Origin of the sequence: Algoriphagus pacificus, from assembly GCF_017254845.1 — a bacterium.
In the GTDB taxonomy this organism is placed as follows: Bacteria; Bacteroidota; Bacteroidia; order Cytophagales; family Cyclobacteriaceae; genus Algoriphagus; species Algoriphagus pacificus.
Genome location: NZ_JAFKCU010000003.1, coordinates 57,672 through 288,357 on the forward strand (window position 1 = coordinate 57,672; position 230,686 = coordinate 288,357).

The 230,686-nt window shown below is 38.1% G+C and carries 191 protein-coding genes and 3 tRNA genes (1 of these 194 running past the window's edge); 100 read left to right on the plus strand and 94 right to left on the minus strand.

What is annotated here, in order from left to right; all coding sequences use genetic code 11:
- Positions 1-114 precede the first annotated feature (114 nt).
- The 3 genes from J0A69_RS12770 to J0A69_RS12780 all read left to right on the plus strand — a co-directional run bounded on the left by J0A69_RS12770 (position 115) and on the right by J0A69_RS12780 (position 3,854).
- The gene (locus J0A69_RS12770) at positions 115-1,203 is read left to right on the plus strand and encodes an RICIN domain-containing protein (protein WP_206586995.1); all 1,089 of its coding nucleotides are present in this window, start codon (positions 115-117) and stop codon (positions 1,201-1,203) included.
- Between the two features lie 226 nt (positions 1,204-1,429).
- Complete coding sequence (locus tag J0A69_RS12775) at positions 1,430-3,217, plus strand: glycoside hydrolase family 9 protein (RefSeq protein WP_206586996.1); 1,788 nt, start codon at positions 1,430-1,432, stop codon at positions 3,215-3,217.
- A gap of 127 nt (positions 3,218-3,344) precedes the next feature.
- Positions 3,345-3,854, plus strand: a complete 510-nt coding sequence (locus tag J0A69_RS12780) for a PH domain-containing protein (RefSeq protein ID WP_206586997.1) — start codon at positions 3,345-3,347, stop codon at positions 3,852-3,854.
- Between the two features lie 19 nt (positions 3,855-3,873).
- Here the strand turns inward: J0A69_RS12780 and J0A69_RS12785 are convergent, their stop codons facing one another.
- From J0A69_RS12785 to J0A69_RS12800, 4 genes are all read right to left on the minus strand, one after another.
- Positions 3,874-4,692, minus strand: a complete 819-nt coding sequence (locus J0A69_RS12785; protein ID WP_206586998.1) for a PAS domain S-box protein — start codon at positions 4,690-4,692, stop codon at positions 3,874-3,876.
- A gap of 65 nt (positions 4,693-4,757) precedes the next feature.
- Positions 4,758-7,529: a glycosyl hydrolase gene (locus J0A69_RS12790; protein ID WP_206586999.1), complete on the minus strand. Its 2,772-nt coding sequence runs from the start codon at positions 7,527-7,529 to the stop codon at positions 4,758-4,760.
- A gap of 10 nt (positions 7,530-7,539) precedes the next feature.
- On the minus strand, positions 7,540-7,857 hold the full coding sequence (rhaM, locus tag J0A69_RS12795) for an L-rhamnose mutarotase (protein ID WP_206587000.1): 318 nt from the start codon (positions 7,855-7,857) through the stop codon (positions 7,540-7,542).
- A 63-nt stretch (positions 7,858-7,920) separates the two neighbouring features.
- Positions 7,921-9,423: a rhamnogalacturonan acetylesterase gene (locus J0A69_RS12800; RefSeq protein WP_236032869.1), complete on the minus strand. Its 1,503-nt coding sequence runs from the start codon at positions 9,421-9,423 to the stop codon at positions 7,921-7,923.
- Between the two features lie 191 nt (positions 9,424-9,614).
- Between J0A69_RS12800 and J0A69_RS12805 the strand changes: the two genes are divergently transcribed.
- From J0A69_RS12805 to J0A69_RS12815, 3 genes are all read left to right on the plus strand, one after another.
- Positions 9,615-10,580 (plus strand): GlxA family transcriptional regulator, encoded by a 966-nt coding sequence (locus J0A69_RS12805; RefSeq protein WP_206587002.1) that lies wholly within the window; start codon positions 9,615-9,617, stop codon positions 10,578-10,580.
- 58 nt (positions 10,581-10,638) lie between these two features.
- Positions 10,639-11,673, plus strand: coding sequence for a DJ-1/PfpI family protein (locus J0A69_RS12810; protein ID WP_206587003.1), 1,035 nt, complete (start codon positions 10,639-10,641; stop codon positions 11,671-11,673).
- Positions 11,674-11,831: 158 nt separating this feature from the next.
- Complete coding sequence (locus J0A69_RS12815; protein ID WP_236032871.1) at positions 11,832-14,561, plus strand: WD40/YVTN/BNR-like repeat-containing protein; 2,730 nt, start codon at positions 11,832-11,834, stop codon at positions 14,559-14,561.
- A 93-nt stretch (positions 14,562-14,654) separates the two neighbouring features.
- Here the strand turns inward: J0A69_RS12815 and J0A69_RS12820 are convergent, their stop codons facing one another.
- On the minus strand, positions 14,655-16,049 hold the full coding sequence (locus J0A69_RS12820; protein ID WP_206587004.1) for a sulfatase family protein: 1,395 nt from the start codon (positions 16,047-16,049) through the stop codon (positions 14,655-14,657).
- Positions 16,050-16,459: 410 nt separating this feature from the next.
- Here J0A69_RS12820 and J0A69_RS12825 point away from each other — a divergent pair, with 410 nt between their 5' ends.
- On the plus strand, positions 16,460-20,791 hold the full coding sequence (locus J0A69_RS12825) for a PAS domain S-box protein (protein ID WP_206587005.1): 4,332 nt from the start codon (positions 16,460-16,462) through the stop codon (positions 20,789-20,791).
- A gap of 16 nt (positions 20,792-20,807) precedes the next feature.
- Here the strand turns inward: J0A69_RS12825 and J0A69_RS12830 are convergent, their stop codons facing one another.
- The 5 genes from J0A69_RS12830 to J0A69_RS12850 all read right to left on the minus strand — a co-directional run bounded on the left by J0A69_RS12830 (position 20,808) and on the right by J0A69_RS12850 (position 23,713).
- Positions 20,808-21,521, minus strand: a complete 714-nt coding sequence (locus J0A69_RS12830) for a LytR/AlgR family response regulator transcription factor (protein WP_206587006.1) — start codon at positions 21,519-21,521, stop codon at positions 20,808-20,810.
- Positions 21,522-21,523: 2 nt separating this feature from the next.
- The gene (locus J0A69_RS12835; protein WP_206587007.1) at positions 21,524-21,847 is read right to left on the minus strand and encodes a hypothetical protein; all 324 of its coding nucleotides are present in this window, start codon (positions 21,845-21,847) and stop codon (positions 21,524-21,526) included.
- 19 nt (positions 21,848-21,866) lie between these two features.
- Complete coding sequence (locus J0A69_RS12840; protein ID WP_206587008.1) at positions 21,867-22,286, minus strand: hypothetical protein; 420 nt, start codon at positions 22,284-22,286, stop codon at positions 21,867-21,869.
- A 76-nt stretch (positions 22,287-22,362) separates the two neighbouring features.
- Positions 22,363-22,779: a response regulator gene (locus tag J0A69_RS12845; protein WP_206587009.1), complete on the minus strand. Its 417-nt coding sequence runs from the start codon at positions 22,777-22,779 to the stop codon at positions 22,363-22,365.
- Between the two features lie 154 nt (positions 22,780-22,933).
- Positions 22,934-23,713, minus strand: coding sequence for a glycerophosphodiester phosphodiesterase (locus J0A69_RS12850; RefSeq protein ID WP_206587010.1), 780 nt, complete (start codon positions 23,711-23,713; stop codon positions 22,934-22,936).
- 92 nt (positions 23,714-23,805) lie between these two features.
- Between J0A69_RS12850 and J0A69_RS12855 the strand changes: the two genes are divergently transcribed.
- The 3 genes from J0A69_RS12855 to J0A69_RS12865 all read left to right on the plus strand — a co-directional run bounded on the left by J0A69_RS12855 (position 23,806) and on the right by J0A69_RS12865 (position 27,084).
- Positions 23,806-24,777 carry a polysaccharide deacetylase family protein gene (locus J0A69_RS12855; RefSeq protein ID WP_206587011.1) on the plus strand — a complete coding sequence of 324 codons (972 nt, stop codon included), beginning with the start codon at positions 23,806-23,808 and terminating at the stop codon, positions 24,775-24,777.
- Positions 24,778-24,826: 49 nt separating this feature from the next.
- On the plus strand, positions 24,827-25,270 hold the full coding sequence (gene msrB / locus J0A69_RS12860) for a peptide-methionine (R)-S-oxide reductase MsrB (RefSeq protein ID WP_206587012.1): 444 nt from the start codon (positions 24,827-24,829) through the stop codon (positions 25,268-25,270).
- 77 nt (positions 25,271-25,347) lie between these two features.
- Positions 25,348-27,084 (plus strand): discoidin domain-containing protein, encoded by a 1,737-nt coding sequence (locus J0A69_RS12865; RefSeq protein WP_206587013.1) that lies wholly within the window; start codon positions 25,348-25,350, stop codon positions 27,082-27,084.
- Between the two features lies 1 nt (position 27,085).
- Here J0A69_RS12865 and J0A69_RS12870 read toward each other — a convergent pair whose 3' ends face one another.
- Entirely contained in the window at positions 27,086-28,312 is a 1,227-nt protein-coding gene (locus tag J0A69_RS12870) for a hypothetical protein (RefSeq protein ID WP_206587014.1), read from the minus strand.
- 253 nt (positions 28,313-28,565) lie between these two features.
- Between J0A69_RS12870 and J0A69_RS12875 the strand changes: the two genes are divergently transcribed.
- The 28 genes from J0A69_RS12875 (at position 28,566) to J0A69_RS13010 (ending at position 60,010) form a co-directional block, all read left to right on the plus strand.
- Entirely contained in the window at positions 28,566-29,504 is a 939-nt protein-coding gene (locus J0A69_RS12875; RefSeq protein ID WP_317194876.1) for an Atu2307/SP_0267 family LLM class monooxygenase, read from the plus strand.
- Between the two features lie 53 nt (positions 29,505-29,557).
- The gene (locus tag J0A69_RS12880) at positions 29,558-30,490 is read left to right on the plus strand and encodes a GNAT family N-acetyltransferase (protein ID WP_206587015.1); all 933 of its coding nucleotides are present in this window, start codon (positions 29,558-29,560) and stop codon (positions 30,488-30,490) included.
- 149 nt (positions 30,491-30,639) lie between these two features.
- Complete coding sequence (locus J0A69_RS12885; protein WP_206587016.1) at positions 30,640-31,464, plus strand: polysaccharide biosynthesis/export family protein; 825 nt, start codon at positions 30,640-30,642, stop codon at positions 31,462-31,464.
- A 5-nt stretch (positions 31,465-31,469) separates the two neighbouring features.
- Positions 31,470-33,929 carry a GumC family protein gene (locus J0A69_RS12890; RefSeq protein WP_206587017.1) on the plus strand — a complete coding sequence of 820 codons (2,460 nt, stop codon included), beginning with the start codon at positions 31,470-31,472 and terminating at the stop codon, positions 33,927-33,929.
- A 36-nt stretch (positions 33,930-33,965) separates the two neighbouring features.
- On the plus strand, positions 33,966-34,688 hold the full coding sequence (gene kdsB, locus J0A69_RS12895; protein WP_206587018.1) for a 3-deoxy-manno-octulosonate cytidylyltransferase: 723 nt from the start codon (positions 33,966-33,968) through the stop codon (positions 34,686-34,688).
- 174 nt (positions 34,689-34,862) lie between these two features.
- Entirely contained in the window at positions 34,863-35,672 is an 810-nt protein-coding gene (locus tag J0A69_RS12900) for a polysaccharide biosynthesis/export family protein (protein WP_206587019.1), read from the plus strand.
- Between the two features lie 49 nt (positions 35,673-35,721).
- Complete coding sequence (locus J0A69_RS12905; protein ID WP_236032874.1) at positions 35,722-38,121, plus strand: GumC family protein; 2,400 nt, start codon at positions 35,722-35,724, stop codon at positions 38,119-38,121.
- Positions 38,122-38,436: 315 nt separating this feature from the next.
- Positions 38,437-39,006: a hypothetical protein gene (locus J0A69_RS12910; RefSeq protein WP_206587021.1), complete on the plus strand. Its 570-nt coding sequence runs from the start codon at positions 38,437-38,439 to the stop codon at positions 39,004-39,006.
- A gap of 497 nt (positions 39,007-39,503) precedes the next feature.
- Positions 39,504-40,499 carry a mannose-1-phosphate guanylyltransferase gene (locus tag J0A69_RS12915; RefSeq protein WP_206587022.1) on the plus strand — a complete coding sequence of 332 codons (996 nt, stop codon included), beginning with the start codon at positions 39,504-39,506 and terminating at the stop codon, positions 40,497-40,499.
- 58 nt (positions 40,500-40,557) lie between these two features.
- Positions 40,558-40,932, plus strand: coding sequence for a GxxExxY protein (locus J0A69_RS12920; RefSeq protein ID WP_206587023.1), 375 nt, complete (start codon positions 40,558-40,560; stop codon positions 40,930-40,932).
- Between the two features lie 108 nt (positions 40,933-41,040).
- Positions 41,041-42,027 carry a GDP-L-fucose synthase family protein gene (locus J0A69_RS12925; RefSeq protein ID WP_206587024.1) on the plus strand — a complete coding sequence of 329 codons (987 nt, stop codon included), beginning with the start codon at positions 41,041-41,043 and terminating at the stop codon, positions 42,025-42,027.
- A gap of 98 nt (positions 42,028-42,125) precedes the next feature.
- Complete coding sequence (locus tag J0A69_RS12930; RefSeq protein ID WP_206587025.1) at positions 42,126-42,983, plus strand: glycosyltransferase family 2 protein; 858 nt, start codon at positions 42,126-42,128, stop codon at positions 42,981-42,983.
- 199 nt (positions 42,984-43,182) lie between these two features.
- On the plus strand, positions 43,183-44,295 hold the full coding sequence (gene gmd / locus J0A69_RS12935) for a GDP-mannose 4,6-dehydratase (RefSeq protein WP_206587026.1): 1,113 nt from the start codon (positions 43,183-43,185) through the stop codon (positions 44,293-44,295).
- Positions 44,296-44,337: 42 nt separating this feature from the next.
- Entirely contained in the window at positions 44,338-45,351 is a 1,014-nt protein-coding gene (locus J0A69_RS12940; protein ID WP_206587027.1) for a polysaccharide pyruvyl transferase family protein, read from the plus strand.
- A gap of 7 nt (positions 45,352-45,358) precedes the next feature.
- Positions 45,359-46,708 carry an oligosaccharide flippase family protein gene (locus J0A69_RS12945; protein ID WP_206587028.1) on the plus strand — a complete coding sequence of 450 codons (1,350 nt, stop codon included), beginning with the start codon at positions 45,359-45,361 and terminating at the stop codon, positions 46,706-46,708.
- A 4-nt stretch (positions 46,709-46,712) separates the two neighbouring features.
- Complete coding sequence (locus J0A69_RS12950; protein ID WP_206587029.1) at positions 46,713-47,393, plus strand: CatB-related O-acetyltransferase; 681 nt, start codon at positions 46,713-46,715, stop codon at positions 47,391-47,393.
- Positions 47,390-47,911: an acyltransferase gene (locus J0A69_RS12955; protein WP_206587030.1), complete on the plus strand. Its 522-nt coding sequence runs from the start codon at positions 47,390-47,392 to the stop codon at positions 47,909-47,911. Before J0A69_RS12950 ends, J0A69_RS12955 begins: the two co-directional genes overlap by 4 nt.
- On the plus strand, positions 47,904-49,151 hold the full coding sequence (locus tag J0A69_RS12960; RefSeq protein WP_206587031.1) for a glycosyltransferase family 4 protein: 1,248 nt from the start codon (positions 47,904-47,906) through the stop codon (positions 49,149-49,151). The genes J0A69_RS12955 and J0A69_RS12960 overlap by 8 nt, the downstream gene beginning before the upstream one ends.
- Position 49,152: 1 nt before the next feature.
- Positions 49,153-50,382, plus strand: a complete 1,230-nt coding sequence (locus J0A69_RS12965; RefSeq protein WP_206587032.1) for a hypothetical protein — start codon at positions 49,153-49,155, stop codon at positions 50,380-50,382.
- Positions 50,354-51,460: a glycosyltransferase gene (locus J0A69_RS12970; protein WP_206587033.1), complete on the plus strand. Its 1,107-nt coding sequence runs from the start codon at positions 50,354-50,356 to the stop codon at positions 51,458-51,460. The genes J0A69_RS12965 and J0A69_RS12970 overlap by 29 nt, the downstream gene beginning before the upstream one ends.
- Positions 51,436-52,782 (plus strand): hypothetical protein, encoded by a 1,347-nt coding sequence (locus J0A69_RS12975; protein WP_206587034.1) that lies wholly within the window; start codon positions 51,436-51,438, stop codon positions 52,780-52,782. Before J0A69_RS12970 ends, J0A69_RS12975 begins: the two co-directional genes overlap by 25 nt.
- The gene (locus J0A69_RS12980) at positions 52,779-53,840 is read left to right on the plus strand and encodes a glycosyltransferase (protein ID WP_206587035.1); all 1,062 of its coding nucleotides are present in this window, start codon (positions 52,779-52,781) and stop codon (positions 53,838-53,840) included. The genes J0A69_RS12975 and J0A69_RS12980 overlap by 4 nt, the downstream gene beginning before the upstream one ends.
- A 1-nt stretch (position 53,841) precedes the next feature.
- On the plus strand, positions 53,842-54,948 hold the full coding sequence (locus J0A69_RS12985) for a glycosyltransferase (RefSeq protein ID WP_206587036.1): 1,107 nt from the start codon (positions 53,842-53,844) through the stop codon (positions 54,946-54,948).
- Positions 54,948-55,496, plus strand: coding sequence for a WcaF family extracellular polysaccharide biosynthesis acetyltransferase (locus tag J0A69_RS12990; protein ID WP_206587037.1), 549 nt, complete (start codon positions 54,948-54,950; stop codon positions 55,494-55,496). The genes J0A69_RS12985 and J0A69_RS12990 overlap by 1 nt, the downstream gene beginning before the upstream one ends.
- Before the next feature lie 257 nt (positions 55,497-55,753).
- A complete protein-coding gene (locus J0A69_RS12995) occupies positions 55,754-57,199 on the plus strand; it encodes a capsule assembly Wzi family protein (protein ID WP_206587038.1) in 1,446 nt (481 codons plus the stop codon).
- Between the two features lie 183 nt (positions 57,200-57,382).
- A complete protein-coding gene (locus tag J0A69_RS13000; RefSeq protein WP_206587039.1) occupies positions 57,383-58,618 on the plus strand; it encodes a WcaI family glycosyltransferase in 1,236 nt (411 codons plus the stop codon).
- A gap of 310 nt (positions 58,619-58,928) precedes the next feature.
- The gene (locus J0A69_RS13005) at positions 58,929-59,174 is read left to right on the plus strand and encodes a hypothetical protein (RefSeq protein ID WP_206587040.1); all 246 of its coding nucleotides are present in this window, start codon (positions 58,929-58,931) and stop codon (positions 59,172-59,174) included.
- Positions 59,175-59,365: 191 nt separating this feature from the next.
- Positions 59,366-60,010 carry a DUF6266 family protein gene (locus J0A69_RS13010; protein ID WP_206587041.1) on the plus strand — a complete coding sequence of 215 codons (645 nt, stop codon included), beginning with the start codon at positions 59,366-59,368 and terminating at the stop codon, positions 60,008-60,010.
- Positions 60,011-60,103: 93 nt separating this feature from the next.
- Here the strand turns inward: J0A69_RS13010 and J0A69_RS13015 are convergent, their stop codons facing one another.
- On the minus strand, positions 60,104-60,805 hold the full coding sequence (locus J0A69_RS13015) for a sugar transferase (protein ID WP_206587042.1): 702 nt from the start codon (positions 60,803-60,805) through the stop codon (positions 60,104-60,106).
- A 276-nt stretch (positions 60,806-61,081) separates the two neighbouring features.
- Between J0A69_RS13015 and J0A69_RS13020 the strand changes: the two genes are divergently transcribed.
- From J0A69_RS13020 to J0A69_RS13045, 6 genes are all read left to right on the plus strand, one after another.
- On the plus strand, positions 61,082-62,239 hold the full coding sequence (locus tag J0A69_RS13020) for a glycosyltransferase family 4 protein (protein ID WP_206587043.1): 1,158 nt from the start codon (positions 61,082-61,084) through the stop codon (positions 62,237-62,239).
- A 128-nt stretch (positions 62,240-62,367) separates the two neighbouring features.
- The gene (locus J0A69_RS13025; protein ID WP_206587044.1) at positions 62,368-63,507 is read left to right on the plus strand and encodes an aminotransferase class I/II-fold pyridoxal phosphate-dependent enzyme; all 1,140 of its coding nucleotides are present in this window, start codon (positions 62,368-62,370) and stop codon (positions 63,505-63,507) included.
- Complete coding sequence (locus tag J0A69_RS13030) at positions 63,508-64,122, plus strand: sugar transferase (RefSeq protein ID WP_206587045.1); 615 nt, start codon at positions 63,508-63,510, stop codon at positions 64,120-64,122.
- A gap of 254 nt (positions 64,123-64,376) precedes the next feature.
- Positions 64,377-66,287, plus strand: a complete 1,911-nt coding sequence (locus J0A69_RS13035; protein ID WP_206587046.1) for a polysaccharide biosynthesis protein — start codon at positions 64,377-64,379, stop codon at positions 66,285-66,287.
- Between the two features lie 241 nt (positions 66,288-66,528).
- The gene (locus J0A69_RS13040; RefSeq protein WP_206587047.1) at positions 66,529-68,109 is read left to right on the plus strand and encodes an NAD(P)/FAD-dependent oxidoreductase; all 1,581 of its coding nucleotides are present in this window, start codon (positions 66,529-66,531) and stop codon (positions 68,107-68,109) included.
- A 95-nt stretch (positions 68,110-68,204) separates the two neighbouring features.
- Positions 68,205-69,572, plus strand: coding sequence for an exonuclease domain-containing protein (locus tag J0A69_RS13045; protein ID WP_206587048.1), 1,368 nt, complete (start codon positions 68,205-68,207; stop codon positions 69,570-69,572).
- Here the strand turns inward: J0A69_RS13045 and J0A69_RS13050 are convergent.
- On the minus strand, positions 69,561-70,115 hold the full coding sequence (locus J0A69_RS13050) for a GNAT family N-acetyltransferase (protein WP_206587049.1): 555 nt from the start codon (positions 70,113-70,115) through the stop codon (positions 69,561-69,563). The two genes, J0A69_RS13045 and J0A69_RS13050, sit on opposite strands and share 12 nt — an antisense overlap.
- Positions 70,116-71,240 (minus strand): pyridoxal phosphate-dependent aminotransferase, encoded by a 1,125-nt coding sequence (locus J0A69_RS13055; RefSeq protein WP_206587050.1) that lies wholly within the window; start codon positions 71,238-71,240, stop codon positions 70,116-70,118.
- A gap of 200 nt (positions 71,241-71,440) precedes the next feature.
- Here J0A69_RS13055 and J0A69_RS13060 point away from each other — a divergent pair, with 200 nt between their 5' ends.
- Positions 71,441-72,232 carry a hypothetical protein gene (locus tag J0A69_RS13060; RefSeq protein WP_206587051.1) on the plus strand — a complete coding sequence of 264 codons (792 nt, stop codon included), beginning with the start codon at positions 71,441-71,443 and terminating at the stop codon, positions 72,230-72,232.
- Positions 72,233-72,243: 11 nt separating this feature from the next.
- Here J0A69_RS13060 and J0A69_RS13065 read toward each other — a convergent pair whose 3' ends face one another.
- The 8 genes from J0A69_RS13065 to topA all read right to left on the minus strand — a co-directional run bounded on the left by J0A69_RS13065 (position 72,244) and on the right by topA (position 82,377).
- Positions 72,244-73,443, minus strand: a complete 1,200-nt coding sequence (locus J0A69_RS13065) for an MFS transporter (RefSeq protein ID WP_206587052.1) — start codon at positions 73,441-73,443, stop codon at positions 72,244-72,246.
- A complete protein-coding gene (gene mgrA, locus J0A69_RS13070; RefSeq protein ID WP_206587053.1) occupies positions 73,440-74,462 on the minus strand; it encodes an L-glyceraldehyde 3-phosphate reductase in 1,023 nt (340 codons plus the stop codon). The genes J0A69_RS13065 and mgrA overlap by 4 nt, the downstream gene beginning before the upstream one ends.
- A gap of 26 nt (positions 74,463-74,488) precedes the next feature.
- Positions 74,489-75,823 carry a YfcC family protein gene (locus J0A69_RS13075; RefSeq protein WP_206587054.1) on the minus strand — a complete coding sequence of 445 codons (1,335 nt, stop codon included), beginning with the start codon at positions 75,821-75,823 and terminating at the stop codon, positions 74,489-74,491.
- Entirely contained in the window at positions 75,820-76,953 is a 1,134-nt protein-coding gene (locus tag J0A69_RS13080; protein ID WP_206587055.1) for a serine hydrolase domain-containing protein, read from the minus strand. Before J0A69_RS13080 ends, J0A69_RS13075 begins: the two co-directional genes overlap by 4 nt.
- A gap of 86 nt (positions 76,954-77,039) precedes the next feature.
- Positions 77,040-77,978: a DUF5996 family protein gene (locus tag J0A69_RS13085; protein ID WP_206587056.1), complete on the minus strand. Its 939-nt coding sequence runs from the start codon at positions 77,976-77,978 to the stop codon at positions 77,040-77,042.
- 44 nt (positions 77,979-78,022) lie between these two features.
- Positions 78,023-78,718: an SIR2 family NAD-dependent protein deacylase gene (locus J0A69_RS13090; RefSeq protein WP_206587057.1), complete on the minus strand. Its 696-nt coding sequence runs from the start codon at positions 78,716-78,718 to the stop codon at positions 78,023-78,025.
- A 63-nt stretch (positions 78,719-78,781) separates the two neighbouring features.
- Positions 78,782-80,032 (minus strand): carboxypeptidase-like regulatory domain-containing protein, encoded by a 1,251-nt coding sequence (locus J0A69_RS13095; protein WP_206587058.1) that lies wholly within the window; start codon positions 80,030-80,032, stop codon positions 78,782-78,784.
- A 20-nt stretch (positions 80,033-80,052) separates the two neighbouring features.
- Positions 80,053-82,377 (minus strand): type I DNA topoisomerase, encoded by a 2,325-nt coding sequence (gene topA, locus J0A69_RS13100; protein WP_206587059.1) that lies wholly within the window; start codon positions 82,375-82,377, stop codon positions 80,053-80,055.
- Between the two features lie 154 nt (positions 82,378-82,531).
- Between topA and sixA the strand changes: the two genes are divergently transcribed.
- The 3 genes from sixA to J0A69_RS13115 all read left to right on the plus strand — a co-directional run bounded on the left by sixA (position 82,532) and on the right by J0A69_RS13115 (position 85,686).
- A complete protein-coding gene (gene sixA, locus J0A69_RS13105; RefSeq protein ID WP_206587060.1) occupies positions 82,532-82,999 on the plus strand; it encodes a phosphohistidine phosphatase SixA in 468 nt (155 codons plus the stop codon).
- Between the two features lie 368 nt (positions 83,000-83,367).
- Entirely contained in the window at positions 83,368-84,531 is a 1,164-nt protein-coding gene (locus tag J0A69_RS13110; RefSeq protein WP_449500907.1) for a pyridoxal phosphate-dependent aminotransferase, read from the plus strand.
- Positions 84,532-84,543: 12 nt separating this feature from the next.
- Positions 84,544-85,686, plus strand: coding sequence for an AEC family transporter (locus tag J0A69_RS13115; protein WP_206587062.1), 1,143 nt, complete (start codon positions 84,544-84,546; stop codon positions 85,684-85,686).
- Positions 85,687-85,767: 81 nt separating this feature from the next.
- On the opposite strand, the gene J0A69_RS13120 is transcribed toward J0A69_RS13115, so the two are convergent.
- Positions 85,768-86,559, minus strand: a complete 792-nt coding sequence (locus J0A69_RS13120) for a 3-keto-disaccharide hydrolase (protein ID WP_394369881.1) — start codon at positions 86,557-86,559, stop codon at positions 85,768-85,770.
- 186 nt (positions 86,560-86,745) lie between these two features.
- Here J0A69_RS13120 and ypfJ point away from each other — a divergent pair, with 186 nt between their 5' ends.
- Entirely contained in the window at positions 86,746-87,642 is an 897-nt protein-coding gene (ypfJ, locus tag J0A69_RS13125; RefSeq protein WP_206587063.1) for a KPN_02809 family neutral zinc metallopeptidase, read from the plus strand.
- 3 nt (positions 87,643-87,645) lie between these two features.
- Here ypfJ and J0A69_RS13130 read toward each other — a convergent pair whose 3' ends face one another.
- Entirely contained in the window at positions 87,646-88,872 is a 1,227-nt protein-coding gene (locus tag J0A69_RS13130; protein WP_236032876.1) for an Nramp family divalent metal transporter, read from the minus strand.
- Positions 88,873-88,957: 85 nt separating this feature from the next.
- Here J0A69_RS13130 and J0A69_RS13135 point away from each other — a divergent pair, with 85 nt between their 5' ends.
- The 4 genes from J0A69_RS13135 (at position 88,958) to J0A69_RS13150 (ending at position 94,167) form a co-directional block, all read left to right on the plus strand.
- Positions 88,958-89,968, plus strand: a complete 1,011-nt coding sequence (locus tag J0A69_RS13135; protein WP_206587065.1) for an alpha/beta fold hydrolase — start codon at positions 88,958-88,960, stop codon at positions 89,966-89,968.
- Positions 89,958-91,202: a DNA recombination protein RmuC gene (locus J0A69_RS13140; RefSeq protein WP_206587066.1), complete on the plus strand. Its 1,245-nt coding sequence runs from the start codon at positions 89,958-89,960 to the stop codon at positions 91,200-91,202. Before J0A69_RS13135 ends, J0A69_RS13140 begins: the two co-directional genes overlap by 11 nt.
- A gap of 166 nt (positions 91,203-91,368) precedes the next feature.
- Positions 91,369-92,715 carry a Trk system potassium transporter TrkA gene (gene trkA, locus J0A69_RS13145; RefSeq protein ID WP_206587067.1) on the plus strand — a complete coding sequence of 449 codons (1,347 nt, stop codon included), beginning with the start codon at positions 91,369-91,371 and terminating at the stop codon, positions 92,713-92,715.
- Between the two features lie 3 nt (positions 92,716-92,718).
- Entirely contained in the window at positions 92,719-94,167 is a 1,449-nt protein-coding gene (locus J0A69_RS13150; RefSeq protein WP_206587068.1) for a TrkH family potassium uptake protein, read from the plus strand.
- On the opposite strand, the gene J0A69_RS13155 is transcribed toward J0A69_RS13150, so the two are convergent.
- Positions 94,164-96,626 carry a ligase-associated DNA damage response DEXH box helicase gene (locus J0A69_RS13155; RefSeq protein ID WP_206587069.1) on the minus strand — a complete coding sequence of 821 codons (2,463 nt, stop codon included), beginning with the start codon at positions 96,624-96,626 and terminating at the stop codon, positions 94,164-94,166. The genes J0A69_RS13150 and J0A69_RS13155 overlap by 4 nt on opposite strands.
- A 209-nt stretch (positions 96,627-96,835) precedes the next feature.
- Between J0A69_RS13155 and J0A69_RS13160 the strand changes: the two genes are divergently transcribed.
- Positions 96,836-97,300, plus strand: a complete 465-nt coding sequence (locus J0A69_RS13160; RefSeq protein WP_206587070.1) for a hypothetical protein — start codon at positions 96,836-96,838, stop codon at positions 97,298-97,300.
- 68 nt (positions 97,301-97,368) lie between these two features.
- Here J0A69_RS13160 and J0A69_RS13165 read toward each other — a convergent pair whose 3' ends face one another.
- The 6 genes from J0A69_RS13165 to J0A69_RS13190 all read right to left on the minus strand — a co-directional run bounded on the left by J0A69_RS13165 (position 97,369) and on the right by J0A69_RS13190 (position 105,171).
- Complete coding sequence (locus J0A69_RS13165) at positions 97,369-97,965, minus strand: hypothetical protein (RefSeq protein WP_206587071.1); 597 nt, start codon at positions 97,963-97,965, stop codon at positions 97,369-97,371.
- Positions 97,966-97,978: 13 nt separating this feature from the next.
- On the minus strand, positions 97,979-100,291 hold the full coding sequence (locus tag J0A69_RS13170; RefSeq protein WP_206587072.1) for a TonB-dependent receptor: 2,313 nt from the start codon (positions 100,289-100,291) through the stop codon (positions 97,979-97,981).
- 184 nt (positions 100,292-100,475) lie between these two features.
- Entirely contained in the window at positions 100,476-100,910 is a 435-nt protein-coding gene (locus J0A69_RS13175) for a hypothetical protein (RefSeq protein ID WP_206587073.1), read from the minus strand.
- A gap of 65 nt (positions 100,911-100,975) precedes the next feature.
- Positions 100,976-102,157 (minus strand): class I SAM-dependent rRNA methyltransferase, encoded by a 1,182-nt coding sequence (locus J0A69_RS13180; protein ID WP_206587074.1) that lies wholly within the window; start codon positions 102,155-102,157, stop codon positions 100,976-100,978.
- On the minus strand, positions 102,144-103,541 hold the full coding sequence (locus J0A69_RS13185; protein WP_206587075.1) for a sodium:solute symporter family protein: 1,398 nt from the start codon (positions 103,539-103,541) through the stop codon (positions 102,144-102,146). Before J0A69_RS13185 ends, J0A69_RS13180 begins: the two co-directional genes overlap by 14 nt.
- 10 nt (positions 103,542-103,551) lie before the next feature.
- On the minus strand, positions 103,552-105,171 hold the full coding sequence (locus J0A69_RS13190; RefSeq protein WP_206587076.1) for an ABC-F family ATP-binding cassette domain-containing protein: 1,620 nt from the start codon (positions 105,169-105,171) through the stop codon (positions 103,552-103,554).
- A gap of 165 nt (positions 105,172-105,336) precedes the next feature.
- On the opposite strand from J0A69_RS13190, the gene J0A69_RS13195 reads away from it, so the two are divergent.
- The 3 genes from J0A69_RS13195 to galE all read left to right on the plus strand — a co-directional run bounded on the left by J0A69_RS13195 (position 105,337) and on the right by galE (position 112,675).
- On the plus strand, positions 105,337-108,462 hold the full coding sequence (locus tag J0A69_RS13195) for a PKD domain-containing protein (RefSeq protein ID WP_206587077.1): 3,126 nt from the start codon (positions 105,337-105,339) through the stop codon (positions 108,460-108,462).
- Between the two features lie 18 nt (positions 108,463-108,480).
- On the plus strand, positions 108,481-111,597 hold the full coding sequence (locus J0A69_RS13200) for a PKD domain-containing protein (protein ID WP_206587078.1): 3,117 nt from the start codon (positions 108,481-108,483) through the stop codon (positions 111,595-111,597).
- A 64-nt stretch (positions 111,598-111,661) separates the two neighbouring features.
- Positions 111,662-112,675, plus strand: a complete 1,014-nt coding sequence (gene galE / locus J0A69_RS13205) for a UDP-glucose 4-epimerase GalE (protein WP_206587079.1) — start codon at positions 111,662-111,664, stop codon at positions 112,673-112,675.
- Between the two features lie 4 nt (positions 112,676-112,679).
- Here galE and J0A69_RS13210 read toward each other — a convergent pair whose 3' ends face one another.
- The 3 genes from J0A69_RS13210 to J0A69_RS13220 form a co-directional block, all read right to left on the minus strand.
- A complete protein-coding gene (locus J0A69_RS13210; RefSeq protein WP_206587080.1) occupies positions 112,680-114,989 on the minus strand; it encodes a GH92 family glycosyl hydrolase in 2,310 nt (769 codons plus the stop codon).
- 236 nt (positions 114,990-115,225) lie between these two features.
- Positions 115,226-115,299, minus strand: a tRNA-Asp gene (locus tag J0A69_RS13215).
- Positions 115,300-115,345: 46 nt separating this feature from the next.
- Positions 115,346-115,419, minus strand: a tRNA-Asp gene (locus J0A69_RS13220).
- A gap of 567 nt (positions 115,420-115,986) precedes the next feature.
- On the opposite strand from J0A69_RS13220, the gene J0A69_RS13225 reads away from it, so the two are divergent.
- The 5 genes from J0A69_RS13225 to J0A69_RS13245 all read left to right on the plus strand — a co-directional run bounded on the left by J0A69_RS13225 (position 115,987) and on the right by J0A69_RS13245 (position 120,433).
- Positions 115,987-116,934, plus strand: coding sequence for an acetyl-CoA carboxylase carboxyltransferase subunit alpha (locus J0A69_RS13225; protein ID WP_206587081.1), 948 nt, complete (start codon positions 115,987-115,989; stop codon positions 116,932-116,934).
- A 55-nt stretch (positions 116,935-116,989) separates the two neighbouring features.
- Positions 116,990-117,829, plus strand: coding sequence for an MBL fold metallo-hydrolase (locus tag J0A69_RS13230; protein ID WP_206587082.1), 840 nt, complete (start codon positions 116,990-116,992; stop codon positions 117,827-117,829).
- A complete protein-coding gene (locus J0A69_RS13235; protein WP_206587083.1) occupies positions 117,819-118,604 on the plus strand; it encodes a patatin-like phospholipase family protein in 786 nt (261 codons plus the stop codon). Before J0A69_RS13230 ends, J0A69_RS13235 begins: the two co-directional genes overlap by 11 nt.
- Positions 118,605-118,617: 13 nt before the next feature.
- Positions 118,618-119,178, plus strand: coding sequence for a 1-acyl-sn-glycerol-3-phosphate acyltransferase (locus tag J0A69_RS13240; RefSeq protein ID WP_206587084.1), 561 nt, complete (start codon positions 118,618-118,620; stop codon positions 119,176-119,178).
- A gap of 103 nt (positions 119,179-119,281) precedes the next feature.
- Entirely contained in the window at positions 119,282-120,433 is a 1,152-nt protein-coding gene (locus tag J0A69_RS13245) for a DUF4221 family protein (protein WP_206587085.1), read from the plus strand.
- Here the strand turns inward: J0A69_RS13245 and J0A69_RS13250 are convergent.
- From J0A69_RS13250 to J0A69_RS13260, 3 genes are read right to left on the minus strand one after another with little or no spacing between them, the layout of a single operon-like run.
- A complete protein-coding gene (locus J0A69_RS13250; protein ID WP_206587086.1) occupies positions 120,430-121,611 on the minus strand; it encodes an aspartate aminotransferase family protein in 1,182 nt (393 codons plus the stop codon). The two genes, J0A69_RS13245 and J0A69_RS13250, sit on opposite strands and share 4 nt — an antisense overlap.
- 14 nt (positions 121,612-121,625) lie before the next feature.
- The gene (locus J0A69_RS13255; protein WP_206587087.1) at positions 121,626-122,522 is read right to left on the minus strand and encodes a class I SAM-dependent methyltransferase; all 897 of its coding nucleotides are present in this window, start codon (positions 122,520-122,522) and stop codon (positions 121,626-121,628) included.
- A 36-nt stretch (positions 122,523-122,558) separates the two neighbouring features.
- Complete coding sequence (locus tag J0A69_RS13260) at positions 122,559-123,383, minus strand: SDR family NAD(P)-dependent oxidoreductase (protein WP_206587088.1); 825 nt, start codon at positions 123,381-123,383, stop codon at positions 122,559-122,561.
- Positions 123,384-123,561: 178 nt separating this feature from the next.
- Between J0A69_RS13260 and J0A69_RS13265 the strand changes: the two genes are divergently transcribed.
- The 5 genes from J0A69_RS13265 to ppk1 all read left to right on the plus strand — a co-directional run bounded on the left by J0A69_RS13265 (position 123,562) and on the right by ppk1 (position 130,063).
- Positions 123,562-124,377, plus strand: a complete 816-nt coding sequence (locus tag J0A69_RS13265) for a 1-acyl-sn-glycerol-3-phosphate acyltransferase (protein WP_206587089.1) — start codon at positions 123,562-123,564, stop codon at positions 124,375-124,377.
- The gene (locus J0A69_RS13270) at positions 124,374-125,342 is read left to right on the plus strand and encodes a GNAT family N-acetyltransferase (protein WP_206587090.1); all 969 of its coding nucleotides are present in this window, start codon (positions 124,374-124,376) and stop codon (positions 125,340-125,342) included. The genes J0A69_RS13265 and J0A69_RS13270 overlap by 4 nt, the downstream gene beginning before the upstream one ends.
- Positions 125,320-125,703: a CoA-binding protein gene (locus J0A69_RS13275; protein WP_206587091.1), complete on the plus strand. Its 384-nt coding sequence runs from the start codon at positions 125,320-125,322 to the stop codon at positions 125,701-125,703. Before J0A69_RS13270 ends, J0A69_RS13275 begins: the two co-directional genes overlap by 23 nt.
- Before the next feature lie 161 nt (positions 125,704-125,864).
- Positions 125,865-127,823: a DNA topoisomerase (ATP-hydrolyzing) subunit B gene (gene gyrB / locus J0A69_RS13280; protein ID WP_206587092.1), complete on the plus strand. Its 1,959-nt coding sequence runs from the start codon at positions 125,865-125,867 to the stop codon at positions 127,821-127,823.
- Positions 127,824-127,936: 113 nt separating this feature from the next.
- Entirely contained in the window at positions 127,937-130,063 is a 2,127-nt protein-coding gene (gene ppk1 / locus J0A69_RS13285; protein ID WP_206587093.1) for a polyphosphate kinase 1, read from the plus strand.
- Between the two features lie 15 nt (positions 130,064-130,078).
- Here the strand turns inward: ppk1 and J0A69_RS13290 are convergent, their stop codons facing one another.
- Genes J0A69_RS13290 through J0A69_RS13305 form a run of 4 tightly spaced genes read right to left on the minus strand, consistent with a single transcriptional unit; the run spans position 130,079 to position 133,284 of the window.
- Positions 130,079-130,966, minus strand: coding sequence for a Ppx/GppA phosphatase family protein (locus J0A69_RS13290; RefSeq protein WP_206587094.1), 888 nt, complete (start codon positions 130,964-130,966; stop codon positions 130,079-130,081).
- 1 nt (position 130,967) lies between these two features.
- Positions 130,968-131,177 (minus strand): hypothetical protein, encoded by a 210-nt coding sequence (locus tag J0A69_RS13295; RefSeq protein ID WP_206587095.1) that lies wholly within the window; start codon positions 131,175-131,177, stop codon positions 130,968-130,970.
- A 46-nt stretch (positions 131,178-131,223) separates the two neighbouring features.
- The gene (locus J0A69_RS13300) at positions 131,224-133,005 is read right to left on the minus strand and encodes an SLC13 family permease (RefSeq protein WP_206587096.1); all 1,782 of its coding nucleotides are present in this window, start codon (positions 133,003-133,005) and stop codon (positions 131,224-131,226) included.
- Between the two features lie 3 nt (positions 133,006-133,008).
- A complete protein-coding gene (locus J0A69_RS13305; RefSeq protein ID WP_206587097.1) occupies positions 133,009-133,284 on the minus strand; it encodes a DUF202 domain-containing protein in 276 nt (91 codons plus the stop codon).
- Between the two features lie 48 nt (positions 133,285-133,332).
- Here J0A69_RS13305 and J0A69_RS13310 point away from each other — a divergent pair, with 48 nt between their 5' ends.
- Complete coding sequence (locus J0A69_RS13310) at positions 133,333-134,229, plus strand: DUF3078 domain-containing protein (RefSeq protein ID WP_206587098.1); 897 nt, start codon at positions 133,333-133,335, stop codon at positions 134,227-134,229.
- A 326-nt stretch (positions 134,230-134,555) separates the two neighbouring features.
- Here the strand turns inward: J0A69_RS13310 and J0A69_RS13315 are convergent.
- Positions 134,556-134,629 (minus strand) — tRNA-Arg (locus J0A69_RS13315).
- A 20-nt stretch (positions 134,630-134,649) separates the two neighbouring features.
- Positions 134,650-135,864 (minus strand): ADP-forming succinate--CoA ligase subunit beta, encoded by a 1,215-nt coding sequence (gene sucC / locus J0A69_RS13320; RefSeq protein WP_206587099.1) that lies wholly within the window; start codon positions 135,862-135,864, stop codon positions 134,650-134,652.
- A 243-nt stretch (positions 135,865-136,107) separates the two neighbouring features.
- Between sucC and J0A69_RS13325 the strand changes: the two genes are divergently transcribed.
- Positions 136,108-136,758, plus strand: a complete 651-nt coding sequence (locus J0A69_RS13325) for an ABC transporter ATP-binding protein (RefSeq protein ID WP_206587100.1) — start codon at positions 136,108-136,110, stop codon at positions 136,756-136,758.
- Here the strand turns inward: J0A69_RS13325 and J0A69_RS13330 are convergent.
- Entirely contained in the window at positions 136,747-137,202 is a 456-nt protein-coding gene (locus J0A69_RS13330; RefSeq protein ID WP_206587101.1) for a peroxiredoxin, read from the minus strand. The genes J0A69_RS13325 and J0A69_RS13330 overlap by 12 nt on opposite strands.
- 146 nt (positions 137,203-137,348) lie before the next feature.
- Here J0A69_RS13330 and J0A69_RS13335 point away from each other — a divergent pair, with 146 nt between their 5' ends.
- The 6 genes from J0A69_RS13335 to J0A69_RS13360 all read left to right on the plus strand — a co-directional run bounded on the left by J0A69_RS13335 (position 137,349) and on the right by J0A69_RS13360 (position 143,292).
- Positions 137,349-138,161: a DMT family transporter gene (locus J0A69_RS13335; RefSeq protein WP_206587676.1), complete on the plus strand. Its 813-nt coding sequence runs from the start codon at positions 137,349-137,351 to the stop codon at positions 138,159-138,161.
- A 57-nt stretch (positions 138,162-138,218) separates the two neighbouring features.
- A complete protein-coding gene (locus J0A69_RS13340; RefSeq protein WP_206587102.1) occupies positions 138,219-139,709 on the plus strand; it encodes a nicotinate phosphoribosyltransferase in 1,491 nt (496 codons plus the stop codon).
- Positions 139,699-140,337, plus strand: coding sequence for a bifunctional nicotinamidase/pyrazinamidase (gene pncA, locus J0A69_RS13345; protein WP_206587103.1), 639 nt, complete (start codon positions 139,699-139,701; stop codon positions 140,335-140,337). The genes J0A69_RS13340 and pncA overlap by 11 nt, the downstream gene beginning before the upstream one ends.
- Positions 140,330-140,791 carry an acyl-CoA thioesterase gene (locus J0A69_RS13350; RefSeq protein WP_206587104.1) on the plus strand — a complete coding sequence of 154 codons (462 nt, stop codon included), beginning with the start codon at positions 140,330-140,332 and terminating at the stop codon, positions 140,789-140,791. The genes pncA and J0A69_RS13350 overlap by 8 nt, the downstream gene beginning before the upstream one ends.
- A 430-nt stretch (positions 140,792-141,221) precedes the next feature.
- Positions 141,222-141,806 carry a hypothetical protein gene (locus tag J0A69_RS13355; protein WP_206587105.1) on the plus strand — a complete coding sequence of 195 codons (585 nt, stop codon included), beginning with the start codon at positions 141,222-141,224 and terminating at the stop codon, positions 141,804-141,806.
- Between the two features lie 904 nt (positions 141,807-142,710).
- Complete coding sequence (locus J0A69_RS13360; RefSeq protein WP_206587106.1) at positions 142,711-143,292, plus strand: T9SS type A sorting domain-containing protein; 582 nt, start codon at positions 142,711-142,713, stop codon at positions 143,290-143,292.
- A gap of 42 nt (positions 143,293-143,334) precedes the next feature.
- Here the strand turns inward: J0A69_RS13360 and J0A69_RS13365 are convergent, their stop codons facing one another.
- Both J0A69_RS13365 and J0A69_RS13370 read right to left on the minus strand, forming a co-directional pair.
- Entirely contained in the window at positions 143,335-144,588 is a 1,254-nt protein-coding gene (locus J0A69_RS13365) for an ADP-ribosylglycohydrolase family protein (protein ID WP_206587107.1), read from the minus strand.
- Position 144,589: 1 nt separating this feature from the next.
- Complete coding sequence (locus J0A69_RS13370) at positions 144,590-145,555, minus strand: phosphotransferase (RefSeq protein WP_206587108.1); 966 nt, start codon at positions 145,553-145,555, stop codon at positions 144,590-144,592.
- A 174-nt stretch (positions 145,556-145,729) separates the two neighbouring features.
- Here J0A69_RS13370 and J0A69_RS13375 point away from each other — a divergent pair, with 174 nt between their 5' ends.
- The 3 genes from J0A69_RS13375 to J0A69_RS13385 all read left to right on the plus strand — a co-directional run bounded on the left by J0A69_RS13375 (position 145,730) and on the right by J0A69_RS13385 (position 149,252).
- Positions 145,730-146,887, plus strand: coding sequence for an acyl-CoA dehydrogenase family protein (locus J0A69_RS13375; RefSeq protein WP_206587109.1), 1,158 nt, complete (start codon positions 145,730-145,732; stop codon positions 146,885-146,887).
- A gap of 74 nt (positions 146,888-146,961) precedes the next feature.
- Positions 146,962-148,647: an AMP-binding protein gene (locus tag J0A69_RS13380; protein ID WP_206587110.1), complete on the plus strand. Its 1,686-nt coding sequence runs from the start codon at positions 146,962-146,964 to the stop codon at positions 148,645-148,647.
- 161 nt (positions 148,648-148,808) lie between these two features.
- Positions 148,809-149,252, plus strand: a complete 444-nt coding sequence (locus J0A69_RS13385) for a hypothetical protein (protein ID WP_206587111.1) — start codon at positions 148,809-148,811, stop codon at positions 149,250-149,252.
- Between the two features lie 47 nt (positions 149,253-149,299).
- Here J0A69_RS13385 and J0A69_RS13390 read toward each other — a convergent pair whose 3' ends face one another.
- The 5 genes from J0A69_RS13390 to uxaC all read right to left on the minus strand — a co-directional run bounded on the left by J0A69_RS13390 (position 149,300) and on the right by uxaC (position 154,469).
- Positions 149,300-150,232, minus strand: coding sequence for a UDP-glucuronic acid decarboxylase family protein (locus J0A69_RS13390; protein ID WP_206587112.1), 933 nt, complete (start codon positions 150,230-150,232; stop codon positions 149,300-149,302).
- A gap of 136 nt (positions 150,233-150,368) precedes the next feature.
- Positions 150,369-150,932 carry a sugar O-acetyltransferase gene (locus J0A69_RS13395; protein ID WP_206587113.1) on the minus strand — a complete coding sequence of 188 codons (564 nt, stop codon included), beginning with the start codon at positions 150,930-150,932 and terminating at the stop codon, positions 150,369-150,371.
- Positions 150,929-152,104 carry a mannonate dehydratase gene (gene uxuA / locus J0A69_RS13400; RefSeq protein ID WP_206587114.1) on the minus strand — a complete coding sequence of 392 codons (1,176 nt, stop codon included), beginning with the start codon at positions 152,102-152,104 and terminating at the stop codon, positions 150,929-150,931. Before uxuA ends, J0A69_RS13395 begins: the two co-directional genes overlap by 4 nt.
- Before the next feature lie 102 nt (positions 152,105-152,206).
- Entirely contained in the window at positions 152,207-153,025 is an 819-nt protein-coding gene (locus tag J0A69_RS13405; protein WP_206587115.1) for an SDR family oxidoreductase, read from the minus strand.
- A gap of 1 nt (position 153,026) precedes the next feature.
- On the minus strand, positions 153,027-154,469 hold the full coding sequence (gene uxaC / locus J0A69_RS13410) for a glucuronate isomerase (RefSeq protein ID WP_206587116.1): 1,443 nt from the start codon (positions 154,467-154,469) through the stop codon (positions 153,027-153,029).
- Between the two features lie 183 nt (positions 154,470-154,652).
- Between uxaC and J0A69_RS13415 the strand changes: the two genes are divergently transcribed.
- Positions 154,653-155,675: a LacI family DNA-binding transcriptional regulator gene (locus J0A69_RS13415; protein ID WP_206587117.1), complete on the plus strand. Its 1,023-nt coding sequence runs from the start codon at positions 154,653-154,655 to the stop codon at positions 155,673-155,675.
- A gap of 91 nt (positions 155,676-155,766) precedes the next feature.
- On the opposite strand, the gene J0A69_RS13420 is transcribed toward J0A69_RS13415, so the two are convergent.
- The 4 genes from J0A69_RS13420 to J0A69_RS13435 all read right to left on the minus strand — a co-directional run bounded on the left by J0A69_RS13420 (position 155,767) and on the right by J0A69_RS13435 (position 163,587).
- On the minus strand, positions 155,767-157,437 hold the full coding sequence (locus J0A69_RS13420; protein ID WP_206587118.1) for a RagB/SusD family nutrient uptake outer membrane protein: 1,671 nt from the start codon (positions 157,435-157,437) through the stop codon (positions 155,767-155,769).
- Between the two features lie 6 nt (positions 157,438-157,443).
- Positions 157,444-160,461: a SusC/RagA family TonB-linked outer membrane protein gene (locus tag J0A69_RS13425; protein ID WP_206587119.1), complete on the minus strand. Its 3,018-nt coding sequence runs from the start codon at positions 160,459-160,461 to the stop codon at positions 157,444-157,446.
- Positions 160,462-160,843: 382 nt separating this feature from the next.
- The gene (locus tag J0A69_RS13430) at positions 160,844-162,190 is read right to left on the minus strand and encodes a Gfo/Idh/MocA family protein (protein WP_206587120.1); all 1,347 of its coding nucleotides are present in this window, start codon (positions 162,188-162,190) and stop codon (positions 160,844-160,846) included.
- Positions 162,191-162,204: 14 nt separating this feature from the next.
- Entirely contained in the window at positions 162,205-163,587 is a 1,383-nt protein-coding gene (locus tag J0A69_RS13435) for a 3-keto-disaccharide hydrolase (protein ID WP_206587121.1), read from the minus strand.
- A 171-nt stretch (positions 163,588-163,758) separates the two neighbouring features.
- Here J0A69_RS13435 and J0A69_RS13440 point away from each other — a divergent pair, with 171 nt between their 5' ends.
- Complete coding sequence (locus tag J0A69_RS13440; RefSeq protein WP_206587122.1) at positions 163,759-164,922, plus strand: THUMP domain-containing class I SAM-dependent RNA methyltransferase; 1,164 nt, start codon at positions 163,759-163,761, stop codon at positions 164,920-164,922.
- A 77-nt stretch (positions 164,923-164,999) separates the two neighbouring features.
- On the opposite strand, the gene J0A69_RS13445 is transcribed toward J0A69_RS13440, so the two are convergent.
- The 4 genes from J0A69_RS13445 to J0A69_RS13460 all read right to left on the minus strand — a co-directional run bounded on the left by J0A69_RS13445 (position 165,000) and on the right by J0A69_RS13460 (position 170,372).
- Positions 165,000-166,511: a DUF4301 family protein gene (locus tag J0A69_RS13445; protein ID WP_206587123.1), complete on the minus strand. Its 1,512-nt coding sequence runs from the start codon at positions 166,509-166,511 to the stop codon at positions 165,000-165,002.
- A 98-nt stretch (positions 166,512-166,609) separates the two neighbouring features.
- A complete protein-coding gene (locus J0A69_RS13450; RefSeq protein ID WP_206587124.1) occupies positions 166,610-167,362 on the minus strand; it encodes a LytR/AlgR family response regulator transcription factor in 753 nt (250 codons plus the stop codon).
- Positions 167,359-169,182, minus strand: coding sequence for a sensor histidine kinase (locus J0A69_RS13455; RefSeq protein WP_206587125.1), 1,824 nt, complete (start codon positions 169,180-169,182; stop codon positions 167,359-167,361). The genes J0A69_RS13450 and J0A69_RS13455 overlap by 4 nt, the downstream gene beginning before the upstream one ends.
- Entirely contained in the window at positions 169,179-170,372 is a 1,194-nt protein-coding gene (locus tag J0A69_RS13460) for a histidine kinase (RefSeq protein WP_206587126.1), read from the minus strand. The genes J0A69_RS13455 and J0A69_RS13460 overlap by 4 nt, the downstream gene beginning before the upstream one ends.
- 337 nt (positions 170,373-170,709) lie before the next feature.
- Here J0A69_RS13460 and J0A69_RS13465 point away from each other — a divergent pair, with 337 nt between their 5' ends.
- On the plus strand, positions 170,710-171,753 hold the full coding sequence (locus J0A69_RS13465; RefSeq protein ID WP_206587127.1) for a hypothetical protein: 1,044 nt from the start codon (positions 170,710-170,712) through the stop codon (positions 171,751-171,753).
- Positions 171,754-171,793: 40 nt separating this feature from the next.
- On the opposite strand, the gene J0A69_RS13470 is transcribed toward J0A69_RS13465, so the two are convergent.
- From J0A69_RS13470 to J0A69_RS13480, 3 genes are read right to left on the minus strand one after another with little or no spacing between them, the layout of a single operon-like run.
- Entirely contained in the window at positions 171,794-172,657 is an 864-nt protein-coding gene (locus tag J0A69_RS13470) for a 5-oxoprolinase subunit C family protein (protein ID WP_206587128.1), read from the minus strand.
- Positions 172,654-173,340: a 5-oxoprolinase subunit PxpB gene (gene pxpB / locus J0A69_RS13475; protein WP_206587129.1), complete on the minus strand. Its 687-nt coding sequence runs from the start codon at positions 173,338-173,340 to the stop codon at positions 172,654-172,656. The genes J0A69_RS13470 and pxpB overlap by 4 nt, the downstream gene beginning before the upstream one ends.
- The gene (locus tag J0A69_RS13480; protein WP_206587130.1) at positions 173,337-174,056 is read right to left on the minus strand and encodes a LamB/YcsF family protein; all 720 of its coding nucleotides are present in this window, start codon (positions 174,054-174,056) and stop codon (positions 173,337-173,339) included. Before J0A69_RS13480 ends, pxpB begins: the two co-directional genes overlap by 4 nt.
- 132 nt (positions 174,057-174,188) lie before the next feature.
- On the opposite strand from J0A69_RS13480, the gene J0A69_RS13485 reads away from it, so the two are divergent.
- Positions 174,189-174,314 carry a 30S ribosomal protein THX gene (locus J0A69_RS13485; RefSeq protein ID WP_206587131.1) on the plus strand — a complete coding sequence of 42 codons (126 nt, stop codon included), beginning with the start codon at positions 174,189-174,191 and terminating at the stop codon, positions 174,312-174,314.
- A 34-nt stretch (positions 174,315-174,348) separates the two neighbouring features.
- Here the strand turns inward: J0A69_RS13485 and J0A69_RS13490 are convergent, their stop codons facing one another.
- The 5 genes from J0A69_RS13490 to J0A69_RS13510 form a co-directional block, all read right to left on the minus strand.
- Entirely contained in the window at positions 174,349-174,648 is a 300-nt protein-coding gene (locus J0A69_RS13490) for a hypothetical protein (protein WP_206587132.1), read from the minus strand.
- 57 nt (positions 174,649-174,705) lie between these two features.
- Positions 174,706-175,215: a YdeI/OmpD-associated family protein gene (locus J0A69_RS13495; protein ID WP_206587133.1), complete on the minus strand. Its 510-nt coding sequence runs from the start codon at positions 175,213-175,215 to the stop codon at positions 174,706-174,708.
- 11 nt (positions 175,216-175,226) lie between these two features.
- Entirely contained in the window at positions 175,227-176,669 is a 1,443-nt protein-coding gene (locus J0A69_RS13500; RefSeq protein WP_206587134.1) for a hybrid sensor histidine kinase/response regulator, read from the minus strand.
- A 10-nt stretch (positions 176,670-176,679) separates the two neighbouring features.
- Positions 176,680-177,123 (minus strand): response regulator, encoded by a 444-nt coding sequence (locus J0A69_RS13505; RefSeq protein ID WP_206587135.1) that lies wholly within the window; start codon positions 177,121-177,123, stop codon positions 176,680-176,682.
- Between the two features lie 104 nt (positions 177,124-177,227).
- Positions 177,228-178,703, minus strand: a complete 1,476-nt coding sequence (locus J0A69_RS13510; protein ID WP_206587136.1) for a sensor histidine kinase — start codon at positions 178,701-178,703, stop codon at positions 177,228-177,230.
- A 152-nt stretch (positions 178,704-178,855) separates the two neighbouring features.
- Here J0A69_RS13510 and J0A69_RS13515 point away from each other — a divergent pair, with 152 nt between their 5' ends.
- The 6 genes from J0A69_RS13515 (at position 178,856) to J0A69_RS13540 (ending at position 182,203) form a co-directional block, all read left to right on the plus strand.
- Entirely contained in the window at positions 178,856-179,008 is a 153-nt protein-coding gene (locus tag J0A69_RS13515; RefSeq protein ID WP_184496782.1) for a lmo0937 family membrane protein, read from the plus strand.
- A gap of 46 nt (positions 179,009-179,054) precedes the next feature.
- On the plus strand, positions 179,055-179,240 hold the full coding sequence (locus J0A69_RS13520) for a CsbD family protein (protein ID WP_206587137.1): 186 nt from the start codon (positions 179,055-179,057) through the stop codon (positions 179,238-179,240).
- A 24-nt stretch (positions 179,241-179,264) separates the two neighbouring features.
- Positions 179,265-179,519 (plus strand): hypothetical protein, encoded by a 255-nt coding sequence (locus J0A69_RS13525; RefSeq protein ID WP_206587138.1) that lies wholly within the window; start codon positions 179,265-179,267, stop codon positions 179,517-179,519.
- 118 nt (positions 179,520-179,637) lie between these two features.
- Complete coding sequence (locus tag J0A69_RS13530) at positions 179,638-180,009, plus strand: response regulator (RefSeq protein WP_206587139.1); 372 nt, start codon at positions 179,638-179,640, stop codon at positions 180,007-180,009.
- Between the two features lie 11 nt (positions 180,010-180,020).
- Complete coding sequence (locus J0A69_RS13535; protein WP_206587140.1) at positions 180,021-181,442, plus strand: sigma-54-dependent transcriptional regulator; 1,422 nt, start codon at positions 180,021-180,023, stop codon at positions 181,440-181,442.
- A 272-nt stretch (positions 181,443-181,714) separates the two neighbouring features.
- Complete coding sequence (locus J0A69_RS13540; RefSeq protein ID WP_206587141.1) at positions 181,715-182,203, plus strand: Dps family protein; 489 nt, start codon at positions 181,715-181,717, stop codon at positions 182,201-182,203.
- Positions 182,204-182,269: 66 nt separating this feature from the next.
- Here J0A69_RS13540 and J0A69_RS13545 read toward each other — a convergent pair whose 3' ends face one another.
- Positions 182,270-183,298, minus strand: a complete 1,029-nt coding sequence (locus J0A69_RS13545) for a sugar phosphate isomerase/epimerase family protein (protein WP_206587142.1) — start codon at positions 183,296-183,298, stop codon at positions 182,270-182,272.
- A 187-nt stretch (positions 183,299-183,485) separates the two neighbouring features.
- Between J0A69_RS13545 and arfB the strand changes: the two genes are divergently transcribed.
- Positions 183,486-183,905, plus strand: coding sequence for an alternative ribosome rescue aminoacyl-tRNA hydrolase ArfB (gene arfB / locus J0A69_RS13550; protein ID WP_206587143.1), 420 nt, complete (start codon positions 183,486-183,488; stop codon positions 183,903-183,905).
- Positions 183,906-183,917: 12 nt separating this feature from the next.
- On the opposite strand, the gene J0A69_RS13555 is transcribed toward arfB, so the two are convergent.
- Positions 183,918-184,064: a lmo0937 family membrane protein gene (locus J0A69_RS13555; protein WP_206587144.1), complete on the minus strand. Its 147-nt coding sequence runs from the start codon at positions 184,062-184,064 to the stop codon at positions 183,918-183,920.
- A gap of 308 nt (positions 184,065-184,372) precedes the next feature.
- Positions 184,373-185,032 carry a metal-dependent transcriptional regulator gene (locus J0A69_RS13560; protein ID WP_206587145.1) on the minus strand — a complete coding sequence of 220 codons (660 nt, stop codon included), beginning with the start codon at positions 185,030-185,032 and terminating at the stop codon, positions 184,373-184,375.
- Positions 185,033-185,145: 113 nt separating this feature from the next.
- On the opposite strand from J0A69_RS13560, the gene J0A69_RS13565 reads away from it, so the two are divergent.
- Positions 185,146-187,425, plus strand: coding sequence for a TonB-dependent receptor (locus J0A69_RS13565; RefSeq protein WP_206587146.1), 2,280 nt, complete (start codon positions 185,146-185,148; stop codon positions 187,423-187,425).
- Between the two features lie 67 nt (positions 187,426-187,492).
- Here the strand turns inward: J0A69_RS13565 and J0A69_RS13570 are convergent, their stop codons facing one another.
- From J0A69_RS13570 to J0A69_RS13620, 11 genes are all read right to left on the minus strand, one after another.
- Positions 187,493-188,065 carry a DUF3347 domain-containing protein gene (locus J0A69_RS13570; protein ID WP_206587147.1) on the minus strand — a complete coding sequence of 191 codons (573 nt, stop codon included), beginning with the start codon at positions 188,063-188,065 and terminating at the stop codon, positions 187,493-187,495.
- 21 nt (positions 188,066-188,086) lie between these two features.
- Positions 188,087-188,782 (minus strand): PepSY domain-containing protein, encoded by a 696-nt coding sequence (locus tag J0A69_RS13575; RefSeq protein ID WP_206587148.1) that lies wholly within the window; start codon positions 188,780-188,782, stop codon positions 188,087-188,089.
- A gap of 24 nt (positions 188,783-188,806) precedes the next feature.
- Complete coding sequence (locus J0A69_RS13580) at positions 188,807-190,570, minus strand: efflux RND transporter periplasmic adaptor subunit (protein ID WP_206587149.1); 1,764 nt, start codon at positions 190,568-190,570, stop codon at positions 188,807-188,809.
- Positions 190,567-191,805 (minus strand): TolC family protein, encoded by a 1,239-nt coding sequence (locus J0A69_RS13585; RefSeq protein ID WP_206587150.1) that lies wholly within the window; start codon positions 191,803-191,805, stop codon positions 190,567-190,569. Before J0A69_RS13585 ends, J0A69_RS13580 begins: the two co-directional genes overlap by 4 nt.
- A complete protein-coding gene (locus tag J0A69_RS13590; protein WP_206587151.1) occupies positions 191,805-195,626 on the minus strand; it encodes an efflux RND transporter permease subunit in 3,822 nt (1,273 codons plus the stop codon). The genes J0A69_RS13585 and J0A69_RS13590 overlap by 1 nt, the downstream gene beginning before the upstream one ends.
- Before the next feature lie 103 nt (positions 195,627-195,729).
- Positions 195,730-196,146 (minus strand): HYC_CC_PP family protein, encoded by a 417-nt coding sequence (locus tag J0A69_RS13595; protein WP_206587152.1) that lies wholly within the window; start codon positions 196,144-196,146, stop codon positions 195,730-195,732.
- Positions 196,147-196,179: 33 nt separating this feature from the next.
- Positions 196,180-196,614 (minus strand): CHY zinc finger protein, encoded by a 435-nt coding sequence (locus J0A69_RS13600; protein ID WP_206587153.1) that lies wholly within the window; start codon positions 196,612-196,614, stop codon positions 196,180-196,182.
- A gap of 26 nt (positions 196,615-196,640) precedes the next feature.
- The gene (locus tag J0A69_RS13605; protein ID WP_206587154.1) at positions 196,641-196,850 is read right to left on the minus strand and encodes a heavy-metal-associated domain-containing protein; all 210 of its coding nucleotides are present in this window, start codon (positions 196,848-196,850) and stop codon (positions 196,641-196,643) included.
- A 163-nt stretch (positions 196,851-197,013) separates the two neighbouring features.
- On the minus strand, positions 197,014-199,251 hold the full coding sequence (locus tag J0A69_RS13610; protein WP_206587155.1) for a heavy metal translocating P-type ATPase: 2,238 nt from the start codon (positions 199,249-199,251) through the stop codon (positions 197,014-197,016).
- Positions 199,252-199,341: 90 nt separating this feature from the next.
- Positions 199,342-199,902: a helix-turn-helix domain-containing protein gene (locus J0A69_RS13615; RefSeq protein WP_206587156.1), complete on the minus strand. Its 561-nt coding sequence runs from the start codon at positions 199,900-199,902 to the stop codon at positions 199,342-199,344.
- Between the two features lie 109 nt (positions 199,903-200,011).
- On the minus strand, positions 200,012-200,371 hold the full coding sequence (locus J0A69_RS13620) for a DoxX family protein (protein WP_206587157.1): 360 nt from the start codon (positions 200,369-200,371) through the stop codon (positions 200,012-200,014).
- 208 nt (positions 200,372-200,579) lie between these two features.
- On the opposite strand from J0A69_RS13620, the gene J0A69_RS13625 reads away from it, so the two are divergent.
- Complete coding sequence (locus J0A69_RS13625) at positions 200,580-200,960, plus strand: winged helix-turn-helix transcriptional regulator (RefSeq protein ID WP_206587158.1); 381 nt, start codon at positions 200,580-200,582, stop codon at positions 200,958-200,960.
- A gap of 5 nt (positions 200,961-200,965) precedes the next feature.
- Here the strand turns inward: J0A69_RS13625 and madM are convergent, their stop codons facing one another.
- The 4 genes from madM to J0A69_RS13645 form a co-directional block, all read right to left on the minus strand.
- Positions 200,966-201,724: a malonate transporter subunit MadM gene (gene madM, locus J0A69_RS13630; protein ID WP_206587159.1), complete on the minus strand. Its 759-nt coding sequence runs from the start codon at positions 201,722-201,724 to the stop codon at positions 200,966-200,968.
- Between the two features lie 2 nt (positions 201,725-201,726).
- Positions 201,727-202,083: a malonate transporter subunit MadL gene (gene madL / locus J0A69_RS13635; protein WP_206587160.1), complete on the minus strand. Its 357-nt coding sequence runs from the start codon at positions 202,081-202,083 to the stop codon at positions 201,727-201,729.
- A gap of 5 nt (positions 202,084-202,088) precedes the next feature.
- The gene (locus J0A69_RS13640; protein WP_206587161.1) at positions 202,089-203,564 is read right to left on the minus strand and encodes an acyl-CoA synthetase; all 1,476 of its coding nucleotides are present in this window, start codon (positions 203,562-203,564) and stop codon (positions 202,089-202,091) included.
- A gap of 130 nt (positions 203,565-203,694) precedes the next feature.
- Positions 203,695-205,365, minus strand: coding sequence for a M1 family metallopeptidase (locus J0A69_RS13645; protein WP_206587162.1), 1,671 nt, complete (start codon positions 205,363-205,365; stop codon positions 203,695-203,697).
- Between the two features lie 168 nt (positions 205,366-205,533).
- Here J0A69_RS13645 and J0A69_RS13650 point away from each other — a divergent pair, with 168 nt between their 5' ends.
- The 6 genes from J0A69_RS13650 (at position 205,534) to J0A69_RS13675 (ending at position 218,532) form a co-directional block, all read left to right on the plus strand.
- The gene (locus J0A69_RS13650) at positions 205,534-206,445 is read left to right on the plus strand and encodes a methionyl-tRNA formyltransferase (protein WP_206587163.1); all 912 of its coding nucleotides are present in this window, start codon (positions 205,534-205,536) and stop codon (positions 206,443-206,445) included.
- Between the two features lie 132 nt (positions 206,446-206,577).
- Complete coding sequence (locus tag J0A69_RS13655) at positions 206,578-207,351, plus strand: hypothetical protein (RefSeq protein WP_206587164.1); 774 nt, start codon at positions 206,578-206,580, stop codon at positions 207,349-207,351.
- A gap of 173 nt (positions 207,352-207,524) precedes the next feature.
- Positions 207,525-208,070: a phage tail protein gene (locus J0A69_RS13660; protein WP_206587165.1), complete on the plus strand. Its 546-nt coding sequence runs from the start codon at positions 207,525-207,527 to the stop codon at positions 208,068-208,070.
- A gap of 29 nt (positions 208,071-208,099) precedes the next feature.
- Positions 208,100-208,645: a phage tail protein gene (locus J0A69_RS13665; RefSeq protein ID WP_206587166.1), complete on the plus strand. Its 546-nt coding sequence runs from the start codon at positions 208,100-208,102 to the stop codon at positions 208,643-208,645.
- A 70-nt stretch (positions 208,646-208,715) separates the two neighbouring features.
- Positions 208,716-217,496: an MBG domain-containing protein gene (locus tag J0A69_RS13670; protein ID WP_206587167.1), complete on the plus strand. Its 8,781-nt coding sequence runs from the start codon at positions 208,716-208,718 to the stop codon at positions 217,494-217,496.
- 73 nt (positions 217,497-217,569) lie between these two features.
- A complete protein-coding gene (locus J0A69_RS13675) occupies positions 217,570-218,532 on the plus strand; it encodes a PorP/SprF family type IX secretion system membrane protein (RefSeq protein WP_206587168.1) in 963 nt (320 codons plus the stop codon).
- 44 nt (positions 218,533-218,576) lie between these two features.
- Here J0A69_RS13675 and J0A69_RS13680 read toward each other — a convergent pair whose 3' ends face one another.
- From J0A69_RS13680 to J0A69_RS13695, 4 genes are all read right to left on the minus strand, one after another.
- Entirely contained in the window at positions 218,577-219,317 is a 741-nt protein-coding gene (locus J0A69_RS13680; protein WP_206587169.1) for a glycoside hydrolase family 25 protein, read from the minus strand.
- Positions 219,314-220,213, minus strand: a complete 900-nt coding sequence (locus J0A69_RS13685; protein ID WP_206587170.1) for a hypothetical protein — start codon at positions 220,211-220,213, stop codon at positions 219,314-219,316. The genes J0A69_RS13680 and J0A69_RS13685 overlap by 4 nt, the downstream gene beginning before the upstream one ends.
- 128 nt (positions 220,214-220,341) lie before the next feature.
- Positions 220,342-220,959, minus strand: coding sequence for an NADPH-dependent F420 reductase (locus J0A69_RS13690; RefSeq protein ID WP_206587171.1), 618 nt, complete (start codon positions 220,957-220,959; stop codon positions 220,342-220,344).
- Between the two features lie 354 nt (positions 220,960-221,313).
- Entirely contained in the window at positions 221,314-221,973 is a 660-nt protein-coding gene (locus J0A69_RS13695; RefSeq protein ID WP_206587172.1) for an ROK family protein, read from the minus strand.
- Positions 221,974-222,202: 229 nt separating this feature from the next.
- Here J0A69_RS13695 and J0A69_RS13700 point away from each other — a divergent pair, with 229 nt between their 5' ends.
- Both J0A69_RS13700 and J0A69_RS13705 read left to right on the plus strand, forming a co-directional pair.
- The gene (locus J0A69_RS13700; RefSeq protein WP_206587173.1) at positions 222,203-222,670 is read left to right on the plus strand and encodes a DinB family protein; all 468 of its coding nucleotides are present in this window, start codon (positions 222,203-222,205) and stop codon (positions 222,668-222,670) included.
- Positions 222,671-222,876: 206 nt separating this feature from the next.
- Entirely contained in the window at positions 222,877-223,068 is a 192-nt protein-coding gene (locus J0A69_RS13705) for a CsbD family protein (RefSeq protein WP_206587174.1), read from the plus strand.
- Positions 223,069-223,132: 64 nt separating this feature from the next.
- Here the strand turns inward: J0A69_RS13705 and J0A69_RS13710 are convergent, their stop codons facing one another.
- The 5 genes from J0A69_RS13710 to J0A69_RS13730 all read right to left on the minus strand — a co-directional run bounded on the left by J0A69_RS13710 (position 223,133) and on the right by J0A69_RS13730 (position 230,336).
- A complete protein-coding gene (locus J0A69_RS13710; RefSeq protein WP_206587175.1) occupies positions 223,133-223,312 on the minus strand; it encodes a histone H1 in 180 nt (59 codons plus the stop codon).
- 322 nt (positions 223,313-223,634) lie between these two features.
- On the minus strand, positions 223,635-225,083 hold the full coding sequence (locus J0A69_RS13715) for a SusD/RagB family nutrient-binding outer membrane lipoprotein (protein WP_206587176.1): 1,449 nt from the start codon (positions 225,081-225,083) through the stop codon (positions 223,635-223,637).
- A gap of 2 nt (positions 225,084-225,085) precedes the next feature.
- A complete protein-coding gene (locus tag J0A69_RS13720) occupies positions 225,086-228,307 on the minus strand; it encodes a SusC/RagA family TonB-linked outer membrane protein (RefSeq protein WP_206587177.1) in 3,222 nt (1,073 codons plus the stop codon).
- Positions 228,308-228,505: 198 nt separating this feature from the next.
- Entirely contained in the window at positions 228,506-229,210 is a 705-nt protein-coding gene (locus tag J0A69_RS13725; protein ID WP_206587178.1) for a TIGR04282 family arsenosugar biosynthesis glycosyltransferase, read from the minus strand.
- Positions 229,211-229,301: 91 nt separating this feature from the next.
- Positions 229,302-230,336: a nucleoside hydrolase gene (locus tag J0A69_RS13730; RefSeq protein WP_206587179.1), complete on the minus strand. Its 1,035-nt coding sequence runs from the start codon at positions 230,334-230,336 to the stop codon at positions 229,302-229,304.
- Between the two features lie 281 nt (positions 230,337-230,617).
- On the opposite strand from J0A69_RS13730, the gene J0A69_RS13735 reads away from it, so the two are divergent.
- A protein-coding gene (locus J0A69_RS13735) for an MATE family efflux transporter (RefSeq protein WP_206587180.1) crosses the window boundary here: on the plus strand, positions 230,618-230,686 show its 5' end (the start). It continues 1,314 nt past the right edge of the window; the window shows 69 of its 1,383 coding nt (coding positions 1-69); it begins with the start codon at positions 230,618-230,620; its stop codon lies off the right edge, out of view.

Sequence of the window (230,686 nt, forward strand, 5' to 3'; positions counted from 1 at the left end):
CTGATTAAAAGATGGTTTTGATTAACTCATTGAATCCAGAATTAGAATTAGCAGATCTGCCAAAAAGCAGCTAGGAGTCTTTTCATATTGGAATTAATGGGCTATTTTAATAGGATGTTTCGTCTTCAATCCATTCTCCTTTTATTGTTTTTGGTTTTTTCGAACCAGATTTTTTCAGATGCCCAAACTAAAAAGGATACAAAAAATAAACGAAACTCGGTTGTCAAAGAAAGCAATGCCATCCGCGATTATGATGTATCAAAGTTGACCAAACCTCTGGAACAAAATCCTGGGCTGGATGAATCAAAAGAATATTTTATTCAGACTTTCTCTGGGCTTCAAAATCGGATATTGAGCCATGCGGTTAATCCAAATAGTGAAACAGACATGAGAGTTAACCTGAAACGGATTTTAGGAGGGGATAATAGGTATTGGCAGTTTAAAAAGAAGGAGGACGGGAAATATATTATTTATGGAAAATACACAGTTCAAAAAAAAGGTTGTTTAGGTAGTGATTCACGGTTTGTTCCATGCGATAACAGGTATTCTCAGGATTGGGATATAATTATGAATCCTGATGGAAGTTATAGCTTTCGTGCCTCAGAAAGCGGAAAATATTTAGCCCATACCCAAACTACAAATCAACTTTCTAATAATTCAATTACACTGATTGATAATAGAAATGAAGATAGGGCTAAATGGGTACTTCAGCCAAATGATTTGGCTTTTACATTTTATTTAGATGGCCAACCAAAGAATATCGCTAACGCATGTATCGATAATTTAATCAGAGGAGACCGGGAATTTGGGGGTGATCCAAATGTGACTGTTTCAGTAAAATTAATTCCAACCCCAAGTTCACTGAATGCAGAAATAGAAATCAAAATGATCCGAAACGAAACACAAGTTTCCAAAGTGATCAGAGAGAATGTACTTAGTTTTACACCTATCAGGCCAGATGGGATAATTGGAGAAATGATAAGTCCGAATGTTCTTTACTTTTCGATGGATTTAAATGGTCACGGTGAGCATGAACTTTTGGCTGGAAGAGATTTTCCAGAAGACAGCCCTGTACGTAGAATTATTTTGAGAGGGGATACGATGGGAGCTGATATCAGTGATGATCGAGACTGTACCGATGATGCAGAATTGATTTTAATCGAATTCAATCCCGTATTGCTAAAAGGACATCGAAAGATGTAAGTTATTTACCCTACAACTGAATGAAATGCGGCTGCCCTTTTTGTGTGTCTATTTGCTTGATTTTTTCTGGATGTAATACATTAAAATAAAAATATCCTAATTCTGTTATTTTTAGTTAAAAGCCCTTTTATTATCTCTTAATAAAAATTAATTTCTCTGAAATTTCATTTTGCATAGCACCCTGATTTCGATTTGAATCTGTCTTTTTTACCCTAAACCAATACTTATGAGGCCTTCCATTTTCATCAGAGGATTGACTGTATGGCTAGTTTTATTTTTATCCAAGGCGGTTTTGGCTGAGACTGTAACGGAGATTCGGGTAAATCTAGGTGGCTATCCAGCGAATATGCCCAAGAAAGCGCTGGTTTTGAGTAAAGTGGAATTGAATGGCGAGCAGGCTATCCTTCGAAATTCAGCCGGTTTGGAGATTCGGAAATTAAGTTTGAATCAACTTGAATCCGCTTGGGAACCTTTCCAATACTATTATCAGATGGACTTTTCAATAGTGGAGGAAGCAGGTGAATATTATGTGGAGCTGGAAAAGTCCAAGGTTAAAAGTGAGCCCTTTTTCATAGGTTCCTATCCTGCCTGGCAGGAGGATGTTGTTTCATTTATCCGCACTCAGCGCTGTGGTTTCAATCCCTTGACACAGGAATTTTGTCATCAGGATGATGGCTTAAGCTTTTTTGGACTTTGGTCTGATTCTACAAAAATTGATGCAACTGGTGGTTGGCATGATGCAGGAGATCAATTGAAATATCTAATTACGAGTAGTAATACCGCGGCCAGGTTACTGATGACTTTCCAGATGAAACCGGAAAAGTTTAAAGATCAGGTGGATGCCAAAGGTTTACCTGGTGGAAATGAATTGCCAGATATTTTGGATGAGGCAAAATGGGGTTTAGACTGGATCTTAAAACTCCACCCAGGACCCAATGAATTGTATCATCAGGTGGCAGATGACAGAGATCATCGTGGCTTTAAATTACCTCATGAAGACAATGCTGATTACGGTTGGGGGGCAAATAGTTTTAGACCCGTTTATTTTGCTACAGGTAAGCCCCAAGGATTGGCTGAATATAAAAGTGAGGCAACCGGGATAGCAAATTTAGCTGGAAGGTCAGCAGCAACTCTAGCTCTAGGTTATCAGGTTTTTATCAGCTTTGAAGGCTATCATGACTTTGCTCATCAGTGTATGAAAGCAGCTGTAGAGCTTTATGAAATGGGCAAAAAGCAAGAGGGGTTCCAGCAAGGAAATAGTTTCAGTGCTCCGTATCGCTATGAAGAAAATACTTGGGCTGATGATATGGAATGGGCTGCTGCTGAGTTGTTTAAAGTTTCCAAAGAAAAGCAATACCTAGATGATGCCCGTCATTATGCAGATCTGATTCAGGCTTGGTCTTGGATGGAAAGAGATAGTGCCAGCCATTATGAAATGTATCCTTATGTCAACATGGGTCATTATGCTTTATGGCAGATTGGAAAAGAGGAGGACAAGAAAAAGATGGTGGATTATTATGAACAAAACCTCGAAAAAATTCTAATCCGAGCAGAGCAGAATCCCTATGGTGTAGGTCATTTGTTTATTTGGTGTTCCAATAATTTGGCAGCGGCCGTAGCAACTCAAGCGATGCTCTATGAAGAAATGACGGGCTCTAAAAAGTACCGAAAGTTGATGATGGATCATATGAATTGGCTTTTGGGATTAAATCCTTGGAGCAGCAGTATGCTGACAGGCATTCCAGAGCATGCAGATCATCCTGTGGATGTGCACATGCCTTTCTGGAGAATCCTTAATATTCCTGTAAAAGGTAGCTTGGTGGACGGCCCTTTATGGTCTTCCATTCATGAAAATATGCTTGGGATAGAGCTTTCGGAGCCAGATGAATATGCACATTTACAACCCAAGCATATCAAATACATGGATGATTGGATGGATTACAGTACCAATGAACCCACTTTAGACGGTTCAGCCGAACTCTTGATGATTCTGACTTTTCTGAATAATGAGTAAGACTTTATTTTTCTATATCCTTTTTCTAGCAGTTCAATTTAAAGCATTGACTACTTGATAGAAGGAGAAGGGATATAAGTTTGAAAAATTTTAAAGTGGAGAAATTCAAAATAAACAAAGCAGTAAAATGAAGTATAAAGCATCAATGGATTGGGTGGCGATATTGATTACAATAGGAGTTTTGGTGTTGTTTACTTTTATAGCTCTAAAACCTATTTGGCAAATGATGGAGGAGGAGGGAGAATTTAAATTCAGCCTTGTTTATTTTGGAGTAATACTTCTGTTCGCGGGAATTTATATTGGCTGCTGGATATTTGCCCCTCAGTCCTATACATTGAATAGAAGTGAATTGAAAGTGAATCGAGTGATTGGAAGTGTAACCTTTAAGATTTCTGAAATAAAAAGTATACGAATCCTTGAAGATTTTGAGTCTAGAGGGACAATTCGAACTTTTGGCGTTGGTGGATTATTTGGATACTATGGGAAATTCTACATTCCAAAAATCGGGAGTTCGACTTTTTATGCAACTCAAAGGAAAAACAAAATCTTACTGGAGCTCCGGGATGGAAGGAATATCGTAATTACTCCTGATGACTTAGGATTGTATGATCGCTTGACTGAGTATAAAAACTCTTAATTGACTTTTGAATCAAAACTCATAAATCTGTACTCATTTTAGAGTTAATATCTCTGAGAGCCTGATCGAGTTCTTTCGCAGAAGTATTGATATGGGTTAATAAGTCCTTTTTTTCTTCATTATCCAATTCAAACCCATTGATCAGATCTGCAATTCCAAGGATCCTGGCCAAAGGAGCTCTTACAATATGGGATTGTTCGAAGGCTAATTCCCTTAATTTTTTGTTCTGAGATTCCAAGGAATTTAAAAAATTGATCTGCTCGGAAATATTCTGGAAGGCCGCAATGAAGGTATATTTTTTACTTTTTTCGTTTAGGACTTTCATCCCATAGGCTTTGAGAATAATCGCATCTCCATTTTTGGAGATAATTTGCTTTGTCAGTTGAAAACTCTTGTTTTCCTTGGAAGAGGCAATTTCCATAAGATCTTCAAAACTTTCTTCTTGAATTTCTTTTGGAAAAAACTCAAGAATATGTTTCCCAATCAATTCCTCACTTTTGAACCCGGTCATCTTAAAAATATTTTCTGAGATACTTTTGATTTTCCCTGATTCATCGAGTTTCAATATTCCCAGGTCCGGATTTTTGAAAAGGAGTTCCAAATCAATATTTCTTCTTTTGACACGACTATAAAGTCGGTTGATTAAAATATAGATAAGTAATGCAGTGATGACTACAAAAAAGACCCCTTTGATGGATTGATAGGTTGACATTTGGCGGATATCATCGCTGACCAAAGTCTCTGCTACGCTGTCACTAAACAGAATCCAAACAATACCCAAAACCAAATAAGTCAAAGCGATTGACCAAGGTTTGTTGATGTAAAAGGATTTCCCCATAGGCATTAGGAACTGGATCTTTTCTCTAATTAAATCAATTCCATTTAATTAATAAGACCGACATATTAATATTCTTCAATTAGGACTTTACCCTCAATTCCCGAGGGCATGGTTTTCCAATTACTCGCATCAAAGGGTTTGTAGTCAATATTGACAAAATTGATTTCATGGTAATTTCTCCATTCAATTCCATTTCTATCCAAATACCGGATGCTATTGGCCATAAGATTGGCAACTTCTATTTTGATGCTGTTTTTTCCATCTTTTAGGTGCTCCGTAATATCCAACTGATAAGGGATGCTCCAAACTGCGCCGGCATATTCTTCATTTATCCAGATTTTGGCACTTTCATGCACTTTTTCAAAAGTCAATAAGTATTGCTTTCCCTCAGTTTTCAAAAGTTCTAATTCAGAAGAATATGTAGCCTGTCCCGAGAAGTCATCTGCTTCAGCTTCTCCTTGATCCGTCCAAGGCTGGATGTAGTCCATCTTTTGGGTTGCAGGAACTTTGGGTTGACCGGCACTGAAAGTAAGTGACCAATTGGAAGAAATATCTGTTGCATTCCCTGAACTACTGTAATCAGGCCAAACGGGTAGAGAAGAGGCTTGGGAGTCTAGGACTTTGATAAATATGGATTCCCCTGATTTCAAATAGATGGTTGTTGTGGTTTTTTCTCCCTCTTTTTGTGAAGCTAGTTTCCCTCTTTTTCCAGTTAATGGATCCATCAAAATCAATTGATCAGCATTCACATTTAGGGATATTTTCTCTTGAATCGTATTGGGACTGTGATTTACTAGGAAATAATAAGTGCCATCCTCAGCTTTTCTTCGGATAAAATCTAATCCAGTATCTACCAATGTTTCTCTATCAATTCTCAGCTCTTCTAAGGCAGATTGAATGGAATTGGAAAGGATTATTTGACCATTTCCATGATCGGATTTTCCGTTTTCAAAATTCAGACTTTCCCATAATTGATCCAAAGCTGCCTGCATGGCTGCGGATTCTGGATGAAAGCCAGGAACAGATTTTGGCTTACTTTGAAAAATCACCTTAGCACCTTCATCAGCTAATCTGAGGATATTTTTCAAGGTTTCCATGGGCATAAATTCCGTGTCTGGAATGATTAAGACCTGCGCTTGATGCTTTTCAGATGCTTTGAGCATTCCTTGATCTACCTGAGTTTTGGAGATCATATCATCCGAAATGAAATCCAAGGAATAGCCTACATCCATCATTTGTTTTGACTGTTTGTAAAAGTCTGTTGGGTGTAGCCATTCATCCACTGCATGCACTGTAATCATCTCCATTTTACCCTTGGGTTCTGCCCAAACATCGTATACCGGCCAATAAACCAGCAATTCATTATCTGCCTTTCCAGATTGCAGGATGGACTGGGTTCGGGTGATGAATTGATTGAACTCATCGAAATGAGGCCAGAGACTGTTTTGTTGGGTCAGGTTTAAGGAAGCATAGAATAGCCAGCCTGGGTAGGGGACATCTTCTGGGCTATAAGTGACTCCATGGTAAAAAATATGATTTACGCCAGCTAGGAATGCTTGCTCAACTTCTGGTTTCATCTGGGAAAAAGAAGATTTGAAATGTTCTCCTAGCCATGTGAAAGTTTCCGAGGAAACCAGATTTTTCCCTGTGACATGAGCAGCCGAGGATGCAAACTTCAACATGATTGGATCGGGATCCACATTTCGGATATCCGCACTGTCTCTTCTTAAACCCGGAATTGGAAAGTAACTTGATCCAAAAGTTTCACATTCTGGAATATCAACTGATGCATAGAGATCTAATAAATTGCCCGGCGAACCATGAGCCTGATTTTTGGTCAATTTGGATTGGCTATGTGCCCAATCTGACCAATTTTTAGTGAAGTTGCTAAGCAACAAATCATTAATAGTTTCTCTATAATCTGACTTGATTCTGCGGACAATTTCTGAATCATCTTGGCTTTCCAGATAGGGTAAATAGTTCTTTAAATCATACCCTCTTAATTTTTCAAATTCTTCAAAAAATCCAACTGTAAAATCCGCTCCATAAACTTCGAAGCTGTCGTTATAAAATGCTCTAAAGCCATAATCCTTGACTGCAAAGGCTTGTGCAAAATGTTGATTATAAGCATCCACCGCTGATTTACTAAAATGATCCAAGGTGAAACCCACACCTCCGGGAGCAGCCCGCTTCACTTTCTGTCCGGTTTTATCCAAGAAAATAGCTTTGATCTGCCAGTTGCCGGGTTTATTCCAATTTAGCTTTCCATTCTCATCCACAAACTCCGTGATATTTACTGCATTCAATTCTTCATCATAAGCCATGACAGCGACCAGCTTGCCAATTGGCTGGCTTTCATTTCTTCTCTGGAAAAGTATAGGAACTGATAAGGGTTTTCCATCCTGCTTGCTATAATCCTGGATTTTCATACTTGTGGCAGCATGCTCTAAGCTGACTTGTGGACCTCCAAAGGGCCAGCCAGTTCCTTGGGTCAGATCTACACCCATTTTAAGGGAATCAGCTTTTTGAACGGTGAACTCAAGCATTTCCAACCAATCCTCCGATAGGTAATCAATGTATCGATCCTCGTATCCCTTTGCTCCATAGATTGGAGCAATTTCAACTCCTCCAATTCCGGCTTTTTGATAGGATTCCATTAAAGACGAAATGTTCTTCTGATCCACCGCACTTCCCATCCACCACCAGCGTGTCCAAGGTTTGGAGGTCAGGGTTATTTCTGGCCAGTCATCAGAACCTTTCTGAGTTTGATTATCAGTATTACAACTTAAAAAGGAGAGTGCAAAAAGCAGAATAAGTGGGAGGCTTTTGAGCTTCATAAGAGTGGGTTTAAAGCAGGGTAAAAACGTTGGGTAGGGCAACTGAAACAGGAGAGTTATCTGGGTTGGTTTCCATAAGATCGGCCATATATTTCCACCAGTGTTGAACGATTTCTGTTCCTCCAAGATCCTGCGAATTGGCATCCCCTTCAATGACCTGATATGCAAAAAGACAAGAAGTTTCTTTATCCAAAAATATCTGATAATCAACGATTCCTGTGTCTTTTAATAAAGTAACCAATTCAGGCCAAATCTCCCGATGTCTCCTTTCATATTCGGCTTCATTTCCGGGAATCAATTTCATTCGGAAAGCAATTTTTTTCAACATAGCTTATTTACGATTTCGGATTTACGATTTCTGAACCATCTCTACTTCGTACTTCTTTCAAAGTCACTTTTTCAAATATTCCTTCAATTCAATTTCCTCCAGATCAGCGATTGCTCTCGCTACAATTTCAGCATTCAGTTCAGCGCCTTCTTGAATGGTATGGGTATGGTCCTTGTCATTGAAGAAATGGTCTTTCACATAGCTTTCTCCTAAACTGTCATAGTAATTTGCTACCAACTGATTCAGGTCGATAAAAGCTGTGTACGTATCCAGTGCAACCTGCTTGGCCCAAAGTCCATAATCCGAATCAGCACGGGTTACTTTTCCCTCAACCCAATTATTTCTAGGAATCAAGGAACACACAATCGGAGTAACTCCTTTGGCTTTTGCCGCTAAGATCATTTGTCTCAGATATTGTCCATAGGAATAGACAGTTTCCTGCTTTTTGGTTATAGGATTATAGATAATCTCAGCTTCTAGTCCAGCACTTTTGATAGTTCCTCTAGCTCTTAAAGTATCTGCCAAAGGACTTGAATCATTATGTCCAAACTGCATAATCAAATAATCTCCAGGTTCCATTTTATCCAGAACTTTCTCCCAAAGACCATAAGCCTGGAATGTTCGGCTGCTGGTTCCTCCGAGCGCATGATTTTGCACTTTGATTCGATCCAGATCGAAGAAGGGGGCAATAAAATCTCCCCAGCCCCATAATCCTCCGGCACCATCTCCTTGTCCATTTTTAACAGTGGAATCACCAATCAAAAACAAGGTTGGCTTGTCTTTTTTTAGGTAGTCTTTCAAATCTGTGTTTTCGAGGGCTCGAATCCCTTCTGTGACAGACCAGGCATTGATTCTGGCACCAGCCTCATTGGTATGGGTATGGTCTTTTTCGAAAAGTCCTTTGACTACATCAGGACCCCATTCATCATATTGATCAGCGACGATGGAATTTAAATCAATAAATGGGACTCCATGCCTTCTAGCTGCCTCTCTAGCCCATTTTCCAAAATCCTGATTTGCTCGCTCAACTTCTCCATCCTGAAATTTGTTTCTGGGAATCATCGAGGCTACAATAGGAGTTGCTCCTTTAACTTTGGTGTCCTGAATGAATTTTTCCAAATACCATCCATAGGTATGTACTGTTTCTTTGGTTCCATCAGGCCAAGATAATTCCTTTGTTTCATCTCCCATTCCTCTCAAAACTCCTCTATAACCTGCCCTTGTGGTATCTGGGACAGAGCCCTCATTATGCCCAAACTGCATGATCACATAATCTCCGGCTTGCAGGGTGGAAAGTACCTTTTCCCATCTTCCTTCTTTTATAAAAGTTCGGGTACTTCTACCCGCCATTGCCTGATTGCTGACAGTTAGTTTGGTGCTGTCGAAGAATTCCTGAAGAAAATTACCCCAACCTCTCTGAAGATTCCCTTCTCCGCCATTTCTGACAGTAGAATCCCCTATCAGATACAGCGTTTTTGGATTCGATTCTTGTTTCCCATGAAATGCCAAAAGGAGGAGGCTAAAAATTACGATTAGAATTGAGAGGCTTTTAAAATTGGTTTTCAAGAGCGGGTTCATTGTACAGGTTCGATTAAAAACTTTTAATAAGTTTATAAAAACTAATGTAAAAAAAGTAAACAGGAAGACTTTAAGCTGTTCCTTGAATGGTCTTTAAAATTTAATTTTAGTAATTCTTTTTCAGCAGAAGTTTGAAAAAGTAGAATTAGCAGAGAAAGAAATTTTCAGAAAAATTATAAATGGATAAAGTAAACAGAGTCTTTTTTGCGGTACCACCAATGGTACATTTGTTGGATATTTCTGGTCCAGCACATGCTTTTTACGAGGCAGCAGAAATGGTGACTGATTTAAAAACTTACTTTATTGGGACAGAGCAAGGAGCCACTCAAAAATCCAGTGCGGGACTTTCCTTGAGTGATTTGGTTAACTTTAATGATTTTCGGCTTTCCTCTGAGGATTGGATTTTTGTTCCTGGGATAGATTCTGAGCTCCTTTTAAGTGAGGAGTTTGCTGTCAAAAACCAAGCTTTTTTTGATTGGTTGAAAGTGCAATATGTGTCTGGAGCCAAAATCTGTTCGGTTTGTACCGGGACTTTTATCTTGGCTATGTCCGGAATTTTAGATGGGAAAAATTGCACTACCCATTGGAAGTATATGGAACGATTTCGGAACAGATTCCCTAGAACAAACTGGTTGGAAGATAGACTTTTTGTGCAGGACGGCAGGATCTACTCCAGTGCAGGAGTTACCTCGGGCATTGATTTATCCTTGTATGTTTTGGAGGAAATCTACGGGCCTATCCTAGCTATGAAAGTTGCCAAAGAACTGGTTTTATACCTTAGAAGATCAAAGGAAGATCCTCAACTGAGTGTTTTTCTTCAATTCCGAAATCACTTGGACAATAGAATCCATGAAGTTCAGGATTACATGGCGGCGAATCTTGATCAGGATCTGAGCGTGGAAAGCCTAGGTGAGCATGCCTGCATGAGTCCTAGAAGTTTGAGTAGAAATTTTAAAAAGACGACTGGCATTACTTTGGGAGAATATCGAGATAAGCTCCGAGTGGAAAGAGCTGTAAAAATGCTTGCCAATGGTCAAAAGTTGGAGGCTGTGACTTCGGGTTGTGGATTGAAAAGCAGCAATCAATTACGTACCCTACTTAAGAAATACGAGGGAGTTCTACCGAATCAACTGGCCGAATACTGAGCCCGATTGTCCTTTCATGTAGAGGAGACTCCATTTAGCTTTGTAGAAAAAGCTAGCCATGAAATATTTATATACCCTTTTTTTAGCTGTAACTATGTTCCTTTCCGCCAGCGCTCAGGATTCTCCACAGTATATCTGCCCGCCTTGCGATTCGGAATGTGATTCGGTTGTCCATGATCAACCCGGGATTTGTCCTCATTGTAACATGCCCTTGATCCAAAAGCAGGAAATAAAAACCATCGCTTTTTACCTTCAGGATGGGGTAGAGGTGTTGGATTTTGCGGGACCTTTGGAAGTATTCTCTTACGCTGGATATAAAGTATTCACAGTTTCTAAGACCAAAGCTCCGATTAAGTCCCAAGGAGTTTTAAAAGTCACTCCGGATTATTCCATTGAGGATGCTCCCAAAGCCGATATTCTTGCTTTTTTTGGTGGAAATGCAGCTTCTGCTTACAGGGATCCTGAAGTGGTGGATTGGATCAAAAAGCAAACGGAAACCGAATACTATTTTTCAGTATGTACTGGTGCTTTCTTGCTTGCTGAATCCGGAGTTCTGGACGGGATGACTGCCACAACTTTTCACGACGCATTGAACAATTTAGAGGAAAACTACCCAGCTGTAGATGTGCGGAAGGATGTTCGTTTTGTAGATAATGGGAAAGTGATTACAACAGCTGGGATTTCTGCAGGAATAGATGGCGCTTTGCATTTGGTGGCCAAATTTCAAGGTCTGAAAAAAGCCAAGCGAACCGCTTTTTATATGGAATATGACAATTGGGTTCCAGGAGATGGCTTAATCTTGACAAACGAGGATCCCTATCTTTTTCAAGCCATGAATTTGGGTTTGGAAGATTATACAGGGAAATACGAGTATAAGGATAATACTACGCTGGAATTCATTTTAAATGAAAAATCCCAGGAGTTGAATGCAATAATCAAGGGAGTGAAATATCCGCTATACCATGAGTCTGGGGATGTATTTTCGGATGTGGATGGGGATTTGGTCTATTTTGATAGGAATGCCCAAGGGGACATTCTTGGATATAGAGTGCAAAAAGAGGGAACCCTATATGCCAAAATCCAAACTCAATAGATTGCTTCAGGCCTATTCAAAAAGCTTGATTTGTCTGATTTTTCAAACGAATCGGCTTTGCCAAAAACTCCCGCTTTCCTGCCATTTACGTAATTGATTTCATGAGGCTTTGTGGTGCTTGCTTTTTCCCTTAATTTAAGTGACACAACCTTAATTCTATGATCAATCAAACTACAAAAAAATTAAAGGGCTTTTTGGCTATGGGTCTGCTGCTTTCGGCAGTTGGACTTCCAAATGCCCAGGCACAGAAAATTCCTGACCAAGTGGTCAAGGCAATCAAATTCAGGGAGATCGGTCCCACTAGACAAGGCGGTCGCTATGTGGAATTTGCCGTTGTAGCAAATTCCACCAAGGTAATTTATGCAGCCACTGCTTCAGGCGGTCTTTGGAAATCAATCAATAATGGACAGTCATGGACTCCGATTTTTGATAATGAGTCGGTGATTTCCATCGGATCGGTTGCCGTTGATCAGAAAAATCCAGACGTAATCTGGGTTGGTTCAGGCGAGGCAAATAATTCTAGAAGTTCCTATTGGGGAGATGGTATCTACAAATCCACAGATGCAGGTAAAACCTGGAAAAACATGGGTTTGCCGGAGACGCATCACATTGGAAGAATCGTCATTGACCCAAGCAACTCAGATGTAGTATATGTTGCTGCGTTGGGCAAATTGTATTCAGATAATTCTGAAAGAGGTGTTTATAAAACCACCGATGGAGGAAAGACTTGGGCGAAAGTTTTGGAAGTTAAAAAAGAGGATGGCAAAGACGTAGGTGTTGTAGATATCAGCATGAGTCCTGATGATCCCAATATTCTGATTGCTGCAGCTTATGATAAAATCAGACGTCCTTGGACTTTCAACGAAGGTGGAGAGGGAAGTGCGATTTACAAATCTACCGATGCAGGTAAAACCTGGAAAAAGCTTGAGAATGGTCTTCCAGGAGGATTTTTGGGTAGAATAGGAGTGGCTTATGCTCCTGGAAATCCCAAAGTGGTCTATGCCAATGTAGAGAATGTGAATGTAGAAGGTGTTTCTACAGAGGAAAGAAGAAGAATGCTGGAAGTGGGTATTCCATTAGGCAAAGGACAAAAAGTAGTCGGTACAGAAATGTACAGATCAGATGATGGAGGGGAAAGCTGGAGAAAAATCAGCCCAGATGGAGAGGATATCGGAGGAGCACCATCATATTATTACCAGCAGGTAATTGTCGATCCTAATGATGAAGATCATGCATATGTTTTGGGTATTCGTGTTTGGGAAACCAAAGATGGAGGAGCAAATTGGGGTTCGCCATTTAGATTCGGTGGTGATAATCATGCGATGTGGATAGATCCTGCTGACTCAGAGCACATGCTTTTGGGCTATGATCACGGTATGGGTATAACCTATGATGCAGGTAAAACCTGGTATCATCCAGATGAATTGCCTTTGGCTCAATTCTATGCTGTAGATGTGGATATGGCTTCCCCATACAATGTATATGGTGGACTTCAGGATAATGGATCCGTGAGAGGTCCTAGCTCTATGAAAGATGGAAGCTCTATTCCATTTGAAGCTTGGCAGCGAGTTGGTGGTGGAGATGGAATGTATAATGTGGTTGACCGAACTAACAATAGATATTTATATAATGAATCACAGTTTGGCCCGATTCAGCGAATGGATTTGGAAACCGGAGATTCGAAAAGTATCCGATACGAAGGCGCAAGAAATATGCGTTGGAACTGGAACTCACCAATTGTAGTATCTGCGCACGATGCAGATGTGATTTATCATGCAGGCAACAAAGTCTTGAGATCTAGTTTCAGAGGTGAAAACTGGGAGGAAATCAGTCCTGATCTTTCTAAGAATGATACTTTAAAGCAAAATGGAACAGGTAATATTCAGTACGGTACCATCACTACTTTAGAGGAATCTCCATTGGATCCAAAAGAACTTTGGGCAGGAACAGATGACGGTAACGTGCAGATGACTAAAGATGGAGGAAAAACCTGGACCTTATTAAATGAGAACATTCCGAATAATCCTGAGTATTGGGTGACTCGAGTGGAAGCTTCTGCCCATTATCCAGGAACAGCTTATGTTGCCTTCAATGGCATGAGAAGAGATGATTTTACTTCTTATTTATACAAGACTACCGACTGGGGTAAAACTTGGACTTCAATAGCAGCTGGTATTCCTCCAGCAGGTGTTAATGTAATTCGTGAGGATCATAAGAATCCTGACCTTCTTTTTGTGGGAACTGAATTGGGTACTTTCGCCAGCATTGATGGTGGTAAGAACTGGACGAAGTTTATGACCAATATGCCTGTTAATCCAGCTTATGATATGGTTATTCACCCTAGAGATAATGAATTGGTCGTAGCCACTCATGGTAGAGGAATTTTCATTGCTGATATTGCTCCACTTCAAGGAATGAGTGCAGATGTAATGAATGCTGATTTGACTTTGTTTGATATTCAACCAGCTGTTCAATACGCAGGTGAATTGAGTAATGTGACGGCTTCTACTAATTTCAATGGAGAAAGCAGAGCACCAGGAACTCATGTTCATTTCAATGCTAAATCTGCAGGGAAAGCGACTGTCAAAGTTTTCAGAGGAGCTAAGGAAATCTATAAAACTGAAATGGATGCCAAAGCTGGTTTGAACACCTTCAATTGGAGATTCCAGGAGGTTACCGGAGAAAGATCCCAGAAGGAATTGGATCAAATGGCGGAACGATTTAGAAGCTTTGGAATGGAAGAAGATGACATCCAAAGAAGAATGGAAGGTATGAAATACCTAAGCCGAACAGTAGGTCCTGGAACTTACAAAGTTCAAGTAGAAATGAATGGCAAAACTGTTTCAAAAGAGGCAATTGTCATGAAAGATTACTGGAGCGGAAATTAATATCCTAATACTCAAAAAGCCCGAGCTGTATTCATAGCTCGGGCTTTTTTGTCTTAAGCTAACCAAAACAATTTCTAAAACTCACTACCGATTTTATTTTTCAATTACCTTTTCCAATTGGGTTGCTCCCATGACCAGATTGGATTGGTGAACTGCGATTAATTCCTGGATCTCAGCAATTACAGCTGCATTTTCTGCTGCAATATCAAAACGCTCGGATGGATCATGAGCCAGGTTATAAAGCTTCAAAGTATCCAGTTTTTCAACTTTGGCAGGATATCCTAGAGGATTGTTTTTATAAAAATAGAGCTTGTAGTCTCCCTTTCTAGCTGCAAAAAGTCTATCTCCATGATAATAAAACATTTCATTTCGGGGAGTTTCATCCTTTCCTGCCAGAACAGGACTTAAGTCAAAACCATCGTAAATTCTATCATTGGGTTTTTCGGTATTGGAAAGGCTGCAAAAGGTAGGCAACAAGTCTAAGGTGCTTCCTATTTTTGATACCACCCCAGGCTTAACATTACCTGGTCCCCAAATGATGGTTGGCACTCGCACACCTCCTTCATAGCTGGTTCCTTTGCCACCAAAAAGGCTACCGCTGCTTCCTCCTTGTTCATTGTAAACCAACCAAGGCCCATTATCAGAGGTAAAAACCACATAGGTGTTTTGATCCAAACCTTCTTGTTTTAAAGTATTCAGGATCTGACCCACACTCCAATCGATTTCTTCAATTACGTCCCCATAGAGTCCTCTTTCGCTACTACCTAAATATTGCTCACTTGCGAATAAAGGAACATGGGGCAAGGAATGGGCCAGATAAATAAAAAAGGGATTTTCTTTATTTTCTTTGATGAGTTTGACTGCCTCTTCGGTGTATCGCTTCGTGATGGTATTCTGATTTGCTGGCCTTTCCACTATACTTTCATTTCGCATCAAAGGCACATTGAAATATTGATATTTCGGTGAGGCAAATGCCTCTTTAGCCTCCACATCATTGACTCGGTCCATATCATTGCTGTAAGGAATCCCAAAATAGGAATCAAAGCCATGGCTGGTGGGCAAGTAGGGAGGTAGATGTCCCAAATGCCATTTGCCTATGGCAGCAGTAGAATAACCTGAACCTTTTAAAAGCTTGGCAATGGTGTTTTCAGAAGCAGGTAGTCCTCCATCAGAATCCGGAAAAAGCACCCTTCTTTTATTGCTAAACATGCCTGTTCTTACCGGAAGTCTTCCCGTCATGATCGCCGATCTGCTGGGAGTACAAACATTGGCAGCAACGTAAAAGTTGGTCCATTTTTGACCCTCCATCGCCATTTGATCAAGATTTGGGGTTTTGATAGTCGGATGTCCAAAAACACCCACATCCCCATAACCTTGATCGTCAGTAAAGATGATGATGAAATTAGGTTTTTGGTTTTGGGCAAAAGAAGAATGAAAAAGCAGCCCAAAAAGTAAAATGGCTATCAAGTATTTCAAGGTTGTTTTCATGGCGTATTTGGGTGTATTGAAAGCTATTGAATAGATCGTTTCTTTAAAATAGAAAGAGCTAATTCCTTTTTTCTTAAATTAAAGAATCTATTGAAAAGGAATTGAATTTGAATCAAAAATTATGGTTTAAAGAATCCCTTTTACAGCTAGAAAATTGTCAATGGATTTTTTTAATCATTCTGAATATAATTTTTTTGAAATGGTAAAAAGGATTAAATACCTATTCCTGTATGTATAAAAGTGCATTTACCCAGTGAAATTCATTTGATGTCTATTAAAGACTTGTTCTGAATTAAGACTCAAAATGACATGCTTTTTATATTAGGGTTTGCGTTATATTTTGCACAATGGTCCCAAATCAACTACTAGTTTCTAAGTACTTTGGGACCTGCTTTAAATAATAAAATTTGATGATAGGAAACAGCCCCGCAGACTTTTCTAAAAGTTTGAACTTACTCCATGAATTTCATGTCCTAAACAATGAAAATGAAACGGAATTAAATGGGATCGCAAAGCTTGCCAGTATTTTGGGCGAGGGGGCAAGTTCTCTGATATTCTTTTATGATAAAGATAGAGTCTGGATCAAGTCCCAGATAGAAGGTGATTTTACTTCCCTTGGAGACTTGTTTTTTTTAAACTATTCGAATTTAAATAAGAATGATTTTTGGATCCTGAATCAGGCTGATTCTGATTTTCCCAAGGAGCTATTATCTCATGATATCTCTCTACTTGCTGCCTGTCCAATAAAAGATGAGTTTGGAAATCTCTTTGGCGCCATTGTAATTCTCCTCAAGAAGAAATCTGATTTATCTGCGGATCAAATGATGGGATTGAAAATCCTTTCAGGAGGAATTGTCAGTTTGCTTTATGACAGAAAAAAGAATGTAGACCTCCGACATTTTGAAAAGATTTTTCAACTGTCTTCAGACCTGGTTTGCTTGGCTGGTAGTGATGGCTACTTCAAAAAAATAAACCCTTCTTTCCAAAAAATCCTAGGTTGGGAAAGCGATGTATTGTTAAATGAGACGTTTTTCAATTATATACATCCTGAGGATATAGAAAAGACAAGCCTTGAAATTCAAAAACTTTCGGAGGGTATTCCGACCATCAATTTTATTGTAAGGTTTAAAACTACGACAGGTTCTTTTAAATTTATTCAGTGGACAGCCTCTCCTGAGCCTGAATCGGGGACAATTTTTGCCATTGGAAGAGATATGACTGAGGAGAGAAAAAGGGAAATAAAACTTATTGAAAGTGAGCAAAAGCTCCGCGTATTTTTTGAAAATTCCCAAGGGCTCATGTGTACTCATGATATGGGGGGTAATTTTCTGTCAGTAAATTCTTCCGGAGCAGGGATTTTGGGCTATACGGCAGAAGAAGTCATGCAGCTCAGTTTGTTTGACATTGTTCCGCAAGACAGGCATTTTGAATTAAAAGGATATCTCAAAGGGATTCAAGCGGAAGGTAGAGCAAGTGGACAAATGCTTACAATGCATAAGGATGGCTCAATTCGAACCTGGCTATTCAATAATGTTCTTGAAAAAAGTGATTTGGATGGGTCCTATTATGTTATTGGTAATGCGATTGACATTACCAAGAGAGCCAAGCTAGAGAAGGAACTAAAGGAAACAAAAGAAATTCTCGAAGAAACCGGTAAAGTAGCCAGAGTTGGAGGTTGGAGTCTTGATCCAATTCAACAAAAAATATTCTGGAGCCCTATGACCAGAAATATCCATGAGGTTCCTGAGGATTATGTACCAGAATTAGAGAAAGGAATCAATTTTTATAAAGAAGGAGAAAGTAGAGAGAAGATTTCTGAGGCTGTGGGATTGGCTATTTCTGAAGGGAAGCCATGGAATCTTGATTTGCAAATTGTTACCTATTTGGGAAATGAAATTTGGGTTAGAGCAATCGGGCAAGCCGAATTTAAAAATGGAGTCTGCACCCGTGTATTTGGGACTTTCCAGGATATAGACAAGGAAAAGAAAACTGAGCTGGAAGCAAACCGAGCTAAAAGACTGTTGGATGATGTATTTAATGCCAGTTCAGAGGTAAGTATCATCGCAACCGATGTGAATGGATTGATAACAGTATTCAACAAAGGAGCTGAAAAATTGCTTGGCTACAAAGCGGAGGAACTTATTGGAAAACACACCCCTAGAATCATTCATTCCCAACAGGAAATAGAGGAATACGGACAGAAATTAACTGAAGAATTTGGTTATAAAATCGAAGGCTTTAGGGTTTTTAATGCCAAAGCGGATCGAGATGGTTCTGATCAAAAAGACTGGACTTATATCGGAAAAGATGGAAGGGAACGTCTAGTTTCTTTGGTAGTGACACCGATTCGGGATGAAGAAAATCAAATAATAGGGTATTTAGGTATTGCCCTGGATATCACTGAAAAGCGAAATATAGAAATTGATTTAATCAATGAGAAAAGCCGTCTAGCTGCATTTGTGGAGCATACACCCGCTGCTGTTTCTATGCTGGACAAAAACATGAACTATATAGCTGTCAGCAACAGATGGCAGGAAGAGTATAAAATGAAGGCAGAAAATGTCATAGGTAAATCTCACTATGACCTGTTCAAAGCCGTGATTAATGAAGAAAGAAAAGCAAATTACGATAGAGTTCTGAAAGGAGAGGTTTTGATTCGGGAAGAAGAAAAAATCCAGTTTCCTGGCGAATCAGAACCATGGTTTCTTTCTTGGGAAATGCGTCCCTGGTATCTCTACAACGGAGAAATAGGTGGGATGATGGCTTTTACACAGAATATTACGCCATTGATTTCGCAGCGCGAAGAATTAAAACAAGCCAAAGAAGCAGCTGAGGAAGCTAGCAAAGCAAAGTCGGAATTTTTGGCCAATATGAGTCATGAAATACGGACACCACTAAATGGAGTTATTGGCTTTACAGATTTGGTTTTAAAGACCAAATTGAATGAGACCCAGTATCAATACCTTTCTATCGTAAATCAAAGCGGTACAGCTTTGCTGGGAATTATCAACGATATCCTGGATTTCTCTAAAATTGAGGCAGGAAAACTGGAGTTGGATATTGAGAAATCCGATCTCTATGAAATGTGTTCCCAAGCAACGGATATCATTACTTATCAGGTTCAAAATAAGGGACTTGAAATGTTGTTGAATATCAGTCCAGATTTACCAAGGTTTATTTATGCGGATGCTGTTAGGCTGAAGCAGATTTTGGTCAATCTATTAGGGAATTCTGCCAAATTCACAGAGAAAGGAGAGATTGAACTTAAAATAGAAAACCTTAAATCTAAAGGTGATTTCAATACCCTTCGTTTCTCGGTTAGAGATACCGGGATTGGTATTAAAGCAGAAAAGCAGGATAAGATTTTTGAGGCTTTCTCTCAGGAAGATAGCTCAACCACCAAAAAGTACGGAGGTACGGGTTTAGGTCTTACAATTTCCAATCGACTTCTTGGTTTGATGGGCAGTAAGCTCCAATTGAAATCCGAACTTGGGAAAGGAAGTACATTCTTCTTTGATGTGACTTTCCAGACTGAGCAAGGTGATGAGATAGATTGGGTCGATGTGGACCAAATCAAAAATGTATTGATAGTAGATGATAATGACAACAATCGACTGATTGTCAATCAAATGTTGTTGCTCAAAAACATACATACCATTGAAGCCACTAATGGATTTGAAGCCCTTCAAATCCTTACAAAAGGTGAGAAGTTTGATGTAATTCTCATGGATTATCACATGCCATATATGAATGGAATAGAGACGATCCGAAAAATCAGAGAGATATTCAGTGAGAATCTGGAAGAGATGCCAATTCTTTTGCTCCATAGTTCTTCTGATGATCAAAAGATTCAACAGGCATGCAAAGAATTAGGAGTGAGGCATCGCTTGATCAAACCACTTAAACTTCATGAACTGTACCATGCCCTGTCTAGAATACATGAGGTAAATACATTGGTGGAGGAAGAAGAGGTTATTTCAAAAGTTGAAAGAGAGGAGTTTACTGTGCTGGTTGCGGAGGACAATCTGGTCAATATGCTTTTGGCTGAGACCATCATTAAAAGATTGATACCTAATGTAACCTTGCTAAAAGCCAAAAATGGTTTGGAGGCATTGGAGTTATGTAAGACGCAAATTCCAGATATCATCTTTATGGATGTGCAAATGCCGGTCATGAATGGCTATGAGGCTACAGGGAGTATCAGAGATCTGAAAAATTTCGGTGCTATTCCAATCATTGCTTTAACTGCTGGAAATGTGAAAGGCGAACGGGAAAAATGTCTGGCAGCAGGAATGAATGATTTTATGGTGAAACCAGTAGTGGAAAAAAATATTGAAGAGGTATTTAAAAATTGGTTATTCAACAAATCAAGGGATGGTAAAAATCCTTCAGATAAGCAGGTAATCAAAGATTTGGTTCACTACGATGAAGAAAAGCTGAATGCCTATGTGGATGGAGATAAGGCTGCTTTGGCAAATATTCTTACTTTGGTCAAAAAGGAATTGAAAGGTTCTCTTTCAGGATTAATGGAAACTATCGCTGCAAAAGATCTAGTTGCGGTAAAAGAAGTAGCCCATAAATTATATGGAACAGCAGTATCCTCTGGTATGGATGTCCTAGCCAAAATGGCTGCAAGAATAGAAGTACTTAAGGAGTTTGATGAGGCAGATTTAAATCATCGCTTTGAAGAAATCAAGATTGAAATCCTTATGCTTTTGGATTTGATTATGGACCAGGAATAACAAGAAAAGGATCAATTTAAATCAAATTGATCCTTTTCATTAAGTCTGCTCTTTTGGATCTGCTAATAGGGATTACCGATTTCTGAATCAGAATAGTATTGTCCTGGATATCAATTATTTTATTCAAGTTGATAATATAGGAACGATGAACTTGGAAGAAAGAATCTTGGGGTAATTTTTCAAAAATCTTACTCAAGGTCGTATGCACATGGAAGGTTTCTTTTTCAGTAAACAGATCAATATAATCTCCTTTTGCCTCTATTAGATTTACTTCATCGGCATTGATTTTTATCAATCGTTTATCAATGTTGATAAAAAAATGATGTGGGGTACTGGTACTGGTATTCGAAGTATTTGAACTTCCTTTTTTGCCTTCTGATAAGATTTTATTCGCCTTTTGCACAGATTTTTTAAATCGATCTGGATCGATAGGTTTCCTGAGAAAATCAATTATCGACTCAAATTCAAATGCTTTGAGAGCAGACTCCTGATCAGAGGTAGTAATAATGATTAGGGGAGGGTTTTTGAGTGTTTGGATAAAATCAAAACCTGTAAAATCAGGCATATGTATATCCAGAAAGATTAAATCAACATCTTCTTTATTCAAAAATCTGAATGCATCCATCGCATTCGAAAAACTTGAGACAAGATTTAATTCAGTTTCTCTTTCACACAAAAAAGTTAAAATTTCTCGTGATACACTTTCGTCATCAACGATAAGACAATTCATACCTAGTTTTTACAATTAGGTAGGAAATTAAGGATTTTAGTTATGATTTCTATGAATTCCACTTGATATTTTAGTTTTCCCTCTCTAAGCGAGTTCTCATGGTCTTCAGTGATCCGGTAAGATTTCTCCATTTGGAAAAATGCGATCTTATGTTTGATTTTATGCACAATTTCAGATGCCCAAAAATAATTTTTGGAATCCATAGCTTGATTGTAGCGTTCAAACTCTTGAGGCAGTTCATCAATTAAAAGCTGGATAATTTTGCTCTTAAATTGATCATTACCGTTTGCCAGGTTTTGTAAATAATTTAAGGATGGATTTTCCATGGTTTGATTTGGCTGGTTTTTATAGCTCCATATACAAAGAGAGGTCTTCTTTATTCTTAAATACTTTTTTGGCTATTGCTAGCGTAAACTCAGAAATCGAATCGACCAATCTATTTTGCTTGAACTCCTCAACCGGATCTGCAACCTCTTTTACAAATGCAAAAATCCAAGATTTAGGATCTTTGATATGGACTATTTGCAATTGACCTTCAAGACTTGTGAAGTGCTCTAAAGCATTGGAAATGAAGCTTCTAAAGATTTTCTCAACCTTTTTTGGATCTCCGTTTATCAGGGGAAGTGTATTGTCGATTTTGTAAAGAAAATCGTTTTGCCCTACCAGCTCAATCATGATTTTTTGGATCATATCGTAGCTATCAATGATTTGGTCTTCATTGGCTAAGCCGTTAAAGGTGATAATTAGGTCCTTTTTAGTAATCATTTGTTTTTGATTGAACTGGTAAGGGAGGTAGGGCAAAACTGGGGTGTTAAACAACTTACTCTCCTTTTAAGATTTTTCAAGGTCTACTGGAGTTTAAGCTCCAGTATTGGATTAATAGGTTGATGGTTTCTATATAAGTTTCTGGTTTAATAGGTTTGATTAAAATACTGTTGACTCCTAATTCTTGGCAGGATTTTAATTCCATGCTGTTACTTGAACTGGTGAAAGCAATCTTTGGGATATGCTTTAATTTATTCACGTCCTTTATTTTTCTTAGGAACTCAATTCCATTCATTTCGGGCATATGGATGTCATGTACGATGATATCCGGTAAATCCTGAAGATTAATGAGCTGGTGAATGGCATCCCACCCATTTTCAGCCATTACCAAATCCACATTCACATCCAAGAGCATCAGGGTTTGGCTGAATCTCAGTCTTTCTACGGCGTCGTCATCAATGAATAAAATTTTCAATTCCTTTTTTTCTTTCAAATATCTCCAGCTTTTAAAAAAGAAAATGCCTTGCAAAGCCCAGATTGAATTAACTATAGATGAACTGTAGTTACCTGTCGACGAATGGTTTTTTAAAAAAAATGGCTTCCTCCAAAATCGGAGAAAGCCATTTCAATAAATGAGTGGAAAATGCCTATTGATTGACCAGTCTGAGTAATAATTCAGGTTCGTCTGTGGTTATAAAGTCAGTTCCCATTTCCAGCAGCCATTTCATATCTTCTTCTTTGTTGACTGTCCATGCATTGACTGTTAGTCCTAATTCTTTGGCTTCTTTGATCCATTGCGGGTTTTTCTTTAAAACTCCGATATTATAATCGAAACCAAAGAAACCAGCTTCTTTTAATTCTGCTGGACTTTTGTCGCCAGAGAGATAAGCTACATTTGCTTTGGGATCAGTGGCTATCGCTTTTAGTCCTCCTTCATAACTGAAAGTGATATAATCGACCCATTTCTGTGCTTTCATTTTCTTTACCGCTTTCACTGATTTTTCTGCAACTTCTTCCGAGCGAGCAACTGAGATCTTGGAAGGTTTGATCTCGAAAATCAATTTTGTTCCTTTTTGCTTCTTTCCAGCTGCCAAGTATTCTTCTACAGTTGATAGCTTTTCTCCATTTTCATGTTTTTTACTTAGCAACTCCTCGTAGCTAGTCGTTTCAATCGGCATTCCCATAAAGTCTGCATCATGGTTGACCACCAAGACTCCATCCGCCGTCATCCAAACATCAAATTCAGATCCTTCACAGCCTAAAGCCACGGCTTCCTGAAGGGATGCAATGCTATTTTGAGGATGGCTATTCGCCTTCCATGCGCCTCGATGGGCTATCACTTTGTTTTTATGGAAAGATTTTTGAGCAAAACTAAAGGGAGTTTGAATGAGCATTGCTAAAAGGAAAAATGCGAGGTAAGACTTCATGGATTGTATTCAATTTTTATTTCCCTAAAAATAGGTTTTCAGATAGAAAAAGGTTTCCTGTTTTTGGTTTCTTTACATAAACTTCATTTTAAATGTCTATTTCGAGTATAGTTTTAACAGTCCCAGAAAAGTCCTTTAACTGGAAAATGGGATCTGCCTTTTTGCTTTGTGTTTTTCTTACTTTTTCAGTTTGCGCACAAAAGAAGGTAGCAATCAGTATAGACGATATCCCAAATACCAAAAAGTATCAAAAGGATGATTTCAAATCAGGACTTCTTCAAAAATTGGACTCTATCCAAATCCCCATTTCGATCTTTGTTATTGAAGGATTGATCTATAAAACCGACTCTATTTCCAAAAACTTTTCCCTCCTAATGGAATGGACTGATAGACCCTATATCACACTAGGAAATCATTCATTCAATCATAGCCGGTCTTCTGAATTGACTGTAGAGCAATTGGAAGAGGAGGTTTTAAAAGGGGAGGCGATATCCAGAGAGCTCGCAAAGCATTTTGGAAAAGAATTGAAATACTTTCGTTTCCCTTTCAATGATTTAGGTAAAGATTCTATCCAACAAAAGGCCTTTAGAGACCAATTGGAATCAATGGGCTATGAAATCATGCCTTTTACAGTGGAAAGTGCAGACTGGATGTTCAATTCTGTATATGAGCATTTTCTTGAAAAAGGAGATCATCAAATGGCAGTTTCAATTGGAGAAGAATATGTGTCTAAAACCTTGGCTTTATTTGAATTCTTTGAAACACTATCGCTTGAAGAATACAATAGGTTGATTCCTCAAATTTATCTCTGCCATGATAATTCCATCAACGAAGCTTACTTGCCGAAGATAATTGAGGAACTAGGAAAAAGGGGGTATGACTTTGTGGGCGTGGAGGAAGCATTAGCCGACCCCGCATATCATCAAACAAATTATTACGATAAAAAATGGGGAGTATCTTGGTTTTATAGATGGATGAAAGACCAAGAAGAGGCAATGATTTGGATGAGAAAAGAGCCTAGTTTGGAAGGTATTCAAAAACAATTTGATGCAATCCAGAATTAATTGAGGTGGAGTTTTGTTAAAAAAGCATTGCAAAAAATTAAAGAAAACTATGACGATCAACTGGAATGATGTAATCAAATATGCCAATAATGGAAATCCTGAACCTCCAAAACGTGTGGAAAAGACGGATGCAGAGTGGAAATCCTTATTGAGCCCTGAAGAATATAGAGTTGCCAGACAAAAAGGGACTGAAAGAGCGCATAGCTCGGATATGTGTAATCTTTTTGAACCGGGAAAATATGCCTGCGTTTGCTGTGGAACTGAATTGTTTGATTCTACGGTAAAGTTTGACAGCGGCACAGGATGGCCTAGTTTCACACAGCCAATAGAACTCAATCACGTAGCCTATACCAAGGATATCAGTTTTGGAATGGTGAGGGTGGAGACTACTTGCAATGTCTGTGATGCACATTTGGGACATGTTTTTCCAGATGGTCCCGCGCCAAGTGGACTTCGCTATTGTATCAATGCAGTCGCACTTAAAAAAATATAAATTGCTTTAGATCCCCTGTGAGTCCTTCTCAGGGGATTTTTCTTTTAATTATATTGTAGAAGTTTAATTCAGCCCAAATGAACCGTTTTCTTCTACTCTTCGCCTTTTTGATTGTAGGCAGCTTTCCTCTTTTTTCTCAGCAATTGACGTATTGCAATCCCATCAATCTGGATTATGGCTATACTCCAATTCCTAATTTTTCTGAGTGGGGAAGGCACAGGGCCACAGCAGATCCTGTCATTGTTAATTACAAAGGAGATTATATTCTGTTTAGTACCAACCAATGGGGCTATTGGACCAGTCCGGATATGTATAACTGGACATTTCATTCCCGCTTGTTTTTGAATCCCTGGAATAAAGTCTACGATGAACTTTGTGCCCCTGCTGTTGGAATAAAAGGGGATACAGTTCTTGTTATGGGCTCTACTTATGAAAAGGATTTTACCATCTGGATGAGTACAGATCCTTTGGCAAATGAATGGAAACCTTTAGTAGAGAAATTTGAAATAGGAGGTTGGGATCCTGATTTTTTCACAGATGATGATAGCAGGTTGTATATGTACAATGGAAGTTCGAATAGATATCCGCTTTATGGAATAGAATTGAATTCCAAAACTTTAGAACCTATTGGCACCAGAAAGGAAATGTACCTATTGGAACCATGGAGATATGGTTGGCAACGCTTTGGAGAACATATGGATAATACGTTCCTAGATCCATTTATGGAAGGAGCACATATGACCAAGCACAATGGAAAGTACTACCTGCAATATGGAGCTCCGGGAACTGAATTCAGCGGTTATTCAGATGGAGTAGTTGTGGGAGATTCCCCCTTGGGGCCATTTACTCCACAATCCGATCCATTGAGTATGAAACTCGGTGGCTTTGCAAGAGGGGCTGGTCATGGTGCGACCTTTCAGGATAATAAGGGAAACTACTGGCATGTAAGTACGATTATGATCTCTGTCAAAAATACCTTCGAAAGAAGGTTAGGAATCTGGCCAGCGGGTTTTGATCAGGATGATGTCATGTGGGCCAATACAGCTTTTGGGGATTATCCTCACTATTTACCGGCCTCGGATAAGCCTGGAGCATTTACTGGTTGGATGCTTCTGAACTATGATAAACCCTTACAGGTTTCCTCAACTTTGGGGAGCTATACTGCGAATAAAGCCAATGATGAGGATCTAAAAACCTATTGGTCTGCTAAAACCGGTGATGCTGGAGAATGGATCCAATCGGATTTAGGCGAGGTAAGTACAGTCAATGCGGTACAGATCAATTATGCTGATCAGGATGTTGCGGATGATCGACTGGGTAAATACAATGATCAGTACCATCAATATGTCTTAAAGTATTCTGTTGACGGTAAAAACTGGAAGGTTTTGGTGGATAAAAGTGCCAATAAAACAGATGTTCCTCATGATTATGTAGAACTCAAAAATCCTGTTCAAGCAAGGTATGTCCGCATGGAAAATATACACATGCCTACTGGTAAATTTGCCTTGAGCGGTTTTCGTGTATTTGGAAAAGGGGCCGGAGAAAAGCCGGAAAAGGTGAATGGATTTGTAGTGCTTAGAACCGAGAAAGACAAAAGAAGTGCTTTTCTTAAATGGCAGCCAGTGGATAATGCCTATGCCTACAACATCTATTACGGTACAGCTCCTGATAAACTTTATGCCAGTATTATGGTGCTTGGCAATAATGAGTATTGGCTTAAAACCATGGATCGCATGAAAGATTATTATTTCACGATTGAAGCCATTAATGAAAACGGAGTAAGTGAGAAAGTAGAGGTTTTAAAGGTTCAATAGATCAGCGGTTGTAAGGATATTCATTGATCCAATGAAATCCTCTTTTGACGAGTTCGTAACTGGATTTGTCTTTTTTACTTCCAATCGCCAAAATCTCTTTTTCTCCAAGCTTTAGAAGAATTTCAAACTGTTCGTTTCCTAGGTCTTTGATATGTAGAGTATGAGGCTTTTTCTCATCCTCTTGATTTCTGATCAGGATTTCACCTCCTTCTTTGATTTCCTGAATCGAAAAGTATTCTTTAGGACCGTATTCTGATTGTAGCATCATGTAGTTCTTTTCCAACATCAGCTTGTTCCAGGCTCGGTTTGCATCAATATCAAAACCGTAATACAAGCCTTCCCAATCATTTTTCATGGTCCTATACTGCTGGCTGATTAGGTGTCCTGAAATGATTGTGATGGGGATATAACCAATGATAAACAGATTGATGACCAACCAAGTAATCTTATGTTTCTTTTTAGAAAAATGAGGTTTGAATTCACCCAAAGTGCTGGTCTTATGTAGGATAAAGAAGTCAAGAATTGGCTTGACTTTAGGCAATAAAACCAAGATCGAGAAGAGCAATAAGTGTGAGGAAAACAGTTTGACAGGTACATCAAATGAAAAGTTGACCAACACAATATTCAGGCAAACGGAAATGGATACGAGTGCCCCTAGAATGGCTGTTCTTCTAAATAGAAGTAAAAAACCTGCTGTGACTTCTGCAAGCCCCATAAATATTTTATAGGTATCAGAATACCCAAAAAATCTCCAAGCCAAGCCCATAGGAGAGATGTTGCCAATTGTAGTTTCCATGGTAGAGAAACTTGGTCCCGGAAATTGTCCTTCCAGGAATTTTGCGACACCATAGGTAATCAGAGTTATTCCAACATAATATCTGGCATAGATCAACGCAGTTCGGTAAAAGGGTTCGGCTTTAGCTCTGGTTTTCTTGATAAAGAAGAAAATCAATCCTATCAAGAGAGCAAGGGAAAACAAAGCAGGAATTCGGACATAATCAAAAGTAGTATCCCCACTTCCCGTCATTTGGATTTTCTCAAAACTGTCCATCCCCAAAATACTATGTCCAAAAAAGAGAATATACTTTTCCTGAACTGCTAAAGCATATTTAGAGAATAATTCATGGGCATAAGGCACATGGTTTAAAGGAAAAGGAAATCCATAAAGAAGGATATAAATACCTATTGCATATAAAGCAAACTGCTTGATGGGATTGGATTGTATCATAAGCCTTGGTAAAAAGTTAAATTCAAAACTATTGAAAATTAGAAGCCCGCAAATTGACTTAAATATTTTTAACTAATATTCAATTCAATTTTTATAGAGAAGTAGGGAATTGATTTTGGAGAAAACTGGTTTTAAGTCAGAAATTCGGAAAACCATGGAAATAGGAATAGATAGTTTTGCAGCTACAGAGGCTGGAGATGTTCAGATTGATGCGCAAAAAAGTGTGGATTCTTTAGAGCAATAGCTTGAGAGAATTGTCCATGCCGACCAAGTTGGCTTAGATGTATTTGGAATTGGAGAGCATCATAGAAAAGAATTTTTGGACTCTGCCACAGCAATTATTCTTGCAGCAGCTGCGGCAAGAACGAAAAACATCAAATTGACCTCTGCAGTATCAGTGATTTCGGCAGCCGATCCAGTTCGGGTTTTTCAGGAATTCGCTACTCTGGACTTGATCTCCAAAGGAAGAGCCGAAATTGTTGCTGGTAGAGGATCCTTCACAGAAGCTTTTCCTCTTTTTGGCCTTAAACTGAATGATTACGATAAACTTTTCGCAGAAAAGTTGGGTCTATTGCTTCAGATCAGAGATAATGAAACTGTTACCTGGCAAGGACAATTTAGACCTGCATTAAATAACCAGAGTATTTACCCTAGACCTTTTCAGAAAAAGCTTCCCATTTGGTTGGGTGTTGGCGGCACTCCGGGCTCTTTTGCTAGAGCTGGAGCCTTAGGCTTACCCCTGATGGTAGCAGTGATCGGTGGAGAAACGCATAGATTTAGGCCATTGATTGATTTGTACCGAGAAGCAGGAGATAAAGCCGGGCATAGTCAGGATATTTTGAAAGTTGGCTTACATTCCTTGGGCTATGTCGGTAATTCGAGAGAATTGGCTTTGGATAATTATTATCCTGGCTATGCAGAGACATTTACCAGAATCGGAAAAGAAAGAGGTTGGCCTCCTGTGACATGGAATCATTTTTATGCCCAAACGGGGAAGACGGGAGCATTGGTTATTGGTGATCCGCAAGAAGTGGCAGAAAAAATACTGCGACATTCTGAATCCTTGGGAGGTATTTCACGATTTACTTTCCAGATGGATAATGCTGGTTTGAGCCATGAACAGTTGATGGAGTCGATTTTTTTGATTGGTGAGGAAGTTGCCCCGATTGTTCGGAAGGAAGTCGGTAAATAGAAAATCAGGAGTGCATTTCTCCTTGGTTTTCTTTAATAGGCTTATCTTACATCATGAATATTCGAAAAGGGAATGATGAGGATGTTCCCAAAATCATAGAGCTTCTCAGAGTTTCATTAGGAGAATCCATGATTCCAAAGTCAGAGATACTTTGGAACTGGAAACATGTTGCTAATCCATTTGGGAAGTCCCCAGTTTTGGTAGCGGAAGAAGGAGATCGACTTCTTGGAGTCCGTGCATTTTTGAAATGGGAGTTTCAATCAGGAGGAAAAATCAGAAAAGCCTGCAGGGCTGTGGATACGGCAGTTCATCCGGAATTCCAGGGGCAAGGTCTTTTTATTAAACTCACTTTGGGTTTGATTGAATCCTTAAATGAGAATGGAGTAGATTTTATTTACAATACTCCCAATGCTTCCAGTACTCCCGGATATATGAAAATGGGCTGGGAGAAATGGGGTAAACTCCCTCTCAAATTGGATTTTCACCTAAGTGTTGGGAAAAATAATCATACTTTGGAACCTGAAAATTGGGATACTATTTCGGAATTGGTAGCAAAGATTGAAGATTCAAAGCATGCTGAAAACCAGACAAATTTAAAGCCTGGCTACTTAAAATGGCGCTACTCTGATTGCCCTTTATTTCCCTATTATTTTTTGACTGACCAGCAGCACTATTTATTGTTTTATAGGATTAAGGAGGGCAAAATGGGGAGGGAGATAAGGATTACTGATTTATTTACTTTGGAAGAATTTCAGGATTCCGATAAAAAACAAATTTGTAATCAGCTTAAAGTGATTCAAAAACTATCAGGGGCAAGATTTACATCATTTTCAGGCCTCCGATATTTGGAACAGAATGCTATTTCTTTAGGAATTCTACCAATCTTAAAAGCCGGTCCAGAAGTGACCCTGAGAAAAGTAAATCCAGATTTTGATCCTTTTGCTCAAAATTGGAAATGGTCCTTGGGGGATTTGGAAGTTTTCTAGACAAAATCTTTGCAACTTTTATCGCTTTACTTTTAGAAATCCCAGAGCTAATTCCCGAATTAATTCGTAATTCCCATTCATCCATTTAATTTTAAAAATCTACTTGTCCAATTTCCATATATTTACAGGACTTTCTTTAGAAAAGAAATATGAGAAAATTATTACCCTTACTTTTTCTGAGCTTGCTGGCTGTCAGTTGTATCAGTAATAAGCGCATCACCTATTTGCAGAACTTACCGGATAATGAGCCTATCGAACTCGATGAGTTTATTCCTTTTGCAGAAGTTGATTACAAATATATTTTGCAGCCTTTTGATATCGTAGAGATAGATTTTGCTTCTTCAGATGAGGAACTTACCAAGGCCTTTTCCTATCAGAACAATGGAACTGGTGGCTTATCTGGAATGGGAGGAACTGGTGGCGGTGGAGGCCAAGGTTCTGATCCTTTGTATTTTAGAGGATATAGTATTGATCAGGCAGGGGAAGTAGAGGTTCCAAAGCTGGGTAAGATTCACATTGCCGGAATGACTGAGGAGGAAGCAAAGGATAAAGTGCAGGAAGCTATCAATGAATTCTTCAAAGAAGAGGTTTATGTTCGTCTGAGGATTGCTGGAATACGTTACACTACACTGGGAGAGTTTAATAGTGTTGGGGTAAAAGTCATTTATAAGAACAGAGCTACAATATTTGATGCGCTGGCAAATTCAGGTGAAACAAGCCTTTTAGGAAAAAAGAACAAACTTTTCATTATTCGTCAATATGATGGAGGTACAAAAATCCATCAGATTAATTTAAATGATAGAGGGATTTTGGCTAGCCCATTTTATTTTATTCAGCCAAATGATATCTTGTATATGGAACCGATGAATATCAGACAGATCGGTAACGCGGACAATTTAACAGCGTCTTTAGCATTGTTTGCTGGATTATTGGCCTCTACTTTGTTGATAATTAATTTAGTGACGGGGAATTAAGGATTATGGAGAAGTTAGACTTAAGTCAACTCGATAACGAAGAGAAAGCATTAGAGATCAGGTATGTAGTGGCCAAATACATTCGCTATTGGCCTTGGTACGCACTTTTTATTATTCTTTTTGTCTCTGCTACTTTTTTGTTCCATCGCTATACAGTGGATGAATACGAAGTGACTGGTTCCATGATTATCAAGACCAACACCTCTCCTGAAGCAAGAATCCTAGATAGATCCAATATATTTTCTTCCGGCATCAATCTGGAAAATGACATCTTAAGACTGCGATCAAAGAACTTAGCCCATGAGGCTTTGAAAAAGGTCCATTTTGATGTAGAGTATTATGCTAAAACCAATATCAAGGCTATTGAACTCTACGATCGTTCTCCCATCAGAATAGATGTAGATTGGGATCATTTTCAAGTCACTGATGCTCCCTCCGAATTGCAAATCTTATCGGAAGAGAATTTTAGAATAGTACCGGAAGAAACCAGCTTTATGGATTTTAATTCTGCTATGGCAGCGGGAGATGAATCCATTTATAATAAGACTTTCACCTTTGGAGAGGAAATAGAAACCAGCAGATCCAAGTTTACCGTCTTTTTGGTCAATCCAGGAAGAGCCGGCGAGTCAGTCGTTTTTCAATTGAAAAACCCAACCGTTTTGGAGGAACAATTAGGTAGATCTATCAATGTCACCTTGGTGAATGAGTATAGCTCTGTGTTAAGACTAAGCACCAATACTAAAGTGGTGGAAAAGGGTAGGGATTATATTAATGCTTTGATGTCCTCTTACATTGATTATGATCTGAATGAGAAAAACAGAATCCAAGAAAATACCATCCGATTCATTGAGGAGCAATTGGGGTTTTTAGAGGATTCTCTAAAGAATAAAGAACAGGAACTGCAGCAGTTTAAAGTGGATAATAAAATGCTGGATGTCTCAGCAGAATTTTCAAATATCTTATCAAAGATGAATAATCTGGATGAGATGAAAGCGGAGATAGATTATCAGCTGAATTACTTCGAGCAAATCCGTTCCTACATGCAGCAGAAGAGCAAGGATTTTTCTGATGTGATTGCCCCTTCTGTTATTGGAGTTCCAGACCCACTTTTAAATGGATTGATTCAAACCCTAGTTACCCTTTCACAGGATCGAAGAAAGTTATTGGCCACAGTCAATGATAACCACCCGGAAGTACTCAAGATTGATGTGCAAATGGAAAAGGTTCAGGAAGGTCTTTTCGAGAATGTGGTGAATTTGATCGCCAATACCAGACAGAAAAGAGCCAATATCCAAAATGACATAGATTTTTATGATTCTCAGTTTGCGACATTGCCTGAATCAGAATCCCAATACACCGGAATTTTTCGTGAGTTTAAGTTAAGGGAGTCTTTATATACCTATTTGCTGGAAAAAAGAGCTGAGGCAGGTATTGCCATGGCTTCCAACGTTTCGGATAATTCAATTTTGGATTATGCAAAAAGGGGAACGCTAATCTTCCCAAAAAAGCAGCAGAATTATGGTTTAGCCATCGTTTTAGGCTTTTTGATTCCATTTGGATTTATTGTGGTTCGGGATATTTTCGATGATACCATCAAAGATCAGCGGGATCTTAAAAAGAACTTTATGATACCACAATTGGGTATTATTGGGTACAGCCAAAAGGAGACGAATCAGGTGGTTTTGGAACATCCCAAATCTGCTGTAGCAGAATCCTTTAGATCTTTAAGATCAGCGATTACTTATTTGGCAAGTGGGAAAAACACCAAGAAAATATTGGTCACCTCTTCTGTTTCTGGTGAAGGGAAGACTTTTACCTCTTTGAACTTGGCTTCAGCCATGGCATTGGGTTCCAAAAAAACAGTGGTAGTGGGAGGGGATTTGAGAAGACCAAAATTGGCTTCATACTTTGGACATTCTGAAAAAGTGGGACTTTCTACCTATTTAATTGGCAAAGTAGAAGCTGAACAGATCGTGTTTAAAAGCCAGCATGATAACTTATATTTTGTGCCCTCAGGTGTGATTCCTCCCAATCCGGCAGAGCTTCTTCAAACACAGCGATTGAAGGATTTCCTTCAGTTTTTGGAAGAGCGATTTGATGTAGTGATTTTTGATACACCTCCTATGGGGTTGGTTTCTGAGACTATCGATTTGATGCGTCTTTTTGACATCAATCTCTATGTTGTGAGACAAAGTTATACTGTCAAGGATCACTTGGTTATGATCAACGACTTGTTTAATAATAAGCAGGTGAAAAACGTATATGGAGTCTTCAATGGCATTATCAACTCAGGATACCATTACGAAGGTTACAATTACGGGTACGGTAATACATACCTCTATTCTCAAAATAATAAATACATGTACAATTATTATGGAGAGGATCTTGAAACCAAAAAGAAGAGGATCAGAAAGATGGATACAACGCTTTGGAAAAAAATCAAAAAAGCTTTCCGGGTTAAATAATCGTATTCCATTTCGAATCAATAAAATTTTCAAAGCTTGAAAAAAGCAGCTTTAATTCCAGCTAGATATGCTTCCACCAGACTTCCTGCGAAATTGGTTCAGGATCTTGGGGGCAAGTCGGTGATTCAGAGAACCTATTTAAGTACCCTTGCTACCGGAATTTTTGATGAGGTCTGGGTTGTAACAGATCATCAGGAAATTGAGCAACAGATTAAAAGCCTGGGGGGAAATGTCTTTTTTAGCCAAAAAGGGCATGAGAGTGGTTCAGACCGAATTGCAGAAGCCCTACAGCAAGTGGATGCAGAGATAATTGTGAATGTACAAGGAGATGAGCCCTTTCAGGATCAAAAATCATTGAATGACCTGGTGCAAGTTTTTGAAGATAGAAATGTACAAGTAGCTTCCTTAAAAACGCTGATTTCAGAAGATGAGGCTCAGAATCCCAACTTTGTAAAAGTAGTTACCAATAAGGAAGGAGATGCCCTCTATTTTTCAAGATCTTCAATTCCTTACAATCGAGATAAGATAAGAGATCTTCAATATTGGAAACATATTGGAGTCTATGCTTATAGACGACAAGCTTTGTTGGCTTTCACCGAAATGCCAAAATCTGATTTAGAACGGATTGAAATGCTGGAACAGCTCCGCCTTTTGGAAAATGGTTTTGCGATCCGAATGGTAGAAACAACTCACCAGGCTGTTGCAATAGACACAGCAGAGGACTTAACCAGAGCAAGGAGTATACTGGGATTGAAGTAAAGGAGGTATTGAAATGATAAAATTAATCTGGGTTTTTAGTTTAAAATCTGCTTTTCTAAAGACTAAAACTGTAATTTAAATTTACATTTTTACGAACTGCTAAATTTTGACCAGCTTTTCTACGAAATTGATTAAGTTTGCGCAGTTTTTGAACAAGATTTTAAAAATTCATTTATGCGGAGATTCCGACTTGGGATTGTTTCTATCCTAGCCCTAATAGCTGCTTCAGCTTGTGTATCCAATGAGAAGATCATTTATCTTCAAAATCAAGAGGGAAATACCCCTATATCAGAAGGAGAATTAATCTCCTACGAAATCCCAGAATATAGATTACAATACAATGATATCATTGACGTCAATATTCAGACGGTGGACGATATGATTGAGAATGGTTTTAATAATAAAGCAGGAGGTACAGCAGGTCAAATGGGAAATATGGCTTCTCAATCTGGAGGTGATATTTATTACATGACAGGATACACCGTAGATAATAAGGGAAATATCCGTTTGCCCATTGTGGGAGAAGTCAATGTCAAAGATAAAACCTTAGAAGAAGCTAGAATTTCCATCGAAGAGAAATTAAGAGTTTATGTAACGACTGAACTTTATGTAAAAGTGAAGCTGGGAGGTATCAGATATTCTGCTCTAGGGGAATTTAGAAGACCTGGGAAATTTGTAGTGCTCCAGGACAGAATGACCATTTTTGAAGCAATTGCTAATGCCGGAGACTTGACTCCTATTGCAAAAAGAGATGAGGTATTATTGATTAGACAGTATCCAGAGGGAACCCGTCTTCATAGATTGAATTTAAATGATAGACATGTTGTAGAATCAGAATTCTATTTTATCCAGCCCAATGATCAGATTTATGTAGAGCCTATGAAGGTGAGAGAAGTGGGAGCAGGAGAGAATGCTGCCCAATCCATTGCATTGGTTATTTCAGCTATCACAGCCTTAGCTCTTATCCTGAATTTAATTAAATAAGATGTATCCAAATTCACCCCAGAATTCAGCCAATCAGCAGAATCCTTTTATGATGCAAAAGGAGGATGAGATTGACTTAAAAGTTTTATTATTTAATTATCTGCAATACTGGCCATTGATTTTGGCTTTTATGTTTGCAGGTTTGGTTTCGGCATTTTTATTCAACCGTTATGCTACCAATATTTTTAATGTAGAATCCAGCATTTTGGTGGAGGATGATAAACCAAGCTTAGGGACAGACCTATTCGAGTCAGCAGGATTCGGTTTACAAGGAAAAAAAAACATAGAAAATGAAATAGGAATTCTTAAATCCTATTCACTGGCTGAAGAGACTATTTCAGAATTAAACCTGAATGTTCAATATTATCATGTGGGTTTTGTTGTCAATACTCAATTATATGATAAACTTCCAATTATAGTTTCAGTTGATTGGGAGCATCCTCAATGGGTTGGAGGTATGTTTTCTGTGGAGGTTTTGGATGATAATTCATTTGAACTACTAATTGAAGAAGATGAATTTTCTGTTTATAACCCAGAGGATCCTTTTTATAAATCTAATCTAGCCGAGCCAAGTTTAAAAAAGTCTGTGTATTCTTTTGGTGAACAGATCCAGGAAGAAAATCTCTCTATTAAAATCAATAGCATATATGCGAATCCAGGGGATAAAATTCTGTTTAAGATCTTGGATACTCCATCACTTGCATTAAAATATAAAAATGAACTTGGAGTAACTCCAATTAATAAGCAAGCATCTATACTTACCTTAAATCTTGAGACACCTGTCAGAAGGTTAGGGGAGGATTATATCAATAAGTTGATGGAAATGTATCTGAAGCGTGAACTGGATGAGAAAAACAGAGCTTCAGAAAGCACTATTCGTTTTATTGAGAATCAATTGCTTGGAATCTCTGATTCTCTTGAAACTTCAGAGAATAGACTGCAGCAATATAGATCTGAAAATAATGTTTTTAACCTTTCTGAAGAAGGTTCTGTGATTTTTGAAAGATTACAGGATTTGGAAAAGCAAAAGGGAGAAACTGAAGTTAGTCTCAAATATTATCAGACTTTAAATTCTTATTTAGAAAATAGTCAGGGAGGAGAGTTGGTAGCACCATCTATTATCGGCGTAACGGATCCCTTATTAAATTCCTTGGTCAATGCTTTGGCAGAGCTGCAGGCGGATCAAATCCGATTGAAATCCAACTTTTCGGATCAGGCTCCAGCAGTTAGGGAAAATGCTACAAGAATTGCCAATACCAAAAAGCAATTACAGGAGAATGTAAATTTGGCTTTGAATAATACCCAAAATGTATTAGCTGACCTCAATAATAGGATTCGATTAATCCAGTCTGATATAAATGCGTTACCTAAAACAGAAAGAGACCTAATTGGGATTCAGAGAAAATTCACGATCAACGAAAATATTTATGTTTACCTATTAGAGAAGAAGGCGGAAGCTGAGATTACCAAAGCTTCCAATATGCCAAAAAATACAATTTTGGATTTTGCAAAGGCAGGTCAGACACCAGTAGCTCCTAAGCGCTCCTTAAATTTATTAATAGGTTTGATACTTGGCTTGATTGTTCCTATTGGATTTATTACCATTAAGGATTTCTTAAATACCAAGATTGAGGATCCTAAGGAATTAGAAAACCAGATCAAAGTACCATTAATAGGTATGGTGGGAAGAAATACTTCTGATGATGCCTTGCCGGTATTGAATAATCCACGTTCCACTGTTACAGAATCTTTTCGTTCCTTAAGGGCAGATATGACCTATCTCTCCCAACAAAAAGAGAATCTAACTATCCTATTTACCTCTTCTATTTCTGGAGAAGGTAAGACCTTTGTTTCTATCAATATGGCTTCTGTCTATGCCTTGATGGGTAAGAAAACCATATTGATAGGTTTGGATTTAAGAAAACCTAAAATTGCTGAGGATTTTGGATTGGTAAATGATAAGGGTATGAGTACCTGTTTGAGTTCGGACACACCTTGGCAATCCGTGATTAAATCTTCAGGTCATCCAGATTTTGATGTGATCTTATCCGGTCCAATTCCTCCTAATCCTGCCGAACTCTTATTGCAAGAGAAGTTTGCAAACATCGTCAATGAAATTAAAGCAGCATATGATGTAATAGTCTTTGACTGCCCTCCTGTGGGTCTTGTATCGGAAACCAAAGAGCTATTTGCTTTGGCAGACATTAGTTTCTATGTATTCCGTCAAGGTTATTCTATGAAAGGAAATACTCAGATTTTGAATAATCTGGTAGAGAAAGGGGGAGTAACAAAAATTTATGGAATCCTCAACGATGTACATATTGACAAAGGCTATGGTTACGGTTATGGCTATGGATACGGCTATGGCTATGGTGGTAATTCATATGGTTACCATGAGGAGGCTGTACCTTTACCTTGGTGGAAAAGAGCATTGGGAATTAAAAAATAGAAACAGAATAGTCGGAAAATTTTCCGGCTTTTTTTATGCTTGGGGTATACCTAGATATAATTACAATCGAGTTTAAAACCTATTTCTGACTGTGGAATTGTCCAACATTCTGGACGTAAATCCATCAACTGCCAGCTCTTTTTATTTAATGGCTTTGCAATTCTTTTAAAAATTTTTACTGACTATAAAGAATTTGATAATAAGCATTTGAGATAGTTTGGATTTTTATAATTAATGTTAGTTACAATCGTTAATTTTATAAATTATTAATAATGACATTTATTAATAAAAAATAATCATTGATTAATTATATTTATGTTCGAGTTTTTTAAAAATGCTTTCTCTTCATCTTCTACAGGAAATAAACTTATTAAGGGTGTTTCTGTGAGGTATGAGTTTTTTGGAAAGCCTATCTATTTTGATCCTATTGCTATGTTGGAGGAGATCGGATTAAAGCTCAAAGCCACTGAGCAAGAAGCAATTTCCAATCTGAATCTAGCTATTGAGGATATCAAAAATGAAGATCTGATTATCCAGGAAAATTTGCCCCCAGCTGTATCAGCTTATTTTATTTTAGGCAAAAATGAAATTAAGGTGCAGAGATCAGTGAAGAATTTCGGAGTGCAACCCATCTCTCGATACCAATTTTTTACAGGGGATATTTTGTTTGCTGTTTTTCAAAGAAGGTATGATTATGGTAAAGATTTTGAAGCCTGTATTGAAAAATTGAAAGAATACACTGATAATTTACTTATGCCTCATTCCCATTTTGTTCATCTTCAAAATCAAAAATCCCAGGATATCTATTTGGAGAAATTTGGACATAGTCAAATCTGGTTAATTTTTAAGCGAGAACTATTCAATGACTTGCTAAGTCAGATTTAAGAAATATTAAAGAAAGTGAGCGAATCACCGGATCCAATTTAGTATCAAATGCATTTCTTCGTATATGAAATTTCCGTTGAAAAATTGGATAAAAAATGAGTAATAAAACTACTCACTTTGCTTATCTTTGAATTCTGAAAGAGATAAAAAGCCCTAAATTAAAGCCTGGGGGCACTTTTTAAACAAAAACCCAAAAATTACCTAAGACATTCTTATTCAGGCTACTATTTCTAAAATAAGCGCTAAGTCCGCTCTCGGGTCAATTGATTTTAAAAGGGAATTACTCCAAAATCAATTTAAACTCGAATGGGACCGAAAGGGCGAAGCTGTGAATGGAATTTTAGATTTATGATTTTAGATTTTTGATTTAGGTACTTTTCTGATTCGATTCTTATTAATAAGGTTTCGATTCACCAAATCAACATTTCATCAGTTTATCAATTCAACAATTCCTCAATTCACCAAATCAACATTTCAAAAAATCAACATTTTTACACTTGAAAACCATTAACGTTATTCTTACTGGAGGTGTGGGGTCTAGACTTTGGCCTTTGTCCAGGAAATCAAGACCTAAGCAATACCTTCCTATTTTTGAGGGAGAAACACTTTTCCAAAAAACGTCGAAACGCAATGCTGAATTTTGTGATAAGGTTTTGGTCGTTGGAAACTGTGAAAATTATGAGCTTTCCAGAAAAGATTTGGAATCTGCTGGTATTTCCAACTATTCAGAGATTATTGAAGCCTGTCCTAGAAATACGGCTGCAGCAATTGCTTTTGCAGCCTTTGCAGTGGCCCCAGAGGATATCTTATTCGTAACTCCTTCAGATCATCTAATTGAATCCGGATCAGATTACGATAAAGCCATCCAAAGATCCATTGAATTAGCCAGTGCTGGACATATAGTGACATTTGGTTTGAAGCCTAAAAGACCAGAAACAGGCTTTGGTTATATCGAGGCTGATGGAGAGAATGTAAAAGGCTTTCGTGAAAAACCTAATAAGGAAACTGCGGAAGCTTTTATTAAAGCAGGCAACTTCTATTGGAACTCCGGTATGTTTTGTTTTCAGGCTGGAGTCTTTCTGGAGGAGTTACAAAGATTTGAACCAATCCTTTTTGAAAAAGCGAAACTAGCTTTTGATTCTTCAAAAGATGGTTTCCTTGATCAGGAACTCTCACTTCAGATCCCATCCATTTCAGTTGATTATGCTGTGATGGAAAAAACCAAAAAGATCAAGGTTGTTCCTTCCTTCTTCAATTGGTCTGATATGGGATCCTTTGAATCCATCTATGACTACTACAAAAAACAAGGACATGCCATAGACTCAAAAGGGAATATGGTTATTGGAATTGAGATTTATACTGAATTTTTAGGATTGAAAAACACCCTCCTAATCCAAACTCCTGATGCCATTTTAGTCCTTAAAAAGGAAAACGCCCAGGATGTGAAAAAGGTGTTTGAAAAGTTGGAGAAGGAGAAACCAGAATTGATATAATCTTTAAACACGGAGTTTCATTGAGGAATCATGGAGTTTCACTGAGTTTAAATCCAAAATGCTTGAAAAGGAAGATTTGACAGAGAAAATATTAGGTTGTGCTTTTAAAGTTCACTCCAAACTTGGACCAGGACTGTTAGAGTCTGCATATCAAGCTTGTTTAAAATATGAATTAGAAAAAGAAGGTTTGTTGGTAGAATCTGAAGTGAATGTTCCTTTAAAATATGAAGAAATTAACCTTGATTGTGGATTTAGAATAGATCTATTAGTTGAAAATCAAGTTGTTGTAGAATTGAAAACAGTTGAAAAATTTAATGAAGTTCATTTTGCCCAGGTTTTAACCTATCTAAAATTTACTGGTCATAAAGTAGGACTATTATTAAATTTTAAAACAAAAAGTTTAGTTCAAGGTATAAAAAGGTTTATTCTTTGAAATGAATGTGTTTTTGAGCTCAATTGGAAAATCTCAATTTCTGAGTTATTTAATTATTCCGTGGAACTCTGAGAATTACTCAGATAAACTCCGTGTTCAATATTTATCATGAATAAAAATATTAGAATATATATCGCAGGTCATCGAGGCATGGTAGGCTCCGCCATTTGGAGGGCTTTGGAAGCGAAAGGCTATACTAATTTAATTGGTAAAACTTCAGCTGAATTGGATCTAAGAAACCAACAAGCTGTTGCTGATTTCTTTTCTGAAGAAAAACCTTCAGTCGTAATTGATGCAGCGGCAAGGGTAGGAGGTATTTTAGCCAATAATAATTATCCTTATCAGTTTTTGATGGAGAATATGCAGATTCAAAACAATCTGATTGATTCATCTCTTCAAGCTGATGTGAATAAGTTTATATTCTTAGGATCTTCTTGCATTTATCCCAAATTAGCTCCACAGCCATTAAAAGAAGGTTACTTATTGACAGGACCCTTGGAGCCAACCAATGAATGGTATGCAGTAGCCAAAATCACAGGAGTTAAAGCCTGCGAAGCTATTCGAAAGCAATTTGGTAAGGATTATATATCCTTGATGCCTACCAACTTGTATGGGCCTTATGATAATTTCGATTTAAATACTTCCCACGTGCTTCCAGCCATGATCCGCAAATTCCATGAAGCGAAACACTCATCTATGTCTATGCTGAGCGGAGTCGAAGCAGGAAAAGAGCATTTACCAGTAACACTATGGGGTTCTGGTACTCCGATGCGTGAATTCCTTTTCGTAGAGGATTTGGCAGATGCGGTGGTTTTTGCATTGGAAAATAAATTCCAGGACAACCTCTACAATGTGGGTACAGGAGTGGATCTTTCCATCAAAGAATTGGCAGAGCTAATCCAAAAAACAGTGGGGCATACTGGTGAAATAAAATGGGATTCTTCCAAGCCTGATGGTACTCCTAGAAAATTGATGGATGTATCCAAAATGGAATCAGCCGGCTGGAAAGCCAAAGTTGGATTGGAAGAAGGAATTCAGAGGACCTATGACTGGTTTCTGAAAAATCAAGAGAACTTTAAGGAAGTAAAATTATAGTTAAATTTAAGCAGACTTCATTTAACAATTAACGCTTAACAATTAACCTTTAACCCTCAACCCTCAACCTTTAACTCTTAACATTTCAACTCTTGTTTTTGAAAATCGCAATAATCATCACTTGCTATAACAGAAAAGAAAAGACAAAGAATTGTCTAATGAATCTTTTTAGTCAAGAGCTACCGAGTAATGCTAAATTACAGGTGTTTTTATGTGATGATGGAAGCATAGATGGCACTTCTGAAATGCTTGCCAAGGAATTTCCAAATGTTTCTATTGTTAAAGGCAACGGGAATTTATATTGGAATGGAGGAATGGAGCTGGCTTGGCAAGAGGCGATTAAAAAAGATGAATTTGATTTTTTTATTTGGCTAAACGATGATACCTATCTTTTACCAAATGCATTGGTTAAGATTTTTGAAGATTATAAAAAAACAAATTCGGAATCTATTATTACAGCAGCATGTAAAATCCCAAACTCTATGGAGTTTTCTTACGGAGGATGGAGTGGTTTTGGACCTATTAAGCCGAATGGGCAACCTCAACAAGTTGTTTTGATATCAGGAAATTTTGTACTTATACCAAAAGAAGTGGTTGAGACCATTGGTACATTATCTCCTCGTTTTACCCATTATCTAGGTGATTATGATTATGGATTAAGAGCAATAGAGGCAGGATTTCAATGTTATACTAGCTCGGAATATATTGCGGAGTGTCATACCAATCCTTTACCCTATTGGGGCAACCCAAAAAATACTTTCAGCAAAAGGTGGAAAATGCTACATGATGTAAAAGGGCAGGCCTTTTCTGAATATTTGTATTTTAAATTTAGACATTACGGCTTTACGATAGGAATGAAAACGTTTTTTGATACCTATTCAAAACTGTTAAGTCCTAATGGCTATACTAATTTTAGGAATTTCTTTAGGAATAGAATTCTAAGAAAATCGTACTAGTCAATTACTGTTTACCTAATTAATTCAAACAAATACAAACAGCTTTTTTCTTGGCATTTCAAAAAACATTGTCCACGGGAAGGAACTATGAACCAAAATCTGTCCGCCAAAGCTGAAACATTTAACTTATCAACATTAAAACCATAAATCTCAGTGATACTCGGAGTAAACTCTGTGTCTCACTGTTTTATAAAGAAATATGAAAACTGCACTCATCACCGGCATTACCGGACAAGACGGCTCCTATTTAGCCGAACTACTTTTAGAAAAAGGATATATGGTCCATGGTATCAAGAGAAGAGCATCTTCTTTTAATACTGCTAGGATAGATCATTTATATATAGATCAGCATGAGAAACATGTGAATTTCAAATTACATTATGGGGATTTGACTGACTCAACTAATATCATCCGAATTATCCAGGAAGTCCAACCCGATGAAATATATAATCTTGGCGCTATGTCCCATGTAAAGGTATCTTTTGATTCTCCGGAATATGTGGCAAATGTGGATGGAATGGGAACTCTTAGAATTTTAGAAGCGGTAAGGATTTTAGGGTTAATTGAAAAAACCAGGATTTATCAAGCATCTACTTCTGAATTATATGGTGGTTTGGAAGAAAATAAGAATGCTGCAGGATTCTATGATGAAAACTCTCCCTTTTATCCAAGATCACCTTATGGGGTAGCTAAGATCTATGGGTTTTGGATTACCAAGAATTATAGAGAGGCCTATGGAATGTATGCTTGTAATGGGATTTTGTTTAATCATGAATCCCCAAGAAGAGGTGAGACCTTTGTAACAAGAAAGATTACCATGGCCACTGCTGCAATAGCCTTAGGAAAACAAGATTGCTTGTATTTAGGGAATATGAATGCATTACGTGATTGGGGTCATGCAAAGGATTATGTAGAAGCAATGTGGAGAATTTTGCAGCAAGAGAAGCCTGAGGATTTTGTAATTGCTACAGGAGTTACCACCTCAGTTAGAGACTTTGTTCGATACGCATTTAAAGAAGTTGGTATTGAGTTAGCATTTGAAGGAGAAGGAGAAGAAGAAGTTGCAAAAATTGTTTCTTGTTCGAAGCAAGAATTCCAGTTGGAAGTTGGAAAGGTGGTAGTTCAAGTTGATCCTCGCTATTACCGCCCTACAGAAGTAGACTTATTGATTGGAGATCCTACAAAATCCAAAACCCAACTAGGCTGGAAGCCTCAATATGATTTAGGGGGCTTGGTAAGTGAGATGGTTACCTCAGATGTAGAAATCGTAAAGAAAAACTTTAATGCTCAATGGGAGCATATTGTAGGTTAATAGTTTTTAGGAATCATAATTTTGAAAATATAATATTTTATAATGAAGATTTTAGTTGAAAATTCTACTTGGAATAATATTGGTGATGCTTGGTATCAAAGTGCATTGTATTCAATAATAAAAGATCTTTATCCTAACGATGAAGTATATATGGGAGAAGGTCCTATTGAAAGAGCATTTCGACCTAATCTTGATTGGCAAACTAAAAATGCTTTCAAAATTATGGATTACCAATCAGCAGATGTTCATATTTTCTCTGGCCCTATAATAGGAAAAAAGCTAGAAGTATATGATGAGAAAATAAAGAAAATTATGGATAATGGAAATCAATATGCTATGATAAGTGTTTCGTGTGCTGGTAGACCAAAAGAAGATAAGGAATATATTAAAGAGTTTTTTAGGAAATATCCTCCTTTATTTTTTTCTTCAAGAGATCCAGAAACCTATGAAACCTTTAAAGATGTTATAAAGAATAGTTATAATGGTATTTGTACTGCATTTACTGTAAATAGAACTTTACCTGTAGATAGTTTTAAAGCCGAAAAACCCTTTTTTATAAGTAGTTTTTATAGGGAGTTAGAACCTTATTTTTACTTAAAAAATTCTGACAAGCCATGTACAATAGAGAATATTGGTTTAAGTAGAAAAAAAACTATTGGATTTCTTGATTTTAAATTTGCAAGACATTTGAATTTTAAAAGAGCTCAACAAGAATCATTAAATGATTTTTCTATTGTAAGAGTGGTTCAAGATGTTAATACTAGGTATAATCACATTAATTTTTCCCATCCTAATTCTTTTATAAGTTTTAATCCATTATCTTATCTAGCTGTTACAAAGTCAGCTGAGTTTGTTTTATCAGATAGGGTACATGCATGTGCAATTGGATTAGCATTTAATAAACCAGTTCAATTTTTATATAAAACTGCACGAGCAGGAATTTTTGACAGATTAAATTTTGACTATAAATCAAATAATGGCATTATGTATCCAAATCTTAATATAATTGATGATGAATTGGGTAAATTAAAAGATAAGATATTGGAAAGCATCTAATAGTACGATGTCAATTAAAAAGAAAATTCTAAAAAATACTTTTGCTTCTTCAATTTCAAAATTATTTAGAGTTACAGAGCAATTAATTTTAGTTCCATTTTTTATTGCGGCTTGGGGAGCGAATTACTATGGAGAATGGCTAACATTGACCATTTTCCCTACAATATTAGCTTTTTCTGATCTTGGTTTTGGCACTGCTTCGGCTAATATGATGGTATTGAAGTATGCAAGTTCAGATTACATTGGGGCCAGTAAAATGGCGAAGATTGGTCCTTTAATGACTTCAACTTTTGTTTTAATTGGATTTTTCATTTCTTTTCTAATTATTTTTTCCTTTTATAAGTTTAGTTTTTTTGATTCATTATTAATTAAAAAATATGATGCTATTATTTCTTTAAGTTTTATGATGACAGCTCAATTAATTGGGTTGTTTCGGCAATTTTATGAAGGATATTTTCGCATTGCTCAAAAATCGCATCAAGCTATGCATTTAAATAATTTATATCAATTTTTTAATATTTTTAGTGGATTTATCGTGTTGACTTTTGGGGGAAATGTTATTCATTTTTCAATGACTTATTTTATTGTAAGTATATTGTATACATTTCTTTTTGTTTTTTTAGCCAAAAAAAAAGTATTGTTTAAAGAAATTAAATTTTCCTCTTTATTATTTGATGATATCAAAAATGTAGCTCAAAAAGGAATTGGATTTATGTTGAGTCCTTTATGGCAAAGTATTTATTTCCAAGGAAGTACTTTTGTTGTAAGGATTGTTTTAGGACCAGGAGCTGTAGCTATATTTAATACAGTCCGTACTTTAACAAGAGGTGTAAATCAAATTTATAGTATTATTAATGTAAGTGTTTTTCCAGAAATTCAATTTTTGATTGGACAAAAAAAATTTCCTAAGGTAAGATTAGTTTTTAGATATTCTTTACTTATAACTATATTTACAGCTGTATTAGGTGTATTATTTTTATTTTCTTTTGGTTTGCAATTTTATAAGTTTTGGACTAATAATGAATTGGATCCTCCAATATTTATGTGGAATATTTTTCTGTTAAGTATTTGTTTTAATTCTATTTGGTGGACTTCTGGTGTGGTTTTTCGTGCCTTCAATAGACCTTTTAGGTTTGTAATAGCTGGATTTATAGCTTCACTCTTTTCTGTAGGTTTAACATTTATTTTATCAAAATCCTTTGGTTTAATAGGTGCTTCAATTGGGTATATATTTCTTGATGTTTCACTTGCTTTTTATATTTTACCACTTAGCTGTAAAATGATAGGACAAAATCCACTGCATTTATTTAAAGATTTTTTTATGGATTTTTCAATGATTTTAAAAAAAAATAGTTAATTCAATGAAGTATTTTCTATCCCATTATAAAGAATTCATTTTGAATTATATTTATAAATTTAGATATAAAAAGAAAGATGTTTTATTTCTTAGGAATTCTCTAATAGATAGACATACTATTTTTGAAGGTAATAATTCTATAGGTGAAAACTCTAAATTAAAATTCTGTTTTTTAGGTAGAGGTACTTATATTGGAAGGAACAATGAATTAAATAAGGTTAAATTTGGAAAATTCTGTTCGGTAGGTTCTTTTATAACTAATACAACTGGTAATCATCCTACCAAAAAAATTGTCAGTACTCATCCAGCATTCTTTTCTACTGGACTTTCTGCAGGTTTTACTTTTGTTAAGAAAGATATTTTTAAAGGTTTATCTTCATTAGAAGATGGATATTTAGTTGAAATTGGTAATGATGTTTGGATTGGAGATCACGTAACAATATTGGATGGAATTACAATAGGTGATGGTGCAATTATTGGATCAAAAGCTCTTGTAACTAAAAATATTGAGCCTTATTCCATTAATGTTGGTGTTCCTGCAAAGAAAATAGACTACAGGTTTAATTCTGATCAAATTTTAAAATTAAAAAATTTAAAATGGTGGGATAATGATTTTAATTGGATTAAAAATAATGTTGATGCCTTTTCTGATATTGATGAATTTTTCAGAAAAATTAATTTATGAATTTAAAGAATCAAGTTAAAAATTTAATTCCTCTATGGTTGTTAAATTTAATTAGAAAGATATATCCAATATCAATTTCTAAAATTTTCCAACTTATAATTTTTTCTAAATTTAAAAGTTTTGGAAATAATAGTTCAATTACCTATCCTTCAATTTTTAAAGGAATTGGAAATATATCAATAGGATCTAATACTGATATTGGCGCATTCGTTCACATTTGGGGAAATGGCGGTGTTTTTATTGGGGATAGAGTTTTGATTGCTTCCCATGTAACTATTACTAGCTTAACCCATGATTACTCCTTTAAAATCATTAAAAATGCTCCTGGAATTTCGGCTCCAATATATATTGAGGACGATGTTTGGATTGGGAGTCATTCTGTTATTATGCCTGGAATAGTAATTGGTAAGAGTGCAGTTGTTGGAGCGGGAGCAATTGTAACAAAGGATGTTCCTCCATATGCTGTTGTACTTGGTGTTCCTGCTAAAATTGTTAAATATCGAGAATTTAATGAATAATATTAGTTCATATAAGTCAAGAAACATTCGAGTTATAATTTCAACTTTTGGACCTTTGCATTTGATCAAAAGTGCTGAATTTCTTTCTTATTTCGCAAATGTAAAAGTTATTCAAGGATGGATTCCTAATCGATTTAATTCTTTTCTATTACGAATAGCTAGTAAAATTGTAGGTCGAGATCTTTCAATTAGTATTAAAAAACGTACTCCAGAAATACTTGTTGGAAGTAATATTTCTATTGGAATTCCTGAATTTTATTTATGGTTTAATAGACTTGTAATTAAAGTATCTAAAAAGAATGTTGCTTTAAAAGCTGCAAGGATGTATGGTAAGTTTTCAACTAGATTTATTAAAGATGCTGAAATATTTCATGTTAGAAGTGGTTCGGGATTAAATGGTGCTATTGAAAAAGCAAAAATATCTGGTATGAAAGTGGTTGTTGACCACAGTATAGCTCATCCCGCTTTTTTGGATAAAAATTTGCGAAATGAATATAATAATAATAATGAATCATTTGATTTAGGTTTAGATTCATTGTTTTGGCAAGGTGTATTAGCTGATTGTGAAAAAGCTGATTGTTTACTTGTAAATTCTTATTTTGTTAAAAAGACATTTTTAGACCAAGGTTTTAATCCAGATAAAATTAAAACTGTTTATTTAGGAGTTCGAGAAGATTTTTTTGGAATTAAGAAAAATTATTCTGTTACTGAGAAATTAAAGATTCTCTTTACTGGTAATTTTGGATTTCGTAAAGGTGCAGAATATCTCCTGAGGGCATTAGTAGAATTAGATAAGCGTAACTTTTCTTATGAAATGACTGTTGTTGGTTCATTTCAAGATGCTGCTTCTTTAGTTGAGAGGTATAAACCAAAAAACATTAATTTTATAGGTCATATTCCACAAAGTGAACTAAAATATTTTTTATCTAATTCTGATATTTATATCTTTCCTTCTTTAGCAGAGGGTTGTGCAAGCTCAGGGATGGAAGCAATGGCTTCAGGATTACCAATTATAGCAACATTAGAAAGTGGTTTTCCAATAATTAATTATGAAAATGGAATTTTAATACCATCTAAAAATTCAAATTTAATAGTCGAGAAGATTATGGAACTAGCTTCAAATGAAAATTTGAGAAGGAAAATTGGGACAAACGCTAATATTACAATTTCTAGTAATTTTACTTGGGAAAAATATGCTTCTAGCGTTTTTACTATTTATAAAGAACTTTTGAATAATTAAGATGGTTGATAAATTTATTATCTTTTTCCTCGAAGTTTGTTTTGGGATAAATTTTAATTTTATTGGAACTATCTCGTTAAGTGAAATTTTTTTAATTTCAACTTTTTTTATTTATTTTAAAAGAAACGATTTCTTACTATATCCTGAATTAAAAATCTTGGCGTGGTTTTACACTGGCCTTTTTTTTTCCCAAATATTGTCAGAATTAGTAGTTGGAAATTCTTTTAGCAATTCTTTAAAAGGACTTGCTGTAACTATAGTTTCCTTTTTTCATTTTTATTTTTTATTTAAATTTTTTATTAAAAATAGATATTTAGTTTTGTTCGCTTTGCTTGGTATGTTATTTAGGAGTTTAATTTTTGGAACCCAGTTTCAAGGTGATCTATCTGATGTTGTATCTGGGGAAGGTGCAACTTACTTAAAATTTTATATTGCGCCTATTGTAGGAAATATTATACTAATGTTGTCATTATTCTTGGGGAAATTGAAAGTTTCAGTTTTAACTATAATAATTGGTTTTATTTTTGTAGTTTTAGGAGCTAGAAGTTATGGATCAATTATAGCCTTAACTGGTTTAATTTCATTTTATTTTATATTTAAACCATTGATTAATAAAAAGATTATATTTTTCACGGCTATATTTTTAATTTTTATATCTTATGGTTTTTATTTTTTATATGTAAGTCAAGTTCTAAATGGAAATATTGAAAGCGGTAATTCTTGGCAAATAAAGAGTTTGGAAAATCCTTATAATCCTTTAAATTTAATATATATGGGTCGTACAGAAACTATTGTTGGTTTTTATGCTTTTTATGATTCATTTTTTTTTGGTCATGGTGCTTGGGCTGAAGATACTTCAGGTAAATATCATTACTTGATGGAATATTTTAAAAATAGTAATAGAGTGCCTACTGAGTTTGATGTAATTCCTTCGCATTCTGTTCTAGTTGGTTCTGGGATGCAAAATGGAATTTTTTCGTTTTTATTTATGTTTTTGATTTTATATTATTTCACAAAAAGAGGAATTCTTTCAATTTCTAAATTTGATAAATTCTACATTATTATTATTTTCTTTATTCTTCAATTAATCTGGAATGGAATTTTTTCTCCAAGTTCTCATTTTAGATATACATTACCTTTATATTTTTCTTTTATTTTATCATCTTATATATTTATGTCTCCAATGAAGTTAATAATTAATTATGAAAATTTGTTTCGTCACAACAGGTGATATTAAAAATATAGCGACTTTAAAAAGAGCACTTGGTATGGCTAATCCACTTTCTAAATTGAATTGGGATGTTCATATTATTCTAGAAAATACGGAAGAAAATGTTTCAAGAGCTGCTGTCGAATGTAATAGTGATGTTAAATTACATTATTTTGATAAGTCAAATTTAATAAATGAATTAAGGTCAAAGAACAGTATTGTACAAAGGATTAAACCTGATTTTATATATGTATGTGCTTTTGTTCCTCGTAATTTTGTTTTAAAAAATTCTGGGGCTAAAATTCTTATAGAACATTCGGAATTACAATCTGGTATTTCTGATATTAAGGGTTTGAAAAAAGTATTTTCTTATTGTTTGGAATTTTATTCTCTTGTTTATTCTGATGCATTGATTTGTGCTAGTAAATTTCTTGTTGATTATTTTAGGAAAATAAGTGTTTTTAAATTAAGGAATATTCCTATATTTTATCATCCTTATGCTTTTTCTTATTTGTTAAGTAAAGATGTTAAATTAAATGATATTAAGACAGATATATTGGCTTTATCAAATAAATTTAATTTTACCTTTCTTGGGACAATTACAAAAAATTATGGTTCGAATTTAATGTTAGAAGCATCTAAATTGTTAGTGGATAGAGGGCTAGAATTCCGTCTATTATTATTAGGTAAAGGTAGGCATTATAACGAGGCTATTGAATTTGTTAAAAATAATAAATTAGAAAATTTTGTATTTCTCCCAGGATTTGTAAAGGAAGAGGATATTTCTCAATATTTTTCTATATCAGATTCTTTCCTTTCTCCTATGAATGATACAATTCAAGATTGGGCTAGATGTCCTAGTAAACTTTATATGTATCTCCCTTATAGGAAATCAATAGTTACATGTAAAATAGGTGAACCCTATATAGTATTAAAGGACAAAGGTGTTTATTATGATGCTGGTTCTTCTGTTTCATTAGCTAATACTATGGAAAATGTATTAACTTCTAAAATTAATAAAACAATTGACCCTGATTTACATAGCTGGGATTATAGAACTAAAGAATTTGATCAATGGATAAAATTAACCTTCAATTAAAAAGTGTATTAGGTAAGGGTCATTATTTTTTCGGATTTCATGACTTAATTGCGTTTAGTCATGATAATGAAAAAATTCTTTGTTTAAATCCTATGGTAATTAATCGTCCGCCCTTGCCTGGAGAAAAAATTGATTTTGGATTTGCAAATACTTTTTCAGGGAATTTTATAAGTATTGGAAAGACTAATGCTTTCAATTTTCCGCAAGGAGCTAGACAGCAATGGTTAGATAATGAACATTTTATTATCAATAATCAAATTGGAGACAAATGGGGAGCTCAAATTTATGATACAATTTCTGGTAATCAAGTAGAGTCTTATCAATCTTCAATTCATTGTCTTTCAAAGAATAAAAAACTTGCTTTTGGCCTAGATTATCAAAGAATTCACAGATTGGGTGGATATGGTTATATTGGGATTAATGATGAATGTTATAATGATCCTAGTCCTTCAACTCAAGGTTTATGGATTTTAGATTTACATTCTAAAGAGAGAAAATTACTTGTTTCTATTAAAGAGGTAGCTGAATGTGATATTTTTTCTAGCTCTAAAGACGTATCTCATCATTTTATTACTCATCCTGTGCTTAACCCTTCAAATAATAGGATTGCTTTCTTACATAGGTTTTTCCTTCCAGATGGTGGTATTAGAACTAGATTAATGTCGATTGGAATTGAGGGAAATAACTTAAGATGTTTAGCTGTTGGTTTTTTAAGTCATTTTGACTGGAAGGATGATCAAACCATTTTTATTTGGGGTCGCACAGGTGGTAATGTAGATAATATACGTTCTAATCCAATTTTCTCAAATCCACTTGTTAAACCTTTATTGGGAGTAGCTAAAAATTTTTTGAAAAATATTCTTTATAAAGTTTCGAATCAATTGTCAATGTCTTTTTTGCTTGTTAGAGATAATGATATTCCTAATATAAAAGAGATTGCTAAAGGTATATTAACTGAGGATGGGCATCCTATGTTTTCTCCTATTAATCGTGATTTAATTATTAATGATACATACCCCAATTCTAATGGCGAAAGAATTTTAATGCTTTTTGACTTTTATTCAAATGTTAGGAGAGATTTGGGTGTTTTTAAAATGATAAATGAAAAACCTTACATTGCCGATTATTATCAAGTTACTAAAGGGGTAGATCAAAATATTCTTAATATGATCTCTTATGAACTCTACTGTTTTACTAGATCAGGTTTACATTGTGACTTACATCCTAGGTGGAATGCTAATGGAACTTCTATAGCATTTGATTCTATTCATGAAGGAAAAAGAAATCTTTATTGGACAAATATAGAAAACCTTATTTCATGATTTCAATACTTCAACCTCATGTTCCACATTATCGTGAAGAATTTTTTGCAGGCATAGGTCGTTTTAATCGGATTAATATTTATTGTTATAATCTTAAAGAAGCTAAGAGCGAAAACTTTTTCCCATCAAATTTGAAAGTAAAAAAAATAAGAAATATTCAATTTGGTCCATTCCTTTTTTATAATCCGTTTAGTTTATTTAGGAATAAGGATGAAACTTTAGTTCTAATGCTTCATTTTGGACATCTATCAACATGGTTTTTATTATTTTCTAAATTTTTTCACAAGAAGAAAATAATTTTGATGGGGCAGGGGATATCTGTTAAAAGGTACCTTCAAGAAACAAATAAGCCTGATTTTAAATTAAAATTAATGATTTCTTTAGCTGACGGAGCATGGATTTATACAAAAAAGGAGGCAAATCAATGGCAAAAAATTTTTCCAAGAAAAAGTATAATTGCGCTGTCAAATACGATATCGGGAGTTGAGAGTATATTAGAATTTACTCATGTTCAAACAAAAGAAAATCTAAAAAAACAATACAGGATAGGTCAATCAACATGCTTTATTTTTTGTGCAAGATTTACAAATAATTATCGTCGTATAGATTTGATGATTGAATTGATCGAAAAATTGGACTCAAAAAAATTTGGATTTATAATTATTGGAGATGGAAAGTTAAAACCGGATTTTAGTTCGTATTCAAATGTATACGATTTTGGTTCAGTATATGATCAGTCCTTAAAAGACGATCTTTTTACTGTTGCTGATTTTTATTTGCAACCTGGTTGGATTGGTCTATCAATTGTTGAAGCTTTAGCATATGGTAAACCCGTTTTGACATTTAAGCGTTCAGAACATACCTTACAATGCGTTGAATATTACTATTTAAAACATAAGATAAATGGATTGATATTTGAAAATATACAAGATGCATTGTGCCAGATTGAAAATTTAGATGATTATTTTCAAAATCAAATGTCCATAAATGCCCGTGAATATGTTCGAAAAAATTTATTAATGAAGAATATGATTGATCAGGCAAACTCTATTATTTAATTTGAAAGTTATTCATTTTATAGCATCTATTGATAAAAATGATGGTGGAACAACTGCCTATATTCAGTTATTGAGTTCTGCTATTAGCTCAAAAATCGAATTAATTATTGCTACAGGTAAAACGGCAAATCCTGTGCAAATTCCTAATGTAAAAGTTGTTTTTTTTGAATTCTCTCTTTGGGTTTTGCCAAGATTGAAAAATAACTTTCTTAAGTTAATTGAATATGAAAAACCGGATATTGTTCATATTAATGGGATTTGGACTCCTCAAAATTGGCTATTTCAGAAAGTTGCTCAAGAACTTGGAATAAAAGTTATTCTTTCTCCACATGGTATGTTAGAGCCCTATATATTAGCTAGAAATCCTTGGAAGAAAAAGCTAGCTTTATTTTTATATCAAGATACAGCAATAAGGTCAGCTGATTACATACATGTAACTGCCAGTTCAGAACTAAACCAAATTAGAAATTTGGGCTATAAGCAAGATAGTTTTGTTATTCCTAATGGTATAAATCTATCAGAAGTTAGAAGAAAAAAGGATTTTCGTTCGATAGGTGAACCACTTAGGATTTTGTTTCTTTCTCGAATTCACCCAAAGAAAGGGATCGAGGTGTTACTAGAAGCATTAGCTCTAAGAAAAATACCAGATTTTAAACTGAAAATTTGTGGGACAGGGGAAGAAAGCTATATTTCTTCATTGAAAAAGAAAACTTCCGATTTAGAATTAAATAAAAAAGTTTTTTATCCAGGTGCGGCTTATGAAGATCTGAAATGGGATTTGTTTTGTTGGGCCGATATATTTGTATTACCAACTTATTCTGAAAATTTTGGTATAGTCGTAGCTGAAGCTTTAGCTGTTGGAATACCTGTAATAACCACAACTGAAACTCCTTGGCAAGAATTAGAATTAAATGGTTGTGGGTGGTGGATTAAGTTATCTAAAGAAAATCTTGCAAAAACGTTAAAGATTGCCAATGAATTATCCCCTGAACAATTGAAAGAAATGGGAAAAAGGGGAGTTGAACTTATTGAAAAAAAATATGAAATCAATTTTGTGGCAGAGGCTTTCCTTGAAGCATATAAGAAAAAGTGCGTAAAAAATAATTAATGCAGACTGACTTAAATTTATTTAAATCAAATACTTTTGATAAGGGAGCTGGTTTATTAAAGAGAACGTTGTGGTTTTTGATACATGCTCTAATTATTGAATCAGCCTGGATGCCAGTAATGGGCTTAAAGATTTATCTACTTCGGATATTTGGTGCAAAATTGGGAAGAGGATTAATTATCAAAACCTCAGTTCGAATAAAGTTTCCTTGGAAGCTAGAATTAGGAGACTATGTTTGGTTAGGAGAAGGTTGTTGGATTGATAATTTGGATAATATTAAGATTGGAAGTCATGTATGTATTTCTCAAGGAGCGCAATTACTAACTGGAAATCATGATTATACAATGTCTTCATTTGATTATCGTAATGCACCTATTGTTTTAGAAGATGGAGTTTGGATTGGAGCTCAAGCAGTTGTCTGCCCGGGTGTCGTTTGTAAGTCACATTCAATATTAACTGTTGGTTCAATTGCGACACGAGACTTAGAACAATTCACCGTGTACCAAGGGAATCCTGCAGTTCCTATTAGAAAAAGAAAAATTAAATAAGTTGCCTAGAATTCTTTTATATATCTTTAACTATAAATTATCAAGTCATCCATAATTTTATTTTCGAAGAAATGATTTTTAAATTCTGTTATTTTAAAAAGGATTTCTTTTTTTTTCTATTTATCTTTTTCTCTTCTGTTCTAAATGCTCAGACTTTGCCTTCCGATTATCCTGTTTTTTCACTAGAGTCAAGGAGAAGTCAATTACTAAAAGAAATTCCAGATTCAATCAAATATTCTTTTTTACAAAGCCCAGAAATGGCTTTTCAAAAGCCTTGGATTAAAGAAATAGGGCATGGTACCAAGTATGGTATTATTCCAACCCGTATTTCGGTTTTTGGAAATACTGTTCGTCCTTATTGGTATAGCCCCAATGGAATGATCCCCGGAAAAGGAATGCAATTTTATATATCTGGAGGAGGATTTATATCAAAAAAATACTTTAGTATTGATTTTCAGCCTGAGATTAATATTGCTCAGAATTTAAGATATCAAGGCAGTACAGTCCTTCTAAATGTTTTTCCGAATGGTGAAAATCCTGAAAGATTTGGTGATGAGTTTTATACTAGAATTGGTTTGGGTCAATCAAAGATTGTAGGGAAATTAGGCGCATTTGAATTAGGCTTATCAAATCGTAATTTATGGTGGGGGCCAGGTCAGTGGAATGCACTAACTTTCTCAAATAATGCGCCTGGATTTTTTCATGGAGTATTAGGTACTCATAGACCTGCAAAGACATTTTTTGGTTCCTTTGAATTTCAAATGATTTCTGGTTTCCCGGAATCAAAAAAATATCATACTTATCAAGATTCTGTTTTAAATTCTCGAAGTAGAATAAAACCTAATAGAAATAGGTATCTAAATGCATTAAATTTTTCCATTTCTCCAAAATGGATATCTGGACTATCAATAGGAGCTGCTCGAACAGTTCAAACATTTACCGATTCTGTTTCTGTTAAAAATTTTATAGATATATTTCCTGTATTCTGGGGAGTGACAAAGCAGTCCGTTGGGTCAGATTTAGTAGGGAAGTCAGATCGAGGGAGAGATCAACAGATTACCGTCTTTTTTAGACAGGTAATTCCTAAGGCAGGTTTAGAATTCTATGGTGAATTTGGAAGAAGAGACCATGCCTTAAATATGAGAGATCTAATTCTTAGTCCAGCTCATTCTAGAGCATATTTATTGGGATTTAATAAGCTTTTTCAGCTTCCGAATTTGAAATTAATACAGATTAGAGGGGAGATGACTCAGCAATCTCAATCTGTTAATTGGATAGTTAGAGCAGCAAGCACCACTCCTTGGCATACCAATGGGACGATCGGCGGATTTACATCTTGGGATCAGGCTATGGGAGTTGGACTTGGGATGGGGTCAAATGCACAAATGCTTGAGATTTCTTTAGTTGAAGACCTTAATAAGCTTGGGCTCTATTTAGAGCGTAAGGCTCCTTTTGCTGATTTTTATGATACCGCGGATCTAGCTAAGAATGGTTACGAACCATGGATTGATTTTACTGCCGGTCCGGTATTCGATCATCAGTGGAAGAATCTGATTTTTTCTGGAAGAATGCTATTTACCTATGCCTCTAACTATTATTGGTCTCAGGAACTAGGAAGCCAGAAAAATGTTGATTTCCCTCAGAAAAATAACCTCTTCTCTACAAGCACTCAGGTGAATTTGATTTATCTATTCAACAAGTAAGGTTAAGCCACAGAGTGGAAAAAAAATAAAATATAAACCCTAGCATGTTAAAAGTTAAGCTGTAAAACGTTAATTCATGCTTTATTTTAACATTTAACCATTAACCTTTTAACATTACTACCCTCAATGAATCTTTGCCCCTCATACTATGTGGACTCAGTGTTCTCTGTGGTTTAGTTTACCATGCGGATTTTAGTTTTTGGAATTAATTATGCCCCAGACCTGACAGGGATAGGGAAATATACAGGGGAGATGTGTTCCTACCTGGCTTCAAAAGGTCATCAGGTTAGCATGATTACTGCTCATCCCTATTACCCTCAATGGAAATTGGCAGATGGCTATCCTAAATACTTTTGGAAGAAAGAAATGATTGATGGGGTAGAAGTAATCCGTTGTCCACTTTATATTCCTGAAGATCCCTCCGCTATAAAGAAAATCATTCATGAGCTGGCCTTTCTAGCCAGCATTTTTCCTATATGGTTTAGGAAGCTTTTCAGTAGAAAATACGATTTTGTTATTTGCCTGAATCCTCCATTTCATCTTACTGCCTATCCATTAATGGTGAAATGGTTTCGAGGTTCCAAATTAATCAGCCATGTTCAGGATTTACAGGTTGATGTAGTTCATGATCTGGAATTGATTAACAATAAGTCGCTAATCAATCTAATGTTTGCCTTCGAACGCTTTTATTTCAAGAAAAGTGATTATGTCAGTACCATCAGTTTGGGTATGGAAAGAAAAATTGCTGCCAAGGGTATTCCTGCTTATAAACAATGGTTATTTCCAAACTGGGTAGATTCTGACTTTATTAAACCCATGACTAAAGAAGAGTCTTTAAGGGAAAGCTTTGGATTAAAGAAATCAGATCAGGTAGTTCTCTATTCTGGCAATATGGGAGAGAAGCAAGGATTGGAGTTTATTTTAGATGCTGCGCTTAGCTTTAAAAATGATACTTCCATTCAATTTGTAATTGTTGGAGATGGGGGAGCTAAAAAGAGATTGGAAGAGCAAGCTCAGGATTTGGGCTTGGATAATGTACGATTCTTTCCTTTGCAGCCTTATGAGGATTTATCAAGGCTGCTTGCTATTGCTGATGTTCATTTGGTACTTCAGAAGAAGGAGGCCTCAGACTTGGTTATGCCATCTAAGTTGACCGGAATTTTGGCAGCAGGTGGATTGGCTTTAATCACAGCAGTGGAAGGAACAAGTTTATATGATGTTGTTGCAGAACATCAAATGGGAGTCTTAATCGAACCAGGTTCCGCTGAAGAATTAGTCAAAGGAATTAAATTCTGCTTGGAAAGTGAGGATGCTGAAAGAATCAAAATAAATGCAAGAAGCTATGCAGAAAAGTCTTTGGCTAAAGAAGCAGTGTTGGGAGCTTTTGAAGATAAACTTATAAAAGCTTTGAATACTTAGAGTTAATAACTTCCAATTTGAAACTAATAAAAGGGAGGCTTATGCCTCCCTTTTTTATTGATTTGTCAGTAACTCGAAGGAATTAAGAATTTCTCTTCGAAGTACTTGAACTAAAGTGTTTTATTTCTGCCAATAGAACAAGCAAAACATGCGCTGCAGCCGCTTTTTTACAGAATAAATTATTCTTTTGGATGAGCTAAATCATTCCCCTTTAGAGTAGAGTATCCCATTGAATTACATGTACTTTGATCAGAATCTAAGAGAAAAAAGATGACTTTAAATCCTTTCTAATGTACTAGCACATAATCTTATGAATCTGAATTTTGATCACAGCGCAGAAGAATTATTCGATTCCTATTTGGAGGAGGATATTTCTTTATTCCTCTGGGAGATGTATCAGTGCTGGTTGCTGGAGCTTTCCCAAATGGATAAAACCCATCAGGAAGTAGAAAACAGGCAATACTTCTTCCAACTCCTGGCAGCCCATGTCAGCAAAAACCTCAAGCAGTTCCAGCAGAAAGCTAGAGCTAAAAAGGAGGATATTCCCTTGCAGTGAATGTATAGAGTCCCTATGTAGATCTTGGGTTTATACAGGGTTCATACAGGGATTATAAAGGATTTATACTACTCAAGCCTATATAAACCCAGTAAAAGAGCTATAAATACCTTGACCTAAAGTAGCTTGAGTATTTGATTATTAAGAACTATTTACTACTTTGTCTATAGTTCAAATAAACTTTTTAAAATATGGCTACTATCTCTGATACCAGCATTATCCAGCCAGAAGGAAAAGTAGGAGGTTTTACTTTCTACAAACTCAATGGAAAAACTATTATGAGGAGCTTACCCAGCGGACCTCATAAAAACAAAACCAACCCATCTCCACTCCAAAAAGTATATCAAACTAGGCTGAAAGAAATCAATGCCTACCTGCGACCCTTGAAACGGGTGCTAGATTTTGGTTATCAGAATTTTCTGGATCAAAAGACCGGGGTGAACTGGGCACATACGGATCTGGCCACCAAGGGCTACAACCATCAGGCAAATCCCAGAATCAATCCGGCTTATTTACAAATCAGCAAAGGAAGTCTGGTAGGGGCTTTCGAAGCCTCAGCGATTAGGGGAGGAGAGGAAATCAAAATCATCTGGGCAAATAATTCTCACGAAGCCAATGCTAATCCAAATGATCAGGTATCAGTCTTACTCAACCAACCTGAAATTCAAAAACATCTCTGGATACAGAATATTGCAAAAAGAAGGGAATTAACTGTTTCCATCCCGTTTAGCCCAGAAAAGCTAAATATGGAGTGGGAGCTTTACCTGTTATTTCATAGACCACTAAACAAGAAGAAATTATTGATTTCTGATTCTCAATATTTGGGTAGAGTTTAAATCCTCTTTTTTTAAATAAAAAAATTCAATAAGGGTAATCATAAAAAAAAGGATGACAATTCTGCCATCCTTGAAATTTAACTTTTTCAGTATTTAATAAGCATTATCATTATCCGTAAAAATATGCTTGATGGTCATTCCCATGATTTTGATATCGAACCAAGGATTCCAGTTTTTAATATAGTACATATCTAGTTTGTAGCGGAAATAAATAGAATTGGACTGCTGTGTTTCCCCTCTATATCCTTTAGCCTGTGCTAAACCAGTAATACCTGGCTTTACAATATGCCTATTTTTATATCCTTCAATTTCTTTTTCATGTGCATTGTTCTGAACAAGGATATGCGGTCTTGGTCCTACCAGTGACATATTACCATAAATCACATTTAAGATTTGTGGTAGTTCATCGATACTTGTTCTTCTTAAAAACTTACCAACTCGGGTGATTCTAGGATCGTTTTTGGTGGCTTGCTTAAGATCCGCTTCCTTATTAACCACCATAGATCTAAACTTATAACAGTTGAAAGTGGAATTATTTTGACCTTCTCTGATTTGCTTAAAGAATACAGGTCCTTTTGAATCTAATTTGATAATTATCGCCACGATTGGAAAAAGCCACCATCCACAAATCAAGAAAAATAGAAAGGCCCCAATTAAATCAATGGCTCTTTTGGCAACAAGATTTTGCCAGTTGTAATATTCTGAAACCAAGGATTCATTGTCATTTTCTAAAGAATCCGAATAGTTAACATAGAGATCTAGGTTCTCAATTTTCTTTCGTAAATACTCAGTCATGTGGCATTGGTGTGTAGTAAAAAATAATTCTAATAGTTAATTTGGGTTAATCAAAGGTCTTGTTTATTCAAATAATTTCAAAAAGAATGCCTTTATTTTTGTAAATACATAAATTTGCATTTTGTAAACAAAAAATTAAGTAATTCTTCGTTGTTCAAAATTATTTGAAAATTTAAGTTCAAATTTGTTGCCATTCGTTATATAAAAGCGTTTAAAGTTTAATTCGTTTATAATTTTGGGAGCAGTTTTTGCTTTTTTTTAATCAAATTTACTTCTATGTACTATTTTCTGGCCTTTTTAACCGCCTTTGCTACTGGTATACTTTTTTTTCCAGTATTGATAAAGATTCTTAACCGCTATGAGCTTTCTGACACCCCAGGTGGTAGAAAAATTCATCAAACTGTGGTACCTTCCATGGGCGGAATCGGATTTTATATTGCAGCATTAGTATCCTTGGGTATCTGGGCCTGGCAATTCCAAATTCCTGATATCCGATATATTTTGGGAGCGATTTGTTTAATGTTTTTTGTTGGGCTTCGTGATGATATGGTGGAGCTCCGTGCTTCCAGAAAATTATTGGGACAATTGGTTTCTGTACTTATTGTAATGTTCGTAGCCGATATAAGAATCAAAACCTTTCATGGCTTTTTAGGGATTGAAGAACTTAACCTAATTGGGAGTTATGGATTTACAGCCTTGGTTTTATTAGCGCTGACAAATGGCTTTAACTTAATAGATGGTTTGGATGGCTTAGCAGGAACTATCGCCATCATTGCCTTAAGTTTATTAGGTATTTGGTTTTACCTTTTGGGTTTTGAAAGTTATGCTTTGATCAGCTTTGTTTTTCTGGGAGGGGTATTATCATTTTTAGTTTTCAACTGGCATCCTGCAAAAATTTTTATGGGAGACACGGGCTCTCTGACTTTGGGTTTTACACTGGCAACTTTGATAGTTGCCTTTATGGAAATAAATGAAGCTTTACCAGCTAGTTCTGCTATGAAATTTGAAGATACCTTTTCAATAGCAGTGGCATTGATGCTTTATCCATTATATGATATGGCAAGGGTCTTTACTCGAAGAATCTCTCAAGGCAAAGGACCAATGGTTCCAGACAAATCCCATGTTCATCACTTCCTGATGAGGATGGGATTAAAACATAATCAAGTCGCTTTGATATTAGGTTTTTTGCAGTTGGTATTGGTTTTTATGGTTTTTGTAATGAAAGATTTTTCCGATCATATAGTACTACCTATTCTATCTTTTATTGCAATTTTCTTAGGCTGGAGATTGGATCAGGTTACAGTAAAATATGTGAAGAAGAAAGTTGATCTGGCACCAAGAATCCTTGAAATCAGAGAGTTAGAAAAAAGAAAAAAGAAAAAAATCAAATTGGACAAGGAGAGTTTCAAGGATAGTCCAATAAATATGAATTAAACATTCTCTTGATTAAATATAACTTTAGGCCCATGTGGGCCTTTTTTAATAATGTACCTAAAACTGTTTTTGGTTGGGTTTTTGTTGGAATAGTGCTATGTTTAGAAGTGAATTTCAATTTCATTTGAATGGCATATAGGATTCCCTTATCATTTCCTGTCTTTAAAGGCAACGAAAAAAGCTATACCGAGCAGGCTATTAGTTCTGGTCATTTGGCGACTTTCGGACCCTTTATAACCAAATTTGAGGGGAAGCTTGCCAAGAAAATTCGCTCCCATCAGGCTGTTGCTTTAAATTCCGGAACTTCTGCCTTGCATTTGGCAATGGTCTTATTAGGAATAGGGCCTGGAGATGAGGTGATATGTCAATCCTTTACTTTTTGTGCTTCTGCCAATCCAATTGTTTACTTAGGTGCCAAACCAATATTTGTAGACAGCGAACTAGATACTTGGAATATTTCTCCGGAAATCTTAGAAGATGCGATATTGAGTAGAATTGCCATGGGTAAAAAACCCAAAGCAATTGTTTTGGTACATCTATTTGGGATGCCAGCTAAAATCAATGAGATTCTTGAAATAGCCAATAAGTATCAGATTCCGGTTTTGGAAGATGCTGCAGAGGCTGTTGGAAGTTTATATGATGGTCAGCATTGCGGGACCTTTGGTAAAATTGGCGTTTTCTCCTTTAATGGAAATAAAATCATTACTTCTGGTGGGGGAGGAGCTTTAATTTCAAATGATACTTCCATCATTCAAAGAGGAATTCATTTGTCCACTCAAGCGAGGGAGGATCTTCCTTATTATCAGCACCTCGAAATCGGCTACAATTATAAAATGAATAATTTGACTGCTGCAGTTGGCTTAGCTCAATTGGAGCAATTGGAGGATTTTGTTAAAAGCAGAAGAAAAATCAATCAAAATTACAGGGAGCTTTTCAGCAATTTTGATGGGATTTCATTTCAAGAGGAAAATGAAGACTCGCATTCTAACTTCTGGCTTTCTACTATTATTATTGATGAAAAGAAAACAGGCTTTTCAAATGATAGATTGAGAATATTGCTATTGAAAAAAGGTATAGAAACCAGATTTCTCTGGAAACCTCTTCACCTGCAACCAGTATTTAAGGAAGTACCTTTTTATGGTGGTAGAATATCAGAGAAACTGTTTTTGTCAGGACTATGCTTACCAAGTTCTTCTAATTTGACTTATTCAGATCAGGAAGAGATCGCAGGCATTATAGATAAGGAGATTCTAAAAAGTTATTTCTAAGTGAAATACCCTAGTTTCTTTAAGAGGATATTGGATATCATCATATCCTTTTTAATGTTTTTGATTCTTTCTCCTATTTTTTTGCTTTTATGTATCTTCTTATGGATACATCATAAATCCAACCCATTCTTCGCTCAAGTTCGTCCCGGAAAAGACGGTAAACCCTTCTTTATTTTGAAATTCAAAACCATGCGGGATTTATACGATTCCAATGGTAATATCTTAGCAGATGAATTTAGGATTACATCTTTGGGAAAAGCCATTCGAAGTAGTTCTTTGGATGAAATTCCCCAATTAATAAATGTTCTTAAAGGTGATATGAGTATGGTGGGGCCTAGGCCTTTACTAAGGGAATATTTGGTCTTGTATTCGGATGAGCAACAAAAAAGGCATCTTGTCAAACCAGGAGTGACCGGTTGGGCTCAAATAAATGGTAGGAACGCCATTTCCTGGGAAAAGAAATTTGAATATGATATCTGGTATGTGGAAAACTGCAGTTTTTTACTAGATATCAAGATCTTATTTATTACACTTTTTAATGTGTTGGCAGGAAAAGGAATTACACAAAAAGGCCATGTCAGTGCAGGTAAATTTACTGGCTCAAAGAGTCAATAATTAATTGCTTCTGGATTTAATTCCTAAAAAAGTAATTGTATTTTTGATTTTAGAAATCCACGAATCCTTTTAATTCGTATGTTTTAAAAAGCTTTTTTAATTATACCAATAATGCAAAATAATATTGGAATATTTTGAAAATCACCTTAGGTTCTTTGGGACTATGATAATATTCTGCTTTATTTGTGATATATTTGGTGTCTAGTTAAAGTAAGTTTGAAATCAAATATTAGCAATTTGAACCAACCTCTACTATGAATTTTTTGACAAGGTTAAAAATCCTTCCCAGATGGATTATAGCCACTTTGGATTCTTTCATCTTACTACAGTGTGCTCTTTTTGGATATTTGGTCCGATTTAATTTTGAGCTTTCACTCATCGAGCAAAATGATGCTTTTGCCGGTTCCTTTACTTTTATGGTAGGTGGTCTGCTCGTTATGCAGAACACAAGAAGTTATGAAGGTATTGTTCGCCATACTGGTTTCAGAGACGGTTCCAATATTTTTAAAACGGTTATTATCAATTTCGTATTATTCCTATTCCTTAATTTTTTCCATGGGAATTTTCTGAATGATAGATTTCTGCTTCCAACTTCAGTCTTGATCATTGCCAGTTTATCAGCCATGTTTATGCTGATTTTCTATAGGCTTTTGGTTAAGGAGCTTTTTGTCTATTTGAAAAATGGAATTACTGAAAGGGAATTGAAAAACGGAGTCATCTTCGGAGCAGGCGAAGCTGGAATCATTGCGCAGGAAGCTATTAAAAGAGATAGTAAAAGCTTATTCAATACTGTTGCTTTTTTGGATGATGATCCGAAAAAGGAGGGAAAAAACATTGATGGCAAAAGAATTTTCCAAGGTCTGAGTGATTTGGAAAGATTGGCTTCACAATTCAATGTAACCGAATTAATCATTGCTGTAAGGGACTTGTCTGTTCAAAGAAAGAATGAGATCATTGACGAGTGCCTACGCTTAAAAATTTCAGTTTCCATTGTACCACCAGTAGATCAATGGATTAATGGTGGCCTTACTGCTGGAGCAATTAGAGAAATCAAAATCGAGGATCTATTAAGTAGAGAACAGATTCGATTGGACAATCCAAGAATCCATGAGGATTTGATGGGTAAAGTTGTTTTGGTTACAGGAGCTGCAGGATCAATCGGTTCTGAGCTATGCAGACAGATTTGTCATTACGAACCAAAACTCTTGATTCTTTTAGATATAGCTGAGTCCGCTTTGTATGATGTGGAGCAGGAGTTTAAAGAAAACTGGCCTCATTGTCCTATCAAGATTATCCTTGGGGATGTAAGGAATAAAAAGAAAATGAAAGAGGTTTTCAGGAATCTGAAACCTCAAGTTGTATTCCATGCTGCAGCATATAAGCATGTACCTATGATGGAAAACTATCCGGAAGAAGCAGTACATGCGAATGTAATAGGTACGAAAATCTTAGCTGATCTATCTGTGCTATCACAGGTTGATAAGTTTGTATTTGTTTCTACTGATAAAGCCGTGAATCCTACCAATGTAATGGGAGCAAGCAAAAGAACTGCAGAAATGTATGTTCAGGCTTTAAATGAATACTTAGATACAAATCATAAAAAATACCATACCAAATTCATTACTACAAGATTTGGAAATGTTTTGGGTTCTAATGGATCAGTAATTCCATTGTTCAAAAAGCAGATCATTCACGGTGGACCTATCACTGTGACTCATCCGGATATCACACGTTATTTCATGACTATCCCTGAAGCATGCCAGTTAGTATTGGAAGCTGGTGTAATGGGTGAAGGTGGAGAGATCTATGTGTTCGATATGGGTGAACCTGTGAAGATCTTGGATCTAGCAAAAAAAATGATCCAGTTATCCGGAAAGAAAGTAGATCAGGATATCAAAATTGTTTTCTCTGGATTGAGAGAAGGAGAGAAGCTGTACGAGGAATTATTAAATGATTTTGAAACTGTAAAGATCACGCATCATCCTAAAATCAAAATTGCTCAGGTTGCTCCTGCATCCTATCATAAAATTGACGGTCAAATCGAATTGTTTATGGATTTGATAGGTAAGAATTCAGAGAATGATCTGGTAAGCCATTTGAAGGTTATTGTACCTGAGTTTATTTCAAACTCCTCCAGATTTGAGGTGCTGGATCGGCTAAATTGATTTTTTGAAAATAGAGTGCATGGTCGACTGACGACTGACGACTGTCCACTGCCAACTGTCCACTGATTACTGACCACTGCCAACTGATATTATTGAATAGCCTTCGACTTCGCTCAGGCTGAAAAAATGAGAGCTTCCTGTACCGGAACTGAGACTGCCAACTGACCACTGATTACTAGCAATCTCATTCTTCCAAATTCCTTCCTATCTTTGCAGAATATTTAAGGATAAAAACCTTACTATGAAGAAAGAATTTACCCTCCAATTAAGCCCAGAGCAGGCATATGATCCCCTTGTTTTCCAGGAAACCGTACTAAAAAAGGCAGGTCTACCTTTGGATTCAAAAGATGTAATTGCTAGGCAAGTCAAGAGATCAATTGATGCCAGAGGAAGGCAGGTGAGAGTAAATGTTCAGGCCGAACTTTTTATTAAAGAGCAAGCTCCCTCACTTTTAAATAATTCACCCTCTTATTCCAATGTTTCCAATTCAGATCAAATCATTATTGTTGGAGCAGGACCAGCTGGCTTGTTCGCAGCTTTGAGAGCAATTGAATTGGGAGTAAAACCAATTGTTTTGGAGCGCGGCAAAGATGTCAGAGCCAGGAGAAGGGATTTGGCTGCTATCACTAAGGATCATATTGTCAATCCTGATTCTAATTACTGCTTTGGAGAAGGGGGAGCAGGTACTTACTCAGATGGTAAATTATATACCCGCTCCAAAAAGAGGGGAGATATCAGAAGAATCATGGAGATTCTGGTTGCTCATGGGGCAACTGAAGAAATTTTGGTAGATGCCCATCCTCATATTGGCACAAATAAACTCCCCAAACTGGTAGCAGAATTAAGGCAAAGCATTTTGGATGCAGGAGGTGAGATACATTTCGATTGCCGAGTTGATGATTTAGTAATTGAGGCCGATGAAATAAAGGGAGTAATAACCCAACATGGAGAGACTATTAAGGGACTGGGAGTGATTTTAGCGACGGGGCATTCCGCAAGAGATATTTTTCAGCTACTCCATCAAAAAAGGGTGTTGATTGAGGCAAAGCCATTTGCTTTGGGAGTCAGGATTGAGCATTCACAGAATTTGATTGATAGGATTCAATATCATTGTCAAGTTGACCGAGGACCTTATTTGCCTGCTTCAGCCTATTCTTTGGTTTCACAGACCGAATTTAAAGGCAAGCAGAGAGGTGTATTTAGTTTTTGCATGTGTCCGGGTGGATATATAGTTCCGGCGGCTACATCTCCTGGAGAACTTGTGGTCAATGGTATGAGCCCAAGTAGGAGGGATAGTAAATTTGCTAATTCTGGAATAGTAGTCTCCGTCGAACTGGAAGACTTGCCTCAATATCAAAAGCATGGGCCTTTGGCAGCCATGTATTTTCAGGAGGAAATAGAAAAGAAAGCTTGGAAAGCTGGGGGAGAAACCCAAGTAGCTCCGGCTCAAAGGATGGTGGACTTTGTTGAAAATAGAGTAAGTACTTCCTTATTGGATACTTCGTATCAGCCCGGCCTACAAGCTGTGGAAATGCGGGATGTATTACCTGATTTTATTTCAGCCCGACTGGCAATGGCTTTCAAGTCATTTGGCCAAAAGATGAAGGGCTATTATACCAATGAATCTCAATTAATAGGAGTAGAGAGCCGTACATCTTCTCCAGTAAGAATTCCTCGCGATAGAGAGAGTTTTGAGCATTTAGAGCTGAAAAGACTATATCCATGTGGGGAGGGGGCAGGATATGCTGGAGGAATTGTTTCAGCGGCTATGGATGGGGAAAGATGCGCTGAGAAATTGATTGCTGCCTACGTTAAAAGGTAAAGCAAAAGAAATCTCCACTAAATAATTTACTTCTAATGATCTGACAGTTTCTGACTTTCATACTTAAGACGTTCTTTTAATCTCTATTTTGCAGGATGGAATACGCTATTGTAGATATTGAAACAACCGGAGGTGCTGCTTCTAATTGCGGTATCACGGAAATAGCGATTTTGATTCATGATGGGGAGCAGGTTATTGAAGAATATGAAACTTTAATCAATCCCGAGCAATTCATCCCTAGCTACATTACTGGGCTTACTGGGATTGATAATTCCATAGTGCAAGAAGCTCCAACTTTTGATGAGATAGCTGAAAAACTTTGGGAATTACTTTATGGGAGAGTTTTTGTAGCCCATTCAGTAAATTTTGATTATGGTTTTGTAAGGGAATGCTTCAAGAGATCTGGAAAGGATTTTAGAGCGGATAAACTGTGCACCGTTCGATTATCCAGAAAAATCTTCCCTGGTTTGAGTTCCTATAGTTTGGGAAGGATTTGTGAGGTCAGAAGAATTCCTATTCATGCTAGGCATAGAGCCATGGGGGACGCCAGAGCAACTGCCATTCTCTTTGATCAAATGATCAAAAGCAAACCTGAAATTATAACAGCTTCACTTAAAAAGAATACTGGCGAGGCCTTTTTACCACCCAATTTTTCAGTATCAAAATTCAGGAAGATTCCAGAAGCATGTGGGGTTTATTACATGTTGAATGACAAAGGAAAAGTCATCTATGTAGGAAAAGCAATCAACATCAAGGAGCGATTTAAAAATCATTTTTCTGGGAACTTACTGGCAAATATCAAACAGCAATTGAAGGCCGAGATTGTGGATTTGAGATGGGAGCTAACCGGAACTGAATTTTTGGCTTTGATACTTGAAGCTTTGGAAATCAAGCGTTTATGGCCTAAGTACAATGCTGCCCTGAAAATGCCTAAAACCATGTGGGGACTGTTTCATTACGAGGATAATTCCGGATATGGAAGATTTCAAATTGCGAAAGTTACTAAGCATCTTAAACCCTTGGAATCCTTTTTTTCCTCAGAAGAGGCAACATCATTTTTAAAGGAAGGGATTGCTAGTTTTGAACTTTGTCCTAGACTATGTGGCTTGAGAAAAGCTGGATGTAAGCCTGGCGAAATCAACAGTTGTCAGGGTAGCTGTAATTCCGAATTAAGTCCGAAAGAGTATAATCAGAGGATAGAGGCTTTTATCAGTAGAATTAAAGAAACTCAAAAAGAAATACTTTTGACACTTCCAGGAAGAGTCTCAGGAGAAATAGCAGCTTGTGTTTTCGAAAGAGGAATCCTCAGCAAGTATGGCTTTTTGGAAGAAGCAGAAAGTGAAAAAGAGATTTTAGAAAAATTGGAGACCGTCCATTCTGTGCCAGAGACATTTTATATACTGAGACAGTTCATTCCTACCTTCAGCCCCTCACAGATTCGGATATTGAGCTCAGTCTCGTGATTTTATCTTTTGCCATTCATCAGGTAAAACACTGTAATAAATCGTATCTCTTCTCCTCCCATGAGTCATCAGGGTATGGCTTCTTAAGACGCCTTCCTCGAATGCCCCTAATTTAATCAAGGCATGTCTTGCAGAAAGGTTTAAAACATCGGTTTTGATTTCAACTCGTTTTAATTTCAATACTTCAAAGCAATATTCCAGCATTGCCTTTTTCATTGCCTGATTGATTCCTGTTCCTTGAAATTCCTTTCCTAACCAAGTCCAACCTATTTCCAATCGCTCGTCTCTCGGAGAAAAACTTCCAAATGCAGTGGATCCAGCCAATTTACCAGTAGCTTTTTCAATGACCGTGAATTGATAGCGTTGCCCATCCAAAGCAGGTAAAGCCCAATTTTTGAATCCCTCAGTGGTACTCAGGTCAAAGGTAAACCAAGTCCACATGGCAGGGTCTGTGCATAATTGCTGAAGCAAAGGAAAGTCCTGCTCAATCATTGGTCTGAGCAGGACTTTTTCATTTTCAAGAATAAGATCAGGTGCTATCATTTAGCCAAGTACTTCTTTGATTGCAGTATTGTAAAGGGCCACTTCCTCCAAAGTACCGGTAGAAATCCTACACCAATCATTTAATGGAGGGAATGGTCTACCAATAATAAAACCTTTATTTTCCATTTGCTTATTTAACTCCACGATATCTCTTCCTGAATGGAAAAAAACAAAATTAGCATGGGAATCGAGGTATGGCATTTTTAGACTGTCCAAAGTATCTGTAATCATTTTCTTTGCCTCTTTTGCCTTGCTGACAGAGAAATTATAAAAATCCTGATCCATCAAAGCTGCCTTTCCAGCTTCAATTGCCATGATATTTGTATTGGCTACCACACGATCCTGAAGTTTGGCCGCTAATTCCGGTTTTGCGATTAAGTAGCCAAGTCTAATTCCAGCAAGACCATAAACCTTGGAGAAAGTCCTAGAAACAATCACATTCTTTCCTTGCTTAACCAAGTCAACCATGGAAGGGTAATTTGGTTCTGTGATATAATCATAGTATGCCTCATCGGAGAACACAATAGCTTTTTTGCTGACAGTTTCGCAAAAATCCTTCACTTTCTGAGCCGGTAAAAGTTTACCCGTTGGATTGTTGGGATTGCAGAGGAAGACCAATTTAGTCTTAGAGGATACTCGCTTTTCAATTTCATCCAGATCAAAATCCAGATCCTTATTCAAAGGAACCCAATTGATTTCCGTACCCCAGAGTTCGGCATAAGTCATCATCGATAAGAAAGTTGGGGCACAGGTGATGATTTCACCACCACTGCCAAAAGTCAAACCTGAGATTTTCAGGCCTTCTGTAGATCCTGCTACTAAAACAATATGATCTTCGGGAACCCCTTCCTTTTCAGCGAGCATTTTTACCAAATCTCCATTATAGCTCCAGGGATACCTGCAACCCAAATCAAAATGAGAACTCATGGCTTTTCTTACAGTTTCAGAAGGTCCATAAGGATTTTCATTGGATCCTAGGCGGATGGGACCATCCAATGGTCTTGGATTGTATTTCTTTATTTCGGCCGCGGAGAGTGTTTGGGTCAATCCGAGCCCTCCAAACATAGCTAAACCACCACCCAAGGTTGCATTTTTCAGCCAAGATCGTCTTGTTATTCCTGTCATTTTATATATGGTTTATTTGTTAATTAGTTAAATAGATCAAGGATACTTTGTGAAAATTTCATTTTCTGCATCACTTTATTAAAATTAGCTTTTTTGCTAAAAAAACCAAGAAAATAAAATATTCTCTCTTATATAAAGATATGAACAAAATAATTTTTTAAATTAATGGAAAGCACAATTTACCCTAAACCCAAAAGATTATGAAAAAGCTTGTATTATTCTTGGTTTTTGGGTTGCTGATGGCAGGTACAATTAGGGCCCAGCAAACTCAATATATGGTATTCGATTTTATCAAAGTTGAAAATGATCAAATCTTTGATTACATCGAGTTTAAAGATCTCATGGAGAAGGTTTATAGGCAGGCTTTGAATGATAAAAAAATCAAAGGCTGGGATTTTTGGTCCCTACAGTCAGGTGCTGATCAAAGCGCTTTTCAATACATCATGATTACTTATTTTGATGATCCTGTTGAGATGATGAATGGAATGGATGAATCCGCCATGATTGAATATACAAAGATTGCTTACCCGCATTTGAATGATGCTCAGGTGGCAAATCTCTTTTCAAATGCACTGGCTATCCGAGATACTCCTATGCGTCTATACATGAAGGAAATTGTTGGAACAAATGATGATTTTCAGATGAAACCAGGTGTCCTAGCTTCCTTTGACCTGATGAAAGCTTATGAAGGTAAGTTTGATGCCTATGAGAAGGCTGAAATGGAAGTATTTAAGCCTATCCATCAAAGTAGAATCGAACAAGGCCTGATGGGGCATTGGAGCTTTCTTAGAACAGCTCTTCCTTTAGGTTCCGAGGCAAAGTCAACTCACCTGACCATGAATATGTACAAAGATTACATGCAGTTTTTCAATGCTCAGGCATATGAGGATATGAGCCAAACAGCGGAGCAGCAGAAAAAAGTAACAGAAGGCCTAAACTCAAGAGATCAGAAATGGGTGTATTTGGCCACTTTAGAAAATGTAGTGCGATAGTCCGGTTTGACTTACGCTGTGGGGGCTTCTTTCAGGAGCCTCTTTTTTTTGCCAAAAAATTTGAATAGAAATACTCCGAACATTGGACCAATTACCAATAAGCCAAGCATTTGATTGACCGCAAACCATTCCAATAGATACTGGGCAAATTGAATACTGACAATGCTGATAGCAAATCCTAGGCTATTCACCAAGGTCAAGGCAGTGCCTTTGAATTCTGCAGGAACGGATTGGGATACCAGAGTTGAAAACTGAGGAGAATCAGCAGAGATTAAAATACCCCAAATCAGTAATATAATCGGCCACAAACATGCTGGTATGTTAGGGAGTATAAATGCTATCAAACAGCATATACCTGAACCAATTAATGCGAATAAAGCTACTTTTTGACTGCCCAGTTTGGATGAAAGCTGTCCTCCAATTGCGCATGAAACCCCTCCAACTGCAATTATTGAAAAGGAAAGTAAAGAGATTTCATTTTTACTGAATGCATCTTTTGCCAAATAGGAAATCAGCAAAGGGACAAAAGCCCAAAAGGTATATAATTCCCACATATGCCCGAAGTATCCGGAAGCAGCACTTTTGAGGGATCGTATTTTACTCAACTCCGGAAGCAATTTCAGATTGAATTTGGGGTTTGGTTTTCGGAAAGGTCCGCTAGGCACAAAGAAACCCACGATAGATCCTCCGATAATCGCTAGAGCGGAAGTGATCCAAAAGATAATTTTCCAGGAAAATTGAAGATCCAAACCTTGAATAAGATGAGGAAATGCAGTTCCCAACACCAAAGCCCCAACCAGAAAGCCCAAAGCTGCCCCTAATCCTTTTTCAAAGTAGTCCGCAGCGATTTTCATCCCAACAGGATAAATCCCTGCCAAAAAGAATCCAACCAAAAACCTGCAAATCAGAATGAATGATAATTGTAAGGGCAAAAGAATCACCAAAACATTAGCAGATGCAGCTAGGATTGCACTGAAGAAGAAAACATCTCCTGGTGGAAAGCGATCTGGGATGGAGAAGAAAGCATAGAAAAAAGTACCGGAAATAAATCCAAACTGGACTGCTGAGGTGATTCCAGCGATTAAATCCGGGTTCCCCAACAATGCTCCGATTTCTGAAGAGACTGCATTGCCTGCAAACCATAAAGAAGTGCCCAGAAATTGAGCAATGACGATCAAAATCAAGGCACTTCTACTGGAAATTACTTTCATTTAGCTCCAATAATGGATTTTATCTGAGTTATTTCGGCTGGCCCAAACTCTGTGTTTTTAATGGCAGCCACATTATCATCCAACTGCTCTGGTTTTGAGACACCGACTAGAACCGAAGTGATTCTAGGATCTTTCAATAACCAAGCAATGGCCATCTGAGCCAAGCTTTGATCTCTGGTTTTGGCTATATCATTCAGCTTGCGGATCATCTCAATTTTATCTTCAGAGATCTGTTCCGCTTTTAGATATCTTCCATCTTTGGCAGCTCGAGAATCCTCAGGAATGCCCTTTAGGTATTTATCAGTGAGCATCCCTTGTTCCAAAGGTGAAAAGGCAATGCTTCCCACACCTTTTTCTCCAATAGCATCCAATAAGCCATTTTCTACCCATCGATCAAGCATGCTATAGCGAGGTTGGTGAATGAGAAGGGGAGTGCCCATGCTTTTGAGGATATCATATGCTTTGACAGTATCTTCTGCACTGTATTGGGAAATCCCTACATACAATGCTTTTCCTTGTCTTACAATTTGATCCAAAGCTCCCATGGTTTCTTCCAGTGGAGTTTCGGGATCTGGTCTATGATGGTAGAAAATATCAACATATTCCAGTCCCATACGCTTGAGACTTTGGTCTAAGCTGGCGATCAAATATTTTTTAGAACCGAAGTTACCATAAGGCCCAGGCCACATATCCCAACCTGCTTTGCTGGAGATCAGTAATTCATCCCTGTAGCTTTTAAAATCCTTTTCAAAGATTCTTCCGAAGTTTTCTTCCGCTGAACCGTATGGAGGACCATAGTTATTGGCTAAATCAAAATGGGTGATTCCTAGATCAAATGCTCTTCTAAGAATTTTTCTTCCCAGCGTAAAGTCGGCATTGTGCCCAAAGTTATGCCAGAGCCCCAAACTGATTTCGGGTAATTTCAATCCACTGTTTCCACATTTTCTGAATTTCATGCTGTCATAGCGCTCAGCAGCAGCATGATAGGGCAATAATGGATTGTGGTCGTTGATTTTCATGGGTAATAATCAGGTTTAATAAGGGTTTAAGAAAAGTAAACTGATGCCAAAATAACAGAAATCAAGCCCAAAACCATCAAAAGCAGGAAGCTTTTCCAGATATAGGAAATCCAATCTTTATAGTTAACGCCAACTGCAGCAATGACAGCCATCATTCCACCATTGGTCGGAGTAATCAGATCCATCAGCCCCGCAGGATATTGATAACTCATGACTGCTACCAATCGGGATATACCCAGCAAATCAGTCAATGGAGCCGTAATGGGTGTTGTTAAAACAGCTTGACCGGAGGTACTAGGTACAGGAATATGGATGATCATTTGGGAGAGAAAGAGTCCAAAAGCTGCAGCGTAGGTTGGTAATGTTTGCAAGGGTTCAAAAAGCCCCTGAATCAATGGATCAATGCTGGATGATTGATTTAAAACGTAGTAAATGCTTCTGGCAAGTCCTACGATTACTCCTGCAAAGATCATTTCCCCGAAACCTTCTGTATAAGTTTTTGCGGTGCCATTGATTCCTAATTTCCCAATTAGTCCGCAAGTGATCCCGACAACAAAGAATAAACCAGACATTTGGTTATAGCCCCAATCATGTTTTGCAATTCCCCAACCCATGGCCAAAATACCAAGCGTCATTACCAAAAGGACGATTTTGTGTCGGGTAGAAATACTAACTGGTTTGAAATCTGGAATCTCGATCTGGTCCAATTTGTTTTTACCGGCCTTGATATGAAACACTATCCAGGTAACCATGATGATCAAAAGAATAATGACTCGAAATATCAATCCCGTATTAAAGTCTACCTCTGCGATTTTTAAAGCCAACAATCCTCCAAAAGGATTTATTGGTGAAAAAGAGCCTCCCACTAATGCAGAACCTAGCGTCAAAGCCACTATGGATCGGCGGTCGTAATGAAGTTTTTTGGATAAAAGTATCAGGATAGGAGCCATGGCAATTAATTCTTCCTGCATGGCAATAGTGGCTCCACACATGAAAAATATCAGACCTACCAGAAAAAGTAGAAGGAAATGGTTTTTTCTAAATGTGTAGATAAGTGCTTCGATTCCAATCTGTAATGCCCCGGTTTTTTCAATGACGTAAAAGGCCCCTCCAATCAGTAGAATCAGGACTATTACATCAGCTCCTTCAATTAATCCTTCCGGAACGGATAAAATGATATCGCTGATAGAGGTGTTCTGATCGTCAATACTATGGAAGCTACCCGGAACGACGACTTCTCTACCTGTTTCTTCATCAAAAATTCTTTCGTATTCGCCTGATTGGATGAGGTATGTAAAAATGCCTGAGATGATCACAAAAGTCAGCATGATGATCATCGGATGCGGAAAAGTCTTTTTCATTTTTCGAATTTTTGTGGGTTGGATAAAACTAAAAGTACTCTTTGGGCTATTTCTTTTCTAAAATCTTTGGTGTCTCGAGCATTGGAAATCATGACTAACCCATTCTTCTGTTCGGGTGAAAAAATAAGTAAGGAACTATACCCTGCCTGGCCACCGTAATGACCTAAAAAACTTGTTTCGTTAAGTGTAATTTTTTGGAATCCTATAGGAGAACCTTCTGAATTTCTTTTCAGCCAATTGAATTCTTCCTGAAAAATCCCCATATCTCCTCGAATCAAATGGATCAGGAATAAGTCTAATTCTTCCAAGGAACTGACTAGGCCAGATGAGGGTGATGGAATTCTTTCAAAGCCGATTCTTCGTGGCTCAATTCTTCTCCAAACAAAGGTTTCTTGGTAGCCAGTCATACTATTGTCGTCTTCTGGCCATTCGGTGGCAAAATGAGAGTTTTTCATTCCGGCAGGTTGGAAAACTGCCTCTGAAACTAGGCTATCAAAATCAAGTTTGGAGGACTGCTCCAGTAAATACCCTATTAAATCATAATTCTCATCAGCATATCTAATAACCAGCGAATCAGGTTTTTGGATATTCTTTTTCCAGAGCTCTTTTCCAAATTCTGAAAGTGGAACGAAACTGTTTTTGCCGAATAACTTTGCAAATAATCCTGGTTTTGGAATTCCCGATTGATGGGACAAAAGATCAGAAATTTGAAGTTCATCGAGGGAAGAGGATGAATTGGAAGAGGGTTTGGCCAAAAGCAATTTTGATTCATTCCCCATCCCTTGTTCAGACCAATAATGGGCAGCTGTAAGAGCAGTAAAAAGTTTGGAGATAGAAGCAACAGGTATCAGACTTTTGGCGCTGAGTGAGTCAAAAGTCTTAAGGTTTTGGAAACCAAATGCTTTTTGATAGGTGATTTTCCCTTCCTCAACGATCCCTACGGCCAAACCTGGAAGAATAAACTCCGTCATGGAAGCCTTTAAAAGGGAGTCTAATTTCTCTTCTTTTGAATTGGTAGAAGAAACAGGGATTATTTTAATTCTGGGATAGCTATTCCACCAATCAAGCACCAAAAAAAGTATGAACCAAAATCCAATGACACCTAAGAGTATTTTTATTTTTTGATTCATTCTAGGGGATTAACTTCTCAAATTGAATTGGTAAGAGCTAATAGTCCTAGTTGGTTTATGGTTTATAGTAGTCATCGGAGGCGGGTTTATTGTTTTTTTTCCAAATGTGAAAAGTCACAATCCAAAAGATCCCTATCCCAATTGGCTACTTTGGCAGCTGCAGCATAGGTACTGTTCAGAAATGCCATAAGCGTTTCTGAAGGATTTGCTGATTTTTGGACCTCCTCATAGCTGAGCATAAATTCACCCATATCCTCACTCCAAAATGCTTCTTTTGGTTCTACAGCTTCCTCTTTGAATTGTGGTAGATTTGGGTAGCTATAGGCATAGAATACAGGAGTAGGGAAAGCAATTCCCCCCGGCCAAAATCCCACACTAAAGACTTCATGGGAATATGCCTCTTGCATGACTGCCAAAGGCATATTTGGCATTTCGCCTTGGAAAAGTGGAGCTTTTCTCCCAGAAAATCTGGTATAAGCTAAATCAAAAGACCCCCAGAAAAAGTGAATTGGGCTGCTTTTTCCAGTGAATTTGCTTCTGAAAAGGGTAAAGACATTTTGGATCTGTACCAGTACTTTCCAGAATTTTTGTGCCTCATTTGCCTGATAAGGTAACTTTTTGGTGTTTTTGGTAAATGGAATGGCCCCGACAATTTCATTCGGCATTGTGTTGATTTTGACATCAATACCCAAGAATTTTAGCTTTTCCATCAGCATTTCATAGAAGCTAGCTACAGTTTGCCCTCCTAAAGGAAATCTGTCTCGAGTACCCGAACTGGTTTTGATTTTCAGCTCATGATGGATAAAATCAAACATGATTTCAAAAACCCCATTTTCATAAGGAATATTTCCGGTAGTCAAACCTTGGTGATCCACATAGAGTGAAACATGCCAGGAATGATTCTGCCAAGGGGATTTTCTGAGACGCACCTTCCCCACAATTTGTGTCCATTGATGCAAGAGGTTGATGGTATCCTTACAATCTGTAAATTGAAAAACTGGCCAGGTAGACTTTTTAGATGCCATAAGAAAAATTTTTCTTCAAGATATGAATTTGGGAAAGCGGTCGGCTAATTTTCTTCTAAAATAATACTTTCTAAAAGCTTCATTCCCTCGCTCGCTTTTTTTTCTATGCAAATTACATCTTTTCCTAATTGATAATTTGGGATTTGGAGGTCGATAAGGAATTTTTTAGAGGTAGATGGAACAAAATCAATCAAACTTGCAGCAGGGTAAACTTGCATAGAAGTACCGATTACCAGAAAGATATCTGCTGACAAACCATGATTGATGGCTTCTTCCATTTTGGGAACCGGTTCTCCAAACCAAACGATATGAGGTCTGAGCTGGCTTCCCAGTTCACAGAGGTCACCTTCTTTGATTTCCCAATGGGAGAGAGGGTAAACCAAATTTGGGTTCTTACTGCTTTGTGCTTTGCCAAGTTCCCCATGTAAATGAATCACTTGTGAGGAACCAGCTCTTTCATGAAGATCATCGACATTCTGAGTGATGATCGTTACATCAAATACTTTTTCTAGTTTGGCAAGAATCTGATGTGCTTCGTTAGGATGGCATTCTTGGGCCTGTTTTCTTCGAAGATTATAGAAATTCTGAACTAAACTCCGGTTTCTTTTCCAGCCTTCTGGAGAAGCCACTTCCATGATATCATGATTTTCCCAAAGCCCATTGCTATCCCGGAAAGTTTTGATACCGCTTTCCTGAGAGATGCCTGCCCCGGATAAGACCACAAATTTCTTTTTAGCCATTTTTGAAGCTTTAATTGCTTGCTTAATTTCCTCAATTATAAAAGTAACGAAGAAAAAGGAATGCTATTTCTTTTCAGAAATGATAGGAGTATAATCCAAAGGCATTAAATCCCCTACTTTTTCCCAAGCCATATATTCTTCAACCATCAATCCAAAAGGATCCATGTAACTACCGTTAAAAAACAATTCAATTTGCTCGTTGGTCAGGAATGCTTTCGAAACCTGATTTGTTTTATTGAGGTTTTCAAAAGGTGCTCCTGGATATTCCCTGGCCATTGGCTCATTTTTGTAGGTAATATGAATGAGGTCTTCGAATTTCATGAAGACTTTGCCGTTTTTCTCCCGAATGAGGATTTCCTCCGGATCTAATTCATTTTGATCCAGTATTTCCAACTGATCAGCAAGATTTGATTTTGAAAAAACATCCGACTCAATAGAATCTTTGACGGCTTGACTTCTGGTACTTCTATAAAGGTTTCTAGCAGCTTCAAATTCCGATGGACTCGGTTTATTAGGGTTAGGGATCCGTTTTAATCTCCTAATCAAATAGCCTTCCTCCTGAGAAATTCCTAGATACAAACTGTGCAGGAAATGCTGAATACTTCCCTGGTAGGCGATTTCTCTTTTTTTTGCAATCCGTTTTTCTTTCCCTGCCGATAAGTCTTGATAAGCTGTAAACAGGGGGAAACCTCCGTAAAATACAGTCCCTTCCTTGGGATTGTACTTGAACTCAGTCAAGAGGTACTCAATTTGATAACCTAGGTTTGGGTTTTCCAAAATTAAGGGATTTCTCGCATCTACCTGAAGTAGTCCCGGTACGGTTTCATTGTCAATCAACAGATCTTTTTCATTCAAAATCTCAATCGCCTGTCCATTGATAGTGGTGCCAAGAAAAAACCTTTTAAAGGTCTCAAGATTATGGTACCAAACAGGATCTCTTTCTTCTTCTACATCGATTAAATCTAATTCCTGTTCATCTGATTCAAGTTGAACCTGATACCCTTTCGCTGGTAAAGATTCTGTTTTGATAGAAAAAGTGGCTGATTTAAACCCGAGCATTCTTACCAAAACTTCATAATTGCCATCAGGTATTTCCAGGCTAAAATTCCCGTTTTCATCAGCGGTAATTCCTAAAGTAGTATTTGGGAGGAAGACACTGGCGAAAGGAATCGGAACTTCAGTTTCATATTCTATCACTCTTCCTTTCAGAATATTCTGCGCAAAAAGCTGTTGCTGAAGGATGCAAACCAAAAAAAAGACCAAAAACAGACAAATTCTAGCTGCTTTTGGTCTTAAATATTTACTAATATCCATTAATCGATTCGGATGGAATTTTAACTTTTCTTTTTGGCAAATCGACCTTTCTTTTTTGTGTCGGGTTGATTTTCGATGATATGCATTGTTTCCTCGTAAGTCAATTCCTCTGCCTCTTTATCTTTCGGGATTTTATAATTGTTTTTACCCATCTTGATATAAGGACCCCATCTGCCATTCAGAATCTGGATTTCAGGGTTTTCATCGAAGGATTTGATATGCTTTTTGGCATCAGCCTCTCTTTTGTCCTTGATTAATTGAATGGCTTCCTCCTCGGTAATACTCAAAGGATCTTGTTCTTTACCCAAAGAGAAGAAAGCACCATCATGTCTCACATAAGGACCGAACCTTCCGATAGCCGCGACCATTTTCTTGTCTTCAAACATGCCCACATCTCTTGGAAGTTTGAATAATTCCAAAGCATCTTCAAGTGTGATGTTTTCGATAAACTGGCCTTTTTTAAGACTGGCAAACTGCTTGTCTTCATCTTCATTGTCTCCGATCTGAACCAATGGCCCAAATCTTCCCAATCTAGCCGTAATCGGTTTGCCATTTTCGGGATGATTACCGATCAATCTACTGGTATTGATATCCTGACGGGAAACCTGCTCTGTTTCTTCTACGCTATGATGGAAATTGCCATAAAACGAATCGATCATATCCTGCCAAACCTGTCCGCCGGCAGCGATATCATCAAATTCCTTCTCAACTCTTGCGGTAAAACTAAAGTCGATGACATTTGGGAAATGCTCCACAAGGAAGTCATTTACCACCATGGCAATATTAGTAGGGAAGAGTTTTTGCTTTTCGGCTCCAGTGATTTCTGTCTTGACTTCATCACTGAATTTGCCAGAGGCAATACTCATTTCTACATAATTTCTTGGCGTGCCATCTCGGGATTCCTTGATTACATATTCTCTTTTCTGGATCGTAGAAATCGTAGGAGCATAAGTTGATGGTCTACCGATACCCAATTCCTCCAGTTTCTTCACCAAAGAAGCTTCGGTATATCTTGGAGATGGCCTAGAGAAGGTTTCTTTTCCTCTCATTTGCTGCAAGGCAAGTCCCTGTCCGATAGTCAAAGGAGGTAGTAATGACTTGTTTGCATCATCATCCTCTTCTGGTTCGTCGTCGGTATCTTCCAGGTAAACTTTTAAGAATCCATCAAACTTGATGATTTCTCCGGTAGCGATCAAATTTAGATCAGAATTGGAAATGTCTACTGTGATTGTGGTTTTCTCTAGTTCAGCATCAGCCATCTGGGAAGCAATTGCTCTTTTCCAGATCAGGTCATAAAGACGCTGCTCATTTCTATCTCCACTGATATGATTTACCGAAAAATCGGTTGGTCGAATCGCTTCGTGTGCTTCTTGAGCACCTTCGGATTTGGTAGCGTACTTTCTGGATTTATGGTAGTTGCTACCATAGGAATCATGAATTGCATTTTTAGCAGAATTCATGGCTTCATCAGATAAGTTGGTGCTATCTGTTCTCATGTAAGTGATCTTACCAGCTTCGTAAAGCTTCTGAGCCACAGACATGGTTTGAGCTACTGAGAAATACAATTTTCTACTGGCTTCCTGCTGAAGGGTAGAAGTGGTAAATGGAGCTGCAGGAGTCTTTTTGCCTGGTTTTTTCTCCAGATTGCCTACAGAAAACTCAGCATCTAAACAGGATTTAAGAAATTCCTCCGCTTCTTTTTTCGTATCAAACTTCTTTGGAAGTTCGGCTTTGAAAGTTTTTCCTTCTACTTCGAAAATTGCGGTAATCCTAAAGCTTGATTTGCTTTTGAAATGCTCTATTTCGCGCTCTCTGTCTACTATAAGTCTTACGGCTACAGATTGAACTCTACCAGCTGAAAGACCTGTTTTAATTTTTTTCCAAAGTATAGGGGATAGTTCAAAACCTACCAATCTATCAAGGATACGTCTTGCCTGTTGTGCATTTACAAGATCGTAATCAATGCCTCTTGGGTTTTCAATAGCCTTAGAGATTGCATTCTTGGTAATCTCCCGGAAGACAATCCTTTTGGTTTGATCATCTTTCAGTTTCAAAACCTCTTTTAAATGCCAGGAAATGGCTTCTCCTTCGCGGTCATCATCACTTGCCAGGTAGACCATTTTGGAGTCTTTAACCAGAGCTTTTAAATTTTTGATGACATCCTTTTTATCAGCGGTTACCTCATAAGTAGGTTCGAACCTGTTTTTAATATCGATTGCTTTATCTCCTTTGGGGAGATCTCTCACGTGCCCGTAACTAGAAACAACCTTATAATCACTACCTAAATAACCTTCTATGGTTTTCGCTTTGGCAGGGGACTCGACAATGACAAGGTTTTTCGACATAAAAATCTGTTTTTTTTGGGCTCTTATGCCCGATTTGGATTGCTAAAAATAGAGGGCATAGTTTTTTGATCCAAATAAATAAAATTTCATTACCAGTTATTGGAGGGATTTTTGTTAAATATTACTCCAGAAAGATTAAGCTAATTCAATCACTATGAAGCAATTATTTTTACTTAGACATGGAGAAGCAGGATTTTCTGAAGGAACGGATTTTCAGAGACAATTGACTCAGAGAGGGACAGAAAGGCTGAATAGAATGGGAATTGAGCTAAAGAGTCGTTCGATGGAGGTTGATTTAATGTATTGTTCCGCTGCTCAAAGAACAATGGAGACGGCTTCGATTATCCATCAATACATCTCTATTAAAGAAGAGATTTTTTTAAAGCTGATTTATGATGGAAATCTGGGAGACCTTCTTCATTTGTTGGAAAATATACCTTTTCAGGTGAATTCCTGTCTGATAATCGGACATAATCCCATCTTAAGTTTATTGGTTGCACATCTTTCTGGAGAGAGCTATATCAATATGCAGCCGGGTATGCTTGCGTGTCTGGATTTGGAAATAAATGATTGGAGAATGATAGGTTTAAATACCGGGATCTTAAAAGAGGTCTTTCAATAAACCACATTTCGATACTTTTTCAGTTTTAACGGGAATTTCAAATCATTTTTAAACCATGTTTCTAATTTTTTGCAAAAAATGAAATTGTTTTGATTTCATTTTAAACCTAATTTCTATACATTAACAGAAAATTAGATGGACCTGGGTTGATTTTAAACCATGTTTCAACTTTTTGGTCAAAATCTGATTTATTTATAGATAAACCCTCCCTAAACTGGTCATTTTTAAAGGTCAGTTTCAATAACCTAAGGAAAGCGGAAATCGCTTTGAGTAATGCCTGTGTGAATCCCTCAGGATTTTACTGATTTTAATTGAGAATACCCTTAGAAGAAATATATACCCTAACCATTGAAACCATGTTTAAATCAATGAACAGACGAGATTGGATGAAAACCAGCCTGCTTTCTGCAGGTACGCTTATCGCAGCACCATCCATTGCAATGCCTAAAAGAGCAGCAAATGCCGCTTTTTATTATTCTCCAGAAAGTATTTTGGGAGAGTACCTTCCGGATTTTCCGATTGCTGAACCTAAAATGGTTGCTAGATTAAATGCAAATGAGAATCCTTACGGACCTGCTCCACAAGTTGTAAAGGCAATTGCTGAAGCTGCATCAACAGGAAACAGATATGGACATGGGGATGCTGCCACCTTGATTGCTATGATTGCAGAAAAAGAAGGTGTTACTCCTGATCATATCATGTTAGGTCCAGGTTCTACCGATCTTTTGGAAAAAGTAGCTATTACTCGATTCAAAAATGGTGGAAATATCATTGCTGCCGATCCTTCTTACATGTCTTTGATTAATACTGCTGAAGCAATGGGAGGAACTTGGAAGCCAGTTCCATTGACTGCTGATTATGCCCATGATCTTGATGGAATGGAAAAAGCGATTGACAGCGACACCAAATTGGTTTATGTCTGCAATCCAAATAACCCAACTGGTTCTATTACCAACACAGCTGATTTGAAGAAGTTCTGTGCAACTGCTTCCGAGAAGACGCCGATATTCGTTGATGAGGCCTATTTGGAATTTTTGGACAACCCAATGTCCCAGTCAATGGTAGGCTTGGTGGCTGAAGGAAAAGATGTGATTGTAGCAAGAACTTTCAGTAAAATCCACGGAATGGCCGGTTTGAGAATCGGATATATCGTGGCTACTCCAGAAAGAATAGAAAGCATTACCAGCATGGTAAGAAGTACCATGGGTCTTTGTGTGACTTCTTTGAAAGGTGCAATTGCCAGTATGAAGCAAGATTCTTTTATGGCAGAGTGCAGAGGATATAATTCTGAGTGCAGAAAATTCACTCATGATGCCATCACTTCTTTAGGATACGATATCATTCCTTCTTACACCAGTTTCATGATTTTCCCTATCTCAATGAACGGAAAACAGTTTATGAAATCCATGTATGATTCAGGAGTTGGTATCAGAGTATTCAATATTCAGGATAAAGACTGGTGCCGAGTAAGTATGGGCACCAAAACGGAAATGGAAATTTTCGTGGAAACATTCAAGAAAGTAACAGCATAAGAATTTTAGCGTATGTCCTTAGCCTTACAAAAGACATGTTCCCTGCTTTTACTCATTCTGATCGGCTTTTTGCTGAAAAACAGATTGATAAAAGAGGATCATAAAAAAGGCCTTAAAACTATTATTCTTGATTTGGCTTTGCCAGCGATGATATTCGTGGCTTTGCTGAAAATCGAAGTTGATTCTGAGTTGATTTTCCTTCCCTTATTGATTTTGGTTTGGAATGCCGTGATGCTGATTGCTAGTAAGTTGGCTTTGCCACTGCTTGGTTTCTCAAAAAACAGCTCCGAAACCCGAACTTGGTTGATGATGATTCCATCTCTGGCTCCCGGTTTATCCTGTTTTCCTTTTTTGATGGAATACTTGGGTGAAGATGCGCTTGCATGGGGAGCTTTGGCAGATATTGGCAATAAAGTCTATGTGCTGATATTCTCCTATTTATTAGCGATGAGCTGGTATTATAGACACATGGGTTTAGGTTCCAGATCAAATGGACAAAAAGTGAAGGAACTGATTATTTCCATGTTTAAAGAGCCAATCAACATGGTGATTATTGTTGCCTTGGTCTTACTTGGTTTTGGATTGAGAATAGAAAACCTACCGGGATTTATCGGGGAATCAGTCTTGATGTTGAAAGATATCATGACTCCATTGGTGCTTCTATTTATAGGAGTATCGGTGATTCTCAAATGGGATCAAATCCAAACAATAGCCTCTATTCTGCTTTTAAGAGCAGGATTCAGCCTGGTATTGAGTGGCTTGTTCGTCACTCTGGTAGACTTACCTAGTGAGGCAGCGATCCTATTGGCAGTGGTATTTCCTTTGTCAGCTTGTTCATTTTGGCCTTTTGCTCATATGTCAGCAATCAGGCAAATGGAAAGAGATAAAGGTGTGGAAACGGAGAATGGTACTTTTGACCTGGGCTTAGGAATCAATATTCTGGCAGTTTCACTTCCCCTAAGTACCATTCTAATACTTGGAATTTTCAGTTCAGGATCTTATTTCACTGTTCCGAGTCACCTGTTTTATATTGGATTTGGTTTGGTCTTCCTTTCCGTCCTACCAAGACTTATTTCATGGATTAAAAATATTGAAGTAGCAGTTTCATTCTTGGAAGAGAAGAAGCTAAAAGATAGTTCTGCTGAAAGTAGATAAAAACAATGGGTTTGATAACAGTTTAAAAAGCAGAAAGCCCCGGACATTCGTTCGGGGCTTTCTTTTTGATTTTATTTGAATTTAGAAATCGGTGCTTTTTCCATCCAGATTCAATTCTTTGATCCAGATATTTCTATAAAATACATCGTGACCTTCTGCCTGCAGCTTCAATCCTCCAGGAGTATCGGTAATTCCTTTTCCTCCGTCGTTTCCACCGTCAATACCAGAATTAGGACCTCCCCAAACTTGCTGAATTGGTTGGTCTTCGTGGATTTTTACCCCGTTAAAGTAAATTGTAACACGGGCTTTTTCAGTTAAAACGCCATTTTCGAATCTCGCAGCTTTGAATACGATATCATAAGCATTCCATTTGCCTGTGCCATTATAGGCATCAGAAGTTGGGATCTGCTCATTAATAATAGCAGCCATTCCATGATTGGTATTGTCACCATCCAAAATTTGGATTTCGTATCGGTTTTGTAAATAAACACCGCTGTTTCCTCCCGGATCTTTTACAAAGAACTCCACATGAGCTCTGAAATCTCTGTATTTCTCCTTTGTCACTATATCAGCTGCTCCATATTTTCCACCTGAACCTGCGGGATCATTGCTGCTGATTACTGCTCCACCATCGATAGGATCGGTAGCTGATGGCCATTTGATAGGCATTGTGCTTGAAAATCTCGGGCCTTCCCAATATTCCCAATTCTTGTGAAGCATTTTTTCGCTGCCATCTAGTTTCATTTTGGCACCTTTGATTGGTTTTACTCCAACTCCTGTCTGAGAAAATCCTGGTAGTGCCAAGAAAAGCATAAGTGCAAGAGCGCAACTTAATTTGTACATGGTTGGAATAGATCTTGGTTTGATTCGCATGTGTCTGGGGTTTATTGGGTCAAATATTATTATAGATGATTAAAGTGGATTCGGAAATTAGCTATTTTTAATTGTTCAACTTTTAAATAATTAAAAATTACTGCTTCAGATCAGTTTTAATTTTGGGGAGATTAGATTTCAGATGGAATTTGAAGAAGCTTTCGGTAACAAACAAAATATTTTGGTATGAAATGGCAAGGAAAAAGACAAAGCTCCAATATTGATGACAGAAGGGGTAGAAGCGGTTCGGGAATGGGTGGAGGCGGATTTAATCCCTTATTGATTGGTCCATTGTTAAAGATTTTATTTTCAAAAACAGGTCTGATAATAGTCGGTATTGTCGTGGTTTTCTCAGTTGTGACGGGAACGAATCCACTTTCCCTGATTGGAGGAATGATGGGTGGAGGACAAGGTTTTACAACAGAAACCAATTATGAACCTACCGCAGAGGAGAATGAATTAGCGGAATTCTGCTCCATCATTTTAGCAGATACAGAAGATGTTTGGAACCAAGAACTGGAGAATTACAGAAATCCAACTTTGGTGTTGTTTACCAATTCTGTCTCCTCAGCTTGTGGTATGGCTTCCTCAGCTACGGGTCCTTTCTATTGTCCAGCTGATGAAAAGCTTTACATAGATCTAAGTTTTTTTGAGGACATGGAGAGAAAATTAAATGCTCCCGGAGATTTTGCCCAGGCCTATGTCATCGCCCACGAAGTGGGTCATCATATTCAGAAAATAATGGGAATAACTGATGAGGTTCATAGTCTCAGAGGGGAATTGAGTGAAAAAGAATACAATCAATATTCTGTAAAATTGGAATTGCAGGCTGATTTTCTAGCAGGCGCTTGGGCTTATCACAGCCAAAGGTCCAAAGAATGGCTGGATAGGGGAGATTTGGAGGAAGCATTGAATGCTGCCAATGCCATTGGGGATGACAGATTGCAAAAGCAGTCAGGAGGAAGAGTAGTACCGGATTCATTTACACATGGAACTTCCGCCCAGCGAATGAAATGGTTTAGAAAGGGTTTTGAAACAGGGGATTTGAGGCAAGGTGATACCTTTAGTGATCCAAGTCTGTAATTTCTACCAAGCTCCAAAAACAGCTCCAATACTTTTGACACCAAGTATCAAAGTGATCAGCCAAATAGCTAAATAGACCAGATTACTGCTCGTCTTACTTTTATGGTTTCCCATAATTGATTGTTGAGCGCCTACCCAAATTATCCAGGCACTGATACAGGGGAGAAGAATTCCATTAGCAAGTTGAGCCAAGGTGATCAATTGGACCGGTTTAATGCCGAAGGAAGCAAAAATCAACCCTAGCAATAAAACCAATCCAATTGATTTTCTCATGGATGCAGACTCTAGTTCCTGACTCCAACCCATGACTCCGCAGACAACTAATCCAGCCGCTAAAGGAGCAGTAATGGAGGAAGTTAAGCCTGCTGCCAAAAATCCAACTCCCATGAGGTATTTGGCCATTGGACCAAAAACGGGTTCTAGCCCTTTTGATACATCCAAGGCACTGCTTACTTCAGAATTTAAGTTGGCCGCTCCAACCATCAAAATAGCCATGGATACCAAACCGCCTAGAACTACAGAAATACCTATATCCAACTTCATCCAAGAAATACCCTCGGTATTTTTCCATTTTTTATGCGCTAGGCTGGCGTATAGAAATAAATTATAGGGAACCACTGTAGTTCCGATTAAGGAAACAATAGTCAAGAATTCATCTGAATTCCAAGTTGGTTTAAATCCGGCAAAAACACCTAACCAATCTGGTTTTGTTAAAATGGCCGTAATTATAAATGAGATGGACATCAAGATTACCATCCCAACCAAGAACTTCTCAAGGGCTTTGTAGTTACCTAAATAAAGTAGGAGAAAGGCAGTAATACCTATGAGAAGATTTCCTGTTTGAATTTGCAATTGGCCCAAGTTCCAAACCGGAAATTTCCAGAAGATTTCCAAACCAAGATTTGCTCCGGTTATGTTTCCAGATTCGTAGGCAGCATTACCCAACACAATGGCAAGAAGGACCAAAGCCATTGAAAGAAACTTAAATAGTCGGTTTCCAGTTGAATTCCTTAGCAATTGGCTCAAATCTTGTCCTGTACTGATTCCGATCCTGCCAGAAATTTCTTGAAGGGCTAAGGTAGCAACAATTGATAAGGCAAGAGCCCAGAGCAGAGAGTAACCAAAATTTACCCCTGCAAGAGTGCAAACTGTAACGGTACCTGGACCAATAAAAGCGGCTGCAATAACAGGGCCTGGTCCAAGGTTTTTAAAAAAGGTGGTTAGAGACAATGTTTTGGTTTTTCTGCAAAATAGAGATTTAAGAGATTTTTTGTAGATTTTAATTGAAAGCATTTAAAATGCTGAACAAGAGAATATGATTTGGATTAAAAGAATTTTTAAAGTCGTTGCTGCACTGCTTTTAGCTTGTGTCTTTTTCTTGATGCTTTTATACAGAAATGACATTTCCAGAGACGAGATTGATCAGAAGTGGGCAACTCCAGAATCTCATTTTTTCAAAATCAACGGTCAAAATATCCATGTAAGGATCATGGGGCAAGGTGATCCTATCTTTTTGCTACATGGGAGCTTTTCTTCTCTGCATACTTGGGAAAATTGGCAATACGAATTGAGTCCATACTTTATGACCATTTCATTGGATTTTCCAGGACACGGACTAACTGGGCCAGATGAGTTGCAACGCTACACGATTAAAGATTATAGCCATCTGGTTTTGTCTTTGGCAGAAAAACTAGGTTTGGAGAAATTTCATGTGGCTGGCAATTCAATGGGGGGAGCTGTAGCTTTACAAATGGCCTCAACTAGGCCTGATAAAGTTTTGAGTCTGAATCTGATTGATGCTTCAGGAGCGCCAATGCCCCCGGTAAGGCAATTAGAAGAGAAAGAAGAATCTCAGGATAAGGGGCTTATTTTTAAACTGACTTCCAATCCGATTTTCTCAAAAATCCTTTTGAAATGCACTCCCAAGTTTCTTTTTGCCATGAATATGCGAGAGGTGTATTTTGATTCAGATAAAATCACTGCGGATAAAATTGATCGCTATTATGAGTTGATGCTTCGGGATGGCAATAGAAAAGCCACTTTGGACAGGTTATCTATTCCTAGAGACTATGATTTTGATTTCGACGTAGTAAAAATGCCAACCCTCATCATGTGGGGAAAAGAGGATCGATGGATTCCTTTGAAACAAGCATATCTTATAGAAAAGGCTATTCCAGGCTCTCATTTGGTGATTTTTGATGGAGCGGGTCATGTACCGATGGAGGAAATACCGACTGAAACTGTCGCAGAATACCTTTCCTTCTTAGGCGTGGAAATCCGAAAAGACTACTTTAAGGGTCCCAATTATTTGACCCATGTCCACTGAATTGATTTTAATTCTAGTCCTAATTCTTCAAGCTGTCATTTTATTTATTCTTTTCTTAAAGGGAAAGAAGGATACTTCCAGCCAACTGCTTCAGTCAGAACTGATGCGAATGAGCAGAGAAATGGAACAGGCATTGGCACAGGCCCGAAAGGAATCCAATGAGAATTTAATGCATCAGTTCCGACTGGTTTTTGACAATCAAAGGGCGAGCTCGAGAGATCAAAATGAAGCTTTGAAAAGCTTTGGAGAAGTTTTCCGCAAAAACGTCCAAGACTTTAATTCCTTACAAAAAGAGAAATTCGAGGAGCTCAACAGAAGGCAGGAAGACCTGATGAAAACTACTGAGCTTCGCTTGGAAAAGATTCGAGAGACAGTTGATGAAAAGCTTCAAAAGACCTTAGAAACAAGACTCGGACAGTCTTTTGAGATGGTAAGCAATCAATTGCAGGCTGTGCAGAAAGGATTGGGGGAAATGCAAAGTTTGGCGCATGGTGTGGGAGATCTGAAGCGGGTGCTAAGCAATGTGAAAAGTAGAGGCGTATTGGGAGAATATCAGCTGCAGGCCATTTTGGAAAACCTGTTAACTCCGGATCAATACATTCTCAATGCGGCAATTGGGAATTCAGGAAGAGAAAGGGTGGAGTTTGCGGTGAAAATGCCTGGAAATGATGCGCAGGTTTTGTTACCCATTGATTCAAAATTTCCTCAGGAATCCTACCTGCGTTTGGTTGATGCTTACGAACTGATTAATAAAAAGGAAATTGAAATTGCACGAGCAGAATTGATCAAAGCTGTAAAAAAAGCAGCCATAGATATCCGTGATAAATATATCCAAGTGCCTTTTACCACAGATTTCGCAATCTTGTTTCTACCTGTGGAAAGTCTATATGCTGAAATTTTACGAGAGCCCGGACTTTCCCAACAAATCCAGCAAGATTACAAGGTATTGGTGACAGGACCAACCACGCTTTCTGCGATTTTGAATAGCCTTCAGATGGGATTTAGAACTCTTGCCATTCAAAAGAGAAGTTCAGAAGTATGGCAGGTTTTGGGAGCAATAAAAACTGAGTTCGGGAAATTTGGAGAGCTGATAGAGAAAACCCAAAAGAAATTGGGCGAGGCAAATTCTGAGCTTGATAAGCTGGTAGGAGCCAGAACGAGGGCGATTCAAAGGAAATTAAAGGACGTGCAAGAACTTCCAGAGACTGAAAGTACGAAGTTTTTAGAGGATTAATAAGTTAATTATAGGAGGATAACTGAAATTTTCTCCCATTTTTTTTATCATAAATCAAGAGATTGAGTACTTTGAATGCTTATTCGCAAAAGAAATAGCTTAATGACTGATTGTCATTTAGAAAGGTGTTAATTTTGCAGCTGTTTAAATCACTCGAATTACCTCTATGGGGATGAATATCGTGATTGCAGGAGCAGGAGATATGGGATATCACCTGGCCGAGCAATTAAGCTATGATAACAAGGATATAACACTGATTGATACCGATAGGGAGGTGCTGGAATATGTAGCTTCCAAATTAGACGTATTGACGGTTCAAGGGGACTCTACCTCTTTTGAAATCCTACAGCAAGCCAATGTCGATCGTGCAAGTATGGTTTTAGCGGTGACTACCTCCGAAAAAACCAATATCGTTACGGCTGTTTTGGCAAAGCAATTAGGCGCCAAACGAGTGATGGCGAGGGTTAGAAACCATTCCTACCTCGATCCAGAGAATGTCAATTATTTCAAAAATCTAGGGATAGATAACCTGATTTCTCCTACCATGCTTTGCAGCAGGGAGATTTTCAATATGATTGAAAACTCGAGTTTTACTGAGGTTTTTGATTTTGGTGGAGGAAAACTGAATATTGTCGGAATCACTTTGGATCAGTCAAACCCTCTGGTAAACCAGCGGATTATGGATACCAAAACGAATCCGATTTTTGAGGATATCCGAATCATTGCCATCCTTCGGGATCAGAAAACAATCATTCCAAGAGGAAGTACCATTATCCGTAATAATGATCACGTATTCTTTATATCCAACAAGAAGAATACGGAAAGTATAATGGAGGTTTTGGGCCAAAAGAAAGTGATCATCAAAAATGTGATGATTATTGGAGGGGATGATATGGCCTTGACCACAGCGCTAAGACTAGAGGATCATTTTAGGGTTACTTTGGTCAATAAAGATAAAGAACGCTGCAAATGGTTGGCAGAAAATCTAAAAAACACCCTGGTCATCAATGGGGATTATAAGAATATTGAACTGTTGGTAGAGGAAGGATTGGAGCAAATGGATGCTTTTTTGGCATTGACGGAGTCTTCAGAAACGAATATCATTACTTCCCTGACCGCTAAAAACCATGGTGTTTACAAGACCATTGCACATGTGGACACCCGAGAATACATCCATATTTCGCACAGTATTGGCGTGGATTCCTTGATCAATAAAAAGCTGGTTGCTGCAAATGAGATTTCCCGTTACTTGAAAAAGGGTACGGTGGAAGCAGTTTCAGGTATTTATGGGGTTGATGCGGAGTTTATCCAATATTCTGTCTGCAAATCAAATCGATTGATTAAAAATCCATTACGAGAACTCCATTTTCCTGATTCAGCCATTGTGGCTGGAGTGATCAGGGGAGAAGAAGTATTTATTCCAGACGGAGATTTTATGCTTCAATTAAATGATAAAGCAATTGTTTTGGCCCTACCTGAGGCGAAAGGATCACTCGAAAAACTTTTTCATTAAAGCATGATTCATTTCAAAGAGATCGGGAAAATCATGGGAGCCCTCTTGGTGCTCATTGGTTTACTGATGCTTCCCGGTGTTGGTTTTTCAGTTTACTTTGAAGAAGATCCTTGGCCAGTTCTGAGTTCTGCTGTGATTACCATAATCATTGGCACAACTCTATTTTTCTCATTTTCCAAGCAGGATCAAAATATCAGAAAGAGAGAAGGGTACCTGATCGTATCGCTGAGCTGGCTTTTTATGGCAGGATTTGGAATGTTGCCTTTTGTACTAAGCCATGAAATTTCCTCTTTCTCGGATGCTTTGTTTGAAACTACCTCTGGTATTACAACCACAGGAGCATCGATTTTAAATGATATTGAGGCCATGCCGAAAGGACTTCTCTTCTGGAGAAGTATGTTGCAGTGGATTGGAGGCTTAGGGATTATCGTATTAACCGTTGCAATTTTTCCTCTTTTGGGAATCGGCGGAATCGAGCTATTTGTAGCTGAATCCCCGGGGCCTACTTCTGATAAAGTTCATCCAAGAATTTCAGAAACTGCCAAAAGACTTTGGTATGTGTATGTGGGTTTGACAATAGCAGCTACAGCTTTATATTGGGTAGGAGGCATGACTTTTTACGATGCCATTAACCATGCTTTGACTACTTTGGCCACCGGTGGGTTTTCCACCAAAAATGCCAGCATGGCTTACTATGATTCTGCTTTTATCCAGTACACGGCAATAGTATTTATGTTTTTGGCTGGTACCAACTTCACAGTTATTTACTTTGGATTGGTTGGTAAATTCAGGAGAGTGCTGAAAAGTGATGAGTTTAAAGCCTATGCTTTTATCGTCATGCTTATTTCTATTGCCCTGTTTTTTCCCATCTATGCTAAAATGGGAACTGATGCAGAATTGGCATTTAGAAAGTCTGCATTTCAGGTTGTTTCATTGATTACCACCACTGGATTTGTCTCAGATGACTACACCCAATATGGCAATGGGGTTACCTTTATTTGCTTTATTCTACTTTTTGTGGGTGCCTCCGCAGGTTCAACAGCAGGTGGGATCAAGTTTGTAAGGCACTTGACCTTTTTCAAAAACTCTTATTTAGAGTTTAAAAGACTAGTTCATCCTAGGGCTATTGTTCCTTTGATGATTAACGGTGACAGAGTTACAGGAAGGATTATTACCCATATCATGAACTTCCTCTTGATTTACTTGCTGACCTTTGTTTTTGGGGCGTTTGTCATGTCGATCATGGGTTATGATCTTCAAACTTCATTGGGTGCTGTGGCAACTTGTCTTGGAAACGTAGGTCCGGGAATCGGTAAAGTGGGACCAGTGGATAATTTCGCGTTTTTATCTTCCACGGCCAAAGTATTCCTTTCCTTTATTATGCTTTTAGGAAGATTGGAACTCTTCACTATCCTAATTTTATTCACTCCATTCTTCTGGAGAGCTAATTAATCCTGAATCTCAAACTGAGCTTGGATCTTTACAATTCTATCCTCAATCGTTTCGGATGAAATAGAAGTTCGGCTGAGTCGATCCACCATGATAGGGAAGGAAAATGGTGTAAACTGAACTGGATATTTAAGCAGGATTTGTTGGCGATTGATCTTTTTCATTGCTCGAATCAATTTATCCTGGTCCATTTGCTGGTTGATTGCTTCTTCATGCGCCTGTTTGAGAAGTAAGTTGCCTGGATCATAGGTTTCAAAAACCTGAAACAACAAACTGGAATTGGCTTGAATATGCTTAAAGGTGGTTGGTTTTCCGGGATAACCCTGAAAAACCAAACCCGCAATGCTGGCGATTTCCCTAAACTTCCTTCTGGCCATTTCACTTTCATTGACGCAGGTTCGGATATCCTCATGGATATTCTCCAGGCTAAAAAGGTCCTCTTCCAACAGTTCTTCGATTGCTATCGGACTGTCAGAAAGCAGCTCAAAGCCATAATCATTCATGGCGATGCTAAAGGAAACAGGGTATTTCACACTGATCCGGTAGGCAATCATGGCACTCATGAGTTCATGGATCATTCTTCCCTCAAAAGGATAAAAGAACAAATGATAGCCTTCGCGACTACGATGATATTCTATTAGAAAAGTATCCCGATTTGGTACAACAGATAGGCGGTTTTGAAGGTCTAGAATGGGAAGTACTCTCACGATTTCTTCGGAAATGTATTTTCCCTCGTTATAGTGTTCCAAGATTTCCCGGATCTTTTCCGAAAGCTTTGAGGAAAGCGACATGCGGGCACCCATCCAAGAAACCACGTTTTTCGTCTTCTTTTCAGAGAGCTTGACAAGGGCATTCATATCCTTCACCTGCAAAAGTTCTAAGTTTCTGCCTGCGAAAAAGAAGCGGTCACCTATCTTCATTTTTGAAATAAAGTATTCCTCGACCGAGCCTAAGTATGCGCCATTTTTGAATTTGACTTTGAGCATTGCATCAGAAACAATGGTTCCCATCGAAAGCCGATGCTTCATCGCAATCCTTTTATTCTTGACTTTGAAGAGTCCATCCTCTTCATCCAAACTAACTTTTAGGAAATCTTCATAACTGCCAAGGGAGTTGCCTCCTTTGGTGATGAAATCCATGAGCCATTCCATTTCTTCTTTACTTAGGTTCTGGAATGAACGGGTTTGAATGGCCACATTATAGATTTTTTCTGAATCCAAACCTTCACCCACAGCCATAGTGACTAGAAATTGAATCAAAACATCGTAGGGGAGATCCGGAGGAAATTGGGATTCCATCTCTCCATTTTCTATGGCATCCCGGAGTGCTGAAGCCTCAATCAACTCCAAAGAATTGGTGGGTACAAAAAAGATTTCTGAAGGTAATCCAGGTTGATGTCCAGCTCTTCCAGCTCTTTGAATAAAGCGAGAAACTCCTTTTGGACTACCCACTTGAATGACTCTATCCACAGGCCTGAAATCCACTCCCAAATCTAAACTTGAGGTACAGACAACTAATTTGAGTTTGCCTTCATGCAAGGCTTGCTCAACCCAAGAACGCACACTCATATCCAAAGAACCATGATGCATGGCAATCCAGCCTGCCCAATCAGGTCTTGCTTCCAAAATCTTTTGATACCATATTTCTGTCTGGGAGCGGGTATTGGTGAAAAGTAAAACCGTTCTTCCGTCTTTGATGATTGGGGTAACCTGATCCAGCATTTTGATGCCTAAATGCCCTGACCAGGGATACTTTTCGATTTCTTCAGGATAAACAGAATGCAGAATTATTTCCTTTTCAATCTCAGCTTTGACGATATGAACTGGTAGCTTTTTCCCCAAAAGGGTTGAAGCAGCTTCTTCCAGATTTCCCAAAGTTGCTGAAACTGCCCATCTCCGGAATGTTGATGGACATATAGATTGGATGTACTCTAAAGCCAATTGAACCTGTACACCCCGTTTATTTCCAACCAATTCATGCCACTCATCTACCACTATGGATTGGACTGTTTGAAAAAGTTTGGAATGCTCTTTCTGTGATATCAGAACGTGTAGGGTCTCAGGTGTGGTGATCAGACATTCTGGAGGATTTCTTTTTAATGCAGCTCTGGTTTTAGCATCCGTATCTCCATTTCGTACTGCCACTTTCCAAGGCAGCCCAATGGATTCACAGACTTCCTGCATGGCAAGTTGAATGTCCTGTGCCAAAGCCCGGAGTGGAGTCACCCAGATTAGTTGAATTCCATTTTTCTTTGGCTTTTGCCAATCACCTGGATTGTTTTGGATGTATTCCAAAATAACTGGAAACCAAAGTGCAAAGGTTTTTCCTGATCCGGTAGGCGCATTCAAGAGTCCTGATTTGCCATCCAAAAAATCATTCCAGGTTTGAATCTGAAAAGGAAATGGCTCCCAACCTTTCTTTCGAAAGTATTCAAATGCAATCTTGAGCCTTTTTTCCTCCATGGATCTTTAGGGTGATTTGGAAACTGAAATTGATTGATTTCTTAGATTAAAACCAAACTTTGATAGAGATTGTCGGAAATCTTCATTAATGTTCAGCTCTACTTAGGATTTATTAATTGAGTTTTTGGTAAATGAACTCGATTGTTTCAATTTTGAATTAAGAAAACATCTTACATGTGAAAACGTTTCACAATTGAAAGAATTTAGATATGAAGAAATTAGTTTTAGCTTTTTTAATAGGGTTTGTTTTTTTCGCATGCAAAGAAACTGAAAGACCTTCCCGCTATGTTCAATCGACTATTTATGAATTACAGCAGGCCAGTGAATATAAATACACTGGACAATTGGAAGTTGGTGAACTCCCAACTGGAGATTTGGAATTTGTGATTACTTTGAAAGGAGAGAAGGGGAGCAAAGCAGTGACATATCCAGCACACTTACACTATGGACCTGTTGAAACTCCAGATGCGCCTATGGCAGCGATGTTGAATCCAGTTTTTGCAAGTTCACTTGATGGAGCTACTATCTTGAATAAACTTGCTAATGGAAATACAATCAATTATGAGAGCTTCAAGACCTTTAACGGCCATGTGAAAGTTCATTTGGCTGCCGATGGTCCTGATTATGACGTAATTTTGGTTTCTGGAAATGTAGGAGCGAATGCTAATCAATGAGAGCAATTAAGATATAATGAAAAAAGGCAGCCAATGAGCTGCCTTTTTTGTTGGTTTTAATTTTCAGATTATTCCAATACCAATGGAAAAGTGATATCAAGATCTGTTTCACCTCCCGCTTGGGCAAAGTTTTCAAAGTTAGGATTTGTTGCTCCTGGATAGTTTTTGTCCAAGTCATGACGAAGGATAATACGCATATTGGCATTGTTGAACCCTGGGCTTTGGGATACCATTACTGTTCCGTTCAAACCAATTAATTCTCCTCCCTGATCATTGTAAGAATAAGTCAAAACCGGAGAACCTACAAATGCGGTTCCCAAGAAGAAAAACTGGTGTTCATCTGCTTCCTCCTGAACTTCAGCGGTGATGTCTTCACCAGCTATGGAATTGAAAAGGATGATTTCCATCTTATAAGATTTTCCTTTGCTTAGTGTTACCGATTCAATAGTTGGTGTTCCTAATTCGATTCCCTGAGGATCACTTGCTTTAAATTCAAAAGGATCACCTACTGAAGTTCCTGAGGAATTTAATTCGGTAAATCGAAGCGTCACATCCGTAATCACTTCCTCATCATTTTCAATCACAGGATCCTCGCTTTTACAAGATGCCAAAGCTAATCCAAAAAGGGCGCAGGCTAAAAATGTTCTGTTTTTGAATCTCATCATTGTTGGTTATAGTTTAGAATTGATAATTAATTTTCAATAGAATATTTCTTCCCATATCATCAGTGAAATACCTGAATCGGTTCATGTATTCCTTGTAAGAAGTGTTAAATAAGTTTTGAACTTGAAGTCCCAAATTCAATTTGTCCTTCCCAATCTCCAGTTGTCTTTGGTAACCCAAATTGAATAAGGCATAAGCAGGTGGGGCAGGAGCCAAATCAAAATCCGGTTCCCTTTTTTGCCTTGCTACCAGCATATTGCTTAACGTCAGCTTGTTGGTCTTAGTGGAAGTGAGTGAACCGAATTTGAAAGCCAAGCCCCAATCCATTCGATCAGAAGGGATAAAAGGAAAGTAATTATCCTCCTCGGTATTTTTTGCCCGGATGATAGAACCCTTTGCATAGCCATTCAGGCGATTTGAAAATTCGTAACTCGCAGAGAAATCAACCCCGTAGAAAAAGGCATTTGCCTGCAGGTATTCATAGACATTGAAGGTCCCTCTTAATGATACAAAGGTATCGCCAGTTGGGTTTAGGTAGATATAATCCTTAATATGATTGGCATATCCAGTGATCTCCAAATGAGTTTTTGTTCCGTCATATTCTATTTCATTGACCCATTTTATGGATTTTTCGGAGTTTAAATCGGCATCACCGATTTCAACTGCAGCTGCTCCATGATGCAAGCCCTCACTGAACAATTCATTGACATTTGGTGGACGCCAAGCCGTTCCCAGATTTGAATTGAAAGTAATTTTGGGACTAACCTGATAGAGCGTTCCAATGAAAGCTGAGAAATTATTATAGCTCAGATCTGCTGTTTGAAGTTCAGATTGCACATATCTCGCAGTGCTTACTGATCTGGTATCAAAACGGAGACCACCTTCTACTTCCAAAGGACCTTTGCTGTATTTTTCAATGGCGTAAATCCCCAAATTCAACATGTCGTAATTAGGAATCAAAGGAGTGACTCCCGTTCCAGGAACATTGCTGTTGGCTTGTTGTATGGCATTGATCCCGAAGCTGCCACTCCATTCATTTTTTAAACTATGATCAACAAATAAATCTAGTGTATTGGTGAAAAGCTCCAAATCAAGACTAGGCTTTGCATTCAGATCACCTCTTCTTTTGTCAAACTCCTGTCTATTGTTTGCTTGAAAACCGTATTGGAAATTGAGTTTCCAAGAATCTGACAAGTGATAATGTGATTTCAATTTTGCCAAATGGTGGGATACTACCTGCTTTGGATTGATGATTTCATAGGTAAATCCTGGATCAGAAAATGGTCTTCCGTTTTTTATAATGTTGATCAAATCATCCAAGTTTCCGGTATGGGAATCACGTAAAATCCCCAAAGTCGTATTGAAGTAACTGTAATAACCTTCTATTCCAAGTTTGGTACTGCTATAGCCTAGAGAACCTGAAAAGTTCAATTCACTCAATCCAGTATTCCCTTGGTAATAATCGGGAGAGTGGATATTTCCGGCTCTTTTGGCAGAAGCCTGAACCTGATAACCTAAGCCCTTGATTTTGTCTGAGCCATTAGCATGGGAAACAGAGATATTGCCACTTCTTCCATTGCTGGCTCCTGTGAGGTAGATATTTGTTTTTGGATTTTTTTTAGTTGGGAGTGGAGCTGGATTTACCAAAATCACTCCTCCCATGGCTTCTGGCCCGTAGCGCACTGTTTCTGCTCCTTTAATCACCGTGATTTCATCTGCCACAAAAGGGTCAATTTCCGGTGCATGTTCTGCTCCCCATTGTTGACCTTCAAGCCTGATTCCATTATTCAAAATCATGATCCTATTGCTATGCATGCCATGAATAACAGGCTTTGAAATACTGTTTCCGGTAGAAAAAGTAGTCACACCAGAAATCCGTTTTAGGCTTTCTCCTAGATTTTCTCCCCTTGCCTCCAAAAGAGCATCTCCATATAGCGCTGTTACTGCTGTGGTAGTCTGCACAGCTAGCTTATGTCCATGTATTTCAACTCCGCTCAGATCAAGTGATTCTTCTTCGAGTCTATAGGTTTTATTGAAGTTATTGGAGTTTAAGGTCAGTGTATCCTTGATCTCTTTGTGCCCCAAATATTGGATGGTCAAGGAATAATTTCCAGCACAAAGATTTTTGACGATAAAGTTTCCGTTTTCATCAGATACTGCTCCGGTTGCGCTTTCTACTATCCAGATATATGCCCCTTCAATTGGATCGTTGTTTTCCAAGTGTAGGATTTTACCCCTGATGGATAGATCACATTTTTGTGCAAATGTCAGGGAATGGAAAAGTAATCCAAAGAATAAGGTTAGAGCAGCAGCTTTAATTGTTTTCACAAAACAAAAGTAGAATCCATTTTCTGATTAAACTAGTGTAAATGAAACAAAGTTGCAAAAATGTGAATTACCTTATAATTGGCTATTCAAGTGGCAAAATTACAGGACAAATAGTGCTATTTTCAAGATGAAATAAAAAAAGTCCGACTTGAAAGAGCCGGACTTTGTATGGAGTTTGAAAGGATTATCCTAACCAAGCAGTCCAAGGAATTCTTGTCAATAAAAGAAGCAATCCGACTGCATACATCATGTAAATGGTTCTGAATCGGACTTTTGATACTGTTCCTTTTTTCGCCTTGATATAACCAATAGAGATTAGCACAATCGCGATGATATTAATGATTGGATGCTCTACTGCTGTTAACCTTGCAGCAGGGTCAGACATAGCGGAACCTGATTTTAATAATTCAAAACCCAGCGGGCTTACGAAATAAAGAATCAATCCAACAGTCAATTGGATATGAGAAAGGATGAAACCTATCAATGCAATTTTTCTGTCTTTGTCTGTGAATTCACGATTAGAAAGCGTACCGATTAGTGCATAAATGATAATGCAAACGAGCGCTAAAAGGACCAAATAGGCTAAGCCAGAATGTAAATGTTGTAATCCTGTATACATGTTTTTTGAGTTTGATAGGTGAAAATAGTTGAAAAGAAGATACGAAGAGTCGGTTTTTATAGGAATTACTCAACAAATAGTACCAAACCTTTCAAATACTCGGTTTCTGTATGAAATATATTCACAGGATGATCTGCCGGTTGGGTTACCTGATGAAGGATTTTGACTTTACGTCCGCTTTCCATCGCAGCAGCTGTAATTGTATTGGCAAAAAGAGCCTTGTCCACTACTTGACTACAAGAGAATGTAAAGAGAATTCCACCTGACTTGATTTTCTTTAACGCCTCTGCATTTAGTCTTTTGTATGCCTGAACTGCATTATGACGGGCTTTCAGGTTTTTGGCGAAGGCCGGAGGATCCAAAACGATGATATCATAATCATCTCCGATTTCGCGGATGTATTTCACTACATCGGCCACTTTGGATTCATGCTTACCTTTTATGTCTGGATTTAAGGCCACATTTTCTTCGGTCAATTCGATTGCTTTTGGAGAAATGTCTACCGAATGAACTTCAGATGCTCCCTCTTTTAACGCTAAGACCGAGAAACCTCCAGAGTAGCAAAAGGTGTTCAATACTTTTTTGCCAGCAGAAAAGGAGGCTAACAATTTCCTGTTTTCTCTCTGATCAATGAAAAAACCAGTCTTTTGACCCTTTTCCCAATCGATTTTATAAGTGGCTCCATATTCCTGAACCAAATCGGTTTTTGGTTCGCCAATGATCCATTCATTGGAAGAAATCCCAAGATTCTTAGGAAGTGTTTCTGCACTTTTATCAAAAACACCTGCCAGTTTATCTCCAAAAGTATATTTGATGGCTGAAGCGATTTCCTTTACATGAGCATGCATTCCTACATGATGAGCCTGAATAACTGCTGTTCCGTTGTAGAAATCCACAATCAAACCCGGCAGCAAATCTCCCTCTCCATGGATCAAACGATAGACATTTGTTTCTTCGTTTTCTGTCAACCCAAGACTTTGTCTTAGGGCAAAAGCTGAGGCTATTTTTTCATTCCAAAATTCTTGATTGATTTCCCTTTCTTCAAAGGAAATAATCCGAACCATAATGGAACCATGGGAAAAGTGTCCAGTACCCAAAAACTCCTTTTTAGATGAAAATACTGATACCAAATCACCATTCTGTAGATCATCTGGCATATCATAAATGGCTCCAGAAAAGACCCAATGGTGTCTTCTTTTTAAGGAAATCTCTTTTCCTTTTTTTAAGCTAATCTTAGGATAATTCATCGTTTGTAAGGGTTCGTGCAGGGAAAGCGTAGCTTCCGATTATCATTGCTAAAATACTAAATATCAATCCAATAAGATGTGATGGTATCATTGATTCAAATTGATCTGCTACCAAATAGGCTACCATTCCTATAAACATGGAAAGCAGTGCACCCGCCGCATTGGCTTTTTTCCAATACAAGCCTGCTGTCAAAGGGACAAACAAAGATACCAACATTAAAATGGATGCTCCCGCGACTAAGTCATATATGTTTGATTCCATGGTTGCAATGGTCGTTGCAATAATGGCTACGAAAACAATATTTGTTCGCAGGATCCAAAGCAGATTTTTGTCTTTCAGTCTTTCTCCAAAATAGGGTTTGACCAGGTTTTCTGAAATGATTGCGGCAGGAGCCAGAAGCCCTGAACTTGTCGTACTCATGATAGCAGATATCAAAGCCCCAAAGAATACGATTTGAATTGGTAAGCCACCATGTGCAAGGATCATGGTTGGTAAGAGCATTTGCTGGTTTTCCAGGTAGAGTTCAGGATAGAGAACTTTGGCCCCCAAAGCAATAAATAAGGGTAATAAACCAAAGCTCAGGTAAAAACCTCCTGCTAAATAAGTGGATTGAACTGCGACTTTCCCTGATTTGGAAGACATGACACGCTGGTAAATATCCTGGCTAGGGATACTTCCTAAACCTAAGATTATCCAGGCCCCGAAATAATTGATCCAGGAAATGGGGTTGGAATCCGGAAAGAACTGGAAGCTTTCTTCAGGAGATTGGGCAATTATCGCCGAGACACCTCCAGCTTCCTGAGCGATCATTATTGATACCCAAACTAGCCCTACCACAATCATGGTAGTTTGGATGAAATCCGTGATGGAAATGGCCCACATTCCTCCCAGAAAAGTATAAAACACAACAATTGCAGAAGAAATTAGAATTCCTTCAGTCAATGAAAGATCAGTAATAGAACCAAGAACCAGGCTCAAAGCCACCAATTGAGCGGCCACATAACCGAAGTAGGCTGGAACCATGAAAACAGAAGAGAAAAACTCGATTTTCTTTCCAAAGATCTTTTTAAAAACATCCCCAATCGTCAAAACGCCCATTCGGTACATGGGTCTTAGATAGAACATTCCAAAAAGCACGAGACAAAGTGCGCCACCAAATGGATCTTCTATAACGCCTTGCAAACCTTCCTCCAAATAAACAGAAGAGGCTCCGAAAATCGTTTCGGAGCCAAACCATGTTGCAAATAAAGCAGATGCCGATAAGAATAGGGGTAGTGATCTTCCTGCTAAAACAAAATCATTGGAGCTTTTTACAAGTCTTGTTGACCATGCACCGATCCCAACTGTTATAGCTAGGTAGATTATGATAGCAGTGAGTAGCAACCCTTAGAGCTTATTTGGATCCGTACATCTTTTCTCGAATTGCCTTGATTTCCTCTGATTCCAAATAGGCATCATAAGGCATTCTTCTATCGATTGTTCCGTTTGGAGTGAATTCTACAATTCTATTGGCAGAAGACTGAACGAAAGCATGGTCATAAGAAGACATCAAAACTGTTCCTGTAAAATCAACTACAGCATTGTTGAAAGCAGTAATAGATTCCAAATCCAAGTGATTGGTAGGTTCGTCCATCACCAAAAGATTTGGATTTTGAAGCATCATTTTAGAGATCATACATCTCACTTTTTCACCTCCGGAAAGGACAGATGATTTTTTCAATGTTTCTTCACCTGTGAAAAGCATTCTTCCCAAGAAGGTTCTCACATAAGCTTCTTCCTGGTTGGTAGAATATTGCCTCAACCAGTCTATCAGGTTCATATCTGAGCTGAAATATTCCGAGTTATCGTTTGGCAAATATGCCTTATTGATAGTAACACCCCATTTAAAGCTTCCTTTTTGAGTAGGAATTTCTTCCATAATTGTCTGGAAGAACTTATTAACTGCTTGCTTTGTCCTTGAAATGAATGCTATTTTATCTCCTTTATCCACCATCAGATTCACATCGGTGAAATAAGTTACTCCATCTGCTTTCAACTCTAAGTTTTCAGACATGAATATCTGATCTCCAGCTTCTCTTTCAGGTTTGAAAATGATACCTGGATACTTTCTGGAAGAAGGTTGGATTTCATCCACATTCAGCTTTTCAAGCATTTTCTTACGGGCTGTTGCCTGCTTGGATTTTGCCACGTTAGCAGAGAATCTCTCAATAAAGGATTGAAGTTCTTTTCTCTTTTCTTCTGCCTTCTTGTTTTGATCAGATCTTTGCTTCAGAGCCAGCTGGGAAGATTCGTACCAGAAAGTATAGTTACCTGAGTAGATTTTGATTTTTGAGAAGTCAATATCCACAATATGTGTGGAAACTGTATCCAAGAAGTGACGATCGTGGGAAACCACGATAACAAGGTTTTTAAAATCAATCAGGAAGTTCTCTAACCATTCAATAGTTTCTGAATCCAAGTCGTTGGTAGGTTCATCGAGAATCAAAATATCAGGATTACCGAAAAGAGCCTGAGCTAACAAAACCCTTACTTTTTGATTACCAGCCAATTGATTCATCGGTAGGTAATGCAAATCTTCAGAAATACCCAAGCCGGAGAGGAGAGAAGCTGCATCTGACTCAGCATTCCATCCATCCATTTCAGCAAACTCTGCTTCCAGTTCTGATGCTCTTAATCCATCTTCTTCGGAAAAATCCTCTTTCAAGTAGATAGCATCCTTTTCCTCCATGATGGAATACAACTTGGTATGACCCATCAAAACGGTTTTAAGAACTTCTACCTCATCAAATTTGAAGTGATCCTGGCTTAATACGGCCATTCTTTGACCAGGGGTGATATTTACCGAACCGCTGGTACTATCAATATCTCCGGAAAGGATCTTTAAAAATGTTGATTTTCCAGCACCATTGGCGCCGATCACACCATAGCAATTTCCAGGAGTGAATTTTACGCTTACTTCATCAAAAAGTGTTCTTTTACCAAACTTGAGGGAAAGATTATCTACTGAGATCATTAGGCTTTGCTTCTTTTTTTTGAGCCGCAAAGATATGAATTAAATTTTTGTAGGATAGTGATTCAAAAGTCTTTTGATAGTCAAAAATCACCACAAATCATGTTTATTTAAACTATTGTTTCGTATGATGTTTATATTGAAAGATGATCAGTCACTGAGGGGCGTATGAGGAAAATTTTACACCTGTTTTTATTTCTTTTTTTATTCTGGTTTTGCCCGCATTTGGCTGAAGCTCAACTTTCTACTGTAGGTAAAGAGTTCTGGGTCGGATTTATGGACAACAACCGGATTTTGCCAGATGCCCCAGATCAGGCTGTTATTGTCATTTCTGCAAATGAAGATGCCACCGGAGTGATTGAATACCGTGGCAGGAGTATCCCTTTTAACCTTTCCCAAGGTCAGCAGTTTTCCCATATTATTCCTTCCACTGACTTGGATATGCTTCATCGAAATACAGGGCAGATTGAGAATAAGGGGATATACATTAGCTCAAATGGAAAAATAGCAGTCTATGCTTTCAATGAACGCTATCGTTCTGCAGATGGAACGGTTGTTTTGCCATTAGGCGCTTTGGGAAAGGATTATCTGATTACTTCTCATTATGAATTTTTGACGGCGCAAGTTCAGTATAATGGAAATATCAATGATGAAAGTGAGCTTTTAGTTGTGGCCACAGAGGATAACACCGAGATCGAAATAACCACTTCAGTGGATGCATTCGGAGGAACAATAGCTGGGATTCCTTTTACTATCAATCTTGATAGAGGGCAAAGTTATCAGTTGAAAGCCAAGGCAGACCTTACTGGTTCGCGAGTGAGAGTGATTGGTGAGGATGCAGCTAATTGTAAGAAGATTGCAGTATTTGGAGGGAATAAATGGACTTCCGTTGGAGATTGTGGCGCTGCGAATGATAATCTATTTCAGCAAGCCTATCCGATCAGCAGCTGGGGAACTTCCTTTGTACATGTGGCTTTTGCAGGCAGAACTTCCGGTGAACTGGTCAAAGTTTTAGCTTCAGAGGATAATACCCAAGTGACGATTGGAGGTCAAAACAGTGGAACTATTGACGCTGGGGAATATTTGACATTAGAGTTTGGAGTAAACGAATCAGCTAAAATAAATACCTCTAAACCAGCTAGCGTTACTGTTTTTGCGAAAAGCCAGGAATGTAACCAGACTAATGATCCGGATTACCAGAATGGCGATCCTTTTATGATATCTTACAGTCCCAGCGAACAATTGCTAAAAGAGATTCGGTTTAATGCCTTAAGTCTTCCATCAATCGTCAGTCATTACCTCAATTTGGTGGTGAAAGCCGGAACTGAAGATTTGACGATTTTGGATGGACAAAACCAAGGAGCTAAATTTTCTCCTGTCCCTGGTGATCCGAATTTTTCTTATGCCAGAATCAATATCACTCAAGGAGTACATCGCTTAGAGAATTCTGAAGGATTTACCGGCTACGTTTATGGCTTTGGATTTTTGGAATCCTATGGCTTTGCCGTAGGAGCAGCTTTGGATAACCTCAATTTTGAAACGGATGTAGAGTATGATTTCGAAGTTGATGGAGAAAATGTAGCCTGTCTGGGGCAGGAAGGAACATGGAATATTAATTCAGAAAATCCGATTTTCACTTACTTCTTATGGGATTTTGGAGATGGTTCGGAAATGGCGGAAGGTGAAGAAGTAACGCATATTTTTACCGAACCAGGGGAGTATGAAGTCACAGTTTTGGCTTCCATCAGTCCCAATTCCTGCGATCAACAAGAGGAAATTACCTTTGTGGTTGATGTTCAGGCAATAGAAGAGGATATTGAACTGATCGGAGAGACCAGTGTCTGTCCGGAAGTTGAACAATTGGTTTATAAACTTTCGGAATCAGGTATAATTCCCAAGGTTGAATTTGAGGTAGAAGGAGGTGTAATAGTAGAGAATTACGGTGATTCGGTTTTGGTCAATTGGGGTGTGGCAAATGATTTTGCCAAACTATCCGCAATTCCATTTACCGAAAACGGTTGTCCTCTAGATACGATTTCATTAAACGTGAAAATCAATAAACAACTCGTGGCAGAGATAGCTTCCGGTCCTGAAGAAATCTGTTTTGATCCCACTGTTTTACATACTTATGAAGCTCCCAATTTGAATGATGGAAGAGGCTATGATTGGGATGTAATTGGGGGTACCATTGTGTCAGGTCATGGTGAAGGAATTATTGAAGTTTCATGGGATCAGCCAGGTGTTACAGGCTCCGTGAGTTATACTGTTTACAGTCTTGTTGACCAGTCCTGTGAAGGACTTTCTCCAACTTTAGAAGTCAATGTGGCCGATACTTTTGAAGCCAAAATTACAGCCATCACCCCTGTTTTATGTTTTGGAGGGAATGATGGAGAAATTGAATTGGAAATCACTGGTGGAATAGCTCCATATCAATATGCTTGGTCTCATGATCCTGATTTGCAATCAAATAAGGCCAGTTTATTGGAAGCGGGTAGTTATGAAGTCACCATTACTGACCAGTTGGGTTGTAGCTTAGTTTTAAGTGATTTGGTTGTCTCAGAACCTGATGTTCTTGAGATTCAGTCCTTGATAGCTAATGAAACTTCTTGCTATGGAAAATCGGATGGGAAGCTTTCTTTGAGTATTGTAGGAGGCACCGCTCCTTATTCAATTGATTTCAATGGACCCCAGAGTTTTACTGGAACATTAGCTCTCAGTGATTTGGAACAAGGTACCTATGAATGGGAACTCATTGATGCCAATGGTTGTGTATTGCCAATTTCTTTTGAAATAATCTCTCCTCCAGCAATGGAAGTAGAAGTTCGCCTGGAAAAACCAGCTTGTCCCGGAGGTAGTAATGGGGAGTTGCTGGCTTTTCCGGAAGGGGGAAATAATCCTTATATCTACACTTGGGAAAATCCTTTGGGAGTTGGAAATCAATTGATAGGTGTACCAAAAGGAAATTACAATATTTCTGTTTTGGATAAATTAGGCTGTGTGAGTTTGGGAGTAGGAGTGGTCAAGGAAGCCGCTCCAGCCTTGAGAATGCCAACAGGCTTTAATCCTCAGGAAGGAATTTATCAGGGAGTTTCAAATTGTGAAGTAAGTTTTGAGCTTTGGATTTATAATCGATGGGGTCAATTGATTTATAGTGGAGCTGAAGGTTGGGATGGAATGACTAATGATCAAGAATCTCCTTCCGGATCCTATTCGTATTTAGTTCAATATTCTTTTCCATTGGACGGGGAAATTCAAACAATTGAGAAAAGAGGAGCTTTCACATTAATCCGGTGAGTTTAGGGAGAAAAATCAATGGAAGGATTAAGGTACATCAGTAGATTTTTTATTGCTATCGCTTTGCTTTTAGCTGCGAATGATGCCTTTTCTCAATTGAATACCATTGGTAGAGAGTTTTATGTGGGTTTCATGGAGAATAACAGGCAAAACAATCTGCCTGATTACCCTATTATTACGATCTCAGCAAACGAGGATGCAGAGGGATATATTGAAGGGGGAGGTACCCAATATCCCTTTTCATTGAAGAAAGGAGAACAGTTCGTACAGAAATTTGTGAGTGGATTGGATCTCATTCATCGTAGTTCAGGACAAATAGAAAACCGGAGTGCTTACATTAACTCTAGCGGTGATATCTCGGTATATGCATACAATGAGCGTGAAAGAAGCGCAGATGGGACGGTTATTTTGCCTGTTGAAGCTTTGGGTAAAGATTATTTTGTTACTGCACATGCAGAAGTTTTCAATGATCAAGGAGCAGGTAACAATTCCAACTTTGAAAGCACCATGTTGATCATAGCAGTGGAAGATCAAACAACAATTGAAATTGTAACTTCAACTGCTACTGTTAATACTATTCCCGCAAATGCCCCTTTCAATATCACTCTAAATAAAGGTCAAAGCTATCAAATCAAAGCGAAAGGGGATCTGACAGGTACTCGGGTCAAGGTGCTTAATTCTAAAGCCGATGACTGTAAAAACATTGCGGTTTTCGGGGGAAATAAATTGACCAGTGTTGGTTCCTGCGGTTCCACAGGAGATAATTTGTATCAGCAAGCATATCCTATCAAAAGCTGGGGAAAGACCTATACTCATCTTCCATTTTTGGGTAGGACTTCTGGAGAAATGGTCAAAGTTTTGGCATCCTCTGATAACACAGAAATTAGAGTCAATGGAAATGTAGTAGGAACTATCAACGCCGGAAAATTCATACAGTTGGAATTCAAAGCTGATGAAGCAGCTACCATAGAGACTTCCAAACCAACCGCTGTCACAGCATTCGCCAAAAGTCAAAACTGCAATAGCAAAGACAATACATTTGCTTCCGATGGTGATCCATCCATGGTTACTTATAGTGACAATTGGCAGCGGATCAAATCAGTCATATTTAATTCAGTAGAAACAATAGGGATTGATAAGCATTTTGTGAACATTCTGGTACAGAAAGGATCTGAAAATTCTACCCTTTTAAATGGTCAGAATATCGGAAACCAATTTAAGCCTGTTCCAGGAAATCCAGATTTTGTTTTTGCCCGAATTAAAGTTTCTGCAGGTGCAAACTCCTTATTCAATCCTGATGGCTTAATCGCCTATGCCTATGGGGTTGGGTTTATAGAGTCCTATAGCTATTCTGTTGGGGCAAGTTTGGAAAATGTCCAATTTGTAGCTGAAAGCACTTATGCTTTTGAAGTTATTGGAGATCGGATTGCATGCTTTGAAAAAGAAGGAACTTGGGAGATTATTCCCGATAATCCATTGTTTGATACTTTTTCATGGGACTTTGGAGATGGAAGTCCAGAAAAGCCTGGGAAGGAAGTTACACATACTTACACTCAAGAAGGAATTTTTGAAGTGATTGTATTTGCCTCAACGGGTGAAGGAAGCTGTGATAGTGTGGAGGAGTTTAAATTTGAAGTTGAGGTTAAGAAAATTGAAGGTGAACTGATAGGACCAAGTGCTGTTTGCCCTGATTCTGATGAAGTTGAATACATTTTTACCAATACTTCCAACTTTGATAAGGTCAGGTGGGAAGTTACCGGAGGAACGGAATTAGTCAGCACTGATTCGACGATTACCATTAAATGGCAAAATCCAACAGATACCGGTTTAGTTCGTGCTATTCCTTTAGCAGAAAATGGATGCGAAGGGGAGAGCCAGGAAATCCAAGTGGTTGTTTCTGATCAATATGAACCTGATTTACCCTCAGGAATTGAGGGAATTTGTGGAATTCAATCTGAAGCTTTGATCTATTCAGTTCCTTTTCCTTCAGATGATTTTGCGTACAACTGGGTCGTCTTGGGAGGTTCTTTGAACGCTGGGCAGGGAACAACCGAAGTGGAGGTTGTTTGGGATTTTAATGCTCCAACTAGAGAAATTTATTACGAGGTTACGAGTTTATCCAATTCCCAATGCTCTGGCATTTCTCAGGTCTTAGATGTAATCATTTATCCTGAGTTTGAAATAAGCAGTATTGAGAAGTTATCTCCTTCTTGCCAAGGAGAAGAAAATGGAGAAATTGAGCTTGTGATTACAGGAGGATCAGGTGAATTTGAATTCGAATGGCAACATGATCCAAATCTCAATTCAACTTTGGCGAAAAATCTGAAATCAGGAACTTACGAAGTTAAAATCACTGATTTGTCGGGTTGTGGTGAAAAAAGTCTTTCTATCGAAATCGAAGACTTAGAACCCTTGAATTATGCTCTTGCATTAGGTGGTAATGATGTCAGCTGTGTAGATTCTTCTGATGGATCCTATGTAATCAAAGTGACAGGAGGAACAGCACCATATGAAATCTTGGGTTTTGATTCCGATTGGGATGGAGAGAACCTGACAGTATCAGGATTGCCGAAAGGATCATTCTCTCATACGCTTATCGATGCAAGATCATGTAGCATTCTAGTTGAAGGTGAAATTTCAGGTCCTGAAGCTTTGGAACTGAATTTTGTTGAAGAAAACCCTGGCTGCCCAGGTGGTTCAGATGGGATTTTAGAAGTAATTCCTTCCGGAGGTACCCCGCCTTATACCTATCAATGGGAGAATGGATTTACTGATTCAAGGGTTACGGGATTGTCTTCTGGATTATTTAATGTGACAGTGACTGATTCCAATGGCTGTACGGTATCTGGAACAGGGAAAGTAAGTGAATCCGAACCTCAGGTAAGAATGCCTACTGGATTTAATCCAAAGGATGGAGTTTATGAACCGATTTTCAATTGCAGCATCACCTATAATTTATTGATTTGGGATCGATGGGGACAACTTGTTTATGCTGGATCGGATGGTTGGGACGGTTTACATCAAGGGGTAGCTTTGGGTCCTGGTGTATTCACTTATAAGATTATATATGAGTACCCTTTAGAAGGAGAAATTGGGACTGGTTCTTCCACAGGCACTTTTATCTTGATCCAATGATTTAGAATTTTTCTATTCAAAATGAACAGTTTTAGATAGCTTTGCTGTCTAAATTTTTAATGTAATGAAGAAGATTTTGATTACCGGCGGTGCTGGTTATATCGGTTCCCATACTGCAGTTGAATTGGTGAATGCTGGTTTTGAGCCGATTATTTTGGATGATTTCTCAAACTCTCAAGCCAGTGTAGTGGATCGTCTGGGAGAAATTATCGGAAGGGAAGTGATTTGCTTTGAGGGAGATTGTAATGATAAAAGTATCTTAGAAAAAATTTATAAGGATCATCCCTTCGAAGGTGTGATTCATTTTGCTGCTTTCAAGGCAGTAGGAGAGAGTACTCAACTTCCTTTGAAATACTATCAAAACAACATTGGATCATTAGTAGTCCTTTTGGGCTTTATGAAAGAAAAGGGGATCCAAAACATTGTTTTTTCTTCTTCTTGTACTGTTTACGGTCAGCCAGATTCCCTTCCTGTAACAGAAGACACTCCTCGTAAAGATGCAGAAAGCCCTTATGGAAATACAAAGAAAATCTGCGAAGATATTTTGGTAGATTTTGTGAAAAGCAAGGCTGGAGTGAAGGTGGTTTCTTTGCGCTATTTTAATCCTGTAGGCGCTCATCCAAGTGCAAAAATCGGTGAATTACCCAATGGCACCCCTAATAATCTTGTTCCTTTTGTCACTCAAACTGCTGCTGGAATCCGGGAGAAAATAACCGTCTTTGGAGATGATTATGATACGATAGATGGAAGCTGTGTCAGAGATTTTATCCATGTCATGGATCTTGCCAATGCACATGTCAAGGCTTTGGCTTATTTGGAAGAACAAAAGGTCGATTTCTACGATGTTTTCAATGTAGGTACGGGAAATGGAAATACGGTTTTAGAGATCATCCAGACATTTGAAAAGGTCAATCGAATTAAATTGAATTATGAGATTGGACCTAGAAGACCAGGAGATGTGGTAAAAATTTGGGCTGATACTACCAAGATCAATTCCGTTTTGGGTTGGCATCCGCAATATACTTTGGAAGACTCCTTGAGGGATTCCTGGAATTGGGAGAAGTCACTTACGAAATGATTTTTCAGTTTTCCTGATTCGTCATTTCCAATACTAATTCACCGCCTTGAGTGATTTGATTATGTCTAAGATCAAGTTCATTCAAGGCTTTTTTATTAAATGAAGCAGATTTGACATATACATTCTCTTTGCTGTTATTTAGAGTCCTGATAATAAATTTCTCGCCAGGATAATAATTCTGGCTAAGCTTGATGATTATTTCGTCAAAGATTGGACTTCCGATTTGATAAGATGGATTTACTTCTGTTCCACCATTCATTTGAAATAGACCGATTTTCATCAAAACTGCCAGACTGCCCATCAAGCCTTGGTCCTCATCACCATTATATCCTGAATTCGGATTTAACTCAGAATAAACCTTATTCACAATAGAGCGACTCCAAAAATGAGTCAAATCAGGTCTTCCTAATTTCTGGAAAATAAAAGCAGTTTGAATTGATGGCTGGTTACCATAATTGATAGGAATGCGACGGTATTCAGGATGAGTTTCTTGAGAATGGGAGGTGCCTGAGGTAAAACCTTGCTTTTCGGCAATTTCAAAAGATGCATTTAGTCTTTCGATCGTCTTTTCTTTTCCTCCCATCAATTGGGCTAGCCCATCTAAATCATGTGGAACAAACCAAGTGGCCTGACTTCCATTTGCCTCATTGAAGCCAGCATTGTACTCATATGGATCAAAGGGTTGTTTCCATTCACCTGTTACATTCCTTGGGCGCATCCATCCAGACTCTGGATCAAAAGTGTTTTTGTAAAACTTAGATCGCTCAGTCATTTCCTTATAAACCTCAGAATCATCTAAAGCCAAAGCAAGTTGAGCGAGGGTCCAGTCTTGGTAAGCATATTCCAAAGTTAAGCTTGGGCCGTCCTGATGAGCTCCAAACTTTCCCTCAGGAATAGGCCAAGGAACATAACCGTTTTTGAGATAGTGTTGAAATCCCCCTCCCAATGAAGTCTTGTGTTCATAGCCGGCTTTCTCCATTATGCCACCGGGACGATGATTTTTCAATAAGCCTTCGTATGCCATTTGCACATCAAACCCTCGAATACCTTTTTGGTAAGCACTTACAATGAAAGGCGTGCTTGAAGCACCAGTCATCACGTAAGTATAATTTCCGCCTGAAGGACCTCTAGGAATAAGCCCTCCGTCTTGGTAATACTGCAGCATGGAGTTCACGAATTCTTCTGTGATTTCTGGGTAAACCAAATGCCAGAGCGTGTTGATGGTCCATTGAGCTCCCCAGAATGAGTCAGAATTAAAATGGCGGAATTTTGGATTTCCAGCATTATCAAGAGGGATTTGTTTGACTTTATGCTCTCCAGAAGTCATGTCAGCATATTTTCCATTGAAATCACTGATTGTTCTTCTTCCTTGTAGCGCATGCCAAAGATCTGTATAGAATCTTCTCTGGTCTTTTTCCGACCCACCTTTTATCTCAATTCTTGAGAGATAGGAATTCCACTCTTCAAACGAATCCTCTTTTACTTTTTCAAAATCCCAATGGTCTAATTCTGATTCTAAATTGAGTAAGGCTTGATCGACACTAACATAGGAAATTCCCACTTTCATAAGGAGTTCGGAAGAATTCCCATCAAATGATACGATAACACCGGAATCAGGTCCTTTTATGTCTTGGAGATTGGTAGTGATTTCAGAAACTGACCAACCCTTTATGGCTTTTACTGGTCGATTGAATTTTACTGCAAAAAAGACTGGTGTTTCTAATGGACGTCTAGAGGTGGAGCCATTTATTACATGCCCAGTGAAAGTCTCAGTTGATTTTTGGGAAATTGATCCATCCGTGATTTGAGAAGGACCTAACATTCCTCCAAGTCTGATTAATACTTGTTGTTCACCTTTTTTTTCAAAACTGTATTTATGAAACCCAACCCGTAGGGTGGAGGTGAGTTCGGCTTTTATATGGTATCGATCCAAGAATACCTGATGGTATCCAGGTTTTACAATTTCATTTGAATGGCTGAATGGTGAGGCAATGTTATGAGAACTTTCAAGGTCAAAATCTATTAGTGGGAGCACTGATAATCCTGAAAGCTGCCAAGCATGAATATGGCTGAAACCTTTGATCGAATCACTTTCATAACGATAGCCACTTCCCCATGCGCCATCAATATCTGTGTCAGGACTAAGGTTAACCATTCCAAAAGGTCTGGAAGCGGAATTAAAAAAGAACCAACGCGAATTGCTGCTGTCTAAATAGGGATATACCAAATCTACTGGTTGTGCAACTTTTTGCGCAAGGACATGGAAATGGACTTGAAATAAAAAAATTAAAAAATGGAATGAGCGGGTTTTCATCAGCAATTGAGCTTATTGTTTTTCGGATATCTAAGGAACGAAAAAGTAGGAGTTTAGCCCAAGTTAAAGTACGGAATGGATTTCCGATTGGGTGAATTGCAAGAAGTTTGAAAAATTTGATTGAATTAAATAGAAGAGAAAAAGAAGTATAGTTGACTAAAATTTCGCGTAAAAATGCAGGCAATTTATAAGGACTACAAACAAAAAAAGCCTCGAATTGCTTCGAAGCTTTTATGCGGAATGGACGGGACTCGAACCCGCGACCTCCTGCGTGACAGGCAGGCATTCTAACCAGCTGAACTACCACTCCAATATTTTAGAATTTATTATTTGATGACTTATCCATCAAATTTAAGCGGAATGGACGGGACTCGAACCCGCGACCTCCTGCGTGACAGGCAGGCATTCTAACCAGCTGAACTACCACTCCGTTTAATCAAAATTTCAGGTATAGAAGTAACTTTTTACTTCACCTCGTTTTTGAGTGATGCAAAGGTATGTTTTTGAATCATTAATACAAAAGTAGATTAAAAAAAATAGCAATAGAAATTGTATTGACTTCTGATTCAAGGAGATAATTTTCATCGAAAAAATGCTCTGATCTATGAAATATTATACTTAAAGACTCTATTTGAATAAAAAGTGATGCTAATTGAAAACTGAATTTTAATCCATTTAGATCAAAATAATTACTAAAAAATAAAATTTGAGCTGACTTAACCAAGCTTCATTCGAAGTAGTTACCTAAAGATTTTGATTCATTCATTTTTATTTTTAGGCTTTTTGGTAAGTCTTAGAGGGTAAGCAGTTTAACTTCAATCATCAACACCAGCCATTTATGGAATTTTTCCTGATTGAGTATTGGGTGTGGTCAATTTTTAGTTTCTTGAATAGAATTTGATTGTTCTTGAAAATCAAGAGCTTTGAAAGTCAAACAGTAAAAATTTTATTTCTCAGGGGGATATTGCTTATCTTTAACCTTCCAAAAATCACCAAAATGGTATTAGAATTCGAGAAACCAATAGCTGATTTAGAGCAGAAACTTCAGGAAATGAAGGATTTAGCCAAGGGTAGAAACATAGATTTAACTTCAGATATCGAATCCTTAGAAGAAAAAATCCTGGCTTTGAAAAAAGAAACGTTTCAAAATTTGACCCGCTGGCAACGCGTTCAGCTCTCCAGACATGCTGATAGACCCTATGCGCTGGATTACATCTATGAAATAACCAATGATTTTATCGAGCTGCACGGTGACAGAACTGTTGCGGATGATAAAGCGATGGTTGGTGGATTAGGAGATATTGACGGGAGAACAGTCATGTTTATCGGTCAGCAAAAAGGAAGAAATACAAAACAGAGGCAGATGCGAAACTTTGGGATGGCAAATCCTGAAGGCTATCGTAAAGCCCTTCGCTTGATGAAGATGGCTGAGAAGTTTGGCAAGCCAATCGTTACCTTAATTGACACTCCGGGAGCTTTTCCTGGTCTAGAAGCAGAAGAAAGAGGTCAAGGAGAAGCAATCGCCAGAAACCTTCGTGAAATGTTCATGTTGAAAGTTCCTGTCATCTGTATCATCATTGGTGAAGGAGCCTCTGGTGGTGCTTTGGGAATTGCAATTGGAGATAGAGTAATGATGCTGGAAAATTCATGGTATTCTGTGATTTCTCCTGAAAACTGCTCTACAATTTTGTGGAGAAGTTGGGATTACAAAGAACAGGCTGCAGAATCATTGAAGCTTACTGCCATCGATATGAAAGGAAATGGTTTGATTGATGATATCATTCCAGAACCGTTAGGTGGAGCTCATAAGGATATGAAGAAGATGGCGCTGACTTTAAAGGAAACTATAGCGAAAGCTTTGAAAGAGCTGGACAAGATCAAACCAGAGAAACGAATAGAACAACGCATCGATAAGTTTTGCTCGATGGGTGTAGTAGTTGAGTAAAACATCATAATCCCGGACTTCTTAAAGAGGCCCGGGCTTTTTCTTTTAGAGCAATATGGAATTAAGAGTTGTCAATACTGGATTTTTTAAACTTGACGGAGGAGCCATGTTTGGTGTGGTTCCGAAAACCCTATGGTCTAGAACCAATGCTGCCGACGAAAACAACCTTTGTACTTGGGCGATGCGGTCCTTATTGGTTGTTGAGAACAATAGAATTGTTCTTATTGATAATGGGATTGGTGACAAGCAGGATGCAAAGTTCTTTTCCCACTATTACCTGCACGGAGATGACTCCCTTCGAGGTAATCTGATGAAATTGGGTGTAAGTACCACTGATATTACTGACAATTTTTTAACTCATCTACATTTTGATCATTGTGGAGGTGGAGTGGGTTATGGTTCACATGGACAATATGAGATGACTTTTCCAAGAGCCACCTATTGGTCAAATAAAGATCATTGGCAGTGGGCCACGAAGCCAAACCCAAGAGAAAAAGCTTCATTTTTAGAAGAAAACATCTTGCCGATGGAAGAGATGGGTCAGCTTGATTTTATTGATCTTGAAAAAACTCAGCTATTTGATGGTTTTGATATCATTACTGTAGATGGGCATACAGATAAGCAGATGCTTCCCAAAATCAAATACAAGGATAAAACCATTGTTTTTGTAGCAGACCTTTTGCCTTCAGTTGGCCATATCCCGATTCCTTATGTCATGGGCTATGATACCAGGCCTTTGCTGACTATGGATGAAAAAACAAGATTCTTAGAAGAAGCGGCAAGAGAGGAGTACATTTTATTTTTTGAACACGATGCAGTAAATGAATGCTGTACAGTGAAAATGACAGATAGAGGAGTTAGATTGGATCAAACCTTTAAACTTCATGAAATCTAATAAGAAGATTGGAATCGCATTATCCGGGGGAGGAGTGCGTGGAATTTCCCATCTGGGAGTTTTAAAGGGGCTCAATGAAGCTGGGATTTATCCAACCAAAGTAAGTGGAACCTCAGCTGGTGCAATTGCAGGAGCGATGTATTGCAATGGCTACAAACCTGAGGAAGTTCTTAAAATCATTGTAGAAACGAATTATTTCAAGTTTATGCGCCCCGCCATTTCTTTGACGGGGATTCTTAAAATGAATTCTGTGGGAGAGCTATTTAAGCTTTATCTCAAGCATGATGATTTCGCTCAACTTCAAATTCCTTTGACAGTGGCAGCCACAGATATCAAGAAGGGGAAAGTGATTTATTTTTCAGAAGGAGAATTAATCAATCCGATTTTGGCTTCATCTTGTATCCCAGGGATGTTTGATCCTATCGTAATTGATAAGAGGCATTTGATAGACGGAGGAGTATTGAATAATCTGCCTGTGGAGCCTTTGGATGGGATTTGCGATTATGTGATCGGGGTTAATTGCAACCAATTACCTGAGGAGACCAATATCAAGAATATGAAAAGTCTGATCGAACGCTCCGTAATTATGGCGATGAATTCGAATGTGTACAGTAGAAAATCCAAATGTGATTTCTTTATTGAAGCACCAGGTTTAGGGAAATACGGAGTCTTTGATATCAAAAAAGCACCTGAATTATTTCAGGCCGGATACGATAGAGTACAGCGATTTATTGAGGAAAATCCTGCTATTTTGGAACTCGCAAAGGATAATTAGAAAAAGAAACACTATGATGAAGTTGCTTTCCCGTTTTGTTTTTTGGGTGTCTGGTTGGTCGCTGAATGCCAATTGGCCAGAAGGCTTGAAAAAAGCTGTTTTGATCGCCATACCTCATACATCAAATTGGGACATTTTGTATGCAAGAGCCGCATTCTTCCTGATGGATATCCCAGTTCGCTTTACAATCAAAAAAGAAGTGATGGTTGGGCCACTGGGTTGGTTGCTTTCAGGCTTGGGAGCAATTGCTATAGACCGAAAGAGAATTCCGGGAGGGAGAAAGCAGACCTATACGGAAGCAATGGTCAAAATGCTGAAAGAAAGGGATGAATTGGTTATCATGGTTACTCCAGAAGGTACGAGATCCCAAGTCAAAAAATGGAAATCAGGATTCTATCATATTGCTTTGGGTGCCAATGTCCCAGTAGTGATTGGGTATCTAGATTATAAAAAGAAAGAAGCTGGAATCGGCCCCTGTATCTATCCAAATGGAAATATGGATGAGCAGATCGAGGAGATGAAAGTGTTTGGTAGGACGGTTACAGGAAAGCATCCTGAAAAGGGGGTTTTATAAACTTCGAGTCAAATATCAGAAAGGAATCTCTATTGGCCTTTTGTTATAATTATATTTTTAGGTTTTTTTTAATTTTTTTTTAATTGCATAAAAACACCTGACAATGAATAAAGTTTTTGGAATACTAGGGCTTATTTTGCTGTTTTCTTGTCAAAAGAATAAGTCAGAAATTAATGAAGTATCAGACCAAATAAGTGTTTCTTTGGATACGATACTGGTTGATTCAGGGGATGAGTTTTTATTCCTAAGGGATTTTCTTTCAAACTCTTCTCTTGATGCCTCAACTAATTTTTTATATAATTTTAATGAAATCGATTTTTTATTAGAAAAAATTGATTTAGATAAATTAAAACTAGTCGATAAAATAAAGTTTGAAAAAGATGGTCCTAATGGACTTGGGACTGGGAGACCTAAGTTCACTCTTGCTGCAAATGGTAATTTTTTGTTTTGGGATTATAGCGTTTTTAAGGAATTTGATCAAAATGGAAATTTGGTTAGAAATTTAAATCTTGAGGAAATTGCTTCAGAATATTTAAAAGGGCGCGAGAATTATCCTCTATATCTATTTGAGGATCCTAAAATGCCTAATAGGATTTTAGTTCCAGTGTTAAATTGGGAAAGCTATTCCTATTTTTTATTAGATATTGATTTGGAGAAGGAATCCTTTGATAAAATACCATTGCCTGAAATGGAAAAGTTTAAAGATTATCGAGTAGTTATTATAAGCAATGGGATTGAAGCTGGAGGCTTTGGAGGAAGTGTTTACAGAACATTTGGTGATGGCAAAGTTCTATTGAATAGTAATGCATTCAATGAAGTTCATTTTTTTGATTTTTCAAATGACAGCTTATTGGTGATTAAATGGGAAACTCAGCTCTTGGGAGCAAAGAGAGGTTATATTCCTCCAAAATCTGTAGAAGGTTTTAATGAAGAATTTACTGAGATAGAAAAATTAACCAACCAGGATATTAGCTACATAAAAATATTGTGGGACAATAAGAATAAGCGGTATTTAAGATTTTCCGAAAAGAAAAAAATCGGGGAGGAGAAAGATAAATTTGGAAATTATAAACAAGTGGGAGGGGTAGTATTCTTAAGTGTATTTGATAGGGAGTTTGACATAATCGCTGAGGCAAGACTTCTTGGAGTAGATCAATTACCTAATACATATTTTATAAAAAACGGTGAAGTTTGGTTTTATGAGAATATTAATGATGAGCTGGCTTTCGTAAAAATGAAAATTGAGATTGATTAAGAATTTTCGATTGACTTCAATATTATTCTACAAGCTTCTTTGATTTCTACTTCCGTAATTGTGAGAGGTGGTGCAATTCGCATGGAATCATCGCAAAACAAAAACCAATCGGTGATTACACCTAATTCAATCGCTCGATCTATGATTTCTTTCAGGACATCAAAGGATTCAAACTCCACTGCCATCATCAATCCTTTGTTTCGAATTCCTTTGATTTTTGGGTGAATGAGCAGCGATTTGAAAAGATTCGCTTTGGATTCAACCTGTTCAATAAGAGATTCACTTTGCAATATTTCTATAGTCGCAATACTTGCCGCTGAAGAAACAGGATGCCCACCAAAAGTTGTGATATGACCTAGCAATGGATTGTTTTTAAACACTCCCATTACTTCTTTATTTGCTATAAATGCCCCAATTGGCATTCCACCGCCCATTCCTTTGGCAGTTACAAGAATGTCAGGTACGATATCAAAATGCTCAAATGCCCAGAATTTCCCTGTTCTCCCAAAACCACTCTGGATTTCATCTAAAATCAGCAGAGTCCCAGTTTCATTACATTTTTTCCGAAGTGCTTGAAAATATTCCTTGGTTGCCACACGGATTCCCGCCTCACCTTGAATCGTTTCCATCACCACAGCTGCTGTTTCCTGATCAATCTTTTCCAGATCAGGCATCTCTCCATATTGAATATTTGTGATTCCAGGTAGAAGAGGTCGATAAGCTCGTTTGAAAATCTCATTTCCACCGATACTCAGAGCTCCATGCGAACTTCCATGGTAGGCATTGACACAAGAAATTATATTTCTCTTTCCGGTAAATCGCTTAGCCAGTTTCAAAGCTCCTTCAATAGCCTCTGAGCCACTATTTACCAGATAAACGTTGTCTAAATGACTGGGTAAGGTGTCGGATAGGGCTTTTGCCAGTTGGGATTGTGGACTTTGCACATACTCACCATAAACCATCAGATGCAGGTACTTGTCCAGCTGAGCATGAATTGCTTCCAGCACTTTTGGATGTCTATGGCCAACATTGCTTACTCCTATTCCAGATATAAGATCCATATATTTTTCTCCATTGGGTCCAAATAGATAGATTCCTTCTGCTTTTTCCACCTCAATCATCAGAGGAAAATCTGTGGTCTGAGCTAAATGTTGTAGAAATAACTGACGGTTATTCATGAATGAAAGTCAATTCAGAAACTTGAAAATCTAAAGAAAATGCCCAGAGGAAGCTTTTTGTCAAATTTATCATTGAGATAGAGTTCCCCGTGTTCCGCATTTTCAATTTTAGGGAAAGTGGTTTTAATTAGATTGGCTGCGATTAAGGAAGAAAAGCTCAAAGAGTACATGTTGAGTAATAGAAAGTGGTTTTCTTTGTCTAGAATCTCGGCACAAACTTTCAGCATTTCATTGATTTGCTCCTCCAAAACCCACTTTTCTCCATCTGGTCCTCTTCCATAAGCTGGAGGATCTAAGACTATTCCTTGATAAACATTTCCTCTTCTTGCTTCACGCTTGATGAATTTCATTGCGTCATCCACCATCCATCTGATTCCTTCGAGGCCAGATGACTCCATGTTATGTCGGGACCAAGTAACCACCTGCTTAACTGAATCCAGATGCGTAACCTCAGCTCCAGCGGCTCTTGCGGCAACAGACGCAGCCCCTGTATATGCAAAGAGATTTAAAACCTTTGGATTGGGAACTGGACATTTTTTGATTGTCTTGTATAAATAATCCCAATTGACTGCTTGTTCGGGAAATAAACCGATGTGCTTGAATGAAGTCTGGGCAAGATTTAATTTGATACTCAATCCCTCTGAATTAGAATATGCTATGTTCCAATTATGAGGCATTCGCTTTAATTGTTCCCATTGCCCCTTTTCAGGATTGTTTTTTTCTTTGGCAAAATGCGCATGAGCAAGCTTTTTCCATTCCTGATCTGACATGGATTTGTCCCAAATAGCTTGTGGTTCAGGACGGCTCAGGATAAACTCTCCAAAGCGCTCCAGCTTTTCAAATCCTCCGGTATCAATAAGTTCGTAATCTGCCCAATCTCCAGGGCAAAGCGATAGAATGGTTTCTTGCATGCTTTAATCTTTCAGTATGCAAAAATAGGGAAATAATCAGGAAAGGATTTCCTCAAGTTTTTTGAGGCTGAAATCATAAAGTTTCTTTTGGAGGTTCAGGTCTTCTGCTTTGTCACTCGGTGATTTTAATTTCTTTTTTTCGTAATAACCACCTGGTTTTAAAGTATCCTTTTCTGTTTTGGCTAGGAAAATACTGGTTTCAGCTCCTTTTTTCGGGCTGATAAAAAAGACTTTACTCAATGAGATAATAAGCTTGGAAACTATATCAGAATCCGAACCAAAAGAGGTGTTAACAGCTCCCGGATGGAGGGAATAAGAAGTAAGACCTTTTGTTTCATAAAGATCATTTAAGTATTTGCTAGTGAGAATATTATAAAGTTTGACGCTACCGTATTTGGTCCAGCTATTGGAATTGTCTGTTAATCCCCAAGCATCTTTTTTTGCTCTTCCGATTCGATGTACTTCAGAACTCACAAAGATGATTTTGCCTTCTGATTCAAGTAGATTGGGGATCAATAGGCTTGTCAGGTGAAAATGCCCTAAATGATTCACAGCAAAAGTCCAATCCAAGCCCTCGTTTGTTCTTTTTTCTTGAGGAAACATACCTCCGGCATTGTTGATCAATAAATCGATTTTGGGGTATTTTTCTGAGATAAGTTTGCCTGCTTTATTTACACTTTTCATGGAGCTGAGGTCCATTTCAAAGCAATCGAACTTACTTGCGTCAGGAAAAGATGAAATGACTTTTTCTGCTTTTTTTAAATTTCTGACCGGTACAATTATTTTATCGAAAATCGGATACAAGGAACGGACTGTTTCCAAACCTATTCCGGAGGTACTTCCTGTTATGACTAAATTCATGAGTGAGAGCTTTTTATTAATACAAAAAAATAAGTCAATTGGTTTTCAGAGGGGTAAAGGTAAAGTTTGAAGCTAACCATTTAAAAACCCTGTTTTTTCTTATTTTTAAATTTATTTTTCATGGGAATAGTTTCTGATTTCTATGATTATCGCCCATTAAGTAGAAGAATTATTGTCCATGCCCGATAAATTTATCGATGTCAAAAAGGTGATTGAAGACAAAAATCCACGCCTCCTCAAATGGATGCCTGGGTTTGTTTTGTCTTATATCCGAAATGTCATCCATGAGGATTGGATCAATGACATCATGAGCAGGATTCATCATTTGAGAGGGTTGGAATTTGTAGAAGCTGTAATCCGTGAATTTAACATTGAAGTTGAATTGAAGGGAGCAGAGCAAGTTCCGAAAACAGGAGGGGTGATTATTGCTGCCAATCATCCATTAGGCGGAATGGACGGGATTGCATTGATGTATGCAATCGGTAAAATCAGACCCGATATCCGCTTTTTGGTGAATGATTTATTGATGTCATTCGAAAACTTTCAACCCATATTTGTTCCTGTAAATAAGCTTGGGAAGAACTCTCAGAAAAATCTGGACAATATTGATCAGGTGTATGCGGCAGATTATGCAGTTATGGTTTTTCCGGCTGGTTTGGTGTCCAGGAAGTTTCCAGAAGGCATCAGAGACCTTCAATGGAAGAAAAGTTTTATAGCTAAGTCAAAAAAGTATCAAAAAGATATAATTCCTTGCTTCATCGAAGGGAAGAATTCAAAGTTTTTTTACAATTTGGCTCATTGGAGAAAGAAAATTGGCATCAAGGCCAATATTGAAATGTTTTATCTTGCAGATGAAATGTATCAACAGCAAGGTAAAAAAGTGACGATTCACCTTGGTGAAAGGATAAGTCATAAAAGTCTTGCCACTAATAAATCAGATGCCCAGTTGGCTTTAGAAGTTAAAGAATTAGTTTACAAATTAGGACAAATATGAGTAAGGAAGAAGAAATTATCCCAGCAGTTGAGCCGGCTTTAATCAAAGCCGAACTTACGGCCGATCGGTTTCTTCGATACGCCAACAACGGGGATAACCTGGTTTTTCTGGTCAACTTCCACAATGCTCCTAATGTTGTAAGAGAGATTGGTAGACTTCGTGAACTGACGTTCAGAGCTGCTGGCGGAGGTACTGGAATGGCCTTGGATCTAGACGAAAATGATACTTGTGAAAACTGTTATGATCAGTTGATCACCTGGAGTCCAGAAGATGAAGAAATAGTAGCTGGTTATCGCTTGATTAATTGCAAAAATGCGGTTGAACCAGATGGTTCTTTGAATTTGTCAACAACTCATTTATTCGACTTTTCAGATAAGTTTATCCAGGAATTTATTCCTTATACCATCGAATTGGGTAGGTCTTTTGTTCAGCCTAAGTATCAACCAAGTATTGATAATAGAAAAGGGATTTTTAGCCTTGACAACCTTTGGGATGGTCTGGGAGCAGTAGTTTTATTGAATCCTGATGTCAAATACCTTTTTGGAAAGGTAACCATGTATCCTCATTACAATCGGGAAGCAAGAGATTTCTTGTTGATGTTTATGAACCATTATTTTCCTGATAAAGAGGGATTAGTAAAGCCCAAGAGTGAATTAAAACTTGGCTATGAAACAGATCTACCGAGCAAAGGAAATCCATTTCAAGGGCTTGAATACAAAGAAGGATACAAATTGCTTAATTCAAGTATCCGGTCTTATGGAGAGAATATTCCTCCTTTGATCAATACCTACATGAATTTGTCACCAACCATGATGACATTCGGTACTGCCTTGAATGATGAGTTTGGGGAAGTAGAGGAGACCGGGATCTTGATTACCCTAGCCGATATATACGAGACCAAAAAGCATCGCCATATGGATACGTTTGAGCGGGATAGAGTATATGGAAGCAGAGAAGTCAAATAAGAAGACCTTAATTGCCGGGGCAACAACTGATCCCTCCAGGTATGCGTTTACAGCTGCCACATTTTTGAGTAGGATGAAATTTCCTTTTGTACCGATAGGAATCAAAAAAGGGAATGTGTTAGGAGAGGAAATTCTACCACTTCGTGAGAAGCCAGAGATTGATGATATTCATACCATTACCATGTATATGAATCAAGATCATCAAAGAGAGTGGGAGGATTATTTTTTAAGCCTAAAACCCCAAAGAATCATCTTTAATCCAGGTGCTCAAAACCCTTCTTTTTTCAAAGAAGCGGAAGCGCTAGGGATCGACTGTTTGAATGCCTGTGCACTTGTCATGATCAGTACCGGACAGTATTGATTGTCAGGCAGTAAAGCGAGCGAATATTTCCAGTGATTTTTCCATTTTCTAGCTTTGCAAAAAGCTGGCTTAAGTCACTTTTTTTTTCTATCTTGCGTAATCTTAAAATGAACACAAAATCACCTTTCTAAGGCCCTTTTTGAGGGTTTTCTCCAGAAAATATGAGTGAAGAAAAAGCTAAAAATCCTGCTGGTTACGGCGCAGGGAACATCCAGGTATTGGAAGGTTTGGAAGCGGTCCGTAAGAGACCTGCTATGTATATCGGCGATGTCGGTATCAAAGGACTTCATCACCTAATTTGGGAAGTTGTCGATAACTCCATTGATGAAGCTCTTGCTGGTCATTGTGATACAATCCATGTGGTAGTCAATGAGGATAATTCCATCACTGTTGAAGATAATGGTCGTGGTATTCCAACTGACTGGCACGAAAAAGAACAAAAATCAGCACTTGAGGTAGTCCTAACAGTACTTCACGCCGGTGGTAAATTTGATAAGGATACTTATAAAGTTTCTGGTGGTCTTCACGGTGTCGGGGTTTCCTGTGTGAATGCCCTTTCCACGGATCTAAAAGCAACGGTTTTTAGAGATGGAGTGATAACTGAACAGGAATTTAAAATTGGGGTGCCTCAATATCCGGCTAAACAAGTTGGAACTACAGATAAAAGAGGTACAAAAATACATTTCAAGCCTGATGCAAGTATTTTCACCCAAACGGAATATAAATACGAAACTATTGCAAACCGTTTGAGAGAAATGTCCTTCCTGAATGCAGGAATCAGGATTTACTTGAAAGATTTGAGAGAGATTGAAGAAGACGGTAATCCACGTTCGGATGAATTTTATTCAGAAGGTGGTTTGGTTGAGTTTGTTCAATACCTTGATAACACCCGTGAGAAAATTATTGAAGAGCCAATTTACATTGAAGGAGAAATCAATTCTGTGCCTGTACAGGTTGCAATGAATTACAATACTTCCTACTCTGAAAATGTGGTTTCTTATGTCAATACCATTAACACTTACGAAGGAGGAACACACGTAACCGGCTTCCGAAGAGCGCTTACCAGAACCTTGAAATCATATGCTGACAAATCCGGCATGTTGGATAAGTTGAAAATTGAAGTTGCTGGTGATGATTTCCGTGAAGGACTGACTGCAGTTATTTCTGTGAAAGTTGCTGAGCCTCAGTTTGAGGGTCAGACTAAAACTAAGTTGGGTAACTCCGACGTGGTGGGTGCTGTGGATTCCGCAGTATCGGAAACCTTACAATCTTGGTTGGAAGAGCATCCAAAAGAAGCAAAAATCATCGTAGGAAAAGTGATTTTGGCAGCTCAGGCAAGACATGCGGCTAGAAAGGCCCGTGAAATGGTTCAGCGTAAAAACGTACTTGGTGGCGGCGGTCTTCCTGGTAAATTGGCAGATTGTGCCAATTCTGATCCAACAGTTTGTGAGTTGTATCTTGTCGAAGGGGACTCTGCTGGTGGATCTGCCAAACAAGGAAGAGATCGTGATTTCCAGGCGATTTTACCACTTAAAGGTAAAATCCTAAACGTTGAGAAAGCGCACGAGCATAAGATTTACGATAACGACGAAATCAAAAACATCCTTACTGCACTTGGAGTGAAGTTCGGAACAGTTAACGACGATAAGGAACTTGATCTTTCCAATTTGAGATACCATAAAATCATCATCATGACGGATGCTGATATTGATGGATCCCACATTAGAACCTTGATTCTGACTTTGTTCTTCAGATATATGAGAACATTGATTGAGAAAGGATACGTTTATATTGCTTTACCTCCGCTTTATTTATTAAAGAGAGGAAAAGATGAGCGCTATTGCTGGACTGAGGAAGAAAGAAAAATTCTTACTGCAGAAATGGCAAAAGACGGAAGAGAAGACAGTGTGGGAATTCAGAGATACAAAGGTTTGGGTGAAATGAACCCAGAGCAACTTTGGACTACGACTATGGATCCTTCTGTCAGAACGATAAAGCAAGTGACTATTGATTCGGCTGCTGAGGCAGATCATCTATTCAGCATGCTGATGGGAGATGAAGTAGCACCTAGACGTGAATTCATTGAGAAAAATGCCAAGTACGCCAAAATTGATACTTAAGGCTATTTTGATATTCAAATAGGGGCCTTGTGCCCCTTTTTCATTCTTTAACAAATTGATAATTTGGGATTGACAAAGGAATTTTAAATTGCCACTCCAAATATTGAGCTTTTATGAAACTGGCAGTAAGAGATAAATACGAATCCATCATCCAAAAAAGTGATCTGGTAAGCCGCGACTTGAGTTGGCTGAAATTTAACGATCGGGTGCTGGACCAATCAAAAAAAGAGCACAGAACTATTTTTGAGAAATTGAAATTCTTGGCTATTACAGCCTCGAATCTTGATGAATTTTTTATGATCCGAGTTGGGTCATTATACAATTACCTAGATTATGACAAAGAGCGAGTTGATTATTCTGGGCTTCGTGAGGAGCCTTTTAAGAATAAATTGATGAGTGATTGTCAGACTTTTCACAAAGATCAAAATGATCACTTTACCCAAGTGATTCTGCCTGGTTTGGATGAGGAGGGGATTAGCCTTTGTAATATTTCCAAGCTTACAGAAGCTGAGCAACAAAAAGTCAAAGACTATTTTGAAAAGGCGATCTATCCGATGTTGACCCCGATGGTTTATGACGGATATCGGACCTTTCCGATTTTGATGAATAAGCTTTTGGTGTTTGGAGTTGTGACGACGAGCCCAGGAGAGCGTAAGGATATGAAAAAGCTAAGCTTTGTTCAGATCCCGTCTAACATTCCGAGGTTTTTTGAAATAGAGCGTGAAAACTCTTTGCTTTTGGTTCCCATCGAAGAGGTGATCCGAGAGAATATCGTTTCTCTTTTCAGAAATGTAGAAATTGAAGGTATAAGCTTATTCAGAATTACCAGAAACGGAGATTTTACCCTTGAGGAATCTGAAGATATGGATGCCAACTTCCTTGAAGAAGTGAAGCGTAAACTGATGGAGAGAAAGACGGGCAGGGTAGTTAGAATTGAAATTGAAGAGGGCTATAGCAAATGGATGTTGAACTCGCTTTTGGAGAGATGGAATCTAAAAATGGATTCTGTTTTTCTGATCAAAAGAGCGAGCATGATCGATTTTACAGGTCTTTGGCAGATTGTCGGTAATAAGAGATTCCGTGAACGATTACCTCAGGTTCATCCTCCGGTAAATCCACTTTCTTATCCTGAAGAAGGAAGAGCTGATATTTTTGAAACCTTGAAGGAAAAGGATATTCTTCTTCATCATCCTTACAACAATATTGATTCGATTTTGGATCTGATCAATAAAGCCGCAGAAGATCCTGATGTCATGGCTATCAAAATGACCATTTACCGTTTGGCAAAAGACAGTCAGATCACAAAGGCTTTATTGAAAGCTGCTGAAAACGGGAAACACGTATCAGTTTTGTTTGAGGTAAAAGCTAGGTTTGATGAAGAGAACAATATCCGTGAGGCGAAAAGACTTCAAAAAGCTGGATGCTTTGTCATCTATGGGATTACTCATTTGAAGACCCATACAAAGCTTCTTTTAATTGTCAAAAAAGACGCAAATGAAATCACCAGATTTGTTCATTTAGGCTCTGGGAATTACAATGAAGATACGGCAAGACTATACACGGATATCGGTCTTTTGACCACCAATGAAACCTTGGCAAATGATGTTTCAGAGTTCTTTAATGTAATCACAGGCCACTCCATGCCTAGTCAGTACAAAAATCTGATTACTGCTCCTAGAGATATGCGAAATCAATTGATTGAGTACATAGAGCAGGAGGCGGAGAATGCCAGAAATGGATTGCCAAGTGGGATTTTCATCAAGGTGAACTCTCTAGAAGATTCGGAAACAATCTATGCGCTCTATCGTGCTTCTCAATCAGGAGTTACGATTAAGCTGATCGTAAGAGGTATTTGTTGTTTGAGACCTCAACGAGTGGGTTTAAGTGATAAAATTGAAGTAATATCCATCGTCGGAGATTTCTTGGAGCACAGTAGAATCTATCATTTCCATAATAATGGAAATACCAGAACCTATGCAGGAAGTGCTGATATGATGGTAAGAAGTTTTGATAAAAGACTGGAATCCTTATTCAAGGTTGAAGCTCCATTGCTGGAAAAGCAATTGATGAACATTCTGGCATTTAACCTGAGAGATAACGTAAATGCTTATGTGATGCAAGAGGACGGCACATTTGTAGCTAAAAGACCGATAGGAGATGAAGAAGAATTCAATGTTCACAAAGAATTTTTCAACTTAGATCCTGATAAAGTTGCCCAAGTTCAACTGGTTGAATCTTAAACAAAAAAGCCTCTGTTAAAGAGGCTTTTTTGTTTTATTCTTTTCATACAAAACCTGCATCATTCCATCCTTAAGACCTAGATCAGGAACCAACATCCGATGCGAATTAGCAATTGACATTGCTCGTTGATAGATTTTTCCAGCTGGGATTATTACATCTGCTCTGTCTTCATTGAGATTCAGTTTATTGATGCGTTCTTCCAGGGTAAATGAATGGAGGTAATCCAGCGTTTGACCAATTTTTTCAAAATCCAAAAAGCGCTTATTCTTCCTAGGTCCGGTAAGCTCAAATATTTTATTGATGTTTCCACCTGTGCCGATTGAGATGATTTTGGTTTTTGGATCTATGTGTTTTTCAATGAATTTTTCCATAGATGTCCAAACAGGGGCATGTACTTTTTCTTCCAAAGCTCTGACAGATCCAATCTGAAATGACTTAGAAGCTATCTTTTGCTTTTTGTTGTAAATATTCAGCTCGGTACTACCTCCTCCAACATCAATGTGAAGAAAAGCTCTTTCATCAATGTATCTTTCCAATGATTTATTGATAAGCTCGGCCTCTCGGTTTCCATCGATAATCTGGATCTTTAAGCCAATTTCTTCCTTTACTTCTTCTACAATATCTTTCCCGTTGTTACTTTCACGCATTGCAGAAGTTGCACAGGCCATGTAATCGTCTACCTCATAGAGATCAATGAGGATTTTGAAGGCACGCATCAGTTTGATAAACTTCTTTCGATTTACTTCGCTGATCTTTTGAGTATGGAAAACGTCCAAACCCAAACGCAATGGAAATCGGAGGTATTCAATTTTTTTGAAATTGATCACACCCTCGTACTGAGTCACCTTGGTGATTTGCATACGAATCGCATTCGAACCGATATCAACTGCTGCTAATTTCAAATTATTTCTTTTTGGATACTGCGACCAGAACAACTCCCGCGGCTATTATTACTCCGCCTGCATAAGAAGGCCATGTAACTTCTCTTTTCTTATTTGCATTGATTTGAATAGGGCCAGCATCGACTACATTCTCTTTCGTTGTGAAACTGAAACTAGTGCTGAACAACATAGCTATTCCAGCGATGATCAAAATGAAGCCAAAAATTTTCATAGGTTTTTTTAAACTTTCAGACACAAGTATGCTGCCAGAAAAGCGATTAAAATGGAAATAAAATCGGAATGCCTATGGTGCCGACTATCCAGAATAAAATGTTTAATGGAGTGCCTACAACCAAATAATCCTTAAAAAGGTAATTTCCAGGCGCATAGATCATGGTATTAGTCTGGTATCCCATTGGTGTCATAAAGCTAAGGCTTGCAGCAAAAGTTACTGCCATTAACATAGGTCTTGAATCTACTCCCATACTTTCGGCAACGCTAATCGCGATAGGGGCAAGCAGGGCAGCAGTGGCATTGTTTGACATTACGTTGGTCAATAAGAAGGTCAAGACGAAAATCCCACTTAACACATACCTAGGACCAAATCCTCCCAGGATATTTACAATGGATTCTCCCAGTAGGGCAGAGCCCCCAGTCTTTTCAAGTGCCGTACCCATGGACAGGATTCCTGCCAGCATAAGGATAACTTTCCAGTCTATAGCTTTATAAGCTTGCTCCGTATTAATTACTCCAACGATTACCATTGCCACTGCACCAGCCAGAGCTGAGACTACAATGGGAAAGATGTTTAAAATGGAAAGCAGCAATACGCTGACCATGATGAGCAGAGAAAGAAAAATCTTGCTTTTATTCAGGTTCTTGTTCTTGGTTTCAGAGATCAATAAGAGTCCTTCTGTTTCCTGAACGCTTTGAATGCTTTCTTCTGTTCCTCTAAGCAATAAGATGTCACCGGAAGCCAAATTAGTCCGCGTAAGCAGCGTTTTTAGCATTCCTGATCTATGTCTGATGCCGATTACCAGCACTTGATTAAACAGTTCCTTAAAGTTCAGCTCTTTGATGCTCTTGTTGATTAGGAAGGAGTTGGGGGTAATTACGGCTTCATACAGTCTTTCTTCATCACTGGTCACTAAATCTTCATTCCAGACTAATTCGGCTTTAAGTTTTATACCCGGGTAGGATTTTAACTTTTCAATTGTCTCCTTATCCGTACTGAAACGGATTAAATCACCCTCTTGAATTGCTGTGTTTTGATAAACCCTGATTTTTCTGTCATCATCCCGTATGATCTGAAGTGGCTTTACAGGAAGCTGGCTGAAAAGTTTTTGCTTAGACACCGGCTCATCTAATTGGGAAAAATCAGACTCGATAAGTAATTCAGATAGGTAGTTCCCTAGATCAATGGTGTCTCCGAAGAGTTCTTTGTTTTTTCTTTTTGGCAAAAGAAAGCGGCCCACAAAAAGCATGTAAAGGATCCCAATAACTAGGAAAATGGATCCCATAATCGTCATTTCAAAGATCCCAAAACCTGGAAGTCCTGAGCGTTCGGCAATCCCGCTGACAAGGATATTGGTACTCGTGCCCAGAAGCGTGCAGACCCCGCCCATTAAAGCACCAAAGGATAAGGGCATGAGTAATTTGGATGCTGGGATCTGGTTGTTTTTTGCAATTTGAATGACGGCCGGCATGAGTAGCGCAACAACAGCAGTGTCATTGATGAAAGCAGATAAAAGTCCTGCTGCTAACATTAGAGTAAGTAGCAGTTTAAATTCACTTTTTTCGGCCTGCTTACTAAGTTTATAGCTAAAAGAATCCAGAATTCCCGTGCTGAAGATTGCCGCTGAGAGAACAAACATTGCCGCAACAGTCAGGGTAGCAGAGTTTGAAAATCCCGCCAATCCTTCTTTGACGTCCAGGATTCCTGTCAATAAGAAAAGGACCATCACTCCGATGGAAACGGTGTCGATGGATAGTTTTTCTGTGAAAAAAAGAACTACCGCTACACCAATGATGGAAAGTGTTAGGCCGATTTCAAACGTCATAGGCTACATAGTAAGATAATTTCCTTTTTTGAGTTTTTGTTTCACTCCAAAGAAGCTGATTAAACCCAAAATCAAAATCGTGAAACTCAATCCCAATGCCACATAGCCTAGTTCCCTTACATGGTCTAATTTGTCCACTTCAAATAGAGCAATTCCACTCACTAAAAAATAGAGTGAGGTCCTCACAAAAGACAATAATGTACGCTGATTGGCCAGGGTGGTTCTTTGCCTTGCTAAATAATCTCGAATAATTAATTCTCTTTCAAAGTCATTATCCATATTTGTATTATATTATTTAAAATTTATTTATTTCTAATCTTATAAATTATGAAAAGAATTTCTACACTTTTCCTCCTTCTTTTTCTAGTCGGGAATTTATTTGCCCAAGAAGAGACGGCAATTGTTCCTGCAGACACCAGTTATTGGCTTAAAGAAATTAGTGGTGGTTTGAATTTGAATCAGGCATCTTTTAGTGGAAACTGGCAAGGTGGTGGAGTGAATTCAGTGGCCATAGGAACTTATTTATTTGGCAGAGCAAATTATGCCAAAGAGAAATGGACTTGGGACAACACCTTGGATTTTCAATATGGTGTTGTTAAAAACAAAGATGAAGACGGAAGAAAATCCAATGATCGGATTTATTTGGACTCAAAGGTTGGATACGAAATTAACGATAAATGGAATTACTTTTTTGCAGTCAACTTTCTTTCCCAATTCGCACCAGGATATGATTTTACTGAGGATGAGAAGATGCTGATTTCAAAATTTATGAATCCAGCATATTTGACTACTTCACTGGGTGTAGAGTATAAGCCAAATGATGAGTTTAGTCTGAGGATCTCACCTTTTGCTCCTCGATGGACATTTGTTATGGATACAGATTTGTATCTAAATGTACCAACGAATTATGGGGTAGAGATAGGGGAGACCGTGAGAACAGAGTGGTTGGCATTTAACCTTCTTGCTGATTGGAATAAAAAGCTTTCAGAAAACCTCACTTTCATGATGAGATATCAAATGTTTGCCAATTATGAAACACTTGCATTTGATACAATAGATCATCGTTTGGACATTGGCTTCACTGCCAAAGTTTCAAATCTGATAAATGTGAGCTTAACAAGTTTAAGTATCTACGACATTGATCAAGACGATAAAATCCAATTTAGCCAAGGGCTTGCTTTAGGTATTGCCTTTAAGAGAGGAAACTTTCCTGAGAAGAAATAAAAATTAACAAATTTTTATTTGGGATTTTGATTTAATTATAATTGTATTATTTTTGAATTCATTGTGGTAGTTAAATAATAGTTGGTTTAGTTTTCAAATAAAGGGCAGGAGATCTTCTCCTGCTTTTTTATTGCCTAAAAGGCTGTTTTGATCTTTTTTGCCTTACTCCATCTTCATCTTCGAATAATCCTATTTATTTTAAAATTTCATTTTCTTTCACTGCTGGATATGCTGAGAAGTAAAGGAATATTGTTTGTTTCAGCGCTCAATTGAATTACTTGTTTTTCTTTAAACGCAAAAAGCCCAGACTTTCGTCTGAGCTTTAGTACACGCGGAAGGATTCGAACCCTCAACCCTCGGAGCCGAAATCCGATATTCTATCCAGTTGAACTACGCGTGCCTGAAAATATTTTCAGAATTTTATGCTTCTAAAACTGCCTGAACTTTGTCAGCAGCTTCTTTAAGCGTAATCGCAGATTGAACTTTTAGTCCAGATTCGTCGATGATTTTTGCACCTTCAACTGCATTGGTTCCTTGTAATCTTACAATAATTGGAACTCGGATGTCACCAATTGATTTATAAGCTTCAACCACCCCGTTTGCGATTCTATCGCATCTTACGATACCGCCGAAAACGTTGATCAAAATTGCTTTTACATTTGGATCCTGAAGGATGATTCTGAAACCAGCTTCAACAGTAGTAGCATTTGCTCCTCCTCCTACATCTAGGAAGTTAGCAGGCTCACCACCCGATAGCTTGATCATGTCCATGGTAGCCATCGCTAGTCCAGCACCATTTACCATACAACCAACGTTTCCGTCCAGTTTCACATAGTTTAGACCTGATTTGCCAGCTTCTACTTCCAATGGATCCTCTTCTGCTAAATCTCTCAATTCAGCTAGATCTGAATGTCTATATAGCGCATTATCATCCAAATTTACTTTGGCATCAACAGCCAAAATCTTATCGTCAGAAGTTTTAAGAACTGGGTTGATCTCAAACTGAGAAGAATCAGTGGCTTCGTATGCTTTGTAAAGAGCAGCGATGAATTTCACCATTTCTTTGAAAGCAGTTCCAGTCAAACCTAGTTTGAAAGCTACCTTTCTGATTTGGAAACCTTGAAGTCCTACTTTAGGATCGATCCACTCTTTAATGATTTTTTCAGGAGAGTGCTCAGCCACCTCTTCGATGTCCATACCACCTTCAGTAGAAGCCATGATGACATTGCTGCCACTAGCTCTGTCCAATAGGATAGACAAATAATATTCTTTAGGCTCAGATGCTCCTGGGTAGTATACATCTTCTGCAACTAGCACTTTGTTTACTACTTTGCCTTCCGGTCCTGTCTGATGCGTCACCAAAGTCCCACCCAGAATATTTTTAGCTTTTTCAGCTACATCTTCTAGTTTTTTGGCAAGAACCACACCGTTTGATCCAGTTTGCTGGATTTTACCTTTTCCTCGGCCACCGGCATGAATTTGAGCTTTGATCACATACCAGGAAGTTCCGGTCTGAGCATTTAGCTTAACTGCTGCTTCATGAGCTGCTTCTGGACTGTCGGCTACAATACCTTCCTGAATGCGAACTCCATAACCTTTTAATACTTCTTTAGCCTGATATTCGTGAATATTCATGTGTGTATGGTTTTTTTTCTCAATTGTCGCATGGAATCTCGCATGATTGGGGTTAATACCCCCTATGACTTTTCAATCATGCTCGATTTCAACCTATGAAAATTTTTGCCCGAAGTTAAGCTCAAAGTGTCGATAAATCAAACGTAGATTTGGCCTTTCTTCCCAAAAAATGCTGTTTATTGCTATTCCATTGCATATCTGGAAGGGATTTATTCTAATTTTAAGCTCGCAAAAAATCTTACCATGCTGAAAGCCAGTGGCATCCACAAACACTACGGAAATCTTCATGTATTAAAAGGAGTGGACCTCGAAATTTCTGCTTCTGAAATAGTTTCTATAGTCGGTTCCTCAGGAGCTGGCAAAAGTACTCTTTTACATATCTTGGGTACTTTGGATAAGCCGGATGAAGGGACTTTGTCTATGAATGGAAAAGACCTTCTCAAGTTATCAGGAGAAAATCTGGCCAAATTCAGAAATGAGCAAATAGGTTTTATTTTTCAGTTCCATAATCTATTACCCGAATTTACAGCTTCTGAAAACATCCAAATTCCGGGAATGATCAAAGGTTCAGAGAGCAACAAATTACTTAAAAGAGCGGGGGAGTTGGCAGAACTATTGGGCATTAGTCACAGGTTAGATCATAAGCCTGCTACGCTTTCTGGAGGCGAGCAACAACGAATAGCAGTAGCAAGAGCCCTGATCAATGATCCTTCTGTGGTATTTGCGGATGAACCAAGTGGTAATCTGGATACCGAAAATGCGAAAACCCTTCATGAACTCTTTTTTACCCTAAGAAAAGAATTAGGGCAAGCTTTTGTCATTGTCACACACAATGAAGACCTGGCTGGAATGGCTGACAGAAAGGTTACGATGAAGGATGGTTTAATTCTTTGAATTCAGTTTTTTCAACATGTTTTGAATGTGTCCTTTGGCCTCAAACATTTCAGAAAAAGAAGCTTCAATTTCATGTTTTTCATTCAGTAGGTAAGTGATCCGCTTTGGCATTTTTATCAAAGGGATCAAAGCATCATATGCTTTACAAACTTTACCATGAACATCTGAAAGCAGATCGAAAGGAAGTCTGTTGGCTTTTTTGAATTTTTCGTGTGTTGCAATATCATCTCGACTGATTCCAAGGATCGGAATGGAAAGTTCCCTGAAATCCTCAAAATAATCCCGGAATTCACAGGCTTCGGCTGTACATACATTTGTGAAGTCTTTGGGGTAAAAATATATGATCAGTGCCTTTCCTTCTAAATTCTTAGATAAGCTGATGTTCTTATTTCCAGTAGCCGGTAGGGAAAAATCCGGTGCTTTTGTTCCTTTTTTTAGTGCCATAGTGAGAAGCTTAACTATAGGATGAAATCAAAAGTTTCTGTTTTTAATATTTCTTCTCTGGAAGATGAACTATCACATTACTTTTTACATTTGACTTTCTAAGACCACCAAATTTTCAGCTTGTGAAAATCACCAGTGTCCAGTCTATGCTTTTGGCTGGAGTTTTTTTTGCATTGATGAATGTATCCGTAAAATACATACCAGATATTCCTGCCATAGAGATTATCCTCTTTAGATCGGTGTTCAGCTTGGTTTTCAGTTATTCTATGTTGAAAAAACAGGGTGTAAATGTCTTTGGAAACAATAAAAAACTCTTGGTGATCAGAGGGGTAGTTGGGTCTGTGGGTTTGATTTCTTTCTTTTATACACTACAAAAAATCCCTTTGGCGAGTGCTGTTACACTTCAGTATTTGTCCCCAATCTTGACAACAATTTTGGGTATTTACTTGGTCAAAGAAAAAGTGAAGCCCATCCAATTTGTCTTCTTTACCATTTCATTTATCGGAGTACTATTTGTCCAGGGATTTGATACCCGAGTTAATCTGCTCTATGCTGGAATTGGTTTGATTTCAGCTTTGTTTTCAGGACTGGCTTATAATGTGATCCGTAAACTCAAAAACACCGAGCATCCACTGGTTATCATATTTTACTTTCCTTTAGTTACTCTACCCATAGCGATTACGATTAGTATTTTCACTTGGGTTCAACCGGTAGGATGGGACTGGGCTATCTTATTATGGATAGGTATCTGTACCCAGACAGCCCAATACTTTATGACAGTTGCTTATCAAAATGCCAATGTTTCTAAAATTTCTAGTTTGAGTTATCTGGGTATTTTCTATGCCCTGATATTTGGTTTTTTCTTTTTCGGAGAAACCTATACTCTAATGGCTTACGTAGGCATGGGTTTATTGCTTTTGGGAGTCATTTTAAATTATAGAGTAAAGAATCCCGCTTAATCGAGTTTGCCCAGCAAATCGGCAATAATTACCTTTAACTCAAAGTAATTTTTCTTTATGAAAATCACCAAAGACCTATATCAAGGATCCCTTGCCTTATTAACTGACTTTTACCAAGTGACCATGGCTTATGCCTATTGGAAATCAGGAAAAGCGGAAGAAGAGGCAGTTTTTAATCTCTTTTTCAGAAAGCATCCCTTTCAAGGTGGATTTACGCTGGCGGCTGGACTAGAATACGTTATCGATTACTGCAAAAACTTCAAGTTTGGCGTTCATGATATCACCTATTTGAAAGAGATGAAGGACAAAGAGGGGGCAAATATGTTTGATCCTGCTTTTTTGAAGTATCTCTCAGAGATGAAATTCAGTTGTGATATCGATGCGGTAGAAGAAGGAACAGTAGTGTTTCCAAATGCTCCGATGATCCGTGTGAAAGGTCCTTTGATTCAATGCCAATTATTGGAAACTCCGCTATTGAATATTTTCAATTTCCAGACCTTGATAGCAACCAAAGCTGCCCGGATCAATCTGGCTGCTCAGGGAGAACCCGTTTTGGAATTCGGATTGAGAAGAGCTCAGGGGATTGATGGAGCCCTTGCGGCTTCCAGAGCATCTTATATTGGAGGATGTACTTCCACGAGCAATGTCATGGCTGGAAAACTGTTTGGGATTCCCGTTTCCGGAACTCATGCCCATAGCTGGATCATGTCTTTTGAAACGGAGTTGGAGGCATTTGAAGCCTATGCAGAAGCTTTTCCTGACAATTGTATTTTCTTGGTAGATACCTATGATACCATCAATGGAATAAAGAATGCAATCAAAGTCGGTAATATATTAAGGAGTCGAGGAAAAGAAATGGTTGGAATCCGAATCGATTCGGGAGATTTGGCGTATTTCAGTAATGTGGCAAGACAAATGCTGGATGAATCGGGGTTTCCTGAGGCGAAAATCGTGGCTTCCAATGATTTGGATGAGCATATTATCACTTCACTGAAAGGGCAGGAAGCTTCCATAAACGTATGGGGAGTTGGGACTAAACTGGTCACAGCTTTTGATCAACCAGCTTTGGGAGCTGTCTATAAATTGGCAGCGATTCGAATTGAAAATGGGACCTATGCGCCAAAAATCAAAGTTTCCCAGCAGTCACTGAAAATCAACGTGCCCGGATATCATAACGTGAAACGTTATTATTCCAAGGGAAAAGCTGTGGCGGACATGATTTATTTGGAAGATCAGGAAATCGATCCAAAAGGAATTGTGATCATAGATCCAATAGACAGTACCCGTAGAAAAAGGATTATGCCTTTATTCTACCAGGAAGAGATTCTGTTGAAGCCAATTTTCCGAAACGGAAAGCTGATGTATAAATCACCAGCATTAGAAGAAATTAGAAAACGAGCCTTTGAGCAATTGGAAACGCTGGATAAAACACATAAGAGACTTATCAATCCACACCTTTATCCAGTTGGATTGGAAGAAAATCTGCACCATTTGAGAACAGATTTGGTTCTAAAGGCTCAGAAATTTGATCAAAAAGATGAAAAGTAAGAATGAAGCTCTGATTATCGTAGATGTACAAAATGATTTTGTCTCCGGAGGAGCTTTGGAAGTGAAAGAAGGAGAAAGTGTAGTACCCGTGATTAACAAATTACAGGAGGAATTCCAGTTTATTGTAGCAACTCAAGATTACCATCCCGAAAACCATGGGAGTTTTGCTACAAATCATCCCCATAAAAATCCAGGTGATTTTATTTTGCTGGGAGGCTTGAATCAGATTCTTTGGCCAGTACACTGTGTACAGGAGTCAAATGGGGCAGAATTTCATCCTGATTTAGAAAGAGAAAAATGGTCAGCAGTCTTTCAAAAGGGGAAAAACCCTCAAGTAGATTCCTACTCTGGGTTTTTTGATAATGCCAGAAGAGGGGATACAGGTTTGGGTGATTACCTTAAATACCATGGAATTGAAAAAGTGTATGTGACTGGATTAGCTTTGGACTATTGCGTGAAGTTTACCGCACTAGATGCCAAGAGCCTTGGCTTTGATACTTATTTAGTAGCTGATGCAAGCAAAGCTGTAAATCTCAATACAAGTGATGATGAAAAAGCCCTTGAAGAAATGAAAGAGGCAGGAATCACTGTTATTAAAAGCAATGAACTATTGAAAAGCCATGTTTGAATTTGATCCACAAAAACACTATCCATCAGAAACAGAAAGCCGAGTAGTAATTCGGTTTCAGGATTGTGATCCCCTAAGGCATTTAAATAACGCGAAGTATTTCGATTATTTTTTCAATGCAAGAGAAGATCAGGTGCCAAAGCTTTATGGGCTTGAGATCATGGACTTTATTAAAAAGTACAAGGCAGCTTGGGTAGTTTATAATCATAACATCAGTTATGTGAAACCTGCGATGGTTGGAGAGTGGGTTCGAATTATGAGCCGAATCATCTGGCATAACCATAATACGATAGTTGTGGAATACTACATGACCGATGATAGCAAAACGCAATTGAAAACACTTCTTTGGTCTACTTTAAGGTATGTGACTTTGGCGGAAGGTAAGTCAACCGACCATGAAGGAGCAGTACTGGAATTTCTGAAAGCAACTTCCGGAAATACAGATATTAGATGAATGGAAATAAAGGATCGAGTGAAGATTATAGCTTCAGAATTGAAAAAATAAATTTGATTTAAATCAAATCGCTGTATCTCAGCGAACAAAACCTGTACAGGAGCGTACAGGTTTTTTCTTTTTAACCTATTTGATTTCAGGGACTTGTAAATTTTTAAAAAATTAAATTTTACTAAAAAACACAATAAAGTGTAACCTAAAAATCCCTTAAAACAGGCGAATTCTGTTCGCTTCCAAGACAAGCGAACGGTAAATTCATGGCAATTGTCCGAATATGAATGATTTTTATGTCTAAACAACAAAATAATGTTTTGTAAAAATTAAGTTTTGTTAATATGAAATAGGTGTTTCAAAAGTGGATTCTGGCATGAAAAGTTTCTTTGGTACGCGCTTGGTTGAATAGATAGCACAACACTAAACCAACACTGTTATGAAAACCTTATTCACTTTAGCTTTAGCAGGCGCATTATCTTTTAGCGCCTTTGCAAATGACAACGAAGACTTGATGGCATTATCTGATGTCAATGCAAACTTCAAAAAAATCAATGTTTTACTTAAAGAGGGAGTCGGCGATGCGAAAATTGCCATCATTGACCAAGAGGGTCATAGACTTCACCAACGCAAAGTTCATGTAAAAGGAGCGGATTTGATGATTCCTTACAACTTGGATGATATGCCTTGTGGCACTTATCAAGTGATGATTTCCACAGAAGATGAAGAGGTAGTTTATACCGTAGAAACAATGGAAAGACCCATACCTAAAGAGGATTATCCATTGATGGCTTATGGTAAAATGGTTGATGAAAACACAGTAAACCTGGCTGTAATCGGACTTTTTGAACCAGGTGTAGATGTGAAAATCAAAACTGAAAAAGGAAATAGATTGATTCATGAAGAATTTATCGATCAGCCTGAAGCATTTAAAAAGGATTTCTCCTTTAATGGAATCAGTCCCGATGAAATTTACATTGAATTGACTGATGCTCTTGGAAGATCAAGAGTTATCCACTTCTAAAGAATTAAAATTTAGTTTAGTTGATGAAAAAGTTCTTGCCTTTGGTGGGGGCTTTTTTTTTGTCTTTTTAAAATTGGAGGAAGCGTATTCTTTATTCCTATGAATTAGAATAAAGATTGGACCTTTCTATTAATTTTTAAAGCAGGGATTTCCGGGGATTATTATTATGGGGGTTAAAGGAAAAAAGGAAAAGGTGTTTTTATCCTGGTTGGAAATCCTTTTATCAGATCATTGAATTTTAGATTCTAGAATTGAGATTAAAAATGTGAGAATCGTATGGAATCCTATAGTTTTTTGAATTTATAGAATCTGGACAGAATACACCTTCTGGCTTTTGTCAATTGAATACTGAAATAGAAAGTATTTAGAATATTTAAAGAATAAATTCCTTGATTGGAATTAGTGCTCCAAGCTAGGGATTTTCGAAAATTTAGATTATTAACCATTAAACCCTTCCTAAATACCAGAACTTACTTATGTTTTCGCCAATTAGGGATTCAAATTCTAAATTTTTACAAGCTGAAAACTGAATTGTGTTCGCCTAGAATGAATCCGAGCGGACGAAACCTGTACAAAAGCGTACAGGTTTTTTTATGGCAACAGAATCAAAAATATTTTTTAGAGAGTTTTTCAAAATTAAATTTCATTAACAATCCACCAAAACTGTAACCTTGGCAAATGCCCAAATGAGTAAAAACTGTCCGCTTCTATGACAGTCGAACGCTAAAGTGATCAGTTCTTGGACAGTTTTTGTTAATTTTTTGTGATTTTTTCAAAATTATATTTTGGCAAAACGTTAAAAAAGTCTAATAATAAAAATCAAGTTCAAATAGGTTTTGGCATGTTTGCTTGAGTTGGTACATGCTTAGCATAAGGATAAGCACAACACTAAACCAACAATGTTATGAAAACCTTATTCACATTAGCAATGGCAAGCGCATTATCTTTTAGCGCATTAGCAGCAAACGAAGATTTGAAAGAACTATCAACAGTTAATTCAAATTACAAAAAAATCAATGTCACTTTGAAAGGTGGAGTAGGAGATGCTAAAATCTCTATCATCGACCAAAACGGTAAAAACCTGAACAATAGAAAAGTTCATGTAAAAGATGAATCAGTGGTTGTTCCTTATGATATGAATAACCTTCCAGCTGGAGAGTATCAAGTTAGAATCACTACAGAAGATGAGGAAGTTTCCTACACTGTAGCTACTATGGAAAAGCCGATTCCAGTTGCAGATTTGCCTTTGATGGCTTATGGAAAAGCAAAAGACAATAACACTATCAATCTTTCTGTAATTGGTCTTGTAGAGCCTGGAGTAGAGGTGAAAATTATTTCTTCTGATAGCGGAAAAGTGATTTTCGAAGAGAAAATTGATCAGCCAGATGCTTTCAAGAAAGATTATAAATTGAAAAGCATGAATGCAGAAGACGTATATGTGGAGCTAACTGATGCTTTGGGTAGAACAAAGACTTTGTTCTTCTAAGAGTTAACTAAACCAACTTTAAAAAAGCCCTGATCGAACTGATTAGGGCTTTTTGTTTTGGCTCACTTTATTGGTTAGCTCTTTTGCCAAAGCTTCAAGGTCTATATTCAAAAGATTTTTACTGACAGACAGGACAAGTTCTCTGGATTCTTGAGGTAACTGGTCAAAACCTACAAAAGCTCCTAATATCCCTCCTGCAACCGCAGCCGTGGTGTCATTATCTCTTCCATAATTCACGAGAAAAACCATAGTTCCCTGAAAATCAAAATCGGCATACATCATTGCAGTCAAAACCTGAAAATAGATTTCACCTGCGTGAAATGGCATATCTTGGTTTTTTTCATCAAGCGCAGCAAATGCAAATTTTAACCCTTCGCTTTCTGCTGTCAATCGAAATTCAGAACTATCTAACTCATATGACTTTTGATAAATTTCGGTCGCATCCAAAAGAAGTTTTTGGGCGGTTCTTCCCACTAAGCGACTTTTGAAATAACCTTTCGGATCGATGGTTAAAGCTGCTAAAAGATCATTCTTTGTTGCTCCTTTTTTCATTCCAGCAGAAGTCATTGCGGCTGTTAATGCTGTTAGATCTCTAGCATATCCAATGTCAAAGAAAGACAGTTTGTAACTTTCAGAATAGGCAATTTCTGGATTTGCCGGATAGACAGCACCTAAGGTTGGCGCATAGAGTAATCCCCCGCAAACCATTTCTCCCCCATAAAACCTACTCAATGAATCAGCATAAGCATCTACATCTTTTGAAATATAAGCTTGGCTCACCTTGGCCCATTCTATCAACCAGTTGAGTTTTAAGTCTATTTTTTCTCTGGAAAGGCTATCAGTTTCTTCTGTAGAATTTAGTTCACTCTGATAGCCTTCATATTGTTGAAGAATGTGCTTTGCAAAATCACTCGCACTCAAATCATAGAGTTCCTGGCCTAGTAAATAATTAACTGTTAAAGCTTTCCACCTGGTATCATCGGTCGTTCCACCAGCAGGTAAATCTACCAGCCATGTGCCTTCTGGAGAGGGCTGTCTGATCATGGAATCCAACTTTTCTACAAAGCCATATTCTGAGTTGATAGCTTCTCGAGACCACATTTCGGTAGGAGCTCCCATGGCGTCTCCGATGGCTGAACCAACCAACATCCCAAGGATTTTATCATAAAGCTCTTCCTCGGAAAGTCCAGAATCAATAATAGGAATGATTTGTGGCTCTATTTCAGGAGTCTTTGATTCTTTTTTACAGGAATAAAATAGGGGAATGATAAAGATCAGAAGCAGATATTTTCTCATATCAATAACCAAGGATCAATCTACTTGCTTTTTCCATTAAAGCCTCTTTTTGCTCTAAGCTTAGGTTCACAGGCAACTGAGCAATTCCAATTAATCTTCTCAAAATCTCTACCCCATGAAATTGGTCCAATAGCTTAGGAGAAAGTGGCTGAATGTATTGCTTTAAAAATTCATTTTTCAATTCCTCAGATTGTTGGCTCAGATCTAAATGTGCCAAAAGAACCCCCAAATCAAATTCTGGATCTCCCATAAACCCGAATTCTGGGTCAATGATTTTTATTCCTTGAGAAGTTTGAAGCCAGCTGCCGGGATAAAAATCCCCATGAAGCAGGGTTTCTCCTTGACCAAGGTATCTTTTTCCTAATTCCTCAATCTTTCTTTTAAGTGCCTGATTTTTCTTAAATCTTAAGCTTAATTCTTGCAATCCCGCTTGTACTGAATCTAGGTCAAAACCATTTTCTTCCATAAAAGGAAAGTAAAAAATATGCTCATGGTTTAAGACTTTCATCGCCTGATTATCCGGAAAATCTTTCAATTCCAATTCATGAAGTGAATTTAGATAATCACACAAGCTTTGGATTTCCTGTTTTTTAAGCTGGAAATTGCCTGAATATAATGCTGAGAAATCACTTCCTTCTCCGAGATCTTCTGTAACCAATAGGTATTGATCAGGAAGGTAATTCAGCACTTTAGGAGAGTAGTTTTTTAGGGTAGCATTTTTTCCAACCGCAGTATAAAAGGCATGTTCTATTCCAATCCGCTCAATTGGAGCTTTGATCTGCGGATACTTCCTTACGAAAGACTTTGATTGTTTTATAATGACAGAACGCTCATTGGTTTTCACTCTCAAAACCACATTCATATTACTTTCTCCGGCTGGATTGGCGCTGATTAATTTTTCTTCAGGACCCCAAACAGGAATGTTTTTAAGTTCTTCTATGCTGGTTTTATCTTCCAGATTTATCATCAGGTAATTTTTTTGATTCAATTAAATAAACGTATTCAAACATTGGCTTAGATCCCTAAAATAAGAACTCTACCCCGTAAATGGGTCGTATGAATAGATGGAATCATGTATTTTAAATTTCTGGCTGCTAAAAATCCTTATTTTTGAAATAAGAACTTAAATATAAACCCTCATATGTTTGGATTACCACGTACCCTATTTACTGAAGAGCATGAGCTTTTTCGACAAAGTGTCAAAGAATTTATCGCGAAGGAGGTGACTCCTCATAACAAGGAATGGGAAAAACAAAAGATGGTTTCCCGGGAATCTTGGAAAAAATTCGGAGAGAATGGCTTTTTAGGGATTCAGGCTCCAGAAGCTTTGGGAGGCATGAATATTCAGGATTTCAGATTCAATGCAATTTTAATAGAAGAGCTAGGTCTGAGTGGTTGCTCAGGACCAGCAATTGGCTATCCATTGCATAGCGATATCGTTTTGCCTTATATATTACATTATGCGACGGAAGCGGCAATGCAAAAATATGTTCCCAAAATGCTTTCTGGGGATTACATAGGAGCCATTGCTATGACAGAGCCTGGAGCGGGTTCAGATTTGCAAGGAATCAACACCAGCGCTGTGGATTTGGGAGATCATTTTTTGGTGAATGGCTCAAAGACGTTTATTACGAATGGATACCTATGTGATGTGGTGGTAGTTGCCGTCAAAACAGATCCAGCAAAAGGAGCAAAAGGGATAAGTTTGATTCTTATGGATAAGGACATGGCAGGATTTTCTAAAGGTCAGCCATTTGAAAAAGTTGGATTACATGCTCAAGACACCTGTGAACTCTTTTTTGAAGATGTCAAAGTGCCGAAAGAAAATTTACTCGGAAAAGTTGGAGAAGGATTTAAATACTTGATGACAGAACTGGCTCAGGAAAGGCTTGTTGTGGCCTTGGCTGCAGTGGCATTAGGAGAATACATGCTTGCGGCCACTATTGACTATGTGAAAACCAGGAAAGCTTTCAACAAATCAATTTCTGAATTTCAGAATACCCGATTCAAATTGGCTGAAATGACCGCTGCATTGGAGCAAGGAAGAATTTATTGTGATTACTTGGTTCAGCTTCACAATAACGGGCAGTTGGATTCAGCAATGGCATCTGCTGCCAAGTATAATATGACTGAACTGCAATGCAAAGTAGCTGATGAGTGTGTGCAATTACATGGCGGTTACGGCTATATGTGGGAATATGGAGTCGCAAGGGCTTATGCAGATGCGCGCGTGCAAAGGATATATGCTGGGACCAATGAAATTATGAAAGAATTGATCGCAAGAAAAATTTTGAAATAGTAACAGCATTTCATTGGTGATACAGCAGAAATTTTAGTAATTCAGAAAATTAAAACACCCCAAAATAGTATAGAATGAAGGATTTCCCATGGTTTAGGCATTATCCAGAATCCGTAGACAAAGTTGTGGACTGTGAAGCTTATGGAAATATTACAGAATTATTCGAAGAATGTGTACGGAAATATGGTTCTGCCACTGCCTACGAGTGCATGGGAAAAACACTTTCCTTTCAGGAGTTAGATAAGCTTTCCGGTTATTTCGCCAATTACTTGATGCATGTCTTGAAACTAGAAAAAGGTTCTAGAATTGCCATTCAAATGCCCAATACTTTGCAGTACCCTGTGGCTATGTTTGGGGCTTTGCGCGCAGGAATGATCGTAGTGAATACCAATCCATTGTATACTTCCTCAGAAATGAAGCATCAATTCAATGATTCCGGTGCGGATGTAATCGTGATCGTTGCCAACTTTGCTTTCAATTTGGAGAAAATCAGATCTGAGATTCATGCTAAAAGAATCGTTGTGACTGAACTAGGGGATTTGCTGGGGTTTTTGAAGGGAACTTTGGTAAACTTGGTAGTGAAGCATGTCAAAAAGATGGTTCCGAGTTTTTCTCTTCCAGGATCAGACACTTTCAAAAAAGCATTGGATCAAGGTGCTGAATATGAATTCAGAGGGCCAAATCTCACACTCAATGATACCGCATTTTTACAATATACAGGTGGAACAACAGGTGTTTCCAAAGGAGCTGAGTTGACGCATGGAAACATCGTGGCTAACATGCAGCAGATTTCTGCTTGGATGAAACCAAAACTGAAGGAGCGAGAAGAAGTTGTGATAACGGCCTTGCCACTATATCATATTTTTGCCCTTACTGTAAACTGTTTGGCGATGCTTAAGATCGGTGCTCACAACGTGTTGATTACCAATCCAAGAGATATGCCGGCTTTCTGTAAGGACCTATCAAAACAAAAATTTTCTGTCTTTACAGGTGTCAATACTTTATTTAATGGTCTTTTAAACCAAGATTCATTTAGATCATTGGATTTCAGTCATTTAAAGATAGCAGTAGGAGGTGGGATGGCCGTTCAGAAATCTACAGCAGAGGACTGGAAAAAAGTAACAGGAACACCTTTGGCCGAAGGCTATGGATTAACTGAAACCTCTCCTGTGGCTTCCTGCAATCCAATTGATGGGACAGAAAGAAATGGAACCATCGGCTTGCCATTGCCAAATACTGAATTTATGGTGATAGATGATGAAGGGAATGAATTGCCTGTTGGCGAGAGAGGTGAGATTTGCATCAAGGGTCCTCAAGTCATGAAGGGATATTGGAAGAGACCAAAGGAAACTGCAGAGGTAATGCATGGGGAATGGTTTAAATCAGGTGATATAGGAATTATGGATGAGGATGGATTCTTTAAGATCGTTGATCGTAAGAAGGAAATGATATTAGTTTCTGGCTTCAATGTCTATCCAAATGAAGTGGAAGATGTCATTGCATCTTGTCCAGGAGTATTAGAAGTTGGAGTGATTGGTATGCCTGATCCAAAATCCACTGAAAAAGTCGTTGCTTATATTGTTCCAAAGGATAAAAGTCTCACAGAGGAAAAGGTGAAATCCCATTGTCATGAATCTTTGACCAATTACAAGTGTCCAAAAGAAGTTTATTTTACGGATGAACTTCCTAAATCCAATGTTGGAAAAATATTGAGAAGGAAAATAAAAGAAGCCCACTTAGAAAAGGTTGGCGCTAAGTAATTGTAGTTGTTTCTTGGAGTAAATCTCCAATTGATGAAAACCTGAAACTACCCTCAGGTTTTTTTATTGAACTTAAGTTTTCCCTATGAGTAATAAAAATTTTATCAATCAAGTTGCGAATGATATCAGAACCTCGTTTTGAGTGTGTAAATGAGATAATTATGAAAAATTTATTTGTTTGGTTTGGATTGTTTTTTCTGATTTTGGCATGTAAAAATGAAAGTGAACCCGATCTGACAGTCATAGGTGATTGGGAACTTGTTGAAATCTATAATCCTTGGACAGGGGAGGCTGGCACCAAATACGTGGATAGATATTTCCAGACTTATAAGTTTATGTCAAATGGGACATTTACGAAAACGAGAAAAAATGAAGGAGGAACTATAACAACAGGTTCTGGTACTTATGAATTAGAAGAAGTTCCTCTTTACATCTCGTCAGATGCTAAGTTGTATATAAATTTAACTTTTATCGGTGGAGACGAGGTGAAAAATAACTGTGGTGAGCCTAATTCAGAGCAATTGCATTTAAGAAATAATGGCCGATTGAATAATTTTTCAGCTACTCCCTGTGATGGACCTGGTTATACTTTTGAGAAAAAGTAAATAAAAAAAAGCCATCCTAATTGGATGGCTTTTTTTATGAGTCTTTATTAGATAATACCTTCGAAGTATTCAATTGTCTTGATCAGTCCTTCTTTCAAAGGAACTTTTGGTTCCCAGTTAAGCTCTTTTTTAGCTAAATCGATGACTGGTTTACGCTGCAAAGGATCATCCTGAGGTAAAGGCATAAATACCAATTTACTTTTGCTGTTTGTAAGGTCAATAATTAATTGAGCAAGCTCAAGCATAGTGAATTCTCCCGGGTTACCAATATTTACAGGTCCAGTAAATCCTTCTCTGCTATTCATAAGGCTGTACATTCCCTCAATATTGTCATCTACATAACAAAAAGAACGGGTTTGCTTTCCATCACCATAAATTGTGATGTCTTGATTTTTTAAAGCTTGTACAATGAAATTACTAACTACTCGACCATCATTTGGATGCATTCTTGGCCCGTAGGTATTGAATATTCGCATCACTTTGATAGCCACATTATGCTGGCGATGATAGTCAAAGAAAAGTGTCTCAGCACATCTTTTTCCTTCGTCGTAACAAGCCCTTGGGCCTAATGTGTTTACATTACCTCTGTAAGATTCTGGTTGAGGGTGGACTTCCGGATCTCCATAGATTTCAGAAGTACTTGCTTGTAAAATTTTGATTTTCAAACGCTTTGCCAAGCCAAGCATGTTCATCGCACCAATGACGGATGTTTTGGTGGTCTGAACCGGATCAAATTGATAATGAATAGGAGAGGCAGGACAAGCCAAATTGTAGATTTCATCTACTTCCACATAGAGGGGATGAGTTACATCGTGGCGAAGCAATTCAAAATTCTTGTTGTCAAGTAGGTGATGAATATTTCTTCGGTTTCCTGTGAAAAAGTTATCTACACATAAAACTTCATTTCCTTCTTTCAAAAGCCGATCGCAAAGGTGACTTCCTAAGAATCCTCCTCCGCCGCTTACTAAAACTCTTTTCATTTAATTAATTCAAATGGATAAAAACACTGGTTGCCAAAAATAAGGAATTGTTTCCCAATTTAAAGCCTTAATAAATAATTGCTGGATTCGTGAAATAAGGGTTTCGAAATCTTGTTGTTGGAAAGTCCTTTTATATTTATTCAGATGCTGGTACGTCCTTGATATATTTTGCAGGATTTCCTCCAACAATAACTCCGGGTGGTACATCTTTGGTGACAACAGAGCCGGCGGCTATGATTGATCGATCTCCGATTGTTACTCCAGGACAGATGACTGAACTTCCGCCAACCCAAACATCAGAGCCAATTGTTATAGGCTTTCCAAATTCCCAAAGCTCACCTCGAGGTTTTGCTTCAGTAGGGTGAGTGGCGGCATACATCTGGACATTCGGAGCAATTAACACTCGATCGCCTAGTTTGATTGGAGTGACATCTAGAAAAACGCAATTGAAATTTATGAAGCAGTCATCACCCGCTTCAATGTTAAAGCCATAATCACAAAAGAAGGGAGGCTCAATCCAGACATTTTTGCCTGATTTTCCTAGTAGCCTATTAATTAGCTCTATTCTTTTACTTACGTCTTCTGGTTCAGAGTCATTCAATTCTTTCAGCAGTTTTCTTGCTCGCATTCGATCAGCAATCAACTCAGGATCAGCTGCCAAATACATTTCTCCAGCCAGCATTTTCTCCTTTTCTGTCATTTTGCTTTGGTATAGAGTAAGGCCGTTTCCACTCCACGAATTTCTGCTAGTCCTTTCAATCTGCCGATAGCCGAATATCCTGCATTTGTTTTCTTGTTGAGATCATCTAGCATCTGATGCCCGTGGTCTGGTCGCATTGGCAGGGATTTCCCTCTTTGCTCTTGGACTTTCAAGATTTCATCAATTACTGCTACCATTGGCACATTACCATCTAAATGGTTGTCTTCGAAGAAATCGCCATTTTCAAGTCTTCTAGTACTTCTCAAATGGATAAAATGAATATGCTTGCCAAATTCAGCAACCATGGCTGGCAGATCATTATCTGCTCTCACTCCATAAGATCCCGTACAAAAAGTCAGGCCATTGTAAGGACTTGGTTGATCGGTGATTATTCTCCTTGCATCTGCAGCTACTGAAACTACCCGTGGTAAACCAAATAAAGGAAATGGAGGGTCATCTGGGTGAATTGCTAAATAAACGCGATTTTCTTCAGCGACTGGTACTATTGCATCAAGAAACAATTGTAGGTGCTTCGCAAGTTTTTCTGCATTTATTCCATCGTATGTCATCAGCATTTCCCGGAATTCTTCCATGGTGTATCCAATTTCAGACCCAGGAAGTCCTTTGAGGATATTGTCAATTATTAGCTGATGTTTTTCAGGTGTTAAGCTGTCGTAATAACTTTTTACCTCTTTGATTTCCTCAGGTGTATAATCCGCTTCAGCACCAGCTCTTTTGAGGATAAAAAGGTCAAATGCCTGAACAGCCTTTTTCTCATACAATAAGGCTTTTGCACCATTTGGAAGCGTATGAAATAATTCTGTTCTGGTCCAATCCAAAATAGGCATGAAATTATAGCAAAGGGTATGGATTCCAGCATCAGCTAGATTTCGAATGGTTTGCTTATAATTTTCAATCAATTCCAGATAGTTGCCTGTACGAGTCTTGATTCGTTCATGTACTGGAACAGATTCCACTACTGACCAAGTCAATCCAGCTTTTTCAATAGTTTCTTTTCGGATTTGAATTTCCTCAGGAGACCAAACTTCTCCATTTGGAATATGATGTAAGGCGGTCACAATACCAGTTGCTCCTGCTTGAAGAATGTCTCTTAAACTAACAGGGTCATTTGGTCCATACCAGCGCATGGTTTGTTCCATTTTATAGGCCATAAATCTTAGGTTTATGTGTTTTAGAATTGAATGCCTTGATTTGAAAAGGTTGACTTAATTTCGAAATCAAAATCTCGAAATCAAAGGCTATTCTCATGAATTTTAAACTCCGGAATAAGCACTAAATCCTCCGTCAACCGGAATAATTGTACCGGTTACGAATGCAGAAGCATCGCTACAGAGCCATTGAAGTGCTCCTAACAAATCCTCTGGTTTTCCAAATCTATTCATTGGAGTATGGGTTTTGATTTGGTTGCCTCGCTGAGTCAAACTACCGTCTGGTTCAGTCAAAAGCGCTCTATTTTGTTCCGTCAAAAAGAATCCTGGGGCGATCGCATTTACTCTAAAATCAGGTCCATGTTTGGTGGCTAATTCCACAGACAAAAACTTGGTAAGATTATCAATTGCAGCTTTTGCAGAGGCATAACCCATCACTCTAGTCATGGGTCTACTGGCGGCCATTGAGCTGATATTCAATATATTGCCCTTTCCTTTTTCAAGCATCAGCGGTAGCAATGCTTTGGTAGGTAAAACTGTACCTAAGTAATTTAGGTCAATAACTTTTTTCAAGGATTCAGTATTTAAATCCAAAAAGTTTTGGGTAGGAGTGATGACCGCACCAGGCATATTTCCACCTGCAGCATTGATCAGCACATCCACATATCCATGCTCTTCTTTAATCTTTTGAGCAACTTTTTCTAGGCCTACTTCATCGGTGACATCTGCATAATAAGGCCATGCTTTTCCACTGGCACTTTTGATTTCTGCAACCAATTCATCGACTTTGCTTTTCGTCCTTCCTAGGATTAAAAGATGAGCACCTTGCTCGGCTAAATGCAAAGCCATAGTGGTTCCCAATACTCCAGTTGCGCCAGAAAAGGCAATTTTTTTCCCTTCGAGAGAAAATAAATTAATACTCATGTTAAAACTTTATGTTGTTTGGACTGAAGTCAAAGTAGTTTTTTGCATTGTAATAGCAAATGTCCTGAATGATTTTTCCTAGCCAAGCTTCATCCCATGGTAATTCTCCATTTTCCACATCTTTTGCAAAAAGGTTACAAAGGATCCTTCGGAAATATTCATGTCTAGGAAAAGAAAGGAAGCTTCTGGAATCGGTAAGCATTCCAATAAAGCAAGTAATCAAGCCCATATTGGAAAGCGTATTCATTTGTCTTTCCATCCCGTCTTTTTGATCCAAGTACCACCAACCTGAACCAAATTGGATTTTGCCTTTAATGGATCCATCATTGAAATTCCCAATCATCGTAGCAAAAACCTCATTATCTCTAGGGTTAAGATTATACAGTACCGTACGGCAAAGCTGGTCAGTAGAATCTAAAGCATTTAGGTATTTGGCCAATGCTACTGCTTGGTCAAAATCACCGATGGAATCAAATCCTGTATCAGGTCCTAGCGTTTGAAGCATTCGTTCATTGGTGTTTCTTAAAGCACCAAGATGAAATTGTTGCGCCCAGCCTTTGGAATGGTACATCTTGGAAAGTTCTTTTAAGACTTTAAACTTGAAGAATTGGATCATTTCCTTCGAAAGTGATTTACCACTTCTCAAGTCTGCAAAAAGGGAATCTATGTTGAAAGTATCTTCGTCAAAGAAATAAAGTTGCTCTAGACCATGATCCGATATTCTACATCCACGATCATGAAAGTAATTGATCCGATCTTGAAGCGCTTGGATCAATTCTTCGAAATTGCTGATCTCTTTACCTATGGCTAATTCACCTAGTTTAGTCAAGTAAGCTTGGTAAGTAGTTGGGTTTTCTACTGCGAAAGATTTATCAGGACGAAAAGCAGCATACATACCAAATCCTCTTCCTTTTTTGCTGAATTCTGTATGATTCGTCAATAAATCAGTCGGTTCGTCTGTGGTGCAAACTACCTCGACATTCATTTTTTCCAAAAGGGAACAGGTGCTGAACTCAGGATCCTGTAGCATTTCGGAAGTTTGATTGAATATCCGATCAGCATTGTCAGCAGTTAGTAGCTCTTCTATTCCAAAGTACCTTTTCAACTCTAGATGAGTCCAATGGTATAAGGGGTTTCTCAAAGTGAATGGGACTGTTTCAGACCATTTTCTGAATTTATCCTGATCACTGGCTTCACCCGTGATAAATTTTTCAGGAATTCCTAAAGTTCTCATCGCTCTCCATTTGTAATGGTCGCCAGCGAGCCAGATTTTAGAAATATTATCAAAAATCTTATTGGAATTTATCTCTGATGGAGGAAGGTGATTATGATAATCAATGATGGGAAGATCTTTGGCATACTCATGAAAGAGTATTTGAGCATAATTATTTTGTAAAAGGAAATCCTCAGACAAGAATTTATGCTGGGTATCAAATGTTTGCATAAGCCTAATTTGCTGCTAATCGCTTCGGGTCTATTTATGTCTCAATTTACCCCGAAATCCCTCCAAAATAGGAAGAAAATACGCAAACGTTTTCGAAATAATATAAGCGGTATAGCAGGAATGAATAGGAACCTTTGTATTTTAAATCCCGATTTCGATTAACCCAAAATAAATCTACTAATAATGGCTTCAGGAATAAGTCTTAAAGAACTTGCCGCTGAACTTAAGCTTGCGCCTTCTACCGTTTCGCGAGCCTTAAATGATAGCTATGAAATCAGCGAGCAGACCAAGAAAAAGGTCCTTAGTATGGCTGAAAAGCTAAACTATCATCCCAATCCATTTGCCAGAAGTCTCCGGGAAAATAAGAGTAAAGCGATCGCTGTGATCATTCCAGAGCGTATTAATACCTTTTTTGCGCAGGTGATAGACGGGATTGAGGAGATAACCCAAGAGCATGGATACCATTTATTGGTTTACTGCACCCATGAGGATGTGGAGAAGGAAAAGAAAATTGTGAATTTGTTATTAAATGGGAGAGCTGACGCTATTGTGATGTCAGTATCTAGCCAGACAAGCGATATCTCTCATCTTCATAAGTTATACGAAAGAGGATTTCCTATATTATTTTTTGACAGAATCTGCAGTGAGATCCCTACGACTAAATTTATCACAAATGATTATCAAGTTACTCTTGAGGCAACTAGGCATTTGATTCAGCAAGGCTGTAAAAGACCTGCATTTTTAATGCTTTCTGAAGATATTTCCATCACCAAAGAAAGACATAGAGGATTTTTGGCAGCTTTGAAAGAAGCTGGAATCAGCCACAATCCTGAATTCAGCAAGGTTTGTTGTCAGAATGAAGAAACTAATATTGAGATTCTGAAAAACCTGTTAATACAAGAAAATAGACCTGATGGAATTTTGGCATCAGTTGAAAAATTGGCTTTGGCATGTTACCAAGCAGTAAAGAAAACTGATTTGAAAATCCCAACTGATTTAAAAATCATCAGCTTTTCGAATATGGGGATTGCTGGTTTACTGAATCCATCTTTGACAACAATTTCCCAACCGGCATTTTCGATGGGAGAGGAGTGTGCCAGAATTCTTATTAAAAAGTTGACCAAAACTAACCAACCAGCATTAGCAAATGAGGTGGTAGTTATCCCTTCTAAAATCACTATTCGGGCTTCAACTATGGTTGAATAGATTTCAAAATCTATTTTTTTTTAGAAAGAAGCCAATAAAAAAGCTGTTCTGAATTCAGAACAGCTTTTATTATTTACAACCCTATCTACTATTAATAACCTGGGTTTTGAGGGAATGCAGATGCACCGCCTTCAGCCCTATCTATTTGATTTTGAGGAATCGGTCTCAAAACATGGAAGTCTTGGATGTTTGGAGCACCTTGTGGATTGTACATTTTTACACGTTCAATCAAAATACCCCAACGCTTCAAATCCAACCATCTGCTTTGCTCACCGATCAATTCTCTTTCTCTTTCTTCTGTGATAAACTCGAAAGTCAATTCAGATTCTGAGATTTCCATTTCAGCTTCTTTGCCAGGATATGCAGCTCTTCTTCTGATCACATTGATGTTTTCAGTTGCAGGACCGATTTTACCTTGACGGAACTGAGCTTCTGCAAGTAGAAGATAGGTGTCAGCCAATCTCATTGCAATGTAATCTCTACCACCTTCAAATTGAGTTCTATCGGCTCTTCCTGGATCCATATGCTTTCTCAAAGCAGGGAATAATCTTTCTGTATATAACTCTGGAGTCAATACTTGATAAGGATATTTCGCTCTTTCAGATGCAGGCATATTGTATCCTGGTAACCACATAGTTGTATCTCCTGCTGCAAAAGTTACAGTCTCTTTTGATTTATCAAATGTGGTATTATAGGTACCTGGTCTGTTTGAAAGGAATACATCTCTGTAAGATTTATAGTATCTAGAATCATTTTCACGATCTGCGAAAATCACATTTAGAGTATAATCTGTTGGTCTATATCTCTTGAAAGGACGACCATTTTCAGTATCTCTAATCATTCCTGGCTGAACGTCATATTCCATCAAGAAGAATACGTGAGCATTATTTCCCCCGCCATTTGTCAATGGATCTCTTGTGTATTGAGTAGAGAAGATCACTTCATCGTTAATTTCATTTCCGAAAGCGTGAACATCACCAAAATCAGGAAGTAATTTGATTCCGTAATTATCAATTACACTTTGTAGAAGTGTTTCCGCTTTAGCGTAATCTGATGCTTCACCAGCTTCTGAAGTAGCTTTGGTTAAATATACTCTGCCCAATAGGTGTTCAGCAGCAGGACGAGTTGCACGACCATAATCAGAAGATTTTGCTTTTGCTTCCAAATTTGGAATAGCTTCTTCAAGATCCTGAATAATAGCTGCGTAAATAGATGCTACTGAAGCTCTAGTCACTTCTTTAGTAGGAACTTTTGTTTCTTCTAGCTGAAGATCCACACCTCCAAATAACTGCACCAAGATAAAGTAATGGTGAGCTCTGATAAATTTTGCTTCAGAAACTCTTTGCATTACAACTTCTGCAGAAACACCTGTAACATTAACAGATCTTTCGATCACTGCATTACAAGTATTGATTCCTCTATAAAATTCATCCCAAAGTTCACGAGCATGTCCATTTTGAGAATCAAACTGATTGGTGTAAGTATTCATGAATTTCCATGAACCATCAGCACCATTGGTATAAGTGTCAGTTCCAAAAATGGTGAAGTTATTACCCCTTTCAGTACCGTACCATGCTCTCATTGTACTATAAGCAGCATTGATACCATCGTTTAATCCTTTCGGAGTACTCAAATAATCGTTTCCGATTTGCGATACCACATCTTCATCCAAGAATCCGCTACATGCAGACATGACTGAGATGCCTAATATAAGGGCTGTAGATTTAGCCCAGAAGTTTAATTTTATTGCTAATTTTTTCATCGCTGATTAGAATTTTGCATTGATACCAAATGTGAAAGAAGTCACAGCAGGGGAAACATTTGAATTGACTGTTCCTGCTCCTACACCTTGCTCACCATCCATGAATACTTCAGGATCTATCCCTTTGTACCTTGATCTATATTCTGCGAAAATGAATGGTTGCTGAATACTTGTGTAAATTCTCAAGCTACTCATTCCGATTTTCTTTGCAGCCTCTGGTGTGAAATTATAACCAAAGTTGATGTTTCTCACTTTGATAAATGTTCCATCAAAATATTGCATTGAAGACGCATATTTCGCATTTTCTTGATTCACGTTTGGTCTTGGGAAATCATTAGTAGGATTATCAGGAGTCCAGTAATCTACGTCCAAGTTGTTATATCTTCCAGCCAATGTATTGTTGCTTGTGTGGAACTGAGAACGAATCATAAATCCGAATCTACCATACAAGAAGAAGGAAAGATCAAATCCTTTGTAAGAAAATCTGTTGGTCATACCCAAAGCAAAATCAGGTACAACAGAACCTAAGAACTGTCTGTCATCAGCATTGATTTTATTATCTCCGTTGATGTCTTCAACCTTAATTTCACCTGGTTTGTCTCCAAAAGAAGTTGCTAAATCAGTTTCAGAAGTTTGCCAAATACCGATCTTGTTCCAGTCATAGAAAATTGTCAATGGCTGACCAATAAATCTTCCTGCTGAGATATCATCACCATTTGGAAGAGAAATGATTTCCTCTCTGTTTCTGGTAAATATCAAATCTGTGGACCAAGAGAAATCTCCTTTTTCAACATTCAAAGTAGATAAGGTCAACTCGATACCTCTGTTTTGTGTCTCACCAATGTTGGTTGTAAATCCACCAAATCCAGTCGAGTTAGGAAGTGGCTGTGGAGCCAACAAATCTGAAGTATTGGTGATATAATATTCGAATGAACCGAATACTCTGCTTTTCCAAAGTGCGAAATCAAGACCTAGGTTGAAGGTTGTAGAAGATTCCCATCTCAAGTCAGGATTACCAATCGTATTTGGTCTATAACCATATGCAGCTGAATTATCAAAAGCATAACTTGTTCTACCTAATAAAGCTTGTGTCTGATAAGGATTGATCGCTTGATTACCGATTGATCCATAAGAAACTCTGAACTTCAACTGATCAATAGTTGAGGAGTTCTGCATAAAGCTTTCAGAGTGCACATTCCAACCAACAGCAACAGAAGGGAAATAACCAAACTTATTGTTTTCACCGAATCTGGAGCTACCATCTGCTCTCAAAGTGGCAGTAATTAGGTATTTGTTTTTGTAATCATAATTAATTCTTCCCATAAAAGACATCAAAGCCCACTCTCTAAGATTGGTGTTTGCTCCTGTAATCAGGGATGCATCGCCTAGTCTATGGAATAATTGAGATTCTGCTGGAATACCCTGTACACTTACAGTAGTCTGCTCATAACGATCTTTCTGAATGGACTGAAGTGCAGTCAAATTCAAATTGTGAACTTCATTGAAAGTCTTAGTATAGGTTAAGATGTTTTCCAAGGTGTAATTGAAAGTGAACTCATCATTAACACTACCTGTGGCATCACCACCACGTCTTGCATTTGTTTGGGATCCAGTGAATCTACCATTTCTGCTGATTGTGATATCAGGACCAAAAACCAGTCTATAATTTAAGCCTGGAATGATTTCATAATTCGCGAAAATACTGTTGAAGATTCTATAATTCTTCGTTAAATCTTCTTGAGCTCCTGGGACAATCTCAGCAAATGGGTTTGTTCTCAAACCATCAGATGTAGGTAGGAAAATAATATTTCCGTCTTCATCAAAAGGCTTACCCAATGGGTTTTCAGCCAAAGCTCCACCTAGTGGGTTAAAGTTCTCACCATTTCTTTCACTGTATGAAACCAATGTTGAAGTACCAAACTTGATTTTCTTATTGATAGAGTGATCAATATTCGCTCTGAAAGTATATCGAGTATAATCTTGGTTGATGATTACACCTTTATCATTGAAATAGTTAGCAGATACAAAGAAGGTAGTTTTATCAGATCCACCACTAATACCTACTTGATGGCTTTGGATGGCACCATTTCTCAAAAGTCCACCAACATAATCAGTGCTTCTTCCAGTGGCAATTCCATCTAATTCAATTGGTTCAAAAAGTGATTCATCAGCTGCAGGAGTTGCAGGTCCAGCTGGATATTCACCGCTGGTTCTTCTTGATTCTCTTTTATATTCTGCGAATTCAGCACCATTGAAAACATCAATTCTTCCTAACTCTTTATTCATACCGTAATAAGAATCAAGAGAAACTACCGTCTTTCCTTTTGTACCTCTTTTAGTTGTGATCAAAACAACTCCATTGGAACCTCTGGAACCGTAAATAGCTGTTGCAGATGCATCTTTCAATACTTCCATAGATGTAATATCCTGTGGGTTGATATCATTCAATCCACCAACTACTGGGATTCCATCAATTACATACAAAGGCTCATTAGATGCGTTGAAAGATCTTCTACCTCTAATTCTCACCTGTGGTGCAGAACCTGGCTTAGAACCTGGTTGAGTTACATCGACACCGGCAGCTCTACCTTGCAAAGCTTGTCTGGCGTCTGTGATCGGTAATTCTTGGATTTCTTTGGAACCTACAGAAGAAATAGCACCTGTCAATTGACTTTTCTTGGCAGTACCATATCCTACAACTACGACTTCTTCTAAGTCAGCAAGATCTGGTTCCAAGGTTACGTCTATTGTGCTCTGATTTCCTACACTCATTTCTAAAGGAGTATATCCAATGAATGAGAAAACCAAAGTCTCGTTGGAAGAAGCAGCAATGGTGTACTTTCCATCGAGGTCGGTTGTGGTACCTCTCGTAGTACCTTTTACCAGGATTGTAACTCCTGGAAGAGGAGAGCCAGTTTCATCCGAAACTGTACCCGTCACTTGTGCATTCTGAGCATAAGTGCTAAACGCACCGAAGAACAGAAGCATCACTACCAATAGGTTAGTGTAAAATTTAGGCCTCATAATTTTGGGGTTTTGTTGTAAATAAGGTTTAGGTTGTACTCAAAGTGGTTACATGAATGGTTTAAATGCCTAGATAGACGTTAATTTTCAGTGATAACCTTTTCAAATTAGAGAGTTATGCTATAAAGAAGCTAGTGGATTTTACGCAATCGATTGCGCCTTTAATTTGAGCCGATAATCAGATTTCAGAAAAATTATTTAAATGATAAATTACCCTTTAAATAGTTGCGGATATGCTAAGAAAGAGATTGAAAAAATGTGGAAATTTTAACGGTTTTTGACTTATTGAAAATTTTTAATTAATGCATGAAAACAAAAAAAACACCTGTCAATATGGTAGTTGACAGGTGTTTTTATGGTTTTTGATCAAAAGTTTGATTTATCAAACTGTTGGCGGTTCCCAGCCTTTTTCATATTCCCTTGTCCACAGTGCTTTTGCATCGTTGGAGTTTAAGATATGCCCATTAGTTGGGTTACAAATCAATGATTCACCAGTTCTATAGGAGATGTTTGCCAAATGACATAATAAGGTGCTGACAGCCCCTTCTTCAATGGTAGAATTTTGCTTCTCCGTGCCTCGGATTGCCTCAAAGAAATTGGCAACATGGATTGTACTCATGTCCCCACCGCCTCCAAGCTGCGTTCCACCTTCATTATTTCCAGATATGTTCTCTTTGACAAGTTTTCCTGATCTATCGTAATGCTTGTATCCACCACGATCCACATAGACGGTACCTTCAGAACCATAAATAATAGTTCCTCTGTCAGTTCCATAGGTTTTGTAGTTGTTTCGGCTTTTTCCATCCCATTGGATTACTGATCCATTTTCAAACTGATAGGTTGCCTCCAATGTGTCATACATGGTCCAGCCATCTTCAGGGAAGTGATATTTGCCTCCAACCGTAGATACTTTGGTAGGATAGTCTACCTGCAAAGCCCATCTCGCTACGTCCAATTCGTGAGTGGCATTATTACCAGTCTCGGCTGTTCCATAATCCCATCCGTACCAATGCCAGTTGTAATCCCAAGTATCGTGAGTATAAGCTCTTCTTGGAGCAGGTCCTTGGAACAATTCCCAATCCAAACCTTGCGGTGGTGCAGCAGGAGTAGGGTTTACTACAGCTCCACGAGAATTGCTGTAGAAAGCCTTTGCCATTGATACTTTTCCAATAGCTCCTCCATGAATGGCTTTGATGATCTCTATACTTTCAGGAGCGGATCGCTGCTGATTTCCCATCTGGATCACATTTCCATATTTTTTCTGGATGGCAATTAAGATTTCACCTTCTCTTGGATTATGACTACAAGGTTTCTCCACATAGACATGCTTTCCTCTTTCAGAAGCTAACCAAGTACCTGGTGCATGCCAGTGGTCAGGAGTAGCGTTGATCAAAGCATCAACTTCCTTATCCTCCAATACCTTCATGATATTGCCTTCCAGCTTAGGTTGATAATCAATGTGTTTTGAGAAATTCTGAGCTGCTTTAGTCATCTGTGACTCCATCACATCACAGAGATACATCAGGTTTACATTGGTTTTAGGAAGTTTGATTGGTTCATAATAGGCTCCCAATCTTCTTCCTAAGCCAGCAATTGCGACATTGATTCTTTCATTTGCACCTAAGATATTTCCATAACTTTTCGCTGAAAAACCTAGACTTCCAAGTGCTGAAATCCCCACAGTTGCTGCAGCTGATTTCTTGATAAATTCCCTTCTATTGTTCTTCATCGTTATTCTGGGCTTTAGTTTAATGTCTTGATTTTAATGTTTTTGAAGCTTACTTCATTTCCATGATCCTGCAATAGAATATGACCTTGCTCTGCTTCGCCGAAATTAGGCCAGATTTTATACTTGCTGATTGCTACTAAATCTCTGAATTCCTGAGATCCACGATCGTATTCCAAAACTTTGACACCATTCAAATAATGAGTGACATGATTATTTGGCTCAACCACAACTCGACCTTTATTCCATTCTCCAATTGGATTCATAAATCTAGGCTGCTTGTCTGCAGTGATCAAATCATAAAGACTAGCAAGGGTTCTGTTTCCATCTCTACCCATTTTCGCATCTGGGTGCATCTCGTCGTCTAAGATTTGATATTCCAAACCTATTGCAGATCCTTTATTTCCTTCAGAAAGAGTGACAAAGTACTTTAATCCACTGTTTGCTCCTTCGGTTAATTTGAATTCAAATCCCAAGTCAAAAGCAGAAAACTCCTCAGTAGTTACAATGTCTCCGGCATTTGCTGATTCCTTTCCATCTGAAGCGGCGATAGTAAGAATGCCGTCATTTACAGACCAACCAAAATCAGGGAATGTCTCTTTATAAGCACCTTTCCAACCTTCAGAGTTTTGTCCGTTAAACAATAATTTCCAACCAGTATTTTTCTCGTAATCAGTCAGTTCATTCAATCTATTGTTGACCACATAAATCGAAGAATTGAATGGTTGAGGATCTAAATTTGTGGTTTTGATTCTTACGTTTTTAAAGTAGGTCTTATTTCCTTCATCTTCTGGGTTTCTGATACTGTGTACCTGAAGTCCTACAAAACCGGTTTTATCCATGTCATCAACGACATAGGCAACCTCTTGACCATTCAACCAAGTTTTGATTTCATCACCGATTACTTCGATTCGGTAATGATTAAATTCTCCCATTTTAAATAGGGATTTTGCAGCAGGGTTCAAATCAAGAGGATATAACCAACCTCTTCTTGCTTCGTCATAAATTCCTGCAGACCAAGCACGATCACTTGGATCTGCTTCAATTTGATATCCAAAAACCAGGCCTTTGCCGTCTCTAGCTGCAGGATCATATTGACCGCGGGCCATTACGCCGGAATTACTGGTAGGGTTTTCTACTTTTAAATCAAGTTCTAAAATATAATCGCCGAAAGTTTCTTCGGTAATCAAAAAGGTATTTGGAGATCCTGCAACTGCGGATCCTTCGATGACACCATCTACAACTTCAAATGTGGCAGTACCAGCTACTGGTTTCCATCCAGTCAGGTCTTTTCCATTAAACAAATCTTTCCAATCATCCTCGACTTTTGGTTCAATGGAACATGCCATCAATAAGACACCTGAAAGCATTATAAGGAATAGATTTTGGGCTTTTTTCATAAATTTTTTGATTTAGGGATAGGTTAAAATTCCTGATTTCAACCCGCCCGAACAACTTACACTGTTTTCAATTTACGCAAACGTTTTCGAGTTTCAGCCTTAAAAATCGATGAATGAGAGATCCCTATTTTGAATGGGGAAAGAATCGGATGAACTTTCTTACTTTTGCACATGCTTGATTTTGACCAACGAGGAAAAGTATTCATTACCTGTAAAGATCGCTTTGCGACATACCTGGAAAAAGAAGTTAGAGAACTGGGTTTTGTGCCTGAATCTGTCAGCCGTACAGGCATAGAATTGAAGGCCAGTTTGGAAGAATGTATGGACTTAAACATGCATTTGAGAACCGCCTCCCAAGTGCTTTTTGAAATCAAATCTTTCTACCTCCAAAATGCTGACGACATCTATAGAAAAGTAAAGGCAATAGAGTGGGAGGAGTACTTGGATGTTGATGGTTATTTTTCTGTAAGCTCTGTGGTAGACAATGAAAGTGTCAATAATCCAATGTTTGTAAACGTCAGGGTGAAAGATGCCATTGTAGATCGTTTCAGGGACAAAACTGGCAGAAGACCTGATTCAGGATCCGATTTTCAGGGCTTGGTTTTCCAACTTTATTGGAAAGGAACTCAAGCATCCATGTATATCAATACCTCAGGTGAAACAATTGCCAAACACGGCTATAGAAAAATCCCTGGAAAAGCGCCGATGTTAGAAGCTTTGGCAGCAGCTTCGATTTTTGCGACGGAGTGGAATACGAGAGTTCCTTTTGTAAATCCCATGTGCGGTTCCGGAACCTTAGCTATCGAAGCAGCTCTTTTGGCTACCAAACGTTATCCAGGATTGTATAGAGATAATTACTCCTTCCAATATATTTTGGGATATCAGGATGAAGCATATCAAGCCAAAAAGAGAAAGCTTGAAAAAAAGATCATGGAAGTTCCTGAAGTTAAAATCATTGCTTCTGACCTTTCACTTCAAGCCATAGCTTTCGCAAAGGAAAATGCAATTGTTGCTGGAGTTGATCATATGATCGAGTTTAAGGTTTGTGACTTTGCTGAAACAGAAATCCCAGAAAGACCCAGAGGTGTAGTCATTTTTAATCCTGAATATGGCCAGAGACTTGGAGAAAGTCTGGAACTAGAGGAAACCTATAAAAGAATGGGGGATTACATGAAACAAAAGTGCCCCGGTTACAGAGGTTATATTTTTACTGGTAATATGGAGCTGGCTAAGAAAGTCGGATTAAAAGCCAGTAGAAGAATCGAATTTTGGAACGGCACCATTGATTGTCGCCTATTGAAATACGATCTCTACGAAGGGAAAAAAGAAGAGTAACTTGATTTGGGATATTTGATTTCGGATTTCGGGTTTGTACAGAATTCAATCCGAAATCCGAAATCAGCAATCCGAAATTATTGATGTTCGTCTCTTAGTAAGTCGTTTACTGTTTTGACTGGATTGAAAGTGATCAAAGGCACTTCCACAAACAAGGTATTCCAACCAGCCATGGCGCCATTCCATAAGCCTGGAAGTTCCAAAGCTTTGAGATCTCTGCCACTTTTTGATTTTTCTGTAATAAAGCCAGTCATCATATCCCGATACTCTAACAGATCAAATTCATTCCCTTCAAAATCCTTGGTACCACAAACCAGATCTACAGGGTTAAAGTGTGTAGAACCTTGGAAATGCTCTTTGGTAGCAGGATCGCTCAGATCAATCTGAGCTGTTTCCGCAATCTGAAGTGATAGCGAACCATCCGATTCTTCTACCCAGAATGGACCGCCACCTGGTTCACCAGTATTTTTTACCATACCACAGACACGGATAGGTCGGTTCAATTTGGATTTTAGATAAGCTCCTCTTTCTGAAGTGGATTTTCCCGAAAAATCTGAAGGGAGTTTTGCGCCTAAATGATGGGAAAATACATGTTCGGCATGTTTTACGGCTTCCTCATCCATTCCTTTACTCAAACCTAGTAATGCTTCGAAAACTCTTTCCTGGATTTCTAAAAGAAGACCACCAATAGCCATCTTGTAATCTTTGGTTTCACCTTTGAGTCTATCTGGCACCACATTGTCGATATTCTTTATGAAAATTAAATCAGCAGAAATATCATTTAAATTTTCTAGTAAAGCTCCATGACCTGCAGGTCTGAAAAGCAAGCTTCCATCATCCTCTAGAAATGGTGAATTATCCATCGAAACAGCAATGGTGTCTGTTGACTTTTTCTGCTGGGAATAACTGATATCGAAATTGATTCCGTGATCTTTTTCAAGCTTTGGCAGGATGGAAGCAATTTCTGCTTTGAATTTTTCCTCATGTTCAGGAGAAACAGTAAAATGGATTTTCACTGTGTTTCCTGCTCCGGTTGCGTATTGAATACCTTCAATCAAATGCTCATAGGCTGGAGTCCTTCTTCCATCTGGATAGGAATGGAATCTCAAAAGCCCTTTGGGTAAATTTCCATAGCCCAATCCCTCATCCAAAAGCAAAGCTGCCAATATGCCTTTGTAGTCTTTGGTGTCCAACTTCAAAGCAATACTGCTGCCTTCCTCTTTCAGCACATTGTCCAAGTCATCATAAAAGGCAAACTTCTCGATGTTATTCATAAACTTCTGAACAAAGGAAGATTTGGAGATATCTCCATCACCATCCAGAAATGAGAAAAGATCTTTGAACATTCTGGAAGCTGCACCACTGGCAGGTACAAACTTGACAACTTCAATTTGAGAAGCTTTTTCAGGATAGGTTTTTTTGAAATGAGCCAATTCCTTTTCGCTCAGTACTTTGATTCCATTTCCAGGAGTAGCAGGAGCCACGATTTTTAAAAAAGGAAAGCCATTTTTGAAATGGCCAATTTGTTGTTCTACAACATCAGGGTTCATGCCCTGCGACAAAATCTTTGATTTTAAGCCAGCATCCATGGTTTTTGGGTTGAAATAGTGATACGTTAAGATAGCAGGCTATTTGACTTTGCTCAAATCTAGGAGAGACTTTTTCTGAAATTATTTTTCTCAGAAATCTAAATTCCCATTCGTTTCATGAATTCTTCACGCTTGGAGTTTGAGATGCTGACTTGCTTTTCATTGTTCATCACGATGTAGCCGCCTTCGGATCTCACAAACTTTTTGACTTCTGAAAGATTGATTAAAAAGCTATTGTGAACTCTCATAAAATTTAAGTCTCCCAAGATATTTTCATATTCTTTGAGGTTTTTGCTGACTACAAGTTTCCGGTCATCTGTCAAATGAAAATCTGTATAAGACCCATTTGCTTCGCAATAGCTGATCTGATTTGCTGGAATGAATTCAACACCTTCTGCGGTGGAAAGACAGATTTTTCTGTTTTCAAGACTTGGCGACTGAAAATTATTCAGCAGATTTTCCAAGAGATTTTGCCTGGATTCAGATTCGATAAGAGACTTGGCTTTTTGGACAGCCTCCAAAAGCTCTTCCAAATCGATTGGTTTGAGAAGGTAATCGATGGAACTGAATTTAATTGCCTTGATGGCATAATGCTCAAAGGCTGTAGTAAAAATGAGATGGAAGTCCAAATGCTTTACTTGCTGCAAAACATCGAAGCCAGTACCAGTCTGAAGCTCAATGTCCATAAATACCAAATTGGGGCGCAGGCTGGAAATTTTCTCTACTGCTTCCTGAACTGTAGAAGCTGTATCCATTACAACAACCTCCGGACAGTATTCTTTGAGAAAGGCTTTGAGGGTTTCTCTACTATGAAATTCATCCTCAACGATAATCACTTGTAGTGTTTTCATTGCTTAGGGATTTTAATGATCACTTTGGTACCGGGATTTTTATCCTCAAAGAAGATATACTCTTCTGATTCTGTCCATTTATTACCGAGCCTCAAGCGCTCATGTGTCAGGCTCATTCCTCTAGAGGGGCGATAATTGGTTCCTTTTAGTTTTTGTGCTGCTTCTCTACCAATTCCATTGTCTTCTACTTCACAGATTATGAATTCCGGTGAATCAAAAAATCTGATCCAAAGTTTTTTGTCCTCTGATTCTTTTGCCATCAGTCCATGTTTGATCGCATTTTCTACAAAAGGCTGAATAATCATCATCGGTACCTCTTCAAAGCAGATTTCAGAATCTTTGGGTGTGATTATCTCATAGGAAAAGGCATGGTCAAAACGTAAAGATTCCAGATCTAAATAGACTTTGAGCAGTTCGATTTCCTTTTCCAATGTCACATGGACATCCAGAGAATTCTCTAAAATCTGCCGGACAAACTTGCTGAATTTGGAAAGGTATTTTAAGGCTGCCTCTTTTTGACCACTGCTTATCAAATGCTGAATAGAACTTAGACTATTGAATATAAAATGCGGATTGATCTGAGCTCTGAGTGCGCCAAGTCGGGTTTGAAAAGTCTCCAATTCAGCAGCCCTTTTTTCTGAGCTGATCGTTTTGATTTTGTAGGATAGACCCAGTGCGAAAATGGTACTTTCGATTGCAGAACCAGTGATCATGTAATCCAGGTCCATCAAAAACATGGTCAAAAGAGCGCCAGTGGTAAAGACAATTGTGCCTCCCAAAACAAAGTAAACCAGCTTGACTTGGTAAACTTTCCAAAGGTATCCGACACCGATAAATGCAAAAGCTGCCATAAAATAACGTTGCCAGTTCATCAGGCGAGCTTGAAGCAGGCTATAGGGATCATTCCAGACCAGCAGACTTTCCTGTACAAGGAATGCTATCAACAAAATGGCAACGAGTTTTACAATCCTATCGAACTTCGGAAGCTTTTTAGGTAATTCCAGAAAGTGACGGATAAACATAAGGTAAAAAGTATTGATCAAGATCTGTGAAACGGTTGTCAACCAAAAGAAAAAGTGAGGGTATTCATATCCAAAATTAGCAGCTAAATAGGGACTGATTCTGGAGTAATAGATCAATTGGAATAATAAAAAGAGTCCATAATAAATGTATTGACGCTCTTTCATATTGAAAAAGAGAATCAGATTAAAAACCATCAATACACTGGCAACTCCAAGAAAGAAAAATGCAAGCACTTGGCTTTTAAAAGAGCTGATTCGGATGAAATTAGAAAAAGTATTATGTGCTTCAGGGCTACTAAAAGCGAATTTGACATTGGAAAGATTTGGGGTAGTCCGTACATAGATTGCCAGTAAATACAGTTTCAGGTCAGCGGGGATTTCTGATTTGGCGATTGGGAAATATAAAGGACTTTCAAGATTCGTCTGATGCAAATCGTTTTCTTCCAATCGATTGAATGAAAGACCAACCATCTGTCCATTTCTGCGGATGAAAAGAGCTCCTTTTACCACCGAACTTGGATAGAAGTAAATAGAATCCTGGGAAGCAATTTTTTCTAACTGATTTTCCAAGTCGATTTCAAACCAATAAACTTTTCCAGGCAAGGCAATTCCCAAATTCTCGGTAGTGATAAATTCCAATTGAGAGCGGTTTTCAAGAATCTCCTCAATGCTCATTGCTGAATCTAAGACCAAGACTTTTGGATAAACAGGAATTTGATAGGGAAAGGGACTAACCTGAGCAAGGGAAGAAAGAGTAATTAGAAAGCTGAAAAGTACTCCGAGGAAAATTGCTTTCATGGAATAGCCAAGTTTGGAAAAATAAGTTGTACAGCTTTTATATTTCCCTCGCTGCTGGGATTACTTGATTCAGTGACTTTTGATTTGATCTCAAAAGGTCTGATTTCATTAAGCATATTAACATAATCTTCCCACGGAGTCAAACTTTTGAAATAAGAAGATGACTGCTGCGTATCGGACTCAGAGGATTTATACTTGATAAGTACATCAAATTTTACTTCCTGATTTGAAACGTGAAATGAGATTTCGATTTCAGAATTCCCATTGGATTTAGAGATATGCTCCTCTAATAGATTCTCAATCAAACTTTGAACTATAATCGCGGGGATTTTGGCATGAGGATGATCGTTGAGATTTCCTTCAGAGATGGAATAACTCAGTTTGTCATCATATCTCAATTTCTGAAGCTGTAGATACCAATTCAGCATTTGTAATTCCTCGGATACTTTGACTGATTCTTCGTGAAGTTGGCTCATGAAGTACCGAAGTAATTTGCCGAAAATGCTTAAAAATCGAAGAGATTTTCTCTTGTCCTCAAGAAGGATGTAATGCTGGATGGCATTGAGAGAATTGAAAACAAAATGAGGACTAAGCTGTGCAGAAATTGCTTCTATTTGAAGTCTATTTGCTTTTTGTTGAATTTTCCATCGCTCGAATTCAGACTCTTTAATAGATTTTAATGCTCTCGTTCGTGCTATTTGGCTGGCATAAATCGAGGCAACAGCCAAAAGGATTTTTAAATGATGCTCTGTAAAATAATTAGCTGCCGAATTTTCACTATCGATGACTCCAATCACTTTTCCTTCTAGAAGGATAGGAACAGCAATCTCGGAAAGTCGGAATTCATCATCTGTGATATAGTCTTTCTCTTCTCTGGTATCATGGATAATTAAGGGTAAGCCTGATGCAGCAACTTTACCAGTGACTCCTTCTCCTATTTTTATTCTTAAAGCATTGATGATTTCATTTCCTTCAGGATTCTTAGGGCCAATCGCAGCTTTTTGCTCCAAATATGTTTGGCTTTCATCCACTAGATAAACCACAGCATCCTCAAATCCCAAAATCGAAATGCAATTCTTGACCATGTCCCAAAGGATATCCTCTTCAGTTTCCAACTCTACCATTGAATTGGAAAAATGAAGTAAGATCTCTTCAAAATCTGAGGGGGTGATATTTGGAATATTGTTCAAGCTTAAAATGAAATTAATGAGATAATGGACTGAATCATTCAAGTCGAATGGCTAGAAATCTACTCAATAAAATACTTGCTTTTTATTGAGATGAATGAATGCGGGTTTTCAATTGACGGATGGGCTTTTTCAATTGATGAATAAAAAACACAGCTAAAAAAGGCCTCAAAAACGCTAAAAATGGCATTTTTTCAATCTATCAATTGAAACCTGCATTTCGTCAATTGCCAAGCCTCATTCATCTATTTACCAAAAATCCCAGAAAAAGACCGCCTATGTTTGAATCGTCCGAAGCAGGAAAGCTTCAAAAAACGAAACAAACAAATTTTATAAAATCATGAAAAAGTATCTTTTTATTATCGGAGTTGGAGCAATGTTGGTTAGTACATCTTGCGATCCACAAAATGAAGAATCCTTGTTTGCCGACGTTGATCAGGCAGTAGTAGAGGATAATGCAGGAGACCCAAATGCCAGAATTGGCAGAAACAATGGGTTGGCTTTACAGAAGCTAGCGTATGATTATGAAGTTGCAGAACAGGCTTATTATGCTTTAATGAAAAACCTATCTCCGGGAATGGGAAAGGCGATGATAGAAGAAAGCAGAACTAAGGAGGAATTCATAGAAAAGATGATTATAAAATCCATAGGAATTTTTGATGAAGCTGTAATGGAAAATGGTCATAAGATGAGCATTTTGGCAAAAAGGAAACACGAAGCGTTAGCTGGCGGTGAACATGAAGTTGAATATGATATTGCTGCAGGTGCTTTGAGGTCGTCTGCTGCGTACCTTAAGATTGGAGATATCAAAGGAGAGTCTACAGATCATGAATATAAAGTCGCTAAAATCTTTGAGTTAATAGGTAATGGTACTAGTGGCAGTAAGGGCAACCCTTGGAATGATAGTATCCCACCTGTAAAAGCACCTGAAGTTGGTGAATTGGGTGATTTTATTTTGGGACTTTCACCAAGAAATATCGATCCAGCGTCATTGGATGGAGCACTTACTGACTTGGAAATTAATTCTGGGGTTGAAACAGTTTTGATTGGCCTTTTATTGCCAGCAGTACAAAAAGTAAGAGAAGCGGCTGGTCGAACAAATGCTAGAGGTAAGGCTGATATACTAATTGAATCACTGGGGGTTTACGGATTGAATGCCGATGATGATCTAAGTTCTATGTATCAAGTAGGAGCATTGGGTTCTTTAGGATTCCTTACTGGGGATGAATATGATACGGCTGATGAATTTGAGGATTATGATGAATCAGGAGATGTCGATTGGGCAGCGCTTCAGTTGAATAGAAAGAAATTTGAGTTCGAAATGTTTCTGTTGTGGGAAAGATTCTGGGATAATCATCATTCTGATCCTACTGGAGGAAGATAATTTCAGGGAACATTTTTTCAGGCCCCGATGCAAATCGGGGCTATTTTATTTTAAACCTAAATTTACTTCCTGCCCTTTTTTGAGAAAGCTGTGCTATAGACTTTTCCGGAAGTTGTAAAACCCGAGGATATCCACCAGTCACCTGGGCATCTTTCATTAAGACAATCAGTTTCCCTCCAGAGGTTAATTGAACTGTTCCTGGATAGACTGGAGCAGTTGCCATTTCCTGAAGTAGGTTTGGAACCAATTCTTCAATCTGAAAAGCCATTCGATTGAGGAGTTTTGAAAGTGTAAAAGTGGAGGAGTTAAGAGCTTCTTTGGATTCAGTATCCAAAAACCTCCATTCTGGTCCTTTGTAAACTTCCAAAACCTCGTCCTCTAAATAATCTCTGCTTATTTTTACTTTGGCTCCTTTAGTAATTGAGCTACTTTTTCCTTTGAAATAGCTCAAGTTATTTCCTTTAGAAAGCTGGGAGATTGAAGTGATTCCTTGGTAAAAACTCCTACTTCCAAGAATTTCATCTGTTTGAAAACCACCTTCGATTCCGATGTAATTGATGGCTCCCAAAGTCTGAGCACCTATTTCCAAAATATCTCCAGATTCGACTGGGATTACTTTATCTAATGAAATCAGATTTTCATTTAGTTTAATTTTTGCCAAAGCTCCGCCAACACAGATTTTTGTGGGTGCATTAAATTGAAGTTTTAATCCAGGCTGAAGTGTTTCGATGACAGCTGCATTCTCCGAGCTTCCTAATAAATAATTCACCCATTTCATGGCAAAAGCATCCATAGCACCAGATACAGGAACTCCAAAACCAGAAAAACCAATTCTTCCTAAATCCTGAATACTTGTACCAGGGCCTGTTTTAATCACAGTGAGTTCTGCCAATTCCCTTTTCATTGATAGCTCGGTTTGGAAGGGTTTCTCTTTAATTCATTAAACTCTTCTTTATCGATTGAGATGAACTTGATTTTATCTCCCGGTGAAGCAAAAACTGGGGGAAATGCAGTCGGATCAAAAAGTGAGATTGGTGTCTGTCCGATGATGTGCCAACCACCGGGGCTCGCACTTGGATAAATTCCTGTTTGTGATCCGCCTATTGCTACTGACCCTGGTTCAATACTTAATTCTGGTATTTTTTTTCTGGGACTATGCAAAAGTGGATTCAGTCCTTCCAAATACATAAATCCCGGCAAAAAGCCGAAGAAATGAATTCGGTATTCCGGTGTAGAATGAAGATGAATGAGTTTTTGAGGTTCAATATTTTTACTGGAAGCAAGGCTGAGCAAATCTTTTCCATGCGCCTCATCATAACAGACAGGAATCTTCCAGATTTTGCTGGAAAGTGTAATGCTCTGGAAATCAATTTCATTTTTTTCGAACCATCGATCTATTAGCATTTCCTTTTTCCAGGATATTCCAAGTGACTTAAAACCGATTCTGATATCAATGATTTCCTGTTGGAATTTTTCTTCCAACTTCACTTTTAGTGCGAGTTGCCTTTGCAGCAATTCATCCGAAACCTCCATATCCCAATGGAATTCTGAAAGAGTCGGGGTAATCTGAAAATAGCTAGGCATCATTTCCACCAGTGCTTTCTGATTTTTGGTAAGAACTCTAATAAGCCGGGGTTGTCTCCATGAAAACAAAGTGTGTCGGCTTTAATAGCCAATTTCTCCCCAGTAATTGCCTGAATATAATCTTGCTCTAAAATGCTTTGAAGATGTTTTGATATTGAAACTTCATCTGTCAATAATGAACCTGAAACATTTCTTGAAACCAAAGAAAAATCATTTTGATAAGCTCTATCAGCAAAGACTTCTTTTCGGATAGGTATATTCTTTTTCAGAGCGAATCGCTCCATCTGGGAATTTGGGGGAACGAAAATAAGGATGCCTGGATATTCTTGTTTATAAAATGTGGTCAGGGAATCAGCTAGATCAGAACTGGCAGCTGCATCATTATATAAAGCACCATGCATCTTGATATGATCTATTTCCAGACCTAATTCAGTAGCGACTTCTAAGAATAGATTGATCTGTTCCTGAATACTTGCCAGAAGATTTTCCATTGAAATCTCCATTGATTTCCTTCCGAAATTTTCCTTATCAGGATAGGAGGGATGAGCTCCTATTTTCGTATCATTTTTTTTTGCTTGTAGTAGTGTTTGGAGAATAGAATTCCGGTCTCCGAAATGTCCACCACAGGCCACGCTGGCGGTATCTATCCAAGGAAAAATAGCTGCTTCATTCGCAATTCCCTCGCCTAGGTCACAATTTATTTCTGGCAATCTTTTCATCTCTTACGAAAGATGAAAATTCGAAGCTATTCAGTCAAGGAATTCCAGTTCTTTATCGCAAAAAGACTCAGTTCTTGACATTTTTTTTACTCTTTTTTAATTTCGATGTAAATCAAATTAAACCACAATTTTATGGGAAAAGGAGATATTAAAACAAAAAAAGGAAAGACCAATAGGGGAACTTTTGGTGCCAGTAGACCCAAGAAAGCTTCCAATAAAGAAGCTAGAAAAAAACAATACGAATTGAAAAAATCTTAAAAAAGGAAGAGGGCAAATCGCCCTCTTTTTTACTTTAGTTTCTAGGATATATTTTAATTACTTCTCTCGTTTCGCCATCGATTTCAATTAAAATTGGTCCCAATAGCGCGTCTTGAGAGGTATTGAATAAGACTTCATAATTACCATTTCCCATTTTTCGCACGATCGCTTCCTTCCAGTTTCCTATGATTGTTTGCCTGGAATTTTCATCAAGGTAATTGTAAGCTATTTCACGGATTTTACTGAAATCTGCCTCTTGATCATCTTTATCCTGACAAGATGCTAGACCGAAGAAAAATGAAAATAGAAAAAGGTAAAGAATTGATTTTTGCATGGGAATTAGTTCGTTTCAGTTGAAGACGAGCTAGATCCTCCGAGTGTTAACAAGCAACTAAAGATTATTATAATATTTGATCAGATCATTGAGTTGTCTGAAATCCAATTTCCCTTTTGCCAATCTCAAATGATGCATGATGGCCAAGGATTTTTTCATGCGACTTTCTGAGTTTTTGACTTTAGTAACTAAATAGACCAAGCTTCTTTGTTTACCTGGGGTCAGAGATCTGAAATAAGCCGTCCCTTCTTCATCCTGATCCATCAGAATCTGGAATTCCTCTGGAAGCTCATGGCCAAATTCACTTTCATCCCTTTCCATTTCTATGGACAACAAATCACCGGTTTCAAGCTTGAGATTGTTTCTGATTTGCTGATTGACTAGAATATACCAATAAGCTTTTGCTTTCATGAGAGCCATATGCCATGGCCCTTGTTGGTTGATGGAAACTAAAACCCTGCGGTTGTTATTTTGTAGAAATTGGCTTGAAATTTCATCTGGGACAGGTACATGAAAGCTCCAATGATTGAAATCGAAGCTTTCTAATTTCTCCTTAAAATGTACCATCTCAAATTCATTTAGGAACTAAGATTGAAGCTGATTAGGAATGTAGTGCCCATTCCTTCTTCGCTTTTCACACGAATTGAACCTCCATGGCTTAAGATGATATTTTGGGTATTTGTCAATCCCAAACCAGAACCAGTCGGTTTGCTGGTGAAAAACGGCTCAAAAAGCCTCTCAAGATTTTCTTTAGGGATGCCTACTCCGTTGTCCCGTATTTCAATTCTGCATTGTTTTGCTTTGATGTAGGTTTTAACAATCAGTTTTCCTCCATTTTCTGGCATGGCTTCTACAGCATTAACCAATAAGTTGATTAAAGCGATTTTTACTTTTTCTGCATCTACATCAATATTGCATATCTCAGCTTGATAATCTTTGATGATTTCAAAACCTTTGATCTCTATGCGATCATTGACTTGCTCCAAAGCCTCATCCAGTAATTGATTGATGGAATGGCTTGCTACATCCAACTCAGAAAACCGGGTACTTTCCAAAAGTTGAGTAACCAATTGATTGATTCTGTTGCAATTTCGCTGAATCACCTCGATTAAGTCTCCACTTTCTTTTTTCACTTCTTCAGGAAGCTCCATCTGAAGCTGATCTGCTGATAGAACGATCGTTGTCAAAGGGTTTTTTACTTCATGGGCCAAAAGACGGGCAATTCTCCCTGTAGAGCTGAATTTTTTCAGATTGAGTTCTTCTTCCTCTTTGGCTTTCATTGCCGTAAGATCTTTGATTAAGACCTGAAAGAGGTTGGAATCTTGTTTTACAATACTGATCAAAGCATTGATGTAAGTGTCTTTGCCAATACGTAGCTCTGCTTCGAATTCATAGAGTTCAGACTTTTTTCCCAAAACCTCCATTAAGACCATTCGTGAAATTTCATCTACGATAAGGTCTGTAAAAAAATATCCAAGACCGGAATCCTCAGAATGTGGTTCTAAGCCAAACTTCTTAGTGAAAATAGGATTAGCTTCCAAAATTTTACTGTTGCCATCCATTAACAAAAACGGATCACCAGCTCGCTCGAAAATTGATCGGAATTTTACTGCAGCTTTGTCGAGAGATTCCATGAGTTGGGCATCCCGAATGGCATATCTTAAAGTTCTATCGAGAGTTCTGGCATCAAATTCTCCTTTTATCAGGTAATCAGAGGCACCAATTTGAAGTGCTTCCCGATCGATAGTCCCTGTATTCATACCCGTCAACATGATGACCGGTGCATGTTTTTGTTTTTTCTTGATTTCTTTGATCAACTCCAAACCTGTTTCCTTACCAAGTTTATAATCGACCAAAAAGACATCGAAAAAATCGTTTGCTTTCTCTAATGCCTCCTCATAAGACGCAGCAGATTCAATTTTATATTCAGGTTCTTTTATCTTTTTGAGAATCGAAGAAAATAAAAACAAATCATCGGGATCATCATCTACATATAAAATCCGGATAGTCTCTGAACTCATCTTTTAAAATTTAAGCAGGAAGTTTAACGGTATTTGACCAGTAGTTTTCAATTTCTCTAGCGACTTTGACCAAACCGTCAAAAGATCCGGGTTTAGTGATATAACTATTACTTCCCATTTTATAAGTTACCTCAATGTCATCTTTGAGGTTTGAAGTAGTGAAAATTATCACAGGAATTTTTTTAAAATCTTCATGGCTTTTAATTTCTGCCAAAGCTGTTCTCCCGTCTTTCTTTGGCATATTCAAATCCAAAAGGATAATGTCTGGGATAGGATATAATTCCAAAGAATCAAAAGGAGCAACCCGATTAAGGTATTGAAGCAACGCTTCTCCATCCGCAACGCAAGTGATACTCTTTTTAGGAAGGGTCTTCTGAAAGGCCTTAATGATTAATAACTTATCGTCGTCATCATCTTCGGCTACAAGAATGTTAATTGGTTTTTTCACTAGCATAAGGATTTTATTTGGCACTATTTAAAGAGTAAACTTGACATTCTTATGGCAAATCAACAGCCCATAAGTTAATAGGTATAATTTGGTTTTGGTATAAAATGTTTTTAAGAAGTGATAACTGGTAACAAAATAGTGAAGACCGAACCATGATCTTTTTCACTACTTGCATATATTGTTCCTTTATATTTTTCAATGATCTTTTTAGAAATTGATAACCCAATTCCTGTGCCTTCGAAAACATCTCTGCCATGAAGCCTTTGGAAGATGGCGAATATTTTCTCAGCATAACCTTCATCAAATCCAATCCCGTTGTCCTGGACAGTTATTTTGTAATATTCCAAATCTGGATCCAACATAGGATATTCTAATACTTCATCTTGTGTGGCAGAGACACTTTTTATTTCAATTTGAGGAGGAATATCTGGTTTCGAAAATTTCAGGGCATTTGAAATCAAGTTTTGGAAGACCTGCCGCAATTCTGTTTCTTTTCCTAAAACTGTTGGGAGTGGACCGATTGTAACTTCAGCTTTTTTTTCATGAATCGCGATTTCTAAGTCATCCACCACATTTTCGGCAATGCTGGAAAGATCGATTTCAACTTCCTTTTCAGAATTTTCCCGACCTGCTCTGCTATACTCCAACAGGTCTGTGATCAGCCTTCTCATTCGATTTGCTGCTACGGTAATCCGATCAAGATATAATTCACCCTCGCCTTCGATTTTGTCAGAATACTGTTCAATTAACAAATCAGAAAACGCAGTGATTTTCCTTAATGGCTCTTGCAAATCATGGGAAGCAACGTAGGCAAACTGCTCCAGTTCTTTATTGGAATCATCCAAAAGATAGAGTTGGTCCTGAAGCTTTTCCTGATAATTCTGAATCCTTTTGGCAGCAATTTGCTGGGCTTTGTTGTAGTGGAAAATAGAAAACAGGGTAATAAAGCCAACTGAGATAGAGAATAGGGAAATCATCCCTACTATAAAAGGAAGGGCATTGATATTATTCAGCAAGGAGCGGTTCTTTTCTACAAAGACTCTATTTTCCTCATCATTGATATCTGTGACAACCATCTTGATTTGCTTATATCTGTCCAAAGCTGAGTTGACTCGATTCGGACTGACAAAACCTTCCAAAGAACCGTTTTGCTGGTAATAATTGACTGTGAGCTCAAATACTTCTACCCGCTCTTTAATGAGCGCTTCTAATTTTATCAGGTTTTCCCGTTGTACTGGATTTTCGTTTGTTAAACCTTTTAATTGATCTAATAACAACTGCGCGTCAACCAAGGACTGTCTATAGAAAGACAAGAAATCCTCATCACCCGTAATGACAAATCCCCGGATATTTGTTTCCCTTTCCAAAATAGTTGCATAGAGCTCACTGGTTCGCTGGAGAATATCCTGTGTTTCCATCAGACCCGATGTGTAAAAACTGATTCGCTGGGAGGTCCAATAAGAGACACCACTGCCGACCATAATTAAAATCAATGAAATAATTGAGTAAAGTTTGATTTTAGCCATGGAGGGATTGTTACTTTTAATTAGCTCTTGATTGCCAGATTTGGGGAATTTTTTTCTCATTTCTCAGGATTTTCCAAGTTCTGATAGGTAGTTGGCCCGGTGAAAACGTGCTTTTTCGGGAAGTTAAGGCACTTTTTTCAATTATCAGACATCTAGGCATAAGCATTGGATAAATGCTATCAAATAAAACTTTCAACTATAACCACAAAACCATGAGTTCTCTATTGTATTTTATCGCAGTAATTCTTCTAATCGGATGGCTGATTGGAGTATTTGCTTACAGTGCTACAGGCTTGATCCACGTTTTACTTGTATTGGCCGTGATAGCAGTATTATTCCGTTTGATTAGCGGTAGGGGCGTCTAGTCCTTTTTTTAAATCAGAAACAAGTTTTAACCTATACCAACTAGAAATGAATACCACAGAATTAAAAGGAAACTGGAATATTCTCAAAGGAAAATTAAAGCAGAAGTATGGTGATCTTACCGATCAGGATTTGACTTATGCTGAAGGAAAAGAAGACGAGCTTTGGGGACGAATCCAGAAAAAAGTCGGAAAAACCAAGGAAGAAATAATGACCGACATCGAAAACATTTGAACTTCCATAAATAAAAAACAAAAAATGAAAAAATTAGCTTTAAATAAAACCATGTGGTTAAGCGGATTAGTTACCGGAGCATTGGTAGGCGCTTACCTTTATAAAAATAAAGATCAGTATGCTTCTCAAAGAGAAAAGTTGAATGGTCTTCTTACAGATTTACAAAGTGTTGCAGGAGATTTGAAATCAAGATTGCTGGCAGCAGGTCAGGAAGGATTTAATGCTACCAAATCTGCTCTAAACTCTGCAAAAGAAGTAACAAAAGAAAAAGTGCAATAAGGTTTAAATTTCAAAAAAGGTGCAGTCCCTGGCTGCACCTTTTATTAAATTACCTTTCAAAAATGATTAAATAAAACTGAGTATAGTACTCTGAAAAAATTCCAAATGCCGAAACGTGATGAAGAATAATGTGATCCTTGTAGTGGATGATGAATTAGAAATCAGGGCGCTATTATCTAGATTTCTTGCTAGAAAAGGTTTTGAAGTAGTATCTGCTGGTACTTTGACAGAAGGAAGAAAATTAGTGGGTGAAAAGCATCCCAAATTAATTTTTCTAGATGTGAATCTTCCGGATGGAAATGGCTTAAAAGAATTGAAAAAGTGGTCTTTGGATTTTGATTGGCTTCAAGTCATCATGATGAGTGCTTTTGATCATCAGGAGGCAAGAGATGAAGCTATTGAATCAGGAGCAATCCATTTTTTGAGCAAACCTTTTAATCTAGCCAAGCTTGAACAGGTAATTAAAAACGAAATTTCTCACAACAACTAATATATATAACCATGGCAAAGATTTTAGTAATCGATGATAACATTGATATCTGCCAATTGCTTGAGCGTTTTTTAACTAAGAAAGGATACGATGTTGAGACAACCATTTCGGGAAAAAATGGTCTTGAAATGGTCAAAAACACCTATTACGATCTTATTTTTTGTGATTTTAAATTACGTGATATGGAAGGCCGGGATGTTCTGGCCAAAGTCCGGATTATATCACCTGGAACTCAGGTAGCAATAATTACCGGATATGCAGATGTAAAAATAGCTGTGGAAGTAATCAAAAAAGGAGCTTTTGATTATATCACCAAACCCTTGATTCCCGATGAGATCATCAGTTTGATAGAGCGGGCTTTGGCAGTTAAAAAAGAATCAAAAGTCCAATCAGTAACTTTTGAAAAAGCAGATCCAAAAGCAAAAAAGAGCTCGGATAAGTCCGAAGCTAATTCTGACTTTTTGAAAGGCTCCGGAAAAGAATCCAAAAAACTACATAAAGAAGTGAAGCTTGTAGCCCCGACCAATTTGAGTGTGGTCATTTATGGGGAAAGTGGAGCTGGTAAAGAAAATATTGCACGTTTGATCCATGATCAAAGTGAAAGAGCAGGAAAACCTTTCGTCGCTGTCGACTGCGGAGCCTTAACCAAAGAATTGGCAGGAAGTGAGCTTTGGGGTCATGAGAAAGGAGCCTTTACAGGAGCCCATTCAGAAAAACCAGGTCAATTCGAGCTTGCTGACGGAGGTACTATTTTCTTAGATGAAATCGCCAATCTCTCCTATGAAGTTCAAGTAGGCTTACTCAGATTGGTTCAGGAGCGGAAGCTTAGAAGAATCGGAGGGACGAAAGACAAATCAATTGATGTAAGAATTTTGGTAGCCTCAAATGAAGATTTGAGAAAAGCTGTTCAGGAAAACAAATTCAGAGAAGATCTCTATTTCAGATTTAATGAATTCAGTATAACTGTTCCACCGTTGCGTGAGCGCAAGGATGATATTGAAGCTTTTGCTCAGCATTTTCTAGAACTTTCCAATAAGGAACTGAATAAATCTGTCGAGGGATTTGACGAGGAAGTAACCCAAGTGTTTATGGAATACGTTTGGCCAGGAAACCTTCGTGAAATGAGAAATGTAATTCGTCGTGCTACACTTTTGACCGATGGAGATAAGATGACTGTTTCAGCTTTACCTCCTGAAGTAGTTTATGCAAGAAAATTCAATTTTACCGAATCAACTTCTGATGGTTCAAGTTCAAACGGACATCATAAAGCTTCTAAAGCCCCGGCCAATCTTAAAGACGCTGCGGCTGAAGCAGAAGCTGAGGTTTTACGAAAAGTACTAGAAGAGGTAAAGTATAACCGAACCAAAGCTGCCAAGCAATTGGGAATTGATCGGAAGACATTGTTCAATAAAATGAAACAATATGATCTATAAGAGATAACGCCAGCCTAACCAATTTTAGCCTTCCATTTGGAAGGCTATTTTTTTGTGTTATAGATTCAACAGATTGGGGAAATTTATTCGGAACGGTTTTATCCAGATAAAGAACTGAAAAGTATAAAAAATCGGATTCTACGGCTGTTTTGAGTGATATCAAAAGATTCTATCAGGATCTACTAGGATTATAATTGATTCTTTTGAAGGTGCTTTTTTGGCTGAGGCCTTGCATTAAATATGGCATGGATAACTTAACTAACACTAAAACAATGAGTACTAATAAAGCAACATTATCGAATCATTTGAAACTGGATGATAAAGCAATGAAAAATTTGGCTGGTAATATGAATGATTTACTATCTGATTACCATGTGTTTTATCAGAATGTAAGAGGATTTCACTGGAATGTAAAAGGTGAGAACTTCTTTGATCTTCACGTTCAGTTTGAGGAATTGTATACTAAATTATATCAGAACATTGATGATTTGGCGGAACGAATCGTGACTATCGGATTCAAGCCACTTCATGCATATTCTGATTATTTGAAAAACAGCATACATAAAGAAATCATGGATGTAAGCAACGGAGATGAATGTGTAAAACATGTCATCGATGGTCTAGGTGTATTGGCACAATCTCACAGAAAAGTAGCTAATGAGGCCGGAGACGCTGGTGATATTGCCACTGAAGATATGTTGACAGCTTTTGTTGGCGATCTTGAAAAAAGAATGTGGATGTTTACTATGTTTGCTAAATAATAGATTACCAAACACAACCAAATTAAAAAACCGCAGTGAAAACTGCGGTTTTTCTTTTTTACAGAATTAGGAAAGTGCTTTTTCGCAAAACTCCACACATTTCTGAACTTCCTTGACAGCATCTGAACCTTCCGGTACTTGGTATTCCAGTTCTATAGTTGCAGGGAATTTATATTTATTGGTCTGAATCAATTTTAAAAGCTGAGGAATAGGAGTGTCCCCGGTTCCCCAAGGTAAATTTCCTTTTCCATTTGCAGGAGTTTGTCTATCCTTGGTATGCATACTTAGTATATGCTTATGCTGCTTTTCAATCAGCGGAATCAAGTCCGTATTTCCCGCAGCGATGTAATGACCAGCATCTAAGTTCAATCCATTTTTTGGGCTTTGAGCGATTGCTGTATCCCAAAAACTGAAAGTTTCCTGCTCATGGCCATGGTATCCTACTGAGACTCCATGCTTCTCCGCCATTTTGCCCAACTTCAAAGTATGTGCGTCGTCAGATGGATGCTCCAATGTGATATGAGATGCACCCAAAGCTTTTGCGGCTTTCATTCCATAATCGATTTCTGCATCTGTATTGTTTTTGCCGAAAGCATTTGGCTTGAAAGCATAAATACTGACTCCAGCCGCTTTATACATTTTTCGAAGATCTTCGAACTTCTTCATATCTGCTTTGGCTCTCCACTCAGCTACCGCTTTCCCATGTGCTTCACCAGCAGCTCTCATTTCATCCAATTCAGTTTTTTCTGCACTGCTAAGTTCAGTTCCTTGCCTTTGTTTACCCATTAATTGAAACATTCTGGATCTGTTAACCGGTGAGGCTGGCATTCCTGCAAAGCTTTCTGCAGGATCTCCCATTAATTCAATTGCACTCAGTCCAGCATCAGTTACATATTTCAATGTAGCTTCGGCACTTTGATCAGGCATGGTTCGAAAGGAATAGGTTATACATCCTATTTGAACTCCATTGATTAAAGAATTTGGTTTGTTGTAATGCTTGAGGATAGCGGGAGCTCCCTGAAGCCAAGCTGGAGCAGTAATCAATCCTGCAGTTCCAAGAGCTGATTTAATGAGAAATTCTCTTCTGTTTTTCATGATATTTTGGGTTAGTTAATAGGGTGAGACCTGTTTAATGGACTTAAATTAGCACTTTTTTGATTTAATAGATTCAAAATAATCTATCTCATCATATGAATGGATAGCAGGTAATTATATCATTTAAATGAAAGACTTAACTTGCTTCAATTAAAATAACCCGAATAGAGCTATTCATATTCAAGAGATGCAAAAAATTAGAAATAGAATTGAAAATGGAGATTTCCTTCCTGAATTAACTTTTCAAACCTCCCGAAGCAGTGGTCCAGGAGGACAAAATGTAAATAAGGTTGAAACAAAAGTTCAGCTTTCTTTTGATTTGAAAGCCTCACAGAATTTATCGGAAGAGGAGAAGGAAGTACTTTTTAAAAAGCTAAAGAATAAAATTACCGAAGAAGGCATTTTGCAAGTGCAGTCGCAGGAAAAACGATCCCAACTTCAAAACAAGGAATTGGCGATCAAAAAATTTTATGGGTTGATTCAGAAAGGACTAGAAAAGAAAAAGGCTAGAAAACCTACAAAGCCGGGGAAAGGTGCAATTGAGAAACGCTTGAAAGCCAAAAAATCTCAAGCTGAAAAGAAAGCAAATAGGGGGTGGAAAGCCTAAACCTTCCACTTGCTATTTACCTTTGATAAATCGAATTGCAATTGCAAGGACTGCTAATACCAGAAGAATATGGATCAATCCTGTGACACTGTATATAAAAACTCCTACTAGCCAGCCAATCAGCATGATGACGGCAATCACATAAAATAATGAGTTCATGACGTTTGAATTTTAGTTTAAATCATTTTAAACTAAATATTCCAAGGAGTATACCGAATTAATGAAAACTGTATAAATATCTGTAAAACAGTGTTTTGTATTTATTTTTAAAAAAATATAGAAATAAATATCCGGGAACTTGGGGTAAAAAATCCTCCTTTGAGGTCATTTATTTCTTGGAAGTTTAAATGAGCTTATGCCTATTTCTTGGATTTATTTTTGACCAAAAGCCTTAAGATTATTAAACCAAGTAGGAATCCAATGATAAAAAGGAAATAGGTATTCATATTTGTTTCAATTTTAAGAAGTTAAGCTAATACTCTAACAAGCAGTCTTTCACAGACTTTTTCACTCAATGTCTCAGAAGGGTGCCCATCATAAGTAACGACCATACTTTGGTCATAGGTTTCAATTGATATTATTTTCAATTCTTTACCCAAACTCAAATTACGACTATTCAAAAACTCAAGAAATTCTGTTGAAGAATTTGTTAAAGCAGCAAGAATCACTTGCTGTCCGACTTTGCATTTGGATAGCGTTAAAAAATTAATCTCTTGAATCCTGCCTTGTTTATCCGGAATAGGGGAACCATGCGGATCCAAAAGTGGGTGACCCATCATTTCATCCATTCGGTCAAAAAATTTAGGAGCATGAATATGCTCTACTTGCTCAGCGATTTCATGGACTTCTTCCCAACCAAAACCCATTTTATTGACTAAAAACATCTCTGTAAGCCTGTGTTTCCGGATAATTAAAGCAGCAGCTTTTTGTCCACTAGTCGTCAATGTGACTGGTCTATATTTTTCATAAATCACCCAACCGCTTTTTTGAAGATTTTTCACCATGCTATTCACGGTAGGCATGCTGACTTGCATCTGCTGCGCCAGCTCAGAGATATTCACCTCGCCAGCTTCATTGGCAAGGTTAAATAAGGACTTCAGGTAGTTTTCTTCTGTTTGTGAGGCCATGTCCAAATGATTTAGTCTTCAAATATTAAATAAAATATTTAGAAAACAATTTTGTTAGATAGATCTAACAAATTACTTTTGACGTATCTAATACTTTCTAAAACTCTGAATTAATGCTTTCTAAGCTCCTTTTTGTTTTCCTTTTACTATCAATTCCCTTAGCGATTCAAGCTCAGGAATTTAGGATTGAAGGGAAAGTTATGTCAAGAAATGAGCCTTTAGAATTTGCCAATGTCTTGATCAAAGGCACCCAAAATGGGTCAGTGACAGATCAAAATGGACTATTCAAGATTTTAGTGAAAGAGAAGGGAAGCTATACCATACAGATTTCCAGCATTGGATTCAAAACTCTCAATAAAACGATTCAAGTGCCTCTGGGCAATTCAGATGAGTTAGTGTTTGATTTGGAATCGATTGATGCGGGACTTGATGAGGTAGTAGTCAGTGGAACTATGCAAGAGGTTTCTAAATTGGATTCCCCTGTTCCAGTAGAAGTCTATTCAGCTAATTTCTTCCGAGCAAATCCCACACCTTCCGTATTTGAATCTCTCCAAAATGTAAATGGAGTTCGGCCTCAGATTAATTGCAATGTCTGCAATACTGGAGATATCCATATCAATGGTTTGGAAGGTCCCTATACCATGATTTTAATTGATGGAATGCCCATTGTATCAGGTTTGGCAACTGTTTATGGCTTAACTGGGATTCCTCAATCTCTGATCAATAGGATGGAAGTGGTCAAAGGACCTGCATCGACTCTTTTTGGTTCAGAAGCAGTGGGCGGATTAATCAATGTCATAACCAAAAATCCTGAGTCTGCTCCATTAGTTTCAGTAGATGCTTTTGGAACTGGTTGGGGAGAAATCAATACTGACCTAGGTTTTCGCAGCCAAATAAGCCCTAAAATCCAATCATTAACTGGGATCAGTAGCTTCTTCTATGACAATCCAATCGATAACAACGGAGATGGGTTTACTGACTTGACACTTTCTAAACGAATTTCAATCTTTCAAAAATTCAATGTTAAAAGGAAAGAAAACAGGCTTTTTAATGTAGCTGGACGATATGTTTATGAAGATAGGTGGGGAGGTGAAATGGATTGGGATAAAAGCTATCGTGGCGGAGATGAAATTTACGGAGAAAGTATCTATACGAGTAGATGGGAATCTTTTGGTACTTATCAATTACCAACTAAAGAGCCACTCAATTTTATGTTTTCTGCAAATGGGCACCATCAAAACTCTGTCTATGGAACGACTATTTACAATGCCCAGCAGACCATTGGTTTTGGTCAGTTAACATGGACTAAAACTTTTCAAAAGCATAACTTTTTGACTGGTTTGGCTTATCGATACACATTTTATGATGATGACACGCCTGTAACATCTTCAGAAGATGGCAATACCAATCGTCCATCAGAAATCCATCTGCCAGGAGCTTTTATCCAGGATGAAATCAAAATCCAAGAAACACAAAGTATCCTCCTTGGAGCGCGATGGGATTATAATTCTGTTCATGGATCTATCTTTTCTCCAAGGTTTAATTACAAGCTTTCCTCCTTGGATAAAACAACTGTTTTGCGACTTTCCATCGGTAACGGATTTCGAGTTGCCAATGTCTTTACTGAAGACCATGCTGCTTTGACAGGAGCTCGGGAGGTGGTTTTTGAAGAGGAATTAAAACCAGAACAAAGCTGGAATACCAATATCAACTTGGTTAAAAAAATCTACTCGGATAAAGGCACTTTTGTAGGTCTAGACGGGACTGCATTTTATACCTATTTCACAAATCGAATCATTCCGGATTACGAGACAAACCCGAATCAGATTATCTATGCCAATCTTGACGGAAACGCTGTTTCAAAAGGAGTCTCATTAAATGTGGATTTAGCTTGGGCAAATGGGTTGAGCATTACAACCGGAGCAACTTTGATGGATGTATCAATTGAAGAAGAAGGTAACAAAACTAGGCAGTTATTGACTGAGAAGTTTTCTGGAGTTTGGTCTGTAGGGTATGAAATTATGAATTGGGGGCTTACGATAGATTATACAGGAAATGTATACAGCCCAATGAGATTGCCTCTTTTGGGAGAGCTAGATGACAGAGCTGAATATTCTCCATGGTGGAGTATCCAAAATATCCAGCTGACCAAAAGACTGGGAGAGAGCTGGGAACTCTATGGGGGAGTGAAGAACTTGTTGAATTTCACTCCACCGGCAAATAGTATAGCCAGATCTTTTGATCCATTTGACAAACAAGTGGACTTTAATTCAGATGGATCAGTGAAGCCCACTCCTCAAAATCCAAATGCTCTCACATTTGATCCGACTTATGTTTTTGCACCAAATCAGGGAATCAGAGGATTTCTTGGAGTTAGGTTCAATTTGTATTAAGAGTTGAAAAGAAAAAGCCCTGAATTTCTTCAGGGCTTGGGGGGCGTTAAGGTAATCGGGTACTATTTTAAATTTCTTCTTCTACAGATCCGCATTTCAGCATTTTATCGCCAAAATAAGGGTTTCTGATTTCATTGGAAGCGCTAAGCCAAAAGGCTCCTTCATTATTTTTTGCCATTGGGCAGTATTGCTTATACAATTTGCCTTCTGTCAATACTGATGCTTTGGCCAACTCTGCCATTTGATTTGAAAGGACATCAAATGACGTTCTTTGAACTTCAGTATCAGTTGTTTCAGATATGTTCTTCACTTCAGCCTCCATCGCTTCCTTTCCTTCTAAATTGGACTTTTCAAGAGCTAAAAGGAGTTCTGAGGCTTCGTTTTTTGCTTTCTCTCCATCTGTTTCCACCAAAGCATCTTTCAGATCCAAATAAGAGTTGATGACGTGAGAAACTTCCATGTTTTCAAATGAAACAGCTGCAGTCGATTCTGAATCGGTTCCATGATCCATAGTGCTATGATCCATTTGCTCTTGATGATCCATGTGTTCTTCATTTTCTGCAGCTTGGTCGTTTTTCTTGCAGGCAAATGCAATACTGATTGTAAGAGCAATCAACAGGGTGTTTGTTAGATTTTTCATGTTTAACTGATTAATTGTTATTTATTTAGAATGTTTTCTTTTCTTTTTCATGGTCATAAAGAAGAGTGTAAAGCCAGAAGTGATGGTAGCCAATCCGAAAAGCGAAAATGCCCTCAATAGAAGATTGTTGAAATCATCTCTGCCAGCGTAATCCATGGTGTGAAACATCCATAGAAAATCGAACCATCTCCAGCTTCTATGTCTTACTCTTTCAAAATTTCCACTTTTGGCATCGATGTAAGCGACTAGGTTTTCTGGGTGATCGTAGTGAACAGCCCAAGCGGGTAGGGGTCTACCTCGAAATTCATGGTGCGAACCTGTTTCGGTAAGATATTCCATGGACTTGATCCCGAGATTTCCTTTGATGTAGATCTGGGCAATTTCCTTGGCTTCTTCTTCCGAGATTTCAGGTTTTAGTTCTCCAGTCTGAGCATTATAAAGCAATTTTGAATTTACCCAGTAGTAAGGCTGGTGGTTTACAAACCTTAACTCAAGGCTGGAAATTTCTAGGGTTGAATCCAGTTTTCCCGGCTCAATAAGTTCTCCTGCCGTCTCATGCATCATGTGTTCCGGATGAAAATGGTCTCCATGAATTTCATCAATATCTGTCCAACTAAAATACAAGCCGCTAAGTGTCCAAAAGAAGAATTGAATTCCTATGAAAACGCCTAGAAAGCGGTGGATTCTTCTGGTATAGTATTGATTGTTTTTTCGCATTGGTGCTGGGTATTTGGTTGGGGATTATTTTAAAGTTTTTGTGACTTCTCCACAGGTCAGCATGGATTTTCCGAAATAAGGGTTGACAATATTCTGGTCTAAGCTCAACCAATCTGCTCCTTGGTTGCTATCAGCCATTGGACAATGCTGTACATACAAAGTTCCAGAATAAGCGTGAAATTGTTCTGTCATTTTCACCATTTCATCAGAAAGATTTTGAAAGCTTTTTCGAAGGTCCTCTATGGATTTTGAATCTTGGGCTACCTGTAATGCTTTTTTCAAATTCCCATCAAAGCTCATCCAGCTGTTATGTGATTCTCCTGTAAAGAGCGCCATGTTGACTTTGTTTAAAGACTCCCTCATTGACTTAGCAGCTTCTTTGGAAGCATTTAATTCATCCTTTGTTAAAGCATCTTTTAGGGCCAAATAACTGTCATAAACCGGCTTCAATGCTTTTTTCGCATCTTCACTGATAGTAAAAGATGGTGCAGGAGCTGACTCCATACTTCCTTGCATTTCGCCATGGTTATGACCTGTCATCGCAGCTCCTCCATCTGGACTCATCATGCTAGGTTTCCCCGCTAATTGAGCAGCAGCATCGATGCTGAAGGTACCGTTGATTGCAATTTCTTCTCCACCATTCAAACCACTTTCTATCACATAGCTTTCTCCAAGAGATGGTCCTAAAGTGACTTCTCGAAGGTTGAAACTGATTCCCCTAGCTGAACTGGATTTCACATAGACTACCGATCTTTTTCCTGTCCAAAGAACTGCTGATTTTGGAACCGTAATCGTGGTACTACCTCCTTTTGTGTCGCTTTTGATGGAACCCGAAACAAACATTTCCGGCTTCAATGCCAAATCAGAATTTGGTACTTCCACTCTCGCTTTTGCTACTCTTGTAGCTGGATCGATTAAGGGGTCTATGTAGGATATTTTACCTGTGAATGTCTTTCCAGGAATAGATTGGACGGTGTATTCCACTTCATCTCCTTTTTTGATCCATCCCAAATCGGATTCATATACATCAAAAAGAACCCAAACTTTTGACAGATCTGAAACTGTGTAGAGAGGCTGTCCAAGTGATACATAGTCTCCTGCATTAGCCAATTTCTCAGTTATATAACCTGAAGTATTAGCTCTGATAGGGAAATTGTTCAGGATGTTTCCTGATGCAATTATTTGATCAATTTGGTTGTCTGACAATTTCCAATTTCTCAACTTCTCTTTTGCAGCCTGAAATAATTGTGGTTGGGACTCTTTAATTTTTGCTGCTTGCAATAATTCCTGCTGTGCAGTGACTAATTCAGGGGAATAGACAGTGGCTATCACTTGTCCTTTTGAGATGTATTCTCCAGTAAAATTCACAGTCAATTGCTCTATTCTTCCAGGAATATGAGTGGTCTGAGTAAAGATTCTGCGTTCGTCAGACTGTACTTTGCCGGTTAATTTTAATGATTTTGCTGCTCCAGCCTGTCCAACGATTGCGGTTTGCACATTTGCCAACTGCATTGCAGTCGGAGACATGCTGATAGCCAAAGGATCCAGATTTTCCTCCTCACTTTCTACTGGGATCAAATCCATACCACAAATGGGGCAAGATCCCGGTTCATTCTGACGGATTTGCGGGTGCATGGAACATGTCCAAACTCCGTTTACTTCTGTGAGATCATGTTGATGTTCATCTTGAGAAGAATTATCAGTTCTGAAGATGAGGTATCCTGCAAGAATTCCGATGAATAACATGCCGATAGCGATGACCAAAATGTTTAATTGTAGCTTTTTCATTGGTCTAATGTTTTTGCAGTGATATAATCTATTTCCGCAATGTTTATTTTCAGTGCTGTTTCAGCAGACACTTTCAATTTTTGATATTTTAATAACTGCTGTTGCATCTGAAGTACATCTTCAAATGATTTTCCAGAATTGGAATAGGCAGTGTAAAGCAACTCGAGTGACTGGTTGGTTTGCTTGATTTGCTCTTCGTATAAGTGAATCAGGTCATTTTGTTTGGAGACCTGAAAGTCCAATTGATCGTAGGTGCTTATTAATTCATTTTCAAATTCTTCTCTTTGAAACTGATAAGCTTCCTGCATTAATTGAGCTTCTTTTTTTGCTGCTTGGTATTTCCCAGAAAAGATGGGTAAGCTCATGGAAACCATTGGCATCAAGGCATTTTTGCCATTGTCGGCAACCATCATGTCCTCTCTTTTTCCTATGATCACATAATCCAATCCGACACCGATTTTGGGTTTTCCCTGACTTGCTGCAGTCATTTCATTCGCTTGACTTGCCTTGATTTTGAAGTCAAATTCCTGAAGAGTAGGATTGTTCTCCAATAGAGAATCTCTTCGATAATCCTCCAGGGCTGAGATATCAACTAATTCATCAACGATCTCGACAGGCTCATTTTCCTCTCTGTTTAGAAGATTGTTAAACCTCGTAATCAAAGGTTTTCGCTGATTTTCTAAAATGCCCAAATTGGTTTCTGCGTCTTTCAGCATAATATCCACTCTCAGTACATCCACCATAGCACCTTTTCCATTAGAGAATTGGCTTGTGGCCAAAGTTTTATAGTTATTGAGAATTTCAATGTTTTGCTTTTCAATCTCTATGAACTTGTTCAGTTCATAAAGAGGATAATAGGCAGATATAACCTTGAAATACAGCTTGTTTTTGGCATCGGTAAAAGCTTGGAATTTTGCTTCTGCCATGGCTTCTGAGCCTGTTCCATAATACTTCAAAGTACCAAACCAAGGAAACATCTGACTCAGGGATAGTCTTGCCCGCTGAGGTCCGACCCGGGTTTCCACAGGGGAAATAAAGTAACCGAATGAAATGGTTGGATCCGGTAAACTTCTGATTTGGGCAGCCTTCTCAAGAGCTGCTTCAAACTCCTTATAGCTGCCTTTCAATCCTGGATTGTTTTCTGCTGCTATTTTCAGATAGTCATCTAAACTCTGTCCAAATGATTGTAGACTCGTTAAGATTACTAGTAGAAATGTGATTAAATAGGTCTTCATTAGCTTTTCTTTTTGAGTCTATATTCCTCACGAATGCTGTAAAGCACCGGGACAATGAAATAAGTAATTGCCGCTACGATCATTCCTCCAAAGGCAGGAATTGCCATTGGAATCATGATATCCGAACCTCTACCAGTAGAAGTCAAGATTGGTAACAAGGCAATGATTGTGGTCGCAGAAGTCATTACAGCAGGTTTGATTCTTCGCTGTCCTGCCTCGACAACAGCCGTCCGAATACCTTTCAGGGTATTAGTTTTGTTTCGATCAAAGCTTTGATCCAGATATGTTGCCATCAAAACCCCGTCATCGGTGGCAATTCCGAATAATGCAATAAAACCTACCCAAACGGCCACGCTAAGATTGATTGTTTGCATTTGGAATAGCTCTCTGATATTGGTGTCGAATAAGCTGAAATTGGCGAACCATTCCTGACCATAGAACCAGAGCATCATGAAGCCACCACTGAATGCCATGGCAATTCCAGTGAATACCATCAAGGAAGTTGTAACTGATTTGAATTGGAAATAAAGGATCAAGAAGACTAGTCCTAATACAACAGGAACGATGATGGAGAGTCTTTTTTCTGCCCGAACCTGATTCTCATAACTTCCAGAAAACTTAAAACTTATCCCGGCTGGTACTTCGAGTTCTCCTGAGTCTATTCTTTCCTGAATCATTCTTTGAGCATCATTTACCACGGTCACTTCAGAGAAACCTTCTCGTTTATCAAATAGTACATAGCCTACCAAAAAGGTGTTCTCACTTTTGATGGCTTGAGGGCCTCTTTGGTATTCAAAATCCACTATCTGAACCAAAGGAATCTGTGCACCAGTAGGGGTGGAGATTAAGATCTTACCTAGTGATTCAGGATCATCTCTAAGCTCTCTTGGATAACGAACCCGAACTGGAAAGCGTTCTCGACCTTCCACAGTGTTCGTGATATTCATTCCGCCAATGGCAGTTTCTATCGTTTGCTGGACATCCTCAATATTTAAACCGTATCGATCGATTTCATCGCGTTTGATATTTAAAAGCAGGTAAGGTTTACCGACGATACGATCCGCAAATGCTGCTTCTGCTTTTACTGAAGGTACTTCTTTCAATATACCTTCTAGCTTTAAACCGAACTTTTCAATGGTCTGTAGATCAGGGCCATATACTTTGATTCCCATAGGGGCTCTCATCCCAGTTTGGAGCATCACCAATCGAGTCTCAATGGGTTGAAGTTTTGGGGCAGATGTTACTCCAGGAATCTTAGTGACTTTGACAATTTCCTTCCAGATATCATCTGGAGAGTTGATTTGGCTTCTCCAGTTTCGGAAATAAAGCCCGTCTTCATCAGGTATCAATTCTGATTTTTTTACCCCTTGTTGAATGGCCTCCTCATTAGTCAATGTATCTCCTGAAGAAAGGATAAATCGATCATCATTATCCGTTTGGAAACGAACCCGATAGCCATCTTCATCCAGTATGTATTCCGGCTTGTAATTGATGACATTTTCATACATGGAAATAGGAGCAGGGTCCAAAGCAGATTCCACTCTTCCGAGTTTACCCACTGTTAACTCCACTTCAGGAATATTTGTGAGCATCATGTCAAGTTGCGAAACTACATTTCCATTAAACTCAATTCCTGAATGAGGCATTGCAGTTGGCATCAACAAAAAGCTTCCTTCATCCAAAGAAGGCATAAATTCCTTTCCTATACCTGGGAAAGTATGCGTCAAAGAAGCCCAGACTTTGGTAGGACGAATATTCACGCCGATTAAATCAAAGCCTTTTGGGATAAATCCAAACACGCCATTGATCCCTAACCAAATGCTTGCTGCAAGAAGAATAAGGATTGCCGGAATGCTCAAGAATGTCTTTTTATGGTTTAAGCACCAGGTAAGGATATGTTTGTAATAGTATTCTAGAACTGCGAAAGCTCCTAAAATCAACCCTACAATTAGGGTAACGAAAAAGAAATTCGTAAATGTGCTTTCAGCAGGACCGAGTGGAAGCCAGTATTTGGCCAATAACCAAACGACGCCAATCACTACTAGGATAAGCTCGGCATTATTCAGGAGTTTTGATGTTCGCTCATCAAGTTTTACCTGGGATCTATTCAGATAATCCTTTCCTAAAGCCAAACCACCGAATAAAAGCAACATGATTCCAGCCCAGGAATAACCTAGAATCAAAGCGATGATGCCTAATGCGAGTAGGGCAAATGGGATGATCTTTTTTGTTTTCTCTCCTTTGACTTTGAATCCAAAGAACCAGTGGGCTAAAGTCGGTAAGATTAACAAAGAGACTATTAAAGCAGCTACCAAGGCAAAAGTCTTGGTAAAGGCCAATGGTCCAAATAGTTTTCCTTCCGCAGCCTCAAGTGTAAATACCGGTATAAAGGAAACAATGGTGGTAGAAACAGCGGTCAGAATAGCCGTGGCTACCTCCGAAGAACCTTTAAAGATGGTGTCTATTAATTTTTGATCCTCAGGCGCTTCATCGATATGCTTTAGAATATTTTCAGAGAGAATAATTCCCAAGTCTACCATGGTTCCGATTGCAATCGCGATACCAGAAAGTGCCACAATATTAGCATCTACTCCGAAATATCTCATGGCTATAAAAACCATAAGAACCGAAATCGGTAATAAGCTGGAAATCAATAAAGAAGCACGAAGATTATAAACCATCACTATCACTACCAAAATGGTAATCAATAACTCCAAGGTCAAGGCTTCTTCCAAAGTCCCGAGCGTCTCTGAAATTAAGGTAGATCGATCGTAAAATGGGACCAATGTCAATTGGCTTTCTGTTCCGTTTGCTAGGGTTTTCTTTGGTAAACCAGAGCTGATTTCAGAGATTTTAGCTTTGACATCTTTAATTACAGCTAAAGGATTGGCTCCGTATCGGGCTACAACTACACCACCTACTACCTCAGCACCGTCTTTGTCCAAAGCACCTCGACGGTTAGCAGGACCAAGGCCTACAACCGCGATATCTTTGATTCGGATCGGAACATTCTCCTGAACGGCTACAACCGCCATTTCTAGGTCCGCAATATTTTTGATGTATCCCAAACCTCGGACTAGGTACTCAGCTTGGTTGATTTCTATGGTTTTGGCTCCTACGTCACGATTGGATTTCTTCACCGCCTCCATGACTTTTGCCAATGGAATTTTATAAGCTTTTAATGCGTCAGGATTTACATCAATTTGATATTCCTGGACGAATCCACCAATTGATGCTACTTCAGAAACGCCTTCTACGGCATTTAAAGCATATTTGACATAGAAATCCTGAACAGATCGGATCTCATGTAGATCCCATCCACCGGTGGGATTTCCGTTGGAGTCACGTCCTTCCAAGGTATACCAGAAAACTTGTCCTAAAGCAGTAGCATCAGGACCAAGAGCAGGTTGAACTCCTTCTGGCAATAGGCCGGATGGCAAGGAATTGAGCTTTTCCAGTATTCTGGACCTAGACCAATAGAATTCTATATCCTCATTGAAGATGATATAGATGCTGGAAAATCCGAAAATAGAAGAACTACGGATTGACTTTACACCTGGAATTCCAAGTAAATAGGTAGTAAGAGGATAGGAAATTTGATCCTCAATATCCTGAGGAGATCTTCCAGCCCAAGGAGTGAAAACGATTTGTTGGTTTTCACCAATATCTGGTATCGCATCCACAGGAACTGGATCTGAAGGCAAAGAGCCAACTTTCCATCCAAAAGGAGCAGTAATAATTCCCCAACCAATCAATGCGATCAGCAGCAGAACTGTTACCAGTTTATTTTCAAGAAAATACTTGATTATTGAATTTAACATGTGATGAATCTGATAGATGACCAAAATGGTTAATCAGCATTGCCAAGATTAAATCCAGGCAAGACAGAACTTAGCAAAGGCTAAGTTTCAATTCATCAATGAATTAAATTAGGAAAGTCTGATACAGAACTTGATGGTCCTGTTCCAGAAAAGGAGGGGGATAATCTGAATAGGAAGAATCTATTGAATCTTCCAAAGAAGCGTTAAAAATAAAAGTATGGATCAATGCAACGGCAAAGACCAGATCAACATTCAACTTGGCTTTTGTGATGCTGAAATCTTCCTCTAAATGAAGAATTTCAAACTCATTGTCACAGCAACCCGAATCTTTCAAATGGGCTTTTCCATCATTTGAATCACAATCCGGGACTTTTTGCTCCATGCCACAATTGATGTGGGAGGCATTTAAAGACAATTCAGAAAGCATTTCCATCCCGCCACAGAAGTGGGTAGACTTTGCCATTCCTATACTCGAAAAGAGTAGAATGAGAGATAACGCTATGGAAATTATCTTTTTCAACGACGTAAATTTACGAATTAATTCACAAATGGGTTATTCAATTTTTTTACCCTCAGTATCAAAATATAAATGATAGTGTTTACTACAGCCTGGGTTAAAGGCAGCTTTGCAATTAGGGCAGGTATTATTACTGCTTTGATATTCTGTAATACTTAGCTCTGTTCCGCAAACTCCACATAGAATTGCTTTGGAATCGAATTCTGATTTTGGCCAAACTTTAGGTTCGTGATCAGCTTCTTCTTCATGGCAAGAAAAGCAAGGGTAGTACTTTTCGCAGCATTTGAATTTGATTGCAATCACATCCAATTCAGAATGCCAATGCTGACATCGAGTTTGCTGGTCTATGGGTTTCCCATAGATATTAATCCCTTTTATGGTGGATTTTACCACAGGCAAAGCAATGTTGGTTTGTGCGTACACAGCTTGGATAGATAGAAACAAAAACAGCGCTAAGAATAGATTTCTCATGGGGAATCTCAGAATTTGATGCCAATTTATTCAGGTTTGGCAATAAATCCTGCTTTGATGACAGTTTTAAACACTTCCTCCGGTGTAATATCTTCCGATTCCACAGTCAGAATTCTGTCTTCACTTTCCAAATCTACGCCCCAGGATTCGATTTTTGGATTCGCATTGAGTACTGGAGTAACTTTTGCAAGGCAATTGCTGCAATTGATGTTGGTTTTGAATTTTTGAGTTTTCATGATGGTTAAGTTTTAATTTTTTAAATATTAAACTTGAGTTTTTTCAATCCTTTTCTAGTGAAATTAAGTTTTGTCAGGCTGAGCGAAGTCGAAGCCAGGTCCTCGACTCCGCTCGGACTGACACTATTTTGACCTACATTCTATCTAATTTTAAGAAATGAATTTACAATTTCTTACCCTTAAGTCTTAAGCTATTTAGAACTACTGAAACAGAACTGAAAGCCATAGCTCCTCCAGCAATCATGGGATCGAGCAAGAATCCATTGAAAGGGTAGAGAAGGCCGGCAGCAATCGGAATTCCGATCAAATTGTAAATAAAGGCCCAAAAGAGGTTCTGACGAATTCCATTCACTGTCATTTTTGAAAGCTTTAATGCTTTGGGTATGGCTTCCAAATCAGATGAAATAATCGTCATTTTAGCTACATCCATCGCAATGTCAGAACCATGTCCCATCGCAATGCTGACATCAGCCTGAGCCAAAGCTTCGGAATCATTGATTCCATCACCTACCATGGCCACTTTTTTTCCTTGACTTTGGAGTTCTTTGATAAAGTCTGATTTATCTGAAGGCATTACTTCAGCTTTAAAGTCTGTTAAGCCGACCGCTTTAGCCACTGCAGCAGCAGTCTGATGATTATCTCCAGTTAGCATATACACTTCAATATCCTGTTGAATTAACTGGGAAATTGCAGACTTGGAACTTGGTTTTATTTCATCTGTAATTGCTAGTATAGCTAAGAGATCTTTTTCATTGGCAAAGAAAATGACAGTCTTTGCTTCTGATTTCCATGCTTTGGATAGTTTGTTGAACTCTTCTGAAATTGATATCTGATGGGAATCTAGTAGGCTTTCATTGCCAACATAGAATGTAACTCCTTCTTCATTTTTTGCTGAAGCCCCTTTACCTGTGATACTTTGGAAGTCATTTATTTTCCCAATCTCGACATTTTTCTCTTTGAGATTTTTGGAAACGGCCTCTGCTAATGGATGTTCTGACTTAGATTCAATCGTCAATAATATGGAGGAAAAATCCTCCTCAGCTTGGCTAGAAACCCATTTTGCATCAGAAACACTTGGTTTTCCTGCCGTGATAGTTCCAGTTTTATCCAAGACTATCGCATTGACATGATGAGCTAATTCCAGACTTTCGGCATCTTTGATCAGTATATTGTTTTCAGCTCCTTTCCCAACTCCGACCATAATCGCTGTTGGTGTTGCCAACCCTAGAGCACAGGGACATGCAATCACCAACACCGCGACAGAAGTAAGTAAGGCATGAGTAAATGCCTGATCACCACCTATAATCATCCAAGTTGCGAATGTAATGATGGCAATTCCAATCACTGTAGGAACGAAGATACTGGCGATTTTGTCTGCTAATTTCTGTACTGGGGCTTTACTTCCTTGAGCTTCCTGAACACGTTTGATTATTTGTGAGAGCAGTGTTTCGCTTCCGACTTTTTCAGCCTTAAAATGAAAGCTTCCTTTTTGATTGACCGTACCAGCAAATACCCGATCATTTTCCTTTTTTTCCACAGGAACAGGCTCACCACTGATCATACTTTCATCGACATAGGAATTGCCAGACAGGACTATTCCATCCACAGGGATTTTCTCACCTGGTCTGACCACAATCTCATAACCAACTGCAACTTCGGTGATTGGAATTTCTTGTTCTTTGCCGTCTATGATGGCTTTTAGGGATTTTGCTTGTAACCCCATCAGTTTTTTCAAAGCAGTGGTAGTCCCTGTTTTTGCTTTCTCTTCAAGGAGCTTTCCAAAGCTGATAAATGTGATAATCACTGTTGCAGCTTCGTAATAGACATGAGGAGTAATCCCTCGTTCCAACCAAAATTCCGGGAAAAGGGTATTCAAAAAACTGAAAAGGAATGCGATTCCTGTACTAAGGGCAACCAAAGTGTCCATATTCGCTTTTCCGTGTTTGGCTTGTTTATAAGCATTAACAAAGAAATGACGACCAAAAAAGAATAAAACTGGGATGGACAAAACCAAAGAGATCCATTTTCCGGGTTCCCAATGCATAAAAAACATTCCTAAAATGAAAATAGGAAGTGTCAATATGGCTGCTCCGATGGTCTGTTTTTTTACTTCTTGATAGTGCTCTTGTTGGGCTTTTTCTCCCGCCTCTTCCAAGTTCTCTTCACTCACAATAAGTCCATATCCAATCTCTGTCAAAGCTTTATTTAAGCCCTCAGCTTTTATCTGATCCTCGTCAAATTCTACTAAAACCGTATTGGAAGCAAAATTGACAGCGGCAGATTTTACACCTTCAGTGTAGGTTAAAATTGTCTCGACACTGTTTGCACAGGCTGCACATGTCATTCCGGTAACAGGGAATGTCTTTTTAATCAAATGTTCGGATGTGGCTGTTTGTGTCATGATAAATCATTATTGATTAACGATACAAACTTCGATAAAAATAGAAGGTGACTTGTTATGGAATTATGAGCTTCTTTTATAAGATTTTGCTCAGATCCTATCCAGACTTTCTCTCAATTTGGCGGAATCCTTTTTGAATTCTGAAGGTGTCATCCCTGTCTCCTTTTTAAATTGGGAAGAAAGGTAAGCCACGCTGGAATAATCCATTTTGAATGCTATTTCAGAAAGCGTCAGTTCGTCGTATACCAAAAGCTCTTTTACTTTCTCGATCTTTTGTCTGGTGATGAATTTCTCTATCGTAATTCCTTCAACAGATGAAAAAAGCCTACTTAAGTAACTGTATTCGTGATTCAATTGATCAGCCAAAAAAGTAGAATAATTGGTTTGCAGGGGTTTATCAGTGTAGTGAATTTGCTGGATGAGATGGGCTTTGATTTGAGAAATAAGTGAGGACTTTTCACTTTTTAAAAGTTCAAAACCTTGAGATAGCAAAGCTTTTGACAAAAGATCTTCTTTTGAGGAGTCAATGGGTTTGGTCAAACTAACTTTTCCCAAATCAACATTTGAGAATTCAATTGCTAAGTCTGTCAAAGTGCTTTTCACAGCTGAAATGCAGCGTGGGCAAACCATGTTCTTGATCGTTAATTCCATAGTTTCTAAATAACACTTAAATAAATGAAAATTGGATTTTAAAGTTCATATGGTTACAAAAAATAAAACCCAGAGTTTTGGCTCTGGGTCAAGTTGGTTTAGTTTTAATTTATGCTGATTGCTTACTTAGGTAAATCCTAGAAGTAATCAGCAAAGCGGCAGCTACTACCGGCATGATGATGGCAGAAAATGGATGTCCACTTACGAAGTGTGCTATGAATGCAGATATGAAAGTGATTCCAAATCCTGCGTAGGCCCATTCTTTTAGGAATTTTGGAGTGAAAGGAAGAAGTAAGACCAAAACTCCTAGGATTTTTGCAAGTCCTAATTCTACTCTGAAATAGTCAGGAAATCCCATAGATGTGAAGCCAGCAGATACGCTAGGATCATTGAAATAGGCAAAGGCACTGAATAGCATCATCAGTGAAATCAATCCTGTGGCAGTCCAATAAATGATTTTGTTTTTCATCTGTATGTAATTTTGTTTTCAAAGGCCAGATGGAATCTCGCATGGATGACAATCATGCCAGTGTATGGCCCTTGCTTCACGCTCGATTTCATGGTTTAGTTTGTTTTTTCTTCAAATGTAGGGTGAGTCACTATACATTTGTAAGTACTATACTGAAGTATAGCACTATACTATTGTATAGTTTTGCCTAATTCACCAGATTTGTACCATGAAAAATGAAGAGCGATTAGATAAAGGAGAATGCAAACTGAGGATTTTGCCCGTGCAGGATGCTTTAGAGATTTTGAATGGAAAGTGGAAACTTCCTATCATCATTGCTTTATTACATGGAGTGAAGCGGTTTTCAGAAATTTCAAGAGAGGTAACCGGGATTACAGATCGGATGCTTTCGAAGGAATTAAGGGATCTGGAGATGAATCATCTGGTCAAAAGAACAGTATATGATACTTTTCCTGTAACCGTGGAATATACCATGACCGAATATGGTGAAACGCTCAAAGATGTGATTGGGGCGTTATATGACTGGGGTAGCAATCATCGAAAGAAAATCTTCAATTTTGAAAAGGAAGAAGAAAAGGTCAATTCCTGATCGGATTAACTGAAAAAGGTAAGAATGTAATAGAATAGGGAAGGGCAGAGCAAACATCCTAAACCTGTGTAAAAAGTTGCTGTGACTGCTCCATAGGGCACTAATTTTGGATCTGTAGCTGCTAAACCTGCAGCGACTCCACTGGAAGTCCCCATGATTCCACCATAAGCCATAGCTGATCCGGGGCTTTCTAATCCAATTTTTTTAGCTAAAACCGGAGTGAAAATGGTTACGGCGATGGTTTTTACCACTCCAGCTGCAATGCTCAAAGCTATTACCTCTGAACTTGCGCCAAGTGCTGCTCCTGTTACCGGGCCAACTATATAAGTACATGCACCCGCTCCAATTGTGGACAAACTCACTGCATCTCTATAGCCCCATACCCAGGCAATGGCGACTCCGGATACGAAAAAGATCAAGATTCCAAATACCAAAGAAACTAAGCCTAGCACTCCTGATTTTTTTACCAAAAGGAAACTTGCTCCCATAGCAGTAGCAACTATCGCAAAGTCACGGAACATAGATCCTCCTAAAATTCCGACTCCTTTGAAAATTTCAATATCTGAAATGCCTTTGGATCCATCTGTAAATACACCTCCTAAGTACCCAAGAACCAGACCTAGAAAAATGGCAATTGCAGATCCCGGTATCCTAGATTTTAGGAATTTCTTTGAAAACTGATCTGATAAAAAAGCCAAGACTCCAACTACAAGGAAGCCTACTATTAAGGCATTTTTGTCGATTACTTTAAGCAGTTCTTCCATGCTTACTGCTTGAATGTTTTCATTAGGAAAGGGAAAACAGCAAAACCCAAAATAACGGGTAGGATTCCTACTAAAATTGCCAGGTTTCCACTGGAAATCGCAGATTTTACATTCAGGCTTGCTGCCATAGCGATCACCACTGGTATGTACATTTTATTCCAAAAATCGATTCCAAGAATCATCTCTGGTTTCCACCAGCCTTTTCTTTCAAAGACCTCTTTTAAAAGCATCAAAATAATCATAGCAAAACCTACACCTCCTACATTGGAATTAATGCCTAGAAGTTTTCCAAGGAGTTCGCCTAACCATTGGCCGATAATGAATGAAAAAGAAAGAATTGCAAGTCCGTAGATGATCATAGCTTTTAGAATAATTTCTTTAATTCATTTTTGGTCACTTTGCCCATAGCATTCCGAGGAAGATCATCGATTATCAAATATCTTCTTGGTGTTTTATATGCAGGCATTCTTTCTCTCATCCAGCCGCTAAGTTGTTCCGTGTCTATTTTCTCCGAAGTAACCAAGGCTGCAACAACCAATTCTCCCCATTCTTCATTTGGAATGCCAATCACTCCACAGTCTTTGATGGAAGGATGCTTTCGGAGAACTTCCTCTATTTCGAGGGCAGAAATTTTATATCCTCCGGACTTTATAATGTCTATGGAATCTCTTCCCAGGATTCGATAATATCCATCATCCAGCACCGCAATATCTCCGGTTTTGAACCAACCATCATCCGTAAAGCTTTTTTGCGTAGCCTCAGGTTTGCCCCAGTATTCTTTGAACACGGAAGGTCCTTTAATATGGATTTCTCCGGGTTCACCAGCATTTACCTTTTTTCCATCCTCATCTAAAAGGCCAAGTTCAACTCCAGGTAATGGCTGACCAATATGACCTGCTCGTCTTTCTCCATCATAAGGATTGCTGACTGCCATTCCGATTTCTGTCATGCCATAGCGCTCCAAAAGATAATGTCCTGAAATTTCTTTCCATTTCTCCATCACAGAAACCGGCAAAGCAGCAGAACCAGAAATCATTAATCGGAAGGATTCCATGGATTTTTTTAATTCGGCTTGCCTTTCAGGAATATAGCTTTCAAATTCTGAAATCAATTTGAAATAAATGGTTGGGACAGCCATAAAGACATTGAGTTTTCCTTCTTCGAAAATTTCAAAGACCTTTTTGGCATCAAAAGGATTTAAAAACTCAACCGTGCCGCCAGACCATAAAGCACAACAAAGCACATTGATGATTCCATGAACATGGTGAAGAGGCAAAAGCTCCAAAATGTAATCTTCCGAAGTCCATTCCCAGGCTTTTACCAAAGTCCTGATTTGAGATTCTAAGTTGGTATGCGTAGTTAAAACTCCTTTAGGCAAAGAGGTGGTGCCGGAAGTGTAAAGAATCATCGCACCTCTATCTTTTGCTATTTCAGGAAGTGCCTTTGGGTTTGAGTTTTGAAATTCTTCCAAGGAGATGAATTTTATCTCCGAATGGTTTTGGTAGGGCTGAAGAATGGATTCATATTCTTTCCCTACAATCAAGTATTTGGCTTGAGTATCCTCAATTACATACTGCAAAGAAGGGAAGGGGTAGGTAATGCAAAGTGGTACAGCAATTCCTCCCGCTCTCCAGATTCCCCATTGAACAGCAACATAGTCAAATCCAGGAGCAACCATAAAAGCAACTCTTTCCTGATTGAGGTCATTGCTTTCGGCCAGTAAAAAGCTGGAAACCTGCTCGCTTTTTATTAAAAGTTCTTGATAGGAATAGTGATTTGTTCCTTCGACAATCGCTGTTTTACTGGGAGTTTGCTTTGCTTTTTCAAAAAGTTGAAGCATAGGAAATAGGGAGATTTGTTATTGTTTCAATTTGAAATATAGAAGCAAATGCTTCAATAATAAAAAACACGCCACAGGAATTTCTATGGCGTGTTAAATTTTTGATTAACTAATCTAGCTGTTTGGAGGATTATTTCCCCGATATATTCATGTTTCCTACATAAAAATTAGGATCCACACTAAGGTCAGATATGCTTTTTTCCAAGTCTAAACTTGCCCATCGAGTTGTTGGTTTCAACCATAATTCCAAACCTGAATCCAATTTGATTTTCACCGGCATGTCAAAAGTCATTATTGAATTTTCCCATCGGTAATTCAATTTGTTTCCTTCAAGGTAATAGCTAAAAATAGGGATTCTCACATCTCTTAAATACTGGTCAAACACAGAAGATAGGTTGAGATTTGCCTGAGTGCTGATGTAAGTTTCGATTTGTTCGCTGGTAACTGTCTGATGGTAAAACTCCTGATTTAAACCTCTTAGGATCTTTCGCCATTTTTCATCGTCATTCACAATTTGGCGAATCGTATGAAGCATATTGGCTCCTTTGTAATACATGTCACCAGAACCTTCCTGATTGACACCATAAGGACCAATGATTGGGCTATCGTTATTGATGTTTTTCCTAGTACCTAATACATATTCGCTACTTGCTTCCTTGCCGTAATAATAGTCTAGGAAGAGATTCTCAGAATATGCTGTAAAGCTCTCATGGATCCACATATCTGCGACGTCTTTGTAGGTAATGTTATTGGCAAACCACTCATGACCAGATTCGTGGATGATTATAAAGTCAAATTTCAAACCCCAACCGGTTCCACTCAGATCTCTGCCTAAATAGCCATTGGCATAATTATTTCCATAAGTCACCGAACTCTGATGCTCCATTCCTAAATAAGGTGCCTCAACCAGTTTGTAGCTGTCTTCATAAAAAGGATAAGGCCCAAACCAGTGTTCGAAAGCTTTCATCATTTTTGGAGCGTCTTTGAATTGCTCTTTTGCCTTATCCAGGTTTTCGCGAAGGACATAATAGTCCATGTCCAAAGTGCCCTTTTCACCTTCAAACTTTTCTCCGAAATGAACATAGTCACCGATGTTGATATTGACTCCGTAGTTATTGATCGGGTTTTCTACTTCCCAATGGTAGGTTTTGGTTTTTGCCTTTTTATCATGATCTGTTTTGATCAATCTTCCATTTGAAACGTCAATAAGATTCTCCGGAACTTCCACTGAGATCATCATTCCATTGTCAGGTTCATCGGCGGCATAATCCTTATTTGGCCACCAAATACTTGCACCAATTCCTTGATTTGAGTTTGCTATAAATGGTAATCCATTGCTGTCTTCTTTCCAAGTCAATCCTCCATCCCAAGGAGGGCGTACTGCAATCACTGGAGTGCCTTCGAAAAATAGATTGAAATGATAGGATTTGCCGATTTCTTGAGGAATCACAGGTGTGATAAAATAGGAATAACCATCTTTTTCTATTTTCATTTCTTGGTCAGCCTGCATTGCTTTCACCAATTTCATGGGTTCCTGCAATTCAATTTGCAATCGATTTGCTTTATCAAGCACCTTATAAGTGACCATATTCGAACCAGAAATAGATTTGTTTTCTGGATTTACTTTTAGTTGGAGTTGATAATGCTCTAAATCCCACCAATTTCTGTCAGGAGTATTGCTGCCGCGCAAAGTGTCCTGACGAGTGAATTCCTGAGGAGCTCTGAAAATCTGTGCGTTTACTGCTCCAATTGCCAGCAAGAAAAAACAACTAGTTAATAGGGGTTGAAAATATTTAATCATGTATTTCTGTGATTGAAAGAAAGAAGAATTCAATTTTAAGATAAATAGGGTCAATTCAGACTCAACTTTTTAGCAGTCAAATCTTAGATCTAATTAGAAGGAAGCTTGTTTTGATTGCTGAAATTATAAAACTACTTTCATTTTGAAACCAAAAAGCAACTTTTACCCATGCGAATTGTAATTTTTACGCAGTGTTCCTGGAGTCTTCCCTCTATTCAGAAATTAGTCCAAAATGATCAGGTGGCGGGAATTGTAATCCCAAACAAAGAAGTTCCTGATCGGAAAATGATAGTGGAAATCTCTAAAAACCTCAATATTGATGTTTACAGCTGGGATGGAAAGGAAAATCAAGCGATTCTAAAATGGTTCGAGCATACTCAAGCGGATAGGGGATTGAGTTTCGGCTTTTCATATAAAATACCAAAAGAGATCTTTGAAAGCTTCCAATTTGGGGTTTTGAATGTTCATTTTGGGAAGCTACCAAAATATGCTGGAGCCGCGCCACTTTTTTGGGCAATGAAAAATGGAGAGCGATTTGTAACGATCACCTATCATGAAATAGATGAAAACTGGGATGCCGGTAGGATGGTATTGGAATTTGATGTTCCTGTTTTTCCTGGAGAACCCATTGGGCTTTTAGCTTCACGATTAGCAACTTTGTCTGCCAACGAGATTGAAAAAGCTTTACTTCAATTAGAGCTCAAAACCGGTGAAATTATCCCTGCAAACTCCAAGAATGAATCAAGACCTGATCAAACAGATTTATTGATTGATTGGAAAAAACAAACAGCAGATCAGGTTGAATTTTTAGTCAATGCGGCAAATCCTCATTATGGAGGTGCAATCACAAATTTTAGAGGAAGTGAGATTAGAATATTAGAAGTGAGTCCTGCAGATGTTAATGTTACCGGAATCTTTTCTCCTGGAACAATTGTGTACGCGGATGCTACTTATGGAATTTTTGTCTTGTGTTCGGACTATAAATACTTACGTCTAAACATTCTCCAAATTGAAGGAACGATTATTACAGGAACAAAATTGGCTGCTTTGGGTGTAAAGCCTTTTGAGAAATTCAATTAATTAGATTACTAGTGTAATTTAATTAAGTAATCACCTAATTATTAAAATTAAATAATAAATGTTTAATAGTTACTTTATTTTTGAAAACGGGTAATAATTGTATTAAATTAAGTTTTTGTAAAATTTTTATATATGCTGCAAAGGAGAGAATTTTTAAAAAAAGTTAGCCTAGGATACGGAGCCGTTACTTTGTCGAGTATTGTTCCGGCTTTTTCTAATTCCATGTTCAAGTCTTCGCAATCATTGATTGTCCATGTGAGTAAGCCTGAATTTTTGAGTAAAATTTCAAATAATATCTTATTGCAAAATCCATTTGCTGACAAGATCATATTATGCACGTTTTCAGCAGATTTTTTGCAAGAAGCCATAGATACAAAGAGCAATTCTAAAGAAATTGACGCATTGCTATATTCAAATGAATTGAGAAATTATTCAATGGATTTAGATTCCAATTCTATTCTGAAAAATCTTCCATTTGTTAACTCTGATTTTCAGCCTACAGAAAGTGAGGCTTTTGTTCAAGAACATCTTATTTTAAAAAAATCCAATTTACAGATAGGGGTGATGGGTTTCATCTTAAGTGATCTTAAAACTAGTTTTTTTGAAGTAGTTGAAAAAATGAATAAAAAAGCAAAAGAGCTAAGAAATGTATTTGGTTGCGATATGGTCTATTGCTTGACAGATGATTTTGGACTTGAAACTCAAAAGTTATCTACAATTGATTTTGCAGAGGCAACAGAAGGAATTGATCAATTCTTTTCCTCGACAACTAAAGCATCTAGATTGTATGTAGCTGCAAATAAGAATAAAGAAGAAGTATTTATTAGTTTAAGTAATGTCAATGAAAAGGAACAAGGAGTTTTAACATTAGAAAGAAAAGATTTTAGAGACTTTGAATTGGGTTAAGCTCCCATTTTACAGATATATAGGTAGAAATACGTATGTTTTAATTTTAAAAAAGTCAGTTAATTTCTATTTCTAATTGTCAGACTATTCAAGTTTGAGATGTCTTTTTCTTTTAGTAGAATTTAAAATATACACTTAAAATAAATTATTTTTCATTTAAACTTTTAATTATCATGGAACCCTTTTTAGGACAAATTATGCTGGTGGGATTTAATTTCGCACCTAGAGGATGGGCATTTTGCGATGGTACAATATTACCGATATCTAATAATACAGCTCTTTTCTCACTTTTAGGAACAACTTATGGGGGAGATGGAAGAACCACTTTTGCTTTGCCGGATTTAAGAGGAAGAGTTGCAGTAGGCATTGGAAATGGTCCTGGTCTTACGCCAAGAGTATGGGGTCAGAAATTTGGTCAAGAAAACCATACGCTGACCACACAAGAAATACCAAGTCATAATCATAACCTAAATGGTAACAATGCCAACGGGACCAGCAATAGTCCAACAGGTAATGTTTTGGCTGTTAACACGGTGGTTCCAGAAAGAGGCGCTGATCCAGTTCCTGCAAATGGCTTTTCCTCTTCTGCCCCCAATGTTGCCATGAATTCTTCAAGTATAGGTGCTACGGGAGGTAGCGCGCCGCATGTTAATATACAGCCATCAATAGTTTTGAACTATGTCATTGCTTTGCAGGGTGTTTTTCCATCTAGAAATTAAATGAAACTTTTCAACTTAAAACTAAAATCATGACACCATTTATAGGTCAAATAGAATTATTTGGATTTAATTTTCCGCCTAGAGGTTGGGCTACATGTTCTGGTCAGCTTCTACCCATTTCTTCATATACGGCTTTATTTTCTTTATTGGGAACTACCTATGGAGGAGATGGAAGGACCACTTTTGCTTTACCTGATTTACAGGGAAGAGTGGCAATTGGTCAAGGGAATGGACCTGGTCTTACACCAAGAGCAATGGGTCAAAAATTTGGACAGGAAAACCATACGTTGACCACCCAAGAAATTCCAAGTCATAGCCATAGTCTAAATGGAAACAATGCCAATGGTACCAGTAATAATCCAACAGGCAATGTTCTGGCTGGCAACACAGTAATTCCAGAAAGAGGCGCAGATCCAATTCCTGCAAATGGATATGGAAGCTCGGCTCCAAATGTTCAAATGAGTCCATCTAGTATTGGAAATTCAGGTGGTAATTTGTCTCATAATAATATGCAGCCCATGCTGGTACTGAATTATTGTATAGCTCTTGAGGGTATTTACCCTTCAAGAAATTAATTAGTAGCCAGTTAAGCATCAGTGTTTAACTGGCTACATATTTAAAAAGAAAAGCTAACAGCTCAACACTATGAAAACTTTTACTGCTCGATTTTTACTTTTATTCCCATTCTTGATTGGGATTCATATTTTTAGTCAAGCTCAAACTACGGTTACTTTTGATGAAATCACGGGTTCTACGGCCAATTCGTTGAACGGGACAAATACCTATGATAATTCTGGGGTCAGGTTTCAAATTTTTTCAGGCTCGAATAATAATGCATATGTCAGTTCATTTGACAGAGGTTTTAATGATACCCGGGCATTAGATGACACCAATTTAACAGTTGGAGGAGTAACTGGCTGGAAAATCAGGAAAGTGGACGGCTCCGCTTTTCAGTTTATCAGTATTTGGTTGCAAGAAGGTTGTGGTTGTTCATCCGATACAGGAACTCTAAAAGCTTATAAAAATAATGTTCAAGTTGGATCGACAGTAAATGTAACCTTTAACAGTAGGTCGACGGGTGACAAAAGTTTTGTAGCAAATCCGGATTTTTATGATGTGGATGAAATAAGGATTGAAGGAATAGATTTATATGTGCTTATCGATAATTTCACATTTGGAAGTCCATATACCCCAGTAGACGGAGATCCTCCTGTGGTTTCAAGCATAGCCCTTGTAGGTACTCCTTTGACTACTGCAACAACTGTTGATTACACCGTTACTTTTTCAAAAAATGCAAAAAATGTTACGTCAGATGACTTTGAATTGACAACTGTTGGTACCATCGGTACAGTAGGTGCGGTATCAGGTTCAGGAACCACTTATACGGTGACGGTGAATGGGATTGATGGGGAAGGAACTATTCGACTGGATCTAAAATCTGGAACGGATATCGCCAATGATGATGATATCACAGGAACTCCTGCCTTTACTTTAGGTCAAATTCATAACGTGGGAGAGTGTTTTGTGGAGACTTTTGAAACTGAAACCGATGAAGCAACCACATTTAGCGGGAACGGTCTGGACTTCACATTAGGTACTGGCTTTAAAATTGAAAAGAGATTAGGTTTTGGTGCGGGCCCGTCCAATGGGTATATCGCTAATAACTTTACAGCTGGTACTTTTTCACTTTCCAGTGGTACAGAGTTTACCATGAAGACCATTGATTTATTCCTCTCCGATATGTCCAATGGTAACAACCCTACTGGAACAGGGACTTTGGTCATCACCGGTAAAAAAGGTGGAATAGATCAATACACCATTATCAAAACATCTGGTTTCCCAACTAATACAGCGGTTAATAATGGATTTTTCACACTTGACTTTGCAACAGATGGGGCTGCTAATTATAGGGACACGAATGTGGATGAATTGGTGTTTACGATCAGTGGTGGATTTATAGAGCTTGCCATCGACAACATGAATTTCTGTGAGGCGGCACCTGATGTGGATACTGATGCACCTACAGTGAACAGCATTTTAAAAGTGGGTAATCCAATTTCGACAGCAGCTACGGTTGATTTCCAGGTGACATTTGATGAGAATGCAAATAATGTGACCACTGACGATTTTGAATTAATACGAACTGGAACAGCTACTGGAGCAATCACTAGTATTAGCGGTTCAGGTTCTCTTTATACATTGAGTGTAACTGGTATTACTGGAGAAGGATCTATCCAAGTGAAACTTTTGGCAGGTACTGACATAGCAGATGATCTAAACAATACTCCTCCGTTTGAATATGTCAATGGGGAAATTCATTTGGTAGGTGCTTGTTACATAGAAAATTTTGAAACCTTCTTGGATGGAATCACATCTTTTACCTCTAACGGTGTAGACTTTACCCTAGGTGGAAACTGGGCTGTGAATGTTAGAAATGGCTTCGGTATTAATAGTTCAGATGTATTTGTAGAAAATACGGGAGCAGGAACCTATACCATATCTAATAATATACCTGTTACTTTTAGTCAAATCGCATTCTTCTTATCTTCTGAGGCTGGTTCAAGTCCCAACCCTACGGATGATGGAACCTTAACCATCAGAGGAATCAAAGATGGTGGGACCGTCTATACCATTACCAAGTCTACCGGATTCCCTACGGATTTCTCTTCTAACAATGGCTTCTTCTACGTTGACTTTTCTTCCGAGGGAGGTTCAGATAATTCTGGAACTTTTGTGGATGGGTTAGAAATTGAAATTGGAGGTAGTTTTAGTTACATGGCAGTAGATAATCTTCAGTTCTGTAAGGATTTTGATGCCCCTACAGGATATACTGTTACGATAGATCAAGATCCAATCACAGCTGCCAATGCTGGAAATGTTAGCTTCACATTTGGTGGGGGCGAAATTGGAGCTACCTATGATTATGAATTTACAAGTGATGGAGGAGGTACTCCTGTAGTTGGTAGTGGTACATTGGTCACTGCCATCGATCAGATTACAGGAATTGACTTAAGTGGCTTAGGAGCTGGAACAGTCACCCTTACGGCTACCTTAACAGACCCATCAGGAAATAAGGGAGCTGAAGTAACTGATACCTCAACGAAGTTGATCAATAATTCACCAACAGCCAACGCGCCAACTGCACCTACAGTTAGTGAGGATGTAACGGTTTCCTTGGCAGATGACATTCAAGTAGCTGATGTGGATGGCGATGACCAAACAGTCACGTTCAACATTACTGGAGGAACAGTTACCATGGGGACTACAGGCATCTCATTTGGTGGTTCAGGGAACGGTTCTTCAAATTTTACCGCATCAGGTACTTTGGCAGCCATCAATACGGCATTGGATGCAGCGACATTTACCCCAACACCGAATTTGTTTGGGACAAATGCAGGAACTATCTCCTTTATCTCAAATGATGGTTCTGATGATTCAAATGTCGCATCAGTAACCTTTAATATTCAACCAGTCAATGATGATCCTACATTTACTGGATTACCTGCATCCATTACTGTTCTGGAAGATGCAAGTGGAAGTTCCTTAAATGGGGCACTATCCAATGGTACTTTTTCTGATATTGATGCAGGGTCCAGTGAGGTAGTGTTATTTGTCACTACTTCAAGCGGTACATTTTCTTTGGCAAATCCAGGTGGCATTCCAGTAACTCTTGCAGGCAATGCGACTCCAACGATATCAATTACCGGTTCTCAAGCTGCTATAGAAGCCTATATTAGCATTAACTCAAACATTATTTATAATCCAGCTCCAAATGTGGCAGGTGTAAATGCGGCATTGGTTACATTGGAAGCAAATGATAATGGAAATACCGGAACAGGTGGAGGAACAAGAGTTGAAATTGGTTCATTCAATATCAATATAACCCCAGTCAATGATGACCCTACCTTTGTTGGGTTACCTACCGATATTTCGGTTCAAAACGGGGTTGCAAGTAATTTGGATCTTTCCTCAGCTACTTTTGGAGACGTAGATTCAGGCTCAGGGAATGTAACATTAGGCTTCTTAGTTTCAGGAGGAACGTTGTCTGCAACAAGTACAGCGGATGTAGCGGTAAGCTTCCCAATTCCAGGAGCAATGAGCCTAGTGGGTACAGCAGCAGCGATTGAAGCCTTCCTTAACACTCCTTCTAATATTAAGTACACCAATGCCCCTGGAGCCTTTGGAGATAATGCGGCAACGCTTAGTGTTTCGGCTAATGATAACGGAAATACAGGAACTGGGGGAGGTGTTCCTGTTAATTTTGGAACTATCAATATTGATGTAGTAACCCCAATACCTAGTGTAACCCTTTCAAGTGTGACTATTGCACAAGGTGAGTCAGTTGCCGATCCTGTCGTGATTACTGCAACCCTGTCAAACAGCATCGGCTCAGATGTAACAGTTAACTTGGGATTCTCCGGAACTGCAACAGGTAGTGGGGTAGATTATTCTCGCAGTGGTACCTCAATTACCATTTCTGCAGGAAATACAACAGGTTCTATTACCTTAACCAATGTTTCAGATGCGCTATATGAAGGAAACGAAACAGTAATAATTGATATTACAGGGGTCACCAACGCAGTGGAAGATGGAACTCAGCAATTGACCTATACAATTGTTGATGATGACCCTCTGCCAACGGCAACGTTGGAGGTATTGAATATTTATAATCCAATTTTAGATGAAAGTGGTGGTCAAGCTTATGTAAGGGCAAAAATAGATGTAATTGCAGGAGTGACTATTACGGTGCCTCTATCATTTAGTGGAACAGCTACTGGAGGTGGTACAGATTATAGTATAACTGGTTCTACGATCACACTGTCTCCTGGAGAATATATGGATAGTATCCGTGTAACTTCTCAATTTGATGGTATTGAGGAAAATAATGAGACAATAATCATCGATATGGAAACTCCAACGAATGCGATTGAGGGAACTCCAAATCAAGTGACCATTACCATCATCGATGAAGATGCAAGTCCACCAGCTGGTTACTCAGTTGCAATCGATCAGAGCGCAATTAATAATTCCAATCAAACCGCCGCTAGTTTCACTTTTGCAAGTGCAGAATTGGGAGCTATCTATAATTATCAATTCACCAGTTCCGGTGGAGGAGGAACAGTATCTGGTTCAGGCACCATTGCAACAGCATCAGACCAAATTACTGGAATTGATTTAAGTGGATTGGGAGATGGAATTATCACATTGTCAGCCACGTTGGAAGATGCATTTGGAAATGTTGGTTCCCCTGCCACTGATACAAAAAATAAGGATACTGTGGATCCTTCGGGGTATGCTGTAAGCATTGACTTATTAGGAGAAACTCAGATCAATTCCATTAATCAGACTATTATTGAGTTCACTGGAACAGGATTGGAAACAGGGGCGACGTTGAGTTACTCATTTACAAGTGATGGAGGAGGTACTCCTGTTTCAGGTTCCGAATTGGTAACCTCTGCAAACCAAACCTTTAGTAATGGGGGAGCGGGCTATGATTTATCTGGCTTATCGGATGGTTTAGTAACCCTGACGGTTTACTTGACAGATCCAGCAGGAAATCAAGCAGGAAATGCTTCGAATACAGCCAATAAAGATGTGGGGGCGCCGACCGGGTACTCCGTAGCATGGGATGATGCGCTTATCAATGCATCTGAGGCAAGTAATACTTCATTTACTTTGTCAAATGGTGAAATTGGCGCTACCGCTTTCTATTCCATTTCAAGTTCAGGTGATGGAAACACTGCAACAGTTTCCGGTACTACCTTGGTAACTAATAATTCACAAGCAATTTCTGTGAATGTTTCTTCCTTGGTGGATGGAACCTTGACTGTATCTGTGTACCTCAAAGATGGATCAGGTAACAATGGGGCAACTGTCTCTGATAACTCAGCTTTATTAGATCAAACCCCACCTGCAGCTCCAAGCGTACCTGATTTGAGTGCAGCTAGTGATTCAGGTATCAGTGATTCTGATGATATAACCAATGATGTAACTCCTACATTCGAGGGGACTGCAATACCAAATTCCACTGTTACGCTGACCAGTAATATAGATGGCAATGTAGGTTCCACAACGGCTAATGGATCTGGCGACTGGTCAATTACCTCTTCGACCTTGTCCTCTGGAATCCATAGCATTTCGGCTACTGCTACTGACCTCGCTGGCAACACAAGTGCTGCATCAGCAGGCATACAAGTGACTATTGATATCTTGGCTCCAACTCCAATTTTGATCAATGGTTTAGCACTTCAATTGGATGTTAATGGTAATGCACCAACGATCACAGCTGCTGATCTTTTGGCAACCCCGATTACGGATGATTACTCTTCATCCGGAAATATCCAATTAGCCTTAGATAAAACTGATTTTAATTGTTCCGATGTTGGAATTAACAATGTTACGGTAACCGCAACGGATCAAGCAGGGAATTCTGATTTCGCAGTCACAAATGTTTTGGTTCAAGATTTGATCGGACCAACAATTCTGGCTAAAGCTGCTATTACCTTGAATGTGGATGCATTTGGCACAGTTAATTTGACGCCTGCCATGATTGATGAAGGTTCTACTGATGCATGTGGAATTCTATCTCAGACCTTCAGCCAGTCCGTATTTGACCGTACAGATGAAGGAATCAACAATGTTATCTATACGGTTACAGATGTGAATGGTAATCCATCTCAGGTGCCTGTAGAGGTTACTGTTGTGGTGGTGCCAAAAGTATTGAATATTACCGTGGATGCAGGCCAGTCCAAAGTATATGGAGATGCGAATCCTGTGTATACTTTTACTGCCACAGGCTTTGAAGCTGGAGATGATGAGACTATCCTTACTGGTGCCTTAGCCAGAACTGCAGGAGAAAATGTTGGTACCTATCCAATCAGCCTTGGTACTTTAGACGCAGGAGCTAATTATACGATCAACTTCACACCAGCTGATTTTGAGATCACTCCGGCCAGTTTGAATGTCACGGCAAATCCAGGACAGACTAAGATTTATGGCAATGCTGATCCAGCTTTGACCTACCAGGTAACTGGATTTAAGAACGGAGATGGTTTATCTGTCTTTACAGGTTCCCTTGCCAGGGCATCCGGTGAAAATGTAGGTAGCTATGCTATTAATATTGGAACGCTTTCGGCTGGAATCAATTATACAATAAACTTTACGGGAGCTGACTTTACGATCACCCCGAGAACCCTGAATATTGTAGCCAATCCGAATCAGGCCAAAGTATATGGTTCTGCCGATCCAGTCCTTACTTATACGGCAAGTAATTTCGGTAATGGTGACAACAATTCAATATTAACTGGAGCGCTTAGCCGAGAGTTTGGAGAGAAAAAAGGCAAATATGCTATTTTGCTAGGATCTCTTTCCGCTGGCTCTAATTATACGATCAATTTCACTTCGGCAACATTTACCATTGCCGCAAAAGTCTTAGACGTTACTGCAGATGCAGGACAGGGTAAAGTCTTTGGTACTGCTGATCCAGTATTGACGTATCAAGTTTCAGGATTTGAAAACGGGGATGATGCAAGTATTTTGAGCGGTGCTTTGGCAAGAGCCGCAGGTGAAAATGTAGGAACCTATGCAATCAACTTGGGTACCTTGGATGCAGGATTTAATTATGCAATCAACTATACAGGTGCAGACTTCACGATTAGCAAAGCGAATATCACGGGAATTACATTTGCAGACGGAAGCTTTGTATACGATGGTACAGCCAAGTCCCTTGCTATAACAGGGGCCCTTCCTACGGGTGTTTCAGTATCCTATGCTAACAACAGCAGAACGGATGTGGGAACACAGGAGGCAACTGCAACGATTTCCGGATCGAATTATAACCAATTGGTTCTTAAAGCTGACTTAACTATTACTCCTGGAAGTATCACAGGAATTACATTTGAAGATGAAAGCTTTGTTTACGATGGCACAGCCAAGTCACTTGAAATAACAGGAACCCTTCCTGCAGGCGCTTCAGTATCCTATACGAATAACAGCAGAACGGATGTGGGAAGTCAGGAAGTTACGGCAACAATCAGTGGCTCAAACTTCACTTCCTTTGACCTCAATGCTGATTTGTCAATAACTCCAGCTACTCTGGATATAGTTGCTGATCCAGACCAGAACAAACTTTTTGGTGAATCAGATCCTGAGTTGACCTATTCTGCTTCAGGATTTGGAGCCGGAGATGATGAAAGCATCTTAACAGGATCTCTTGAGAGAGCTTCAGGGGAAAGTGTTGGAATGTATTCCATTCTTTTGGGTACTCTTGACGCAGGTTCTAATTATACGATTGACTTTACTGGTGCTGACTTTGAAATCATCAGTAATGACAGCGATGGAGATGGGGTTCCAGATGATGTGGAAAATGAGCAGGGAACTGATCCTGATGATCCAATGGATTACCAAGATGAGGATGGAGATGATGTACCTGATTTTGTAGAAGATGAGCAAGGAACCGATCCAATGGATTCTGGAGATTATCTTGATTCTGATGGAGACGATGTGCCGGATTATATAGAAGAACAACAGGGAACTGATCCAGATGATCCTACTGATTTCAAAGATGAAGATGGGGATGGAGTTCCAGACTATGTTGCTGATAAAGCAGTGGCAGAGTTTGTTGTTCAAAGTCTTGAGGTCCTTTGGGGTACTTTAGAAAGTGAATTGAAAGTTCCTGTGGATGTAGTTGGTATTACCTCAAATGGTACTGTCATCAACTTCCCAGTAGTTTGGGATCTTACAGGATACAATCCGCTGATACCAGCTACTACCAATTTCTTTGGAACAGTTGAATTACCGGCTGGAGTGTTTAACCCTGATGGGCTGCAACCTGTACTTGAACTTACAGTTATGGCTAAACCGGCACCAACGGATGTTACCTTAAGTGCTTCAAGTTTCATAGCAATACCGGATGTGTTCTTCCAGGAAATCGGAGTGTTTACGGTCATTGATCCTACCGATGACCAGCATACCTTGAGTCTACCGGAAGGTGCTCAGGATAACGAATACTTTGAAGTGATAGATGGTATTCTGTTCTGGAGTAGTGCGGAACAAGCACAGGGAAGAACTGATTTCAACATACTTCTTCGAGTTGTGGATAGAGCTGGCAATGTGCTTGAAAAGAGCTTCCAGATCACTAGAAACAGAACCCCATTGGATCAACTGGAATTGACCAATACGTTTACTCCGAATAATGATGGTGTGAATGATACATGGGGAGTTCCAGCGCTTAGATATTACCAAGGCGTAAGGATCTCGATTCTGGAAGTAGGAGGAAACAGGGTATTCTATACTGAGAATCCTGACATCCGATGGGATGGTACATTTGATGGTAAAGATTTGCCTGTAGGAGCTTATTTCTGGATTATAGAAGTAGAAGAAACAGGTGAGATAAGAAGAGGCGTGTTGAACCTTTTGAGACAATAAAAGAAGACTGAATCAGGGAATCCGGCTAGGATTAAAGTTGGATTCCCAATTTTTAAATTATTTCCAAAAAGCAATGAAAAATTACACCAGATATATCGTAGCAGCATTTTTAGTCCTTTCCGTGGTTGTTACCGCAAAGTCTCAATCCAGAAAGTATATTTCAAATTTCAGTCATTTTCAAAGTTATTTTAATCCTGCGTTGACTGGATATGAAGGAAGTGCGATCAGAGGTTTTGTCCGAAATCAGTGGTCGGGATTTGAAGGAGCTCCAAAGACCTATTTTATTTCTGCTGAATTGGATTTTGGGGAATTGGCAGGAGAAGAAGATCCAGCGTTGATGGGGAAAAATGCTGTGTCAGCGAACATGCTTTATGATACTTATGGAGCTTTTCGAGAGACAGAGCTTTTGTTAGCCTATGCCTCAAGGGTTAGGTTGACAGAAAAGCATAATCTGAGATTGGGAGCTGGATTAAATTATCAGAGTATCCGATTGGATGGAAATGCATTGACCACGGAAGAGCAGAATGATCCTACCTTGGGTCAGTATATCGGTCAGTTTTCCAATATGAATGTCATTGACTTTAACTTGGGAATCGCCTTGACTCATGCTAAGTATTACGTTTCTTATGGAATGCACCGTGTAGCAGGGGGAAAGATTACTTCAGGAGATGAGTTTATGGATGGTTATCCTTCAGCGATCATGGTTCAGGCAGGATATAGAGAAGCCTTGGGGCCAAACCTTGCAGTGATCGTGAACGGCTTTTACAGAAGCCAAAAAGACATGAAAGACAATCTTGAATTCAACTTAAAAGCTTTGCTAATGGATAGGGTTTGGGTTGGAGTGGGAAACCGTGTCAACTACGCCACAAACGCTCAACTTGGAGTATTGACAAAACGATTGAGAATTGGCTACCTGTATGAGTTTTCTACTGGTGGAGGGTATAATCTTCCGGGTAATACGCATGAGTTTACAGCTGTCTTTAATCTGTTCCGAGATAATACCCGCAGATATGATAATGAAGTTCTGATCTGGTAAGTAGACAGGAGAAATTTATTTATAAGCCCAAAGAGATTTGGGCTTTATTTTTTTATTACCTCAAATGGCTTTTGAGGATTATATAAATCATGGTCTACCTGACCAATTGCGCCTTCAATTGCACCTCTCTCAGATCTTTGCCAAATAAGCCAGCCACTTTGCTCCCAAATTTTTGGTGGAGTTGGTGAGTCCACTCCATATTCCGCAATCCAAAGTTGATAATCAGCAAATACAGAATCAGTCAAGTAAGCATCTCCAAAAGTAGGGTTAGTGTAAATAATTGGCTTGACTTCCAAATTGGATTCTACATGTTTTAGCCATTGTAAGACATCTTCTTGAAAGGTTCCCTGATCAACGCTTCCTTTGATTCCTCCTGATTCTAAATCCAAAACCGGAGGCATGTCGCCTGGGCCATAATCAATGGATTTTAAGAAAAATTCAGCTTGAGTGATGGGATCATCATCCGATATATAAAAGTGATAGGAACCATGGGCAAGATTATTTTGATGTGCTCCGGCTTTGTTTGCCAAATACTCAGGATCTAAATAGGTTTCCCCTTCTGTAGCTTTATCATAAACAAATGTGATTTGAGCATCTTTTATTTCCTGCCAATTTATTTCTCCCTGAAAATGGGAAACATCTATTCCTAAGATTTGGGACGGTGGCTTTATAGGTTGTGTTGTGGGTTCAGATTCTTCATTTTGATTTAAATCACTTTTATTTTCTTGTTTACAGGAACTTAGTAGTAAAAAAGCCAAAAGGAAAAAGGATATAGGTTTACTCATGGTGATGTATCAGATTTTATGTTACTGATTGATTCAAGGTTTTTCAGCTTTTCATCAATTTCTTCAAGTGGTTTAGAGTTGTTAAACAATTGCTTTATTGCCAAGGAAACCAAGTACCAAAAGAGGACAGGAAAGAGTACAAAAACGATAATGATATTACTTATTAAGGATACAACGAGTTCTAAACCGTGATTTCCAGCAAACCGCAAAATATCCAAAAGGTCTTTTCCTAATTTATTGATCTCTTCAGAAACTTTGTCGGAGAGACTAATTACATCATCCTCAACCTTATTGAATAGAGATAATTTTCCTTTATGCTTCTCTTTTTGAATGCTTTCCAAAGAGTCTAAAGCTTCCTTATTGACTGATTTCTGGGAATTGATTGAGTCTTTTGTTGCTTGTAGATGATTTTTCAAATCAGTTCCCAAATCCATTTCCATTTGATGTGAAATACCTGACATAAGTTGAGTGTAAATGCCTAAACCAGGTGTAATCAGGAGACCGATGAATAAAAGCTTGAGTGAAATACCTTTAATTTTTGGGACAAATAGCCCGACAAATGATGCAATCAATAGGATTTTAAAAAACCACCATTCACTTATTTTAAGTAATCCCAATTGAAGCAGCAATAACAAATCTGCAAAATTGAGGTAGGAGAGAAGCTTGTCAAAATCATTCTCATAAACATGAGCCCAAGATTTTAAAAAAGGGATGTTTTCAGCAAGAGGAATTGTGACGGTCTCTATTTCTTCTAAAATTAAAATGCTTTCAGAAATTTCTTTTGCGGCATTGTCTTCAAAGGCAAGTGAAGAAGAATAAAAGGGGTTAAAAAAAGATATGATTATAAAAACTGCCAATACAATTTTTATAATGATATCCTTGGATGGGATTTTCATGACAAAACAATTAAATAAAAAAACTAACCTAAATAAGATGAAACAGAAATATTGAAATACTATTTCAAAAAAAAGCATTGTAGCTACAAAGCTATTGCTACATGTACAATATAATCAATTTGGATTTGTTATACAGAAATCAATTTAAAATGATAATTGGATTGTTCTTTTTTCTGCCAAGTTATCTCTTTACTTAAATGATAAAATGCTTCCAATAGAATGGCATTTTCCATTTGCCCAGCATCAATTGCTTTAAAACCAATTAACTCTATCAATCTTTTAATTCTAATTTTTTCAACATTTCCATCTCCACAGAAATAGGTTTCTTTTACTATTCCTAGGATATCAGAATTAGGGTAATCCAAACCAAGATTATTGAATGCTTTGAATACCAAATTATTAGGGGCGGATTTTTTGATTTTTAAAGTATTGATATTTACCAAATCATTGGTGAAACAACTGTTGGTGCAATCAATGATTAATTTTTCTTCAAGGTCCACTGACTTCAAAGCATTACAGATGTTTTCCAGGTGCTCATTTTCACAGCAAATCAATATAATATCTGCCTGTATAATTGCTGATTCATAAGGACAGATACGATCAAAAAATCTATTTAAGACTTTCCATTCTGTAGCTTCTGTATCAAAATCATTTCTTACTCCAAATACCACACTAAGACCAGCATCTATATATTTTTTGCCTAGTGTTTTTGATAAATTTGTACCACCTAATATTCCAAGTTTCATAGCTATATTTTTAAATGGGTGAAATGAATAGCTTTAATTATGATGATTTTTTTTTAGAAATAAATTCCATATTAAATAATATAAAATCAATAGGAACGTTGGAAATCTACCTTATATATTAATAATATCAAAATAATATTTCGATAATTATATAGGTATATGATGTAAGCCAAAAGTGTGTTTATAAAAGTCAAAAATTGTAATTTGAAATGATTGATATAAAAATTCTTAGTTGAAGATTTTTTAAAATCAGAATAAAATTTTACTTACTACTTAATATTTCTTAGCCGAAAAGCAACAAAAAACCCACTGTAAAATCAGTGGGTTTTTCGATAAAGTCTTGATTTTCAAAGCTTACAAATTGAAGTCCTCTTCCCAAAGTCTAAAGCCTCCTTTGAAGGCATTTTGATTGGTGCCTAGTCGGCAACCTTCTGGTACATTGGTAATGAGTTTGGAATTTCCTCCACCTAATAATATGTCGTCAGGCTGAAATACATGAGCAAATTTTTCAATACAATTCCCTACATGCTTTTCCCATCTTTTTGATCCGCTCTTTTGTAAATACTCTTTTCCTACGTAGGATTCAAAAGTACTTTTCTTGTAAGGTAAATGACCACCTTCAAGTGGGATAATAGTTCTGTTCACAATCATTGCTGTACCAAGGCCAGTCCCAAAGCCAAGAAATAATAGCTTCTTGTTTTCGTAGCCACCCAAAGCCTGCATAGCAGCATCATTGATGATTTTCACCGGGCAATTAAATGCTCCGTCAAAATCAAATGTTTCCCAACCTGAACCAAGGTTTACAGGTTCGCTTAGAATTTTATTGTTTTTTACAACTCCAGGAAAACCGATGGATACTCGGTCATATTTCCAATCTGCAGCATGTTCTTTAATCAATGGCAGCATTTCTTCCGGTGAAAAAGTACTTCCCGAAGGGATTTTTATCCGTTCTGGCTGACCAGTTGCTAAAATTTTAATATTTGACCCTCCGATGTCGATTACTAATATTTTCATGCTTTAAATGTGAATTTCTCAGAAGCGAAATTGCGTTTTACTTTTGGTGACTGTTTTATTTAAATACTTTATAACCAATGGAATCCGGGTGAAAAAAGTTTGCTTGCAGTGAATAAGCAGTTAATTTCATAATTAAAGATAATCAATATTATTTTTTAGAAGGTTGAGAATTCTTAAAAGAATAAGCAATTTTATTTTGCCAATCAGATCTTTTCAAAACTCCTCAGTCATGTTACCAAGCCATCTCTTATCATTCTATCAGGACTTTTTTCATTACAACCATCAAATCAATTTTAAGCTTTCAAATTCTTTCAATTCGAAATTGGATCTTTTAAGTCCCAAGATCATTAGGTTGGCTTGTCATATTATAAATGCCCACAATATATGGAATGCTAGATTGGAAGGGATTTCTGATTCATGTAAACCTTGGGATCTTTTTCCTTTGGAGTCGTTTGCTGAAAAAGATGAACAAAATTACCTGACGACACTTAAGATTCTTGAGAAAATAGATTTTGACGAAAGGATCGTCTACACAAACTCTATGGGAATCAAATATGAAAGTATTAATAAGGATATTCTCACTCATATGGTTAATCATTCCACTTATCATCGTGGACAAATTGCGATGCTGATGCGAGAGTCAGGATTAGAGCCGGTTCCTTCTGATTTTATTCATTTTAAAAGTAAAGTCTTGTAATAAGAAGTACTCGTCCGAAAAATTTTCCCCAATCTGTTACTTTATTTCTTAGGTGAATTTCTGGTTCGTGGTTTTTAAGAATCAATTCCTAGTTTTAAGTGTCTGAAAATCAATTAGATGAATGATATAAAAGGATATTTTGCTTCTTAGGCATGACTTATGGTTTATATAGAGTGAAATAAATTAATTCACTAAAAATAGATATCATGAGTGCATTTGAAGATAAATTAAAAGGAAACTGGAACGAAATTAAAGGAAAAGTAAAGCAAGAGTATGCTGAGCTAACCGAAGATGATTTGACGTACCAAGAAGGTCAGGAAGATGAGCTATTGGGAAGAATCCAGAAAAAAACAGGAAAAGGTAAAGAAGAGGTTAAAAGCTTTATCGACAGCCTATAATCCTAAAAAATAATTAAAATTAAAAAGCCCTGTATTTGTAAAAATACAGGGCTTTTTATTGGGTTTACTTTGCAGCGTTTTTCTTTGCAGTTACTTCTGCTCTGATTTCTTGTGCCAGATTCTTGATGGCTTGCATACCATTTCTTACTCTTGTTCCAGCAGCTTTGTTGCCTGCTTCGTAGAACTTAGTGAAATCTGCTTCCAAAGAATCAACTAATTCTTGTACTTCTTTAAATCTGCTCATAATAGCTTTTTGTTTAAAATTAAATTTAGGTTGACGGGCACTTTGCTGCCATTTAGTAATAATAGCAACTTTAATACCCTTTGAAAAGCCTTTTGAGTTTGATTTTTATCTTTTTTCGCTATTTATCATGATTTCAGGCAAATAAATATGAAATCCTTAGTGAATTCCTCTGTTTCTGTCTCGAAGTTTCCTTTTTACTGACGAGTTTTTTACAGTTTAATCCATCCCTTTTTCATCTAGATCTCCCTCTGATCATTCAAAAATTGCCAACATTTTCATCAAATCGGGCAAGAATGCCACTGATTTTAAGTTCTGAGGAGCTTTATTTTTCCCACCAAACTTTGCTATTGATATTATCTCCACCCATTCTACTGGCTGCCGCCTGATAATTTACATTATTGACTGCCTGTTCTGATTCTGGATAAAGGTATCTGACTGGATATTTATGGTCATTTAAATTATCAGGACCTGGAGTCAAAGCCGGAATGCCTGTTCTTCTAATATTGAACCAGGCTTCATGTCCATTATTGATAAGTGCTAGCCACTTCTGAGTTAAAATCTTGGTCAGATCATTTGTTCCATCCAATGCGACATTAGGTCTACTGAAATAATCTGCTGGGACAGGTGTTTCATAATATTTGAAACTCGCCGCAACTCCATTTTCATAATATGCTTTTGCATCTCCGGTGATATATCCTCGAGCAACAGCTTCGGCCAAAGCAAATTGCAATTCGGCATATTGCATAAACTGTCCATCAACTCCATCTGGAACATCTCGGAAAATTGGGCCGAATAAAGAAACATCATTTAGATTGATTCCTCGGTCGTTTATCGTTTCTCTATTAAGTCCATTTTGAAGTCCTTTGAATGTAGGTGTACCATCTGTCACACTTTTTTGTGTGGGTTTATAAAGAACCTGTTGTCTTGGATCATTCCAAGCTTTCAAAACTGAGTCTACCGTCAAAGTCATTCGATGCTCTTGGTACAATCCCAAAGCTGCTTGTGACATGGGCCATTGATTTGGAGCAGAAGCCAAATAGGGAACTACAGCATTATCGGAATTTGAAAGCATCAAATCATTTTCATCAGCCAAAGCCTGTAACTCAGAGAAATCAGTCAAACGCTTCGAAATTCTAAGGATGTAACGTACTCTCAATGAATTGGCAAATCGTCTCCATTTATCCAGGTTGTTATTGAACATCATATCACCTTGGATGCTTGTACTCGTATTTTTGAGAGTAGCAGCAGATTTCTTCAACAAAGCCAAAATGCCAATTTCTGGATCCGTATAAATCTTTTCCTGGCTGTCATAAGCAGGGTTGTAGACTCCAGCTTTTGCTCCCAAAGCTTCAGAATAAGGCACATCTCCCCACATATCAGTCAATTGGGAAAAGAAATAGGCTTTCATGATATCCGACACAGCATTGTAGGCCTCATTAGTTGCTGGGTTGGTTTGAATGGATTCAATATCATTCAAAAGCCTGTAAATGCCATTCCAATATTGAGCATTACTCCCCATTTCATAGCGATCGATTCTTTCAAATTCAACACTTGCCGCAAACTGAGCTAAGTAATTTGCCAAACGGAATCCCTGAGTATAGGTATTTTCATTTGCAGCCACAGAGATCACATTGGAAAGCAGGAATTGTGGTCCTATTGCTTCCGGTGAATTTGGATTGGTATTGATTTCCTCAAAACCTTCTGTGCAGGAGAAAGTGAAAAATAGCGTAAAGAGGATCGCTGCAGTATTTAATTTATATAGCTTTTTCATGATTAAAATTCTGTTTTGATGCTGAAACCAAAGCTTCTGGTGGAAGGGTAGGACATGTCCTCGACACCGTAGGTAATGTTTCTTCCTTGCAAGGCGTTTAATTCTGGATCAAAGTGAGGGTTTTCTGTGAAGAGCAATAAGTTGCTTCCGATAAAGCCCACTCTAACTTTTTGAAAGCCGATCTGGCTAACCCAATTCATTGGCAAATCATAATAAATGCTCAATTGTCTCAACTTCACATAAGATGCATCATAAAGTGCACTTGCCTCATTTCCTCGATCGTAGAAATTATTGTAAAAGGTACTTGCAGGGACTGATGTTGTATTGGTTACATATTGTGGATTTTCAGCTGTTCCCACATTCATAACTCCCTCGCCGATTACTCCTGTTTCCCTTCCTTCCAAAGTTTCTTTCAATACTCCAGAAGTGCTTCCCAAAGCTTTGGTCCTTGATACGACTGTTCCACCTTGTCTCCAGTCAAATACAAATCCCAACTCAACTCCTTTGAATCGGAATTGATTGATCAGACCCATAAAGAAGTCAGGATTGTAATTGCCTAACAAACGCAATTTTCCATCTTGAATCGGTAATCCATTTGATCCATAGATAATCTGACCTTCAAATTCCTGAAATCCTGAACCGTACATATCACCGATTCTTCCTCCTTTTCTGGCGATGTAAAAAACAGAATTCGAACCTCCAGAACCTGCAAAAACACTTGCTTCACCGGTTACATATTGATCAACCCCTTCTGGGAGTTCTGTAACCTCTGAAATATATTTTGTGAAATTCACACCTAGGTTCCAGCTGAAATTACCTTTCTTAATCATCAAAGATTTCAAGCTCGCTTCCAAGCCTCTGGTTCGCACTTCTCCACCATTTTCAATGATGTTGCTAAAGCCAGAGGAAGTAGAAATCGGTCTTCCGATGATTTGGTTGATACTTGTGTTTTGATAAACAGATAAATCGGCAAGTACTCGATCTTTAAAGAAGCCAAGTTCTAATCCCGCTTCTAGGGAATTCAATCTTTCTGGTCTTAGATCAGGATTGTTTAAAACTGTCCCATTGGTCACCCGAGTGAAGGATCCATAATTTTGATTAAACTGGAATGTGTTGTTTAACTGATATGGGTCTGTGTCATTTCCAACACTTGCTACATTGAAACGAATCAAAGAACTTGAAATTGGTTTTGGGAGTTTGATGTCATCTGAAAAAGCATAACTCAATCCTCCAGAATAATAAGCAAAGGAATTGTTTCCTGCAGGCAATGTACTGCTCCAGTCATTTCTCAGTGTCAAATCCAAGAATAGGGAAGAGTTCAGACTAATATTCCCAAATGCATAAACAGAATTGATACGCTTTTCAAAAATCTGGCTGCTACCTCTTAAGGGTACTCGAGAGTTTTCCAAGGTGTAAATCCCTGGAAGAGCAAGTTGGTAAGCTTCAGTGTAGGAATAATTTATTTTTTGATCCAATCTATTTGCTCCAGCGGAAACTGAATAAGTCAACTTTGAATTCAGGGCGTCTGCATAAGTCACTAATACATCTGAGTTTCTCTCAGAAAATTTGACTTGATCTTCACGATACCCACCATAAATCCTTCTATTAGTACTAAATGCCCTTTTGAATTTTCTTAGGTCGCTGTAATTATCCAAGCCAGATCTTATTCTCAGACTCAATTTATCAGTAATGTCATAGGTCAAAGCAAGATTTCCTAAAATCCTGTTTTTATTGAAGCTGTTTGTGTTTTCAAATAGTGTCAAATAAGGATTGGTCAACCAGAGATAATTGAAATCATAATGCTGAAGACCTTCCTGACCTGCCTGCCAATAGTCCCGCAAAGAAGCGATATTGGTTTGTCTACCGGTCCAGTTGAATCCATATTGGACGTTTTCGTAGCCATAGCCTAGGTTCGGTCGGTTCCCGCTTCTGGAATTAACATAATTGGTGAAAAGATCAACTCGGAGCTTATCTACTAATTGTTGATTAAGACTAAGGGCAATTCCGTCACGTTTTAAGTCGGTATTTGGAAGAATACCTTCATTTCTCAGGTTGCTGTAGGAAAGTCGTGCACCGCCATTTTCATTTCCTGAATTGATAGCGATGTTGTTCTGAGAAGTGACTCCAGTTCTATAGAAGTCGCGAACATTGTCTGGATTGGAAACCCAAGGAGTAGGAGTAATGGGAGTATAGGATCCATCAGGATTTGTTCTGGAAATGACATCTCCAGCTCTGACCGGATTTCCATTGATATCGACAGAAGGAGAGTCAAACTGCGCAATCAAAAGTCCTTGATCAAGTTTGGGGCCATAACTGGAAATGCCTCCGTCATTGACGCCTGCACCGATTCCATTTTGAAATGAGTACTGACCATTGGAACCGCCACCATAAACATTTTGATAATCCGGTAGCGTTAGCAAGCCATCAAAAGTCAAAAGGCTACTGGTAGTTACTCCGATTCCTGGCTTTTTCTTTCCCTTTTTTGTGGTGATCAAAACAACTCCATTTGCTGCTCTTGCTCCGTAAAGTGCCGCCGAACCAGGTCCTTTTAGAATAGTCAGGGATTCAATGTCATCAGGATTGATGTCAGCTGCTCCATTTCCAAAGTCAACCTCTTGGATATTTGCTCCATTATTGAAAAGATCAGAAGTTATTTGTTCGTTGCTGATCGGAACTCCGTCAACTACTACCAAAGCCTGATTATTTCCAGAAATGGAATTCTCACCTCGGATAATAATTCGAGAGGAAGATCCTACACCTGATGAACCATTCGTGATTTGCACACCTGCAACTTGGCCTGAAAGTGCATTGATTAAATTGGTTTGTGGGACATCACTGAGTTCTCGTGTACCGATACTTGTTACAGCGGAGGAAAGCGATTGTTTTTCACGGGTAATACCCAAAGCAGTCACTACAAATTCATCCAGGTTTTCAGTGGACTCAAGTAATGTGATTTCACTTTCAAACTGACCATTTTGAATAGCTATCGATTTTGTTTCATAGCCGATAAAGCTAATTTTTAGAGTAAGGTCTCTTGCAGGGGAGCTGATCCTGAACTTGCCATCAGCATCTGATATCGCAACATTTTTGGTGCCGGATTCAGCGATGGTGGCTCCTGGAATAGGCAAGCCATTTTTGTCTTTGATGCTTCCTTCGTACACATTGCCTTGTGAAAAAGCTGCAAATGCTACAATTAGAAACAATGCTGTAAAGATGTATTTCATATGTTTATTATTTTTCTAAAAAAGGTAACATGGAATCTGGCAGGTTGGATTGTTATCCGTTTTGTGTCGTATGCGTCCTTTTTTATTTCATAAAATGGTGGTCAAAATAATGCCTGTTGACTAGCTAGAATCCAATAGAATTCCATCCAAAGCCGTCAAAAAGGAGTTTTGGTTTAGCAGAAATTAATGCTTGATATGCTAGAAATTAAGGGCTGGGGGAGCCCTAAGGGGATTGTCTTTTGAGGTGATTCTATCATTGAAAAAATATTCTCCTTTTTCGAAGAAGGTTAAAATCGAACGTAGGAGTTGAATAATGAATCGGTAAAATTCTCCGGATTTTAACTCTGCTTTGAATCGAGTCAAAGAGTTGAAATCATCAATATCAATCAGGTATTCTAATTGGAAAACAGACCCGTTTTGATTTTGGAATAAGCCTTTGATTGCGGAATGAAGTTTATTGCTGTTCCAAGGCAATTGGCTAAAGCTTTTCTCTTCAAAGTGAGATCTGGATAGCGCAATTAAATAATTACCTCCATCTTCAGCCGGTCCCAAGATTGTTTGTGAGTTTTGAAGCTGAGATTTTGCATCCAGAATATGAGCAACTTCCAAACCGGGAATATCATTTCCAACTGAAATGACCTGTTCAAAACCCTGCTGAAAAAGATCAGCAAAAGCTTTTGAATATCGTTCCCCAAAACTCTTTCCTACCTGAGTGTCATCAAATACCCAGAAAGTTTCCAACCCTGATTCTTGGGCAATTCTTTGAGTTCTATCTTGGAGTTTTTCAAAAAGAGCAAGTGATTGCTGAAAATGAATGCTTCCAAAAACAGCCTTTTTCTCTGCCTGAATTCTCGGACAGATGGCATAAACCAAGAGCGCTATTTTGGAATTGGAATGCTTCATTTGAGAAGAGATTGCTTTCTTAACTTTCCTGCTATTCAAAGGTTCAATCAAATACGAAAGGAATCTTGTTTTGGCTTTTGCTACTTCGAAATTATTTAATAAAACTGTTGATCAGTTTCTCATGGTAGTCCGGTACGACATTGTAGCAATACTTCACTGGATACCCTTCGCCTTTATCACATATAAGATACTGCTTGAAAGTTTCCTTGTTATTCTCTTTTATCGTGTCGTCTATGTGAATTTCTAATCGGGCATTCAAAGGCTCAGAAATGATGTCTTCTGGGCTGATCATGTAATGACTTGCCAGCACATCAAATGGATTAAATCCGTCTGCACCTTGACTGATCCATTGGGCGAGCCAAGGTCTGGAATTTTCCGCAAGCCATTGTGAACCTTTATCTGCCTTCGCCAATGCATCTAAATCTTCTCCTTTTACCCAGACTTTATTTGAAATCTCAAACGGACATAAAGTAACTGGAACTTTATTCTCAAACATCAGTCGAAAAGCATCATTATCAAGGTCAAAATTCAAGTCCTTTGCGCGGTTTCCTTGGGTACCGATGGCGAAGTAATCAGTATGTTTTCTTCTACCAGCTACTAACACAACTTCCTCGATCTGGCTGCTTAATTCTGGATAAAGCAATAGCAAAAGCCCAACATTTGTCGCTGGACCTACAGCCATGATGCGCATTTTTTGCTTTCTAAGTGCCGCTGCCAAAGCTTCTACAGCTTCATTGGTTTGTACAGATTGAAGGTTGATCGCTTCGCCAGCACCTTTATAGACTGGGATTTTGCCTCCAGCAAATTCATCAATCATATACTTCCCGATTCGAAAAGCATCATCAATTCGAGTGTTTCCAAAAACAGTACTGATTCCAATGATTTCCACTTTATCAGATTTCATCAGCTGCAAAACCGCATACCCATCATCTACATCAGAATATCCTGGCCTAGTATATCTTTTCATGCCTACTGCAATATCCGCATCGATCCAGATAGGTCTTTTTACTAGATCTTGATTTGTATCTATCGGAGTTTTTTCATTTGGATTCAAAGAATTTGATCCTGAAAAAGAAACCAAAACCAAGCAGATTAAGAACAAGGAAAAACTAAAGAAATAACGCATGATTAAATAATTTGATGGGATGAATGCTTAAGCTGTTTCAAAGATGCAAGAAAATATCCTGAACCCTCGGGGAGGAATTACGAATCTGAATTAAAAACGGATTGATGGTAGATTGGAAAATTGTATTTTGTCAGGAAACCGACATTTTTTACTAAACAACTAACAAATCCAATTTCCGACAAAATCTGTCCTATTTACGTCTGTTGTTTGTTTATTCATCTTTCTAGTTTTTTCATTTTTAGAAATTTACCGTTCTTGCGCCTTCGAATTTTTGAGACCGCATGACTACCTGGCAATTAATTAAAGACGCAATCCAAGGGAAGGAACAGGATTATACCAGCCTTTCCTTG

Bases quoted from the DNA above. Each gene is read 5' to 3' on its own strand.
- J0A69_RS13605 (WP_206587154.1), bottom strand. From the start codon at position 196,850: ATGAAAACTCAAAAATTCAAAACCAACATCAATTGCAGCAATTGCCTT.
- J0A69_RS13420 (WP_206587118.1), bottom strand. From the start codon at position 157,437: ATGAAAAAATTAGCAATAAAATTAAACTTCTGGGCTAAATCTACAGCC.
- J0A69_RS12905 (WP_236032874.1), top strand. From the start codon at position 35,722: ATGATGCAAAAGGAGGATGAGATTGACTTAAAAGTTTTATTATTTAAT.
- J0A69_RS13355 (WP_206587105.1), top strand. From the start codon at position 141,222: ATGAAAACCTTATTCACTTTAGCTTTAGCAGGCGCATTATCTTTTAGC.
- J0A69_RS12910 (WP_206587021.1), top strand. From the start codon at position 38,437: ATGTTCGAGTTTTTTAAAAATGCTTTCTCTTCATCTTCTACAGGAAAT.
- J0A69_RS12815 (WP_236032871.1), top strand. From the start codon at position 11,832: ATGATCAATCAAACTACAAAAAAATTAAAGGGCTTTTTGGCTATGGGT.
- madL (WP_206587160.1), bottom strand. From the start codon at position 202,083: ATGATCATCTACGGACTTGCAATTCTTTCTTTTTCATTCATTATCGGC.
- uxuA (WP_206587114.1), bottom strand. From the start codon at position 152,104: ATGGCCTATAAAATGGAACAAACCATGCGCTGGTATGGACCAAATGAC.
- J0A69_RS13250 (WP_206587086.1), bottom strand. From the start codon at position 121,611: ATGAATAACCGTCAGTTATTTCTACAACATTTAGCTCAGACCACAGAT.
- J0A69_RS13370 (WP_206587108.1), bottom strand. From the start codon at position 145,555: ATGATAAATCTGGAAGATAAAACCAGCATAGAAGAACTTAAAAACATT.
- J0A69_RS12855 (WP_206587011.1), top strand. From the start codon at position 23,806: ATGTCTATTTCGAGTATAGTTTTAACAGTCCCAGAAAAGTCCTTTAAC.
- J0A69_RS13610 (WP_206587155.1), bottom strand. From the start codon at position 199,251: ATGACACAAACAGCCACATCCGAACATTTGATTAAAAAGACATTCCCT.
- J0A69_RS13385 (WP_206587111.1), top strand. From the start codon at position 148,809: ATGAAAAATTTATTTGTTTGGTTTGGATTGTTTTTTCTGATTTTGGCA.
- J0A69_RS12965 (WP_206587032.1), top strand. From the start codon at position 49,153: ATGGTTGATAAATTTATTATCTTTTTCCTCGAAGTTTGTTTTGGGATA.
- J0A69_RS13050 (WP_206587049.1), bottom strand. From the start codon at position 70,115: ATGATAGCACCTGATCTTATTCTTGAAAATGAAAAAGTCCTGCTCAGA.
- J0A69_RS13140 (WP_206587066.1), top strand. From the start codon at position 89,958: ATGTCCACTGAATTGATTTTAATTCTAGTCCTAATTCTTCAAGCTGTC.
- J0A69_RS13445 (WP_206587123.1), bottom strand. From the start codon at position 166,511: ATGGATGCTGGCTTAAAATCAAAGATTTTGTCGCAGGGCATGAACCCT.
- J0A69_RS13560 (WP_206587145.1), bottom strand. From the start codon at position 185,032: ATGGCCTCACAAACAGAAGAAAACTACCTGAAGTCCTTATTTAACCTT.
- sixA (WP_206587060.1), top strand. From the start codon at position 82,532: ATGAAGCAATTATTTTTACTTAGACATGGAGAAGCAGGATTTTCTGAA.
- J0A69_RS12995 (WP_206587038.1), top strand. From the start codon at position 55,754: ATGGCTTTTCAAAAGCCTTGGATTAAAGAAATAGGGCATGGTACCAAG.
- J0A69_RS13075 (WP_206587054.1), bottom strand. From the start codon at position 75,823: ATGAAAAAGACTTTTCCGCATCCGATGATCATCATGCTGACTTTTGTG.
- J0A69_RS13350 (WP_206587104.1), top strand. From the start codon at position 140,330: ATGTTTGAATTTGATCCACAAAAACACTATCCATCAGAAACAGAAAGC.
- J0A69_RS13055 (WP_206587050.1), bottom strand. From the start codon at position 71,240: ATGACAGGAATAACAAGACGATCTTGGCTGAAAAATGCAACCTTGGGT.
- J0A69_RS13310 (WP_206587098.1), top strand. From the start codon at position 133,333: ATGAAAAGAATTTCTACACTTTTCCTCCTTCTTTTTCTAGTCGGGAAT.
- J0A69_RS13180 (WP_206587074.1), bottom strand. From the start codon at position 102,157: ATGAATTATCCTAAGATTAGCTTAAAAAAAGGAAAAGAGATTTCCTTA.
- J0A69_RS12945 (WP_206587028.1), top strand. From the start codon at position 45,359: ATGTCAATTAAAAAGAAAATTCTAAAAAATACTTTTGCTTCTTCAATT.
- J0A69_RS13650 (WP_206587163.1), top strand. From the start codon at position 205,534: ATGCGAATTGTAATTTTTACGCAGTGTTCCTGGAGTCTTCCCTCTATT.
- J0A69_RS13590 (WP_206587151.1), bottom strand. From the start codon at position 195,626: ATGTTAAATTCAATAATCAAGTATTTTCTTGAAAATAAACTGGTAACA.
- J0A69_RS13195 (WP_206587077.1), top strand. From the start codon at position 105,337: ATGAGGAAAATTTTACACCTGTTTTTATTTCTTTTTTTATTCTGGTTT.
- J0A69_RS13520 (WP_206587137.1), top strand. From the start codon at position 179,055: ATGAATACCACAGAATTAAAAGGAAACTGGAATATTCTCAAAGGAAAA.
- J0A69_RS13340 (WP_206587102.1), top strand. From the start codon at position 138,219: ATGAAAATCACCAAAGACCTATATCAAGGATCCCTTGCCTTATTAACT.
- J0A69_RS13440 (WP_206587122.1), top strand. From the start codon at position 163,759: ATGCTTGATTTTGACCAACGAGGAAAAGTATTCATTACCTGTAAAGAT.
- topA (WP_206587059.1), bottom strand. From the start codon at position 82,377: ATGTCGAAAAACCTTGTCATTGTCGAGTCCCCTGCCAAAGCGAAAACC.
- J0A69_RS13090 (WP_206587057.1), bottom strand. From the start codon at position 78,718: ATGGCTAAAAAGAAATTTGTGGTCTTATCCGGGGCAGGCATCTCTCAG.
- J0A69_RS12960 (WP_206587031.1), top strand. From the start codon at position 47,904: ATGAATAATATTAGTTCATATAAGTCAAGAAACATTCGAGTTATAATT.
- J0A69_RS13580 (WP_206587149.1), bottom strand. From the start codon at position 190,570: ATGAAAAAGCTACAATTAAACATTTTGGTCATCGCTATCGGCATGTTA.
- J0A69_RS13040 (WP_206587047.1), top strand. From the start codon at position 66,529: ATGAAGAAAGAATTTACCCTCCAATTAAGCCCAGAGCAGGCATATGAT.
- J0A69_RS13515 (WP_184496782.1), top strand. From the start codon at position 178,856: ATGAGTTCTCTATTGTATTTTATCGCAGTAATTCTTCTAATCGGATGG.
- J0A69_RS12925 (WP_206587024.1), top strand. From the start codon at position 41,041: ATGAATAAAAATATTAGAATATATATCGCAGGTCATCGAGGCATGGTA.
- J0A69_RS13405 (WP_206587115.1), bottom strand. From the start codon at position 153,025: ATGAGTATTAATTTATTTTCTCTCGAAGGGAAAAAAATTGCCTTTTCT.
- J0A69_RS13730 (WP_206587179.1), bottom strand. From the start codon at position 230,336: ATGCGTTATTTCTTTAGTTTTTCCTTGTTCTTAATCTGCTTGGTTTTG.
- J0A69_RS13640 (WP_206587161.1), bottom strand. From the start codon at position 203,564: ATGCTTCAACTTTTTGAAAAAGCAAAGCAAACTCCCAGTAAAACAGCG.
- J0A69_RS13710 (WP_206587175.1), bottom strand. From the start codon at position 223,312: ATGAGCAGATTTAAAGAAGTACAAGAATTAGTTGATTCTTTGGAAGCA.
- trkA (WP_206587067.1), top strand. From the start codon at position 91,369: ATGGGGATGAATATCGTGATTGCAGGAGCAGGAGATATGGGATATCAC.
- J0A69_RS13120 (WP_394369881.1), bottom strand. From the start codon at position 86,559: ATGCGAATCAAACCAAGATCTATTCCAACCATGTACAAATTAAGTTGC.
- J0A69_RS12785 (WP_206586998.1), bottom strand. From the start codon at position 4,692: ATGGGGAAATCCTTTTACATCAACAAACCTTGGTCAATCGCTTTGACT.
- J0A69_RS12830 (WP_206587006.1), bottom strand. From the start codon at position 21,521: ATGAATTGTCTTATCGTTGATGACGAAAGTGTATCACGAGAAATTTTA.
- J0A69_RS13155 (WP_206587069.1), bottom strand. From the start codon at position 96,626: ATGGAGGAAAAAAGGCTCAAGATTGCATTTGAATACTTTCGAAAGAAA.
- J0A69_RS13500 (WP_206587134.1), bottom strand. From the start codon at position 176,669: ATGAGTTCAGAGACTATCCGGATTTTATATGTAGATGATGATCCCGAT.
- J0A69_RS13160 (WP_206587070.1), top strand. From the start codon at position 96,836: ATGAAGAAATTAGTTTTAGCTTTTTTAATAGGGTTTGTTTTTTTCGCA.
- J0A69_RS13435 (WP_206587121.1), bottom strand. From the start codon at position 163,587: ATGAAAAAAGCCCAAAATCTATTCCTTATAATGCTTTCAGGTGTCTTA.
- gmd (WP_206587026.1), top strand. From the start codon at position 43,183: ATGAAAACTGCACTCATCACCGGCATTACCGGACAAGACGGCTCCTAT.
- J0A69_RS13485 (WP_206587131.1), top strand. From the start codon at position 174,189: ATGGGAAAAGGAGATATTAAAACAAAAAAAGGAAAGACCAATAGGGGA.
- J0A69_RS12780 (WP_206586997.1), top strand. From the start codon at position 3,345: ATGAAGTATAAAGCATCAATGGATTGGGTGGCGATATTGATTACAATA.
- J0A69_RS13570 (WP_206587147.1), bottom strand. From the start codon at position 188,065: ATGAAAAATCTAACAAACACCCTGTTGATTGCTCTTACAATCAGTATT.
- pxpB (WP_206587129.1), bottom strand. From the start codon at position 173,340: ATGATGCCTAGCTATTTTCAGATTACCCCGACTCTTTCAGAATTCCAT.
- J0A69_RS13115 (WP_206587062.1), top strand. From the start codon at position 84,544: ATGTCCTTAGCCTTACAAAAGACATGTTCCCTGCTTTTACTCATTCTG.
- J0A69_RS13375 (WP_206587109.1), top strand. From the start codon at position 145,730: ATGTTTGGATTACCACGTACCCTATTTACTGAAGAGCATGAGCTTTTT.
- J0A69_RS13135 (WP_206587065.1), top strand. From the start codon at position 88,958: ATGATTTGGATTAAAAGAATTTTTAAAGTCGTTGCTGCACTGCTTTTA.
- J0A69_RS13655 (WP_206587164.1), top strand. From the start codon at position 206,578: ATGCTGCAAAGGAGAGAATTTTTAAAAAAAGTTAGCCTAGGATACGGA.
- J0A69_RS13065 (WP_206587052.1), bottom strand. From the start codon at position 73,443: ATGAAAGTAATTTCCAGTAGAAGTGCCTTGATTTTGATCGTCATTGCT.
- J0A69_RS13150 (WP_206587068.1), top strand. From the start codon at position 92,719: ATGATTCATTTCAAAGAGATCGGGAAAATCATGGGAGCCCTCTTGGTG.
- J0A69_RS13225 (WP_206587081.1), top strand. From the start codon at position 115,987: ATGGTATTAGAATTCGAGAAACCAATAGCTGATTTAGAGCAGAAACTT.
- J0A69_RS13260 (WP_206587088.1), bottom strand. From the start codon at position 123,383: ATGAATTTAGTCATAACAGGAAGTACCTCCGGAATAGGTTTGGAAACA.
- J0A69_RS13715 (WP_206587176.1), bottom strand. From the start codon at position 225,083: ATGAAAAAGCTATATAAATTAAATACTGCAGCGATCCTCTTTACGCTA.
- J0A69_RS13230 (WP_206587082.1), top strand. From the start codon at position 116,990: ATGGAATTAAGAGTTGTCAATACTGGATTTTTTAAACTTGACGGAGGA.
- J0A69_RS12820 (WP_206587004.1), bottom strand. From the start codon at position 16,049: ATGAAAACAACCTTGAAATACTTGATAGCCATTTTACTTTTTGGGCTG.
- J0A69_RS13685 (WP_206587170.1), bottom strand. From the start codon at position 220,213: ATGAAAATCCCATCCAAGGATATCATTATAAAAATTGTATTGGCAGTT.
- J0A69_RS12865 (WP_206587013.1), top strand. From the start codon at position 25,348: ATGAACCGTTTTCTTCTACTCTTCGCCTTTTTGATTGTAGGCAGCTTT.
- mgrA (WP_206587053.1), bottom strand. From the start codon at position 74,462: ATGAAAATCAACGACCACAATCCATTATTGCCCTATCATGCTGCTGCT.
- J0A69_RS13600 (WP_206587153.1), bottom strand. From the start codon at position 196,614: ATGAGAAATCTATTCTTAGCGCTGTTTTTGTTTCTATCTATCCAAGCT.
- J0A69_RS13245 (WP_206587085.1), top strand. From the start codon at position 119,282: ATGAATAAAGTTTTTGGAATACTAGGGCTTATTTTGCTGTTTTCTTGT.
- J0A69_RS13190 (WP_206587076.1), bottom strand. From the start codon at position 105,171: ATGATCTCAGTAGATAATCTTTCCCTCAAGTTTGGTAAAAGAACACTT.
- J0A69_RS13510 (WP_206587136.1), bottom strand. From the start codon at position 178,703: ATGAGAAAAAAATTCCCCAAATCTGGCAATCAAGAGCTAATTAAAAGT.
- J0A69_RS13235 (WP_206587083.1), top strand. From the start codon at position 117,819: ATGAAATCTAATAAGAAGATTGGAATCGCATTATCCGGGGGAGGAGTG.
- J0A69_RS13675 (WP_206587168.1), top strand. From the start codon at position 217,570: ATGAAAAATTACACCAGATATATCGTAGCAGCATTTTTAGTCCTTTCC.
- J0A69_RS12790 (WP_206586999.1), bottom strand. From the start codon at position 7,529: ATGAAGCTCAAAAGCCTCCCACTTATTCTGCTTTTTGCACTCTCCTTT.
- J0A69_RS12890 (WP_206587017.1), top strand. From the start codon at position 31,470: ATGGAGAAGTTAGACTTAAGTCAACTCGATAACGAAGAGAAAGCATTA.
- J0A69_RS13645 (WP_206587162.1), bottom strand. From the start codon at position 205,365: ATGATTAAATATTTTCAACCCCTATTAACTAGTTGTTTTTTCTTGCTG.
- J0A69_RS13725 (WP_206587178.1), bottom strand. From the start codon at position 229,210: ATGAAGCATTCCAATTCCAAAATAGCGCTCTTGGTTTATGCCATCTGT.
- J0A69_RS13555 (WP_206587144.1), bottom strand. From the start codon at position 184,064: ATGAACTCATTATTTTATGTGATTGCCGTCATCATGCTGATTGGCTGG.
- gyrB (WP_206587092.1), top strand. From the start codon at position 125,865: ATGAGTGAAGAAAAAGCTAAAAATCCTGCTGGTTACGGCGCAGGGAAC.
- J0A69_RS12835 (WP_206587007.1), bottom strand. From the start codon at position 21,847: ATGGAAAATCCATCCTTAAATTATTTACAAAACCTGGCAAACGGTAAT.
- J0A69_RS13010 (WP_206587041.1), top strand. From the start codon at position 59,366: ATGGCTACTATCTCTGATACCAGCATTATCCAGCCAGAAGGAAAAGTA.
- J0A69_RS13480 (WP_206587130.1), bottom strand. From the start codon at position 174,056: ATGAAAAGATTGCCAGAAATAAATTGTGACCTAGGCGAGGGAATTGCG.
- J0A69_RS13035 (WP_206587046.1), top strand. From the start codon at position 64,377: ATGAATTTTTTGACAAGGTTAAAAATCCTTCCCAGATGGATTATAGCC.
- J0A69_RS13575 (WP_206587148.1), bottom strand. From the start codon at position 188,782: ATGCGAAAAAACAATCAATACTATACCAGAAGAATCCACCGCTTTCTA.
- J0A69_RS13695 (WP_206587172.1), bottom strand. From the start codon at position 221,973: ATGAAAATATTAGTAATCGACATCGGAGGGTCAAATATTAAAATTTTA.
- J0A69_RS13020 (WP_206587043.1), top strand. From the start codon at position 61,082: ATGTACTATTTTCTGGCCTTTTTAACCGCCTTTGCTACTGGTATACTT.
- J0A69_RS13450 (WP_206587124.1), bottom strand. From the start codon at position 167,362: ATGAAAACACTACAAGTGATTATCGTTGAGGATGAATTTCATAGTAGA.
- J0A69_RS13060 (WP_206587051.1), top strand. From the start codon at position 71,441: ATGAAAAAGCTTGTATTATTCTTGGTTTTTGGGTTGCTGATGGCAGGT.
- sucC (WP_206587099.1), bottom strand. From the start codon at position 135,864: ATGAATATTCACGAATATCAGGCTAAAGAAGTATTAAAAGGTTATGGA.
- J0A69_RS13175 (WP_206587073.1), bottom strand. From the start codon at position 100,910: ATGTATACAGGATTACAACATTTACATTCTGGCTTAGCCTATTTGGTC.
- J0A69_RS13210 (WP_206587080.1), bottom strand. From the start codon at position 114,989: ATGAAAACCCGCTCATTCCATTTTTTAATTTTTTTATTTCAAGTCCAT.
- J0A69_RS13300 (WP_206587096.1), bottom strand. From the start codon at position 133,005: ATGACGTTTGAAATCGGCCTAACACTTTCCATCATTGGTGTAGCGGTA.
- J0A69_RS13680 (WP_206587169.1), bottom strand. From the start codon at position 219,317: ATGAGTAAACCTATATCCTTTTTCCTTTTGGCTTTTTTACTACTAAGT.
- J0A69_RS13080 (WP_206587055.1), bottom strand. From the start codon at position 76,953: ATGAATCAAAAAATAAAAATACTCTTAGGTGTCATTGGATTTTGGTTC.
- J0A69_RS13240 (WP_206587084.1), top strand. From the start codon at position 118,618: ATGATGAAGTTGCTTTCCCGTTTTGTTTTTTGGGTGTCTGGTTGGTCG.
- J0A69_RS13330 (WP_206587101.1), bottom strand. From the start codon at position 137,202: ATGGCACTAAAAAAAGGAACAAAAGCACCGGATTTTTCCCTACCGGCT.
- J0A69_RS13365 (WP_206587107.1), bottom strand. From the start codon at position 144,588: ATGAGAAAATATCTGCTTCTGATCTTTATCATTCCCCTATTTTATTCC.
- J0A69_RS12990 (WP_206587037.1), top strand. From the start codon at position 54,948: ATGCAGACTGACTTAAATTTATTTAAATCAAATACTTTTGATAAGGGA.
- J0A69_RS13275 (WP_206587091.1), top strand. From the start codon at position 125,320: ATGGAAGCAGAGAAGTCAAATAAGAAGACCTTAATTGCCGGGGCAACA.
- J0A69_RS13270 (WP_206587090.1), top strand. From the start codon at position 124,374: ATGAGTAAGGAAGAAGAAATTATCCCAGCAGTTGAGCCGGCTTTAATC.
- J0A69_RS13530 (WP_206587139.1), top strand. From the start codon at position 179,638: ATGAAGAATAATGTGATCCTTGTAGTGGATGATGAATTAGAAATCAGG.
- J0A69_RS13545 (WP_206587142.1), bottom strand. From the start codon at position 183,298: ATGAAAAACAGAAGAGAATTTCTCATTAAATCAGCTCTTGGAACTGCA.
- J0A69_RS12850 (WP_206587010.1), bottom strand. From the start codon at position 23,713: ATGAAGTCTTACCTCGCATTTTTCCTTTTAGCAATGCTCATTCAAACT.
- J0A69_RS13255 (WP_206587087.1), bottom strand. From the start codon at position 122,522: ATGCAAGAAACCATTCTATCGCTTTGCCCTGGAGATTGGGCAGATTAC.
- J0A69_RS13095 (WP_206587058.1), bottom strand. From the start codon at position 80,032: ATGGATATTAGTAAATATTTAAGACCAAAAGCAGCTAGAATTTGTCTG.
- J0A69_RS12880 (WP_206587015.1), top strand. From the start codon at position 29,558: ATGAATATTCGAAAAGGGAATGATGAGGATGTTCCCAAAATCATAGAG.
- J0A69_RS13395 (WP_206587113.1), bottom strand. From the start codon at position 150,932: ATGACAGAAAAGGAGAAAATGCTGGCTGGAGAAATGTATTTGGCAGCT.
- J0A69_RS12920 (WP_206587023.1), top strand. From the start codon at position 40,558: ATGCTTGAAAAGGAAGATTTGACAGAGAAAATATTAGGTTGTGCTTTT.
- ppk1 (WP_206587093.1), top strand. From the start codon at position 127,937: ATGAAACTGGCAGTAAGAGATAAATACGAATCCATCATCCAAAAAAGT.
- J0A69_RS13700 (WP_206587173.1), top strand. From the start codon at position 222,203: ATGTTACCAAGCCATCTCTTATCATTCTATCAGGACTTTTTTCATTAC.
- J0A69_RS13200 (WP_206587078.1), top strand. From the start codon at position 108,481: ATGGAAGGATTAAGGTACATCAGTAGATTTTTTATTGCTATCGCTTTG.
- J0A69_RS12885 (WP_206587016.1), top strand. From the start codon at position 30,640: ATGAGAAAATTATTACCCTTACTTTTTCTGAGCTTGCTGGCTGTCAGT.
- J0A69_RS12810 (WP_206587003.1), top strand. From the start codon at position 10,639: ATGAAATATTTATATACCCTTTTTTTAGCTGTAACTATGTTCCTTTCC.
- J0A69_RS13360 (WP_206587106.1), top strand. From the start codon at position 142,711: ATGAAAACCTTATTCACATTAGCAATGGCAAGCGCATTATCTTTTAGC.
- J0A69_RS12770 (WP_206586995.1), top strand. From the start codon at position 115: ATGTTTCGTCTTCAATCCATTCTCCTTTTATTGTTTTTGGTTTTTTCG.
- J0A69_RS13720 (WP_206587177.1), bottom strand. From the start codon at position 228,307: ATGAAATACATCTTTACAGCATTGTTTCTAATTGTAGCATTTGCAGCT.
- J0A69_RS12775 (WP_206586996.1), top strand. From the start codon at position 1,430: ATGAGGCCTTCCATTTTCATCAGAGGATTGACTGTATGGCTAGTTTTA.
- J0A69_RS13495 (WP_206587133.1), bottom strand. From the start codon at position 175,215: ATGGTACATTTTAAGGAGAAATTAGAAAGCTTCGATTTCAATCATTGG.
- J0A69_RS13390 (WP_206587112.1), bottom strand. From the start codon at position 150,232: ATGAAAAGAGTTTTAGTAAGCGGCGGAGGAGGATTCTTAGGAAGTCAC.
- J0A69_RS13085 (WP_206587056.1), bottom strand. From the start codon at position 77,978: ATGGCATCTAAAAAGTCTACCTGGCCAGTTTTTCAATTTACAGATTGT.
- J0A69_RS13660 (WP_206587165.1), top strand. From the start codon at position 207,525: ATGGAACCCTTTTTAGGACAAATTATGCTGGTGGGATTTAATTTCGCA.
- J0A69_RS13265 (WP_206587089.1), top strand. From the start codon at position 123,562: ATGCCCGATAAATTTATCGATGTCAAAAAGGTGATTGAAGACAAAAAT.
- J0A69_RS13690 (WP_206587171.1), bottom strand. From the start codon at position 220,959: ATGAAACTTGGAATATTAGGTGGTACAAATTTATCAAAAACACTAGGC.
- msrB (WP_206587012.1), top strand. From the start codon at position 24,827: ATGACGATCAACTGGAATGATGTAATCAAATATGCCAATAATGGAAAT.
- J0A69_RS13505 (WP_206587135.1), bottom strand. From the start codon at position 177,123: ATGCTAGTGAAAAAACCAATTAACATTCTTGTAGCCGAAGATGATGAC.
- J0A69_RS13045 (WP_206587048.1), top strand. From the start codon at position 68,205: ATGGAATACGCTATTGTAGATATTGAAACAACCGGAGGTGCTGCTTCT.
- arfB (WP_206587143.1), top strand. From the start codon at position 183,486: ATGCAAAAAATTAGAAATAGAATTGAAAATGGAGATTTCCTTCCTGAA.
- pncA (WP_206587103.1), top strand. From the start codon at position 139,699: ATGAAAAGTAAGAATGAAGCTCTGATTATCGTAGATGTACAAAATGAT.
- rhaM (WP_206587000.1), bottom strand. From the start codon at position 7,857: ATGTTGAAAAAAATTGCTTTCCGAATGAAATTGATTCCCGGAAATGAA.
- J0A69_RS13585 (WP_206587150.1), bottom strand. From the start codon at position 191,805: ATGAAGACCTATTTAATCACATTTCTACTAGTAATCTTAACGAGTCTA.
- J0A69_RS13665 (WP_206587166.1), top strand. From the start codon at position 208,100: ATGACACCATTTATAGGTCAAATAGAATTATTTGGATTTAATTTTCCG.
- J0A69_RS12900 (WP_206587019.1), top strand. From the start codon at position 34,863: ATGCGGAGATTCCGACTTGGGATTGTTTCTATCCTAGCCCTAATAGCT.
- J0A69_RS12870 (WP_206587014.1), bottom strand. From the start codon at position 28,312: ATGATACAATCCAATCCCATCAAGCAGTTTGCTTTATATGCAATAGGT.
- J0A69_RS12980 (WP_206587035.1), top strand. From the start codon at position 52,779: ATGATTTCAATACTTCAACCTCATGTTCCACATTATCGTGAAGAATTT.
- J0A69_RS13455 (WP_206587125.1), bottom strand. From the start codon at position 169,182: ATGAAAGCAATTTTCCTCGGAGTACTTTTCAGCTTTCTAATTACTCTT.
- J0A69_RS12950 (WP_206587029.1), top strand. From the start codon at position 46,713: ATGAAGTATTTTCTATCCCATTATAAAGAATTCATTTTGAATTATATT.
- J0A69_RS13425 (WP_206587119.1), bottom strand. From the start codon at position 160,461: ATGAGGCCTAAATTTTACACTAACCTATTGGTAGTGATGCTTCTGTTC.
- J0A69_RS13615 (WP_206587156.1), bottom strand. From the start codon at position 199,902: ATGGAATTAACGATCAAGAACATGGTTTGCCCACGCTGCATTTCAGCT.
- J0A69_RS12825 (WP_206587005.1), top strand. From the start codon at position 16,460: ATGATAGGAAACAGCCCCGCAGACTTTTCTAAAAGTTTGAACTTACTC.
- J0A69_RS13025 (WP_206587044.1), top strand. From the start codon at position 62,368: ATGGCATATAGGATTCCCTTATCATTTCCTGTCTTTAAAGGCAACGAA.
- J0A69_RS12975 (WP_206587034.1), top strand. From the start codon at position 51,436: ATGGATAAAATTAACCTTCAATTAAAAAGTGTATTAGGTAAGGGTCAT.
- J0A69_RS13380 (WP_206587110.1), top strand. From the start codon at position 146,962: ATGAAGGATTTCCCATGGTTTAGGCATTATCCAGAATCCGTAGACAAA.
- galE (WP_206587079.1), top strand. From the start codon at position 111,662: ATGAAGAAGATTTTGATTACCGGCGGTGCTGGTTATATCGGTTCCCAT.
- J0A69_RS12840 (WP_206587008.1), bottom strand. From the start codon at position 22,286: ATGATTACTAAAAAGGACCTAATTATCACCTTTAACGGCTTAGCCAAT.
- J0A69_RS13165 (WP_206587071.1), bottom strand. From the start codon at position 97,965: ATGATGAGATTCAAAAACAGAACATTTTTAGCCTGCGCCCTTTTTGGA.
- J0A69_RS12970 (WP_206587033.1), top strand. From the start codon at position 50,354: ATGAAAATTTGTTTCGTCACAACAGGTGATATTAAAAATATAGCGACT.
- J0A69_RS13430 (WP_206587120.1), bottom strand. From the start codon at position 162,190: ATGAAGAACAATAGAAGGGAATTTATCAAGAAATCAGCTGCAGCAACT.
- J0A69_RS13625 (WP_206587158.1), top strand. From the start codon at position 200,580: ATGAAAAATGAAGAGCGATTAGATAAAGGAGAATGCAAACTGAGGATT.
- J0A69_RS13620 (WP_206587157.1), bottom strand. From the start codon at position 200,371: ATGAAAAACAAAATCATTTATTGGACTGCCACAGGATTGATTTCACTG.
- uxaC (WP_206587116.1), bottom strand. From the start codon at position 154,469: ATGCAAACATTTGATACCCAGCATAAATTCTTGTCTGAGGATTTCCTT.
- J0A69_RS13535 (WP_206587140.1), top strand. From the start codon at position 180,021: ATGGCAAAGATTTTAGTAATCGATGATAACATTGATATCTGCCAATTG.
- J0A69_RS13490 (WP_206587132.1), bottom strand. From the start codon at position 174,648: ATGCAAAAATCAATTCTTTACCTTTTTCTATTTTCATTTTTCTTCGGT.
- J0A69_RS12805 (WP_206587002.1), top strand. From the start codon at position 9,615: ATGGATAAAGTAAACAGAGTCTTTTTTGCGGTACCACCAATGGTACAT.
- J0A69_RS13295 (WP_206587095.1), bottom strand. From the start codon at position 131,177: ATGAAAATTTTTGGCTTCATTTTGATCATCGCTGGAATAGCTATGTTG.
- J0A69_RS13565 (WP_206587146.1), top strand. From the start codon at position 185,146: ATGCTTTCTAAGCTCCTTTTTGTTTTCCTTTTACTATCAATTCCCTTA.
- J0A69_RS13670 (WP_206587167.1), top strand. From the start codon at position 208,716: ATGAAAACTTTTACTGCTCGATTTTTACTTTTATTCCCATTCTTGATT.
- J0A69_RS13005 (WP_206587040.1), top strand. From the start codon at position 58,929: ATGAATCTGAATTTTGATCACAGCGCAGAAGAATTATTCGATTCCTAT.
- J0A69_RS13415 (WP_206587117.1), top strand. From the start codon at position 154,653: ATGGCTTCAGGAATAAGTCTTAAAGAACTTGCCGCTGAACTTAAGCTT.
- J0A69_RS13465 (WP_206587127.1), top strand. From the start codon at position 170,710: ATGAAAAAGTATCTTTTTATTATCGGAGTTGGAGCAATGTTGGTTAGT.
- J0A69_RS13525 (WP_206587138.1), top strand. From the start codon at position 179,265: ATGAAAAAATTAGCTTTAAATAAAACCATGTGGTTAAGCGGATTAGTT.
- J0A69_RS12940 (WP_206587027.1), top strand. From the start codon at position 44,338: ATGAAGATTTTAGTTGAAAATTCTACTTGGAATAATATTGGTGATGCT.
- J0A69_RS13705 (WP_206587174.1), top strand. From the start codon at position 222,877: ATGAGTGCATTTGAAGATAAATTAAAAGGAAACTGGAACGAAATTAAA.
- ypfJ (WP_206587063.1), top strand. From the start codon at position 86,746: ATGAAATGGCAAGGAAAAAGACAAAGCTCCAATATTGATGACAGAAGG.
- J0A69_RS13335 (WP_206587676.1), top strand. From the start codon at position 137,349: ATGCTTTTGGCTGGAGTTTTTTTTGCATTGATGAATGTATCCGTAAAA.
- J0A69_RS13305 (WP_206587097.1), bottom strand. From the start codon at position 133,284: ATGGATAATGACTTTGAAAGAGAATTAATTATTCGAGATTATTTAGCA.
- madM (WP_206587159.1), bottom strand. From the start codon at position 201,724: ATGGAAGAACTGCTTAAAGTAATCGACAAAAATGCCTTAATAGTAGGC.
- J0A69_RS13325 (WP_206587100.1), top strand. From the start codon at position 136,108: ATGCTGAAAGCCAGTGGCATCCACAAACACTACGGAAATCTTCATGTA.
- J0A69_RS13000 (WP_206587039.1), top strand. From the start codon at position 57,383: ATGCGGATTTTAGTTTTTGGAATTAATTATGCCCCAGACCTGACAGGG.
- J0A69_RS13110 (WP_449500907.1), top strand. From the start codon at position 83,368: ATGAACAGACGAGATTGGATGAAAACCAGCCTGCTTTCTGCAGGTACG.
- J0A69_RS13015 (WP_206587042.1), bottom strand. From the start codon at position 60,805: ATGACTGAGTATTTACGAAAGAAAATTGAGAACCTAGATCTCTATGTT.
- J0A69_RS12955 (WP_206587030.1), top strand. From the start codon at position 47,390: ATGAATTTAAAGAATCAAGTTAAAAATTTAATTCCTCTATGGTTGTTA.
- J0A69_RS13470 (WP_206587128.1), bottom strand. From the start codon at position 172,657: ATGAAAAGGGAATTGGCAGAACTCACTGTGATTAAAACAGGCCCTGGT.
- J0A69_RS13540 (WP_206587141.1), top strand. From the start codon at position 181,715: ATGAGTACTAATAAAGCAACATTATCGAATCATTTGAAACTGGATGAT.